Here is a 202,510-nt window from a genome sequence, read left to right on the forward strand (position 1 = left end):
GATCGAACCGACCGGGTCGGGGTATCAACATATCTGGCGTTGACTTTTGGCACGCTGTTGAGTTCTCAAGGAACGGACGCTTCCTTCGTACTCACCCTCTCGGGCTTTCCTCCGGGCGCTTCCCTTCGGTGCTTCCAACACTACCAGTGTTTTTCCGGCCCTTTGACCACCCTCCTGCAGGCATGCAAGGAGTGATCCAAAGATTAGGATCTGACACGTTGGATTGCTGTCGAGTGAGGGGCATCTGTTCACGCCGCTCATCCCCGAGCAGGGGTACGACTCTACACGGGGTCGCGGACCACGTGCAAATCGATTAGGGTGCATGGTCTAGACCTCTCGTCTAGACCACTGATCCGGACCTGCCCTCCGGAACCGGTACGTCATATGACATACGCTGCTGAACAGCGCGCCGGAGACAGGCAGCGACGGCGGCGTACGTACAGATCTCCACGCCTGGGAGGCTCCCCATGACCACCGTGACGTCCCCGCTCGCAGGACGGGCCATCGGACTGGCGTCCGTGCCCGACCCGGTCTTCTCCGGGGCCATGGTCGGCCCGGGCACGGCGATCGACCCCGCGCGGGAGCCCTCCGAGGCCGTCTCCCCGGTCGACGGTGTGCTCGTCTCCCTTCATCCGCACGCGTTCGTCGTGGTCGACGAGAGCGGACACGGCGTGCTCACCCACCTCGGCATCGACACCGTGCAGCTCAACGGCGAGGGTTTCGAGCTGCTCGTCAACAAGGGTGACACCGTGACGCGCGGCCAGAGCATCGTGCGCTGGAACCCGGCCGCCGTCGAAGCCGCCGGCAAGTCCCCGGTGTGCCCGGTCGTTGCCCTGGAGGCCACGGCGGACGCTCTCTCCGAGCTCCGTGACGACGGCGATGTGAAGGCCGGCGACACCCTTTTCTTCTGGAAGTGACGGGGTGCCGCCCCGTGGCGGCCACCAGGACAACCAACGCGGCGGCGGAGCCCGCCGCTCTACCGGAGACGGGTGAGATGGAGACAACGCTGCGAGGCGTCGGTGTCAGCCACGGTGTGGCGATCGGCGAGGTACGGCACATGGGTACGGCGGTGCTCGAGCCGCCGGCCAAGCAGATCCCGGCGGAAGAGGCGGAGCGCGAGCAAGGGCGTGCCCGCAAGGCCGTGGAGGCGGTCGCGGCCGATCTGACGGCACGCGGCAACCTCGCCGGGGGCGAGGCCCAGGCGGTTCTCGAGGCGCAGGCCATGATGGCTCAGGACCCCGAGCTGATGGCCGACGTGGAGCGGCGCATCGCCGTCGGCAGCACCGCTGAGCGCGCGGTGTACGACGCGTTCGCCGCGTACCGCGAGCTGCTCGCGAATGCCGGTGAGTATCTGGCGGGCCGCGTGGCCGACCTCGACGACGTGCGGAACCGTATCGTCGCGCGGCTGCTCGGGGTGCCGATGCCGGGTGTGCCGGACAGCGACGAACCGTACGTCCTCGTGGCCCGTGATCTCGCGCCGGCGGACACGGCGCTGCTCGACCCGACGTTGGTGCTCGGCTTCGTGACCGAGGAGGGTGGCCCCACCAGCCACAGCGCGATCCTGGCCCGCGCTCTCGGTGTCCCGGCCGTGGTCGCCCTGCCGGGGGCCGGTGAACTCGCCGAGGGCACGCTGATAGCGGTCGACGGCAGCACCGGGGAGATCTTCGTGAACCCGAGCGACGAGAAGAAGGCTCGGCTCGAGGCGGCGGCGGCCGAGCGCAAGGCGGCGCTGGCCGCCTCGACCGGGCCCGGGGCGACCGCCGACGGTCACAAGGTGCCGCTGCTGGCCAACATCGGTGGCCCGGCGGATGTGGCGGCCGCCGTGGAGGCGGGCGCGGAGGGCGTCGGTCTCTTCCGTACCGAGTTCCTGTTCCTGGACGACGACAAGAAGGCTCCTTCCGAGGAGAAGCAGGTCGCGGCCTACCGTCAGGTGCTCGAGGCGTTCCCCGAGGGCCGTGTCGTGGTGCGGGTGCTGGACGCGGGGGCGGACAAGCCGCTGGACTTCCTCACCCCGGCGGACGAGCCGAACCCGGCACTGGGCGTGCGCGGTCTGCGGACACTGCTCGACCACCCCGGGGTGCTGCGTACACAGCTGACGGCACTCGCCAAGGCCGCCGAGGGGCTGCCCGTCCACCTCGAGGTCATGGCCCCGATGGTGGCGGACCGGGCCGATGCCAAGGCTTTCGCGGACGCCTGCCGGGAGGCGGGGCTGCGGGCGAAGTTCGGCGCGATGGTCGAGATTCCGTCGGCCGCGCTGCGGGCGCGTTCGGTGTTGCAGGAGGTGGAGTTCCTGTCGCTGGGCACGAACGACCTCGCGCAGTACACGTTCGCCGCGGACCGCCAGGTGGGTGCGGTCTCCCGGCTGCAGGACCCGTGGCAGCCCGCGCTCCTCGACCTGGTGGCGTTGTCCGCCGAGGCTGCGAAGGCCGAGGGCAAGAGCTGCGGTGTCTGCGGTGAGGCCGCTTCCGACCCGCTGCTCGCGTGTGTGCTGACCGGTCTGGGTGTCACCTCTCTCTCCATGGGGGCGGCGTCCATTCCGTATGTACGGGCGTCGCTGGCGAAGTTCACGCTGGCGCAGTGTGAGCGGGCCGCGGCGGCGGCCCGGGCGGCGGACAGCGCCGCGGATGCCCGTGACGCCGCTCAGGCGGTGCTGTCGGGCGAGTAGCCGGACCGGGCCGGCCGGCGATCGGTGTCCCGAGGGGCGCTCCACTTGGAGGTGGGGCGCCCCTCGGGCGTTTCCGGCTCAGTGGTGGTGGGCCGGGTTCGGCCCCTCACCGAGGTCGGGCGGCTCGCAGTAGTCGACGTTGGGCTCCGGGGAGATGAGGTCTCCGGACTCGGCGTCGGTGCAGTAGGCGTCGAAGACCTCGCCGGCGGTGAGGGGTTCGAGGCCGTGGGCGCGCAGTCGCCAGCCGTGGACACGGTCGGGGCTGCCGGGTTCGCTGGTCCGCATGACCAGTCCGCCGGGGCTCCCGGTGGCGAGACCGACGGCCAGGACCGTGGTGAACTCGCGGGCTTCGGACTCGTCGAGTTCCATGCGACCGGCGATGTCGTCCGCGTGCAGGACGGCGATGAGCGCTTCGGGTGGTCCGGAGACGCTGCACACGAGGTGCAGATCGCCGGGTGGGGCCGTGTCGAGGATGCGGACGAGGAGGTGCGAGGCGCGGGTGAAGGCGGCGCGGCCCAGGTCCTCGCCGCACGTGGCGCAGGTGCCGAGACGGGCGAGGACCTGGGCCGCGTACTCCCAGGTGGCCTGGCGTACGGCCTCGTCGACGAGGCTGGGCAGGAGGTCGGCCAGGGGGCGGCCGTCGTAGGGGACTGTGGGGCCGGTGGAGGCGAGTGCGGCCGTGAACCGTGCGCGGCTGGTGTGGCTGTCGGGGTCGAGGCCCGTTTCCGCGCAGTACTCGGCGTAGTCCTCGGGGTCGAAGAGGGCCACCGTGGTGTGGCCGCCCTGCAGCGCGCGCGTCCTGAGGACGGCTTCCACGTGTTTGAGGTAGGTGGTGTGGTCGTCGAAGACGAAGCTGTCGTAGCGCCGCATGGCGCGGAAGTCGTGCTCGTCGGCCAGCAGGCCGATGGTGCCGGCGACTTCGCGGTGCAGGACGCGCCGCATGGTTCGGTGGTCGGTGTACGCCATGTCTCCCCCTGTACACAGTCGATCAATGCTCACTCACAGTAATCGGCGGCACTGACAACGGTGCCCGGCCGGGTGGACCGGCGGGGGAGCCGGCTCTTCCCCGCGGGGTGGATCAGGCGCGCTTGCGGGCGAGTTCCTCGTAGAAGGCGAGCAGGTCGAGGTTGTCGATGGATCCCGGGTTGACCGCTTTTTCCAGCGGGGCGCCCTGGAGGAGACGCTTGACCGGGACCTCGATGCGTTTGCCGGTGAGGGTGTGCGGGACGCCGGGCACCTCGATGATCTCGTCGGGGACGTGACGCGGTGACAGGTGTTCGCGGATGGTCTGCTTGATGCGGCCGCGCAGGTCCTCGTCGAGGGCGGATCCGGGTGCCAGGTGGACGAACAGGGGCATCCAGTAGCCGCCGTCGGGCTGTTCGACGCCGATGACGAGGGATTCCCTGATCTCGGGGAGGCGTTCCACGGCTTCGTAGATGTCGGCCGATCCCATGCGGACGCCCTGGCGGTTGAGCGTGGAGTCGGAGCGGCCGTGGATGACGACGGAGCCCCGGGAGGTGATGGTGATCCAGTCTCCGTGCCGCCAGACGCCGGGGTAGGTGTCGAAGTAGCTGTCGTGGTACCGGGTGCCGTCGGGGTCGTTCCAGAAGTGGATCGGCATGGAGGGCATCGGATTGGTGACCACGAGTTCGCCGACCTCGTCGGTCAGGGGCTTGCCGCTGGGGTCCCAGGACTGCAGGTCCGTGCCCAGGCCGGGGGCCTGGAGCTCGCCGATGTGGACGGGGAGGGTCGGTACGGCTCCGGCGAAGCAGGAGCACACGTCCGTGCCGCCGCTGACGGAGGCGATCCACAGGTCAGCCCCGTTCTCGGCGAACTCGTCGTGCAGCCAGCGGAAGCCGTCGGGGGGCAGGGGGGAGCCGGTGGTCGCGACGCACTTCACCGCGGAGAGGTCGAAGTCGCGCGAGGGGTGCACGCCGGCCTTGCGGCACGCCATGACGTAGGCGGCGGAGGTGCCGTAGAGGGTGGCGCCGGTGCGTTCGGCGATGCGCCACTGGGCGCCTGTGTCCGGGTGGCCGGGGCTGCCGTCGTACAGGACGATCGTCGTTCCGGTCAGGAGGCCGGAGACGAGGAAGTTCCACATCATCCAGCCGGTGGAGGTGTACCAGAAGAAGCGGTCCTCGGGGCCCAGGTCGCAGTGGAGCCCGAGCTGCTTGAGGTGCTCGACGAGGATGCCGCCCTGGGACTGGACGATCGCCTTGGGCAGTCCGGTGGTGCCGGAGGAGTAGAGCACCCACAGCGGGTGGTCGAAGGGCACCGGTTCGAAGACCGGCTCGGTGTCCGCTGCGGTGAGCGCGGACCAGTCCAGTGCGCCGTCGGGGGCCTCGGTGCCGAGCAGGGGGATGTGCACGACGGCGCGCAGGGTGGGCAGTTCGCGGCGCAGTTCGGCGACGACGTCGCGGCGGTCGTGTTCCTTTCCGCCGTAGCGGTAGCCGTCGACGGTGAACAGGACGACGGGTTCCACCTGTTGGAAGCGGTCGAGGACGCTGCGGGCGCCGAAGTCGGGTGCGCAGGAGGTCCACACGCCGCCCACGGCCGCCGTGGCGAGGAGGGCGACGACGGCCTGCGGGATGTTCGGCAGGTATCCGCTGACCCGGTCTCCGGGGCGTACGCCGAGGGAGCGCAGTTCGGCCGCCAGGGAGCCGACCTGGCGGCGCAGCTCGGCCCAGGTGACGGGGCGCGGGTCATGGGTTTCGTCGACGTACAGCAGGGCCGCTTCGTCCGCGCGGGAGGCGGCGGCGCGCAGCGCGTGTTCGGCGTAGTTCAGCGTGGCTCCGGGGAACCACTGGGCTCCGGGCATCGTACGGTCGCCCAGCACGCGCGCGTAGGGGGTCGAGAAGTGGACGTCGAACCACTCCGTGACCGCTTTCCAGAAGGTGTCCAGCTCGTCCACGGACCAGCGGTGGAGAGCCGCGTAGCCGCCCTCGGCGGGGGCGCCGTGGTGTTCGGCGGCCCACGTCTGGAACGTGGTGATCCGTGCCTGGGCGATCTGCTCCCGGCTCGGCTGCCAGAGCGGCTGGGGGTTCACGGTCGACATGGGGCGGCTCCCGGACTGTGCGCGTCGTGTGCGTCCTCCGCGCACGGGCTGGGGTGTGCGCGTGACGCGGCTGACAGGGACGATGCCATGTGATCGACTTCCGCACCAGGGCATCCCTCACACAGTCCGTGTCGTGAAGATGTGCTCCGATCACAGGTGAACGGCAGTTGAACGACCCGCACGGTGGGTGTGGGCGATGGCAGGGTGAGCAGCATGGACGGTCGTGACCTGGTGCGTTCGGTGAAATCGGTCGGTTCGGTGGGGGCGGCTCAGGGGTTGCGTACCGTACGGGCAGCGTGGCGCAGGCGGCGTGCCGACGCCATCGGGCTGCCCGTGCGGGGGCCGGTGCGGGCGCGGGTTCCCGGGACCGTGCGGGAGGTGGAGCCGGGGCTCGGTGGCGGGCTGGTCAGGTTCGGCCGCTCGGAGTTGCGGATCTTCGTGGCGGTGAACGGCGCGGTCTTCTGGGGCTGGGACGGGGCTGCTCCGGAGCCGTCGTACGCGCTGGCCGACCGCTGTCCCGATCCGGATCCGCGGGCCGCGCTGGAGCCGGACAAGGACGGTGGCTGGCGGGTGGTGGCCGAGCGGGTGACGGTGGTGGTCTCGCGGCACGGCGCGGTGGAGGTGCTCACCCCGGGGGGTGTGATGCTTCGGCGCGATCTGCCGCCGCGGTGGTGGGAGCCGGTGGGTGGTGGTGCCGCGTGCTGGAGGCAGCGGTCCGAGGTGCCGGCCGACGCGCGTTTCTTCGGGCTCGGGGGGCGTGTTCCGGGTCCTCGGCTGCGGGACGGCGCGTACCGGCTGTGGAACGCCGCGCCCGGCCGTGCCGTCGGCCTCGGTGACGGTCCGCTGTCCTTGACGATGCCGGTGCAGATGGTGGTGGCCGACGCGGGCACGCACCTGGTGTTCTACGACAACTCGTGGGACGGCACCGTGACGCTGCGGGAGGGTGAGGAGGGGGCCGGTTCCGGACACGACCGGGCCGGAACGAGCGAGCTGCGCATGGACGGTGGTCCGCTGCGCTGCTGGGTGATGGTGGGTGCTCCCGCGCGGGTGCTGCTCGCCTGGGCCTCGCTCACCGGCGCGCCGGCGCTGCCGCCCGGGTGGGCGCTCGGTCACCATCACGCGCGAGGGGTCCTCGGCGACGAGGAGGAGGTGCGGCGGATCGTCGAGGGGCACCGGGAGCACGGGCTGCCGCTCGACGCCGTGCACCTCGGCGTCGATCACTTCGATGCCCGTCAGGTGTTCACCGTGGACCGGGAGCGGTTCCCCAAGCTGCCGGTCCTCGCGGACGAGCTGCGGCGCGAGGGGATCAGGCTGGTGTCGGTCGTGGGTCCGGCGGTGGGCGTGGTGCCCGGCACCACCGTGTACGACGAGGGGGTGGAGCGGGACGCGTTCGTCCGGGACGCCTCCGGGGCGGTCGTGGAAGGGGTCGGGTGGTCCGGAGAGGCGGTCTTTCCGGACTTCACGCACGCGCGCGTGCGTGCGTGGTGGGGTGACTTGTACACGGAGCGGCTGGCGCAGGGGTTCGCGGGCTTCTGGCACAGCATGGACGAGCCGACGTCCTTCACGGCCTTCGGCGAGCCGACGCTGCCGCGGTCGGCGCGCCACGCGCTGGACGGGCGCGGAGGCGACCATCGCGAGGCGCACAACGTGTACGGGCTGTGCATGGCCCGGGCGGCGTACGAGGGACTGCGGGAGCGGGCCCCCGGGGAGCGGCCGTTCGTGTTCTCGCGTTCCGGGTGGGCCGGTATGCAGCGTCACGGCGGGGCGTGGTCGGGCGAGGCGATGACGGGGTGGTCCGGGTTGCGGGCGGCGCTGTCGCTGGTGCTGGGGCTGGGTCTGTGCGGTGTTCCCTATGCGGGCCCGGACGTCGGCGGCTTCGACGGGGAGGCGTCGCCCGAGCTGTATCTGCGCGGGCTCCAGTTGGGGTCCTATCTTCCGTTCTTCCGCACCCGTGCCGGTGTGTGTGCGGGCCGGGGCGAGCCGTGGGAGTCCGGCGCGGAGGTTCTCGGGCACGCGCGCGTGGCGTTCGTCGAACGCCGGCGACTGCTGCCGTACTTCATGACGCTGGCGCATCTGGCCCGACGTACCGGAGCGCCGTATGTGCGGCCGTTGTGGTGGTCGGCGCCCGAGGAGCGGGCGTTGCGCGACTGCGAGGACGCCTTCCTGCTCGGCGACTGTCTGCTGGTGGCACCGGTGCTCGCGCCGGGCGTGGACCGGCGGGCGGTCCGGCTGCCGCGCGGGCGGTGGTACGACACGGCGACGGAACGGGCGTACGACGGACCGGCCCGGGTGTGGGTCGACGCGCCGCTGGGGCGGATTCCGGTGTTCGCACGCGGGGGCGCCGTTCTTCCGGTGTCGGGGGAGGACGGCGCTCCGGAGCTTGAGGTGTGGGCACCGGCCCGGGGGCGGACCGGGGGCGGACCGGTCGTGCCGGATGCCGGCGAGGGGTGGGGGGAGCCGGACATCGAGCGTTACACGGTGCGGTGGTCGGGCCCGCGGGTCGTCGTCGAGCGGGAGGGCGAGGACGGTGGCGTGGAGCCGTCCTGCCCGGTGCGCGTCCGCGGGGTGGGCACGGGCGGGGGTCAGATGTAGCGGCCCTCGAACCAGGCCCGTGCGGCCAGGGTGTGCAGGGGGAAGGCGAGTTCCTCCGGGCGGCGCAGCAGGTGGCGGTCCTTGGTCTCGTCGGTGGCGGTGAAGGGCGGCAGGTCTTCCGCGGGGCGTTCCGGGAGGAGCCCGAACAGCAGCAGGTGTCCGTCGGGCGAGCTCATGGCGTCGGCGAGCCGTACGTCGTGGCTCGCCGCGTCGATGCCGGTCTCTTCACCGAGTTCACGGACGACGGCCTGACGCCAGTCCTCCCGGTCGTCGATGTAGCCGCCGGGCAGGGCCGTGCGCCCGCGCGCGGGCGCGATGGTGCGGGTGATGACGACGAGACCGGTGCCCTGCGTGTCGTACACGGGCTGGAGGGCGACCGCGACCGGCAGCGGGTTGCGGTAGGCGACGGTGCCGCAGGACGGACAGGTGCGGGGCCAGCCGGAGACGCCCTCTGCGAAGGCCGTACCGCAGCTCGAACAGTGGGAGCCCGGCGCGGAGTTGGGAGCCGTGGCATGAGTTTCGGACACGCGCGGACTGTATCCGATCACGGTGGGGGCGTCTTGGGGGCCGGTCAGTTGTGGCCGGTGAGTGACCTCCGGGACACCGGGAAGTCGAAGTAGGTGGCCGGGTGGGCCTCCGGCTTGAAGGTGTAGTGCCACCACTCCTCGGCGAGGTTCACGAAGCCGAGGTCCTCCAGGGTGTTCTTGAGGAGCAGCCGGTTGGCGCGCTGTTCGCCCTGGACGCGCGGGTCGAGGGTGTGGCTGAGGGTGTCGAAGCAGTCGTAGCCGGTGCCCATGTCGACGGAGGTGTCGGGGAACCGCTCGCCCTCGGGGGCGAAGCAGGGGGTGAGGGGCCGGCCGGGGTGGTAGGGCCTTGCCGACTTCGCGGGGAGTTCCACGAGGGTGAGGTCCACGGTCGAGCCACGGCTGTGGCCGGATTTCTCCGCGATGTAGCCGTCGGCGAACAACCGGGTCTTGTCGACGTTCGGGTAGAACTCGGTCTTCATCCTCTGATCGTCGAGGTCCTTGGCCCAGCGGACGAAGTGGTCCACCGCGCGCTGCGGCCGGTAGCAGTCGTACACCTTCAGGGAACGGCCCTGGCGCAGCAGCTTCCGCTGCGCCGCGCGGAGGGCCTCGGCGGCGGGGCGGGTGAGGAGGCACAGCGGCTGCCGGTAGCCGTCGATGGGCTCGCCGACGAAGTTGTGCGGGGTGAAGTAACGAATCTCCTGGATGATCGTCGGGTCCACGCTGTTCAGTGCGACGACGTCACGGGGCGCCTTGGGTTCGGGCTTCGCCTGGACGGAGGCGGAGGCGGCGGCGGTCGTGGCGAGCAGAGCGGCGACGGCGGTCAGGGCGCGTGCCGCGAGGGAGAGTCGTGTCATGTCCCCTGCATCTATCAGGAGTCGGCCCCTCCGGGGAAGGCCCCCTCCTCCGACCGCCGGGTGGCCTCGTCACCGCGGAGGTGACGCTTCCGGCCGGGCGGCCGCCAACCGTTGCGGTCGGTGACCTCCCACCCTGAGTGCCGGTGAACGCTTCCCGGCGTCAGACGGCATCGCCGTACCTCTCGGTGCATTCCGGCACGCCGCCGCCGGGGCATCCTGTGGCGCGGCCCACTCCCCCACGGACGGTTCGGCTGCGACGGCACGCTCGTCACGGACGCCGGGCAGGGCGCGGATCCTCCCTGCCTCCGGCTGAAGTCGCCATGGGAAACGCGCCCCGCACGCGAGGTCCGGGCTGGAACCTCACCGAGGTGACCAACCGCGGGACGGAGCATGCTGATGAGCCCGGAGACGTTGCGGTGGGACGTGTCCGTCCTCGCCGCGGTGCGCGTGCCCGAGGCGATGCTGCCGGAGATCGGGGCCTCCGCGGAGGTCCACGGCACCGCGGTGGGCCGACTCCCCGGCGCATCCGTCGCCTCCGCGCCGGGCGGCCGGCAGGCAGTGGTTCTCGGGCAGGCCTGTGGGACGTGGGCACGGCGAAGAACACCTACGGCAGGGGCGGCTCCCCGCTGCTCGGCACCGGCGGCCGACCCGTGCCGTCGAAGAGCGGACTGCTCACGACGGTGGGTTACGAGATCGGCGACGAGACTCCCGTCCACGGTCCGGAGGGGGCGATCGCCTCAACGGGCGCGCCGGCACAATGGTTCCGCGGCCAGCTCGGCGTCATCCGCACCGCCGACGAGGTCGAGCGGCCGGCGACAAGCGTGCAGGACAACGGCGGCGCCTGTGTCGTGCCCGCCTTCTGCGGCCTCTTCGCGCCGTACCGGCGCTCCGACGCACGAGGTCGTGGACGCCGTGTACCAGGATTCCGGGATACGCATGATGCAGCACCAGGCGGACGTGCTCGGGGTGCCGGTGCTCCGGCCTAGGGTCTCCGAGACGACCTGCCCGGGCGCCGCGTACGCGGCGGGGCTCGTCACGGGCGTGCGGAACGGTCTGGACGAGCTGACGTCGCACCGGCGCAAGGCGGTGGAGAAGAGCTTCGGCTGGACGGAGGAGGGTGACGACCGACCACGCGCGTGGTGCATCGTCTTCCGGACCCGCGGCCCGGACTCCGGTCGGTGGGGAGGTACGGGCCGCGGGCCTGCCGCCGTTCTCAGGTGCCGACCGTCTGGCGTCGCTGTGCGGCCTGGGCCATGGCGTGCTGGACGACGCCGACGAGGACCTCCTTGACCGACTCGCGGTCCCGCGCGTCGCACATCAGCAGCGGTACGTGGTCGTCGAGGTCGAGCGCGCGGCGGACGTCGTCGGCCGGGTAGCGCGCCGCTCCGTCGAAGCGGTTGACGCCGACGAGGAACGGGATGGCGCGCCGCTCGAAGTAGTCGATGGCCGCGAAGCAGTCCTCCAGGCGCCGGGTGTCGGCGAGGACGACGGCTCCGAGGGCGCCCTCGGAGAGCTCGTCCCACATGAACCAGAACCGCTCCTGCCCGGGCGTGCCGAAGAGGTACAGCACCAGGTCCTCGCGGAGCGTGATGCGGCCGAAGTCCATGGCCACGGTGGTGGTGTTCTTGGCCTCCACACCGGAGACGTCGTCGACCGGGCGCCCTGCCTCGGTGAGGAGTTCCTCGGTGCGCAGCGGTCTGATCTCGCTGACCGCGCCGACGAGCGTGGTCTTGCCCACGCCGAAGCCGCCGGCCACCAGGATCTTGAGCGTGACGGGCTCGACCGGGGGCTTGCCGCGCTCAGAACGCCCGAAGATCATCGATCTCTTCTCCTGCTTGATGGGGGTCGGGCGGCGGGCCGTATCCCCCGCCGCCGGGGGTTTCGACGACGAGTACGTCGCCGGGTCCGACGTCCGCCGAGTCGCTTCCGGCGAGCCGGGTGACCGTGCCGTCCGCCCGTTCGATCCGGTGGGCGCCCGGCGCGCCGGGTTCGCCTCCGGCCATGCCGTACGGGGGGACCCTGCGGTGCTGGGACAGCGTGGAGACCGTCATGGGCTCCAGGAAGCGGATGCGGCGCATGGCTCCGTCCCCGCCGCGCCACCGTCCGGCGCCCCCGCTGCCGCGGCGCACCGCGAACTCCTCAAGGCGGACGGGCAGCCGCCACTCCAGGATCTCGGGGTCGGTGAGCCGGGAGTTGGTCATGTGGGTCTGCACGACGGATGCTCCGGGGAAACCGTCTCCGGCGCCCGAGCCGGAGGCGACGGTTTCGTAGTACTGGTGGCGGGCGTTGCCGAAGGTGACGTTGTTCATGGTGCCGGAGCCCTCCGCCTGGACGCCGAGGGCCGCGTACAGGGCGCCGGTGATGGCCTGTGAGGTCTCCACGTTGCCCGCGACGACGGCGGCCGGCGGCTCGGGCGCCAGCATGGAGCCCGGCGGCACGGTGATGTCCAGCGGTCGCAGGCAGCCGTCGTTGAGCGGGATGTCGTCGGCGACCAGGGTACGGAAGACGTACAGGACCGCCGCGTTGACGACGGCGCAGGGGGCGTTGAAGTTGGTGGGCAGCTGGGCGGAGGTGCCGGTGAAGTCGATGGTCGCGCGGCGGTTCACGCGGTCCACGCGGACGTGGACGCGGATGACGGCGCCCGAGTCGGTCTCGTAGGCGTACGCACCGTCGTCGAGGGCGTCGATGACGCGGCGCACCGCCTCTTCGGCGTTGTCCTGGACGTGCTTCATGTAGGCCTGGACGACGTCGAGGCCGAAGTCCTCGATCATGCGGCCGACCTCGTCGACGCCCTTGCGGTTGGCGGCGATCTGGGCGCGCAGGTCGGCGAGGTTGGTCTTCGGGTTGCGGGAGGGGTGGGGGGCCTCGGTGAGGAGACGGAGGGTCTCCTCCTCGCGGAAACGGCCGTTCTCGGCGAGCAGCCAGTTGTCGAAGAGGACGCCCTCCTCGTCGATGGTGCGGCTGTCGGCCGGCATGGATCCCGGGGCGATGCCGCCGATCTCGGCGTGGTGGCCGCGTGAGGCGACGTAGAAGAGGACCTTCCGGTCACTCTCCGTGCCGTCGGTGGGCTCGGTGCCGAAGACCGGGGTGATGACGGTGACGTCGGGCAGGTGGGTGCCGCCGTGGTAGGGATCGTTGACGGCGTAGGTGTCCCCGGGACGCATGGCCGGACCGCGCCGCCGGATGACCTCTTTGACGCTCGTGCCCATCGAGCCCAGGTGGACGGGGATGTGCGGGGCGTTGGCCACCAGGTTTCCGTCGGGGTCGAAGAGGGCGCAGGAGAAGTCCAGGCGTTCCTTGATGTTGACGGACTGAGCGGTGGACTCGAGACGGGCGCCCATCTGTTCTGCGATGGACATGAAGAGGTTGTTGAAGACCTCGAGCAGCACGGGGTCGGCTTCCGTGTCGGCTCGGGAACTCTGCGTAACCGCGACGCGTTCCATGACCAGATGCCCGTCGTCGGTCGTCGCGGCCCGCCAGCCCTCGTCGACGACGGTCGTCGCTCCGGACTCGGTGATGATCGCGGGTCCGGTGACGGTTTCGCCGGGGGGAAGGTCCTCGCGGCGGTGGAGTGGTGCGTCGCGCCAGGTGCCGACGGTGTGGAGGCGGACGGTCCGCGGGGCCTCGCCTCGGTGTCGAACGGCGCCTTCGTGGGGAGCGAGGGCGGAGAGATCGGGGGGTTCGGTGATGCCGGTGGCTTCGACGGAGAGGGCTTCGACGACGATCGGACGGTCGAGGGTGAAGGAGTACGTGGCGCGATGACGTTCTTCGAAGGCATGCCGCATCGTGCCGGGCTCGGTCAGCTCGACGGTGAGGGTGGTGTCGGTGCCGTCGTAGCGGAGCTGGGCGCGGCGGGTGACCTCGATGCGCTCCTCGGGGACGTCCTCGGCGAGGAGTTCCGCGCGGGCCGCCGCTTCGAGGTCGTCGGCGGTCTTGTGGACGCCGGGCATGGAGGACGGTTCCAGGGGGGCCTCGACGGAGCGCTCCCGCATGGCCGTGGTGTCGGCGAGGCCGATGCCGAGCGCGGACAGGACGCCGGCCATGGGCGGGACGAGGACGGTGCGGATGCCGAGGGAGTCGGCGACCATGCACGCGTGCTGTCCACCCGCTCCGCCGAAGGTGGTGAGGGCGTACCGGGTGATGTCGTGGCCTTTTTGCACGGAGATCCGCTTCACCGCGCCGGCGATGTTGGCGACGGCGATCCTCAGGTAGCCCTCGGCTACCTGCTCGGGGGTGCGGTCGTCGCCGGTCTGCTCGTGGATCTCGTCGGCGAGGGCGGTGAAGCGGTCGCGGACGAGCGCGTCGTCGAGGGGCCGGCCGCCGTCCGGGCCGAACACCGCGGGGAAGTGGACGGACTGGATACGGCCGAGCATGACGTTGGCGTCGGTGACCGTGAGCGGGCCCCCGCGCCGGTAACAGGCGGGGCCCGGGTCGGCGCCCGCCGAGTCCGGCCCCACGCGGTAGCGGGAGCCGTCGAAGTGGAGGACCGAGCCGCCGCCGGCGGCGACGGTGTGGATGTCCAGCATGGGCGCACGCAGCCGGACTCCGGCGATCCGCGTGGTGAAGACGCGTTCGTACTCGCCCGCGTAGTGCGAGACGTCGGTGGAGGTGCCGCCCATGTCGAAGCCGATGACGCGGTCGAAGCCGGCGAGCTGCGACATGCGGGCCATGCCCACGATGCCGCCGGCCGGCCCGGACAGCACGGCGTCCTTGCCGCGGAACCGGCCGGCCTCGGTGAGGCCGCCGTTGGACTGCATGAACATCAGCCGTACGCCGTCGAGTTCGTCGGCGACATGGCGGACGTAGCGGCGCAGCACGGGCGAGAGGTAGGCGTCGACGACGGCGGTGTCACCGCGCGGGACGAGCTTCATCAAAGGACTGACCTCGCTGGACAGCGAGATCTGGGGGAAGCCGATGCGGGCGGCGAGTTCCCCGACCGCTTGCTCGTGGGCGGGGTGGAGGTGGCTGTGCACGCAGACCACGGCGACGGCCCGGATGCCGTCGTCGTACGCCTGTCGCAGCGGTCCGGTGAGGGCGTCCAGGTCGGGGGCGCGCAGGACGGTCCCGTCGGCGGCGATGCGTTCGTCCACCTCGACGACCCGTTCGTGCAGCAGTTCGGGCAGGTCGATGCGGCGGGCGAAGATGTGCGGTCGGTTCTGGTAGGCGATGCGCAGCGCGTCGCGGAAGCCGCGGGTGACGACCAGCAGGGTCCGTTCGCCCTTGCGCTCGAGGAGGGCGTTGGTGGCGACGGTGGTCCCCATGCGCACGGCGTCGACGGGGGCGTCGGATCCGGCCAGCAGCTCACGGACGCCCACGACCGCCGCGTCGGTGCCGTGTGTCCCCCGGCCCCCACGGTGCCGGGTGTGTTCCGGAGCCGGGTTGTCGGACAGCACCTTGTGCGTCAGCAGCCGGCCGTCGGGGCGCCTCGCGACGATGTCGGTGAAGGTGCCGCCTCGGTCGACCCAGAACTGCCAGCCTGTCACGTCAGTATTCCGCTTCCGCGCCGGTCACAGCGCCCGGAGGCCGTTGATCACGTCGCGCAGAATACTCTCGTCCGGCAGCTCGGCCGGGGGTACCGGCCGGTTCACATGGACGAATTCCGATTCCACGAGATCTCCGACGAGGACCCGGACCACTCCGATCGGCAGATCGAGTTCGGCGGAGAGTTCGGCGACCGTCTGCGAGGTGTCGCGGCACAGTTCGACGATGTCCACGTGTTCCGGGGAGAGCGTGGGGTCGGCCTCCGGATCGTCCGCGTGCGGCTCCGTGACGACCACCGCGATCAGGTCGAGGCGGTGCTGGGCCGCACTGGTGGTGCGGCCCCGCGTCATGGCGTACGGACGGACGACCGGTCCGGCCTCGTCGTCGAACCAGTGGCTTCTCCCCTGACCGTCAGCGCTCATGTCATCCCACTACCCGCCCGAGGGCAGATCGGTGCGCGGAGCGGCGTCCAGATGCACACCCACCCGCTTCACGAGGAGCGTCATCTCGTAGGCGACCTGCCCGACGTCCGAGTCGGCGTCCGCGAGGACGGCGAGGCAGCTCCCGTCGCCGGCGGCGGTGACGAAGAGGAACGCCTCGTCGAGTTCGACGACGGTCTGGCGGACGTCGCCGGCCTCGAAGTGGCGGCCCACGCCCTTGGCGAGACTGTGGAAGCCGGAGGCGACGGCGGCCAGATGCTCGCTGTCCTCCCGGGTGAGGTCCTTCGACGCCCCCGTGGGCAGGCCGTCGCCGGAGAGCACGATCGCCTTGCGGATGCTGGCGACGCGGTCCACCAGGTCGTCGAGGAGCCAGTTCAGCTCCCCCTTGTCGGTCGTGGTGTGGCCGGTGGCCCTCGGTGCGGTCATCGACCGTCCCCCTTTGTCGTTCGTCGTGATGCTGTGCCGCTGTCGGCTTCGTCGCCGGCGGCGTTCTCCTCGCGGCCGCGCTGCCAGCCGCGCTGGAGCGAGGCCATGCGGCTGCGGACTTCGTCGGCATCCCGTTCAACGGGCCGGGGCCTGTCCTCGTTCCGCCGTTCGGCGCTGTGCTTGAGCTGCGGGGCGAGGCTGGCCTGTCGTACGCGCCGGGGCAGTGGTCCGCCGCCGGGTCGTGCGGCGCCGGTGTCCGTGTCGCCCGCGGCCGGCGAGGAGTCGTCGGGGCCGCTCGCCGCGATGGCGGGGCGGCGGATGCGCCGGGGAAGGCCGGCAGGGGGATCCGGCCGGTCGTCGCGCACGGGGCCGGAGGGCGCCTGGGTGTCGTTCCGGTCCCCAGCTCCGGTCCTGGGTCGGGAGGGGCCGGGGCTCCGGCGGCGGGCGGGCAACGGAGGCAGCGAGTCCGCGTCCGGTCGTTCACGCTCGGCGTCGGAGGAGAGCCGTTCGGTGCGGCGGCGCGCGGGGAGCGGGGAGGCCGCCTCCAGCTCGGGCCGGGTCGACGCGGCGGGAGGGCCCTCCTCTCCCGTGCGCTCCGCACGGGCGCGCGCGTCACGGACCGGGCGTCCGTGGGAGCTGACCAGCTTGGGTGTTCCCCTGCGGGCCGACGGGACCGGGGCGCTCCGGTCCTCTCCGACCGGGTCCGTGTCCTCCTGCGTGTCGGGGGTCTGCTGACGGTGCTCGCGGCCGGACCGCTCCTCCTGGGTGCCGGTGCGGGAGCGGCGGGGGCGGAAGAGGCCGCCGCGCCGGCTGTCCTCGTCGTCCAGGGCGCCGGGAAAGTCGTCGAGCGCGTCCAGGCCGACGGGGGCTTCCAGTTCGACCGGTCCGTCCAGCAGCGAGGCGGGGAGCCGGGGCAGCTGTACGGGCACCTGGGAGAGCGCGGCGCGGCGGCTCTCCTCCGGCTCGCGGTCCTTGGCGCGCTGGGGGCGGTCGAGGCGGAAGCCGACGCCGTTGGTGTCCGGAACGTCGTCCGTCAGCAGTGCGTCGGGGATGAAGACGACCGCTGTGGTGCCTCCGTACGGGGAGGGCTGCAGGGAGACCCTGACGTTCTGGCGCCGGGCGAGACGGCTGACCACGAACAGTCCGAGCCGGTCGGTGTCGGAGAGCTCGAACTCGGAGGTCTCGGCGAGTCTGAGGTTGGCGTCCAGAAGGGCGTCGGCCGCCATGCCGAGCCCGCGGTCGTGGATCTCCAGGGTGAAACCGTTGGCCACACGCTCGCCGTGGACCTGAACGGCAGTGTGCGGCGGGGAGAACACCGTGGCGTTCTCCAGCAGTTCGGCCACGAGGTGGGTGAGGTCGGCGACGGCCGGACCGGTGACGGCGACCCGCGGCAGCCGCCGGACCTCGATGCGTTCGTAGTCCTCGACCTCGGCGACGGAGGCGCGCACGACGTCCATGAGCTGGACGGGCTTGCGCCACTGCCGGGAGGGCGCGGCACCGGAGAGAATCACCAGGCCCTCGGCGTGCCGGCGCATGCGGGTGGTGAGGTGGTCCAGCCGGAACAGGTCGGCGAGTTCCTCGGTGTCCTCGGTCCTGCGTTCCATGGTGTCCAGCAGGGTGAGCTGCTTGTGCAGCAGGACCTGGCTGCGACGGGCGAGGTTGACGAACACCTCGGAGACGCCGGCGCGCAGTTCGGCCTGTTTGACGGCGGCCTCCACGGCGGCGCGCTGGAGGGTGTTGAGGGCCTGACCGACCTCCCCCATCTCGTTCCTGTCGTACTCCAGGCGCGGAACCTCGGTCTCGACGTCGACCTGTTCGCCCGCCGAGAGGCGGCGCATCACACTGGGCAGCCGTACGCCGGACGCCTCGTGGGCCTCCAGGCGCAACTGCCGGAGGTCCCGGACGAGTCCGCGGCCCACGCGTACGGAGAGGACGAGGGACACCAGGAGGGCGGCCAGTCCAAGGACACCGGCGATGACGGCCTGGGTGATGACGCCCATGGCGACGGGGCGGACGCGGTCCTGGTAGCGGTCGGCGGCCTGGTCGTTGAGGGTGCCGAGTTCGGAGAGCACCTTGCCTGCGGCGACGTCCCAGCTCTTGGCCGTGATCCCGCGGGGTGTCCCGGTGCCGGAGGAGACGGCTGCTTCCTCGCCCACGCGCAGGGGGGCGGACGCGGCGTTCTTCCAGAAGGTCTCGTAGCGGTCGCGCTCGGACGCGGGCAGCTGCGGCAGACCGGCGTCGTACATCAGGGTGCGCTGGGCCACGAGGCCGGAGATCTCCCGCACTTCGGTACGAGACAGTTTGCCGACGATCAGGGCGGAGCCGAGCAGTGCGTCCTCGCGGGAGAGCAGTTCGCGGGCGCGGGCGAGACTGACGAGGGCGCGGTACTGCTTGTCAAGCGCGACGTCGTCGACCACATGCAGATTGGCCAGCAGGATGTAGCACGGGTCGACCAGCCTGTTGTAGAGGTCGAGAGCCTGGGAACGGTCGACGGTGCCGTCCTCGACACTGCGGCGCAGGGACTCGATGCCCTCGAAGGAGTCCAGCACGGCGCTCAGTTCGCCGGAGTCCCCGTGCATGGCCTCGCGCACATCGGCGTTCGCCGCGCTCCTGCGGACGTCGGCGACGGCGGCGTCGGTGGCGGAGCGGCTGCGCCTCAGCGCGGCGAGGCCGTCGGAGGCGCGGGGGTCGGCGAGATAGACGAGGGTCTGCCGACGCTCCTGCTGGAGGACGCGGACGGTGTCCTCGACGGGGTAGCCGATCTCCTCCATCACCGACGACACGTCGAACAGATGGCTTGCCTCACGGCCCGTGAGCACCGTGGTGAAGACCCAGATCGTCGTCAGGGACAACAGCGGCACGAGAAGCAGCGCCACGATCTTCCGGCGGACGGACTTCCCGCGAAAGCGCATGGCCTCCCCCAGGTCGGCCCCCGAACGGCCGGGGGTACACATGTGCGTCAACAAACGGCGCGAGCCTACTACCGCGCCGGGATGAACTCTAAGAGCCGTCCGGAAGCCGTAGTTCAGTCCCGCGGGCGGGAGGTGACGAGTTGTCCGGGCATTGTGGGAGATCGCCTGTCGAAATCAGGGGTGCGCCCCTCGGGCCGATCTCCCGGACACACGAGGATGTTTGGCCGATTCCTTTCCCGGTCGGGAATCTTCGTGACGCGCCGTTCGTCCTTCTCTGTGGGAAATGGGGGCGGAAGTCGGCCACAGGAGCCGTGTCCCGCACCTGGGCGGCGTAGAACAGCGCAAGCCGGGCAGCCACTGGAGAACCGGGTCTTCGGACACGAGCGAGCGGTCTGCTGGCGGTGGGGAGTGACACGTTGATGGGCACGGCGGAGCGGCGCGAGGCGCCCGAGGAGGGCGCGGCGGCGCAGGTGGCGACGCGGTCGGACGCCGGGGCGTCCGGACCCGGTCCAGTCGCGTCCGGGCACGGGGCGGCCGGAGGTCGCGACGCCGCGGCGATCACGCGCGAGGACCGCGACGGTGCTGCGGCGCGGAAGACCGGAGGGAAAACCGGCGAATCCGGCGGGCTCGCCGGAAAGGCCTCCTACCGGCCGCTGTGGGTCGAGGAGCCGGCCCGACGGCGCCGGTTGCCGGACCCGGTGCGGACGGCGGCCGTGCGGGCGGTGCTCATCACCGCGGTGACGCTGATCCAGGCCATGGTGGCCCTCCTGTGCACGCTGGCCGGTTCCTGGCTGGCGTTCCCCATGGTCATCAGCAGTGTCGTCAGTACGATCCTGGCGACCTGGGGAGTCCTGGACGTCTGGGTGACCCGCCAGGTCTGGAATCAGCGCAACGGCGTGGTGTCCGCGCCCAGCAGCACCGCTCGGGCCCTGCGGCGGGAGCGGCGCCGCGCCCGCCGTCAGCAGCGGTCCGCGCAGCGGGCGCAGGCTCGAATACGCCGGCGTGGCGGAGCCGGGCAGCTGTCGCACCCCTGACGGCGCTCCCAGCGGCACACAGGCTCTCGGTAGGCTGAGGTCGCGTATGTCGCGCCCGCGGGCGCTGTGCGCACCATTCCCCGGGCGGGTGGCCGGCGTGGCGAGGGCGGCCGGCATCGGCCCGCACCGGGCCGACAGATGGTGAGAGCCGAGCCATGACCGGCGAGCGGAAAGAGCCCGGGGGGAACGGGAGGAGCACGACGAGTGCCGTGCGGTCGGTGGACCGTGCGGTGAGCGTGCTGGAGATCCTGGCGCGGCACGGCGAGGCGGGTGTCACGGAGATCGCCGGCGAACTGGGCGTGCACAAGTCCACGGCCTTCCGGCTGCTCGGTGTCCTGGAGAACCGCGGGCTGGTGTCCCAGACGAAGGACCGCGGCAAGTACCACCTGGGCGCGGGTGTGCTGCGCCTCGCGGGGGCGGCTGCCGTGCGGCTGGACATCTCGCAGGAGGGCGTGCCGGTGTGCCGGGAGCTCGCCGACGAGCTCGGCGAGACGGTGAACATAGCGGTGCCGGACGACGACGCCGCCGTCAACATCATGCAGGCCCGGGGCACGGCGTCGGTCACCGCGCAGAACTGGCTCGGCAGGCGCACCCCGCTGCACGCCACCGCCGGCGGCAAGGTGTTCCTGGCCCACCTGCCACCCGCCGTTCGTGAGGGCCACCTCGCGCGCCCGCTGCGCCGGTTCACGGAGCGGACGATCACCACGGCACGGGAGCTGCGCGGTGAGCTGGAGACGGCGGTCGGGCACGGGTACGCCACCACGTTCGAGGAACTGGAGCTGGGGCTCGCGGCCGTCGCCGCGCCGGTCCGCTCGCACGACGGCACGGTGATCGCGGCGATCAGTGTCTCGGGACCGGTGTACCGGCTGCGTGCGGACCGGCTGCCCGAGTTGGGCAGCCGGACGGCGACGGCGGCGGCCGAGCTGTCCCGGCGCATGGGTTACGGCTTCTGAGCCGCACCCCGGGGCATCCGATCAGCCGCCCACCGTCGTCGCGGGCCGCTTGAACATACGGGTCGCCGTGATCTCGCTGTGCGCCTCCTCGGCCGGATCCTGCTGGGGAAGTCCCGGCCGGAGGTGTTCCTCCACGCTGATGTACTTCAGGCCGGCCCTCAGGTCGGCGTCGTTCCGCAACCGGATGACCAGCGGGAACTCCGCGAGAGCCGTCGTGTCGAACAGACCGGTGGTGTACAGGAGCTGGACTCCGAGCGCGTCGGCGACCGCGCGCTGGAGCTCCAGGAGGTAGGTGGCGTTGGCGCGGCCGATGGGGTTGTCCAGGAACAATGTGCCGGCGTGGCGGTGCTTGTCCCGGCCGCGGTCGTTGGAGCGCAGCGCGGCCATCGTGCAGTACAGGGCGATGGCCGCGGTGAGCAGCTGGCCGCCGGAGAACACGTCGCCCATCTGGCCGACCGGTACGCGTTCGGCGCGCAGTACCGCGTCGGGCTTGAGGATCTCGACGGCGACGCCCTTCGGCTGGAGGGCGGCGCCGACCCCGCGCAGCAGCAGGGACATGCCGTCGCGCCGCATGTCGGAGTTCTTCTTGACGGCCGCCCGGGTCGCCTCGTCGACGACCTCGCCGAGCCTCTCGGTGAGGGTGGCCTGGTCGGGTTCCTCGAAGCGGATGCGCAGGAACTCCTGTCCGGACCACTCGCCGAGGCCTTCCGGCAGCCGGGACAGCCGCTGGGCGGAGCGGAGGGTGGCGAGGGAGGACTCGACCAGGCCCCGCAGCCGGTCCACGATCGAGTCGCGGTTGCGCTCCAGCTGCTCCAGCTCGTCGGTGAGGACCCGCAGCCGGGGTGCGAAGGCGTCCGCCCACTTCTGGGCGTGCTCGGGCAGCGCGGAGGCGGGCAGTTCGCGGATCTGCTGGCGCGCGGGGGTGCGGACCTGTTCGTAGCGCGTGGAGTTGGCGTGCCGGACGAGGACGTCGCTCGCCTCGCGCACGGCGGACTCGGCGGCGGACAGGTCTGCGGCGCAACCCCGCAGCGAGCGGCGGGACTCGGAGGCGGACTGCCGGGCCTCGTCCAGACCGCCCGGGTAGGCCTCGGGCTGCTCCTGCTCCTCCTCGAGGGCGTGTTCGCGCAGCAGGTCCCGGAGCATGGCGGCGATCTCGTCGAATCCGCCGGCCGCGTCCTCGGCGGCGCGGTGCGCGTCGAGGAGTTCGGCGTGGGCCCCCCGGGCCTGGCTCAAGGCCTCGCTGCGGGAAGCGAGTTCGGTGGTGGCGGTGCGCAGGAGGACCTGTGCGTGCTCGGCGTCGCGCGGCACCAGCTCCTCGGGGAGCTCGGTGTGCGCCTCGCCGTCCTCGGGCGCGAGCCGCTCGGCCTCGCCGCGCAGCCGTCCGAGCTGCTCGCTCGCGCTGGACATGCGGGTCTCCAGGAGCTGTACCAGCTCCTCGGCCCGGGCGGCGGCGGCCTGCCGGCTGGGCCCGTCGGAGCCGTCGGGCGACTGGAGCAGCTGCTCGGCGCGGGTGCGGACCTTGTTGCTGAGTCGGTCCAGTTCGGCTCGGGCGGCGCTCTCGTCGCTCTCCGCGCGGGCCTGTTCGGCGCGCAGATCGGCGCCGACACCGACTTTCTCGTAGACCTGGGACGCGGCGCGGTAGGCCTCGCGCAGGGCGGGCAGGGACGACCGCGGTGCTCCGGTGCCGTCCTCGGGGACGTCGTCGGGGGCGCCCGCGATCTCGGAGCGCTCGGCGCGCAGCGCACGTGCGGTGCGCCGGGCGTCGTCGGCGGCCCGCTGGGCGCCGCGCCGGTCCTCGTCGGCGGCGCGCGCCCGTTCCAGGCAGGTCTGGGCGCGGGCTTCCGCCTCGGTCGCGTCGTCGGCGAGTTCACGCAGCTTGACCTGCCAGCCGGCCCGTTCACGCAGCCGGAAGGCGAGTCCGGCGAGGGCGTCGGCCGCGCGCCGGGCCTTCTGCGCGACTTCCTGCCGCTCGTCACGGACGCCGACGGCCTCGGCGGCGGCCTCCTCGGCCTCCGCCCTCACGGTGCGCGCCTCGGCCAGCTCCGCCTCGGACTCCTCGGCGAACGCCCGCGCCTCGTGAGCCGTACCGGCCAGCTCGGTGAGCCGCCCGGCGGGGCAGCCGGTGCGCCAGGAGACGAGCCGCGCGAGCAGTTCGCGGTCCTTGGCGAGCCGGGCGGCGAGGGCGCGGATCTCCTCGTCCCGCTCGGTCGCCCGGGCGCGCAGCGCCTGCCGTTCCTCGTCGGCGGCGTATTCGTCGTGCATGGCCGGGTTCGGCGGTACGAGGAAGACGTCCCCGGTGTCCGCGTCCGGTGCGGGGGTGGGGGCGAGCAGGGCGGCGGCGGTGCCGACGGCGACGGCGGACCGGGGCAGCAGGGCGGCGTCGCTCAGTGCCTCGCGGGCGCGGACGTGGGAGTCCGGGTCGGTGATGATGACGCCGTCGACCAGCTCGGGACGGGCGGCCAGCACGCGCGCGTGGTCGGCCGGGTCGACGGCCTGGGCGAGGTAGCGCCACCCCGGGAGTGCCGGGATGCCGTGCTCTCCGAGGAACTCGACCGTCGCCAGCACGTCCGGGCCGGGCGGCAGCAGCCCGCCGTCGCCGAGGGCGCCGAGGATGCGGGCGTCGTCCGCGGCGGCGGTCCGCAGGTCGAACAGCTGCCGTTCGGCGGAGGAGACGGCGTCGTCGAGCAGTTCCCGCAGCTCGTCGGCGAAGCGGTCGAGTTCCTCGGCGGTCAGGACGCCCCCGTCGAGGGAGGGGCCGACGTCGGAACGATCCGTGGCCCGGTCGGCGTCCGTGCGCCGGCCCGGCGCACCGGTCCGCCGCCCGCCGGGAGCTCCCGGCAGACTCAGCAGTTCCGCCAGCCGCTGTTCGGCGGCGAGGGCCTCGGCCGTGCGGCGCTCGCTCTCGTGGGCGCGCTCGGCCGCTATGGCCGCGTCCGCCGCGCGGGCCGCGGTGAGCTCCGCGCGGCTCTCGGCGGCGGCCGCCTCCCGCGCGTGCTCGGTGGCCCGGCGGGCCGCCTCGCGGGCGGTGTCCCAGGCGGCGACCGCCGTCTTCTCGGCGTCACTGGCCGCGAGGGCGGCCCTGGCGGGGTCGGCGTCCGGAGCGCTGTCGTCGAGCCAGCCGGCCCGCACGGCCTCGGCGGTCTCCTGCTCGACCTCGGTGAGCCGCTGCCGCAGGTGCCCGACCTCGCTGCGGGCCCGCTGCGCCTCGGTGGCCGCGGCGGTGGAGTCGCGGTAGGCGCCGTCGCTGACCTCCTGGAGGGCGGCGGACCGCTCCTCCTCCTCGTTGGCGAGGTCCTCGGCGTTCTGCGCCGCCGCGTGCAGGGCGCGCACCAGATCGACGGCGGCCTTGGCGCGTGCGGCCAGCGCGGGGGCCGCGTCCCGCTCGGCCTCCTGGATCGCGGCGGACACACGGGTGACGCGGTCGGCCGCGGCGCGGTGCCGCAGCACGGCCTCGGCGGCCTGCCAGGCCGAGTACAGGGTGCGCGCGTCGGCGAGTTCGCGTTTCTGGGCGGCGGCGGCCTTCTCGGCGGCGGCGAGCGCCAGGGAGGCGTGCCGGTAGGCGAGTTCGGCGGAGATCAGCGCGCTGTGCTCGCGTGCCGACTCGGCGTGGGTGACGGCGTACGCGGCGGTGGTGACCCGCCCGGCCAGGTCGGCCGCGCGGACGCGTTCCTGGGCGCCGCGCGCGGAGAGCCTGCGGGCCAGGGTGCGGGTGCGGCGCTCGGCGGCGGTGTGGATCTCCCGCGCTCGGGTGCGGGCCCCGGCGGCCTCGACGATCCGGCCCAGCAGGTCGACGGACCCGGCGGTGAAGTCCCGTTCGGCGATCAGCTCGGCGCGCCGGCCCAGCTTGTTGCCGAACCCGCTGACCAGATCGGCGAGTCCGTCGGTGTCCCGGGTGTCGGTGACGGCGCGCAGCAGCAGGTCGGTGAAGTCGGAGTCCTTCTTGACCGCGAAGAGGCCGGCGGCCTCACCCTCGTCGGCGTTCATCTCCCGCTGGTAGCGGAAGAGCTCGGGGTCGAGTCCCAGCTCGCCGAGGTGTTCGGTCCAGCGCTCGTGGATCTCCTCCCAGTGTGCTTCCAGGTGCGGGTAGTTCTTGCCGGCCTCCGTGAAGGCGTCCCGGAAGCCCTTCATGGTGCGGCGCCGTCCCCGCGCGCCCGACTGGCCCTCGACGGGCGGCCGTACGGCCGTGGACTCGGCGACGGGGAGGTTGTCCAGGCCGAGACCGGGGCCGGGCCGGAAGGAGTACCAGGCCTCGGCGAACTTCCTCGGGTCGTTGGAGACCTGACGGCCCCGCCACTCGCTGACCTTGCCGACGACCACGCACTCGCCGGTCTGCACGTGCTGCCACTCCAGCGCCACGTGGCCGCAGTCGTCGGCGAGCAGGAACTTGCGCAGCACACCGGAGCTGGCGCCGCCGAGGGTGTTGCGGTGGCCCGGGAGCATCACGGAGAAGATCAGCTTCAGCAGGACCGACTTGCCGCCGCCGTTCTCCAGGAAGAGCACCCCGGCGGGGGCGGGCCGGCGCGGCGGGCCGACGGGCTCCTCCTCGAAGAACTCCGCCTGCGTCGGCGCGGGGTCCGGCACGACCCCGCCCACACCGCGCAGGTCGAGCACGGTGTCGGCGTAGCGCGCACCGGCCGGCCCGATGGAGTAGAGGCGGACCCGGGACAGCTCGTACATGGCGGACTCTCGTGAGGCTTCGTGAGACGGGGGTCAGGCGGAGTGGAACGGCAGGCCGGCGTCGGCGACCAGTTCCAGGTCGTCGCCGTCCTCGGGCGGCAGCAGGGTGGGCGTGCCGTCGGTGACCGGGACGACGCCCAGTTCCAGCAGTTCGGCCATGGCGGCGGCGCCCGCCATGTCGCGGACCTGGAGCTGGTAGCGGGCGGTGGTGCGGTACGTGCCGCCGTTGTCGTCGCCGGTGCGCTGCAGGAAGCCGGATTCGGTGAGGAAACCGACGGCCTTGGCGACGATGCCGGTGGTCGATCCCGCGAGCCGGCGTGCGTCCTTGGTGGCGCCGGTCGAGCTGCGTCTGGCCCAGATCCGCCAGGCGGCCTCCAGACCGGGGGCGTCACTGGCCGGGTCGGTGTTCTCGCCCTGCTCCGCGGCCCGCTCCTCCAGCCGGTGGCAGGCCTGGCGGACGAAGGCGTCGACGCCGTTGACCGTGACGCGCCCGATGTAGCCGTCGTCGGCGAGGTCCTCGGGGCGGGGGAAGGCCATGGCGGCGACGGCGAGGTGGGCGAGTCCGTGCAGGAACCGGTCGCCGCCGTCCGCGGAGGTGCGGCGCGCGTAGTCGCCCATGCGGACGGCGAAGACGGAGTCCTCGGCGGCGGTGACGGCCATGCCGGCGCGCGGGGACACCTCCAGCACGATCAGTCCGAGGCCGGTGGCCACGGCGTCGGCGAGCCGTGCGAACGGGGGGTCCTCGCGGTAGCGGCGCAGCAGGTCGGCGTACTCCTGGTCACGGGCGGGCTGGAGCTTGGGCTGGAGGCCGAAGGCGACGAGCCGCGCGGCGTCGGCGGCGTCGGCGGGGGTGACGGCGGCGCTCGCCGGTGCGGCCGCGGCCTCCGGCTCGCTCCACTCGACGTGCTCGGTCACGGTCGGGACTCCTTGCTCTGGGACACCTCGGTACGGACTGCTTCCTCCGTCATGCCGCCTCCGACCGGTCCGCGGCCATCCCCGCCGCGTCCAGCAGGGCCGTGCCGACGATGAGGTCGGCGCCGCCGAACTCGGGATCGTCGAGGTCGGTTCCGTCGTCCACGGCGAACAGCAGCTTCCGCTCACCCTGGCGGTAGGCGGTGCCGACCGGAGGGCTCGCGGCGTGGATGGCCAGCAGGGCGACCAGGTAGGGCAGTTCGGGGTCCCGGCGGCGGGCGTCGGCGAGCAGTCCGGACAGCCGGCGCGGTGCGTCGGCCGGCAGGTCCAGCAGCTCCGTGGCAGCCGCCAGCTGCTCCTCGCTGAAGCGGCTGTCGTCGGGCGTGGCGATCAGGTCGGGCTCGGGCATCTCGGCGCCGAGGTGTTCCCGTTCCACGGGTGGTGTCAGCAGGATCTCGACGAGATCGGCGACCCGGACGGAGACCGGGGTGCGCAGGCCGGTGCCGTGGGCGAAGAAGGCGTCGGTGACCCGGGCCGCCCGCTCCACGGGCAGCGGCAGCAGGGGCGCGAGGAGGTGGCCGTAGAGGTCGGTGCCCGAGGCCGACGTGGGGGTGGCGAAGGCCTGCCGGTCCTGTTCGGCGCGGAACAGCGGGCCGGCCTCCAGCAGCCGGGACTGCAGCTGGGTGTGGCGCCGGATGCAGTCCTTGACGATGTCCACCAGCTCGGCCGCCCGGCGCTTGTGCTCGAGGTCCTCGGACTCGTCGCGGGCCTTGCGGATGTTGGTGAGGATCGCGTTCTCGTGGCGGTAGCGGTCCGCCACGTGGTCGAGGGCCTCGGCGATCATGTCGGGCACGGCGCTCAGCCAGTCCACCGCGCGGACGTTGCGGCGGGTGGCGTCCAGGGCCCGGCGCAGGGTCTCGGAGTACTGCACGGTCCGGTAGCGGGCCTGCTCGGCGGCGAGCTGGGCGTCGGCGAGCCGGCCGCGGCTGATCAGCACCTCCAGCTTGACCTCGGCGGCGATCTGCGCGCTGGTGACATCGGTGTCCAGGGCGCCGACCAGGACGTTGACCGCCTCGTCGGTGGTCCGCAGGTACACCGTGCCGCCGGGGCCGGGGACCTCCTCGATCAGCTTGAAGTCGTAGTCACGGCGCACATAGGTGCCGTCCGCCCCGAACACGCCGTACACCGCGCGGAAGCCGCGGTCGACGCTGCCGACGTTGATCAGGTTCTCCAGGACCCAGCGGGCCACCCGCTCGTGCTCGGCGGCGGGGCGGTGCGGGGCCTGGGCGGCGATGCGCGGGACGAGCCGGGTGATGATCTGGTCGTGGTCCGCGCCCGTGTCGAAGTCCATGTTCAGGGTGACGAGGTCGATGCCCGCGAGGGCGATCTCCGCCATGCCGTACACCGAGTACTCGCCGGCGAGGTTGGCCTTGCGCGCGTCGAGGTCGTGCAGCGGCGCGGTGCACGCGAGCGCGCGCAGCCGCCGCGCCAGCCCTTCGTCGGCGGCCGGGCCCGGCGCGGGCCGCGGCCCCGCGCTGAGCTGGGGCGGAACGCTGTCCGTCGATGCAGGCGAAGTCACGGTGCACAGACTAGGTCCTCGGTCTGACAACAGCCCAAACGACCGGGTTGCGTCCCGGCGCGACGGTCGTCACACCGTCGGCCGGCCGTCCTGTCCGTCCTCGCCGACGCGCCGCCGGTACACCTCGACGACCCGTTCCAGCGAGACCTCGAGGTAGTCCGCCAGCAGCACCTCGGCCTTGTCGCGGTCCCCCTCCCGCAAGGCCTGAAGGATTCCGGCATTCCGGGCGATGTACGGTTCGTGCAGCCGCTGCGGCTCGTCCACGATGTGGAAGGCGAGCCGCAGTTCGGCGAAGACGCCGCGCATCAGCTCGTCCGTGCGCTCGCTGGCGGCGAGCGCCACCAGTTCCCGGTGGAAGTGGATATTGGCCGTGCCCACGCCTTTCCAGTCACCTTCACGCGCCGCCGTACGCCCCTGTTCCACCACCCCGGCGAGCGCGTCGAGCGCGTAGGGCGGGTCACCGAGCCCGCGCACGACGGCGCACTCGACGAGCCGGCGGGTGCGGTAGATGTCCTCGACGTCCTCGACGGTCAGCACCCGGACGAACACACCCCGGTTCAGCTCGTGGACGAGCAGCCGTTCGTGCGTGAGCAGCCGGAACGCCTCGCGCAGCGTGTTGCGGGAGACGCCGAGCGCGCCGCCGATGCCGTCCTCCGACAGCCGCGTCCCGGGCGGGAAGTAGCCCTCGGCGATGCGGCTCCTGAGGATGTCCGCGACCCGCTCGGCGGTGCTGGTCCGGCCCAACAGGGCGCGGTCGTCGGCCAGTCCGCTCAGTTGCTCTCCCATGCCGGAATTCAATCGCACACGGAAGGACGGGACAACACGGGTATTGAAGGATCGTTCAACGATCCTCTACCTTGCTGGGCAGGCACGGCTCACCCCTTCCCGCACCCTCCGTCCTCTCCTGCGAGGTGCCCATGAGCACGCCCCCTCCACCGCGGTCCCTGACCTGCTCCCCACGCCCCGATCCGGCCGAACACGCCCCTGCCGAAGGGGCGTTCGGCTGGCTGCACGCACTGGGACCACGCGGCCGCCGCGCCTTCGGCGGCGCGTTCGGCGGCTATGCCCTGGACGCGTACGACTACTTCACGCTGCCGCTGACGATGGTCGCGCTGTCGGCGTACTTCGGTCTGAACAGCGGCCAGACCGGCCTGCTCACGACCGTCACCCTGGTGGTCTCCGCGGTCGGCGGCGCCCTCGCCGGCGTACTGGCGGACCGCGTCGGCCGGGTCAGGGCGCTGCTGCTGACCGTGATCACGTACGCGGTGTTCACCGTGGCCTGCGGCTTCGCGCCCACCTACGAGACGCTGCTGGTGTTCCGCGCGCTGCAGGGCCTCGGCTTCGGCGGTGAGTGGGCGGTCGGCGCGATCCTGGTCGCCGAGTACGCGAGCGCCCGGCACCGGGGCCGCACCCTCGGCGCGGTCCAGAGTTCCTGGGCCGTGGGCTGGGCGCTGGCCGTGATCGTGTACACGATGATCTTCTCGCTGGCCGACGACGACCTGGCCTGGCGCGTGATGTTCTGGACCGGTGCGCTGCCGGCGCTGCTCGTGGTGTGGGTGCGGCGCAGTGTGCGGGACGCGCCCGAGGCGGCGGCCGCGCGGGAGAAGAGCGCGCGGAGGGGATCCTTCACGGCGATCTTCCGGAGGGGCCGGCCGGGGTCGCCGGGCCTGCTGCGCACCACGCTCTTCGCCGTGCTGCTCTCCACCGGCGTCCAGGGCGGCTACTACACCCTCGCCACCTGGGTGCCGACCTATCTGAAGACGGAGCGCGACCTGTCGGTCGTCGGCACCGGCGGCTATCTGACGTTCCTGATCTCGGGTGCCTTCGCCGGCTATCTGACCGGCGGCCACCTCACCGACCGGCTGGGCCGCCGGCGCAACATCTGGTTGTTCGCGCTGCTGTCCGCGATCTGCGTCCTGGCGTACACGAACATCCCGAGCGGTGCCGACACCGCGGTCCTCGTGCTCGGTTTCCCGCTCGGATTCTGCATGTCGGCGATCTTCAGCGGCTTCGGCTCCTACCTGAGCGAGCTGTACCCGACGGCGGTGCGCGGTACGGGACAGGGTTTCACGTACAACGCCGGACGCGCCGTGGGCGCCGTCTTCCCCACGACGGTCGGCTTCCTCGCCGACGGCTGGGGCGTGGGCGGGGCGCTGGTCTTCGGCGCGATCGGCTACGGCATCGCGGCGCTGGCGCTGCTGGGGCTGCCGGAGACGCGCGGGAAGGAACTGGAGTGACCCACACCGACGACCGCCCCGTGGCGCTGGCCGACGAGCGCGCGCACGCGTGGAGCCCTCGTGCGGCGCGCGCCCGCTTCCGGGAGGGCCTGGCGGGTCCCACGGCCGGTGTGGCCGCGGGGCGCACGCAGGCCAATCTGATCTCGGTGCCCGCCGACTGGGCGTACGACATGCTGCTGTTCTGCCAGCGCAACCCCAAGCCCTGTCCGGTCCTGGACGTCACCGACGCCGGGTCCACGACCACCGTCCTCGCCGCGGACGCGGACCTGCGCACCGATCTGCCGCGCTACCGCGTGTGGGAGCACGGCGAGCTGGTGGACGAGCCGACGGACGTGCGGGCGCACTGGCGCGGTGATCTGGTGTCGTTCCTGATCGGCTGCAGCTTCACGTTCGAGTGGGCGCTGACGGCGGCGGGCGTTCCGGTCCGGCACGTCGAGCAGGGCCGCAACGTTCCGATGTACGTGACGAGTTGGCAGTGCCGTCCGGCGGGACGGCTGCGCGGGCCGATGGTGGTGTCCATGCGGCCGGTGCCGCCGGAGCACCTCTCCGCGGCGATCCGGGAGAGCAGTCTGCTGCCGGCGGTGCACGGCGGGCCCGTGCACTGCGGCGACCCCTCCGGACTGGGCGTCGACGACCTCGGCCGCCCGGACTTCGGCGACCCGGTGGACCTCGAGCCGGACGACATCCCGGTGTTCTGGGCCTGCGGGGTGACCCCGCAGGCCGCGGTCACGGCCTCCCGTCCGCCGTTCGCCATCACCCACGCACCGGGACAGATGTTCCTCAGCGACGCCCGCGACGAGCAGTTCCGCGTGGCCTGACCGACCTGTGCGGCACGAGGCAGGAGAAACGAAGGACCCATGACGTCGATCGATCTGAACGCCGACCTCGGCGAGGGGTTCGGCCGCTGGCGGCTCACCGACGACGAGCGGCTGCTGTCCGTGGTGACCAGCGCCAACGTGGCGTGCGGTTTCCACGCCGGGGACGCGTCCACCATGCGCCGGGTGTGCGAGCTCGCGGCCGGGCGCGGGGTGCGGATCGGCGCCCAGGTCTCCTACCGGGACCTGGCCGGGTTCGGGCGGCGTGCGATGGACGTGCCGCCCGCCGAACTGGCGGCCGAGGTCGCCTACCAGATCGGCGCCCTGGAGGTGTTCGCCCGCGCGGCGGGCTCCCGCGTGGCGTACGTCAAACCGCACGGGGCCCTGTACAACCGGGTGGTGCGCGACGAGGAGCAGGCCGGCGCGGTCGTCGACGGGGTGCTCCTGGCGGACGCCACGCTGCCCGTGCTCGGCCTGCCCGGCTCCCGGCTGCTGGAACTGGCCGGGAAGGCGGGTCTGCCGGTGGTCACGGAGGCGTTCGCCGACCGGGCGTACACCGACGGGGGCACGCTGGTGCCACGCCGTCAGGAGGGCGCCGTAATCACCGACCCGCAGTCGGTGGTGGCCCGCTCGGTGGACCTGGCCCGCCACGGGGAGGTCGACGCGCGCTCGGGACGGCGCATCGAGGTACGGGCGCGTTCCCTGTGCCTGCACGGTGACACGCCCGGCGCGGTGGACCTGGCGCGACGGGTGCGTGACGCACTGGAGGCGTCCGGGGTCCGGGTGGAGGCCTTCGTATGAGGGTGCTGCCCGTCGGCGAGGACGCCCTGCTCCTCGAGGTCTCCTCGGGCGAGGAGGCCCAGGCGCTCCACGCGGAGCTGCTGCGGCGCCGCGCGGAGGGCTCGTTGCCGGTCCGCGAGATCGTCCCGGCGGCGCGCACGGTGCTGCTCGACGGCCTGTCCGATCCGTCCCGGCCGGCCGCCGAGCTGGCCTCCCTCGCGCTGCCGCCCGCGCCCCCGCAGGCGCGGGAGACGGTCGAGATCCCGGTGCGCTACGACGGTCCGGACCTCGCGGACGTCGCCGCGCACTGGGGCATCTGCGTGCGGGAGGCCGCCCGGGTGCACGCGGACACCGAGTTCCGCGTCGCCTTCTGCGGGTTCGCGCCCGGCTTCGGCTACCTCACCGGTCTGCCCGCGCGCTACGACGTGCCCCGCCGGACCACTCCGCGCACCGCTGTCCCGGCCGGCTCGGTGGCGCTGGCGGGTCCCTACACCGGTGTGTACCCGCGGTCCTCGCCGGGCGGCTGGCAGCTGATCGGTACGACCGACCTCGTGCTGTGGGACCACGCGCGCGTGCCCGCGGCGCTGCTCTCCCCCGGCACGCGTGTGCGCTTCGTCCCGGTGGCCGCGACGGGGCCCGCCGGATGACGGACCGTGCGCTCGCCGTCGTACGCGCGGGAGCCCTCACCACCGTGCAGGACCGGGGGCGCCCGGGACACGCCCACCTCGGTGTGCCCCGCTCCGGGGCGCTGGACGGGCCCGCGGCGGCGCTCGCCAACCGGCTGGCCGGCAACCCGCCGGACGCGGCCGTCCTGGAGACGACCCTCGACGGCTGCTCCCTGCGGCCCCGTTCGACGGTCACCGTGGCGGTCACCGGGGCGCCCTGCCCGGTCACCGTGGACGGCCGGCCGGCCGCCTGGGGCGCGCCGGTACGCGTGCGCGCCGGATCCGTACTGGACGTCGGCGCGGCGGTCCGCGGCGTACGCGCCTATGTGGCCGTCTCCGGGGGGATCGCCGTCGAGCCGGTGCTCGGCAGTCGTTCCACGGACCTGCTCTCCGGTCTCGGCCCGGCCCCCCTCACGGACGGCGCCGTGCTCCCCCTCGGCCCTCCGCGGGAGGGCCGCGCGCGCGTGGACGTGGCCCCGCAGCCGGCGCCCCCGGAGGAGCTCGTGCTGCGGGTGACGCCGGGTCCGCGCGACGACTGGTTCACCCCGGACGCCGTACGGCTCCTCACGTCCCGCGCGTACCACGTGTCGCCGGCGAGCAACCGCATCGGACTGCGCACCACCGGGCCGGCCCTGGAGCGGGCCCGGCGGGACGAACTCCCCAGCGAGGGCATGGTGCTGGGCGCGGTCCAGGTGCCGCCCGACGGCACGCCGGTGGTGTTCCTGGCCGACCATCCGACCACCGGGGGCTACCCGGTGATCGCGGTCGTCCACCCCGTCGACCTCCCGGCCGCCGCGCAGGCACGCCCCGGAACGCCGGTCCGCTTCGTCGCCGTGCGCCGTCGGCGCCTGTCCGGCGGATGACGCCCGGGCCGTGGGGCCGAGGACGCGCCGGTGAGCGGCGTCGGCTCGCGGCGCCCGCCGAGCGGGTGAGCGGGGCCGGTACGCGGGCGGCGGCGTGGGGCGTCGACGCCCCGTGGCCCTCCCCCCGCGGGTGGGCGGACGCGGCCACGCCGGCGTGGACCTCTCCCTGCGGGGGAAGCGTCGTGAGCGCCGCCTCCCTCACCCGCGCGGGTCGGGCGGCGTCCACGCACACCTGCCCCGCGGGCCGTCCGCGGTTCGCACCGCCCGCGGGGAAGAGGGTCACACGGCGGGCTCCTCGGGGCCGATCCGGCTGCGCACGGCGGTCTGCACCTCGGCCTCCTCGGCCGGGTCGGCGGCGAGCCGGCGCAGACGCTCGACGACCCGGGTGTCCCCGGTCTCGGCGTGCCGGGCGGCGATCTCGCGGGTGGACTCCTCGCAGTCCCACAGGCACTCGACGGCGAACCCGGTGCCGTAGGAGGGGTCGGTCGCCGCGAGAGCGCGGGCGGCGCGGCCCCGCAGGTGGGACGAGGCGGTCTCGCGGTAGATGTGGCGGAGCACGGGGGCGGCGCAGGCGATGCCGAGGCGTCCGGCGCCGTCGACGAGGGTCCACAGGGTGGGTGCGTCGGGGCCTTCGCCCCGTACCGCCTCCCGCAGCGCCGCGAGGACCGGGTCACGGTCCTGGAGCCCGCCCCGGCAGGCGAGGACCCGGCCGGCGGCGGCGCCGAGCGGGTCGGGCCGGCGGGCCCAGCCGCGCGCCCGGTCGACGGCGGCCAGACTGCGCATGCGTTCGAATGCGTCGACGGCGGCCTCCACGACGGCCGTCGAGCCGGTGGCCACGGCGCCCTCGATCAGGCCGAGGGCGTCGGGATCGTCGCTGTCGGCGAGGTAGCGCAGGGCGGCGCACCGGGCTCCCTCGGCGCCGTCCTGGGCGGCCCGGACGATCTCGGGCCGGTCCTCGGGGCCCGCCACGGCGGCGAGACAGCGGGCGGCCGGGACATGGAGCGCGGCGCCGCGCTCGACGCCTTGCTGGGCCCACTCGAACACCGCCCGCACGCTCCAGCCGGGACGGGGCCCGGTGGGGCGCATCTGCCGCTGCCAGCGGTCGAAGGAGCCGGCCTCCTGGGCGGCGCGCACGCGCGTGGCGACGGACTCGCGGGGGTCGTCGGCCCACAAGCGCCAGGGCCGTGGTTCGAAGGCGTCACGGACGGTGGCGGCGAGCTCCGCCGCGCCCTCGGCGTCGGTGGCGAACCGCGCGAGGACCGGGGCGGCCAGGGCGCGCAGGCCCGCGTCGTCGTCCCGGAGGGCGAGCTCGTCCAGGGCCCAGGCCCAGTTGGCGCCGTGGGCGGCGTACCTGCGCAACAGGTCGAGGGCGTCCCGCCTGCCGTAGGAGGCGAGGTGTCCGAGGACCGCGAGGGCGAGTCCGGTACGGGACTCGTCGGTGTCGAGAACGTCCTCGGGGTCGAAGAGATGGGCCTCGACCGCGTCCAGTTCGCCGTGCAGATCGAGGTAGAGGCGGGCGTAGTAGAGGGAGCGGTTCTCCACCTGCCAGTCGTGGCGCGGGTCGTGCAGCACACAGTGGTTCAGCGCCGCGAGCGCTTCGGGCCGCGGGGCGGTGAGCGCGTGCAGCGTGCCGTCGCCGCGGCCCCGCTGGAGCAGGCCGAGCAGCGTACCGCTGGGCGCTATGACCGGATCGAACATGGGAAACAGCCTCACATCAAGCGTCGACGCAACCGGGGACGTGCGTTACCTGGCCGCGTGACAACACGTCGGGGCGCCCGCCGTTTCCTGCTTGCTGTAGACCATCTCTCTCTGCCTCTCGTCGGTGGCCCATGCGGACCGCATCACGGCCCGCGCGGTGCGGCAACACCTGCCCAGCCATCGCGTCCGTGAATCACGTCGTCATGATGACCCGGCGGTCACATCTACCGCGACCGAAATTTCGGCGGCCCTGTACCGCCTCCCCCGTTTTCCGTGTCGTCGCTGGTCAGAGCGTGTCGCTCAGCGCTCGCCGAACAGCTCGAGCAGTTCCGTGCGGGCGAACATCCGGGCCGTGTCGACGGCCGAGGGGGTGCCCGCGGTCGGGTCCGCGCCACCCTTCAGGAGGGCCCGGATCACCTCGGCCTCCCCCTTGAAGACCGCTCCCGCGAGTGGTGTCTGGCCCCGGTCGTTGACGCGGTCGGCGTCGGCGCCGCGCTCCAGCAGCGCGCGCACCGCCGCGGCGTGACCGTGGTACGCGGCGAGCATCACGAGGGAGTCGCCCCGGTCGTTGGTGAGGTCGGCCGGCACGCCCGCGTCGACGTAGGCCACGAGCTCCTCGGTCCGGCCCCGCCGGGCCAGGTCGAAGATCTTGGTCGCCAGCTCCACGACCTCGGGGTCGGGGGCTTCAGTCATCGCCGGACCGCCTCTCAACTGCACGCGCTTCACGCATCGGGGACAGGACGTACGTCTGCGAGCGGTGCAGAGCCGTACGGGTGAATCGCCAGGGTACTGGCTCGCCGGGCACATGAGCCGTCGCGCCCGAGGCAATGATCACGGCAGATCCATCCGGGTTAAACGCGGAGAATCGACCCAGTTGCACCTTTTATCGTATAGATACATTCTGTGAGTCTGGACGCACTCATGGTGACTGTCCCCGCGAACCAGGAGAACTCACATGATCATCTCTATCTCATGCGTGGTGCTGCTCGGCGTCGTCGTCTTCATCTTCTTCCGCAAGGACGGACTGAAGGCGTCGCACGCCCTGGTGGCGATGCTCTTCGGCTTCTATCTGGCCAGCACGGCCATCGCACCCAGCATCAAGGCGGGCGGCGAGAGCCTGGCCGGCCTCCTGGGCGGATTCAAATTCTGATCCGCCCGACACCACGCACCGCCCGTCCGTACGCACCCTCTGGAGACAGCAGTGGCCCGGCGCCCTCTCCCCCACATCCTGAGCAACGGCGGCGCACAGCTCGCCCGAAGCCGGGAGCTGGCCAGAACGGCGGCCGACAGCGCCACGGACATCCTCCACCCGCTGATCACCATCGCGCGCGGTCTGCGCCGGCTGGCTTCGGCCGGGCGGCGCAGGTGGGCGGAGACGCCCAAGGACCGGCGCGGCGCGCTGCTCTTCCTGGTGGCCTCGGTCCTGCTGGCCGTGGCGCTCGCGCCGTACGGCCCGCTGCTCGCCGTCGTCACCCTGATGGCGGCGGCGGCCTGGCAGGGCCGGGACCGCGCCCCGTCGGCACCCGCCGGGCCCGACACGTCACAGGTCCAGCGCCTCAAGTCGCTCTACGAGGCCCTGGTGCCGTACTTCTCCGCCGCCGAGGACCCCGAACCGCTCTACGCCCACGGCGGCGACTGGGGAAAGGTCTTCTCCGCGTACGAGTTCGACCCCACCGGCCGGATCACGCACCTGGAGATCGGCTACCCCGCCTACTTCACCGACGGCGAGCCGGAGTCGAGGGCGCGGATCGAGCACCTGCTCGGCGCGAAGTCGGGGCGCGGCCGCGAATACCACTTCGCGTGGGACGAGGAGGCCAACCAGCTCACGGTCCGCGTCCTCGCGCCCCTGCCCACCGACATCGCCGCCCAGCCCTTCGTCACGGCCCCCGGCGAGACGGTGCTCGGCTTCACCGACCCCACCGGGGTGCAGCGGACGCTGCCGCTCACCCGTGGCGGCCACGGCGAGGAGCGGCGCGACGTCCCGCCCGTCGTCTGGCGCACCGGCATCCGCTCCACCGAGCCCCATCTGCTCGCGGCCGGACAGCCGGGCAGCGGCACCTCGACGCTGCTGCGCTCCATCGCCCTGCAGGCCCTCCACCACGGCGACGTGGTGATCGTCGACGGGGGCGGCACCGGCGAATACGCCTGCCTGACCGGCCGGGACGGCGTGCTCGCCGTGGAGTGCGGGCTGACCGGGGCGCTGACGAGCCTGGAGTGGGCCGCGCACGAGACGGAGCGCCGGCTGATCGCGGCCAACCGCGCGCATCAGGCGGGCGGCCCGCCGCCCGAGGACACCAGGCGTCCCCTGTGGCTGCTGCTGGACCGGCCGAGCACGTTCACGCACCTGGCCGCCGCGGACGGCCGCGAGGATCCCCAGTCGCTGCTCCAGGTCCCGCTGCGGCACGGCCGCCCGGCGAACGTCACCGTGGTCGTCGCCGAGCAGCTCGACGGCCTGGAGGGCCTCAGCGATCCGGTACGGCAGCACACACGCGCGCGCGTCGTCCTCGGGCCCGCGACGGCGGAGCAGCTGAGGGCCGTACTGGGGGCGCCGCCGCACACCACACCGCTCGACCAGGTCCCGCCGGGGCGCGGCTACGCCCGGCTGGGCTCGGGACCGGTCCACCGTCTCCAGGTTCCGGCGACGCCGGACCCGTACGACGACGCGACCAGCGAGGCGGAACGGGAGGCGGTGCTCGATCTGCTGCCGCCCCGGACGACGCCTGCGGACGAGGAGCCGGAACGGCTGCGGGCCGGTGTGGCGGAGGCCGTGCGCCTCGACAAGGTGACGGCGGAGAAGGTGGCGGCCGGCGCCGAGGGGCCGGCAAAGGCGCCCTCCGAAGCCGTCAGCGCCGAGGCAGCGGTGGCGGAGCCCACCGCGTAGCCGACCGCCGGTGCCCACAGGCCCCGCCGCTGGAGCGGCGCGCTGTGGCGCGTGCCACCGCGCCCGCCCTCCCCCATCGCGCCCGGGAGGGCACCTCCCGGAGCCCTGATGCGCTGGGGAGGCACGACTGCCCGCGGTGGGAGCGGCACCGGTGCGGCCTGGACGCGCATCCGGCCGCGTCAGCCCTCCGCGGTCGCACTCCTCTCCCCGACTAGGCCACGAACGTGCGGGGGGTCTCCGTGCCGGACGTGCCGCCCGTTTCGACGATGCGGGCCGCCGCCGCGAGGCGTGCCGCCGCCTCCTCGGCGACGGCGCCGCCCACCGTGAAGGGCAGCCGCACGTAGCCCTCGAACGCCCCGTCGACTCCGAAACGGGGGCCGGACGGTACGCGTACGCCGACCCGTTCGCCCGCCTCGGCGAGCCGGGAGCCGGAGAGGCCGCCGGTGCGCACCCACAGCGTGAGGCCGCCACGCGGCACCTCGAACTCCCAGTCGGGCAGCTCCCGCCGCACCGCGGTCACCAGCTCGTCCCGGTTCTGCCGGGCCTGGGCACGCCGTACCTCCACCGCCCGTTCCCAGCCGCCGGCGCCGAACAGCCAGTTCACGGCCAGCTGTTCCAGCACGGGCGTGCCCAGGTCGGCGTACGCGCGTGCGGCGACGAGGCTGCGGATGACGTCGGGTGCCGCGCGCACCCAGCCGATGCGCATCCCGGCCCAGAAGGCCTTGCTCGCCGAGCCGACCGTGATCACCGTGGATCCGGCCGGGTCGAAGGCGCACACCGGGCGCGGCATCTCCACGTCCGCGTCGAGCCACAGCTCGCTCATCGTCTCGTCGGCCACCAGCACCGTGCCCGCGGAACGCGCCGCGTCCACCAGCCGGCGTCGCTGCTCCTCGTCGGCGAGCGCGCCGGTCGGGTTGTGGAAGTCGGCGACGACGTACGCGATACGGGGCGCCGCATCGCGCAGCACCTGGCGCCAGCGGTCCAGGTCCCAGCCGGTCAGCCCTTCGGCCATGGCGACGGGGACGAGCCGGGCGCCGGCCTCCCGCATCAGCTGGAGGATGTTGGCGTAGGACGGCGACTCGACGGCGATGCGCTCGCCGCGCCCCCCGAAGAGGTGGCAGATGGCGTCGATGGCGCCCATGGCGCCGGTCGTCACCATGATCTGCTCGGGCATGGTCGGGATGCCCCGCGCGGTGTAGCGGTCCGCGATCATCGAGCGCAGCGCGGGCAGCCCGGCGGGATAGTCGCCGTGGGTGTGCGCGTACGGCGGAAGTTCCTCCAGCGCGCCCTGGACGGCCCGGGTGAGCCAGGGCTCGGGCGCGGGCAGTGCGGCGCAGCCGAGGTCGATCATCGAGCCGAGGGCCTCGGGCGGCAGCGGTTCCAGTCCCCGCGCGGGCACCGGGTTGCCCGCCGGGACCGCGGTCCAGCTGCCCGCGCCGCGCCGTGACTCCAGGAACCCCTCGGTGCGCAGCGCCTCGTAGGCGGCGGCGACGGTGGTACGGCTGACGGAGAGGGCGAGGGCCAGCTCCCGCTCGGCGGGCAGTCGCGCGGCCACCGGCACGCGCCCCTCCAGCACCAGCAGGCGGACGCCGTCGGCGAGCGCGCGGTAGGCGGGCGGGCGGCGGGTCCCGGGACCGGCCGGACGGTCCTGCTGGGAGTTGAGCAGCCGGGCGAGCTGCGCCGCCCCCACCGCCGAGGTCCACTTCGCCATGACAATCAGTCCACCTTTCCCGGATTGGCCATGGATGACATCCTCCACCAAGCCACAGGGTGTCATGCGTCGGTCCACTTCCACCACAGGGGGCATGTTTTGGCCAGGTACTCGTCCCGGCACGGGCATCTCGCACGGCGACTGATCCAGCTGTACGCGGGTCTGGCGCTGTACGGCGCGAGCTCGGCGCTGCTGGTGCGGTCGGGGCTCGGTCTCGAACCGTGGAACGTGCTGCACCAGGGCCTGTCCGAGCGGACGGGGCTGTCGATGGGCGTGGTGCTGACCCTCGTGGGCGCGGCGGTGCTGCTGCTGTGGATCCCGCTGCGCCAGCGGCCGGGACTGGGCACCGTCTCCAACGTGCTGGTGATCGGCGCGGCGATGGACGCGACCCTGGCCGTGGTGCCCGACGCGCACGCCGTGGCCGTACGCGTACCGCTGATGGCGGCGGGCATCGTGCTCAACGGCGCGGCGACCGGGCTGTACATCGCGGCGCGCTTCGGCCCGGGCCCGCGCGACGGGCTGATGACGGGGCTGCACCGGAGGACCGGGGTGTCGGTCCGTCTGGTCCGCACGGCCATCGAGATCACGGTCGTCGTCACCGGCTTCGTCCTCGGCGGCACGGTGGGCGTCGGCACCTTGCTGTACGCGGTGACGATCGGTCCGCTCGCCCAGCTGTTCCTGCGCGTCTTCGCCGTCCCCCCGGCATCCGGCGGCAGCACGGTCGTCGCCGCCGGTCCACCACGGCGCGCGATACTGCGTCGGTGACCCCGCGGATACGCCACCCCTACCTCGACCATCCCGGTCCGATCGCCTTCGCCCACCGGGGCGGGGCGGCGGACGGCCTGGAGAACACCGTCCGGCAGTTCCGGCGCGCCGTCGAGGCGGGCTACCGGTACATCGAGACCGACGTCCACGCCACGCGCGACGGCCGGCTCGTCGCCTTCCACGACGCGACGCTCGACCGGGTGACGGACGGCGCGGGCCGGATCGCCGACCTGCCGTGGCGGGACGTGGCGCAGGCGCGCGTGGCGGGCGGGGAACCGATCCCCCTGCTCGAGGAACTCCTGGAGACCTTCCCCGAGGTGCGCTGGAACGTGGACGTGAAGGCCGAACCGGCCCTCCTGCCGTTCCTGGACCTGCTCGGGCGCACCGACTCCTGGGACCGGATCTGCCTCGGCTCGTTCTCCGAGGCCCGTGTGGTGCACGCCCAGCGGCTGGCCGGTCCGCGGCTGGCCACCTCCCACGGCACCCGGGGCGTGTTGAACCTGCGGCTGCGGTCCTGGGGACTGCCGGCCGCGGTGCGCCGGTCGGCCGTCGCCGCCCAGGTCCCCGAACAGCAGTCGGGCATCCAGGTCGTCGACCACCGGTTCGTACGGGCCGCCCACGCGCACGGCATGCAGGTGCACGTGTGGACGGTCAACGAGGCCGAGCGGATGCACCGGCTCCTGGACCTCGGAGTGGATGGCATCATGACCGATCACATCGGCACACTGCGCAAGGTCATGGAGGACCGGGGCATCTGGGTCTGAACCCCCGCGCCCGGCCGCCTCCGCGCGTTCACGGGGAAGCGAGGGCACGGGTGGGCACCGACACCGTGCGGCCACCGGCGCCGGACGAGGCCGCCGGCCGGCGGCGCGAGCAGCGCGGCTGGTACTTCTACGACTGGGCGTGCTCCGTGTACTCCACGAGCGTGCTCACCGTGTTCCTCGGCCCCTACCTGACGTCGGTCGCCGAGGCGGCGGCGGACGCGGACGGGTTCGTCCACCCGCTGGGCGTACCGGTGCGCGCGGGATCCTTCTTCGCCTACTCGGTCTCCCTGTCGGTGATCCTGGCCGTGCTGGTGATGCCGCTGGTGGGCGCCGCCGCCGACCGCACCGGACGCAAGAAGCCGCTGCTCGCGGCCGCCGCCTACACCGGCGCCGCGGCCACCGCGGGCATGTTCTTCCTGGGCGGCGAGCGCTATCTGCTCGGCGGCGTGCTGCTGGTGGTGGCGAACGCGGCGCAGTCGGTCGCGATGATGCTCTACAACTCCTACCTCCCGCAGATCGCCCCGCCCGAGGAACGCGACGCGGTCTCCTCGCGCGGGTGGGCCTTCGGATACGCGGCCGGCTCCCTGGTCCTCGTCGCGAACCTCGTCCTCTACACCGGCCACGACGACTTCGGCGTCTCCGAGGGCATGGCGGTGCGCATCTGCCTGGCGTCGGCCGGTCTGTGGTGGGGCGCCTTCGCGCTGGTGCCGCTGCGCCGGCTGCGCGACCGCCGCGCTCCCGCGCGGGAGGCGGCCCTGCCGGGCTTCCGGCAGTTGGCGGCCACCGTCCGCGACATGCGCCGGCACCCGCTGACGCTGGCGTTCCTGCTGGCGTACCTGGTCTACAACGACGGCATCCAGACGGTGATCACCCAGGCCTCGGTGTACGGCTCGCGGGAACTGGGGCTCGGACAGTCGACGCTCATCGTGGCCGTGCTGCTGGTCCAGGTGCTGGCGGTGGCGGGCGCACTGGCACTGGGCAGGCTGGCCCGGCGGTACGGCGCGAAGCGCGCGATCCTCGGCTCCCTGGTCGCCTGGACCCTGACGCTGGCCGCCGGGTACTTCCTGCCCGCCGGCGCCCCCGCGTGGTTCTTCGTCCTGGCGGCCGGTATCGGCCTGGTCCTCGGTGGCACCCAGGCGCTGTCCCGCTCGCTCTTCTCCCATCTCGTACCCCCCGGCAAGGAGGCCGAGTACTTCTCGGCGTACGAGGTGAGCGACCGCGGGACGAGTTGGCTCGGACCGCTGCTGTTCGGCCTCACCTACCAGCTGACGGGCAGCTACCGGGACGCGATCATCTCCCTGGTGGGCTTCTTCGTCCTGGGCTTCGTGCTGCTCGCGCGGGTTCCGGTGCGGCGGGCGATCACCGAAGCGGGCAACCCGGTTCCCGAACGGATTTAGCGTTGGGCGCGAAAGGGCTGTAGTGTACGCGTTTGGCCTGCCAGGCGTACCGTTACTGCGCGTCAAAGATGCCGAACGCTGAGTCATATCTCCTTATGGGTGTGACAAACCGGACGTCGGGGGGTACTGCACTGGTTGACAAGGCTGCGGCTACGACGGCGACGCATGACCCGGATCGGGGCTCCGGACGGGAATCTTTACCGCCGCCCGGACGTTGACCGGATGACGACGACAGCGACACCTGTCCTGTGGGCGACAAGCCCGGGAGGCACGATTCATGAGTGAGCGAGCTCTTCGCGGCACGCGCCTCGTGGTGACCAGCTACGAGACGGACCGCGGCATCGACCTGGCCCCGCGCCAGGCCGTGGAGTACGCATGCGAGAAGGGGCACCGCTTCGAGATGCCCTTCTCGGTCGAGGCGGAGATCCCGCCGGAGTGGGAGTGCAAGGTCTGCGGTGCCCAGGCACTCCTGGTGGACGGCGACGGCCCCGAGGAGAAGAAGGCCAAGCCCGCGCGTACGCATTGGGACATGCTGATGGAGCGGCGCACCCGAGAGGAGCTCGAAGAGGTCCTCGAGGAGCGTCTCGCCGTTCTGCGCTCCGGTGCGATGAACATCGCGGTCCACCCCAGGGACAGCCGAAAGTCGGCTTGATCCCTCCGGGGGCCTGGCGGAGCACCACACGCGCAGCGGTACAGGACCGCGGGCGCCGTACATCATGTACGGCGCCCGCGGTCCTGTCTGCTGGGGGCACTCCGGCCGCCCTCAGCGGGAGAGCGGCGGGCGCGGTCCCCGCGAGGTGCGCTCCGAAGGGCTCCCGGACTCGTCCCGGATGACCTCGCCCTGGACGACCTTGCCGTCGGGCCGGTGGATACGGGCCTGTTGGAAGGCGTCCCCGAGGGAGCCTCCCGCGGCTTCACGGAGCTTGCGGTCGAAGGCGCGCTCGGCGTAACGGCTCACGGCCTTCTGCACCGGCGGCACCAGCAGGAGCAGTCCCACCGCGTCCGAGATCACGCCGGGGATGATCAGCAGCAGGCCGCCCAGCATCGTCAGGCCGTTGCCCTCGCTGTTCGGCCGGGCTTCGGACAGCACCCCGCCCTGCTGCTGTTGCAGCGTCTCGGTCAGGTTCTTGAAGGCCCGCCGGCCGGCCCGCTTGATGACGACCGAACCGAGGACGAGGCCGGCCACCAGGACCAGGAAGACCACCAGCCCGTTCGACGCACCGGCGACCATGGTGAGCAGCCAGATCTCCAGCACGAGCCATGCGGCGACGCCCAGCGGCAGGAAGGTGCGCAGCCGGGAGCGCCGGGGCCGGGCGGGATACGGGGTCTGAGCGCCAGTCGTCATGCCTCCAGTGTGCCTGGGACCGGCTCAGCACGGGATAAGCGGGATCGCCGTGGGGACGGGCGAGCGTACGCCTACCGCTCGGACCGCTCGACGTCCGGCTCGAGCCGCTTGACGTCCCGCTCGGCCTGCTGCTTGTCGTCGCCGCGCCCGAGGACCTTGCCGACCCGCTCCCCCACGCCCCACGCCGTGACCCGCCACAGCGCCTCGACGAGGATGTCGCGGCTCATCTTGGAGTCGCCGAGTTCACGCTCGACGAAGGTGATGGGAACCTCGACGACGTGATAGCCGGCCTTCACCGCCCGGCGGGCCAGGTCGACCTGGAAGCAGTACCCCTGGGAGGCCACTTCCTCGAGGCCGAGGCCCTCCAGCGTCTCCCGGCGGAAGGCGCGGAAGCCGCCGGTGATGTCACGCAGCGGCAGGTCGAGCGCCATGCGCGAGTAGAGGCTGCCTCCGCGCGAGATGAACTCACGGGACTTCGGCCAGTTCACCACCCGGCCGCCGGGCACCCAGCGCGAACCGAGCACCAGGTCGGCGCCCTTGAGGGCGGTCAGCAGACGGGGCAGTTCCTCGGGCTGGTGGGAGCCGTCGGCGTCCATCTCGATCAGTACGCCGTAGCCGTGCTCCATCCCCCAGCGGAAGCCCGCGAGATAGGCCGCGCCCAGACCCTCCTTGCCCTTGCGGTGCAGCACCTGGACGTGGTCGTCCCCGGCGGCCAGTTCGTCGGCGAGCTCGCCCGTGCCGTCGGGACTGTTGTCGTCGGCCACGAGAACGTGCGCCTCGGGAACGGCCTCGCGCACCCGGCCGACGATCGCCCTGATGTTCTCCGCCTCGTTGTAGGTCGGGATGATCACCAAAGCCGTGCCGAGCGGGCCGAAGTTCCTCCCCTGGGATCCTGCCGCGAGGGTCCCGTCGCCGTCGTTCACTGCTGCCCCTTCATGTCCTGTGCGCAGGATCCCACCATAGTGGGCACGGCCTGCGTCGACGTGACGGAACGTTCATATGGTGGTGTCGTTTACCGAAGATCGGGTAGGAACACACTTTTTGGGCGTGCGGAAGAGGGGCAGCGGATGGGGCCCGGCGCCCTTCGGGCCGGCCCGGGACCCGCCGGCTGCGGATCGACCTGAAGCCGTTGTCTACTGAGCGCCCGGGCCCCACCCGGGGGTCGCACCCCCGGCCGGCTGGAACGTCCCTCGGTACCGCGCCGCCGCTGAGCCTGGCTCCCAGTGACGGTGCCCCGGTACGGCACACCGTCCCTGACCCAGCGGCGCCGACCCGAGTGGCCGGGCGTTCCCCGGTCGGGCGTCCGGTGGTGGACCCGGCCGAACCTACCGGCCCCCCGCCGCCGCCTGTCAACAGTCGTTTGACCTGCGTAATGTGGTTCACATGCCAGGTCGGCGGCGAGGACGCGCAGGTCGTGGGAGGAGGGCACGACGCATGATCGTCACCGTGCCGCCCTCGTAGATCACTCTCCCGGCCGTACGAACACCGTGCGCCCGCCGACCACGGTCCGCAGGCAGACCGGCAGGTCACGGCCGGGGGCGAGGTCGGGCAGGCCGGGGGTGCCGGAACGGGGATCGGTGGACCAGCGCGCCACCCGGTCGTCGGGCGCCTGGACGACGAGTTCACCGGTGCGCCAGAGGGCGTAGTCGGCGGGCGCGCCGGGCAGCAGGACGCCCGCGTCGTCGCGTCCGACCGCACGCCAGCCGCCGCGCGTGTGCGCGGTGAACGCGGCGCGCACGGAGACGCGGTGCTCCGGTGTGCGGTGGAAGGCGGCGGCCCGGACCGTTCCCCAGGGGTCGAGGGGGGTCACCGGGCTGTCGGAGCCGAAGGCGAGCGGAACGCCGGCCCGCAGCAGCGCCGCGAAGGGGTTCAGGGAGCGGGCCCGCTCCGGTCCCAGGCGCCGCGCGTACATGCCGTCCTCGCCGCCCCACAGGGCGTCGAAGGCGGGCTGGACGGAGGCGGTCAGAGCGAGTTCGGCGAAGGCGGCGACGGTCTCGGGGGTGAGCATCTCGGCGTGCTCGACGCGGTGCCGGGCGGCGCGGACGCGGGCGAGGCCGAGTGTGTCGGCGGCGGCCCGCACGCCGTCGACGACGGTGCGCACCGCGGCGTCGCCGATGGCGTGGAAGCCGGCCTGGAGACCGGCCTCGGTGCAGGCGACGACATGGGCCGCGACGGCGACCGCGTCCAGGTGCGCGGTGCCGGTGTGGCCCGCGTCGGCGTACGGCTCGTGCAGGCACGCGGTGTGCGAGCCGAGGGCGCCGTCGACGAACAGGTCGCCCGCGGCGCCGATCGCACCCAGCTCCTTCGCCTTGGCGACGTCCCGTTCGGCCCAGTAGCCGACGACGCGCGGTCCGCTCTCCTCGGCGGCGAGCCGCAGCAGTCCGGTGAAGTCGTCCTCGGAGGAGATCTCCGGGCCCCCGCACTCGTGGACCGTGCCGATGCCGAGGGAGGCGGCGTGGGCGAGGGCGGCGCGCTGGGCCTCGGTGCGCTGGGCCGGGGTGACGGCGGCCAGGGCTGCGGCGCGGACGGCGTGATGGGCGTCCCCGGTGAGCGGGCGGTCCTCACGGGCGACCGTGTCCGCAACGAGGTCGAGGAGCGCCGTGGTGACGACCGCGGAGTGGACGTCGATCCTGCTGAGGTAAAGGGGACGGCCGCCGGTGGCCTCGTCGAGCTCGGCGCGGGTCGGGGGGCGCCCGCCGGGCCAGCGGGCGGCGTCCCAGCCGTGGCCGAGGAGCACCCGGTCGTCCGGGCGGGCGGCGGCGAACTCCCGCACGCGGGCCAGCGCGGTCCCGAGCGAGGGGGCGGTGGACAGGTCGAGGCCGGTGAGGGCGAGGCCGGTGGCCGTGGTGTGGACGTGCGCGTCGGTGAACGCGGGGGTGACCAGCGCACCGTCGAGGTCGATCACCTCGTCGACCCCGTCCGCGAAGGCGTCGGCGGCGCCCTCGGAGCCGACCCAGGCGACCTGGCCGTGCTCGACGACCATCGCGGTCGCGAACGGGTCGGCGGGACTGTGGACCTCTCCACGGCGAAGCAGGACGGTGCGGGTCGGGGCGGTGCGTTCACTCATGCCCCACAGTCTCCCGCGTCACGCGGGCCGCTCCGCACGCAGGGCCGTCCCACCGCGGCCGGGCCGCCGGGACGGGCGCGGCGTTCAGACGCGCGGCGGGCGGGCTTCGTACGGGGTGGAGAGGACCACCGTCGTACGGGTGGAGACGCCCGCCAGCGAGCGCACGCGGGCGAGCAGTTCCTCCAGTTCGTGCGGTGTGGACACGCGCACCTTGAGGATGTAGTTCTCGTCGCCCGCGACGCTGTGGCAGGCCTCGATCTCGGGAACGCCGGCGAGACGGTCCGCGATGTCGTCGGGGGCGCTGGGGTCGAAGGGTTTGACCGAGATGAAGGCGGTCATGGGCAGGCCGACGGCCTCCGGGTCGACGACCGCGGCATAGCCGCGGATGACGCCACGCTGTTCCAGCCGGCGCACCCGCTGGTGCACGGCCGACGTGGACAGGCCCGTGGCCTTGCCCAGGTCTGTGTAGCTCATCCGCCCGTCCTCGACGAGCAGCTGCACGATCTGTCGGTCCAGCTCCTCCATGGCGCAAGAACCTACAGTGCGCTCGATCTCCCCGGATACCTGAGCCGTCCAGGGCATGCCCGGTTCGTGATGTGCCGGGAGCCGCGGCGCGCGGCCCGGGGGGACAAAGCCCTCGCACGGGGCATCCGCATGCGGTATGTGACGAACGCCACACCTTTCGAGCGGTCTCCGTGATGTCCCCGTGATTACCCCTGAGGAGGGACGGGAAGTGCTTGCTGTGGTCGAGGCCGCAGTGCCTTCACGGCCCAGCCCGAGGGGGAGAACCCAATGCAGAGTCTTAAGCGCCTTGGTCGTACCACGTCCAAGCGGCAGCAGCAGGTCGTCGAGCTCGACCCGGAGTACGTCGAATCCGACGCCCCGGACGAGGAACTCGACGCCTACGACACCTTCGAGATGTACCGGGTCGTCTGCCCGGACTGCGCGCAGCCCATCGCCCTGCTCGCGGACGAGGACGTCCTGCCGGAGCACGCGCTGTGCGCCTCGCCGTGGAACCCGTTCGGGCTCACGGTCTGCGCCGGCACCGGCCGCCCGGCCGCCGAGGCACGGCCGGCCGACGAGTCCGTCACTCCCCAGGAGCAGGACACAGCCCTGTTGTTGACGCTCCCGCAGGGACTCGACTGGCGCACCCAGCCCTTCTCGCACGTCGGCGGTCCCGGCTCGCGTCCGATCCGGGTCCCGGTGATGCGACGGCACGCCGCCTGAGCACACACCGGCACGGGGCGGCGTTCACCACCGCCCCGTCCGCGCGGGGCGGCGGTGAACGCACGTCCTGTTCCCGGGGCCGGTGACCGGCCCGGTCGCTCCCGCGTCACCCAGGCCTGACGACCCCCACGTACTCGACGACCGGGTGTCGACGCCGGGTCGTCGTGCCGCCGCCCGCCGAGGCGGTCGCACCCGCGCCGTCCCGGCTCCCGGATCCGCCGATCCACCGCGATCTCATGCGGGTCCGGGTCCTGTCGCCCGGGCGACAGGACCCGGAGTGGACCCGGCTCGCCGCACCCTGGCGAGGGCTCGACCGGCTCAGCGGGTCTCCGGGCCCACGAGATGGCGGGCGATGACCATGCGCTGGATCTGATTGGTGCCTTCGACGATCTGCAGGACCTTGGCCTCGCGCATGTAGCGCTCGGCGGGGAAGTCCGCGGTGTAGCCGTAGCCGCCGAGGATCTGCACGGCGTCGGTGGTGACCCGCATCGCCGTGTCGGTGCAGTGCAGCTTGGCCATGGCGGCCTGCTTGGCGAACGGCCGACCCGCGTCGCGCAGCCGGGCCGCCGCCAGGTACAGCGCGCGCCCCGCCTCGATCTGCGTGGCCATGTCGGCGAGCATGAAGCGCAGTCCCTGGAAGTCGGCGATCGGCTTGCCGAACTGGCGCCGCTCGGCCGCGTAGCCGAGTGCCTCGTCCAGCGCCGCCTGGGCCAGGCCGATCGCGCAGGCGGCGATGCCGAGCCGTCCGCCGTCCAGCGCCGACAGGGCGATCGCGAAGCCCTGCCCCTCCTCGCCGACCCGCCGCGCGTCGGGGACCCGGACGCCGTCGAGATGGACCTGGGCGGTCGGCGAGCCCTTCATCCCCATCTTCTTCTCCGGCACCGCGGCGCTCAGCCCCGCGGCGTCACCGGGCACCAGGAACGCGGTGACGCCGCGCGGTCCCTCCTCGCCGGTACGGGCCATGACGGTGTAGAAGTCGGCGATGCCGCCGTGGGTGATCCACGCCTTGGTGCCGTCGATCACCCAGTCGTCCCCGTCGCGCACCGCCTTGGTGCGCAGGGAGGCCGCGTCGGAGCCCGAGGCGGGCTCGGAGAGGCAGTAGGCGCCGAGCAGGCCGCCGCCGAGCATCGCGGGCAGGTGCTCGGCCTGCTGCTCCTTGGCGCCGTAGGCGGCGAGCGCGTAGGAGGCCAGGGTGTGCACGCTGACGCCGAGGCCGACGGTGAGGCGGGCCGCGGCGAGCTCTTCGAGGACCTGGAGGTAGACCTCGTACGGCTGGTCGCCGCCGCCGTACTCGGAGTCGTAGGGCAGGCCGAGCAGGCCGGACCCGGAGAGCAGGGTGAACAGTTCACGCGGGAAGCGTCCCGCGTCCTCCTCCTCGGCCGCCCGCGGGGCGACCTCGCGCTGCGCGATGTCGCGGACGAGCGAGATCAGGTCCCGGGCCTCGTCCGTGGGCAGTTGCCGGTCCACCGGCTGCGGGGCGCGGTCGGGCATGGCGACGCTCTCCTCCCTGTTCGGGCACATCGGCGCGCGCCTTGGGTTGGGGGCGGCTCCGCCGGGGTCGTACCGGTGCCTGGCCGATGCTCGCACTTCCGGGTCTCGGAAGCTGCTGACCAGCGGCTGTGCGCTGCGAGTATGCCCGATCGGCCGCAGCAAGTCACTAGTTAACGACCGCTCACTCCAAGAAGTTTCCGCGCACTCACCGCATACGGCGTCCAGCGGAGAGTGACGTGTGGCGCCCGTCCGGGCGGACGCGCTCCGGATACCGCGGCCGGTGGTGGGAAGGCGCGCGACGAGACGTGAACGTCAGGCGTCGCGGCGGGCGGGCGCCGGGGCCGGATAGGCGGGGTCCAGCTCCTCGACGGCCCGCATGGCCCCGCCGAGCGTCTTCACCAGCAGCTCGCCCATGGTCTCGCGGGACAGTTCACCGCGGTCGATCCAGGCGAGCACGGCGCCCTCCACGCTGCACACCCAGGCCAGCAGCCCCATCCGCGCCACCGGCGCGATGTCCGTACGGCCGTAGGCGCCCTCGGCGATGGTCGCGACGATGGCCTCGCGCACCCCGTCCCGGACCGCGTGCACCTCGGTGTCGAAGCCGACGCCGCCGCTGACGATCGCGCGGTAGGCGGCCTGGTTGTGCTCGGCGTACCGCAGATAGCTGTCGACGGTGCGGTGCACCCGCTCCACGGGCGGCAGTCCGGCCCCACCGGCGGCGAAGGAGACCAGGCCGGCCACCGAGTCCTCGATGATCGCCAGGTAGTAGCCGCGCTTGGAGTGGAAGTAGTAGTAGATCAGCCCCTTGGCGACCTGCGCCTGGCGTGCGATGTCGTCCATCGAGAGCGCGTCGTACGACGTGTCGGCGAACAACTTCCGCCCGATGGCGATGAGTTCGGCGCGGCGCGCGGACGAACGCTCGGTACCGCGCGCCGGGGGGCGCACGGCGGACTGCCGGCTGATGCTCAATTTCGACCCAGGTCTTCCTGCGGGCGGTGGGAGGTCCCGCCGCAGTATGTCAGGTCGTCCGGAAGGTCCGGAACCGCATTTCCGTGACCTCGGGTTACAGCAGTCCCAGTTGGGTCACGAACATCGCGAGGACCACGACGAGGGTCCATCCCATGGCGTGTTCGAAGATCTTCGGGCCGTCCTCCCGGGGTCCGCCGGTGCGGGCGCGGGTGACGGTGGCTGCGTTCGCGGTCATGGCTTCTCACTGGTCCCTGTGGTGCGGTGGACTCCCCCCGCGACTGACGTCCACCTTGCCACCGCGAACGGCTTTCGCGGCCGAGAGGTCGGTCACACACGACGGCGGGCCCCGGTCGCCCGGGGCTCGTCGGCCGGGCCGGCTCAGCGCACGCCCACCGCCGCGAGCGCCTTGCGCTGCAGCGGGGTCGGCCGGGCCGGGAAGTAGAGGTAGCAGACCCCTCCGGTGCCGGACGCCACCTTCCCGGAGGCGTTGTACCGCTTGGTCCGCAGCCAGATGTTCTCCCACTCGCGCCGCCGGTAGACACGGCGCACGGCGTCGTTGTCGTCCGAGGCGGGGTCGTTGGCGATCACGTCGCCGTCGGCGGTGAAGCCGATCACCGTCATCAAGTGCCCGGAGGTGCCGTACCCCGCCCCGGTCAGCTCCTCCTCCAGGAACGACTGCGACGTGATGGCCGGGATGCCCGCGGCGACCAGCGTCTCCAGGTCGGTGAGGGAGCCGAGGCGGGTGACCACGCCCTGGATGCCCTCGAAGGTGGCCGCGTAGGCGGCGTTGAAGGGCCAGTTGCCGCAGCCTTCGTACTGGTGGTCGAACGTGTGGCGGGCCGCGTGACAGACCTGCGGGTCGGCGTAGGACGGGTCGACCCAGGACAGCTGTTCCTCGGTGAGCCGCCCGCCCCAGTACTCGATGACCATCTGCGAGGAGGTGGGGCTGCACCAGGCCTCGCCACCGTTGTCGTACTCCGGGTACCGGCCCTTGTGGATCTCCTGCGAGTAGCGCGGGACGATCAGCTCCTCGGCGAGGCCGGGCTTCGAGGCGGGGACGGTGAACCGGTCGGGGACGTCGGATCCCATCGCACCGAGCCGCCACACGGTCGGGGTGAGCCGGGTGCCGGGGCGGCGGTAGAGGGTCAGTCGCAGCCGGTACGAGACGACGCGCAGGCCCGAGGCCGCGTCGTCCACGGAGAGGGTGTCCGTCCAGACGGTGCTCTTCCCGTCGCTCTGGTCGTCCACCGAGGTGCGCCGGATGTCCTGGTCGCCGGCGGCCCAGCACCCCATGACGTACCAGGGGGTGTCCGTACCGTCGGAGTACGTGCCCTTCAGCTCGATCCGGAGCCAGGTGCCCTCGGGGGTGTGCGCGTTCCAGGAGGCGATCGCCTCCGTCGCCGGAACCCTGGGACGGTGCACGGGCGAGGTCCAGGTCGCGTACTCCCAGGCGGCCGTACGGCCGGTGTGCGGATCGGTGTGGTCCGTGATGCCGACGGGCCTCGCGATCGCGAGGCCGGGGCGGGCGCCGGCGACGGCGCGGGTCCCGTCGGCGGTGCCGGCGAGCCAGTCGGTGTACGAGACCCAGGCCCGGTTGTCGACGGGGCGGGCGGCGGTCCGGCCGGGGCCGGCGATGTCGGTGGCACGTCCGGTCGGGACGCCGGCCGTCGGGGCGCCGGCGGACGCCGGGCCCGCGCTCCCGGCGACGGCGGCGACGACCGCCGCGGCCAGGAGGGATCTGCGGGAGGGCAGTTCGGCTCTGCTCATGGGTGGAGGACCCCCAGGTGTCGGAGTCGGGACAGGACCGCAGCACGGTCGGCCGGACGGTGCGCGTCCGCCGGACGGAGCGGGGCGTGCGCCAACTATGAACGCAGTCGGGCGGATCCTGCCAGCACCCCGGCCGCGCCACGCCCGACCGACATGGGACTCGCCCCATGGCGGGGCCTGCGGTGGGTCCGTCCGGCCCAAAGCCCGGGAGCTCGTTCACCGGGCGTCCGGGGGGCTCGTCCGTCGAGGGGTCTAGAGTGCTCCGGTAGGCCCCTCCCCCTCTCCCAGGAACCAGCCATTCACGATCTCGCCTCCCGCATCCGTCGGCTCGCCCCCTCGTGCGGCCCGGTCCGGCTCGTCGGTGTCGACGGGCACGCCGGCTCGGGGAAGTCGACGTTCGCCGTACGTCTGGCCGGGGCGTTGGACGGCGCCCCGGTGCTGCGGCTCGACGACATCGCCGACCACACCGAACTGTTCGACTGGACCGGACGGCTGCTGAGCCAGGTGATCGAACCGCTCGGCCGCGGCGAGACCGCGCACTACTCCCCCTACGACTGGCGGTCCCGCCGCTTCGGGCCGCCCCGCCCGCTGCCGCCCGCCCCCGTGATCGTCGTGGAGGGCGTCGGCGCGGGACGCCGCGCCCTGCGTCCGTATCTGGCGCTGTTGCTGTGGATGGACCTCCCCCGGGAGGAGTCCTGGTCGCGGGGCCGGGCCCGCGACGGGGCGGAGCAGCGGGAGTTCTGGGACGGCTGGGTGCGCGCGGAGCGCGAGCACTTCGCCGACGACCCCTCACGCCCCTTCGCCGGACTGCTGGTGCGGCAGCGCCCGAAGGGATACGAGCTGTTTCCCGGGCCTTCCACGACGGCTGATTCAACCTCTTCGCTCACACACGGTGACGATCCGCCCGCAGTGTGGTGAACCTGTGAAGAGCGGTCCCGGACAAGTCGCCGGAGTACCCCAACTCGGCTTGACCGGGGCCGCGTACAGGTCTTACGTTCTCAATGTGCGGCCCTTCGGAGCCGTCGGCAGACGCGAAGCCCCCGGTTGTTCCCCCGTGACCGGGGGCTTCGTTCTGCCCTCTTCACACTTTCGAACGCTCAGTGGCATATGACGATCACCCTGGGTCACCATGCGCGGTCCGCGCTCCCCTTCCCCCTCGCCCTTCGGCGCGTACGGCACCCTGCGGACGTGACGCCGCCGCAGGTACGATGCCCTCGGTGCGACCTAGGGACACTGCTTGGCGCACCTTGCAACTCCGGTCCGCGGCACAGCGGTTCGACCAACGGGAGCCGACGGGCGAGGGTCGGCCGGCACACCGACGGGGGCACGGCCTGTGGGGGACGTGATGGACTTCGGCGCACAGGGCCCGCAGGCCCCGGCCGACCTCGCCTGGCTGCGAGGCGTGGACGCCTACACGATGGGCGCCTATCCGCAGGCGGAGGAGGAGTTCCGGGCCGCGGTGCGGATCGACCCGGGGATGGCCGACGGCTGGCTGGGACTGCACGCGCTGCGCGTCGACACGACGACCGCGCTGCTCAGGATGTTCCGGCACCGGGAACGCTTCGGCGAGCAGCGCACCCGGCACCGCCGCACCCTCAACTCCTGGTACTGGCTGGGCTGGTGGGTGCAGCCGGTGCTGGAGAGCCCCCGCGACCTGCTGCTGGCGCACGCCTCCCACTGGCTGGACGGGCGCCACGTCCCCGAGCTGGACCGGGCGCTCGCCGGACTGCCCCCGGTGGACACCGATCCGCAGGTCCGTTTCCTGCACGCCTGCCGCGCCTACCTGGTCAAGGACTGGGAACAGTTGGTACGGCACACGGACTCCCTCGTGGAGGACCCGGTGCTGGGCATCGAGGCCGGCCTGTTCGGCGGCATGGCGCGGGTGCGCCTGGAGATGTACGGGCAGGCCGAACCGCTGCTGTCGGCGGCGCTGATGCGGTGCCGCAGCGAACAGCCGCAGCGCAAGGAGCTGCGCTACTGGCTGGCCCGCGCCCACGAGGGGACCGGCCGCAGCGCCGCGGCGCTCCCCCTGTACCGGGCCGTGCACCGGGTCGATCCGGCCTTCATGGATACCTCCGCCCGGCTCGCCGCGATCTCCGAGGGCGACGGGTACGACGGGTACGACGACTCCGCCGATCTCGCCGCGATCACGCTCGCCGGGGCCGGGCAGGACGTCGTGGACGGCCCCGACGTGTTCGATCCCCTGTTCGGCACCGAGGGGCGTGACCTGCGACTGTCCGCACCCGAGCCCGTGCCGGGTCCCCTGCCCCCGGTCACCGCTCCGGGCGTGCGGGAGCGGACGGGCGCCGGGACGTCATCGCCGCCCACCGGGCCCACGGACCCCGCGTTACTGGAGGAGGCGCTGGCCGAGCTGGAGCGCATGGTGGGCCTGGATCCGGTGAAACGACAGGTCAAGGCGTTGTCGGCGCAGCTGAACATGGCGCGGCTGCGGGCCGGGCAGGGGCTTCCGGTGCAGCCGCCGAAACGCCACTTCGTCTTCTCCGGTCCCTCCGGAACCGGCAAGACCACGGTGGCCCGCATCCTCGGCCGCGTCTTCTACGCCCTCGGGCTGCTCGGTGGTGACCATCTGGTGGAGGCCCAGCGGGCGGATCTGGTCGGCGAGTACCTGGGGCAGACCGCGGTGAAGGCCAACGAGCTGATCGACTCCGCGCTGGGCGGGGTGCTGTTCGTGGACGAGGCGTACGCGCTGTCCAACTCCGGGTACGGCAAGGGTGACGCGTACGGGGACGAGGCGCTTCAGGTGCTGTTGAAACGGGCGGAGGACAACCGGGATCATCTGGTGGTGATCCTCGCCGGGTACCCGGAGGGGATGGATCGGCTGCTGGCCGCGAATCCGGGGCTGTCGTCGCGGTTCACCACACGGGTGGACTTTCCCTCGTACCGGCCGCTGGAGCTGACCTCGATCGGTGAGGTGCTGGCCGGTGAGAACGGCGACGTGTGGGACGAGGAGGCGTTGGAGGAGCTGCGGTCGATCGCCGGGCACGTGGTGGAGCAGGGGTGGATCGACGAGCTGGGGAACGGGCGGTTCCTGCGGACGCTGTACGAGAAGAGCTGTGCGTATCGGGATCTGCGGCTGTCCGTGTATCCGGGGGCGTTGACCCGGGACGATCTGGCCACGTTGCGGTTGCCGGATTTGATGCAGGCGTACGGGGAGGTGCTGTCGGGGAGAGGGCCGGCGGGCCCACCGGGGCTGTGATGCCCCGGCGGGCGCGCTGACGGGGGGCTTCGCTCGCCCCGCCGCGGGGGTGCCCGCGGCTACGCCAGGGCTTCCTCCTGCTCCTCGCTCGGTCTCGGGTGGGTCAGGGTCACCTCTCGGTGGGCCGGGTCACGGACCTCGCCCACCAGGAGTTCCAGTACGTCCTCCAGGGCGACCAGGCCCAGTATCCTGCCGGAGGCGTCGGAGACCTGGGCCAGATGGGTCGCGGCGCGGCGCATCACCGTGAGGGCGTCGTCCAGGGGGAGTTCGGGCCGGAGGGTCGTCATCGGACGCCAGAGGTGCTGCGGGACGGCCCGGTCGGAGTCCTCCAGGTCCAGTACGTCCTTGACGTGCAGGTAGCCCATGAAGGCGCCGCTGTCCGCGGCCACCGGGAACCGGGAGTACCCGGTGCGGGCGGTGAGCTCCACGATCTGCCCCGGGGTGACCGCGGGCGTGACCGTCACCAGCAACTCGTGGTCCAGCAGGACGTCCGTCACCGGGCGGGAGCCCAGTTCGAGCGCGTCCTCCAGGCGCTCGGCCTCCTCGGGGTCGAGGAGACCCGCCTGGCCGGAGTCCTCCACCAGCCGGTTGAGCTGTTCGCTGGTGAAGACGGCCTCCACCTCGTCCTTCGGTTCGACGCGGAACAGCCGCAGGACGGCCTGGGCGCAGGCGCCGAGCGCGATCGTGACCGGCTTGCACAGGCGGGCGAACCAGACCAGGCCGGGACTCAGCCACAGCGCGGCCTTCTCGGGGGCCGCCATCGCCAGGTTCTTCGGGACCATCTCGCCGATGACGAGGTGGAAGAAGACCACCGCGGCGAGCGCGATGACGTAGCCGAGCGGGTGGATCACGCCGTGCGGCAGGCGCATCCACTCGAAGACCGGCTCCAGCAGACGGGCGACCGTCGGTTCGGCGACCGCGCCCAGGGTCAGCGAGCAGACGGTGATGCCGAACTGGGCCGCCGCCATCATCTGCGGCAGATGCTCCAGGCCGTACAGCACCCGGCGGGCGCGGGCCGTGCCGAGCGGTTCGATCTGGCTGCGGCGGACCGAGACCAGGGCGAACTCGGCGCCGACGAAGAAGCCGTTGGCGAGCACGAGCAGCGCGGCGAAGAGGAGTTGCAGCACGCTCATCCGGCCACCTCCACCAGGGGCAGCGGGGCCGTTCTGACCAGGCGGACACGCTCGGCGCGGTAGTGGTCGACCCGGCGCACCGACAGCCGCCAGCCGGGCAGTTCCGCGTGGTCGCCGACGGCCGGGATCCGGCCGAGCAGATCGGCGACCAGGCCGGCCACCGTCTCGTACGGCCCCTCGGGCGCCTCCAGGCCTATGCGCAGCAGGATGTCGATCCGGACGCCGCCGTCGACGTCCCAGGCGGGGTTGCCGTCCTCGGGCGGGGCGGGGGCGAGTTCGGGGACGTCCTGTCCGTCGTGCTCGTCGCGCACCTCGCCGACGAGCTCCTCGACGATGTCCTCCAGCGTGACGACGCCGGCCGTGCCGCCGTACTCGTCGACGACGACGGCGATGGGCTGCTCGCTGCGCAGCCGCGTGAGCAGCGGCCGTACGGGCAGGGTCTCGGGGACGAGCAGCGCCGGGCGGGCGATGCGGCCCACGGGGGTGCGCAGCCGGTCGCGCACGGACACCGCGAGGGCGTCCTTGAGGTGCACCATGCCGACGATCTCGTCGATCCGCTCCCGGTAGACGGGGAAGCGGGACAGACCGGTGGCCCGGGTGAGGTTGACCACGTCCTCGGCGGTCGCCGAGGACTGCAGGGCGTTGACCTTCACGCGCGGCGTCATGACGTGCTGTGCGGTCAGTTCGCCGAGGGACAGGGTGCGGACGAAGAGGTCCGCCGTGTCCTGTTCCAGCGTGCCGGCCCGGGCGGAGTGCCGGGCCAGGGAGACGAGTTCGCCGGGGGTGCGGGCGGAGGCCAGCTCCTCGGCGGGCTCGATGCCCAGGGCCCGCACCAGGTGGTTGGCCACGGCGTTCAGCCCGGCGATGACCGGGCGGAAGAGCCGGGCGAACGCGTGCTGCGGGCCGGCCACGAAGCGGGCGACCTGCAGGGGGCGGGACACCGCCCAGTTCTTCGGCACGAGTTCGCCGATCACCATCTGCACCGCGGAGGCCAGCAGCATGCCGATGACGACGGAGACACCGGGGACCGCGCCCTCGGGGACGCCGATGCCGGTGAAGGGGCCGTGCAGCAGTCCGGCGAGCGCCGGCTGCGCCAGCATGCCGACGACGAGGGAGGTGATGGTGATGCCGAGCTGGGTGCCGGACAGCTGGAAGGACAGCTCCCTGAGCGACTCGACGACCCGGCGGGCGCGCCGGTCGCCGCCCGCGGCGGCCCGTTCGGCGTCCGGTCGCTCGACGGTGACCAGGCCGAACTCGGCGGCCACGAAGAATCCATTGGCCAGGATCAGCAGGAAAGCGGCTGCGAGAAGCAGCAAGGGGGTGGTCATGATGCCGCCGCCTCCGCATGCGCGCGGACTCCGTGGATCGGGTCCGCGCTGTGTCGGCAGGGGGCGGCGCAGGTACTACAGGACGATCCGTCCATCGCCGGAGAGGGTCACTCCTCGGGTAGCTGGAGCCCCTGTGCACCGGGCGGGGCGGCAGGGGCGAAGGCGCGGTCGTCGCGCCTTCGCCCACCAGATTAATCAAGACATGGGCGACTGCGGCAGGTGGACGTCCCCGACGCTTCCCGGAGCCGGGCCCCGAGCCGCCCCGGAGGGACGGCCCCGAGTCAGCTCCGGGGCGCCTCGGGCCCGGCGGTGGAACGGGCCTCGGTGAGCGCCCGCAGGGCCCGTGCGTCGGCGATGGCCCGCTGTCTGGCGATGCCCGGCTGGATGCCGAGCGCGGGCAGGCTGGTGCCGTCGCTGAGGTCGAGGAAGACCCAGGGATCACCGGGACGGAGGTTCACCTGAAGGATCTCCGCCCATTCCAGGCGGCGCCGGCTCGCGATGTTGACGACGGTGACGCCCGTCTCGTCGGCGACGACCTTCGGCCGGGCCAGCAGGAACAGCACGCCGGCCAGCAGCGCGGCGGTGAACACGAAGCTGAGCCGCTCCCCCGGACCGAGCTGGTCCAGCAGCAGCGCGATCAGGGTGATGACCGCGAAGAGCGCGGCGCCGGCGGTGAGCAGCACCGCGCGGGTGCGGCCCGGCCGGAAGGTGACGGGCAGTTCGGGCAGCTGGCCCGCGGTTGCGTCCGACATGGTGGTGCTCCGGGCCCGGTCAGAGGCGGCAGGCGTGGATGGCCGTGGTGAGGATGGCGCGGGCGCCGATGTCGTACAGGTCGTCCATGATCTGCTGGGCCTCCTTGGACGGGACCATCGCGCGGACGGCGACCCAGCCCTCGTTGTGCAGCGGGGACACGGTGGGGGACTCCAGACCCGGGGTGAGGGCGACGGCCTTCTCGAGCTGTTCGACGCGGCAGTCGTAGTCCATCATCACGTACGTCCGGGCGACCAGGACGCCCTGGAGGCGGCGCAGGAACTGCCGCACCTTGGGCTCCTCGCCGTCCGCGCCGGTGGTGGGGGTCCCCCCGGGCGAGTGTGTTCGAGCCCGGGGGAGGATGACGACGGCCTCGGACTTCATGATCGGCTCGCCGACGACGTCCAGCCCGGCGTTGCGCAGTGAGGTGCCCGTCTCGACGACGTCCGCGATGACCTGGGCGACACCGAGCTGGATGGCGGTCTCGACGGCGCCGTCGAGGTGGACGACGGAGGCGTCGATGCCGTTGTCGGCGAGGTGCGCCGCGACGATGCCCTCGTACGAGGTGGCGATCGTCTTGCCCGCCAGGTCCGCCAGGTCTCCGACGGTGCCCGGCTTGGTGGCGTAGTGGAAGGTGGAGCGGGCGAAGCCGAGGGGGAGGATCTCCTCGGCGTCGGCGCCGGAGTCGATCAGCAGGTCGCGGCCGGTGATGCCGATGTCGAGCTGCCCGGAGGCGACGTAGATGGCGATGTCGCGGGGGCGGAGGTAGAAGAACTCGACCTCGTTCGCCGGGTCGACGATCCGCAGTTCCTTGGACTCGCGGCGCTGCCGGTAGCCGGCCTCATGCAGCATCTCCGCCGCAGGGCCGGACAGGGAACCCTTGTTGGGGACGGCGATGCGCAGCATGAGGTCGGCTTCCTTCGTGTGGAGGGGTGTGTCGCGGACGTGAGGGTTCACAGATGGGCGTAGACGTCGTCGAGGGAGATGCCGCGGGCGACCATCATCACCTGGACGTGGTACAGCAGCTGCGAGATCTCCTCGGCGGCCGCCTCCTTGCCCTCGTACTCGGCGGCCATCCAGACTTCGGCGGCCTCCTCGACGACCTTCTTGCCGATGGCATGGACGCCCTTGTCGACCAGCTCGGCGGTGCGGGAGGTGGCGGGATCCCCGTGGGCGGCCTTGTGCTGGAGCTCGGTGAAGAGCTCCTCGAACGTCTTCTTGGACATGGTGGTCCTTACCCTACGCGGTGACGGGGACTGCTCACCGCCAGGGTTCGGATACCGAACGCAAGCAGGCCGCGGTCGCCACCGCCGCGGTGACCGCCTCGTGCCCCTTGTCCTCGCTGGAGCCGGGCAGTCCGGCGCGGTCCAGGGCCTGTTCCTCGTCGTCACAGGTGAGCAGACCGAAGCCGACGGGGACCCCGGTGTCGACCGAGACCTGGGTGAGGCCCTGGGTGACTCCCTGGCACACGTAGTCGAAGTGGGGCGTGCCGCCCCGGATGACGACGCCGAGGGCGACGACCGCGTCGTAGCCGCGGCCGGCCAGGGCCTTGGCGACGACCGGGAGTTCCCAGCTGCCGGGGACCCGGAGCAGGGTCGGTTCGTCGATGCCGAGGTCGTGCAGGGCGCGCAGGGCGCCGTCCACCAGTCCGTCCATCACCTTCTCGTGCCACTGCGCGGCGATGACGGCGACCCGCAGGTCTCCCACGTCGCGTACGGACAACTCCGGTGCACCCTTGCCGCTCACGTCTCTCCTCGGTGTTCTCTTACTGGTTGCCGCAGGCGGGCACGGTCGGCGTGTCCAGCCAGGGCAGGTCGTGGCCCATCCGGTCCCGCTTGGTGCGCAGGTAGCGGAGGTTGTGCTCGCTCGCGGTGACGGGCATCGGCTCGCGCCCGGTGACCTCGATGCCGTGGCGGGCGAGCGCGTCGGACTTGTCGGGGTTGTTGGTCATCAGGCGGACGCCGCGCACGCCGAGGTCGGCGAGGATCTGTGCGCCGGCGCCGTAGTCGCGGGCGTCGGCGGGCAGGCCGAGTTCGAGGTTGGCGTCGAGGGTGTCCCGGCCGCGCTCCTGGAGTTCGTAGGCGCGCAGCTTGGACATCAGGCCGATGCCGCGCCCCTCGTGGCCGCGCAGGTAGACGACCACGCCCCGGCCCTCGGCCTGGATGCGGTCCAGGGAGGCGTCGAGCTGAGGGCCGCAGTCGCAGCGCCGGGAGCCGAAGACGTCGCCGGTGAGGCATTCGGAGTGGAGACGGACGAGGACGTCCTCGCCCTCGCCGATGTCGCCGTGGACGAGAGCGACGTGTTCGACGCCGTCGACGGTGGAGCGGTAGCCGTACGCGGTGAAGGTGCCGTGGGAGGTGGGCAGACCGACCTCGGCCTCGCGGCGGACGGTGGGTTCGGCGGAGCGGCGGTAGGCGATCAGGTCCTCGATGGAGATGATCGTCAGACCGTGCTTGCGGGCGAACGGGATCAGCTCGGGCAGCCGGAGCATGGTGCCGTCCTCACCGGCGATCTCGACGATGGCGCCGGCCGGGCGCAGGCCGGCGAGGCGGGCGAGGTCGACGGCGGCCTCGGTGTGGCCGTTGCGCACCAGGACGCCGCCGGGGCGGGCGCGCAGCGGGAAGACGTGGCCGGGGCGGACGAGGTCGGCCGGCTCGGCGGTGCCGCTCGCCAGCAGCCGGAGCGTGGCGGCGCGGTCGGCGGCGGAGATGCCGGTGCTCACTCCGTGGGCGGCGCCGGCGTCGACGGAGACGGTGAACGCGGTCTTCATCGACTCGGTGTTGTCGTCCACCATCTGCGGGAGGCGCAGCCGGTCCAGTTCGTCGCCCTCCATGGGGGCGCAGATCAGGCCGCGGCACTCGCTCATCATGAAGGCGACGATCTCGGGGGTGGCCTTCTCGGCGGCGATGACCAGGTCGCCCTCGTTCTCGCGGTCCTCGTCGTCGACGACCACGACCGGGCGGCCGGCCGCGATGTCGGCGACGGCCTGCTCGACCGGGTCGAGCGTGAGGTCCTCGAAACCGTCGGTGCGGTACAGAATGGGTGTCGCGCTCATGCCGGCGCTCCTTCCAGGGCGGGCCGCGCGTCGCGGGAGCGCAGCCACCAGTCGCGCAGGCCCCAGAGGACCAGTGCGCCGTAGATGACGTAGACGAAGCCGGAGAAGGCGAAGCCGTTGGCGAAGTTCAGGGGGACGCCGACGAGGTCGACGAGCAGCCAGGCGAACCAGAACTCGACCATGCCGCGGGCCTGCGCGTACATGGCGACGATCGTGCCGACGAAGATGTAGGCGTCCGGCCAGGGGTCCCAGGACAGGGACGGGTAGAGGGTGAACAGCCCGCCGACGGCGAGGGTGCCGACGGCCGCGGCGCCCACGAGGAGAAGCCGTTCGGTATGGGTCGCGAACCGTACGGCGACGGACCCGTCCTGCGCCTGCCGCCGGCCGCGGTTCCACTGCCAGAAGCCCCAGGAGGCGACCAGCATGACGACGATCTGCTTGCCGGCGCTGCCCGAGAGGTGGGCGGCGGCGAAGGCCGTGAAGAGGATCAGGCCGGAGACGAACTGGGCGGGCCAGGTCCACAGGGAGCGGCGCCAGCCGAGGGCGAGGGCGATCAGACCGACCACGTTGCCGATCATGTCCGACCATTTGATGTGCTGGTCGAAGAGAGTGAAGGCCTCGGAGTTGAGCCAGTTCACCGGGGCGCCCCCTCACCGGTGGCGCGGTCGCCGAGCATCCGCTCGACGTACTTGGCGATGACGTCCACCTCGAGGTTGACCGGGTCGCCGGGCTGCTTGATGCCGAGTGTGGTCAGGGCGAGCGTCGTGGGGATCAGGCTGACGGTGAAGAAGTCGGGCCCGGCGTCGACGACGGTGAGGCTGATGCCGTCGACGGTGACGGAGCCCTTCTCCACCACGTAGCGGGAGAGGTCGGCGGGGAGGGAGATCCTCACGATCTCCCAGTTCTCCGACGGTTCGCGTCCGAGGATCTCGCCGGTGCCGTCGACGTGCCCCTGCACGATGTGGCCGCCGAGGCGGGAGCCGACGGCCGTGGGACGTTCGAGGTTGACGCGGGAGCCGACGGCGAGGACGCCGAGGCTGGAGCGCTTCAGGGTCTCCGCCATGACGTCGGCGGTGAACTCGTCGCCCTCGTGTTCGACGACCGTGAGGCAGACACCGTTGACGGCGATGGAGTCGCCGTGTTTCGCGCCTTCGGTGACGACGGGGCCGCGCAGCCGGAAGCGACAGGCGTCGTCGAGGGTCTCGACGGCGGTGATCTCGCCCAGCTCTTCGACGATTCCGGTGAACACTTCCCGGGTCCTCCTGCCTCTTCGGGCACGGACTCCGGGGCTGTCGATGACGACAGAAGGTACGAGCGGGAACACCGGGAACGACGCCGGACAGGGATCGCCTCGACGGCGAACCGGTACGGCGGCGTGCATGGATGCCCGCCCGCCGCGCACTGCCTCCCATCCGGACTTTAACCGTCGGTCCAGGAATTTCACCTGGTCAACCGGCCGCTGGAGGCGACCGGGTCGCGGACTGTAACCGCCGGTTCGGACTTTCACCGACCCCGGAGTGCGCTGCTACTGGTACACGGCCAGTCTGCCACGCCCGGCCGTCCTCCATGCGGGTGGAGAGTGTGGGCTGGATCACAGGGCGCGACACGGAGGCCGCCGGGGAACGCTCGAAGGACAACTCTCCCTCCACACGGCCCCCTTGACGGCCCGTCGCATTGGTCCATACCTATTGACGCCATGGTCTGGTCCTCCTAGGGTCCGAGCCACCCTCCGTGACGGGGCGGGAGCCGGGCCGCCCCTCGCAGGACCGGCCCGGCGGCGGTGACGACGGCCCTTGCCCGCCGCCGGGCCTCACCACGCGCGGATGCGCCCGGCGCCGTGTCCGGTGAAGCTGGACGGCGTACGACGTCAGCCGGCACGACCGATGTCACGCCCGACGGTGGCTGATCCGTCCCGGTTGACGCGGGGCGCTCCGTCGGGGAGCGCCGGGTGCCCGAAGGGACGGAACAGCATGAGCACGATCCTGGTGACCGGCGGTACCGGCACGCTCGGCCGGCACGTCACCGAACGGCTGCGGGCGGACGGGCACGAGGTACGGGTGCTGAGCCGGCACGCGCGGCCGTACGCCGTCGACCTGCGCGAGGGCGGGAGCGGACTGGACGAGGCCGTAGCGGGCGTGGACACGATCGTGCACTGCGCGTCGTCACCGCGCGGTGGCGACGAGAAGGCCGCGCGGAACCTGATCCCGGCGGCCCGGCGGGCCGGGGTGGGACATTTCGTGTACATCTCGATCGTCGGCGTCGACCGGGTGCCGTTCGGCTACTACAGGTCCAAGCTGGCGGTGGAGCGGCTGGTCGAGGAGTCGGGACTGGGGTGGACGGTGCTGCGCGCCACCCAGTTCCACGACCTGGTGCTCTCGGTCCTCCAGGGCATGGCCAGGCTCCCGGTCCTGCTGCTGCCGGCCCGGGTGAAGGACCAGCCGGTCGATGTCACCGAGGTCGCGGACCGCCTGGCCGAGCTGGCCCAGGGCGCGCCGGCGGGCCGCGTGGACGACATGGGCGGCCCGGAGGTCCGGACGTTCGACTCCCTGGCCCGCGCGTATCTGAGGGCCACGGGCCGCCGCCGTGCGGTGGTGAAGGTCCCGCTGCGCGGCGCGGCCTACGACGCCTTCCGCGAAGGCGGTCACCTCGCCCCGGAGCGGGCGGTCGGCAAGGGCACGTTCGACGAGTACCTGGCGGAACGGTTCAAAACCGGCGTCCCACGCCGCTGACGGCCGTCGGCCCCGGCCAGAACCGGCGGCCCCGTACGGGAACGGCCGTCCGGGCACCGGTACCCGGCCCCGGGCACCGGGCCACCCGTGCCCGGGGCCCGGCACCGGGGCCCGGCACCGGGCGGGGCGGCGACCGAGGCGGCCCCGGGTGCGGTCCCCGCCCCGGAACCGGGCCCCGGGCACGGGGCGGACCGGTCGGAGCCGTCAGCGACCGGAACGCCCCTCTGCGAGGGCTCTCCCCCGCGCCCCACCGAGCCCGTCCGGACGGGGCCACTGCGCCGGCCGAGGCGGACAACGGCGCTCGACGAGCGGCCCGGCGCTTCCGGCCCCCTGGCCCGCGAGCAGCCGCGTGCGAGGGCCGGCTGGCGCCAGGGCCGGCGTGCGGCCCTCACGCCCGGCCGGGGGGCGCCGCCACCGACGAGCGGTCCACGAGGCGGGTGCGCAGGGTGTGCATCTCCCGGCGGGGTTCGGCTCCCCCGAGGACGTCGAGCAGTACCTCGGCGGCCGTGGACCCGAGCTGGTGCACCGGCTGTTCGATCATGGTCAGCGGCGGCACCATGACCGCGGCCCAGGCGCTGTCGTCGAACCCAATCAGGGACATGTCACCGGGGCACGACAAATCCCGTGCGCGGATGGCGCGCAGCGCACCGGTGACGCCGTCGGTCTCGGTGCAGAACAGCGCGGTGACGCGGTCGGGGAGGTCGAGCATCCGGGCGACCTCCCGGGCCGCCCGCTTCTCGACCTTCGGCCCGACCATGACCAGTTCGGGGTCGAAGGGGATGCCCGCGTCGTCGAGCGCGTCGAGGTATCCGCGCAGGCGCTCCCCGTCGGTCCACAGATTGCGGGACGCGGCGGCGATCAGTTCCCGGCGGGTCGCGGGAACCTTGTCCACCGGTGGGCCCCAGACGAATCCGATACGTCGGTGACCGGCCGCGATGAGCTTCTCCACCGCCTCGCGCGCCGCGTCCCGGTTGTCGATGACGACGGCGTCCAGATCGAGCGAGGGCACCGCGCGGTCGACGAGGACCACCGGGATTCCGCGGTCGAGGGCCGTGCGGATGTGGCCGACCGAGGAGTGGTCGACCGCCGCCGACGCGACGATCATGCCGTCGACGCGCTTGTCGATGAGGACGTTGGCCGCCGCCACCTCCTCGTCCAGCCTCTCGTACGTGCTGACGACCAGCGTGTCGAATCCGCGGGCGCGGGAGGTGTCGCAGATGCCGCGTACGACACCCGCGAAGAACGGGTTGCCGATGTCCGCGACGATGACCCCGAGGGTGTGGGTCACCCCCGTCGACATGCTGCGGGCCAGCGCGTTCGCCCGATAGCCGAGCTTCTCGGCCGCGGCGAGCACCCGCTCCTTCAGCTCCGGGCTGACGTATCCGTATCCGCCGAGCGTGCGGGCGGCGGTCGCCCGGCCGACCCCGGCCTCCGCGGCCACCTCGGAGATCGTCGGGGGCGCCGACGGGCGGGGCCGCTCTCCTGACATCGCTCGGTACCTCGCTTCTCGTGATCGACGGCTGTCCACATGCTAGACACAGCCGGTGGGCCGGCCACGGCCGAACGCCGCCTCGGTGAAGCACTGTTCGTGGGCGGCGTCCGCGCCGTCGTGCAGCGCGCGTTCCAGCCGGCGGCGGTCGGGCGGGGTGGACCTGCGCCATCCCGCGCGCAGCAGTGACGCCACGAACCCGGCGAGGAAGGCGTCACCGCAGCCCATCGTGTCGACCAGGGGTGCCCCGTCGTCCAGGGGGCGGGCCGGCGCCGCCACGGTCGTACGGCCGTCGTGGGCGACGGCGCCCTCGGCGCCTCGGGTGGCGAGGGCGAGTCCGGCGCCGCGTCGCACCGCCTCGGCCAGCAGGTCGTGGGTGGCCGTCTCGTCCAGGTGGGAGCAGGACAGCAGCACGAGGTCGGCGTACGGGCAGACCCGGTCCAGGTAGCCGGGCGTGCGGTACTCCTCCTCGCTGGACAAATCGAAGGTCGTGAGCGTGTCGAGCCCGGCGAGCTTGGGCAGTTCGCCCTCGCTGCCCGAGTACACGCTGGAGTGCACCAGGTCGAAGGAGGACACGTAGGCGAGCAGGCCGCTGTCGAGGACCAGCGGCTCGCGCACGGTGACGCCGCCTCCGTTCCAGCCGAGGAAGACGCGGTCGCCGGAGTCGACCCGGAGGGTGGACACGCCGCTCTCGCCGTCGCGCACGGCGCAGCGGTCGACGGCCACCCCGGCGTCCGCGATGGCCTCGCGCAGGAAGCGGCCGAGGGCGTCGTCGCCGAACACTCCGAGGTACGCCGCCTCCAGGCCGAGGCGTCTGGCGTAGACGGCCACGTTCACGCTGTTGCCGCCCGGGTAGTCGACGCCGCGGTCGACGAACCGGTCGACGATGTTGTCGCCGAAGCCGAGGACTCTCATGGGTTCTCCTGTGCGCTGGCCCGGCACGCCACGGGGCGGGGGCACGGACGGGCGCCCGGCACCGGACTCGGTGCCGGGCGGCGGGTGCGAGCTGTGGACCGCGGATCACGCGGAAGCGAGCCGGCGGTGGTGCGCCGCGGTCCCCGGGCGGGACGAGGGCGCCGCGCCGGGTCGCGCCGGCTGCCGCCGCCGGGGTCCTTCCCCCGTGCGGCAGCGGCCGGCCGCGTGTCTCAGTAGTCCATGACGCGGTAGTAGCGGCGCAGGTCGAGCGAGTGTCCGCGCACCCGCTCCAGGTGCTTGCTGACCCGGCCCATGACCGTGTCGAGCACCAGCGGTGCGAGCAGACCGCGGAACTCCGGGCTGATGCCGGGCATCGGGTAGTCGCGGGTGTCGAAGACGGTCACGTCGCGGGAGACACGCTTGGCGAAGGCCTCGACCCGGTCGGTGAGGGCGCGGGTCTCGTCCTCTCCCTGGAAGACGAGCACGCTCGTGTCCTCTTCGAGGAGTTCCAGGGAGCCGTGGAAGAACTCGGCGCTGTGCACGCGGGTGGTGCGCAGCCACTGCATCTCCTCGAGGATGCACATGGAGTACAGGTAGGTGAATCCCCACAGGTTTCCGCCGCCGACCAGGAAGTGGTAGTCGGTGTCCTTGTGGGCCTCGGCGAAGGCGGCGGCCCCCGGCTCGGCCTGCCGTGCCACGTCGAGGAGGACGCCGGGCAGTCCGGCGAGTTCGCCGGCGAGCCTGTCGTACCCCTCGAACTCGCCCCGGCGTGCGAGCAGCCGCCCCATGAGCAGCAGCATCTGCGGGTCGAAGGGCCAGGCCTTCGGCTCGGAGACGAGGGCCACGTCCACGCTTTCGGCCACGGGGGACTCGGCGTAGCCCGTGAACCCGACGGTGCGCACACCCCTCGCCTTGCAGTACTCGATGGCCCGGAGGCTGTCCTCGGTGGTGCCCGACACCGAGGTGAAGACGGCGACCGAGCGCTCACCGAGCGTCGCCTCGGCACCGGTGACCAGATCCGCCGCGATGACGGCGTGGACGGGCAGCGTCGAGACGCGGCGGGCGAGTTGTTCGTACGGCCACATCTGGGCGTAGGTGCCGCCGGCGCCGACGAGGAAGAGGTTGTCGAAGCCGTCGTCCGTGAGGCGGTCGGCGAGTTCCTCGATCCGGGGGCGCAGGGCCACCGTGCTCGCCAACTGGGAGAGGAATTCCGGCTCGTCGAATCCGAGCATCTTCGCGTCCTTTCGAGAACGGGTGCGGCCGGCGGCGCTGAGCGACCTGATACCGGTATCACGCGGGCCACACGCTGACACAGCGCATCGACGACGTCAACAGCAGCGGGGCGTCCGCAGCTATGCACCCCCTTCGAAAGTCGGCTCTGAAGTGCTACTTCATCAATCCGTACGGAGAGAAACAGTCGCGCTGCGGCGCACCCCCGCACTTTCCCGAAAAAGATCTTCGCTCTGACTCTGGTACCGGTATCAGATTCTCTGTACAGTCGCCGCACGCCAGCGGCCGTCCCCGGACACCCCGCAGCGGATCCGACGCGCCCGCGCCTTCGGCGGGCCCTCCCATGACGAAAGGACGCCCATGCGCACACGTGCACTGACGCGGTCCGCAGCACTCCTCGGGGCCTCGGCACTCGTCCTCACCGGCTGCTTCGCCGGACCGGCGAAGGGGCCCGCGGCCGACGTGACCGCGAAGCCGGAGTACTCCGGCACCCTGAGCATCCTCACCAAATTCGCGGGCGAGCCCCTGGAGCCCTACTTCGAGGACCTCGCCGCCGCGTACGAGCGCAAGCACCCGAAGGTGAACGTCGAACTGATCCAGGAGACCGACCAGAGCGTCAAGGACAAGACCAAGACACTCACCGCGTCGGACGCCCTGCCCGACGTCTACTTCACCTGGACGGGCACCTGGGCGGAGAACTTCATCCGCGGAGGCCGCGCGGCGGACCTCACCAAGGTGATCGGCCCCGACACCGCGTGGGGCAGGACCTTCGGTGAGTCGGCGCTGTCGGCGTTCGCCCACGACGGCCGCTACTACGGCGTCCCGCTGTACAACAACGGCAAGTTCATGGGCTACAACAAGTCGGCCTTCGACAAGGCCGGCGTCGACCTGCCGAAGACCTTCGAAGAACTGATCGCCGCCTGCCCGGACCTGCGCGAGGCCGGCTACGAGCCCGTCGCCTTCGGCAACAAGGACGGCTGGCCCGCCCTGCACTACCTCCAGCAGCTCTTCGCCCACAACGTGCCGGCCGAGGTCCGCGAGGCCGACTACGATCCGAAGACCGCCGCGTGGGACGACCCGGGCTACCTGGGCGCCCTCAAGCAGTTCAAGACCCTGGTGTCCGACTGCACCGACACCAAACGCGGCACCAACGGCGTCCTCTACACCTCGGCGCAGGAGGCCTTCGGGCAGGGCAAGGCCGCCATGTACTACCAGGAGATCCTGGAGTTCGACAACACCACCTCCGGCGGCGCGCTCAAGCCCGGGGACCTGGGCATCTTCCCGCTGCCCGCCGCCGCCGGGGCCAAGGGAGACCCGAAGGCCGTCGAGGGCGCACCCGAGGGTTACTTCGTCAACGCCCGGTCGCCGCGCGCGGCTCTCGCCGTCGACTTCATGAAGTTCGTGACGAGCACCGCCCACGCGAAGACCCTGTCCGCACCGCCCTACGGCCAGCCGAGCACCGTGGTCGGCGCGGTGACGCGACAGACGTCCAGCAAGGCCGTCCAGGAGGGGATCGACCTGGTCAACAAGGCCCCACGGCTCGCCGGCTGGCTGGACATGGTCACCGCGCCGGAGGTCGCCGACGCGTGGCTGGCCGGCGGCGAGGCCCTCATCAGCGGCAGCAAGTCGCCCGAGCAGGTCATGGACAGCGTGCGCCGGGCCTCCGACTCCGCCAAGTGACCGGCGCGGGCTGAAGGGAAATCAATCCGGTGCGCACTCTGTACCGAAGAGCAGCCGGGCTCGCGTGGACCGTGCCGGCCCTCGTCCTGCTCGCGGTCTTCGTCTACCTCCCGCTCGTCCAGAACTTCGGCTACTCCACGCTGTCCTGGGACATCTACAGCGGCAGTCAGCAGTTCGTCGGCCTGGACAACTACCGCGACCTGTTCGCCGACCCGGTCTTCTGGACCTCCTTCACCAACAACCTCTGGTACGCCCTGCTGTCGATCGTCTTCCAGGTCTTCGGCGGCCTCCTGCTGGCCGCGCTCATCGAGAGCATCCGCAGTACGCGATGGCAGCGCGCCCTCCGGACGATCTACTTCATCCCCTCCGCGATCTCACTGACCGTCGCGGGACTGCTCTTCTACTTCATCTACGAGCCCAACCTCGGCCTGCTCAACCACGCCCTGGAGGCGGTCGCGCCCGGCACGTTCGACCACGCCTGGCTGGGCCAGGAGAGCACCGCCATGACGGCGGTCATCGCGATGAGCCAGTGGCAGGGCTTCGGCTACTCGACGCTGCTGTTCGCCGTCGCCATCCAGCGGATCCCCGCGGAGCTCCACGAAGCGGCCGCCCTGGACGGCGCCGGACCCGTCCGCCGCTTCTTCCGGGTCACGCTCCCGCTCGTGCGGGAGATGACCGGGCTCATGGTCCTGGTCACCGTGTCAGGCGCCTTCCAGGTGTTCAACGAGGTCATGGTGATGACCAGCGGCGGACCCGACAACTCGACCCACGTGCTCGGCACGTGGCTGTACCGCAACGGCTTCGTACGCAACGACTTCGGCCACGCCGCGGCCATCGGCACCGTGATCTTCGTGATCACCCTCACGGTCGCGATGGCGCAGCTGTGGTTCACCCGGAGAAGAAGGGTGGAATGGTGAGCCGTCTCGGCTTCCTCGGCGTGATCGCGCGCCTGTTCATGTGGGCCTTCCTGCTGAGTCTCGCGGTCGTGGTGCTCTATCCGCTGCTGTGGATGGTCCTGAACGGGTTCAAGACCAACGCCGAACTCTTCGGCAACCCCTTCGCGCTCCCCACCGACCTGAGCTTCGGCAACTACCGCGACGCGTGGAACCGCGGCGTCAGCGACTACCTCGCGGCCAGCGTCCTGGTCACGGTGACGTCCACGGTGGCGACCGTCTTCATCAGCGCCTGGGCGGCGTACGGACTGACGCGGGTGGACATCCCGTTCAACAAGGTGCTCACCGCCGTCATCCTGGGCGGCCTGATGCTCACCCCGACCGTCGCCCTGGTCCCGCTGGTGCGCATGTTCCAGTCGATGGGCCTGTACAACAGCTTCTGGGCACTGCTCATCCTCTACACGGCCTTCCGTGTCCCCTTCACCACCTTCCTCATCCGCGCCTACATGATCGACCTGCCGCGCGAGGTGGACGAGGCGGCACAGATCGACGGGGCTGGCCGCTGGACCGCGTTCTGGCGGATCATCCTGCCGATGTGCAAGCCCATCATCACGTCCACCGTCCTGCTGCACGTGCTCTTCGCGTGGAACGAATACCTGTTCGCCATGGTGTTCACCAACGGCAGTGACGTGCAGACCCTGCCGGTAGGCCTGACGAGCCTGATGAGCAAGCACGGCACGGACTTTCCCGTCGTGTTCGCCGGCATGGTGATCGCCGCGGTCCCCGTCGTGCTCCTGTTCCTCTTCGGCCAGCGCTACATCGTCAAGGGCCTGGCCGACGGCGTCGGCAAGTGAACCACTCCCCCGGTACGAAGGGAGAACCCCATGCCGATCGCCCGTCGGGTGAGGTCCTCGCGGAGTGCTCCCTCCCGTACGCGGGTGTTCCGGTCGACGAGGGCTATATGCCGGCCCGGCGTTCCTGACGGCTCAGGGCCGTCACCGGGCGCCCGCCGAACCGGACGGCCCCGACGTCGGGGCCGCCAAGGCGGGCGATCAGCGAGAAGGGGGTGCGCCGGCACCCGAGTGGCGGCGAGGGCTACGCGTCCGCGGCACGGTGAGGGCCGCCCCTCAGGGGATCGGCCGGCCGGGGACGCGGGTGAAGCGGACGTCCATCGGCTCCGGCGCGGGCGGCGTGCCCGGGCACGCCGAACAGTTCGTCCTGGGCCTGGTCGCGGGCCGTCAGGAGGGCTCCGCGGAGCACCGCGCCGCCGCCCAGGGCGCTGGGCCGCACATCGGCGGGCAGGGGCGACATGGCGGCCAAGCGGTCCCGCACCCGCGCGGCGAGCGCCTCGCCGCCGGCCTGGCCGATCTCGCCGCCCAGGACCACGTGGCCGGGGTCGAGCAGCGCGACCACCGAGGCGACGCCCACGGCGATCCGGTCGGCCAGGTCGTCGAGGAAGCGTGCCTCCGGGGAGGCGGGGCCGGCCGTCGTGACGGCCGTCCGTACCGCGCCCGCCGCCGGCGGCTCGGTCCCCGGCTCCGCCGCGACGCCGTACTCCTCCGCCAGCCGGGCGATCGCCGTCGCGCCCACCAGGGAGTGGAAGCCGCCCGCGCAGTCGGTGGCCGACGGCAGGCCGCTCGTGCCCGGGACCGGGAGGAAGCCGATCTCGCCCGTGCCGCCGGAGGCGCCCCTGCGCAGAACGCCGTCGAGGATCACGGCGGCGCCGGTGCCGTGTCCCAGCCACAGCAGGACGAAGGTGTCCCGGTCGCGGGCCGCTCCGTCGCGCTGCTCGGCCAGCGCCGCGAGGTTGGTCTCGTTCTCCACGCTGACCCGGGCCTGCGGGAACCGTTCCTGGAGCGCGGCGACCAGGCGCCGGTGCCACTCGGGCAGGCCCGTGGAGTCGCGCAGTTCGCCGCTCGCGGGGTCGATCAGCCCGGGCGCGCCGATCCCGACGGTGTGCGGCCGGTCCGCGCCCGCCTCCTTCACCGTCCGCTCGACCAGCGCGACCGCCTGTTCGACCGCCGGGCCGGTCCCCGCGTCCCCGGTGATGGGCAGGGCGGCCTCGGCCAGTACGTCGCCGACGAGGTCCGACACGACCACGGTGACGCCCTCGGTGCGGACGTCCAGCGCGGCCAGGTGCGCCCGGTCCGCGACGATGCCGTACAGCTTGGCGTTGGGGCCGCGCCGCTGCTCCCCCGCCTCGCCGGCCACCGCGATGAGCCCGGCGGCGGTGAGCCGCTCGACGAGGTCGGCGACGGTCGGCCGGGACAGCCCGGTCAGTTGCTTCAACTGCCCTGCGGTCAGCGGGCCTTCCTGCTGGAGCAGGCGCAGGGCGAGCCGGTCGTTGATGGCTCTGGCGGTGCTCGGGGATGCGGCCATGCCGGGATCCTTCCAGATCGGCGGGGCCGGCCGGCGCAGGCGCCGCCCCCGGATGCCCCATATCTTTCAGGCAGGGTTCCTGATAGTTTACGGCGGCGCATGCGGAAACCGACGGCCGGGAGGGGCGGGACGATGAGCGCAGTGGTCCATCGACAGCGTGACGTGAGGCGGGCGCGGTACGCCGTGGCCACCGTGTTCGCCGTGCACGGCGCCGTCACCGGCTCGTTCGCCACCCGCGTCCCCTGGATCCAGGACCACGCGGGGGTGAGCGCCGGGCAGCTGGGCCTCGCGCTCGCCTTCCCCGCGCTCGGGGCCTCCGTCGCGATGCCGCTCGCGGGAAGGATCAGCCACCGCTTCGGCGCCCGCACGGCGCTGCGCGGTCTGATCGCGCTGTGGACGCTCGCGCTGCTCCTGCCGTCGGTCGCGCCGAACCTGCCGACCCTCTGTCTGGCCCTGTTCGCCTACGGCGCCACGGCCGGCATGTCCGACGTGGCGATGAACGCGCTGGGCGTGGAGGTGGAGAACCGCCTCGACAAGTCGATCATGTCCGGACTGCACGGCATGTGGAGCGCCGGCGCCCTGGTCGGCTCGGCGGCCGGCACGCTCGCCGCCCACCTGGGTACGGACGCCCGGCTGCACCACGCGCTCGCGTCCGCCGTCCTGACGGCGGTGGGCGTGACCGCCTGCGCCTGGGTGCTCGATCTGCAGCCCGCCGAGGACGAGGAGCCGCCGCCGCGGTTCGCGCTGCCGCCCCGCTCCGCGCTGCTCATCGGCGCGATCGGTTTCTGCGCGGTGTTCGCGGAGGGCGCGAGCCTGGACTGGTCGGCGGTCTACCTGCGCGACCGGCTGGAGGCCTCGGCCGGTCTCGCGGCGGCCTGCACCACCGGTTTCACGCTCACCATGGCGATCGCCCGGATCGCCGGGGACCGCGTGGTGGACCGCTACGGCGCCGTGCGCACGGTCCGCGCGAGCGGTGTCGTCGCCCTGCTGGGCGGGCTGCTGATCGTGTTCGCCGGGCATCCCGCGACGGCGATGGGCGGGTTCGCGCTGATGGGGCTCGGCATCGCGGTGGTCGTGCCGCTGTGCTTCGCCGCCGCCGGCCGCAGCGGCTCCAACCCGAGCCTGGCCATCGCGGGCGTCGCGACCATCACCTACACCTCGGGGCTGGTCGCCCCGAGCGCGATCGGCCTGCTGGCCCAGGCGACCAGCCTGATGGTGTCGTTCGTCCTGGTGACGGTGCTGTCGTGCGGCATCGCGGGCTTCGCGGGCGTGCTGCGCGCGGGAGACCGTACGAAGGTCACGCGTCCGGGCGCAGCAGTTCCCGAGCCCCGTCCCTGAACGCCTCGCTCCAGGGCGCCGGGCGCAGGGTCGTGGCGTCCAGCCGCACCAGCACCCGGCTGCCTCGCGCGTAGGTCACCGCCCCGTCCGCCGAGCAGAGGCGGAAGCCGTACGTGAGTCCGGTCCTGCCGAGCCGCTCCAGCCACAGGTGGACCGCGTACGCGCCGGCGCGGGTCACCGGGGCCTCGTAGCCGATGCGCAGTTCCCGGACCGCGTTGCAGGCGTCGCCGGCCGCCGACCAGTCGCCGTCGAAGCGGACGCCCTTCTCCTGCCACAGCTCGGTCCACGCCCGCTCGACGAGCAGCGGATAACGGGCGTTGTGCAGCAGCCCCAGCGCGTCGAGGTCGTCGAAGTGGACGGTCACGGGGATCAGCCGGCCGTACGACAGGGCGGGGGCGGGCGGGGCTTCGGCGGTCACGGGTGGGGCTCCTGGGACGTGCGGGATGAGTGCCGCCTCCACGGGACAGCGGCGCACCCTCATCCTAAGCAGACGCTCAGCCGAGCCGCCCCCGCCCGCCCGCTTGTACGAAGCACTGCCGCCCAGCCCGCACAATGGTCCGGACACGCTGCACGTACGACGAAAGCGACAACCCATGGATCTCGGCGTCCGGTGGAAACTGCACGGCGACGGACGCACCCCGGCCCCCGGCGCGGTGGTCCGCCCCGACGAACGGCTCTCCTGGCCGCGCACGGCGGGTCTGGGCGCCCAGCACGTCGTGGCGATGTTCGGCGCCTCCTTCGTCGCCCCGGTGCTCATGGGTCTCGACCCCAACCTGGCGATCATGATGTCGGGTGTCGCGACCGTCGTCTTCCTGCTCGCCACGCGCGGCCGGGTGCCGAGCTACCTCGGCTGCTCGCTCTCCTTCGTCGGCGTCGCCGCGGTCATCCGGGCCCAGGGCGGCTCCAGCGCCACCGTGACCGGCGCGGTGTTCGTGGTCGGGGCCGCGCTGTTCCTGGTGGGTCTCGCGGTGCGGCGCTTCGGGGCGCGGATCATCCACGCCGCGATGCCGCCGATCGTCACCGGCGCGGTGGTGATGCTGATCGGCTTCAACCTGGCGCCGGTGACCGCCTCCACCTACTGGCCGCAGGACCAGTGGACCGCCCTGTCCGTGATGCTGTTCACCGGTCTGGCCGTGGTCTGCCTGCGCGGTTTCTGGTCCCGGATCGCGATCTTCCTCGGGCTGATCTTCGGATACGTCCTGTCCTGGGCGCTCGACCGGGTCTTCGGAAGGATCCACTCGGCGGACGCGGGCGGCCAGGTCACCGACCACTGGCGCCTGGACCTGTCCGGAGTGGGCCAGGCCGACTGGATCGGCCTGCCGACCCTGCACGGCCCGTCCTTCGAGTGGTCGGCGATCCTGGTCGCCCTGCCGGTGGTCATCGCGCTCATCGCCGAGAACGCGGGGCACGTCAAGGCGGTCGGCGAGATGACCGGCGACAACCTCGACGACAAGCTCGGCACGGCCATCTCCGCCGATGGTGTCGGCTCCATGCTGTCCACCGCGGTCGGCGGCCCGCCCAACACCACCTACTCCGAGAACATCGGCGTGATGGCCGCGACCCGCGTCTACTCGACCGCCGCCTACTGGGCCGCCGCCGGCTTCGCCCTGCTGTTCGGCCTGTGCCCGAAGTTCGGCGCGGTCGTGGCCGCCGTCCCGGGTGGTGTGCTCGGCGGGATCACCGTCATCCTGTACGGCATGATCGGCCTGCTCGGCGCCCAGATCTGGATCAACGCCAAGGTGGACCTGCGCAATCCGCTGAACCTGGTGCCGGCCGCCGCGGGCATCATCGTCGGCGTCGGCAACGTCACGATGGAGTTCACCGACACCTTCTCCCTCAGCGGCATCGCGCTCGGCACGCTGGTCGTCATCACCGGCTACCACGCGCTGCGCGTCTTCGCGCCCGCCCACCTCAAGACGCAGGAGCCGCTGCTCGACGAGGGCACGTCCTCCTACGACACCGACGGCACCGACGGCACCGAGGGCGATCAGCGCGCCAAGTCGTAGGCGTACGACGGGGTGAAGGCGCCCGGCGCCCCCTCGCAGCCGTCGGACTCCCCCGGCGGCTTCACCCACAGGTAGGCGTCGATGCCGGCCTCCCCGGTGCTCGGCGTCGGAGGCCGGCCCAGCTTGCGGCCGGCCGGGTCGCACCATGCGCCGTCCGGCGGGGCGCCGTTGCCGTTGCGGCTGGTGTCGATCACCGCGCCGAGGCCCGGCGGGCCGTCGAGGGCGTCGAGCACGGCACGAGCACGGGCACCCGGCCCTGCGCCGCACCGCCCGACGCCACCGCACGCACCCGGGAGGTGATCGAGTCCGGGGAGTGGTCCGCGAACCACACGGCCGCCGGCCGGTCGGCTGTCCGGGACTCGATGACCGCGCGGCGCGGATCGTCGGGGTGGGCCCGCACCCAGTCCAGGACCTGTGACGCGGGGTGGCGGTAGAGACGGGTGGACACGGGGGCGGCCCGCCGCTCCGTCCCGGCCCCGGACGCGGACGCCTTCGCGCTCGCCTTCTCCCTCGGACCGGCCGTGGGAGAAGCCGGCTTCGTCGCCGACCGCGAGGAAGCCGGCGGGAAAGAGGGCGAAGGCACGACGGGCGGCGGTTCCAGGCGGGGCGAGGCGGTCACCGCGGGGCGTGCCTCGTCGGCGCCGCGTCCGTCGCCGACCGCCGACATCATCCCCGTGGCGGTGCCGACCGCGACCACCACGGAGGCCGCCGCGAGCATCGTGCCGCGCCGGACGGCACGCCGGCGCTCGGCCCTTCGCGCGGACAGGCGCTGGGCACGCGAGCCTGACACAGTACTGCTCCCCCTCCCCCGTGACGGGCGCGTTCCCCCGTTCCGGGGAAGCGTCGGGCCCGCCGCCACTGGCGCCACCCCAAAGGTGCGACTCTGCGCCCATGGTGCGATGCGAACAAGTCCTCACCGCCGTGGACGGGGTCGTCTCCCGTATGCGCGCCCTCGACGCGGCCCTGCCCGCGCGGGACGGGGTCGCGGTGTTCAACCGTGTCTACCTCGCCGTCACGGAGGCCGTGGACCGGCGGATCGACACCGGCCGGTTCCCGGACGCACGGGCGGCGATCACGCTGGACGTGCGGTTCGCGGAGCGCTATCTGGCGGCGGTGGACGCGGCGTCGCGGGAGCGGCGGCCGCCGGCCTGCTGGCGCCCGCTGTTCCAGTTCCGCCGGCACCCCGGCGTACGCCCGCTGCAGTTCGCGCTCGCGGGCATCAACGCGCACATCGGCCACGATCTCGCGCTCGCCGTCGTGGACACCTGCCGTACGCTCGCCTGCGAACCCCTCGAGCTGGAGGACGAGTTCGACCAAGTGGGCGATCTCCTCCTCTCGCTGGAGGACCGGATCCGCGAGGAGCTGATCCCGGGCCCCGAGGTGCTGCGGATCGCCGACCCGCTGACCCATCTGCTGGGCGCGTGGAGCCTGGAACGCGCCCGGGACGCGGCCTGGACCGCGGCCCGCGCCCTGTGGGCGCTGCGCGGACTGCCGGACGTCGCCGGGGAGTTCACCGAACGCCTGGACACGGCGGTGGGGTTCGCCGGCCGCATGCTGCTCACCCCGCTGCCGGACTGATCCGGCAGCGGGCGGCACGGCCCGTGACGGTCCGTGCCCGGCGGGCTCAGTCCTCGGGGAGTTCGACCGGGGCGATCTCGTCGTAGAGGTCGCCGGGGCCCGGGTTGGTCGGGTCGGTCTCGCCTCCGAAGTGGCGCATGACGCCCCAGACCGCGTTCAGCGCGGTCTGGACGGCGCCCTCCGCCCAGCCGGCCGTCCAGGAGATGTCGTCGCCGGCGAGGAAGATGCCCCGCTTGTCCTCGGGCAGCGCCTCCTGCATGAAATGGGTGAACAGGCGGCGCTGGTAGCGGTAGTGGCCGGGCAGGTTGGCCTTGAACGCGCCCATGAAGTAGGGCTCGTTCTCCCAGGAGACGGTCACCGGGTTGCCGATGACGTGCTTCCGGATGTCGACCTTGGGGTAGATCTCGCCGAGCGACTTCAGCATGACCTCCATCCGCTCGTTCGCGGACAGCGGCAGCCACTTCAGGCTGTCGTCGCACCAGGTGTAGGAGAGGCAGATGACGGCGGGCCTGTCGGGGCCGTCGTCCAGGAGGTACGTCCCGCGGGTCATCCGGTCGGTGAGCGTCATCGACATGACGTCCCGGCCCGTCGGGTTCCCCCTGTCGTCGACGGCCTTGTCGAGCCAGAACGGCCGGTCCACGGGCACGAAGAGCTTGGAGCTCTCCATGTAGTGGGTGCGCTCGATGGCGGTCCAGTGGTCGATCGGGAAGAGCGAGTCGTCGCAGGCGATCTTGGAGAGCAGCATCCAGGACTGGGCGGTGAAGACCGCCGCCCGGTACGTACGGATGTCGCCGTCGGCGTCCGTCACCGTGATGCGGTTGCCCGCGGTGCGGTTGAGCCGCGTGACCGCCGGGCGGGGCTCGCCGTCCGGGTGCAGGGACCGCAGCGAGGTGCCGTACGGCCAGTGGACGATCTTCTCCGGCTCGCGCTCCCACAGGCGCAGGGGCAGTTGCTGGGAGCCGCCGACGATGCCGCGGTGGTGGTCGTCGGCCTCGGTGTAGACGACGCGGAGGATCTCCAGGATGGAGTTGGGGAAGTCGGTGTCCCAGCCGCCGGTGCCGAAGCCGACCTGGCCGAAGATCTCGCGGTGCCGGAAGGACTTGAAGGCCTCGGAGTCGCAGAGGAAGCCGTAGAAGGTCTGGTTGTCGAGCTTCTCCACCAGCTTCGCCCAGATCTCCCGGATGCGCGGGACGTCGCGCTCGCGCAGGGCGCGGTTCATGTCGGAGAAGTCGGCGCCCTCTTCCAGGCACCTGGCCCAGGCGTCGGCCACGTCCCGGTAGACCTGGGGCAGGTCGTCGAGGGTCTCGGCGTAGTGCGACTCGCCCTTCAGGTCGACGACGGTGGACGGCGTCGCCTCGGCGAGGGGATTGGGGAAGGGGCGGGTCTCGAGGCCCACCAGGTCGATGTAGTGCTGGAGCGCCGTGGAGGACGGCGGGAAGCGCATCGCGCCCATCTCGGCGGTCAGCGAGGGGTCGCACCCCTCGAAGCCGACGGTCCGCAGCCGGCCGCCGATCCTGTCGGCCTCGTAGACGACGGGCTTGAGGCCCATCTTCATCAGCTCGTACGCGGCGACGATTCCGGACAGGCCGCCGCCGATCACCGCGACCTCGGCGCCGTGCTCGGTCGCCGGCACCTGTCCGAGGCCCGCCGGGTGGGCGAGGAAGTCGTCGTACGCGTACGGGAAGTCCGGGCCGAACATGGTGATCGGCGGCTGCTGCTCGTCGGCGTGCTCGATCGCGTTGGGCACGGTGGACGTCATGGGGTGCGGACTCCTTGCACGGGTGAAGCGGGGGCGGGGCGCGGGTGTTCAGGCGAGGGACCCGTAGAGACCGGGGCGGCGGTCGGTCAGATACGGGTTGTTCTCACGGGACGCGGCGAGGAGGGCGGGGTCGGCGTCGGCGACGACGAGTTCCTCGGTGCGGCCGGCCCGGGTGCGGGCGACTCCGTCGGGGGCGGCGAGCGTGGACAGGCCCACGAACTCGAACTCGCCCTCCTGGCCGACCCGGTTGACGTACGCGATGTACATCTGGTTCTCGAACGCCCGCACCGGTACGACGGACTCGGCGACGAACTGGAACGGGTGCAGCTGTGCCGTGGGCACCAGGAGGAGGTCGGTGCCGGCCAGCGCGTGGGCGCGCACGTTCTCCGGGAACTCGACGTCGTAGCAGATCATCAGGCCGATGGTGAGGCCGTCGAGCTCGGCCTGCACGACGGTCCGCTCTCCCGGGGCGAAGTGGTCCCGCTCGAAGCAGCCGTAGAGGTGGGTCTTGCGGTAGTTCGCGAGCCGGGTGCCGTCGGCGGAGACCAGCTGTACGGAGTTGAAGACGCGCTCGCCGTCCCGCTCGGGGTAGCCGTAGGCGATCGCGAGGCCGTGCCGGGTGGTGCTCTCCGCGATCGCGTCGGCCGCGTCGCCGTCGGCGGGCTCGGCGAGCCGGCCGATGTCGTCGCCGATCGCGTACCCCGTGAGGAACAGCTCCGAGGTGACGAGCAGCCCGGCGCCCGCGGCGGCGGCACGGCCGGCCGCCTCGTCGAGGACCTTGAGGTTCTCGACGACGGATCCGGGCCGTCCGGAGCTCTGGAGCAGGGCGGTGCGCATGCGTGTTCCTCGTCGGTACGCGGGGGGTTCAGGGGCCAGATAGAAGGTACGGTCGGCCGGCTCGGGCGGACAAGGCGGAGCCGTTGCGCACCGGTGAGCGGTTCGTTGCGTCCGGGGCGGGGATGGCGGCGATTCGTTGCACCGGCCTCGTCGCCGCGCGGTGAGTGGTGGGATCGGCGGGGCGTTCGCGCGGCCCGGCGCTTTGCCGAGTGCCCGGCGTCGATGAGGGCCGGGGGGTGTTCGCGCGGCCCGGCGCCTGGCGGGTAGCCCACGCCGGTGCGAACCGAGGACCGCCTTGCAACCCGCCGCCTCGCGAGGAGCCCCCGTTGGTGTGAGCCGGGGTGTTCGCGCGGCCCGGCGCGTGCAGGGTGCCTCCCCCACTCTCGGCTTCGCTCGAGCGGGGGGGGACCCCCATGAGCGGGGTACCCCCATCGCCCTGGGGGTACCTCCCAGGCCCTCAAGGCACTGGGGGAGGCACGACTGCCCGCGGAGGGCGGGGACCGACGGCGGGTGGCCGCGTACGGCGCGCAGGGGTCGGGGCGGGGGGGGCCGCCCGCAGCGGCCGGCGCGTCCGCACCCCGCACCCCCTCCGGCAGGCGTGATCCGCGCCGGTCCGAGGACGGACACCCCCGCCCCGACCCCGACCCACCCACCCACCGCAGGCGCTACGGCGAACCCTCACTCACGGCGTGCCCCGGCGGCCCCGGCGAGCAGCAGGGCCGCCGCCGTCGCCAGGTACGGCACCGCGAACACCGCGAAAGCGGTGCCGTGGGCGCCGCCCGAGGCGATCAGCGCGTAACCGCCGTAGACCGCGACCGTCGCCAGTTCCGTGCCCAGGCCCGCCACCGAGGTGAGGGTGGCCCGGCCGGTGTCCTCGATGCGCCGCTGGAGACGGGCGTCGGCCAGCACCGTCGCCGCCTGGAAGCCGCCGAAGGCGAGGGCGACGAGACCCAGCCCCCAGGGGGTGCCGTCGGCCGCGCCGACGGCCAGGGCGAGCCCGGCCCCGGCCAGCAGCGCGGCGAGCCCGGCCGTGCCGAGCCGCTCGCCCTCACCGGCCAGCAGGCTTCCGGCGGTGGCGCCGGCCCAGATCAGCAGGAGCAGGCAGGGAACGGTCCCGTCGGCGACCCCGGTCTCCCGCACCAGCAGGGGCGTGTACTCGTCGAGGGCGCCCCACACCGCACCGACGGCCGGGACGAGCAGCAGCGCCCCGCGTACGGACCGGTCGGCGCGGGCCCCGGCGAGTCCGGCGCGCAGGGTCGCCGTCCAGCTCTCGTGTCCCGTCTTCGGCGAGCGCCGCTCGGGGAACCGAAGTGCCGTGGCCGCCGCCAGCAGGCACACCAGCACACTGGCGGCCCCGACGGCGGTGTGGCCGCCCAGGGCGAGCACAGGGCCGGCCAGTCCCATCGCCGCCATCACGGCGACCAGTCCGGCCGCGCGGGCCCGGCCCATGACCCGGGCGTAGCGGCCGGCCGCGTCGAGCCGTTCCAGCTCGTCGTAGACCAGGGCCTCGAGCGCACCGGAGCCGAGCGCCCCGCCGGCGCCCCACAGCACGAAGCCGAGGGCGAAGGCGCCGTACGACGGGAGGAGCACCCACAGGGCGAAGCCGGCGGCGGTGAGCAGCGGGCCGAGCCACAGCAGCAGTCGGCGGGAGACGGCGTCGGCCCAGACGCCGGAGGGGACCTCCAGCAGCACACCGGTCACCGACCACAGGGCGAACAGGGAGGAGATCTGCCCGACGGACAGACCGGCGTCGCTGAACAGCAGCGCGTACACCGGGTAGAGCAGGACGAAGTCTTCGAGGAACGCGTAGCCGTACAGCGTGGTCGTCAGCCGTCGCACGCGGACGTCGGGGGCACGCGTGGGCGTGAGAGTCATGAGGCCTTCCCGTAAGGGCGGTTCGGACACCGGACGTCGAGGACGTACGGCGGCCGGGGCGGCCCTCGGGAGGCGCGGCCGGTGGATCAATGTCGCCAGGTCATGACCCTCATGCTAGACCGGTCGTAAGGGGTTCCGCCCGGTGTTTCCCCGGCCGGCGCTCATCGCTCCCGGGCGGGGAGCCGGGGCGGCAGCACGACGTCGCCGCTGCGCTTGAGGCGCTGCCAGGGCAGCCGGTACCCGTTGACCGCGGTGAGGCAGGCCTGGACGAGCACCAGGTACATGAGCTGGCGGTAGACGATCTGCTGCAGCGGGAGCGTCCACAGCGGCCGGAGGCTCTCGCCGTCGAGGCGGAAGGCGTAGGCCGCGCAGACGGTCTGCACGGCCAGCACACCGGTCCACGCCAGCATCGTGAGGAGCGGGTTCCCGAAGACCAGGCCGTAGACGGTCAGCAGGTCGATCAGCGGGGCGAGGAGCGGGGTGAGGATCTGGAAGACGGCCAGCAGGGGCAGTCCGAGGCGGCCGAAGTGTCCCGCGTGGCCGCGCTCGACCAGCGCGTGCCGGTGCTTCCACGCGGCCTGCATGGTGCCGTAGCTCCAGCGGTAGCGCTGGCGCCACAGTTGCCGCAGTGAGGCCGGCGCCTCGGTCCAGGCGAGCGCGTCCTCGGTGTAGCGGACCTCCCACCCGGCCCGGTGCAGGGCCATGGTGATGTCGGTGTCCTCGGCGAGGGTGTCGCCGCTCATCATCCCGGCGTCCCGCAGGGCCGTGACGCGGAAGGCCCCGACGGCGCCGGGGACGGTCGGCATGCAGCGCAGCAGGTCGTACGTGCGGCGGTCCAGGTTGAAGCCCATCACGTACTCGATGTGCTGCCAACGTCCCAGCAGACCTCGGCGGTTGCCCACCTTGGCGTTGCCGGCGGTGGCGCCGACGGCCGGGTCGGCGAACGGCTGGACGAGGCGGTGGACGGTCGAGGGGGCGAAGACCGTGTCGGCGTCGAGCATGACGACGAGGTCGTGGGAGGCCCGCCGGACGCCGGCGTCGAGGGCCGACGCCTTGCCGCCGTTCGGCCGGCGGAGCACCGTGATCTGCGGGAGGCCGAGTGACTCGGCGACGTCGGCGGTGCCGTCGCCGGAACCGTCGTCCACGACGATGATCTCCACGGGGTGATCGCTCACGGCGAGCGATCGGAGCGTCGTGGCGATGCACAGTCTCTCGTTGTACGCGGGGACGACGACGCTGACGGGCCGGGTGACGGGCCGGCCGGCGCCGGGGTGCGGGCGCCGGTGGGCGTGGTGGTGGGCGAGGACCAGCATCAGCGCGCACCGCGCGAGGACGAGCGTCCCGACGACCAGCAGCAGCACGCCCACGACCGACACCGCCGTGTCCGACACGGTCACGGCGGTCACGAACACCCGGCCCTTCCACAGGGTTCCCGTGTCGACGGGGCTGGTGAGACCGTCGGCGCCGACGAGGTCGGCGATCGTGGTGAAGCGGTAGCCCTGGGCCTGGAGCCGGGGGATCAGGATGTCCAGCGCCCGGACGGTCTGCGACCGGTCCCCGCCCGAGTCGTGCAGGAGGACGACCGTTCCGCGGCCCGGCACGTCCGGTGTGGCCGCGTCGGCGATCGCCCGGGCGCCCGGCCGCCGCCAGTCCCTGGTGTCCTGGTCGACGAAGGCCAGCACGTAGCCCTTCTCGCCCAGGTGCCGGGCGACGGACCAGGACGGCCCGTCCAGGGCGGCGGTGGTCGAGGAGTAGGGCATCCGCAGGAGCGAGCTGTTGACGCCCCCGGCTCCGGCGAGGGCGAGCTGGGTCAGCGCCAGCTCGCGGTCGGTCTCGCGCGCGGACAGCGTGGCCAGGTCCCGGTGGGAGAAGGTGTGCACCCCGATCTCGTGACCGGAGCGGATCAGGTCGCGCAGGACTCCGGGGTGGCGCACGGCCTGCTGGCCGGTGACGAAGAAGGTGCCGGGCGTGCCGTGGCGGTCGAGGACGGCCCGGATCCGGGGTGTCCAGACGGGGTCCGGGCCGTCGTCGAAGGTCAGGACCACCGTTTTGGCCGGTGCCCGGTAGGTGCGCGGGTGGTCATGGGTGGTGTCGACGACCGGGCCGCCGTCGGCGACCTCCCGGGGGGCGCCGGTGGCGGGTTTCCCGGCGCGTCCCTCCTGGTCTCCGGAGAAGCCCCGGGTCGTGTATCCCTCGACCAGGAGCACCGAGACGACGAAGGCCAGCAGGACCAGCGGGACGACGACGCGGAAGCGGTGCCGGGACGGCAGGGGCGCTCGGGTCCGCCGCGGCCCGGGTGCCGCCGGTGGGGGACGGACCGGCCGGCGGCGCATCAGGGGGTCCCGGCCACGGGCGCGTCACCGCCCGGGGCGTCGGACGGCGCCTGCGGCGGCTCGGACGGACCGGGGGGCGGGGTGGGCCGGGGCGTGTCCGGCGAGGGCTCCGGGGCCGGCGGCTCGTCCGTTCCCGCGGGCGGATCGTCCGGGGGCGGCTCGGGTGCGGGTTCGCTCCCGGTGCCGGGGCCGGGTGCGGACGGGTCGTCGGGGGCGGGGGCGTCGGGCTCCTGCGGTGCCGGCGGAACGCCGGTCGCGGGGGTCTCCGGTCCGGCCGGGGCCGGGGGCGCCGGTCCACCGGGGACGAGCGGGGCCCCGGGGGTGAGGAGCGGACCGCCGGGCGACGTGGACGGGGGAACCAGCAGGGAGCCCGGTCCCACCGCCGTGCCGGCGTCGCCGAAGTCGCTCCGCCCGGGGTCGAGCACGCCGCTGGGCGGTCGGGGTCCGTCGTCCGGTCCCCCTTCCCGGTCCGGCGTCGACGGGGCCGTGGTCTCCCCGGGCAGGGGCGGCAGCAGGGCGCCCGGTGCGAACGGGGTCGCCCCCATGAGGCTCAGTACCAGCACCACCAGGTACGCGGCCGCCAGTCCGGCCACGCCGTATCCGGTGCGCCGGAGCACCCGCGCGCGCCTGCCGGTGGAGTCGACGAACACGGGGAAGCACGGATCAGCCGGTGAGACGATCCCCTCATGTCCGGAATCATCCTGATTCCGCATGGAGCCAGCCTACGCCGGACCGGGGCTTCCTACGCGGGCGCTCCCGACGAGAACCGCCGCAGCAGCGGGGACAGCACCAGCACGGACTTGGTCCGCTCGACGAACGGCTCGCCCGCGATGCGTTCCAGGACCCGTTCGAAGTGGCGCATGTCGGAGGCGAAGACCTGGGCGACCGCGTCCGCGTCGCCGGTGACGGTGGAGGCGGCCACGACCTCCTGGTAGCGCTCCAGGCCCCGTTGGATGGTCTCCGGCGAGGTGTTGCCCCGGCAGTAGATCTCGACGAATCCCTCCGTCTCCCAGCCGAGGGCGGCCGGGTCCACCCGTACGGTGAATCCGGTGATGGCCCCGGTGGCGCGCATCCGGTCCACGCGCCGTTTCACGGCGGGCGCGGACAGACCGACGAGCCGGCCGATGTCCGCGTAGGAGCGGCGGGCGTCCTCGGCGAGGGCGTGCACGATGCGTTCGTCGAGATCGTTCAGCACTGCGGGCGGTTCACTTCGCTTCTGGTGTGGCGGGGGCGGCGAGCCGGGAGCGGCGGTGGCCGTACAGGAAGTAGAACACGAGCCCGACGGCCATCCAGACACCGAAGACCACCCAGGTGACGGCCGACAGGCTGCCCATCATCCACACGCAGAACGCGAAGCCGACGACGGGCAGGACCGGGGACAGCGGCACCCGGAAGGTGCGGGGCATGTCGGGACGGGTCCGGCGCAGCACCACGACGGCCACGTTGACCAGCGCGAAGGCGAACAGGGTGCCGATGCTGGTGGCGTCGGCGAGCCGGCCGAGCGGGACGGCGGCGGCCAGCACGCCGCAGAAGAGGGAGACGATCAGGGTGTTGGTGCGGGGCGTGCCGCTCTTCGGGCTGACCTTGGCGAACGCCTTGGGCACCAGCCCGTCCCGGGCCATGGCGAACAGGATGCGGGTCTGGCCGTAGAGCACGGTCAGGACGACGCTCGCGATGGCGATGACGGCGCAGAACGCCAGCAGGGTGCCCCAGAAGCTCTGGCCGGTGACCTCGCGCATGATCTGGGCGAGCGCGGCCTCGGAGTCGGTGAAGTGCCGCCAGGGCTTGGCGCCCACGGCGACGGCGGCGACCAGCACGTACAGCGCGGTGATGACGGCGAGCGACAGCAGGATCGCGCGGGGCAGGTCGCGCTGGGCGTTCTTCGCCTCCTCGCCCGCGGTGGAGGCGGCGTCGAAGCCGATGTACGAGAAGAACAGCGTCGCCCCGGCGGCGCTGACGCCGGCCATGCCGAGCGGCATGAAGTTCTCGTAGTTGCCGGAGCGGAAGCCCTGGACGCCGACGGCGCAGAACAGCACCAGGGCGCCGATCTTCACGACGACCATGATCGTGTTGGCGCGGGCCGACTCGCGGGCGCCGCCCATCAGGAACACCATGGCGAGCAGGACGACGATCAGCGCGGGCAGGTTGAAGACGCCGCCGTCGCCGGGCGGGGCGGAGAGCGCGGCCGGGACGGTGACGCCGAGGGTGCCGTCGAGCAGTTCGTTCAGGTACTCGCCCCAGCCGACGGCGACGGCGGCGACCGAGACGCCGTACTCCAGCATCAGGCACCAGCCGCAGACCCAGGCGACCAGCTCGCCCATCGTTGCGTACGCATACGAGTAGGAGGAGCCGGAGACCGGGATGGCGCCCGCCAGCTCGGCGTAGGAGAGGGCCGAGAAGAGGGCCGTCAGACCGGCTATGACGAAGGACAGCGTGACGGCCGGACCGGCCTTGGGGACGGCCTCGCCGAGGACGACGAAGATGCCGGTGCCGAGGGTGGCGCCGATGCTGATCATGGTCAGCTGCCACAGTCCGAGGGACCGCCGCAGGGAGCCGCCGTCACCCTGGCCACCCTCAGCGACCAGGCGTTCCACGGGCTTGCGGCGCATCAGGCGCGCGCCGAGGCCCGGGGACGGCGGGGCGGCGGGACTGTTGTCGTGCGGGGGTGCGCCCTGATCGAGCACGCGCTGACTCCTTCGTCGCTGCCGGTCTTCCGCGGCAGGGACCGACGACGTCCCACGACAGCCGGGACCCGTCGGGCGGGGTCCTCGCCGCACCACGTACAGCGCGTAACCCTACGAGGTTCTCCGTTGCTCCTGAAATGCAGCAACCTTGCGCGTCCCCGCAAGATCTTTGCGTTGCCGACGGGGAGGCGGGTGTTCGTTGCGCGAGGGCTTTCGACCGTTGCGCACCGGCCCCCGTCGGTCCCGGGGGCGGGGTCGACGGGGGCCGGGCGGGGGTGGGGGGACGTCAGTTCCAGCTGGCGTGCAGCGGCTTGCCCTCGGCGTAGCCGGCGGCGCTCTGGACGCCGACGACGGCCTTCTCGGCGAACTCCTCAAGCGATCCGGCCCCGGCGTAGGTGCAGGAGGAGCGGACGCCCGCGATGATCGAGTCGATCAGGTCCTCGACGCCGGGGCGGGCCTGGTCGAGGAACATGCGGGAGGTGGAGATGCCCTCCTCGAAGAGCGCCTTGCGGGCGCGGTCGTACGCCGACTCCTCCGAGGTGCGGTTGCGCACGGCACGCGCGGAGGCCATGCCGAAGGACTCCTTGTAGGGGCGGCCGTTCGCGTCGTGCTGGAGGTCGCCGGGGGACTCGTAGGTCCCGGCGAACCAGGAGCCGATCATCACGTTGGACGCGCCGGCGGCGAGCGCCATCGCCACGTCGCGCGGGTGCCGGACACCGCCGTCGGCCCACACGTGCTTGCCGTACTTCCGCGCCTCGGCGGCGCACTCCAGGACGGCGGAGAACTGCGGCCGGCCGACGCCGGTCATCATGCGGGTGGTGCACATGGCGCCGGGGCCCACGCCGACCTTGACGATGTCGGCGCCGGCCTCGATCAGGTCGCGGACGCCCTCGGCGGCGACGACGTTGCCGGCGACGACCGGCACCCGCGGGTCGAGGTCGCGGACCAGTTTCAGCGCGCCGATCATCGACTCCTGGTGCCCGTGCGCGGTGTCGATGACGAGCGTGTCGACGCCGGCGTCCAGCAGCTGCCGGGCCTTGCCCGCCACGTCTCCGTTGATGCCGACGGCGGCGGCTATGCGGAGCCTGCCCCGTGCGTCGGTGGCCGGGGTGTACAGGGTGGCGCGCAGGGCGCCCTTGCGGGTCAGGATGCCCGCCAGACGGCCGTCCCCGTCCACGGCGGGCGCGTAGCGGCGGTTGGCGGCGTCGAGGGTGTTGAAGGCCTCGCGCGGGTCCATGTCCGCGTCGATGAGGATCAGGTCCTTGGACATGACCTCCTCGAGCTGGGTGAAGCGGTCCACTCCGGACAGGTCGGTGTCGGTGACCACGCCGACCGGCCGGTGTCCGTCGTCGACGACGACGCCCGCGTTGTGCGCGCGCTTGGGCAGCAGGGCGAGCGCGTCGGCGACCGTCTGGTGCGGGGCCAGCACGATCGGGGTGTCCAGGACGTGGTGGCGGCCCTTCACCCAGGAGACGACCTCGGTGACGACCTCGATCGGGATGTCCTGCGGGATGACGACGAGTCCCCCGCGACGGGCCACGGTCTCGGCCATGCGGCGGCCGGCGATGGCGGTCATGTTGGCGACGACGAGCGGGATGGTGGTGCCCGTGCCGTCCGGGGAGCTGAGGTCCACGCCCTGACGCGAGCCGACCGCGGAGCGGCTCGGCACCATGAAGACGTCGTCGTACGTCAGGTCGTACGCGGGCTGGATGTCGTTGAGGAAACGCACGTGCTGCACATCCCAGTAGATCAGAGGTGGCCCCCGGACAGGTCAGCCAGGGGGAAGAGCACGTACTTCATTGTCCCATGTCGACCGGAACGTCGGCTCCGGGCGGATCATCCAGGCTGGTCGGAGCCCTGTCCGGAGGATCCTCCAAGAACCGGGGCCGCGGCGGACGACGGTGTCGGGCCGGACGGGGGACCGGCGGGGGCCTGCCGCGGACGCGGCGCTCCGGCGCGCCCACGAGCCGGACCGTCGGGTCGTACGGCGCCCCGGTGCCGTCGTGGACGACGCGCCGCGGTCCCGGGTGCGGCGGGCCCCGCCGTCCCGCCCGGTGACGACGCGCCGCGTCCCGCGGCCGGGCGGGCGACGGGACGCGGGGGCAGGGCCCGCCCCGGCCGCCGTGCGGCCGGCGCCGCCAGGCCCTCCCTCGCCCCGCTCGCCGTCGGGGGCCGTCAGGGGCCGTCCGGGTCCGTGCGGTTGAGGGCGGACCTGGGGGCGGTCCCCGCCGTCATCAGGTAGTCCGCGGCCGACGTGTCCGTCACCAGGCTGGTGACGAGGCCCGAGCGCAGCACGGCGTCGATCGCGGGCCCCTTGCGCTGGCCGCCCGCGATCGCCACGACCTCGGGGACCCGGCGCAGCTGGTCGGTCTTGACCGTGATGCACCGCTCCCCCAGGTCCCGGCCGACCCGGCGCCCCTCCGCGTCGAAGAGGTGCGCGGACATCTCCGCGGCGACGCCGAGGGAGGCGTAGTGCGCCCGTTCCTCGTCGCTGAGCATGTCGTGCACCGTGGAGATGCCCGGCTCCCAGGACCCGATGGAGACGCAGGCGACGGTGACCTTGTCGAAGTACTCGAAGGCCCGCGCGATGCCGGTCTGGTGGCGCAGCGCCTCGGCGGTGGCCTCGTCCGGCAGCAGCATCGGCGCGTAGATGGGGTGGGCGTCGCCGCCCGACACCTGCGCGGCGCGCCGCACGGCCTCCACCGAGCCGCGCTCGGCGGTCCCGGCGTCGTACACGCCCGTCAGCTGCACGACCGTGCAGGGCGGCAGCCGGTCCAGGGCCGCCGCCATGTGGATGGTGGAGCGGCCCCAGGCCAGGCCCAGCACATCCCCCTCGTTGACCAGCTCGCCGAGCAGGTCGGCGGCCACCTCTCCCAGGTTCTCGGGATCGGGTGTCTCCTCGGCCTCGGCCGGGGACTCGACCACGACGGCGTGCCTCAGGCCGTACCGGGCGCGGAGCGCGTCGGAGCGCTCGGCGTCCAGCTCGGCCGGCACGCGGATCTCGATCCGTACGAGATCCCGTTCGAGGGCGGTCTCCAGGACCCGGGCCACCTTGAAGCGGCTGACGCCGAACTCCTCGGCGATCTGGATCTTGGATTTGCCCTCGAGGTAGAAGCGGCGGGCCATGGCCGCCGCCTGCACCAGCTCAGCGGGTCCCATCCGCATGGCTGACCGGCCCGCCGACATACCCGACACGGCGCTCTCCTCACTGCTGTTCACACTCTGGATTCGCCGTTCATCCTCGCAGATCCGGCGCTGTCGATCAGCCCTGCCGGGCGCCGTTCACGTTTCTGACGCTCAGTGGTCGCATGCCCACGATGCCTTGGCCGTCGCGGCCTCCGCCTGGTTGCGCAGTGCACGTACCGCCTCGGCCGGGTCCGCCGCCCCGTACACGGCGGACCCCGCGACGAAGACATCGGCGCCGGCGTCGGCGCACCGCTCGATGGTGGACGCCGAGACCCCGCCGTCGACCTGGAGCCAGAGCTCGAGACCGTGCTTGTTGATCAACTCGCGGGTGCGGCGAATCTTCGGAAGCATGATGTCGAGGAAGGCCTGGCCCCCGAAACCCGGCTCGACCGTCATGATCAGCAGCATGTCGAGTTCGGGGAGCAGGTCTTCGTACGGCTCGACGGGGGTCGCCGGCCTCAGCGCCATGGAGGCACGGGCGCCCTTGGCACGGATCTCCCGGGCGAGCCGTACGGGCGCGGTGGCCGCTTCGACGTGGAAGGTGACCGACCCGGCCCCCGCCTCCACGTACTGGGGCGCCCACCGATCGGGGGACTCGATCATCAGATGGCAGTCCAGCGGGGTGTCCGTCGCGCGGGTGAGCGACTCCACGACCGGCACACCGAGCGTGAGGTTCGGGACGAAATGGTTGTCCATGACGTCGACGTGGAGCCAGTCGGCGCCGGCCACCGCCTTCGCCTCGTCGGCGAGGCGGGCGAAGTCGGCGGACAGGATGCTGGGGCTGATCTGCGGGGCCATGCCTCAAGACTGCCATGCCCTCCGGGGGTTGCCCGCATCGGTCCCGTGCGGCGGCGGTCGTGCGTAGGCCGCGGGCCGTCCGCGGTGGGCCGCGCCCGTGCGGCGGGGCCGTGGGCGCCCCCTTCCCGGTATGGCGGCGGAGGTGGCCATGAGCGGTAGCCGTGGGGCCGCGCGGCTGGTCTGCGGTCGGCGTTCCAAGTGGCTGGTGCTCGGTCTGTGGGTGGTGGTGCTGTTCGCGGTGGCGCCGTTCGCCCAGAAGCTCGGTGACGCGCAGGACAACGACGCGGCGTCCTGGCTGCCGGGGTCCGCCGAGTCCACGCAGGTGCTGGAGATCTCCGAGGGCTTCCGGCCCGAGCAGATCCCCGCGGTCGTGGTCTACGCGCGAGGCGGCGGGCTGACCGCCGCCGACCGGGAGCGGATCGCCGAGGACGTGGCGCGACTCGAGCGGCTGGGCGACCACGGCATCAGGGGCGGCGAGACCCTCGGCCCCGTCTTCGACCGGGAGACCGACCCGCGGGCCGCGCAGGTCCTCGTGCCGATCACGATGGACGCCCGGGGCTGGGAGCGGATCGGCCCCGCGGTCGACTCGATCCGGGGCGAGGTCGGCGAGAGCGGCGGGGGCCTCGCCGTGCACATCACGGGACCGGGCGGCACCTCGGCGGACCTCTCCGAGGCGTTCGCGGGCATCGACTCCACTCTGCTGCTGTCCGCGACGGCCGTCGTCGTCGTGATGCTGCTGATCACCTACCGCAGCCCCACCCTGCTGCTGGTGCCGCTGCTCGCGGTGATCTGCGCGCTGTTCACGGCACAGGCCCTGATCTACTTCCTGGCCGAGTACGCGGGCCTGACGGTCAACGGGCAGAGCGCCGGCATCCTCACCGTGCTCGTCTTCGGCGCGGGCACCGACTACGCCCTGCTGCTGGTCGCCCGCTACCGGGAGGAGCTGCGCCGGCACGAGGACCGGCACGAGGCGATGGCGCTGGCCCTGCACCGCGCGGGCCCGGCGGTGCTCGCCTCCGGCGCGACCGTCGTGCTGAGCATGCTGGTGCTGCTGACCGCCGAGATGAACTCCACCCGGGGCCTCGGCCCGGTCGCCGCGATCGGTGTCGCGGTCGCCCTGCTGGCCATGCTGACGCTGTTCCCGGCGCTGCTGGTCGTCTGTGGCCGGTGGATCTTCTGGCCGGTGGTCCCGCACCATGGCGCCCCCGACCCGACCGAGCGGGGCGTGTGGGCCCGCACGGGCCGCGGCATCGCCCGCCGCCCGCGCATGGTCTGGGGCGTGACGGCGGCGGTGCTGGTGGTCTGCTCGCTGGGCCTGGTCCAGCTCCGCGCGGAGGGCATCGACAACGCGGACGCCTTCACCGGGAAGCCCGACTCGATCACCGGGCAGGAGGTCTCCGCGCGGTACTTCCCGGCGGGCAGCGGCAATCCGCTGGTCGTCGTCAGCGACCGGGAGCAGGCCGAAGCGGTGGGCCGCGCGGTCGCCTCCACGGAGGGGGTCGTGCCGGAGTCCCTCGGTCTGCCCCCGGGCACGAAGCCCTCGTTCGAGGGCAAGGTCCTGTTCGAGGCCACCATGACCGCTCCGGCGGACAGCGAGGCGGCCAAGCAGACCGTGGAGCGGGTGCGCGACGCCGTGCACGCGGTGCCGGGCGCCGACGCGCGGGTGGGCGGCGGTACGGCGGCGCTGCTGGACATGGACGAGGCGACCACCCACGACAACATGCTGATCATCCCGCTGGTGCTGGTGGTCGTCCTGCTGATCCTGTGCGTGCTGCTGCGCGCCCTGATCGCCCCGCTGCTGCTGATCGCGACGGTGATCCTGTCGTTCGCGGCGGCGCTCGGCCTCAGCGCCCTGGCCTTCCGGCACGTCTTCGACTACGCGGGCGAGTCGACCGACTTCCCGCTGTTCGTGTTCGTCTTCCTGGTGGCGCTGGGCATCGACTACAACATCTTCCTGACCACCCGCATCCGCGAGGAGGCCGCCCACCGGGGCACCCGGCCGGGCGTGGTCACCGGCCTCGCGGCCACGGGCGCCGTCATCACCTCGGCGGGCCTGGTCCTCGCCGGCACCTTCGCGGCCCTCGGCACGCTGCCCATGGTCGCGTTCGCCGAGATCGGCTTCGCGGTCGCCCTGGGCGTGCTCATCGACACCTTCGTCGTGCGGTCGGTGCTGGTCACGTCCCTGTTCCTGGACGTGGGCCCGAAGGTGTGGTGGCCGCACCGGCTGGCCCGCGAGGACGGCGGCGAGGTGAGGGAGCCCGAGGCGGGCGTCAGCCGGTCCGGCGGATGAGGGCCAGGTACATCGCGTCGGTGCCGTGCAGATGCGGCCACAGCTGTACGTCGGGGCCCTCGCCCAGGTCCGGTACGCCGGGCAGCAGCGGCCGGGCGTCGAGCAGATCGGCGTCCGGGAACTGTTTGAGGAGGTCGGCGACCACGGCCCGGGTCTCCGCGAGGTGCGGGGAGCAGGTGGCGTAGCCGACGACACCGCCGACCCGTACGGACTCCAGGGCGGTGCGCAGCAGCCCGCGCTGGAGCGGGGCGAAGCCGTCCAGGTCCTCCGGGCGGCGCCGCCAGCGCGCCTCGGGGCGGCGGCGCAGGGCGCCCAGCCCGGTGCACGGCACGTCGACCAGCACCCGGTCGAAGCTTCCGGGGCGCCACGGCGGGCGCGTCCCGTCGGCGGCGACGACCTGGTACGGCCCCGGGTTCCCGGCGAGCGCCTTCGCCACCAGCCCGGCCCGGTGCGGCTGCTTCTCGGAGGCCAGCAGCACGGCGCCCCGTTCGGCGGCGAGCGCGCCGAGCAGCGCGGCCTTCCCGCCCGGTCCGGCGCACCCGTCCAGCCACATCCGGTCGGGGCCCTCGACGGGCGCGTTGGCGAGCGCGAGCGCGACCAGCTGGCTGCCCTCGTCCTGCACGCCGGCCCGGCCCTGGGCGACCGCCGCGATGGCGCCCGGCTCCCCGCCCTCGGTGAGCCGCACCGCGTACGGCGACCAGCGGCCGGCGACGGCGGCCTCCTCGTCGAGCAGTTCGGTGGTGGTCGCCCGCCCGGGACGGGCGACCAGGGTCACCTCGGGCCGTTCGTTGTCGGCCCGCAGCAGCTCCTCGAGGCCGACGCGTCCGCCGCCGAGGGAGTCCCACAGCGCGGAGACGACCCAGCGGGGGTGCGAGTGCACGACGGCGAGGTGGTCCTCGGGGTCCTCGTCGTAGGGCGGCGCGACCCGCTCCAGCCAGCCGTCGAGGTCGTCCTGCGCGATCTTCCGCAGTACGGCGTTGACGAACTTGGCCCGCCCGTCGCCGAGCACCACCCGGGCCAGCTCGACCGTGGCGGACACGGCGGCGTGCGTGGGGATGCGCGTGCCGAGCAGCTGGTGCGCGCCGAGGTTCAGCACGTCCAGCACCGGCGGGTCCACCTCGCGCAGCGGCCGGTCCACACAGGCGGCGACGATCGCGTCGTACGTCCCCTGACGGCGCAGCGTGCCGTACACCAGCTCGGTGGCCAGCGCCGCGTCGCGCGCCTCGAAGTCGCCGTTCTCGCGCGCCTTGCGCAGCAGCGGGGGCAGGACGAGGTTGGCGTACGCGTCCCGCTCGTCGACGGCCCGCAGGGCCTCGAAGGCGAGGATGCGGACGGGGTCCTTCTTGGGTCGGCGGTAGGGCTTGGCGGGCCTGTGGGGCCGACGGGGCTGGTCGCTCACGAAAAAGGTGCTCCGGATGTGGGGTGAGGTGCGCGGTCCAGCCTACGCCGCGGCGGTCCCGGCGGCGTCAGGCGCCGACGCTCTCCCCGGCGGCGATCCGCACCCCGCGCGCCCAGTCCGCCGCCCGCATCGGCTTCTTGCCCTGGGCCTGCACCCACAGCAGCTCCACGGCGTACGAACCGGTGCCCACGTACACGTTGTTCTTGCCGGCGGACAGCTGCCCGGGCGCCAGGTCGGTCAGGCCCGGCACGGGGGCGGCCTGCACGATCTTGAGGCGCTCGCCCCGGAAGGTGGTCCAGGCGCCGGGCGCGGGGGTGCAGCCGCGCACCACGCGGTCGACGCGCAGCGCTGGGGCGTTCCAGTCGACGCGCGCGTCCTCGACGGTGACCTTGGGGGCGAGGCTGATGCCGTCGGCGGGCTGCGGTACGGCCTTCAGGGCGCCGTCCTCGATGCCGTCCATGGTGGCGGCGAGCAGCCCGGCGCCGGCGAAGGCGAGCCGGGTGAGCAGGTCGCCGCTGGTGTCGGTGGGACGGATCTCCTCGGTGACGGTGCCGTAGACGGGCCCGGAGTCGAGGCCCTCCTCGATGAGGAAGGTGGCGGCGCCGGTGATCTCGTCGCCGGCCATGATGGCGTGCTGCACGGGCGCGGCGCCGCGCCAGGCGGGGAGCAGCGAGAAGTGCAGGTTGACCCAGCCCCGGGCGGGGATGTCGAGGGCGGCCCTGGGGAGGAGGGCGCCGTAGGCGACGACGGGGCAGCAGTCCGGCGCGATCTCCTCGAGCCGCTCCAGGAACCCGGGGTCCCTGGGCCTGGCCGGCTTCAGCACCTCGATGCCGGCCTCCTCCGCCCGCTCGGCGACGGGGGAGGCGACGAGCCTGCGCCCGCGCCCGGCGGGCGCGTCGGGCCGCGTGACGACGGCGGCCACCTCGTGCCGCCCGGAGGCGAGAAGAGCGTCCAGTGCGGGAACGGCGACCTCGGGGGTACCGGCGAAGACGAGCCTCATGGGGTGCTGGGGGCCTCTCGGGCGGGAACGGACACGGCAGCGCACCAGTCTATGGGGCGCGCGTCACAGGGACGCACGAAGGAAGAAGCCGCCGACGGCGATGCGGTCCCACGGGAAACGGACGGTGCGCGGGCGGGAGGGATCCGCCCGGCCGACGGCCGAGGCGCACACCCCCGCCGGGGGCGTACGCATATGCCGCCACGCCCCCACCCCGTGACCAGCGGAGCGCTCCCGCGTTGGTCAGCGAAGAGTTGACCACGGGCCCCGGACACGGGCTCGATCCCCTTCACGCCGGTTCGAGAGGCTTGTTCATGGCCGACCACGCAACCCACGACGCCCAGGCTCGGGCCAGCCTGCACTTGTTGGTGCGGGACATCGAGCGGGTCCGCCGGCAGGTGGACGCGCTGCGCACGCTCACCGCCCAGCTGGGCAACGTCTACCGCCCGCGCCGCTCCGGCCCCTCCACGGGCTTCGTCGTCTACGGACGCGCCCCCGCCCCCACGGTCCGTCTCGCCCAGGAGCTGCGGGACAGCGTCGAGACCCTGGTCACGGCGGCCGTGGACTTCGACCGTTCCCTGGGCTTCTCGTGGGACGCCGTGGGCTCGGCGCTCGGGGTCACCAAGCAGGCGGTCCACCGCCGCTACGGCGCCCGCCGTGCCGCCGCCCAGGCGCCGACGGCCGCCGAGGCCCCCGCGGAGGCGTCGAACGCGCGCACGGTGAACGCGGTCGCCGGCGTCACCACGGTGCCGACGGTCCCCGCGGCCCCTTCCCTGCCGACCCAGCCCACGGCCGGCAGTCCGGTCCTCCGCGACGACCCGCGCCCGACGGCCTTACCCTCCCCCCGCAACGGCTGAGCCCTCGCTCGCCGCACCGCACCACGCCCTCCCGGACGCACCGCCCCCGGGAGGGCGTGGCACGTCCGGCCGGTTCAGCCGATGTCCGGAGGGTCGATCCGGACCCACACGGGGATGCTCCCGCCCCGGGCCATGCGGGTCGCCTGGGCGGACTTCAGCGCGGCGGTCAGTGCGGCACCGTTGCCGGGAGGCACCCGGACCAGTGCCCGGTCCCACTGTTCGCCGGGGGGCGGCGCGCCCGGTCGGCGGGGGCGGCCCGCCGGGGTGAGCGGCAGGGGCACCGGGCCCAGGATCTCCGCCCGCGCGGGCAGCTCCACCGCCCGGAGGAACTCGGCCACCGCCTCGCCCGGCCCTGACACCGCCGCCATCCGGGACACCGGCGGGAACCCCAGTTCACTCCGCTCGGCCAGTTCCCGTACGGCGTGCCCGACCGGGTCCCACCGGACCAGCGCCTGCACGGGCCGCAGGGTCGGCTCGGCGACCACGACCACCGTGCCGCCCGCCGACTGCGGTCGGACCAGCGCCGCCGCGCCGATCCAGCGGCGCAACGCGTCCTCCCCGGCCCGCAGATCGGGCCGGCTCAGCATGGCCCAGCCGTCCAGCAGCAGCGCCGCCGCGTAGCCGCCCTCGGCCACCGGCTCCGCGCCGGGTGTGCTCACCACCAGCGCGGGCGTCCCCGGCACCGTGTCCAGCACGTGTTCGCGCCCCGAGGTCCGCACCGGGACCGCGGGGAAGGCGCGGCCCAGCTCCTCGGCGGTCCGCCGCGCCCCGACCACCTGGGCCCGCAACCGGAACCCGCCGCACTCGGGACAGTGCCAGCCGCCCTCCTCGCGCCCGCACCACGCGCACCGCAGATCGTCGGACCCCTGTGCCTGCAGCGGCCCCGAGCAGTGCCGGCACCGCGCGGGAGCCCGGCAGCCGGCGCACGCCATCCGCGGCACGTAGCCGCGGCGGGGCACCTGCACGAGCACCGGCCCGTGCCGCAGCCCCTCCCTGGCGGCCTGCCAGGCGAGGCTCGGCAGCCGCGCCGCGCGGGCGGCCTCGTCACGCGCGAGGTCCCCGTCCCCCACGGTCCGCACCAGCGGCGCGGCGGCCCGCACCCGCTCCCTCCCGGCGACCAGCGGTCGGGCCCAGCCGGTCTCCACCAGCTGGGCGGCCTCCACGGTGCAGTGCCGGCTGCCCAGCAGGAAGCCGCACCCGTCCTGCGCCGCGCGCAGCAGCAGCACCTCACGGGCGTGCGGCTGCGGGGCGTGCGGCTCGCTGTGGCTGTCGTCGCCGTCGTCCCAGACGGCGACCAGTCCGAGGTCCCGCACCGGCGCGAACATCGCCGCCCGCGTTCCGATGACGGCCCGTACGGAGCCCCGCCGCACGGCGAGCCACCGCGCGTACCGCTTCTCCGGGCCGGCGTCGGCGGTGAGGACCGCGTGCCGTCCCTCCCCCAGCAGTTCGGTGAGCGCCGCGTCGACGCGGGCCACGGTTCTCCCGTCCGGCAGGACGACCAGCGCGCCGCGCCCGGAGGCCAGGGCCGCGGCGACGGCCCGGGCCAGTTCCTCGCTCCACCGCGGCCCCGGCAGCGCGTTCCACACGGCCCGTGGGGCGCCTCCCGAGGCCAGTGACTCCAGGAAGGCGGGACCCTGCTCGTAGCGATCCCAGGAGCCGGGTGCGGGCGCCGGGGGCGGCGGCAGCGGGTCGGGCGAGGGCCGTCGCTCCGCGCGGGCGCTGCGCGGCGGCACGGCGAGCTGGAGGACGTCGGCGAGGCTGCCCGCGTACCGGTCGGCGACCGCGCGGGCGAGGCCCAGCAGTTCCTCGCCGAGCACCGGTTCGGGCGAGACGACCTGCGCCAGCGCCGCCAGGGGCCCCGAGTAGTCGGACTCGGCGAGGCGCTCGACGAGGAACCCGTCGATCAGTCCGCCGCCCTCGCGCCGCCCCTCCCGCACCCGGTGCCGTCCGGCCCCGAACCGCACCCGCACCCGCACGCCGGGCTGTGCGTCGGCGTCCAGCTCCTCGGGCACGGCGTAGTCGAAGTAGCGGTCGAGATGGAGCACGCCCTTGTCGACGAGGACCCGGGCGACGGGCAGTTCCCCGGCGAGCGCGGCGCCGCGCCAGGTACGCGGTTTGGCCCGGGGGGCCCTGGCCTTGCGCACGCTCTCCCGGATGAGCGCGAGCTGCTCGGGCGGCGCGCTCTCCGCGCCGCCGTCCTGCTGTCCGTTCTCGCTGCTCACGCCTGCATTCTTACCAAACGCCACTGACAGCGGCGCCGTGCCCGGGGCCGGCCCCGGGCACGGACGGACGCCCGAAGGCGCTCGCGCGGCGTGCGCCGGCGTTCACGGCCTCCGTACGCGCCGAGGCCCGGCGGCCCCTTCGAAGGGGCCGCCGGGCCTCGGGGAGACGTGGGACCGGGCCTACAGTCCCGCCGCCTTGCGCAGGGCGTCCACGCGGTCGGTGCGCTCCCAGGTGAAGTCGGGCAGCTCACGGCCGAAGTGACCGTAGGCGGCGGTCTGGGCGTAGATCGGGCGCAGCAGGTCGAGGTCGCGGATGATCGCGGCCGGGCGGAGGTCGAAGACCTCGTCGATCGCCTTCTCGATCTTCTCGGTGTCGACCTGGGCGGTGCCGAAGGTCTCCACGAACAGACCGACCGGCTCGGCCTTGCCGATGGCGTACGCGACCTGGACCTCGCAGCGGGCGGCGAGGCCGGCGGCGACGACGTTCTTGGCGACCCAGCGCATCGCGTACGCCGCCGAGCGGTCCACCTTGGACGGGTCCTTGCCGGAGAAGGCGCCGCCGCCGTGGCGGGCCATGCCGCCGTAGGTGTCGATGATGATCTTGCGGCCGGTGAGGCCGGCGTCGCCCATCGGGCCGCCGATCTCGAAGCGGCCGGTCGGGTTCACCAGCAGGCGGTAGTCCTCGGTGTCGAGCTTGATGCCCTCGTCCAGGAGCGCCTTCAGCTCCGGCTCCACGACGAACTCGCGGATGTCGGGGGCGAGCAGCGACTCCAGGTCGATGTCGGAGGCGTGCTGCGAGGAGACGACCACGGTGTCCAGGCGGACCGCCTTGTCGCCGTCGTACTCGATGGTGACCTGGGTCTTGCCGTCCGGGCGCAGGTAGGGGATCGTGCCGTTCTTGCGCACGTCGGACAGCCGCTTGGACAGGCGGTGGGCCAGGAAGACCGGCAGCGGCATCAGCGTCGGCGTCTCGTCCGTCGCGTAGCCGAACATCAGGCCCTGGTCGCCGGCGCCCTGCCGGTCGAGCTCGTCGTCGTCACCCTCGACACGGGCCTCGTAGGCGGCGTCGACGCCCTGCGCGATGTCCGGGGACTGCGCGCCGATCGACACCGAGACGCCGCAGGAGGCGCCGTCGAAGCCCTTCTTCGAGGAGTCGTAGCCGATCTCCAGGATCTTGTTGCGCACCAGCGTCGCGATGTCCGCGTACGTCTTGGTGGTCACCTCGCCGGCCACGTGCACCAGGCCGGTGGTGATCAGGGTCTCGACGGCGACCCGGGAGGTCGGGTCCTCGCGGAGGAGCGCGTCGAGAATGGTGTCGCTGATCTGGTCAGCGATCTTGTCGGGGTGACCCTCGGTCACGGACTCCGAGGTGAACAGACGACGGGACACAACGCTCCCTGGGGTTGCAGCGGCTGCTGGCTGATCATTGGCGGACGGCGGGGGCTGCACCCGACGCCGTCCGTGGAACAGTTTATCGGTCGTGCTCCGCCACGGGTCCCCCTGTCTCGTCTCGCGAGAGCGCTGTGACCTGCGGCACGGGCATTCTGCCCATGCCGGGCCGGGTTGGCCAGAGGCGCCACGCCCCGAACGGACGGGGTTTCGGGGAACCGGACGCGAATGAATCACTCATCCGAGGCGTTCGGCCACCAGGTCCCACACGGTTTCGGCCAGGACTTCCTTCGGACCGTGCGCCACGGGGGTCTCGCTGCCGTCGGCGCCCAGCACCACGGCCTCGCTCTCGTCCGCCCCGAAGGTCTTGCGCTCCCCCACCTCGTTCACCACCAGCAGGTCGCAGCCCTTGCGCTTCAGCTTGGCGCGGCCGTTGGCGAGCACGTCGTCGGTCTCGGCGGCGAAGCCGACGATCACCTGTCCGGCGCGCGGCCGGTCGCCGGAGAGCTCGGCGAGGATGTCCGGATTCCGCACCAGGGCGACGGGCTCGGGCTCCTGGCCGTCCTTCTTCTTGATCTTGCCGGTGGCGTAGACGGCCGGCCGGAAGTCGGCGACGGCCGCGGCCATCACCACGGCGTCCGCGTCGGCGGCGGCGCCGAGGACGGCCTCGCGCAGCTCCACGGCGGTCCCGACGCGGACGAGGTCCACGCCCGCCGGGTCGGGCAGGGCGGTGTCGGCCGCGATCAGCGTGACGCGGGCGCCGCGGGCGGCGGCGGTGCGGGCGAGGGCGTAGCCCTGCTTGCCGGAGGAGCGGTTGCCGAGGAAGCGGACGGGGTCGAGGGGCTCGCGGGTGCCCCCGGCACTGACGACGACGTGCCGGCCCGCGAGGTCGGGCCGGGTGACGCCGCGGGCCAGCACCCGGCGGCAGACCTCGAAGATCTCGCCCGGGTCGGGCAGCCGGCCCTTGCCGGTGTCGGCGCCGGTGAGACGGCCGACGGCCGGTTCGATCACGACGGCGCCGCGGCGGCGCAGGGTGGCCACGTTCTCCCGGGTGGCCGGGTGCTCCCACATCTCGGTGTGCATGGCGGGGGCGAAGACCACCGGGCAGCGGGCGGTGAGCAGGGTGTTGGTGAGCAGGTCGTCGGCCAGGCCGTGGGCCGCCCTGGCGAGCGTGTCGGCGGTGGCGGGGGCGACGACCACCAGGTCGGCGTGCTGCCCGATGCGGACGTGCGGCACCTCGTGGACGTCGTCCCAGACCTCGGTGGAGACCGGGTTGCCGGAGAGCGCGGACCAGGTGGCGGCGCCGACGAAGTGCAGCGCGGAGGCGGTGGGGACGACCCTGACGTCGTGTCCCGACTCCGTCAGCCGCCTGAGCAGCTCACAGGCCTTGTACGCGGCGATGCCGCCACTGACCCCCAGAACGACCTTCGGCTTGTCCACCGTCTCTCCCCGGACCTCGGAAATGTGCGACCACTCCCCATGAGACACCACAGGCCCGGCAGCCGTGCTGCCGGGCCTGTGGAGAAGTCAGCTGCGAACAGCTGGTACGACGTACCGACCGCTTACTGACCGGGGCCTTCGACGGCCTCGGAGGTCAGCAGTCCCGCGTTGATCTCGCGCAGGGCGATCGAGAGCGGCTTCTCGTGGACGTGGGTGTCGACGAGGGGACCGACGTACTCGAGCAGGCCCTCGCCGAGCTGCGAGTAGTACGCGTTGATCTGGCGGGCCCGCTTGGCCGCGTAGATCACGAGGCTGTACTTCGAGTCCGTGGCCTCGAGGAGCTCGTCGATCGGCGGGTTGATGATGCCCTCGGGCGCGGAGATGGAAGAGGACACGCTCTACCTTCCGATGGATGGGAAAGATTCAGTCGGCGCGACCGGTGAACGACTGCTCACGATCACACGACGTTCGTCAAGGCTAGCAGCTCGCGGGCCACGTCCTCGACGGAGGTGTTGACCAGGGTGGTGTCGAACTCCGGCTCGGCGGCCAGTTCGGTCCTCGCGGCCTCCAGCCGGCGCTCGATGACCTCGGGCGACTCGGTGCCCCGGCCCGTAAGCCTGCGCACGAGCTCCTCCCAGGAGGGAGGAGCCAGGAACACCAGCTGGGCCTCGGCCATGGACTCGCGGACCTGCCGCGCGCCCTGGAGGTCGATCTCCAGCAGCACGGGCACCCCCGCCTCCAGGTGCTCCAGCACCGCCGCGCGGGGGGTGCCGTAGCGGTTGCCGGCGAACTCGGCCCACTCCAGCAGCTCGCCGTTGGCGATCAGCTTGTCCATCTCCTCGTCGGTGACGAAGAAGTAGTGGACTCCGTGCTGCTCCCCGGGGCGCGGCCTGCGGGTCGTCGCCGACACCGAGAGCCAGACCCCGGGGTGTTCCTTGCGCATATGGGCGACGACCGTGCTCTTGCCGACCCCGGAGGGGCCGGAGAGCACGGTCAGCCGCGGACGTTCAGTCATGCAGCGATTATTCCAGCAATCACGGGTTGCCCGGGACGCCGGCCCCGGACCGCCCCGCGCTCAGGAGCCGGTGCTGCCGAACTCGCGCTCCAGGGAGGCGATCTGGTTGGAACCGAGACCACGCACGCGGCGGCTCTCGGAGATGCCCAGTCGCTCCATGATCTGCTTGGCGCGGACCTTGCCCACGCCCGGCAGGGACTCCAGCAGGGCGGAGACCTTCATCTTGCCGATGACGTCGTTCTCCTGGCCCTGCTTGATGACCTCGTGAAGAGAGGCGCCGGAGTGCTTGAGTCGATTCTTGACCTCGGCCCGCTCCCGGCGAGCCGCGGCGGCCTTTTCGAGCGCGGCTGCGCGCTGTTCAGGGGTAAGGGGCGGAAGAGCCACGCCTACGTCACCTCGGATGTCGAACTGTCGGATACGGACCGGTGAGGAACCTAGTCGCCCCACACCAGGGGAGCCACGAGCAACACACGCGCCCGTTCACTCTCCGTCGGAGACTAGCGGCCAACTCCGCCGGAGTCAGCGAGAACTGCGGAAAAGTCCTGGTCAGCCTTTGTCAGGACCGGCATTTAGGACATAATCCCCTGGATTTGAGGATGTATCCAGAGTCCGACGCCCACGGATCGCCTCGTCGGCCGGTTCAGACCGACGCCACGGCGGCCCTGATCTCCTCCGCGAACCGCTCCGCCGCGTCACGCAGAGCGACCGCGTCGGGACCGTGCCGCAACACTCCCCGGCTGACGTTCGGCACGACGTTGCGCACCGCGCCGCCGAAGACCGCCGGGAGATCGGCCGCCGTGGCGCCCTGCGCGCCGATACCGGGCGCGAGGATCGGCCCGCCCATGTCCAGGTCGTACGAGGAGAGGTCGCCGAGCGTCGCGCCGACCACCGCGCCGAAGGACCCGAGCGGCTCCTCGCCGGCGTTCTCGGCGGCCAGGTGCCCGAGCACGGTCGCCCCGACGGTGCGCCCGTCGGCGCGGATCGCGTGCTGCACCTCGCCGCCCTCCGGGTTGGACGTCAGCGCCAGCACGAACAGCCCGGTGCCGGTCTCCCGGGCCAGCGCGACGGCCGGGCCGAGCGAGCCGTAGCCGAGGTACGGCGAGACGGTGAGCGCGTCGGAGAACAGGGGCGCGTCCTCGCGCAGGAAGGACTCGGCGTAGGCGGCCATGGTGGAGCCGATGTCGCCGCGCTTGGCGTCCATGACGACCAGCGCGCCGGCCTCCCGCGCCTCGCGCACCGTCGTCTCCAGCACGGCGACCCCGCGCGAGCCGAAGCGCTCGAAGAAGGCGCTCTGCGGCTTGAGCACGGCGACCCGGTCGGCGACCGCCTCCACGACCGTGCGGCTGAACCGCTCCAGGCCCGTGACGTCGTCGCTCAGGCCCCACTCGGCGAGCAGGGAGGCGTGCGGGTCGATGCCCACGCACAGCGGGCCCCGTTCGTCCATCGCGCGGCGCAGCCGCGCGCCGAAGGGTTCCAGACCGGTCATGCCGTCGTCCTCACGTCGGCGCCCACCGCGTCGGCGAGCGTGGCGTACGGGCTGGTGCGCAGCCGCGCGGCGAGCCCCTTGTGCATGGCGCGGCCCCAGAAGGGGCCTTCGTAGACGAAGGCGCTGTAGCCCTGGACCAGGGTGGCGCCGGCCAGGATGCGCTGCCAGGCGTCCTCGGCGTTCTCGACGCCGCCGACGCCGACCAGGGTGATCCGGTCGCCCACGCGCGCGTAGAGGCGGCGCAGCACGTCCAGGGAGCGTGCCTTGAGGGGGGCGCCGGAGAGGCCGCCGGTCTCCTGGACGAGGGCGGGCGGGGACGTCAGGCCGAGTCCCTCGCGCGCGATGGTGGTGTTGGTGGCGATGATCCCGTCCAGGCCGAGTTCCACGGCGAGGTCGGCGACCGCGTCGACGTCCTCGTCGGCGAGGTCGGGGGCGATCTTCACCAGCAGCGGCACCCGGCGGGCCGGGGCGGACCGGTCGGCGGCCTCGCGGACGGCGGCGAGCAGCGGGCGCAGGTGGTCCACGGCCTGGAGGTCGCGCAGTCCGGGCGTGTTCGGGGAGGAGACGTTGACGACCAGGTAGTCGGCGTACGGCGCCAGCCGCTCGGCGGACTTCACGTAGTCGGCGACGGCCTCGTCCTCGGGGACGGCCTTGGTCTTGCCGATGTTGACGCCGACGACCGTCCTGAAGACGGGCGTGCGGGAGGCCAGGCGTGCCGCGACGGCGAGCGAGCCCTCGTTGTTGAAGCCCATGCGGTTGATCAGCGCCCGGTCCGCGACCAGGCGGAACAGCCGCTTCTTGGGGTTGCCGGGCTGCGGTTCCCCGGTCACCGTGCCGATCTCGACGTGGTCGAAGCCGAGCATCGCCAGGCCGTCGATCCCGACGGCGTTCTTGTCGAAGCCGGCGGCGAGGCCGAAGGGGCTGTGCAGACGCAGCCCGAGCGCCTCGGTGCGCAGCTCCTTGTGGCGGGGGGCGAGCGCGGCGGCGACGAAGGTGCGCAGGCCGGGGACGCGCGCGACACGACGGATCCAGCGGAAGGCCAGGTGGTGGGCCTGCTCCGGGTCCATCCGCTGGAAGAGCAGGGTGAAGAGAATCTTGTACATGATGTCCTCATGAAGAGGGGGACACCGTTTCCGGTGTCCCCCCGGGGGCTGCTGCTAGGCGCGGGCCGCGGTCAGATGCTCCGCGTGTTCCTGCAGTGAGCGGACGCCCACGTCGCCGCGGTTGAGCGCGTCGATGCCCTGGACGGCGGCGGCGAGCGCCTGGACCGTCGTCAGGCAGGGCACCGACCGGGCCACCGCCGCCGTACGGATGTCGTAGCCGTCGAGGCGGCCGCCGGTGCCGTACGGGGTGTTGACGATGAGGTCGACCTCGCCGTCGTGGATGAGCTGGACGATGGTCTTCTCGCCGTTCGGGCCGGTGCCCTCGGACTGCTTGCGCACCACGGTGGCGTTGATGCCGTTGCGCTTGAGGACCTCGGCGGTGCCGGAGGTGGCGAGCAGCTCGAAGCCGTGCGCCACCAGCTCCCGCGCGGGGAAGATCATCGAGCGCTTGTCGCGGTTGGCGACCGAGATGAACGCGCGCCCCTTGGTCGGCAGCGGGCCGTAGGCGCCCGCCTGCGACTTGGCGTACGCCGTGCCGAAGACGGAGTCGATGCCCATGACCTCGCCGGTGGAACGCATCTCCGGGCCGAGGACGGTGTCGACGCCGCGGCCGTGGATGTCCCGGAAGCGGGACCACGGCAGCACGGCCTCCTTGACGGAGATCGGCGCGTCCAGCGGCAGCTCGCCGCCGTCGCCGTTCGCCGGGAGCAGCCCTTCGGCGCGCAGCTCGGCGACGGTGGCGCCCAGCGAGATCCGCGCGGCGGCCTTCGCCAGCGGCACCGCGGTCGCCTTCGAGGTGAAGGGCACGGTGCGCGAGGCGCGCGGGTTGGCCTCCAGGACGTAGAGGATGTCCCCGGAGAGCGCGAACTGGATGTTGATCAGGCCGCGCACGCCGACACCCCGCGCGATGGCCTCCGTGGAGGCGCGCAGCCGCTTGATGTCGAAGCCGCCCAGGGTGATCGGGGGCAGGGCGCACGCCGAGTCGCCGGAGTGGATGCCGGCCTCCTCGATGTGCTCCATGACGCCGCCGAGGTAGAGCTCCTCGCCGTCGTACAGGGCGTCCACGTCGATCTCTATGGCGTCGTCCAGGAAGCGGTCGACGAGCACCGGCCGGGAGGGGCTGATCTCGGTCGACTCGGCGATGTAGGACTCCAGCCGGGTCTCGTCGTAGACGATCTCCATGCCGCGTCCGCCGAGCACGTAGGACGGGCGGACGAGGACCGGGTAGCCGATCTCGTCGGCGATGGCCTTGGCCTCGGCGAAGGTGGTGGCGGTGCCGTGCTTGGGGGCCGGCAGGCCGGCCTCCTTGAGGACCCGGCCGAAGGCGCCGCGGTCCTCGGCGGCGTGGATGGCCTCCGGGGAGGTGCCGACGATCGGCACGCCGTTGTCCTTCAGCGCCTGCGACAGACCGAGCGGGGTCTGGCCGCCGAGCTGGACGATCACGCCCGCGACCGGTCCGGCCTGCTGCTCGGCGTGGACGATCTCCAGGACGTCCTCCAGGGTGAGCGGCTCGAAGTAGAGCCGGTCGGAGGTGTCGTAGTCGGTGGAGACGGTCTCCGGGTTGCAGTTGACCATCACGGTCTCGTAGCCGGCGTCATGAAGCGCGAAGGAGGCGTGGACGCAGGAGTAGTCGAACTCGATGCCCTGGCCGATGCGGTTCGGACCGGAGCCCAGGATGATCACCGCGGGCTTCTCGCGGGGGGCGACCTCGGTCTCCTCGTCGTAGGAGGAGTAGAAGTACGGCGTCCTCGCGGCGAACTCGGCGGCGCAGGTGTCCACCGTCTTGTAGACCGGGCGGATGCCCAGCGCGTGCCGGACCTCGCGGACGACGTCCTCGCGCAGGCCCCGGATCTCGGCGATCTGCTGGTCGGAGAAGCCGTGCCGCTTGGCCTCGGCGAGCAGTTCGCGGGTCAGCTCGGCGGCGGCGGCCAGTTCGTCGGCGATCTCCTTGATCAGGAAGAGCTGGTCGACGAACCAGGGGTCGATCTTCGTGGCGTCGAAGACCTCCTCGGGGGTGGCGCCCGCGCGGATGGCCCCCATGACCGCGTTGATCCGGCCGTCGGTGGGGCGGACCGCCTCGCGCAGCAGCTCCTCCTTGTCCCCGGGCCCGCCGACGAAGGTGAACTGGCTGCCCTTCTTCTCCAGCGAGCGCAGCGCCTTCTGGAAGGCCTCGGTGAAGTTGCGGCCGATGGCCATGGCCTCGCCGACCGACTTCATGGTGGTCGTGAGGGTGGAGTCCGCGCTCGGGAACTTCTCGAAGGCGAACCGGGGAGCCTTCACGACCACGTAGTCGAGCGTCGGCTCGAAGGAGGCCGGGGTCTCCTGCGTGATGTCGTTCGGGATCTCGTCCAGGGTGTAGCCGACGGCCAGCTTGGCGGCGATCTTGGCGATCGGGAAGCCGGTCGCCTTGGAGGCGAGCGCCGAGGAGCGCGACACGCGCGGGTTCATCTCGATGACGATGACCCGGCCGTCCTCGGGGTCGACCGCGAACTGGATGTTGCAGCCGCCGGTGTCGACGCCGACCTCGCGGATGATCGCGATGCCGACGTCGCGCAGCACCTGGTACTCGCGGTCGGTCAGCGTCATCGCGGGCGCGACGGTGATCGAGTCGCCGGTGTGCACGCCCATGGGGTCGAAGTTCTCGATGGAGCAGACGACCACGACGTTGTCGTTCTTGTCGCGCATCAGCTCCAGCTCGTACTCCTTCCAGCCGAGGATGGACTCCTCCAGGAGGACCTCGGTGGTCGGCGAGAGGGTGAGGCCCTGCCCGGCGATGCGGCGCAGCTCCTCCTCGTCGTGCGCGAAGCCGGAGCCGGCGCCGCCCATGGTGAAGGAGGGACGGACGACGACCGGGTAGCCGCCGAGTTCCTCGACGCCCTTGAGGACGTCGTCCATGGTGTGGCAGATGTAGGACCGGGCGGACTCGCCGTGGCCGGTCTTCCTGCGGACCTCCTCCACGACCTCCTTGAACAGGTCGCGGTCCTCGCCCTTGTTGATGGCCTCGACGTTGGCGCCGATGAGCTCGACGCCGTACTTCTCCAGGACGCCGTTGCCGTGCAGGGAGATCGCGGTGTTGAGGGCCGTCTGGCCGCCCAGGGTGGGCAGGAGCGCGTCGGGCCGCTCCTTGGCGATGATCTTCTCGACGAACTCGGGGGTGATCGGCTCGACGTAGGTGGCGTCGGCGATCTCCGGGTCGGTCATGATCGTCGCCGGGTTGGAGTTCACGAGGACGACCCTGAGGCCCTCGGCCTTGAGGACGCGGCAGGCCTGGGTGCCGGAGTAGTCGAACTCGGCGGCCTGGCCGATGACGATCGGGCCGGAGCCGATGACCAGGACGGACTGGATATCGGTGCGCTTAGGCACGCTGGCCCTCCATCGGGACGGTGCTCATCAAAGACGTGAAGCGGTCGAACAGGTAGGCGGCGTCGTGCGGGCCCGCCGCCGCTTCGGGGTGGTACTGGACGCTGAAGGCCGGCTTGTCGAGCAGCTGGAGGCCCTCCACCACGTTGTCGTTCAGACAGACGTGGGACACCTCGGCGCGGCCGAACGGGGTGTCGGAGACCTTGTCGAGCGGGGCGTCGACGGCGAAGCCGTGGTTGTGCGCGGTGACCTCGACCTTGCCGGTCGTGCGGTCCTGCACCGGCTGGTTGATGCCGCGGTGGCCGTACTTCAGCTTGTAGGTGCCGAAGCCGAGGGCGCGGCCCAGGATCTGGTTGCCGAAGCAGATGCCGAACAGCGGGGTGCCGCGCTCCAGGACCGCCCGCATCAGGGCGACCGGGTGGTCGGCGGTGGCGGGGTCGCCGGGGCCGTTGGAGAAGAACACGCCGTCCGGGTTCACGGCGTAGACGTCGTCCACGGTCGCCGTGGCCGGCAGGACGTGCACCTCGATGCCGCGTTCGGCCATGCGCTGCGGGGTCATGCCCTTGATGCCGAGGTCGACGGCGGCGACGGTGAACTTCTTCTCGCCGATCGCGGGGACGACGTACGGCTCGGTGGTGGCGACCTCGGCGGAGAGGTCGGAGCCCTTCATCTCGGGCGCCTCCCGGACGCGGGCGAGCAGGGCCGCGTCGTCGCGCACGGCGTCGCCGCTGAAGATGCCGACGCGCATGGCGCCGCGCTCGCGCAGGTGCCGGGTGAGGGCGCGGGTGTCGACGCCGCTGACGCCGACGACGCCCTGCGCGGCGAGCTCCTCGTCCAGCGTGCGTGTCGAGCGCCAGCTGGAGGGCACGCGCGCGGGGTCGCGCACGACGTAGCCGGAGACCCAGATCCTCCTGGACTCCATGTCCTCGTCGTTGACGCCGGTGTTGCCGACGTGCGGGGCCGTCATCACCACGACCTGACGGTGGTACGACGGGTCGGTGAGGGTCTCCTGGTAGCCGGTCATGCCGGTGGAGAACACCGCTTCGCCGAAGGTCTCCCCCACCGCCCCGTAGGCACGGCCGCGGAAGATCCGGCCGTCCTCCAGAACGAGTACGGCGGGAACCCTGGTGGTCCCCCTGGTGGAGGTTGTCATCGTGCGCCTTCCGTCTTGTCGATCATCTGGTTCAGTGCCTCGGCCCATTCGTTGTGCTCGGCCGCGTGGTCGGAGCGGAAGCCGGAGTCGATCTGCCGCTCGCCGTGCGCCCAGGTCACGACGAGCAGACCGCCCTCGGTGAGGACCTTGCCGGCGATGCCCTTGTCGAGCCGGGCCCCGCGCAGCGCGTCCGCCGGGACGAAGAAGTCGTTCGCCCCGGGGCGCACGACGTCCAGTCCGGCGTCGGTGAGCGTGAGCTCGGCCCGGCTGCGGGTGCCCAGACCGTGCGCCACGATGCGGTCGAGCCACTGACCGGCGGTGGTGGAGCCGTGGTAACGGCCGCTCATCGTCAGTCTCGCCGGGCCGGGGTCGTCCGGCGCGCCAGGCAGCTCGGGCAGGTCTCCCTGGAGCGTGCCGCGCCACTTCCAGCCCTCGCGCATCAGCCAGTAGACGAGCGCCACGAAGAGGGCGAGTCCGACGACCCAGCCGATCCGGGCGGCCCAGTCGGTCACTTCCGCCGATTCCTTCTCGGCGGCCAGCAGGAGTACAGGTGTCACGTGAGCTTCCCGTCGACGAGCGTGGCCTTGCCCCGGAGCCACGTGTGCGTGACACGGCCCGGCAGCTCGCGGCCCTCGTACGGGGTGTTGCGGCTGCGCGAGGCGAAGCCCGCGGGGTCCACGGGACCACGGTATGCCGAGTCGACGAGGGTGAGGTTGGCGGGCTCACCTGCCGAGACGGGACGGCCGTGGCCCTCGGCCCGTCCGATGCGCGCGGGCGTGAAGGACATGCGGTCGGCGACGCCGGCCCAGTCCAGCAGACCCGTGTCGACCATGGTCTCCTGGACCACCGACAGCGCGGTCTCCAGGCCGACCATGCCCATGGCGGCTGCGGCCCACTCGCAGTCCTTGTCCTCGTGCGGGTGCGGGGCGTGGTCGGTGGCGACGATGTCGATCGTGCCGTCGGCGAGCGCCTCGCGCAGCGCCATGACGTCGCGCTCGGTGCGCAGCGGCGGGTTGACCTTGTAGACCGGGTCGTACGACCGGACCAGCTCGTCGGTGAGGAGCAGGTGGTGCGGGGTGACCTCGGCGGTGACGCGGATGCCGCGGGACTTGGCCCAGCGGACGATCTCGACGCTGCCCGCCGTCGACAGGTGGCAGATGTGGACGCGGGAGCCGACGTGCTCGGCGAGCAGCACGTCCCGCGCGATGATCGACTCCTCGGCGACGGCCGGCCAGCCGCCGAGCCCCAGCTCGGCGGAGACGACGCCCTCGTTCATCTGGGCGCCCTCGGTGAGGCGGGGCTCCTGCGCGTGCTGGGCGACGACGCCGTCGAATGCCTTCACGTACTCCAGGGCGCGGCGCATGATCACGGCGTCGTGGACGCACTTGCCGTCGTCGGAGAAGACGGTGACGCCGGCCGCGGACTCGTGCATGGCGCCCAGTTCGGCGAGCTTCTGCCCCTCCAGACCGACGGTGACGGCGCCGATGGGCTGCACGTCGCAGTAGCCGGACTCCTGGCCGAGCCGCCAGACCTGCTCGACGACGCCGGCGGTGTCGGCGACCGGGAAGGTGTTGGCCATGGCGAAGACGCTGGTGTAGCCGCCGCTCGCCGCCGCGCGGGTGCCGGTCAGGACGGTCTCGGAGTCCTCGCGGCCGGGCTCGCGCAGGTGGGTGTGCAGGTCGACCAGGCCGGGCAGGAGGATCTTGCCGTCGGCTTCGACGACCTCGGCGCCGTCGGCGGACAGGCCGGCGCCGACCTGGGTGATCGTTTCGCCGTCGATCAGGACGTCCTGCTGCTCGCCGCCGAGCACCTTCGCACCGCGGATCAGGATCTTGCTCATGGTTCTTACTTCTCCTCGGTGGTGCGGAGTTCGGCGGTGGGCGCGAAGCGCCTCGTCGTCAGGGCGGTGGTGGGCGACGGGTGGGCGAGGGCGGGTTCGTTGCCGCCGAGGAGCAGGTACAGGACGGCCATCCGGATGGAGACGCCGTTGGCGACCTGCTCGATCACGGTGCAGCGGTCGGAGTCCGCGACCTCGGCGGTGATCTCCATGCCGCGGACCATCGGGCCGGGGTGCATCACGATGGCGTGCTCGGGCATCCGCGCCATGCGGTCGCCGTCGAGGCCGTAGCGGCGCGAGTACTCCCGCTCGGTGGGGAAGAACGCGGCGTTCATCCGCTCGCGCTGGACGCGCAGCATCATCACCGCGTCGGACTTGGTCAGCGTCGAGTCGAGGGCGTACGACACCTCGCAGGGCCAGGTGTCGACGCCGACCGGCAGCAGGGTCGGCGGGGCGACGAGGGTGACCTCGGCGCCGAGGGTGTGCAGCAGGTCGACGTTGGACCGGGCGACCCTGCTGTGCAGGACGTCGCCGACGATCGTGATGCGCCGGCCGGAGAGGTCCTGTCCGAGCCCGGCGTCCCGGCCGACCAGCCGGCGCCGCATGGTGAAGGCGTCGAGGAGGGCCTGGGTGGGGTGCTGGTGGGTGCCGTCGCCCGCGTTGATGACGTGGGCGTCGATCCAGCCGGAGGTGGCCAGCCGGTACGGGGCCCCGGAGGCGCCGTGCCGGATGACCACGGCGTCGACGCCCATGGCCTCCAGGGTCTGGGCGGTGTCCTTCAGGGACTCGCCCTTGGAGACGCTGGAGCCCTTGGCGGTGAAGTTGATGACGTCCGCGGAGAGACGCTTCTCCGCGGCCTCGAAGGAGATCCGGGTGCGGGTGGAGTCCTCGAAGAAGAGGTTGACCACGGTCCGGCCGCGCAGGGTCGGGAGTTTCTTGATCGGCCGGTCGGCGACCCGGGCCATCTCCTCGGCGGTGTCGAGGATCAGGACGGCGTCGTCGCGGGTGAGGTCGGCGGCCGAGATGAGATGACGCTGCATCTGTCAGGCTCCGTAAGGCAGTTCAATGTGGCGAAATCGGGCAGACGGGTACGCGCGTGGGCGTGCCGGGCCGGCGCACGCCGTCGGCGTGCGCTCCGCGGTGCTACTGGGAGGTCCGCTTGGCGCCGAGCAGCACGGTGTCGCGACCGTCCTCCTCGGCGAGCAGGACCTTGACCGTCTCCCGCAGCGACGTGGGAAGGTTCTTGCCGACGTAGTCGGCGCGGATGGGCAGTTCGCGGTGGCCGCGGTCGACGAGGACGGCGAGCTGCACCGCGCGGGGGCGCCCGATGTCGTTCAGCGCGTCGAGGGCGGCGCGGATGGTGCGGCCGGAGAAGAGCACGTCGTCGACGAGGACGACCAGCCGGCCGTCGATGCCGTCACCGGGGATCTCGGTGCGGGCCAGCGCACGCGGCGGGTGCATGCGCAGGTCGTCGCGGTACATGGTGATGTCCAGCGAGCCGACCGGGACCTTGCGCTCGGTGATCTGCTCGAGCTTGGCGGCGAGCCGCTGGGCGAGGAAGACGCCTCGGGTCGGGATGCCGAGGAGCACCACGTCGTCGGCGCCCTTGGCGCGTTCGACGATCTCGTGGGCGATGCGGGTCAGCACCCGCGCGATGTCGGGGCCTTCGAGAACGGGCCGCGCATCGGACTGTGTGTTCTGCGTGTCCATGTGAAACGGACCTCCTTCTCCGCCTCACGGGACGGACCTTAAAGGACGTCGGATTGCGTCACTCAGGCTAGCAGGTCGGGATCCGCGCGGAGCGACACCCCCGATCACTCCAATGGCGTAGCCGATCCTCGCTACCACGGAAGAGTCGGTGTGGACCATTCGGCTTGACGCACGAGAGTAACGCTGCGTAACCTCACAGTGAGTTACCAGCCGCGCGGCATGGAAATCAGCCAGAGCCGCGTCGACACAGTGCCGGGGAGCTATATGTCCAGCGAATACGCCAAACAGCTCGGGGCCAAGCTCCGGGCGATCCGCACCCAGCAGGGCCTTTCCCTCCACGGTGTCGAGGAGAAGTCCCAGGGCCGCTGGAAGGCGGTCGTGGTCGGTTCGTACGAGCGCGGCGACCGCGCCGTGACCGTGCAGCGCCTCGCGGAGCTGGCGGACTTCTACGGTGTCCCGGTGCAGGAGCTGCTGCCCGGTACGACCCCGGGCGGCGCCGCCGAGCCGCCGCCGAAGCTGGTCCTGGACCTGGAGCGGCTGGCCACGGTGCCGGCCGAGAAGGCAGGCCCGCTGCAGCGGTACGCGGCGACGATCCAGTCGCAGCGCGGTGACTACAACGGCAAGGTGCTCTCGATCCGCCAGGACGACCTGCGCACCCTCGCCGTCATCTACGACCAGTCGCCCTCGGTCCTCACCGAGCAGCTGATCAACTGGGGCGTCCTGGACGCGGACGCCCGCCGCGCGGTGGCCGCGCACGAGGAGGCGTAACCGCTCCGCGGGTACGCAGAAACGTGCCGCCGGGGTGGCCGGAACCATGAGGGTTCCGGCCACCCCGGCGGTTTTTCTACGGAGTGAGCGGCTTTTCACGCGGTGCGGGGCGACGCCGTCAGGGGCGCGGAGCTGTGTCCGCATGCGGCTCCGCCGCGTGGGCGCGACCGGCCACGGACAGCCCGCGACCGCCTCCCCCGGTCGCGCCCCTACGGCGCACCGGTGCGAGAACGCCGGACCACTTACGCTTCGCGGCGAAGCGACGGCTTCAGCTCCTTGAGCCGACCCAGAAGCCCGTTCACGAAGGAAGGCGACTCGTCCGTCGAGAACTCCTTCGCCAACTGCACCATCTCGTCGAGGACGACCGCGTCCGGGGTCTCGTCGACCCAGATCAGCTCATAGGCGCCGAGACGAAGGATGCTGCGGTCGACGACCGGCATCCGGTCGAGCGTCCAGCCGACCGAGTACTGGGCGAGCAGCTCGTCGATGCGCTTCGCGTGCTCCGCGTAGCCCTCGACGAGCTGCATCGTGTACTCGCTCACCGGCGGCTGCCGGGTGTCGGACCGGGCGTGCCGGACCCAGTCGGCGAGGACGGTCAGGACCTCGGCGCCGCGCTGGTCGCCCTCGAAGATGATCTGGAAGGCGCGTTTGCGGGCCGTGTTGCGGGCAGCCACGGTTAGCTGTTCACCCGGCCGAGGTAGTCGCTGGTACGGGTGTCGACCTTGATCTTCTCACCGGTGGTGATGAAGAGCGGGACCTGGATCTGGTGGCCGGTCTCCAGCGTGGCCGGCTTGGTGCCGCCGGTGGAGCGGTCGCCCTGGACGCCCGGCTCGGTCTCCTGGATCGTCAGCTCGACGGCGGCCGGGAGCTCGACGAAGAGCACCTCGCCCTCGTGCTGGGCGACGGTGGCGGTGAAGCCCTCGACGAGGAAGTTGGCGGCGTCGCCGACGGCCTTGCGGTCGACCATGAGCTGGTCGTAGGTCTCCATGTCCATGAAGACGAAGTAGTCGCCGTCCATGTAGGAGAACTGCATGTCGCGCTTGTCGACGGTGGCCGTTTCGACCTTGACGCCGGCGTTGAAGGTCTTGTCGACGACCTTGCCGGAAAGCACGTTCTTGAGCTTGGTGCGCACGAAGGCCGGGCCCTTGCCGGGCTTGACGTGCTGGAACTCGACGACGGACCAGAGCTGGCCGCCTTCGAGCTTGAGCACCATGCCGTTCTTGAGGTCGTTCGTGGAAGCCACGGTTGCGGAATCTCCTGGACTGGACTGACGTGGACGACGGCCGGGGCGTGCGCCCGCGCCCAGCTCAGGGCTAGAGCGCGAGCAGCTCCTTGGTCGTGATGGTGAGTAGCTCGGGTCCGCCGTCCGCCTCGGGGCGTACGACGAGCGTGTCATCGATCCGGACTCCGCCCCGGCCCGGGAGGTGGACCCCCGGTTCGACGGTGACCGGCACACAAGCGTCCAGTTTACCCATGGCCGAGGGGGTCAATTGAGGGTCCTCGTCGATTTCGAGTCCCACACCGTGACCGGTGAGCTCGGGGAGCGCCTCGGCGTACCCGGCGGAATCCAGGACGTGGCGTGCCGCGCGGTCCACGTCACGGCAGGCGGCGCCGGGTACCAGGGACTCCCGGCCGGCCCGCTGGGCGGAGAAGACGAGCTCGTACAGCTCGATCTGCCAGTCCGCGGGGGCCGTGCCGATGACGAACGTACGGCCGATCTCGCAGCGGTAGCCGCGATAGGTGGCGCCGAGGCAGACGGAGAGGAAGTCGCCCTCCTCGACGCGGCGGTCGGTGGGACGGTGGCCTGGACGGCCGGCGTTCGGGCCGGTGGCCACGGAGGTGGGGAAGGCGGGACCGTCGGCGCCGTGGTCGACCAGGCGGCGCTCGAGTTCCAGGGCGAGGTGGCGTTCGGTGCGGCCGACGAGGATGGACTCCAGGAGTTCGCCGAGGGCCTGGTCGGTGATCTCCGCGCCGATGCGGAGGCAGGAGATCTCCTCCTCGTCCTTGACGATGCGGAGCTGCTCGACCGCGCAGCCGACGCCGGCGAGGCGGAGGCGGGGGGCGACGTCGCGGATCGCGCGGTGGCGGGTCACGGTGAGGTGGTGCTCCTCGACGGCGAGGGAGTCGACGCCCTGGCCGGCCGCGAGGTCGGCGGCCGCGACGGCGGCGTCGCCGCCGCCGCGGGGTACGACGTGCACGCGCAGCGAGTCGTCGGGGCGGCTCTGCGGTGAGCGGTCGTCGGGTGGGCCGGCGCACACCAGCAGGTCCTCGGTTCCGCCCAACAGCAGCACGGCGCCCTCGGGGGCGGCGCCGGCGAGGTAGCGCACGTTCGCGGGCCGGGACACCAGCGCCGCCGCGCTGCCGCCCGCGTTGCAGCATTCCCGTAGCCGCGTCCGGCGGACCGCGTAGACCTCTGACATTCTTCGAGCGTAGGAGCGGTGGCCGGATGTCGCCGGTCGAGCGGGGCCGAGTGGGGGTGCGGGAGGGGGCGCGTTCGGTCACGTCGTGGGGTCGGGGGTGCGGTGGTGCGGCGAGGCCGCAGCAGTCGGGCCCGTCCGGCGCTGTCCAGTACCGCACGCGGGGACCGGGTGGGCGGCGGCCTCCGCCGCACCACCACACCCCACTCCTGTGCATCGGCGCCTGCGGGAGCGTCCTACCCGGCTGCGAGCACGTCGTGCCGCGCCGCCCCAGCCGCGGACAGTCGTGCCTCCCCCGGTGCCTCAAGGGCCTGGGCGGTACCCCAGGGCGGCACGGGTGGGCGCTGGAGGTTACCCCCTCCGGGGGAGGCACCCCCGGCAACGCGGGCGAGTGACAGCCCGGCCGGGCACCACCGACGCCGGGCCGTTGCGACGACGGCGGCTACCGGGGTCCCGCGTTCACCACTGCGGGGGGCTCGCTATCGCGCGGGCCAGGACGTCGTCCAGGATGCGGGCCGTTTCCGGTACGTCCAGCTGGGAGTTGTCGATGATGGGGAGACCCGAGCCGTACCAGCCGGCCATACGGCCGTGGATGCGGGCCACCTCCTCATCGGTGAGACGGCGGTTGCCGGAGCGTTCGGCGTTGCGCTCCAGGACGATGTCCAGGCCCGGGAGGAGGACGACCGGCAACAGGCCGGGGCCCACGTGCCGCTTCCAGCCGCCGAGGCCGACGACGGGCCGGTCGGGGAAGACCGCGTCGTCGAGGATGCACGAGATCCCGTTGGCGAGGAAGTTGCGCGCCGCGAATCCGCAGGTGCGGCGGGCCAGGCGGTACTGCGCCTCCGAGTGGTCGTTCCACCCGGACTGCGGGTCGGCGAACCCGGAGCGGACCCACTCGCGTACGTCGTCGAGGCTGATGTGGGCGGTCGGCACGCGGCGGTGGTCCGCCCAGTACTTGGCCACGCTCGTCTTGCCGGCGCCCGCGGGGCCTATGAGCAGCACCGCGAGGATCGTGCCGGCCGGGTCGGGTGCGGCGGGGGCCTGCGGCGGGCTGGGCATGGCGACCGGGGCGCCGGGCGGCAGCGGTACGTGGCCGGTGGTGTCCGGCGGCGGGGGCATCGAGGCGTGCCGCGGCCCCGCGGGGGGCGGGGTGGGGCCGGGCGGGGGCGCGGGGTGGCCCGGTGCCGGAGGAGGCACGGGCGCTGGGGCGGGGCCCGGGTGCCGACCCGGGTGGTGTGCGGCCGGTGACCAGCCGACGGCCGGTCCGTGCCCCGGCTGATGGGGCGGCGGCAGCGGAGAACCCACTGCGTGCTGCATCCGGTGCCACTCCGTCTCGTACAGGCGATGGGGCGCTGACAGCGGGGGGACCCGCGTGCTACCGAACGGTACCGCCCCCTGCCGTCGTTGTGTGAACGGCCGGGGGCGGTGACGAGTGCCCGGGGTCCTACTCCCCGACCTCGCCGTACGCGGCGAGCAGCACGGCGGGGTCCGGGCCTTCGAACACCGTGGGCTTGGCGAGGCCGTCGAGGACGATGAAGCGCAGCAGGTCGCCGCGGGACTTCTTGTCGACCTTCATGGTCTCCAGCAACTTGGGCCACTGGTCGTAGCGGTAGTGCAGGGGGAGGCCGACCGATTCGAGGATCGTGCGGTGGCGGTCCGCGGTGGCGTCGTCCAGGCGGCCCGCGAGGCGGCCCAGTTCGGCGGCGAAGTGCATGCCGACGGAGACCGCCGCGCCGTGGCGCCACTTGTAGCGCTCGTTCTTCTCGATGGCGTGGGCGAGGGTGTGACCGTAGTTCAGGATCTCGCGGAGACCCGACTCCTTCAGGTCGGAGGAGACGACGTCCGCCTTGACCCGGATGGAGCGCTCGATCAGTTCCGCGGTGTGCGGGCCCGACGGGGTACGGGCGGCCTGGGGGTCGGACTCGATGAGGTCCAGGATCACCGGGTCGGCGATGAAACCGGCCTTGATGACCTCGGCGAGTCCGGAGACGTAGTCGTTGACCGGGAGGGAGTCCAGAGCGGCCAGGTCGCACAGCACGCCCGCGGGCGGGTGGAAGGCGCCCACCAGGTTCTTGCCCTCGGCCGTGTTGATGCCGGTCTTGCCGCCCACGGCCGCGTCCACCATGGCGAGCACCGTGGTCGGGAGGGCGATCCAGCGGACCCCGCGCAGCCAGGTCGCGGCCACGAAGCCGGCCAGGTCCGTCGTGGCGCCGCCGCCCACGCCGACGATGACGTCGGTGCGGGTGAAGCCGGACTGGCCCAGCGCCTTCCAGCAGTAGGCGGCGACCTCTGCGGTCTTGGCCTCCTCCGCGTTGGGCACCTGGATGGCGATCGCCTCGTAGCCCTGGTCGGCCAGGTCGGCGCGGAGGGCGTCGCCGGTCTCGGCGAGCGCCTCGGGGTGCACGACCGCGACCCGCTTGGCCTTCTCCCCGACCAGCCCGCCGAGTTCGCCCAGGAGCCGGCGGCCCACCAGGACCTCGTAGGGGTCGGTGCCCGCCGTGCCGCCGATGCGGATCCGCGTCACTGCCTCGCTGCTCATACGTCCTTCAACTCCAGTGCGTTCAGGGCTGCCTCGGTGACTTCCTCGGGTGTGCGGCCATCGGTCGGCACGACGGCCGTGGCGGCCTCCTCGTACAGGTGCCGACGGGCTTCCATCAGTTCGCGCCACTGCTTGCGCGGGTTGACCGCGAGGAGCGGGCGGGCGGCGCCCAGACCGGTGCGCCTGACCGCTTCCTCGACGTCCATCGACAGGTAGACGACCGGCAGGCCCGCGAGCAGCGCGCGCGTGTCGGCATCGAGGATCGCGCCGCCGCCGAGCGCCAGGACGCCCTCGTGCTCGGTGAGCGCGGTGCGCACCGCGCGCTTCTCGATGGCGCGGAAGGCGGGCTCGCCCTCGTCGACGAAGATGTCGGCGACGGTCCGGCCCTCGGCGGTGACGATGTCGTCGTCGGTGTCGCGGTAGGCGACGCCCAGGCGCTCGGCCAGCAGCCGCCCCACGGTGGACTTGCCCACGCCCATCGGGCCGACCAGCACGATGACCGGTGAGCTCATCGGATGGCCAGGTTCTCGAGGTACGACGTCACGTTGCGGCGGGTCTCGGTGACGCTGTCACCGCCGAACTTCTCCGCGACCGCGTCCGCGAGGACCAGGGCGACCATCGCCTCGGCGACGATGCCGGCGGCCGGCACGGCGCACACGTCGGAGCGCTGGTGGTGGGCGGCGGTTTCCTCGCCGGTGACGACGTCCACGGTCTTCAGCGCCCGCGGCACGGTCGCGATGGGCTTCATCGCCGCGCGTACCCGCAGCAGCTCACCGGTGGTCAGTCCGCCCTCGGTGCCGCCGGAGCGGCCGGAGGCGCGCTTGATGCCCTGGTCGGTGGCGAGGATCTCGTCGTGCGCCTTGGAGCCGGGCACGCGGGCGAGGTCGAAGCCGTCGCCGACCTCGACGCCCTTGATCGCCTGGATGCCCATGAGGGCGGCGGCCAGGCGCGCGTCCAGGCGGCGGTCCCAGTGCACGTGGGAGCCGAGGCCGACCGGGACGCCGTACGCCAGCACCTCGACCACGCCGCCGAGGGTGTCGCCGTCCTTGTGGGCCTGGTCGATCTCGGCGACCATCGCCTTCGAGGCGTCCGCGTCCAGGCAGCGCACCGGGTCCTCGTCCAGCCGCTCCACGTCGGCGGGGGTCGGGTACACGCCGTACGGCGCCTTGGCCGCGGCCAGCTCGACGACGTGGCTGACGATCTCGACGCCGGCCGTCTCCTTCAGGTACGACCGTGCCACCGCGCCCAGTGCCACACGGGCGGCGGTCTCGCGGGCGGAGGCGCGCTCCAGGATCGGCCGGGCCTCGTCGAAGCCGTACTTCTGCATGCCGGCCAGGTCGGCGTGGCCGGGGCGGGGGCGGGTCAGCGGGGCGTTGCGCGCCAGGCCGGCCAGCACCTCGGGGTCGACCGGGTCGGCCGCCATGACCTGCTCCCACTTCGGCCACTCGGTGTTGCCCACCATGACCGCGACCGGGGAGCCGAGGGTCAGACCGTGCCGGACGCCGCCGAGGAAGGTGACCTCGTCGCGCTCGAACTTCATCCGGGCGCCGCGACCGTAGCCCAGCCGCCGCCTCGCGAGGTGGTCCGCCACCATGTCCGTGGTGATCGGCACGCCGGCGGGAAGGCCCTCCAGCGTCGCGACGAGTGCGGGACCGTGCGACTCCCCAGCGGTCAGCCAGCGCAACCTGCTCAACGGTGCTCCTCCATGCTCGCGCCCCGGTACTGCCCTGCGTACACGTCTCCTCGTGTACGGCTGTGGCGTGACGGGGGTGCGCGGCCCCGGTCCGCCACTTCCGATCCTCCCACGTTCGCAGTCTCAACCCGGCCCGCGGTCCACTTGGCGGACGTACACAGACGCGCCTGCGGGGCAGGAAAGATCACAGTGAGCACCGCGGTCTGCAGCCGTGCCGGGCCGGAATCCCGCCACGGCCCCAAGGATCTGGCTCTTGCCCGGCAACGGAGACACGCCCATAGGTCCACACTGAACGCCACGCAATCAACCCGTGACCTGATCACTTCAAGTCAGTCGAGTGCCTCAAAAAGGGCTTCTACGCCGCACGCATGATCAGTAATCTCGACTCAACTTACACAGCCTATCGGACAGTTGATACATTATGCGCAAATTCGTCAAGTCCTTTGCCGTCATTCTTGCAGCGTTCGGACTCGCTTTTACCTTCTCCTCTTCGGCTCAGGCCGCGAGCAACCCGGTCTCCGTTTGCGGGTCTGGCTACTACATTCAGTCCTCCAAGGAAATGGGCTGGGTGTTCACTACCGATGGACCTCAGGCCATCGTCTATCTCCTGTACAACGCGTCCACGGGTTACAACTGCGTAGTGACTGTGGTAACCGGCGAACAGGTCCACAACCCGGTCGGCGCCGGGCTGCGCGTCGAGGGGGGATCCTGGGTCAAGGACACTGGAAACTACAATTACTATGCGGGGCCGGTGCGTCTGCGCGCTACTGGCAAGTGCGTGCAGTATTGGGGCATGACGCGCTGGTGGACCGGTAGCGGAGTTCCTCAGACATCCGAGTACACCAGCAGTCTGGGCTGGTGCGGCTGACCTCCGCCCGGCTGACCTCGACTGGGGCCCCACCGCTGACGGTGGGGCCCCAGTCGTTCACTCTAAGCATGCAAATATCACGACTGAACGCCCAAGGCATCCGATCCAGCTTTGCGCATGGCAACGAGCGGGGCCGGTGAACGCCCCGTCATCTGCTCCACCTGGAGCACCGCCTGGTGCACCAGCAGGTCCAGCCCGCTGACCACGGCGCCCCCGTACGCCGACCAGCGGGCGGCGAGAACCGTCGGCCACGGGTCGTAGAGCACGTCGAAGAGGGCGGCCGGGCGCTCCGGGACGGCCCCGGCGAGGGCGTCCGTGACGCCGGCCGGGGTGGTGCTGACGACCAGCGGGGCGTGCAGCGCCTGCTCGACGTCGTCCCAGGCGGCGATGCGCACCGCGACGTCGAGCCGCTCGGCCCACTGGCGCATCTCCGTCGCACGGGCCTCGCTGCGGACGTATACGGTGACCTCGCCCGAGCAGATCCGGGCCAGTGCGGCCAGCGCGGAGGAGGCGGTGGCGCCCGCGCCGATGATGGCGGCGGACTCCACCTTGTCGATGCCGTGCTCGCGCAGGGCGGCGACCATTCCGGGGATGTCGGTGTTGTCGCCGGTCCGGCGGCCGTCCGGTGTGAGGACGACCGTGTTGACCGCCTCGACCGAGGCCGCGGTCTCGCTGACCGAGTCGAGCAGCGGGATCACCGCCCGCTTCAGCGGCATGGTCAGCGACAGTCCCGCCCACTCGGTGCCGAGCGTGTCGAAGAAACCGGGCAGGGACGTCTCGTCGACCTCGAAGCGGTCGTACGTCCAGTCCCTCAGCCCCAGTTCCGCGTACGCGGCACGGTGCAGCACCGGGGAGAGGGAGTGGGCGATCGGGGAGCCGAGCACGGCCGCCCGGCGACCCGGGGCAGTCAGTTCTTCTTCGAAGCTTCCCACTGCTCAACCAACTTCTCGTGCTCGGTGTAGGTCTTGGTGAACTTGCTGGTCTTGCCGTCCATCGAGATGAAGTAGTACCAGCCGTCACCCGTCGGGTCGAGCGCGCCCTTGACGGCGTCCTCACCGGGGTTGCTGATCGGTCCGGGCGGCAGCCCTTTGTAGAAGTACGTGTTGTACGGGTTGTCGTAGTTCCTGAGCTCCGCGATAGTCAGGTCGATCTTGCTCTGGTTCTTGATGTAGTTGTACGTGGAGTCGAACTCCAGCATGCCGTTGGTCTCAGTATTGCCGGTTTTGAGGCGGTTGTAGATGACCTCCGCCATCTGGCGGAAGTCACTGTGACTGGTGCCCTCGGCCTGGACCAGGCTGGCGACGGTGACCAGTTGCCACGGATTCTCCAGGCCGAGACTCTCGGCCTTCTCCTCCACGCCGAGTTCCTCGTAGGTCTCGGTGGCCTGCGCGACCATGCGTTTGAGGACGTCCTCGGGCTTCTGTCCCTTGGACACGCCGTAGCTGGACGGGAAGAGGAAGCCCTCCAGCGGATCCTTGACGTCCTCGTGGTTCACGGCCCAGTCGGGCAGGCCGAGGGTCTTCCACTCGGTCTCGGCGACCTTGGCCGTGGTGCCCTTCTCCAGCTCAAGGCGGTCATCGATGAGCTCGTAGATGTCGGCATTGCGCTTGCCCTCGGCGATGATCAGGTTGTTGCGGCTCTTCGGGCTGAGCATCAGCTCGACCGCGCTCGCCGCCGACATCTCCTTCTGCAGCGTGTAGACGCCGTCCTGGATGGTCTTGCCCTGCGGGTTGGCCGACTGGGCCGCGACGAAGGCGTCGACGCTCTTGACCACGCCCATCTTCTTGAGCTCCTGGCCGATGGCGTACCCGAGGGAACCCTTGGGGATGACGACGGTCACCTGCTCGCCGTTGCCCGCCCCCGCGAAGTCCGGGGCGCTGCCGAAACGATCCTGGTAGAACTGGTAGCCGAAGTAGCTCACACCGGCGAGGCCGCCGCCGAAGACCACGACCACGACGAGGCAGGCCAGGCCGCTGCGCCGTTTCTTCTCCTTGCCGCCCCGGCCCCGGCGCTCGCTGCGCCCGCTCCGGTCGTCCGGCTCGTCGCCGGCCGCGTCATCGTCGTCGCCACCGCCCGCGAAGAAAGCGTGTTCGCCCTGGTCGGGGCCCGGGTCCCAGTCCGTCTGCGGCTCGGGTTCGGTGCGGCGGCCGGGGGGCTCGGGCGGCGGGTAGGCGTCGGGCGTGCCGTAGTGGTCGGGCTGCTCCCCGCCGTACGTCCCGGCCTGCTGCGCGTACGGGTCCGTCGGGTCGGCGGCGTAGGGGTCCTGCGGGTAGGAGCCCGTGGGCCAGCCGTTCTGGTCGTACTGCGGCTGTTGCTGCTGAGGGGCGTACTGCTGCTGGTCGTACTGGGGCTGTTGCTGCTGGTCGTACTGCGGGGGCTGCTGCTGGTCGTACTGCGGGTGCTGCTGCCCGCCGTATCCGTGCTGCTCCCCGGCGCCCCAGTCGCCGTACTGCTGGTGCGTCTGCGGCTCCTGCGGATAGTGCTGTGGCCGGTCGCCGTAGGGGGACTGCTGACCCTGCTGGGTCTGCTGTCCGCCCCATCCGCCGTCCCCGTACAACGGGTCGTCCGGACGCCACGGTTCGGAGCCCTGGCCCCGGCCATACTCAGTCATCGATCCCCTAGAGCCGCGAGGCGGTGGGCGCGCGGCCACCTGAAGACCACGGCTCCCGTACCGCCTCTCTCTGTGCGGCGGCTGTTCGAACACCGACCGCATCGCGCGGAACGTTACCGTACCGCGATCAGATGACCACTTCGACGCCCTCACCGGGTGGTCTGCCTGACACCCGTTCGGATTCCAGCGCCTGCTGGAGGATGATCACGGCGGCGGCCTGGTCGATGACCGAGCGGCCCTTCTTGGACCTGACGCCGGAGGCGCGCAGCCCCTGGCTCGCCGTGACCGTGGTCATCCGCTCGTCGACCAGGCGCACCGGAACGGGCGCGATGCCACGGGCCAGCTCCTGCGCGAAGCCCCTGACCTTGGCCGCGGCCGGGCCCTCTCCCCCCTTGAGGGAGCGAGGGAGACCGACGACGACCTCGACCGGCTCGTACTCCTCGACGAGCTGCCGCAGCCTGCGGTGGGCGGCGGGGACGTCCCGGCCGGGGACGGTCTCGACCGGGGTGGCGAGGATCCCGTCGGGGTCGCACGAGGCGACCCCGATGCGGGCGTCCCCGACGTCGATCGCGAGGCGGCGGCCGCGGCGCATCGCCGGGCCGTCCGCCTGCTCGTTCACCGGGTCGTTCACTTGGCGGTGTCCGCCACGAGCCGCTCGACGGCGTCGACGGCCTCGCCGATGGCGGCCGGGTTCTGGCCGCCGCCCTGGGCGACGTCCGGCTTGCCGCCACCGCCGCCGCCGAGGGTCTTGGCGGCCGTGCGAACCAGTTCACCGGCCTTGAGGCCGCGCTCGCGGGCGGCGTCGTTGGTGGCGATGACCGTCAGCGGCTTGCCGTTGTTCACGGTGAACAGGGCGACGACTACGGCCCGGCCGCCCTGGATGCGGCCCCGCACGTCGAGGACCAGCTTGCGCAGGTCGTCCGGCGTGGTGCCGTCGGGGACCTGGCCGGTGACGACGGCGATGCCGCGGACGTCCTTGGCTGACTCGGCGAGACCGGCGGCGGCCTGGAGCACCTTCTCGGCGCGGAACTTCTCGATCTCCTTCTCGGCGTCCTTGAGCTTGCCGAGCATGGCGGAGACCTTCTCCGGGAGCTCCTCCGGGCGGCCCTTGATCAGTTCCTGGAGCTGGGCGACGACCGTGTGCTCACGGGCGAGGAAGTTGTAGGCGTCCACGCCGACCAGGGCCTCGATACGGCGCACGCCGGAGCCGATGGACGACTCGCCGAGCAGCTTCACCAGGCCCAGCTGGGCGGTGTTGTGCACGTGGGTGCCGCCGCACAGTTCCTTGGAGAAGTCTCCGATGGTCACGACGCGCACGCGCTCGCCGTACTTCTCGCCGAACTCGGCGATGGCCCCCTGCTTCTTGGCCTCGTCGATGCCCATGACGTCGGCGCGCACGTCGAGGTCGCGGGCGAGCACCTCGTTGATCTTCTGCTCGACGTCGGTCATCACGGCCGTCGGTACGGCGGACGGGGAGCCGAAGTCGAAGCGGAAGCGGCCGGGCTGGTTCTCGGAACCGGCCTGGGCGGCCGTGGGGCCGAGGGCGTCGCGCAGCGCCTGGTGGGTGAGGTGGGTGGCCGAGTGGGCGCGGGCGATGGCGGTACGGCGGCGGCCGTCGATGGAGGCCTGGGCCTTGGCGCCGACGGTGACCTCGCCGACCTGGACGACGCCCTTGTGGACGTACACGCCCGGGACCGGCTTCTGGCAGTCGCGGATCTCGATGACGGCACCGGTGTCGACCTTGATGCGGCCGGTGTCGCCGATCTGGCCGCCGCCCTCGGCGTAGAACGGGGTGCGGTCGAGGACGATCTCGACCTCGTCGCCCTCGGTGGCGGCCGGGGAGGAGGCGCCGTCGACGAGGATGCCGACGATCGTGGACTCGCTCTCGGTGTCGGTGTAGCCGACGAAGTCGGTGGCGCCGGCCTGGTCGGCGATCTCCCGGTAGGCGCCGGCGCCGGCGTGGCCGGTCTTCTTGGCCTGGGCGTCGGCCTTGGCGCGCTCCCGCTGCTCCTTCATCAGGCGGCGGAAGCCGTCCTCGTCCACGGAGAGCCCCTGCTCGGCGGCCATCTCCAGGGTGAGGTCGATCGGGAAGCCCCAGGTGTCGTGGAGCAGGAAGGCCTTGTCGCCGGCGAGGACGGTGCCGCCGGAGGCCTTGGTGTCGCTGACGGCGGTGTCGAGGATGTTGGTGCCGGCCTTCAGCGTCTTGAGGAAGGCGTTCTCCTCGGCGAGGGCGACCTTCTCGATGCGCTCGCGGTCGGTGATCAGCTCGGGGTACTGCTGGCCCATCATGCCGATGACGACGTCGACCAGGTCCTTGACGACCGGACCGGTGGCGCCGAGCAGGCGCATGTTGCGGATGGCGCGGCGCATGATGCGGCGCAGCACGTAGCCGCGGCCCTCGTTGCCGGGGGTGACGCCGTCGCCGATGAGCATCACGGAGGTGCGCATGTGGTCGGTGACCACGCGGAGCGAGACGTCGGAGGCGTGGGCGTCGCCGTAGGCCACGCCGGTCAGCTCGGTGGCCTTGTCGATGACGGCCATGGAGGTGTCGATCTCGTACATGTTCTGCACGCCCTGCAGAATCATGGCGAGCCGCTCGAGGCCGAGGCCCGTGTCGATGTTCTGGCTCGGCAGGTCACCGAGGATCGGGTAGTCCTTGCCCGGACCCTCGCCCCGCTCGTACTGCATGAAGACGAGGTTCCAGATCTCCACGTACCGCTCGTCGTTGACGGCGGGGCCGCCCTCGGCGCCGAACTCGGGGCCGCGGTCGTAGTTGATCTCGGAGCAGGGACCGCAGGGGCCGGGGACGCCCATGTCCCAGAAGTTGTCCTTCTTGCCCAGGCGCTGGATGCGCTCCTTGGGCACGCCGACGACCTCGTGCCAGATCCGCTCGGCCTCGTCGTCGTCCTGGTAGACGGTGATCCACAGGCGCTCGGGGTCGAGGCCGTAACCGCCCTTGTCCTGAGGGCTGGTGAGCAGCTCCCAGGCGAGCTTGACGGCGCCTTCCTTGAAGTAGTCGCCGAAGGAGAAGTTGCCGCACATCTGGAAGAACGTGCCGTGGCGGGTGGTCTTGCCGACCTCTTCGATGTCGGGGGTGCGCACGCACTTCTGCACGCTGGTGGCGCGGTCGAAGGGCGGCTTGACCTCGCCCAGGAAGTAGGGCTTGAAGGGCACCATGCCGGCCGGGACGAGCAGCAGAGTCGGGTCGTCCGCGATGAGCGACGCCGACGGGACGACGGTGTGCCCGCGCTCCTCGAAGAAGCTCAGCCAGCGGCGGCGGATCTCGGCCGACTCCATCAGTGGTCCTCATTCCGGTTGTACGGGTACGTCGGGTACGTCTGGTGCGTCGGCTTCCGCGCCGGGCCCTCGACGTACTTGGGGCTGTTGCGGTTCTCGATGACGGCGTAGCCGCGGGGCGCGGGGAGCTCGCGGTCGACGGGGGCGTTGAGCCCGAGCGCGTCACCCAGTTCGGCCTCGCGCCGGGCCATGTGGTCGCGGACCTCGAGCGCGAAGTCGACCGCGCGGTCCTTGAGCCGACCGCCGGCCTCGATCGCCTTGTTCGCCGCGGTGACGGCGAGGTGCTCGGGCGTCAGCTGCTTGATCTTGCGGTTGACCTTGGTGGTGGCCCACACTCCGGCGGCGACGCCGCTGGTGAACCAGAACGTTCGGCGGAACATCGCTGGGTCAGTCCCTCTTTCCCCGGGTCCGCTTGTCACGCCGCGCGCCCGGGACGGTGCGGCCCACGATCACGTCGCGCCTCGGCCTCTCGGCCGGGGCGTCGTCCTTGCGGCCGCTGACGGCCCGGCGCACGCCGTAGCCGAAGGCGGCGACCTTCACCAGGGGGCCGCCGAAGGTGGAGGCCACGGTGGTCGACAGCGCGGAGGCGTTGGAGGTGACCTCCTGGACGTCGGAGGCGATCGCGTCGACCCGTTCGATCTGGGTCTGCGCGGAACGCACCGCCGCCGAGGCGTCCGCCAGCAGGGGGACGGCCTGGTCGGTCACGTCCGCCACGAGCCTGGTGGTCGCCCGGAGCGTCTGGGCCAGCCTCGCCAGCGCGACGGCGAGGAAGGAGACCAGGATCGCCCAGAACACGGCCACCAGGATTCCGGCCACCTCGCCACCGGACACTGTGTGCACCCGCTCCCTTGAAACGCGCCTGAACATCGAGAAAGTCGTGGGGTCGAGCCTATCGCGCCGGTGGCGGGACTCCGTACCGGATTACCGTCCGCCACCGGTGGAGCCGCGGGAAGCGACGACGAGCCCGCCGCCTCGCCCGCCCGGAGGGGCGGGGAGACGGCGGGCTCGGGATACCGCGTGCCTGCCGGGGTCAGCGGGCGTAGTACTCGACGACGAGCTGCTCGTCGCAGATCACCGGGATCTCCTTGCGGTTCGGCTCACGGTCCAGGCGGAACGCCAGGGACTTGAGGTTCACCTGGAGGTAGCGCGGGGTCTCACCGTCGGGGGCGAAGCCGCCTTCACGGGCGATCGTGAAGAGGGTCTTCTCCTTGCTGCGGTCGCGGACCTGCACGACGTCGTCCGGGCGGACACGGAAGGAGGGCTTGTCGACCTTCTTGCCGTTGACCTGGATGTGACCGTGGACGACCATCTGGCGGGCCTGGTAGATCGTGCGGGCGATGCCCGAACGCAGGACCAGCGCGTCGAGACGGCGCTCGAGCTCGATGATCAGGGCCTCACCGGTCTTGCCCTGCACCTTGGAGGCACGCTCGTAGGCGCGGACGAGCTGACGCTCGGAGAGGTCGTACTGCGCGCGCAGACGCTGCTTCTCCAGCAGACGGACCTTGTAGTCCGAGTTCTGCTTGCGGCCACGGCCGTGCTCGCCCGGCGGGTAGGGGCGGGCCTCGAAGTACTTGACGGCCTTCGGGGTCAGCGCGATGCCGAGGGCACGCGACTTCTTGACCTTGGGGCGGGACTGGTTCGCCACTTCTCTTCCTTTTCCTTTTCGGCTGCCTCAGGGTTACGGGAGGTCGCATCCGCAGCCGGGGAATTCCCCTCAGGCCCGCGAGAGACTTGATGGGCAGCCGCTCCCCTGGACTGGGCACATACGTGCAGCACACGAACGGCCCACCGACCGGTCCCGGGACTTACGGGGGGGGGTGGTGGGCTGCCCGCGACACCTACGACGGTGCGCGACGCTCCTGGATCGAAGGATCCGGCTGGGTGTCCCGCCTGAGGCGCCGACCGGAGCCGGACACGGGACTCAGCACTCCGGAAGAGTCTACAGGGTGGTCAGGACCGCTTCCGACCGAGGTGCTTCCTGGTCCACTCCACCGCGTCCGCGTACCGCGCCTCCGCGCCGTGCCGGGTGGGTTCGTAGTACGTGCGCTCCTTCAGGGCGTCCGGCGCGTACTGCTGCGCGGCGATGCCCTCGGGCAGGTCGTGCGGGTAGGTGTAGCCCTTCCCGTGCCCCAGCTTCGTCGCGCCCTTGTAGTGGCCGTCCCGCAGGTGGGACGGCACCGGCCCGGCCAGTCCCTTGCGCACGTCGTCCAGGGCGGCGCCGATCGCCGTGGTGGCGGCGTTGGACTTGGGCGCGAGGGCGAGGGCGATGGTGGCGTGGCTGAGGGTGAGGGCGGCCTCGGGGAAGCCGATCATGGCGACGGCCTGGGCGGCGGCGACGGCGATCGGCAGCGCGTTCGGGTCGGCGAGGCCGATGTCCTCGCTGGCGGAGATCATCAGGCGGCGGGCGATGAAGCGGGGGTCCTCGCCGGCCTCGATCATGCGGGCCAGGTAGTGCAGGGCGGCGTCCACGTCGGAGCCGCGGATGGACTTGATCAGGGCACTGGCGACGTCGTAGTGCTGGTCGCCGACGCGGTCGTACTTCACCGCGGCCCGGTCGACCGTCTCCTCCAGCGTGGCCAGGGTGATCGCCGCCTCGCCCTTGTCCAGCGCGGCCCCGGCGGCGGCCTCCAGGGCGGTCAGCGCGCGGCGGGCGTCGCCGCCGGCGATGCGCAGCAGGTGGTCCTCGGTGTCCTCGGGGAGCGTGACGGCGCTCCTCAGGCCCCGTTCGTCGGTGAGGGCGCGCTTCAGCAGGTCCCTGATGTCGTCGTCGGTGAGCGGTTCGAGGGTGAGCAGCAGGGACCGGGAGAGCAGCGGGGAGATGACCGAGAAGTAGGGGTTCTCGGTGGTCGCGGCGATCAGGGTGACCCAGCGGTTCTCCACGGCCGGGAGCAGGGAGTCCTGCTGGGCCTTGCTGAAGCGGTGGATCTCGTCGAGGAAGAGGACGGTCTCCTGGCCGTACCCGCCGGAGGCGCGGCGGGCGCCGTCGATGACCGCACGGACCTCCTTGACGCCCGCGGTGATCGCCGACAGCTCGACGAAGCGCTTGTTGGTGGCCTTGGAGACGACGTAGGCCAGGGTCGTCTTGCCGGTGCCGGGCGGGCCCCAGAGGATGACCGAGGAGGGTCCCGCGGGGCCCGAGGCGCTTTCGCCGACCAGTCTGCGCAGGGGGGAGCCCGGCTTCAGCAGGTGCTGCTGGCCCACCACCTCGTCGAGGGTGCGCGGGCGCATCCGGACCGCCAGAGGGCTGCCGGTCGGGTCCTTCTCCTGGCGTTCTTCTGCTGCGGCGGTGAACAGGTCGGGCTCCACGCTGAAACCCTAAAGCACCGCGCCGACAGCCCGGGGCGGGCGGTCAGCTGGTCCAGAACTCCCACCAGCGGGTCAGGATCAGCATGCCGATGATGCCGATGTGCAGGACCGGCATGACCCAGGTGAACTCGCCGAAGAAGCCCTTCAGCCAGCCCGGGGCGGGCAGGAAGCCCTGGCGGACGTTGAACGACGTCACGTACCAGAACATGATGATCGTGGCGACCCAGGCCAGGCAGCACCACAGGCACAGGGCGTTGATCCGGTACAGGGACTGGAACATCAGCCAGGCGCAGAAGACGGTGCCGAAGAGCGTGCCGGCGTTGAAGGTGAGCCAGTACCAGCGCGGGAAGCGGGCCCGGGCGAGCAGGCTCATGCCGACGCAGACGACGATGCCGTAGGTGACGAGGCCGAGCATCGGGTTGGGGAAGCCGAAGACGGAGGCCTGGTCGCTCTCCATGACGCTGCCGCAGGAGACGACGGGGTTGAGGCTGCACCCGGGGACGAACGTCTCGCCCTTGACCTTGGCCTCGAGCAGCTTGAACTTGTCGAGGGTGATCACCCACGCAGCGAGCACGCCGGCGGCTCCGGTGATCACCAGGAGCAGGGCGAAGGCCCGGCCGGCGCCCTCCGTGCGCGGCACGGAGGCGGGAGGCCGCGGTGCGGCCGAGGGCTCGGGCTCCATGTCGACGTCCCTGACTGTCGTCTTGCTCATCACGCCGATTCCGTCACTGGGGAGTGTGGACCTGCTTCGGGCAGGGCCATTGTGCCGTACGGGGCCGCGGGTTCGCCGTTGTGCGGACATAAGTGCGTACCGGCGTTCGCCCGTGAGCGTGCAGTTTCGGCCGATGTCTGTACCCCAGTGGCACAGGCGAGCGATACCGCATGGGGGCAGGCGCCGGAAACCGGTGACAAGGGCTCCCGACGCTCGTCGTACCGGACGCTCCGCCCCCGGTTCCCCGCCGGCGCGGGGGTGGTCCGGGCGCGGTGGACAACGCGAACCGCGGCGGAGCGTGCTCCCCGCCGAGGCGGGGTCTCGGCGGGCCGGACGGCTGGAGCCGTCCGGCCCGCCCCGTTACGCGAGTCGCGACTCCAGCTCGGCCACGATCTCGTTCACACCGACCGCCGACTGCTCGCCGGACTCCATGTCCTTGAGTTGCACCACGCCCTCGGCGAGGTCGCGTTCGCCCAGGACCAGGGCGTAGCGGGCGCCTGAGCGGTTGGCGGCCTTCATCGCGGCCTTGAGGCCCTTGCCGCCGTAGGAGAAGTCCGCGGCCACGCCGTTCTTGCGCAGCTCGGTGACCTTGGCGAACAGCACCCGACGGGCCTCCTCGCCGAGCGGGACGGCGAACACGCTGGCGGTGGGGGGGAGTTCGAGCTCGACGCCCTCCGCCTCCAGGGCCAGCACGGTGCGGTCGACGCCCAGGGCCCAGCCGACGGACGGCAGCGCGGGGCCGCCGATCATCTCGGACAGGCCGTCGTAGCGGCCGCCGCCACCCACCGCGGACTGGGAGCCGAGACCGTCGTGGACGAACTCGAAGGTGGTACGCGTGTAGTAGTCCAGGCCGCGCACCAGCTTGGGGTCGTCCTCGAAGGAAACGCCCGCCGCCGTGATCAGCTCGCGGACCTCCTCGTGGTAGGCCTTGCAGGCGTCGCAGAGGTAGTCGCGCAGCAGCGGCGCACCTGTCAGCTGCTTCTGCACCGCCTCCCGCTTGTCGTCCAGGACGCGCAGCGGGTTGATCTCCGCGCGGCGCAGCGTGTCCTCGTCCAGGTCGAGGCCGCGCAGGAAGTCCTGCAGCGCGGCCCGGTACACCGGGCGGCACTCCTGGTCGCCGAGGCTGTTGAGCAGGATGCGGAAGTCGCGCAGGCCCAGCGAGCGGTACGCCTGGTCGGCGAGGATGATCAGCTCGGCGTCGAGCGCCGGGTCCTCCGCGCCGATCGCCTCGGCTCCGACCTGGGAGAAGTGGCGGTAACGGCCCTTCTGGGGGCGCTCGTAGCGGTAGTAGGAGCCCGAGTACCAGAGCTTGACCGGGAGGTTGCCCGCCTTGTGCAGGTTGGCCTCCAGGGCGGCGCGCAGCACGGAGGCGGTGCCCTCGGGGCGCAGGGCGAGCCGGTCGCCGCCCTTGGTCTCGAAGGCGTACATCTCCTTGGTCACGATGTCGGTGGACTCACCGACACCGCGCGCGAACAGTTCGACGTTCTCGAAGCCGGGCGTCTCGATGTAGCCGTAGCCGGAGCCCCGCAGCGGGGCCGCGATGGCCTCGCGGACGGCGAGGTACTTGGCGCTGTCCGGCGGGATCAGGTCGTACGTGCCCTTGGGGGCCTTGAAGGTGCTCACGGAAGTCTCTCGTCACATTCCTCGTCGGGGAGCCTCGGCGGCGCCGCGTCCTTGGCGGTCCGCCGCCACCTGCCGCAGGTAGGGGTTGGTGGCGCGCTCCTGGCCGATGGTCGTCTGGGGGCCGTGGCCGGACAGCACCACGGTCGAGTCGTCGAGCGGCAGGCACACGCGGGCCAGCGAGTCGAGCATCTCGGCCATGTCACCGCCGGGCAGGTCGGTGCGTCCGATGGAGCCGGCGAACAGCAGGTCGCCCGAGAACATGACCGGCGGGACGTCCGCCGCCTCGGGCAGGCCGAAGGTCACCGACCCCTTGGTATGGCCCGGCGCGTGCGCGACGGAGAACTCCAGACCCGCCAGCGCCAGCCGGGAGCCGTCGGTGAGCTCCTTGACGTCGTCCGGCTCCCCCACCGTCAGCTCGCCCATCAGCGGCATGCCGATGGCGCGGCCGATCCCCTTCTCGGGGTCGCTCATCATGTAGCGGTCCTCGGGGTGGATCCAGGCCGGCACGTCGTGCGCCCCGCACACGGGGACGACCGAGGCGACGTGGTCGATGTGGCCGTGGGTGAGGACGACGGCGACGGGCTTGAGCCGGTGCTTGCGGACCGCCTCCGCGACGCCGTCGGCGGCCTGGTGGCCGGGGTCGATGATCACGCACTCCTCACCGGCGGCGGGGGCGACGAGATAACAGTTCGTCCCCCAGGCCCCGGCGGGGAACCCGGCAATGAGCACGATCGTCCTTCGTTGTGTCGGTACGGGAGGCTTGCGACGGGGCTGCGCCCGTGGTCAGAGCCTACCGGCGCTGCCGATTCCTCAGCGAACCCATATACGGTACGGGGCACACGCAGGCGGTCGGCTCACCGCACGCACGCACGCGTACCGGCCGGCACACGAGACGCATGAGGAGAGAATCCGGTGGTCAGCCAGGAACAGCGGCGGCGTCAGCTCGCCCGGGAGAAGTTCTTGCGGCAGCAGCAGCGGCGCACCGAGGCGCGGCGGAAGTCGCGGGTGCGCAACTCGGTGATCGCGTCCGTGCTCGGTGTGGTCCTCGTGGGCGGCGGCGCGCTGTACACGACCGGGGCGTTCGAGCGGGACGACGACAAGACCAACGCGAACGCGGAGGTGACGCCGAGCGCCGCACCGACCGGCAAGGCTCCGGACCCGTGCGACAAGCCCGCCGAGGGCAAGGTCAAGTCGAAGACCTGGGAGAAGGAGCCGGCGGTCGCCATCGACAAGTCGGCGAAGTACACCCTGAAGCTGGACACGACCTGCGGCGGGATCGACGTGGCGCTGAAGGCGTCGGCGGCCCCGCACACGGTCAACTCGTTCGACTTCCTGGCGAAGAAGGGCTACTTCGACCACAGCAAGTGCCACCGGCTCACCACGAACGGCATCTACGTGCTGCAGTGCGGCGACCCGACGGGCACCGGCACCGGCGGTCCCGGCTACACGATCCCGGACGAGAACCTGAAGGACGAAAGCCTGAAGGACAACATCTACCCGGCGGGCACGGTCGCGATGGCCAACACCGGGCAGAAGGACAGTGGCGGCAGCCAGTTCTTCCTGGTCTACCAGGACAGCCAGCTTCCGCCCAGCTACACCCCGTTCGGCACCGTCTCGGACGCCGGCATGAAGGTGCTGAAGAAGATCGCCGACGCCGGCGAGAGCACCGGAGCGGGTGACGGGGCGCCCAACGCGACGGTCGTGATCGACAAGGCGACCGTCACCACATCCTGACCCCCAACTGCGAAATTTCGGTCGCGCGGGATGCGGACAGGCATCCCGTCGGTCGCCTATGTTGGCCGTGACGAAACTGTGGACGATGCCCGGGGGAGCTTCGAGGCCCCCTCGACGGCATCATGTGGAGGAGGCGCTGTGAGCAGCGACCCGTGGGGCCGCGTCGACGAGACGGGGACCGTGTACGTGCGTACGGCCGACGGCGAGCAGGTCGTCGGCTCCTGGCAGGCCGGCTCCCCCGAGGAGGCGCTGGCCTACTTCGAGCGCAAGTACGAGGGCCTGGTTGTCGAGATCGGCCTCCTCGAGAAGCGAGTGAAGACCACCGACCTGTCGTCCAAGGACGCCCAGACCGCGATCGGGCACCTGCGCGAGCAGGTGGACGCCCACCACGCGGTCGGCGACCTGGACGCCCTCAGGGCCCGGCTGGACAAGCTCGTGGAGCTGGTGGAGGCGCGCCGCGAGGAGCGCAAGGCACAGCGGGCCAAGCAGTCCGACGAGGCGCGTCACGCCAAGGAGGCGCTGGTCGCCGAGGCGGAGGAGCTGGCGCAGTCCGACCAGTGGCGGGCCGCCGGTGAGCGGCTGCGGTCCCTGGTGGACACCTGGAAGGGCCTGCCGCGGCTGGACCGCAAGTCGGACGACGAACTGTGGCACCGGTTCTCGCACGCGCGGTCGGCGTTCTCCAAGCGGCGCAAGCAGCACTTCGCGCAGCTGGACGCGCAGCGCGAGGAGGCCCGTCAGGCCAAGGAGCGGCTGGTCGCGGAGGCCGAGTCGCTGTCGAACTCGACGGACTGGGGGTTGACGGCCGCCCGCTACCGCGAGCTGATGACGGAGTGGAAGGCCGCGGGCCGCGCCCAGCGCGAGCACGAGGACGATCTGTGGAACCGCTTCCGCGGCGCCCAGGACGTCTTCTTCGCCGCCCGCAGCTCGGTCTTCGCCGAGCGGGACGCGGAGCAGACCGAGAACCTCAAGCTCAAGGAGGAGCTGGCCGAGGAGGCCGAGAAGCTCCTGCCGATCACGGATCTGAAGGCCGCGCGGGCCGCGTTCCGCGGGATCAACGAGCGCTGGGAGGCCATCGGCCACGTGCCGCGGGACGCCCGCCCGAAGGTCGAGGGCCGGATGCACACCGTGGAGCGGGCCCTGCAGGAGGCCGAGGAGGCCGAGTGGCGCCGGACGAACCCGGAGGCACGCGCGCGTGCCGCGGGTCTGACCGGTCAGCTCCAGGCCGCCGTGGACAAGCTGAAGGGCCAGATCGAGCAGGCCCGCGCGCAGGGCAACACCGCCAGGGCGGAGAAGCTCGAGCGGGAGCTGGAGGGCCGCCAGGCCCTGCTGGACCAGGCGCTGAAGGGTCTGCAGGAGTTCGGCGGCTGACCTCTCGCACGGCGCACGAAGGAGGGGCTCCCGTACCCGAGGTACGGGAGCCCCTCCTTCGTGCGACCGTCGTCCGCTACGTGCGGTTGCGGGCCGAGGTGACCCGGTAGACGTCGTAGACGCCCTCCACGCCCCGTACGGCCTTCAGGACGTGGCCGAGGTGCTTCGGGTCGCCCATCTCGAAGGTGAAACGGGAGGTGGCCACACGGTCGCGGGAGGTCTGGACGGCCGCGGAGAGGATGTTGACGTGCTGGTCGGACAGCACGCGCGTGACGTCCGACAGCAGGCGGGACCGGTCGAGGGCCTCGACCTGGATGGCGACCAGGAAGACCGAGGACTGGGTGGGCGCCCACTCGACGTCGAGGATCCGCTCGGGCTCCCGGGACAGCGAGTCGACGTTGACGCAGTCGCTGCGGTGCACCGACACTCCGCTGCCCCGGGTCACGAATCCGATGATCGGGTCGCCGGGCACCGGCGTACAGCAGCGGGCCAGCTTCACCCAGACGTCCTCGACGCCCTTGACGACGACACCGGGGTCGGCGCTGGAACGGCGTTTGCGACTGCGGGCCGGCGGGACCGACTCGTCGATCTCCTCGGTGGCTGCCTCCTCGCCGCCGAGGGCCTGGACGAGCTTCTGCACGATGTTCTGCGCGGAGACATGGCCCTCGCCGATCGCCGCGTACAGCGCGGAGATGTCCGAGTAGCGCATCTCGTGCGCCAGCGTGACCAGCGAGTCGCCGGTGAGGATGCGCTGGATCGGCAGGTTCTGCTTGCGCATCGCGCGGACGATGGAGTCCTTGCCCTGCTCGATGGCCTCGTCGCGGCGCTCCTTGGAGAACCAGGCGCGGATCTTGTTGCGGGCGCGCGGCGACTTCACGAAGCCGAGCCAGTCGCGAGAAGGGCCGGCGCCGGCCGCCTTGGAGGTGAAGACCTCCACCAGGTCGCCGTTGTCGAGGGTCGACTCCAGCGGTACGAGGCGGCCGTTGACCCGTGCCCCTATGGTGCGGTGGCCGACCTCGGTGTGGACCGCGTACGCGAAGTCCACGGGGGTGGCGCCGGCGGGCAGCGCTATGACGTCGCCCTTGGGGGTGAAGACGAAGACCTCGTTGCGGGACAGGTCGAAGCGGAGCGACTCCAGGAACTCGCCGGGGTCCTCGGTCTCCTTCTGCCAGTCCAGGAGCTGCCGCAGCCACGCCATGTCGTTGATGGCGTCCTTGTCCTTGCCGGAGGACCTGGGGGCGTCGGTGCGGATCTTGGAGGCGCCGGCGACGGCCTCCTGCTTGTACTTCCAGTGCGCGGCGATGCCGTACTCGGCGCGGCGGTGCATGTCGAAGGTGCGGATCTGCAGTTCGACGGGCTTGCCGCCGGGGCCGATGACCGTCGTGTGCAGCGACTGGTACATGTTGAACTTGGGCATCGCGATGTAGTCCTTGAACCGGCCGGGGACCGGGTTCCATCGCGCGTGCACCGTGCCGAGGGCCGCGTAGCAGTCGCGGACGGTGTCCACGAGGACGCGGATGCCCACCAGGTCGTAGATCTCCGCGAAGTCGCGGCCGCGGACGATCATCTTCTGGTAGACGCTGTAGTAGTGCTTGGGGCGGCCGGTGACGGTGGCCTTGATGCGGGCGGCGCGCAGGTCCTGCTGCACCTCGTCGGTGACGATGGCCAGGTACTCGTCGCGCTTGGGCGCGCGCTCGGCGACCAGGCGGACGATCTCGTCGTACATCTTGGGGTAGAGGATCGCGAAGGCGAGGTCCTCCAGCTCCCACTTGATGGTGTTCATGCCCAGGCGGTGGGCGAGCGGCGCGTAGATCTCCAGGGTCTCGCGCGCCTTCTTCTCCTGCTTCTCGCGCTTGAGGTAGCGCATGGTGCGCATGTTGTGCAGGCGGTCGGCGAGCTTGATGACCAGGACGCGCGGGTCCTTGGCCATGGCGACGACCATCTTGCGCACGGTCTCGGCCTGCGCGGCCTCGCCGAACTTGACCTTGTCCAGCTTGGTGACGCCGTCGACGAGCAGGGTGACCACGTCGCCGAAGTCGCGGCGCAGGTCCTCCAGACCGTACTCGGTGTCCTCGACGGTGTCGTGCAGCAGGCCGGCCATCAGCGTGGCCGGGTCCATGCCCAGCTCGGCGAGGATGGTGGTGACGGCGAGCGGGTGCGTGATGTACGGGTCGCCGCTCTTGCGCTTCTGGCCGCGGTGCCAGCGTTCGGCGACCTGGTAGGCGCGCTCGATCTGGCGGAGCGTGGCGTTCTCGATCTTGGGGTCGTTGCTGCGGACGATCCGCAGCAGCGGCTCGAGGACCGGGTTGTACGGGTTCGCGCGCTGCACGCCGAGCCGGGCGAGGCGGGCGCGGACGCGGTTGGAGGAGCCGGAGCGCGGCTGGCCGGTGTTGGGGCGGGCCGGGGGCGCGGAGCGCTCGGGAGGGGACGGCTTGGGGCGCGGCTGCTCGGGCTTGTCGGCCGACGCGGACTGGGCGTGCTGGACCGGCCCACGCGTGTCGTTCTTCGCGTGGGGCGCGCTCGGCGCGGGCTTGGCCGTGGCCGCCGAGGCGGACTCGGGCTTGGCGGCGGTCAGGTGCTGGGCCTCGTCTGGCAAGAGGGCTCCTCGTGCGCGATCCGGGTCCCCGGTCAGGCTCCGGAAACCCCATGGTAGCCATCCCGTGCCCGCGGATCGCCTGCGGGCGGATGTGAGGACGGTCTACTCCTGGAACGCCCGAGGCGGGCGCCGGATTCCTCCGGGCCCGCCCGAGCGGTGTTCCCCGTGTGCGATTCGCGTGCGTCGCCGCTGGTCAGACCGTGAGCAGCGCCTCCAGCGGGGCGCCGGCCAGGGCCGGTTCCAGCCGGGCACGGCCGCCGAGGAAGCCGAGCTCCATCAGTACGGCCAGGCCCGCGACCTCGGCGCCCGCCCTGCGGATGAGCTGGACCGACGCCTCGGCGGTGCCGCCGGTGGCGAGGACGTCGTCGACCACCAGAACGCGGTCGGCGGTGGTCAGGTCCTCCGCGTGCACCTCGATCTCGGCGGAGCCGTACTCCAGGTCGTAGGCCTGGCTGAGGGTGGCTCCGGGGAGCTTGCCCGCCTTGCGCACGGGGATGAAGCCGAGACCCGCGCGGACGGCGACCGGGGCGCCGAGGATGAACCCGCGGGCCTCCAGGCCGACGACCTTGGTGGCGCCGGTGGCACGGGCGATGTCGGCCAGGACGTCGCTGAGTGCCGCGAACGCCGCGGGGTCCGCCAGGAGCGGGGTGATGTCCTTGAACATCACGCCCGGCTCCGGGTAGTCCGCCACGTCCCGGATGCGGCTGAGCAGCAGCTCTCTGATCCCGGTCATCGGCGCTTCCCGGAAGGACGGCCCCGGCCGCGGGCACGGGTCGCCGACTGGTCGCGCGGGCCGACGACCGCGGGTGCGGCGTCCTCGGACTCGTCGCCGTGGTCCTCGCCGGTGACCGGGGTCTCCCGCGTCTCCCCCGTGGCCGTACCCTGGGCGCGCTTGGCCAGGACCCGCTTCTTCAGCGACTTCATCGCCGGCTCGCGCTCCTTGAGGTCGGCGACGAGCGGGGTGGCGATGAAGATCGAGGAGTACGCGCCGGCGGCGAGGCCGACGAACAGCGACAGCGAGATGTCGTTCAGCATGCCGGCGCCGAGGACGCCGCCGCCGATGAACAGCAGGCCCGCCACCGGCAGCAGCGCGACCACCGTGGTGTTGACGGAACGGACCAGGGTGCTGTTGATGGAACGGTTGGCGATCTCGCTGTACGTCCAGCGGGTCTGCTTGGTGATGTCCTTGGTCTGTTCCTTGAGGCTGTCGAAGACGACGACCGTGTCGTACAGCGAGTAACCGAGGATGGTCAGCAGACCGATCACCGTGCCCGGCGTGACCTCGAAGCCGACGAGGGCGTAGATGCCGACGGTGATGGTGATGTCGTGGATCAGGGCGACGAACGCGGCGAGCGCCATGCGCCACTCGAAGGCGATCGCCAGGTAGATCACGACCAGGAACATGAAGATGCCGAGGCCCTGCCAGGCCTTGTTGGCGATCTGCTCACCCCAGCTGGGACCGACCAGTTCGGCGTTGATCTGCTCACTGTCGAGCTTGAGGTCCTCGGCGAGCGTGTCCTTGATCTTGTCCGACGCGCCGGTGTCGATGCCCGCGACCTGGATGCGCATGCTGCCGTCGCCGAGCTGCTGGACGATCGCGTCGTGACCGGAGGCGTCCTCCGCGTACCCCTCGGCCTGGGCGACCGAGACGCTCATGTTCTTCGGAGTGGTGAAGACCGCTCCGCCCTGGAACTCGATGCCCATGTGCAGGCCGCGCACCGCCAGGCCGAGGATGGCCGTGATGGTGATCAGGATGGAGATGCCGTACCAGATCTTGCGGTTCTTGACGAAGTCGTAGCCGACCTCGCCGTGGTGCAGTCGGGCGCCGAGGGTGCCGAGCTTCGACATCTCTCACGCCTCCTTCGTCTGGGCAGGGGCGGAGGGACGGCGGGTACGGCGCAGGGGCGGCTTCGCGCCCAGTGCCTTCGGGTCGAGACCGGACCACTTGTGGCCGCTCGCGAAGAACTTCCGGCGGGCCATCAGCGTGAGCAGCGGCTTGGTGAAGAGGAACACCACCACGACGTCGAGCACGGTGGTCAGGCCGAGCGTGAACGCGAAGCCCTGGACCTTGCCGACGGTGACGACGAAGAGCACCGCGGCGGCGAGGAACGACACGAAGTCGGAGACCAGGATGGTGCGCCGGGCGCGCGGCCAGGCCCGCTCCACGGAGGGACGCAGGGTGCGGCCCTCGCGGATCTCGTCCCGGACCCGTTCGAAGAACACGATGAACGAGTCCGCCGTGATGCCGATCGCGACGATGGCGCCGCACACGGCCGGCAGGTTCAGCGCGAAGCCGATGGTCGGGCCGAGCAGCGACATGATCACGTAGGTGAGGGCGGCGGACACCAGCAGCGACAGGATCGCGATGAAGGACAGGCCGCGGTAGTAGAACAGCAGGTAGAGGACGACCAGGGCGAGACCGATGGCACCGGCGATCAGACCGGCCTTCAGCTGTTCACCGCCGAGCGCGGCGGTGACGGTGGTGACGCTGTCCTCGCGGAAGGTCAGCGGCAGGGCGCCGTAGGACAGCATGTTGGCCAGTTCCTGCGCCGACTGCTGGTTGAAGTTGCCGGAGATCTCGGCGTTGCCGCCGGTCAGGGCCTGGCTGACGTACGGGTCGGAGACGACCTCGTTGTCCAGGACGATGGCGAACTGGTTCTGCGGGGACTGGTTCTGGGCGAGCCGGCCGGTGACGTCGGCGAACTTCTTGGCGCCCTTGTCCGTGAAGTCCATCGTGACGACCCAGCCGGCACCGGTCTGGGTGTTCAGGACGGCCTTGGCCTCGTCGACGTCCGTGCCGTCGACCGCGGCGGGGCCGAGGATGTACTTCTGCCACTGGCCCTGGGAGTTCTGGCCGCAGGCGACGGTCGAGTCGCTGGACTTGGAACCGTCACCGGCCTTGGCGCGGACGCTCTCCTTGGTGCAGTCGAGCGCGGCGTACTGCGCCTGGAGCTTGCCGTCGGCGTCGCCGGAGGTGCCGCCGGTCGCGGACGCGGAGGGGCTCGCCCCGTCCTCGGCCGTGCCGCTCGGGGCGGCGGACGGCGTCTCGTCGGCCTTCAGGGCGTCGGTGACGGCACGGCCCTGGGTGGTGGCGCTCGCCGACGGGGAGGAACCGTCGGTCGCCTTCTCCGTGGCCTTGTCGGTCGCCTTGTCCTTGCCGGAGTCCTGCTCCGAGCCGTCGCCGGTCGCGCTGGGCGTGGGAGCGGCGCCGCCACCGGCGAGTTCGGTGGCGATGACGGGGCGGAAGTAGAGCTTGGCGGTGGTGCCGACCTGTTCCCGGGCCTGCTTGGAGTTCGTGCCCTTGGGAATGTTCACGATGATGTTGCGGGTGCCCTGCGTCTGGACCTCGGCCTCGGAGACGCCCAGACCGTTGACACGCCGCTCCATGATGGAGACCGCGGTGTCCATGTTGGTCTTGTTGATCGCGGACTCCTGGCCGGCCTCGGGGACCGCCGCCAGCGTGATGCTCGTACCACCGGCCAGGTCGATGCCGAGACGCGGAGTGGTGTGCCCGGATGCGAACATGCCGCCGGTGAGCGCCACGATGGCGATCAGGATCAGAGCCAGCGAGCGCCACGGTTTGCTTGTGGCGCTCGCGTTCTGTCCCTTTTTGAGTGCTGCCACCTTCTCGTACTCCCTCTCGGGCCGCCCCGCTCCGGGTCGAGGAGCGGGCGGCCATGACATGGTGTCGGGACTCCGTGCGGGTCGGGCATGCCCCGGGGCGCGCGGGCAGCACCCGCGCGCCCCGGAACACGACTACTTCGCGTCGGAGTCGCCGTCGGACTTCTTCGACTGCGCGTCCGCCTTCGCCTCGCCGGCGGTGTCGGCGTCGGCCGGCTCGCCGGCCGCGTCCTTCTTGCCGAGGTCGACGGGCGTGTCGTCGGAGGCGGCGGCAGCGTCGGAGGAGTCGTCGGTCTCGGTGAGGGAGGAGGCGTCGTCGGGGACGACGTCGGCGTCGGACTTCAGGTCGTGCTCGATGCCGTGGACGATGCGGTTGTACTCCTCGTCGGTCAGCACGGCGCCGATCGAGTTCTTGGCGAACAGCAGCTCCACACCCGGGCCGGCGTCGAGGAGGACCGTGTCCTCACTGACCTCCTTGACCGTGGCGTACATGCCCCCGATGGTGCGGACGCCGGAACCGGGCTGCATCTGGTTCCGCATGTCGACGGCCTGCTGCTGCTTCTTCTTGGCCGACCGGGTCATCAGGAACATGGCCCCGATGAGCACAATGAACGGGAGGAGGGTCACGAGACTCACGGGTCGGAACTTCCTTCACACGACCGCGATGGTGAACGGCCTGATGGTTGGGGGTATGTACTGCCGCCGGCAAGGGTGGCATCGGCGGAGTCTAAGCGAGTCCGCGCGCAGGGAACAACGCTCAGCATCGCACCGGGGTTCCTGCCTGGGCCAACCTCCTCGCCGTCACGCCCCGAACAGGTCCCCTTGTCCGTTTGCGGAGGCCTGTGAGCGGGGCGGCGTGAGGCCGAGATGCGCCCATGCCGCCGGGGTGGCCACCCTCCCGCGCGGGGTGCGGGCGAGCAGCCCCTCCCGTACGAGGAAGGGTTCGGCCACCTCTTCCACGGTCTCACGTTCCTCCCCGACCGCGACGGACAGCGTGGAAAGGCCGACCGGTCCGCCGCCGAACAGCTTGAGCAGGGCCGTGAGGACGGCCCGGTCCAGCCGGTCGAGGCCCCGGGGATCGACCTCGTAGACGGCGAGGGCCGCCGCGGCGATGTCCTGGGTGATCAACCCGTCGGCCTTGACCTGCGCGTAGTCCCGGACGCGGCGCAGGAGGCGGTTGGCGATGCGGGGCGTGCCGCGGGACCGGCCGGCGATCTCCGCGGCGCCCTGCGGGTCGATCTCCACGTCGAGGAGGCTCGCCGAGCGGTGGACGACCCGCTCCAGCTCGGCCGGCTCGTAGAACTCCATGTGCGCGGTGAAGCCGAAGCGGTCGCGCAGCGGGGGCGGCAGCAGGCCGGCGCGGGTGGTGGCGCCGACCAGGGTGAAGGGCGGCAGTTCGAGGGGGATGGCGGTGGCGCCGGGGCCCTTGCCGACGATCACGTCGACGCGGAAGTCCTCCATCGCCATGTAGAGCATCTCCTCGGCGGGCCGGGACATGCGGTGGATCTCGTCGAGGAAGAGGACCTCGCCCTCCTGGAGGGAGGAGAGGATCGCCGCGAGGTCGCCGGCGTGCTGGATGGCGGGTCCCGAGGTGATGCGGATGGGGGCTTCCATCTCGGCGGCGATGATCATCGAGAGGGTGGTCTTGCCGAGGCCGGGGGCTCCGGAGAGCAGCACGTGGTCGGCGGTGGCCCCGCGCGCGCGTGCGGCGCGCAGCACGAGGTCGAGCTGCTCGCGGACCTTCTCCTGGCCGATGAACTCGCCCAGGTCCTTGGGGCGCAGGGCGGCCTCGACGGCTTGGTCCTCGCGGTCGGCGGACGCACCGACGAGCCGCTCCTCGGCGGGGGTGTCGGTGGTGTCGTCCCAGTTCATGTGCGTGTGCCTCAGCTCTTCGTACGGACCGGGGGCGGGGCTATCGGGCGCGGTTCAGCGTCTGCAGGGCCGCCTTCAGCAGCTGCCCCACCTGCGGGGCGCCCCCGGCGGCCTCCGCCTGGGGCGCCACGGCGGACACGGCCTCGTCGGCCTCGCGGGTCGCGTACCCGAGGCCGATCAGGGCGGCGTGCAGCTGGTCGCGCCAGCCGCTGGTGACCGGTGCGCCGACGGCGGGGGCGCCGAGCGGCTCGCCGAGGCGGTCCTTCAGCTCCAGGAGCAGCTTCTGGGCGCCCTTCTTGCCGATGCCGGGAACGGCGGTCAGCGCCTTCTCGTCCCCGGTGGAGACGGCTCTGCGCAGGGCGTCGGGGGTGTGCACGGCGAGCATCGCCTGGGCCAGCCGGGGGCCGACGCCGCTGGCGGTCTGGAGCAGCACGAAGACCTGGCGCTCGTCGTCGTCGGCGAAGCCGTACAGGGTCAGCGAGTCCTCGCGGACGACGAGGGAGGTGGCGAGTTTCGCGGGCTGTCCGACGCGGAGCGTGGAGAGCGTGTTCGGCGTGCACTGGACGGCCATGCCGACCCCGCCGACCTCGACCACCGCGGTGTCGGGAGCGAGGGCGGCGACCGTGCCGCTGACGAAGGCGATCATGCCGTACGGCCTTTCGACGGGTGTGGGGCGCGGGAGGCTTTCGAGGTGTGCCGGGCGACGGCCTGCTGGAGCCGGTTCTGCGCGGGGGCGCGCCAGATGTGGCAGATGGCGAGCGCGAGGGCGTCGGCGGCGTCCGCGGGCTTCGGCGGCGCGTCCAGCCGCAGCAGGCGGGTGACCATGGCGCCGACCTGGGCCTTGTCCGCGCGGCCCGAGCCGGTGACGGCGGCCTTGACCTCACTGGGCGTGTGCAGGGCGACGGGGATGCCACGGCGGGAGGCGCACAGGATGGCGACGGCACTGGCCTGGGCGGTACCCATCACCGTGCGCACGTTGTGCTGGCTGAAGACGCGCTCCACGGCGACGTACTCGGGCCGGTACTCGTCCAGCCACTGTTCGAGGCCCTGCTCGACGGCGACGAGGCGGTGGCCGAGGTCGGCGTCCGCCGGTGTGCGGACGACTCCCACGCCGCGCATGGTGAGCGGTCCGCCCGCGACGCCCTCGACGACGCCGACACCGCACCGGGTCAGCCCCGGGTCCACCCCCAGTACGCGCACGCGCCGCCCCTTTTCCCTCGATCACCTGTTTGTGCAGGCTATCGGGTGCCACTGACAAAGCGACGGGCCGACGGAAGTGTCCCGCCGGCCCGCTGGGCAGTGGACGCGTTACGCGTCGACCTTCTCCATGATCTCGTCGCTCACGTCGAAGTTGGCGAAGACGTTCTGCACGTCGTCGCTGTCCTCCAGCGCGTCGATGAGCTTGAAGATCTTCTTGGCGCCCTCCTCGTCCAGCTCGACCTGCATGGTCGGGACGAAGTTGGCCTCGGCGGAGTCGTAGTCGATCCCGGCGTCCTGCAGGGCGGTGCGCACGGCGACCATGTCGCTGGCCTCGCTGAGCACCTCGAAGTTCTCGCCGAGGTCGTTGACCTCCTCCGCGCCCGCGTCCAGGACGGCGGCGAGGACGTCGTCCTCGGTCAGCTCGCCCTTGGGGACGATCACCACGCCCTTGCGGTTGAACAGGTACGACACCGAGCCCGGGTCGGCCATGGAGCCGCCGTTGCGGGTCATGGCGACGCGCACGTCCGAGGCGGCGCGGTTGCGGTTGTCGGTGAGGCACTCGATGAGCACCGCGACACCGTTCGGACCGTAACCCTCGTACATGATCGTCTCGTAGTCGGCGCCACCGGCCTCGAGACCGCCACCGCGCTTGATGGCGGAGTCGATGTTCTTGTTCGGCACCGACTGCTTCTTGGCCTTCTGGACGGCGTCGTAGAGCGTGGGGTTGCCCTCCAGATCGACACCGCCCATACGCGCGGCGACCTCGATGTTCTTGATCAGCTTCGCGAAGAGCTTGCCGCGCTTGGCATCGATCACGGCCTTCTTGTGCTTCGTCGTGGCCCATTTAGAGTGGCCGGACATCTGCCTGTCTCCTTCGCGTAACCCATCTCTGCAACGAACGCAGGAATCCTACAAGGACTCGGCCGCCCGGCACGCGCGCACCATGTCGACGAAGAGGCCGTGCACACGGTGATCGCCGGTCAGTTCCGGGTGGAACGACGTGGCCAGCGCGTTGCCCTGACGGACGGCGACGAGGTGGCCGCCGTGCTCGGCGAGCACCTCGGCCCCGGCGCCGACGGACTCCACCCAGGGGGCGCGGATGAAGACGCCCTCCACGGGACCGCCCTCGACGCCCTTGACGTCGACCGCGGCCTCGAAGGACTCGTTCTGCCGTCCGAAGGCGTTGCGGCGCACGATCATGTCGATGCCGCCGACGGTCTCCTGGCCCGAGCGCGGGTCGAGGATCTTGTCGGCCAGCATGATCATGCCCGCGCAGGTGCCGTAGACGGGCATGCCGTCGCGGACGCGTGCGCGCAGCGGCTCCATCAGGCCGAAGAGCACGGCCAGTTTGGAGATCGTGGTGGACTCCCCGCCCGGGACGACCAGGCCGTCGACCTCGGCGAGTTCCTCGGGCCGCCTGACCGGCCCGGCCGCGGCGCCGGCCGCGGCCAGGGCGGTGAGGTGCTCCCGTACGTCGCCCTGGAGGGCCAGGACGCCTATGACAGGTGCGTCGCTCACGGGTGGGTCACCAGCCGCGGTTGGCGTAGCGCTCGGTCTCGGGGAGGGTGTCGCAGTTGATGCCGACCATGGCCTCGCCGAGGTTGCGGGACGCGTCCGCGATGATCTTCGGGTCGTCGTAGAAGGTGGTCGCCTTGACGATGGCGGCGGCGCGCTTGGCCGGGTCGCCGGACTTGAAGATGCCGGAGCCGACGAAGACGCCCTCGGCGCCGAGCTGGCGCATCAGCGCCGCGTCGGCCGGGGTGGCCACGCCGCCGGCGGAGAAGAGGACCACGGGGAGCTTGCCCAGCGCGGCGACCTCCTTGACCAGCTCGTACGGGGCGCGCAGCTCCTTGGCGGCGGCGTACAGCTCGTTGTTGTCGTAACCGCGCAGGCGGGCGATCTCGTTCTTGATCTGACGCAGGTGGCGTACGGCCTCGACGACGTTGCCGGTGCCGGCCTCGCCCTTGGAGCGGATCATGGCGGCGCCCTCGGCGATCCGGCGCAGGGCCTCGCCCAGGTTGGTGGCGCCGCAGACGAACGGGGTGGTGAAGGCCCACTTGTCGGAGTGGTTGACCTCGTCGGCCGGGGTGAGGACCTCGGACTCGTCGATGTAGTCGACGCCGAGGGACTGCAGCACCTGGGCCTCGACGAAGTGGCCGATGCGGGACTTGGCCATCACGGGGATGGAGACCGCGTCGATGATGCCCTCGATCATGTCCGGGTCGGACATCCGGGCCACGCCGCCGTCCTTGCGGATGTCGGCCGGGACCCGCTCCAGGGCCATGACGGCGACGGCGCCCGCGTCCTCGGCGATCTTGGCCTGCTCCGGCGTGACGACGTCCATGATCACGCCGCCCTTGAGCTGTTCGGCCATGCCGCGCTTCACGCGGGCGGTACCGGTCTCGGGACCCTGGTTTTCGGAGAGCGTGCTGGACACGAATGACCTCGCTGAAGGGGGAGGGGATCTCTGCAGCACCGAGGAAACGTGAACGGAGCAGTCCACAGCAAGGGCCAATGAGGAGCCGGTGGATCGTTTTCGGGCGAAGCGGTCTCCCGCGCGGAGCGTTCCGGGCCGTTACGCGGCCCGCTCGATCAGCGCGGCCGGCGGCTCGTCGTCCATCTCGAAGGCCATCGGGAAGGGCGCGTGTCCGGCCAGCCGGAACCAGCGCACCTTGCGGTGCCGTCGCAGCGCCCGTGCCGCCCGTACGGCGTCGTTGTGGAAGCGGCGGGCCATCGGCACCCTGCGCACCGCCTCGGCGAGCTCCAGGGCCGTCTCCTCTCCCCCGGGCGCCTCCCGGACCACGTCCACCTGCTGCGCGTCGCCGAGCACCGCGCGCAGTGCCTGGCTGAGCTCGCTCTCCGCGACCTCGCGCTGCTCCTCGACCGCCTGCCGCGCGGCGTGCGCGGCCTCGTAGAGCACGATCGACGCGGCGGGGTCGAGCACGCCCGAGGTGGCCAGTTCCTGGGCCACGGAGGCACGGCGCAGCAGCTGGGCGTCGAGCGCGGCCCGGGCGGCGTCGATCCGGGCGTGCAGCCGGTCCAGGCGTCCCGCCGTCCAGCTCAGGTAGAGGCCGATGGCGACGAGGGCGACGAGGGCGACGAGGGTCCAGGCGAGGGTTGCGGTCACGGGCGGCAAGGCTACCGGGGGCGTCCTCGGGGACCGCGCCGCCGGGCCCCCTTCGGGCCTCAGTCCCTGGCCAGGCCCAGCCGGGCCCTCAGCCCCGTCGCGCGGTCGTCCGTCGCCACCGCCGCCGCGCCCGCCGTCACCGTCTCGTAGACCGACAGGATGTCCGCGCCGACCGTCGACCAGTCGAAGCGGCGGACGTGGGCGCTGCCGCGTTCGCGGAGCTCCGCGCGGCGTTCCGGGTCCTCCAGGAGCCGTACCGCCGCCTGCGCGAGCGCGTCCGGGTCCTCGTTGGCGAACAGCTCGCCCGCCGCCCCTTGGTCGAGGACCTGGGCGAACGCGTCCAGGTCGGAGGCGAGCACCGGCGCGCCCGCCGACATCGCCTCGACCAGGATGATGCCGAAGCTCTCCCCGCCGGTGTTGGGCGCCACGTACAGGTCGACGCTGCGCAGGAAGCGGGCCTTGTCCTCGTCGCTGACCATGCCGAGGAACTCCACGCGCGGGCGCAGCTCCCGGGGCAGCGACTCGACCGCCTCCTCCTCGTCGCCGCGCCCGGCGACCAGCAGTCGCGTCCGCGGCCGGGCGGCGAGGATCTTCGGCAGGGCCTTCATCAGCACCGGCAGGCCCTTGCGGGGCTCGTCGATCCGGCCGATGAAGCCGATGGTGTCGCCCTGCCACTCGGGCCGGGGTTCGGCCTTGGCGAAGAAGTCGACGTCGACGCCGTTGGGGATGACCACCGCGTCGCCGCCCAGGTGTTCGACGAGGGTGCGGCGGGCGTACTCGCTGACCGCGATCCGCGCGCTGATCTTCTCCAGGGCGGCCTGGAGGATCGCGTACGCGGCGATCATCGCGCGGGAGCGCGGGTTGGAGGTGTGGAAGGTGGCGACGATCGGCCCCTCGGCCGCCCAGCAGGTCAGCAGGCCGAGCGAGGGCGAGGTCGGTTCGTGGATGTGGACGACGTCGAAGGCGCCCTCGTGCAGCCAGCGCCGTACCCGCGCGGCGGACAGGAAGCCGAAGTTGAGCCGGGCCACCGACCCGTTGTACGGCACCGGCACCGCGCGGCCGGCCGAGACGACGTACGGCGGCAGCGGGGTGTCGTCGTCGGCCGGGGCGAGGACGGACACCTCGTGGCCGAGCCGGATGAAGTACTCGGCCAGGTCACGGATGTGGAACTGGACGCCTCCCGGCACGTCCCAGGAGTACGGGCAGACGATGCCGATCCTCACGAGGTCCCCTTCCGGTCCTGCCCGGGGGCGGTCGCGGGCCCCCGCGCGGGGTCGAGGTCCCTCAGCCACAAGCGCTGCAGCATGTGCCAGTCCTCCGGATGGTCGGCGATCCCCGTGGCGAAGGCGTCGGCCAGCGCCTGTGTCATGACGGACGTCTTCTCGGGGCGCGTACCTGACGCGGGGACCTCGACCGGCGGATGCACCCGGCCGCGCATCACCGGCGAGTCGTCGTACCAGAGGGTCACCGGCAGCAGCCGGGCCCCGGTCTGCTGGGCGAGCAGGGCGGGTCCGGCCGGCATCGGGGCGGTCTCGCCGAAGAAGTCGACCTCGACGCCGGAGGAGGACAGGTCGCGGTCGGCGACCAGGCAGACCAGGCCGCCGTCGCGCAGCCGCCGGGCCAGGGTGCCGAAGGCGGAGCCGCCGCTGTGCGGGAGCACCTCCATGCCGAGGCCCTCGCGGTAGGCGACGAAACGGTCGTACAGCGTCTCCGGCTTCAGCCGCTCGGCGACGGTGGTGAACGGTATGCCCAGCTTCGTGGTGACCCAGGCGCCGGCGAGGTCCCAGTTGGCGAGGTGCGGCAGCGCGAGGACGACGCCCTTGCCGGCCGCCATGCCCTCGGTCAGGTGGTGGAGGTCCTTGACGTCGAGGCCGTCCGCGATGCGCTCGGGGCTCCAGGCGGGCAGCCGGAAGGACTCCATCCAGTAGCGCAGGTACGACCGCATGCCCGCGCGGGAGAGCTCGGCCAGCCGCTCCGGGCCCGCGTCCGGCACGACGCGCGCGTAGTTGCTCTCCAGCCGGAGCACGCCCTTGCCGCGCCGCTTCCACGCGAGGTCGGCGATGCTCCGGCCGAGACGGACGGCGACGGGCTCGGGGAGCTTCTTGACGGTGCTCCAGCCGGCGCCGTACAGGGCGTCGGCCAGCCGCTCCTGGGCGCTCACTTCGCGGCCTCGCTCCCCCGGGCCCCCTGCCGCTCCGCGGCCTCCGCCTCGGCGGACTCCCGGCGCACGGTGACCACCCGCTGGATCAGCGTGACCAGGCTGCCGACGGCGACGATCCACAGGGCGACCGGCAGCAGGTACTGGATGCCGGGCACACCGAACGCGTGCAGGCCCGCCAGACCGGCCGCGACCAGCGAGACCACCAGCCGTTCGGCCCGCTCGACCAGCCCGTTGACGGCGACCGGCAGGCCGATCGACTCGCCGCGCGCCTTGGTGTACGACACCACCTGGCCGCTGGCCAGACAGAAGATCGACACCGCGCACAGGGCGACGTCGTCGCCGCCCCCGGCGTACCAGAGGGCGAAGCCGCCGAAGATCGCTCCGTCGGCGACCCGGTCCAGGGTCGAGTCCAGGAAGGCGCCCCAGCGGCTGGAGCGGCCCAGCTGGCGGGCCATGTTGCCGTCGACGAGGTCGGAGAACACGAACAGCGTGATCACGACCGTGCCCCAGAAGAACTCACCCATGGGGTAGAAGACCAGCGCGCCCGCGACCACTCCCGCGGTGCCGATGAGCGTGACCGTGTCGGGGCTGACCCCCCGCCGGATGAGAAACGCGGCGAACGGTGTGAGGACACGCGTGAAGAATGCACGCGCGTACTTGTTCAGCATGGCCTTCCCGACGGTCGGTGAGGCCGCGCGGCCCCTGCTGGCCACCCGGCGGGCCCAATCGTAGCCACGCGCACGCGCGGGCGACGGCGGGGCACCCGTACGCCCGCGCGGGGGGCGGACCCCTGTCCGACGGATCGTGCCGCGGACGCGGTGCCCGGCGCGCGCTTCCCGCTGCCCGAAGGGCGTGGGCGGTGCCCCGGCCGCGTCGTCGTCGCCCGCCGGTCCCACGCCCTGCTCCGTCCGGGCGGCGGGACTCCCCCTGCCCGGGTCGCCCCCGCCGCCCGGCTCCCCGGGCCGCGGGACACGCCTTTGCGAGGGGGCCGGACGCCGGGATCACGTCCTTCGTATGGACGCACCGTGACGGGAGTGGAAAGCTCGAAGGACCGCGGGCGTCGCCGGAGCCGCACCGCACGCGGATTCCGCGGGTCCGCGCCCACAGTGACCTCACCGTGCACGGGAGGCAGGATCATGGGCGACAAGGCGCACACACACCCCGGAGCCGCCGGCAGGGCGCAGGCGGCCGGTCACCCCACGTCCGTACGGAACGTGGTGCTGGTCGGCCCCTCCGGATCGGGCAAGACGACTCTGGTGGAGGCTCTCGCGCTGACCGCGGGGGCGGTGAACCGGGCGGGCCGCGTGGAGGACGGCGGCACCGTCTCCGACTACGACGACATCGCGCACCGGCAGCAGCGCTCCGTACAGCTCTCCCTGGTGCCCCTCGAATGGGACGGCGTCAAGGTCAACCTGCTGGACACTCCCGGATACGCCGACTTCGTCGGGGAGCTCAGGGCCGGTCTGCGGGCGGCGGACGCGGCCCTCTTCGTCGTCTCGGCCTCGGACGGCGTGGACGGCTCGACCCGCATGGTGTGGGACGAGTGCGCGGCGGTCGGCATGCCGCGCGCCATCGTCGTCACGCACCTGGAGGCGGCCCGGGCGGACTTCGAGGAGATGACCCGCGTCTGCGCGGAGACGTTCGGCGGCGACGACCCCGACGCCGTGCTGCCGCTGTACCTGCCGCTGCACGGCCCGGAGGGACCCGACGGGCACGCACCCGTGACGGGTCTGACCGGACTGCTGTCACGGAAGCTGTTCGACTACTCCACCGGCGAGCGCGAGGAGTCCGAGCCCGACGGTGAGCGGCTGCCGCCGCTCGAGGAGGCCCGTGGCCGGCTCATCGAGGGGATCATCGCCGAAAGTGAGGACGAGACCCTCATGGACCGCTATCTCGGCGGCGAGCAGGTCGACGTCGAGACGCTGATCGGGGACCTGGAACGGGCGGTCGCGCGCGGGGCGTTCTTCCCCGTCCTGGCCGCCGCGCCCGCCGCCGACGGCGCGCGCCAGGGACTCGGCACGGTCGAACTGCTGGACTTGGTCACCGGCGGCTTCCCGACCCCGCTGGAGCACGGCGCCCCGAACGTGACCACCCTCGACGGCAGGCCGCGCGAGCTGGAACCGTGCGACCCGGACGCCCCGCTGGTCGCGGAGGTCGTGAAGACCTCCTCCGACCCGTACGTCGGCCGGCTCTCCCTGGTCCGGCTCTTCTCCGGCACCCTGCGCGCCGACCAGACCGTGCACGTCTCCGGGCACGGTCTCGCCGACCGCGGCCACGAGGACCACGACGTCGACGAACGGATCGGCGCCCTGTCCACGCCGTTCGGCAAACAGCAGCGGCCCGTCTCCCACGTCATCGCGGGCGACCTCGCGTGCGTGGCGAAGCTCAGCCGCGCGGAGACCGGGGACACCCTGTCCGCCAAGGACGACCCGCTCCTCGTGGAGCCGTGGGACATGCCCGACCCGTTGCTGCCGCTGGCCATCCAGGCGCACAGCAAACCCGACGAGGACAAGCTCTCGCAAGGGCTGTCCCGGCTGGTGGCCGAGGACCCGACGATGCGGCTGGAACAGAACCAGGACACCCACCAGGTGGTGCTGTGGTGCCTGGGCGAGGCACACGCGGACGTGGCCCTGGAGCGGCTGCGCGGCCGCTACGGCGTCCAGGTCGACGTCGTGCCCCACCGCGTGTCGCTCAGGGAGACCTTCGGCGGCAGGGCGGCCGGGCGCGGCCGGCACGTCAAGCAGTCCGGCGGACACGGACAGTTCGCCATCTGCGAGATCGAGGTGGAGCCGCTGCCGAACGGCTCGGGCATCGAGTTCGTCGACAAGGTGGTCGGCGGAGCGGTGCCGCGCCAGTTCATCCCCTCCGTCGAGAAGGGCGTACGGACCCAGGCCCTCAAGGGGGTCGCCGCGGGACATCCGCTCATCGACGTGCGGGTGACCCTGCTGGACGGCAAGGCGCACTCGGTGGACTCCTCCGACGCCGCGTTCCAGACGGCCGGCGCGCTGGCCCTGCGGGAGGCGGCCGTGGACGCGAGGATCCATCTGCTGGAGCCGGTGGCCGAGGTGAGCGTCCTGGTCGGCGACGACTACGTCGGCCCCGTGATGAGCGACCTGTCCGGCCGGCGCGGCCGGGTGCTCGGCACCGAGCAGTCGCCCGGCGGACGCACCCTCGTCAAGGCCGAGGTCCCGGAGATCGAGATCGACCGGTACGCCGTCGACCTGCGCTCCCTCGCGCACGGCACCGCCCGGTTCAGCCGTCGGTACGCGCGGCACGAACCCATGCCGCCGCACGTGGCGGAGCGGGTCAGGGAAGAGGCGCGTGCCGCCTCGTAGCGGGCTCCGGGCGCCCCCGGTGAGTCGGTGTGCGCCCGCGTGCGCCTCTTGTGCCGGGACGACTTCGGAATGCTTCACTCCGTGGTGGCGGACGGCTTCGGCCGTCCGCCGACGGACGACCGTGGGTACGGATACGCTGAAGACCTGATCAACAGGTGTGCGCAGCAGGGAAGTCGGGAAGGCCGCAAGACGACAGTCGCGGCGATCGGGGGCGGGAATGACCGTTGAGAGCGGTTACGCGGACTTCTTCGGTCCGCAGGTGCCGCGCACGGGCGACGAGGGGCAGACGCCGACGTTCGCGCTGGCCTCGGCGGCCTACCGGGACAACGAGGCCGAGGAGATACTCAAGGCCAACAACGAGTGGCACAAGTCGGCCGTCGGCAAGCCCAGGATGAAGCTGTTCCGGCCGAATCTGGGCGAGGCGTTCTCCAGGGCGATCATCGACCGGATGCTCGGCTCCGGCCGCGCGCCGCTCATCCAGTCCTTCGGCACCCAGCCCCAGGTGGTGGTCGAGCACGCGCTGGCGGCGCACCGCATCCGCCGCGAGCGGGACAACTGGCTGAGCGCCGTCATGGTGCTGTGCGGGCTGCTCTTCCTGCCCGGTCTGCTCGTGTGGCTGCTGGTCTTCCAGATCCGTACGACGATGGCCAGGCGGGAGGACAAGCGGGCCGGCGCGCTCGCCACCACCCTGCTGGTCGCGGTGGGCGCCCTCGCCGTGCTGTTCCTGGTCCGCATGCCGTTCGACGGGTTCTGGGGCTGGTACGCGCGCGCGTCGGTGGTCGCCCCGGTGGTGGGCTGGTTCTGGGCCAAGCAGATCTGCGAGCGCACCGCGAGGGACCTGCGGGAGCGGTGGAGCAGCCTGCTCTCCGGCAGCAGCGTCGGCGCCAAGGTGCCCGAGGCGGTCCCCTCCAGCCCCGGTGAGACGGCGGCCGAGCAGCTGCGCCAGTCCCTGGCCCGGCTCAGCGCCGAACAGCAGTCCAACTCCGTCTTCTACGCCGGGCCCAAGGGCATACTCGGCATGGGCACGCGCTGGGGCAGCTGGCAGCTCGCCGAGGAACTGGTGCCCGCCGACGCGGACCGGGAGATCAACCCGTTCCGCAGCTGGGACGTCGTCAAGGCCGTCTACGACCGGCTGCGGATGCTGGAGCGCGGGCCGCTGCACACCGGAGGCTTCCCCAAGCCGTCGGTACGGCACTGGATCGTCACGCCCATCGGGGAGAACGCCGACGCGGTCTCCCGGCCCGAGGGCACGGACGTCGAGGCGTACCAGGTCAAGTCGCACGCCATACAGGAGATCTGCAACAAGCAGCAGTTCGGCGCGGGCGACCGGCACTACCTGGGCGTGCAGTGGACGCTGTGGGACGGCCAGCTGGTGATCACCATGCTGATCACCGTGACCGTGCTGCACGAGACGCTGCGCATCGAGGTGACCGGGCACGCGCTGGGGCCGGTGCACTCGCTGTTCACCAGCGGGCCCTCGGCGAAGGAGAAGGAGGTCCAGAAGTCGATCAGGTTCTGGGAGACCCGGAAGGTGAAGCTCCCGCTGGTCGACGCGGACGAGGTGGTGCGCCTGGCCGCCCGGGCGCCGCTGACCTGGTATCCGCCGCTGCTGTACTGGCTGGGCGGCAAACTGAGCCTGCCGGAGCCGTTCGGTCTGCGGCACGCGTGGGCGGACAAGCCGTGGCGGCACCGGTTCATGGCGGACGACGCGTTGCGGGCGGCCACGCCGGTGCTGCGGGCGGTGCACTCCGCGGCGATCAAGGTACTGGCGGAGAACGGGGTGGACACGGAGAAGTTCGGGTCGCGGTCGTCGTTCCTCAGCACGGCGGTGCAGGACGCTTCGCCGCGGAAGGCCGACGTGTACGACGCGTAGGCCTCCGGCGGTCGGACGGCCGCGGGAGGTGTCACGGTGACGGGGGTCCAGGGCTGCGTCCTGGACCCCCGTCGGCCCTGAACGGGCCTCGTCCTCAAACGCCGGACGGGCTGTCCGATGCCGGCCACGCCTCCGCGAGCATCTTCCTCGTGTCCGCCAGGAGCTGCGGCAGCACCTTCGTGTGGCCGACCACCGGCATGAAGTTCGTGTCGCCGCCCCAGCGCGGGACGATGTGCTGGTGCAGGTGGGCGGCGATGCCCGCGCCCGCGACCGTGCCCTGGTTCATGCCGATGTTGAAGCCGTGCGCGCCCGACGCGGTGCGCAGTGCCGTCATCGCCTGCTTGGTGAGCTCGGCGAGCTCCGCCGTCTCCTCCGCGGTGAGGTCCGTGTAGTCGGCCACGTGCCGGTACGGCACGGTCATCAGGTGGCCGCCCGTGTACGGGTAGAGGTTGAGCACCGCGTAGACCCGCTCGCCGCGCCGCAGGATCAGCCCGTCCTCGTCGGACTTGGCCGGGAGGGAGCAGAAGGGACAGCCGTCGTCGGCGCCCGGGCCGCTCGGCTTGTTCTCGCCCTGGATGTACGCCATCCGGTGGGGCGTCCACAGACGCTGGAACGCGTCCTGCGTGCCCACTCCCCACTGCTGCTCCGGCTCACTCGTCATGCGTGCAGCATATGGCGTCACCGGAGGACCGTGGAAAAGGCCCCCGGGATCGCTCCCGGGGGCCTCGGAACCGCCCGTACGGTCAGACCTGCGTCCGCTCCTCGACGACCTTCGCGATCTTCGCGATGGCCTCGTCGAGGGGGATGCCGTTCTCCTGGGAGCCGTCGCGGTAGCGGAAGGAGACCGCGCCGTTCGTCATGTCCTCGTCGCCCGCGATGACCATGAAGGGCACCTTCTGCTTCTGGGCGTTGCGGATCTTCTTCTGCATGCGGTCCGAGGAGGAGTCGACCTCGACGCGCAGTCCCTGCCTGCGGGCCGTGTCCGCGAACTTCTCCAGGTAATCGACGTGCGCGTCGCCGATCGGGATGCCGACCGCCTGGACCGGGGCGAGCCACGCCGGGAACGCGCCCGCGTAGTGCTCGAGCAGGACACCGAAGAATCGCTCGATGGAGCCGAACAGCGCACGGTGGATCATGACGGGCTGCTGACGCGAGCCGTCCGCGGCGGTGTACTCGAGACCGAACCGCTTGGGCTGGTTGAAGTCGACCTGGATGGTCGACATCTGCCAGGAGCGACCGATGGCGTCGCGCGCCTGCACGGAGATCTTCGGTCCGTAGTAGGCCGCGCCGCCCGGGTCCGGGACCAGCGGAAGGTTCTGCTTCTCCGCCGCCTGGCGCAGCGCCTCGGTGGCCTCCGCCCAGTCCTCGTCCGAGCCGATGAACTTGTCGGAGTCGTCGCGGGTGGACAGCTCCAGCTCGAACTCGTTCAGGCCGTAGTCGCGCAGCAGGTCCAGGACGAAGGTCAGGAGCGTGTCCAGCTCCTCGGGCATCTGCTCCTTGGTGCAGTAGATGTGCGAGTCGTCCTGGGTGAAGCCGCGCGAGCGGGTCAGGCCGTGCACGACGCCCGACTTCTCGTACCGGTACACGGTCCCGAACTCGAAGAGGCGCAGAGGCAGTTCACGGTAGGAACGCCCGCGCGACTTGAAGACCAGATTGTGCATCGGGCAGTTCATCGCCTTGAGGCGGTAGTTCTGCTCGTCGAACTGGATGGGCGGGAACATGCCCTCCGCGTAGTGCGGCAGGTGCCCCGAGATCTCGAAGAGGTGCTCCTTCGAGATGTGCGGGGTGTTCACGAACTCGTACCCGGAGACCTCGTGCCGGCGGCGCGAGTAGTCCTCCATGACCTTGCGGACCACACCGCCCTTGGGGTGGAACACCGCGAGGCCGGGGCCCAGCTCGTCGGGGAAGGAGAAGAGGTCCAGCTCGGAGCCGAGCTTGCGGTGGTCGCGCTTCTCGGCTTCGGCCAGGAAGTCCAGGTACGCCTTCAGCTCGTCCTTGGTCGGCCAGGCGGTGCCGTAGATGCGCTGGAGCTGCGGGTTCTTCTCACTGCCGCGCCAGTAGGCGGCGGCCGAGCGCATCAGCTTGAAGGCCGGGATGGTGCGGGTGGTCGGCAGGTGCGGACCACGGCACAGGTCCTTCCAGCACAGCTCACCGGTCTTGGCGTCGAGGTTGTCGTAGATGGTCAGCTCACCTGCGCCGATCTCGGCGTCGGCGCCGTCGGCGGCCTGCGCGGCGTTGCCCTTGAGGCCGATGAGCTCCATCTTGTACGGCTCGTCCGCCAGCTCCTCGCGGGCCGCGTCGTCGGTGACGACGCGGCGGGAGAAGCGCTGGCCGCGCTTCTGGATCTCCTGCATCTTCTTCTCGATGGCCTTGAGGTCATCGGGGTGGAAGGGCTTGTCCACGTCGAAGTCGTAGTAGAAGCCGTCCCGGATCGGCGGGCCGATGCCCAGCTTGGCCTCGGGGAACAGCTCCTGCACGGCCTGGGCCATGACGTGCGCGGTGGAGTGGCGCAGGATGTTCAGACCGTCCTCGGAGGAGATCTCCACGCCCTCGACGGTCTCGCCGTCCCCGACCTCGTAGGAGAGGTCCTTGAGCTCACCGGCCACGCGCGCGGCGATGACCGAGCGCTCGCCGGCGAAGAGCTCGGCGGCCGTGGTGCCCGTCGTCACCACGCGTTCTTCCCGCTCGGAATCGCGTTGGATGATCACACGGACGTCTGACACCGGTCTCTCCTGACTGAAGGCTGTGGTCGCGGCGCCATACCGGAGCGCACGCATGGGTGCGATCGTACCGACCCGGGACCGCCGACCGCGAAATCATTCCCCGTCGTCCGGTCCGCAGGCCTCCCCGAAGAAGGCCGCGGTCTCGGCGTTCGCCTGGAACGCCTTCATCAGCCGGTCCCGTTCGGCCTCGTCGACCTGCACCGGTGCCAGCTCTCCGACGTCGGTGAGCCGGCGGAAACCGCCCCGGCTCTCCAGCCGCCCGCGCACCCGCACCGGAAGTCCGACGAGGTGCGCGTGCCCGGCGACGCGGTAGTCCTCCTCGCCGAGCGCGATCCGGACGTGGCCGACCTCGGCCCCGGCGAGCACGCGCAGCCGGACCACGCCCTCGCCGCGCTGACCCGGTCTGTGCATCCGTACCACCGCGCCGGTGATCAGCACCGTGACGGACGGCTCCGCGCGCCGGTAGCGCAGACCGGCCTCGAGCAGGACGGGCAGGTCGGCGGGCGAGAACTCGACGGGTTCCGCGGAGGCGGCGCAGCCCTCGGGCACACCGGCCGCCGGGGCCCAGGCCACGGTGATCCGGGCGCCCTCGGCGCCCCGGACCAGGGCGACGAGGGCCTCGGTGAGCTCATGGCTGACGCCCGCCGTGACGGCCGTGTCGAAGGCGTCCATGCCGCCGGTGGCGCGGCGGTGGTCGACGGCCTCGCGGGTGGCGTGCAGGGCGTGGTGGAGGCGTACGGCGAGGGAACGGCCGGTGGTGACGGGGGCGAACGCGGTCAGCCGGCGTCCGCCGGGCGCCGGTCCGACGAGGACGGCGTCCAGGGCCGCGGCGGCCTGGCGGCGGTGCCGGGCGCCGTGGAAGCCGGCTTGCGCGCGGGTGGCGAGCGCCGCGGCGAGGAGGGTCCGGCGGGCGGCGGAGCGCAGCCGTTCCTCCGCGGTCCAGGCGGTGGCGCCGCCGGGCCCGGCCGGTGTGTCGCGCCACCAGTGGATCTCGTCGCTGGGCACGGCGAGGGCGAGCAGGATCTCGCGGGCGGAGGGGGTGGCGCTGCGGGACAGGGCGAGCAGGGCCTCGGCGAGCAGGTCCTCGCCGTCGGGGAAGGCGCGGGAGGCCGGGACCAGCAGGCTGGTGCCGGTGCCCGGCCCGGGCGGGGTCCAGCGGTCGTAGCGTCCGGCGGCGCCGCCGCGCCGCTGCCAGCCGTGCCGGTGCAGGAGGGCGGTGAGCACGGCGGGGTCGATGTCGGCGGGATCGCGCGGCCGGCCGTCGTAGGCGTCGGCGGGATGCGGGCGTACGGGCCTCAGGGGCTCCCCGGTCGGGCGGTGCGTCACGGTTTCCCTCCCGTCCCGACCCGCGTCATGATCTCGCACAGCGCCCGGTCGTCGAAGACGCGTGCGGTGGGGATCCGTACGGTGGTGCGGCGCCGGCCGGTGACCGGGTGTCCGGCGAGGTTGGTCCAGTAGCAGCAGTGCCGCAGGTCGAGCCGGTCGTGGCCGGCGCGCAGCCAGTCGTCCCGGGCGCGCGGCACGATCATCACGACCAGGATCCTGTGCACCGAGACCGGGGTGCGGGCGAGCTTCTCCAGGTGCGCGTTGTCGAGCGTGAAGGAGAAGGAGCGGCCCGGCGGGTTCGGGGGGAGCTGGTAGGTCGCCTTGAGCTGCACCTTGATGGTGACCTCGTCGTCGACGGCGTGGCCGGGGGCGCTGTGGCTGACGTGCCAGTCGATGCCGTTGTCCGGGAACGGCTGGGAGAGCGAGCAGCCCGCGGCGGCCGCGACGGCGTGCAGATAGCCGACCTGCAGGGTCTCCATGCAGGCGGTGGTGGCGAGAGTGCCGCGAGCAGGTGGCGTGCGCTCGGGCAGCAGCCCGCCCCGCTCGGGCTGCGCGATGGCCATGGCCAACAGCCTTCCAGAACAAGTCTTTCCCCGTTGCGGGTCGCTGAACTGCAAAGACCCGTACTCCTGTTGTCTCCTTCCGGCGTACGGCGCAAACAGGCCGGGTATCACCGGTTCGGGCAGCGGACGGTGCGTCGACTGCCGATGGTGGACGAGGGGTTGTTGGGTATGGCGTGCTGGTACGAAGGGCCGTTGGCCGCTTTCGACACGGAGACGACGGGTGTGGACGTCGAGGCCGACCGGATCGTGTCGGCCGCCCTCGTCGTGCAGGACGCGCCGGGCGTCCGGCCGCGGGTGACCCGGTGGCTGGTGAATCCTGGGGTGCCGGTGCCGGCCGGGGCGACGGAGGTGCACGGACTGACGGACGATCACCTGCAGCGCAACGGCCGCTGGCCGGCGCCGGTGATGTACGAGATCGCTCAGGCGCTGGCGGAGCAGGCCAGGGTGGGCCGTCCGCTGGTGGTGATGAACGCGCCGTTCGACCTCACCCTGCTGGACCGGGAGTTGCGCAGGCACCGGGCGTCGTCGCTGGGCCGCTGGTTCGAGCGGACGCCGCTGCTGGTGCTGGACCCCCGGGTGCTGGACAAGCACCTGGACCGCTACCGCAAGGGCCGGCGCACGCTGACCGACCTGTGCGCGTACTACGGCGTCGAGCTGGAGGCGGCGCACGACGCGGCGGCGGACGCGGTGGCCGCGCTGGAGGTCACCCGGGCGGTCGGGCGGCGTTTCGCCTCGCGGCTGGAGCGGCTGTCCCCCGGCGAGCTGCACGCCCTGCAGGCGGTGTGGCACGCGGCGCAGGCGCGGGGACTGCAGGCGTGGTTCGCGCGCACGGGCACGGACGAGGTGGTGGACCCGGCCTGGCCGCTGCGGCCGGACCTGCCGGCGGCGGCGTGAGGACCGCCCTTCGCCGGGGATGCAAAAAGCCGGTCCGTCGAGACGGACCGGCTTTCCCGGTGGGCGATACTGGGTTCGAACCAGTGACCTCTTCGGTGTGAACGAAGCGCTCTCCCACTGAGCTAATCGCCCGGGAACGCACTGAACAATACAGGTCCGGGAAGGGTTCCTTCAAACCGCTTCCAGGTGGGCGGCCAGGCCGCGCCGGCCGGCCCGCATCATCAGGGCGTGGTTGGCGCGCAGGACGGGCCGTCCCGGCACGGCGAGCAGGCGCAGCAGCGGCTTGCGGACGTCGGCCTCCTGCTCGTAGTGGGCGAGGCAGCCGTGGGGTCCCAGGCGGGTGACGGTCCAGCGGGCCCAGCCGTCGATGTCGCCGGACAGGCCGACCTCCAGGATCCCGGTCTCCGGGTCGCGCCGTCCCTCCCGCACGGTCGAGGTCAGGTCGTACGGCAGGAGGGAGCGGATCGTGACGATCCCGTTGGTGTCGTCGAGCCGGGTGACGTCCCGTACCTGGGGCCACCACAGGGGGTAGTCCTCGATCCGCTCCAGGACGCGGTAGACCACCGGGGTGGGCGCGGACAGGGTCCACAGACTGCGGAAGCGGTAATGGTTCCAGTCCATGGACGTCGTGTTCCCGTCCGCGCCCGTGATGTGCCTACGGCATGCGGTCCCCCAGCAGCGCCAGGTTCTCGATGGCGGCGAGGCCGTAGAGCGCGGTGTCGTTGGTGGACACCCAGGCGGCCTCACTGCCGGCGACCAGGGCCATGGGGCCGCTGACCTTCTCGGTCTTCCAGGGCGCCGACTCCTTGTAGCCGTCGGAGTCGTAGAACTTCTGCCACGCCCGCTTCGCCAGCTTCTCGTCGCCGGTCCGCACGGCGGCGTAGGCGTCGAGGCGGGAGTGGCCCTGGAAGAGGATCAGGCTGCCGAAGTGGGAGCCGTAGCGCGCGGCCTGTTCCGTCTTGCTCGCGTTGAAGTAGCGGCAGTAGTCGTAGTACGCCTCGTTGAACTCCGGCATGTCGACGAGGTCGATGAGCTCGGCGCAGAGTTCGCCCAGGCCGAAGACGGCCGACAGGTGGGAGACCTCGACCTTCGGGGTGTCGGCGACGGCGAACTCGCCGGTGTCGAGGTCGTACAGGCCGCTGCCCTGGACGAAGCCGTTGGGCTGGGCGGCGATGGTCTTCATGGTGGAGAGCACGCGGGCCTTGGCCTTCTCCCACTTGGGACCCTTGCGTTCCCACTCGGTGAGCCAGGCGGAGACCAGTCCGCTCCAGTCGGTGCCGAAGCCGATCGACAGGGCGTTGCGGTCCGGGGTGTACGGCTCGGTGCGGATCTTGCGGATGGGGTCGAGGACGAGGAAGGTCTCGTCGGAGTCGACGTTGGCGTGCATCAGGTCGCCGACGCGTTCGTCGGCGGTGAGGAAGTAGTAGTAGCGGCGGTAGGTGGTGTTGGCGATGCGCTGCTGCTTGGCGCTGTCGGCGAAGTGCTGGACGCCGTGCCGGGTGCCGAGGCCGGCCCACTTGCCGATGTGGTAGACGTCGACCTCGCCGGTGTGGCGGGTCATCGCCTCGGCGAAGCGGAAGATGTCGGCGCGGCCGGAGCGCAGGTACGCGTACCAGAGCCACAGGTCGGGCGAGAGCTCGGAGTTGTCCCAGGCGTAGCCGCCGACGTCGTACCGCCACTGGTGCCGCACGGTGTCGTAGGTGTGCATGATGTCGCCGTAGTCCCAGAAGCCGTACCAGCGGCGCTGCTCCACCTGGTCCTTGTAGTAGGTGAAGAGGAAGTCGAGGTGGTCCTCGATCTTCGCCTTGGCCGGGGTGGAGCGGTCCGGTTCGGCGAACAGGCCCTTGCCGAAGACCCCGGCGCCGATCAGCTGCCCGGGCGGGGCGGCGAGCTGCGGGAGGACGCGGACGGCCTCGACCTGCTCGGCGAGCTTCTCGGCGCTCGGGGTGGACTCGTTGGCCCAGAAGAGGAGTTCGGAGGTGCGGGCGATGCCGTACGGGGTGCCGAACCCGGGCTCGTAGTCCTCGTAGGTGATGTTGAGGCCCTCGAGCTGTTCGGGGAAGGTGTCCTGGCCCATGCCGTCGTGGTAGAAGCGCAGGTCCATGGGCTGGGCCTCGGGTGACCAGAGCCAGAGGGTGACCTCGGCCTCGTCGGTGTGGGCGTCGCGGATGTCGAGCTGGGCGGGGTGCTTCTCCCAGAAGTCGCGCAGGCCGAAGGAGAGGCCGCCGGTGACGCCGCCGACGTAGCCGAAGCCGGAGGCGCGCCGGCCGCCGCCGGCGCCGATCCAGCCGTAGCCCTTCTTGGTGCGCTTGCGCAGGGTGAAGCCGTCGGCGGAGAGCTGGGAGAGGGTGTAGTCGCCCCATTCGGGGATGTACTGCAGGCGGGTGGTGACCCGCTGGTCCCAGGTGGCGGGGTCGGGGAGCTTCTCGCCGGCGAACTGGGCGGCCTGGACGGCGGCTCCCGGGTCGCGGCGCAGTCCGGTGATGCCCTTGACGGCCTCGCGGAGCAGACCGGTGCCCTCGCCGCCGAGGCGGATGTGCCGGTCGTAGGACTCGTCGCGCAGGGGGACGGTGAAGCGGACGCCGAGGCCCCGGATGAAGTCGCCGCTCGCCTTGCCGGGCTCCTGCTTCCCGTCGTAGGTGATGGTGTGCACCATGCGGAAGGAGTCGGCGCCGGCGTAGAAGTAGAGACGGATGGAGAAGGGCAGCAGGTCGCGGTGGCCCTTGCGGTGCGTGCCGTCGATACGGACGACCGCGCGGACGGGGCCCTCCTGTTCGACGGTGACGTCGGAGACGGCGCCGTCGAAGCGTTCGGTCCTGACGGTGGTCTGGTCGCCGTCCTCGTACTCGGGCTGGCGCAGGACGACGAGGCGGCCGTTCCTGGCGATCTCGGTGGAGCCGCGGGTGACCGACTTGACGATCGTGTGGCCGGACGTGCCGATCCGGGCGGTGATGACGCCGGTCGAGACGTCGACGGTGCCGCCGCGCCTGTCGACGGTGACCTTCTTCTCGGGGGCCGCTGCGGGCGCCCCGGGGGCCAGGGTGAGCTTGCCGGACCCGGAGCTCACGGCGTGCGCGGTCCACTTGAGGGAGCCGTCGGGCCAGTAGGCGATCGGCCAGGACTGGACGGGGACGGACTTCCCGTCGGCGTCGGTCAGCGCGAAGGTCTGGTCCTCCTGGTGGGCGCCCTTGGGCCAGGGCACGCCGACGGTGGAGCCGGGGGCCGCGCCGAGGCCGCCGTCCTCCAGCCAGTCGAGGGTGACCGGGTCGGCGTCGGCGGCTTCCGCGCGGGGCGCGGCGGCGGCGTTCCGCGTTCCCAGGGCCCAGCTGAACTGGGCGGCGGCTCCGGCGACGGCGGCCGCCTTGAGCAGGGATCTGCGGGGGATGGGGGACATGGCCTTTCCTTTCCTTTGCTGCATTGCAAGGTGATGTCAAGGGCATGACAGACAGAGGTGCGGCGCCGGAGCGCCGGCCTCCACAGAGGGGCACCGTCCGTCAGCGGTGCCGGTACCGCTCCTCCACGGCGACGGCCGCCGCCGCGACGGCCCCCAGGACGGGGACCGCCAGCGGCGGGGCGAACCACCCGGACAGGGCCACGACGGCCAGTCCGCAGACGAGCAGGAAGGATCCGGCGGGATCGAGCACGGTGCGCCGGCCGGCGTCCGCGAGCAGTGCCCGCCAGGTCGTGCCGGGCGCCCAGAGCGCGGCCGCCCGCAGCAGGGCCACGGCGGCCCCGATCAGCGCGAAGACTCCGACGGCCCCGACGAGCGGCCCACCGGGGAGTCCGGCCCGCGCGGCCAGGACGTCCACCCACACCGCGGCGGCCACGGCCCACCCGGCGAGCCCGACGGCCCACCCGCCGCGCACGGCGGTGCGGAAGTCCAGGACGAACTCCCGCAGACCGCCGTCCTGGTGGGTGGTACGACGCCACAGGTGCCGGGCGCCGGCGGCGAAGGCCGCGGGGTAGGTGACGCCCCCGAGGCAGGCCACGGCGATCCACACGCCGGTGAGCAGGCACTCGGCGAAGACCGCGAAGCGCTCGCCGAACACGGACTCCCTGCGCGAGGTGCGCGCCTTCACGCGTGCTTGCACCATGGTGACCGCCTCAGCCCTTCAGTCCGGAGGTCGCCATGCCGTCGATGAGGTAGCGCTGGAAGGCCATGAAGAAGGCGATGACCGGCACCAGCGCCACCAGCGACATCGCGATCATGCTGCCGTAGTTGGAGACGCCCTCCTGGTCGCGGAACATCATCAGGCCGAGCGAGACGGTGTACTTCTCGGGGGTGTTGAGGTAGATCAGCGGCCCCATGAAGTCGTTCCAGGCGTTGATGAAGGTGAAGATCGCGCTGGTGATGATCGCGGGCCGGCTCAGCGGCAGCACGATCGACCAGTAGGTGCGCAGGTGCCCGCAGCCGTCGAGCTTGGCGGCCTCGTCCAGCTCCCTGGGCAGTCCGCGCATGAACTGCACCATCAGGAAGACGAAGAAGGCTTCCGTGGCCAGGAACTTGCCCGCGACGAGCGGCACCAGGGTGTCGGTGAGCTCGAGGTTGCGGAAGAGCACGTACTGCGGGATGAGCAGCACGTGGTACGGCAGCAGCAGCGTGCCGATCATCAGGGTGAAGAGCAGGTTCCGCCCGGCGAACCGGATCTTGGCGAAGGCGTACGCGGTCAGCGAGCTGGACAGCACGACACCGACCACGGCGAGGACCGCGTACATCAGCGAGTTCCAGAAGAAACTGCCGATGGAGATGCCGGAGATGCCGTCGGCGAGCCCGGAGAAGTTCGCCCAGACCGGCGCGGTGGGCAGCAGGTCGAGGCTGGCGATGATGTCCTTGCTCGGCTTGAACGAGGCGCCGACCACCCAGATCACGGGATAGAGGACGACCGCGAGGACGAGGAGCGCGCCCACGTGCCAGGCGATCGATCCGACGCGCCGCCGCTCGCCGGCGGTGGGCAGGGCAGGGCTGGTGGCACTGGTCACTTGGCGGCCTCCTCGTAGTGCACCCACTTCTTCTGCGACCAGAACAGGACCGCCGTCACGAGCGCCACCGCGATCACCAGCGTCCAGGCCATCGCGGAGGCGAAGCCCATCTGGGCCTCCTTGAAGCCCTTCTGGTAGAGGTAACAGGTGTAGACGAGCGTGGCGTCGGCGGGCCCGCACCGGGTGTCGGAGACGACGTAGGCGGAGCCGAACACCTGGAACGCGTGGATGGACTCCAGCAGCACGTTGAAGAACAGCACCGGGGAGATCATCGGCAGCGTGACGTTCCAGAACCTGCGCAGCGGTCCGGCGCCGTCCATCTCGGCGGCCTCGTACAGCTCCTGCGGGACCTGCTTGAGGCCGGCCAGGAAGATGACCATGGGGGCGCCGAACTGCCAGATGCTCAGGGCCACCAGGGCGTAGATGACGTAGTCCGGGTTGCCGATCCAGCCGCCCACGTCGAGCCCGAAGATCTTCTGCGTACGGTCCACGACCGCGTCGTCCGAGAACAGCGCCCGCCACACGAAGCCGACGGAGACGCTGGCGCCGATGAGCGAGGGCATGTAGAACGCGGCCCGGTACAGGCCCTGCCCGCGCCGCTTCTGCGCGAGCAGCAGCGCGACGCCGAGCGCGAGCAGCAGCTTCAGGGGGGTCGCCACGACGACGTACTTGAGGGTGACCTCGACCGACTTCTGCCAGCGCGGGTCCTGGAACATCGTCGTGAAGTTGTCCAGCCCCACCCACTGGGGCGGCGTGAACAGGTTGTAGCTGGTGAACGCGTAGTACAGCGACGCGATCATCGGCCCCGCCGTGAGCAGCAGGAACCCCGCGATCCACGGCGACATGAAGAGATAGCCGGCGAGAGTCTCGCGGCGCCGCCCGCGCCGCCCGGCGGCGGGAGCGGCGGGCCGCTTCCCGGCCGGGCGCGCGGGCGCTTCCTTGACGAGCGTCATGGTGGTACGTCCCCTCAGCCGGCGAACGCGGCCTTGGCCTCGCTGAACAGTGCCTTGGCGGCGTCGGCCGGCTTGGCCTTGCCCTGGGCGACCTCGCCGCCGATGCGCAGGAACGCCGCCTCGATGACGTCGGCGCCCGACGGGTGCGGGGTGATCTTGCCGAGGACGCCGGCCGCGGCGACCTCTTCCTCGTAGGCCGCGACGCCCTTGTTGTTGTCGTCGGTGGGCTTGAACGCGTCGTACTGCTCGGTGGTGGCGAGGATGCCGCGGTCGTAACCCATGATCTCGCCGACCTCGGGGTCGTGGACCATGAAGTCGATGAACTGGGCCACCTCCTTGGGGTGCTTGGTCCCCGAGAAGCCGCTCAGCATCAGCGAACCGAGGTACTGACCGGTGGCCTTGCCGTCCGTGGTGGGGATCGGCGCGAGCCCGTAGTCCGACTCGCCCTCGCCCTCGTAGCGGATGGAGAAGTTGTCCCAGGTGAACTCGGACGCCGCGAGGCCCGCCGAGAGCGCCGACTTGGGCTTGACCTGCTCGACCTTCTTCGGGTCGGCGACGAGCCCGGACCGCACGCGCTTGTAGCCGTCCTCCCACCACTGCGTCAGATCGTCCTGGGTGAAGCCGAGATCGGTGTCCGTGAAGAAGGCCTTGCCGTTCTGGCGCAGGTAGAGGTCGTAGAGGTACATGATGCTGAAGTAGCCGGTGTCACCGGCGATCTTCAGCTTGTCCTGGATCGTCTGCAGCGCGTCGAAGTACTCGTCCCAGGTCCAGCCGAACTTCGCCTCCACCCCGGCCTTCTCGAAGGCCTTGAGGTCGATGACGAGCGACATGGTGTTGGCGCCGACGGGGACGGCGATCTGCTTGCCGTCGACCTGACCGTTCGCCAGGACACCGTTGCGGAAGTTGTCCAGGCTCAGGTTCCCGGCGTCCGCCTGCGACGTGAGATCCAGCAGAACACCGCGCTTGTCGTACTTACGCAGGAAGCCGACCGCGTTCTGGAAAACGTCCGGCGGATTCCCGCCGGAGGCCTGGGTCTGGAACTTCTCCCAGAACGCCTCGTAGTCGGTGAATTCAGGCTTGATCTTGATCTTCGGGAACTTCTTCTCGAAGAGCGCGATCGTCTTCTTGATGGCGATGGTGCGCGGCTCGCCACCCCACCACGCGTAACGGAGCGTCACCGTCCCGTCCCCCGAGCCGCTGCCGCCACCGCAGGCGGTGGCGGTCGCACCGAGCCCCGCGACGGCCAGCGAGGCCCCCGCCGCCTTGAGGATCGTCCGCCTCTCCACATTCCCACCCTGCTGCATATGAGCCTCCCCGCGACGTTCGCGTCCGCCTCATGAATCGTTTCAAGTAAGCGCTTGCTGGCACAAGTTACGGAGGGCCTACGGGCGCGTCAATGATTCGGACAGGAATTCATGGGAGCCGCGCCTCCGCACCGGCGGCGGCCGCCTCGTCCGTGGATCCACGCCTGGCCGCAAACATCCAGGTAGACGCCTCACGGCCGACCGGCCGAACGCGGCGGGGCCGACCGGAACGGGCGCGGCGGAAGGTCACGGTTGAATGAAGACGACCGGAAGCGGAACGCCCCGGACACCCGGGAGGACCCTCGCCCGGCCGGCCCTCGGCGCGAGCGCGCCACGCCGGCCGCACACGACGAGGCGGCCCGGCTCACGAGTCGTGAGCCGGGCCGCCTGATGATCCGGTGGGCGATACTGGGTTCGAACCAGTGACCTCTTCGGTGTGAACGAAGCGCTCTCCCACTGAGCTAATCGCCCGGACGCAGGAAGAACATTACCCCATGTCAGGGGGTGCCCGTGACCAGCGGGGAGCGGTGCGCCCGTCCCCCGCCGCGCCTCACTGCTCCTTGATCTTCCAGGGCATCACGAGACCGAACTTCCACAGGTAGACCCCGGCCAGCGCGACCACGATCACCAGGCCGATCGAGGTCAGGATGATGTTCCGGCGCCGCACCTTGGGGTCCAGGGCACGCTGCGCCGCCTCGGTGACCTTGCGCTTGGTCCAGCGCAGCACCAGCTGGGCCCAGACGAACTCGGTCGCCCAGATCGCCATGCCGCCGAAGATCACGACCCAGCCCGGCCCGGGCAGCACCAGCATCGCGGCACCGGCCGCCACGACCGCGAGGCCGACGACGAAGACGCCGACCTGCCAGCTGAAGTGCAGCGCGCGACGCGCCTTGACGAACTCCGGCGCGCGCGATCCGAGCCCCCGCTCCTCACGGTTCCCGCTCTCGTCCACCGTCACCCCGTGGGCCGCCACCGCGACCTCGCCAGACCTGTCACTCCCCGTGTTCATACAGCCAAACACTACCCGAGCGAAACACATCACCGGAATGGGTGCAGAGCGCGAACGATCTTTCGGCCGGAAGAGTTACGTAAAACGACGCAAAACTCTCAGAGGGGTTTACAACGGCACCGTAGGTGGCATGTCGATTTGGCCGACGTGCGAATCCCCGAGCGCACACTGAGCGAAAGGCCCTGGCGCTTATGAACACCACGGTCAGCTGCGAGCTGCACCTGCGCCTCGTTGTGTCGAGCGAGTCCTCCCTGCCTGTCCCCGCAGGCCTGCGGTACGACACGGCCGACCCCTACGCCGTGCACGCCACCTTCCACACCGGAGCCGAGGAAACCGTCGAGTGGGTGTTCGCCCGCGACCTCCTCGCCGAAGGACTTCACCGCCCCACGGGCACCGGCGACGTCCGTGTCTGGCCGTCGCGCAGCCACGGTCAGGGCGTCGTCTGCATCGCCCTGAGCTCACCGGAGGGGGAGGCCCTGCTCGAGGCCCCCGCAAGGGCTCTGGAGTCCTTCCTGAAGCGCACCGACGCCGCCGTGCCGCCCGGCACGGAACACCGGCACTTCGATCTCGACCAGGAGCTCTCGCACATCCTGGCGGAAAGCTAGGCGAGGCTCACGAAGCCGCCCGGCGCCGTCGACTCGGGGAGACGGCTCGGGCCCGGACAGCCGTACACGGCTCACACACGACGGCGCCGACACCGCGGAGTCCGCGGGCGGCGCCGTCGTGCTGTGCGCACACCGAACCGGTGCCGGCCGAAAGGGCGACCGGGGACGACGGCCGGTGTCCGCGCGCCGCACGCGGAGCCATGTGCGGAGCGGGGAGGTGCGGGGCGCGCCGGAGCCACTACCATCGGCCAGCATCGGCGGGCGTCCGCCCGACCCCCAGGCCAGGGAGCGAACTGTGCTGATCACCCACGACACCCGGTGCGCACTCGACACCGTGGTGGATCTGGTGAACTCCGCGCCGGAGGACGACACGACACCGGAGGGACTGCCGGACGTCGCGGCCCTCGAGGAGTTCGTGCGGCAGCACAAGGTCAGCGAGGTCGGGGTGCTCACGGAGTTCGACCTGGCCGCGGTGCGCAAGATCCGCGGCCGGTTCGCGGCGGTCTTCGCCGCTCCGGACGCCCGCGCGGCCGCCACACTGATCAACGAGCTGATCGCGGCCGCGGGCACCACGCCCCGGCTCACCGACCACGACGGCTACGACTGGCACGTGCACTACTTCGCGCCCGGCGCCTCCGTGGCCGACCACCTGGCCGCCGACTGCGGGATGGCGCTGGCGTTCTTCGTGGTCGCCGGGGAGCAGGAGCGGCTGCGGCGCTGCGAGGCCCCGGACTGCCGGCACGCCTTCGTCGATCTCTCCCGCAACCGCTCGCGCCGCTACTGCGACAGCCGCACCTGCGGCAACCGTCTGCATGTGGCCGCCTACCGGGCGCGGCGCAAGGAGGCGGCGGGCTGACCGCCCGGGACCGTCCCACGACCGGTGGGACGGCTGGTCGATGCCGTGCCGACGCGGCCCCGACGGGTGACGCCGGGTACCGCGGGTACGGCTCACAGCCACAGCAGGTCGTGCAGGGCAGCCGTGAGCAGCAGACACCCGATCACCGCCAGGAAGATCATCAGCGGTGGCTGGGAAAGGGCGAAGAGGCATCCACGCGGTTCGTCCTGCTGCGGCGCGGCATCGCTCTGTTTCGTGTCCAGCATCTCGCGGCGATCATGACGCATCGGAAGCGCCCGACGCGATCAACACTCACGGAGTGAGTGCGAGTTCGCCGATTCCGCGATCTACGGTTCGGGTTGTGATCGCTTCCGGACATTCCGTGGCGCTCTGTGACGTTTCCGCCGGTCGCGCACGCGTTCAGCCGTGGTGCGCCGCCGTCATATGCCGTGTTTCTTGAGGATGGCCTCGATGTCGCTGAAGTCGTCCTCGCCCCGGGAGGCGGGAGCGGGACGGGCCGCCGGGCGGGACCCCTGCCCCAGGGAGGGCGCGGAGGCCCCGGGCGCCACCGCCTCCGGTCGTGCCCCGGCCCGCGCGGCCTTGCGCTCCTTGCGGGTGCCTCCGCGCCGCCGCTCCACGGTGCGGGTGGTCGCGAACAGCACCCAGGCCAGACCGAGCAGTCCGAAGCCGGCCCAGGCCGTCGGGCTGAAGGCGGTGTCGGCCAGCCAGTCGACGACGCCGGTCATCACCAGTCCGAGGGGCACGAGCGCATAGGCGGCGATGCGGGTGGCCGCGAGGAAGCGTTTGCGGTAGGCCGTGACCGCGGCGATGCCCAGGCCTGCCGCGGAGACGGCGGAACAGACGGTCTCGGCAATCATCCGGTCCTCCAGGCAGGTGGGGCGCTGTGGCGCTTCGTCCCTTCCATCCTGCACCCGCGGGGCCCCGCCGGGCCATGTTCCGGCCGGACATCAGGGACATCTCCGGGTCGTCACTCCTCCGCAGGTGCCGGTGGACGCCCTCCTTCGGCCCTCACTCCGGGCGGACCGGGAGGCGGGCCCGGACCCCGGACCCGGGTCCGCCCCGCGACGTCCTGCGTCCGATTGGGTGGCGGGCGGCCCGGCTGGGAGACTGTGACCATGAGTGACTCCTCCCCCGCCCGTCCCGCCGCCCCCGTCCTCGACGTCTGGTGCGAGCTGCAGTGCCCGGACTGCCGGCACGCCCTCGACGACCTCCGTGCCCTGCGGGCCCGCTACGGCGACCGCCTGGAGCTGCGGCTGCGGCACTTCCCGCTGGAGAAGCACAAGCACTCCTTCGCCGCCGCCCAGGCCGCCGAGGAGGCGCTGGAGCAGGGGCGGGGATGGCCGTACGTCGAGGCCGTGCTGGGACGGGTCGAGGAGCTGGACCGCCGGGGAGAGGCCTTCCTCGTCGAGACCGCCCGGGAACTCGGTCTCGACGCCGAGGAGTTCGACACCGCGCTGATCGACGGACGGCACATCCTGATCGTGGACGCGGACCAGGCCGAGGGCAAGGCGATCGGGGTGACGGGCACCCCGACGTACGTCATCGGCGGTGAGCGCCTCGACGGCGGCAAGAGCCAGGAAGGACTGCGCGAGCGCGTCGAGGAGATCGCGGACCGGCTGCTGGCCGAGCGGGAGGGCTGACCCCGGGCCCCGCGGGTCCCGCCCGCCCTCACAGGAGCGGCTTGTACAGCGAGTACTGCGTCGTGCCGTAGCCGAGGGAGTCGTAGAGCCGCTCGGCCGGGGTGTTCCCGGCGAACACGTTGAGCCCGATGGCCCGGTTGCCCGCGGCGACCGACTGGGCCTCGGCGAGCAGCATGAGCGCCCGTCCGTGCCCCCGGCCGCGGTGGGCGGCGTCGGCCTCGACGCCGAAGACGTAGGCCCGCTCCCCGCGCACCGACAGCCACAGGGTGCCCACGGGCGTGCCCTCGTGCTCGAGGACGCTGAGGAGCATGCCCTCGGTGGCCCGGCCGTCGGGCAGCAGCGCGGCGTGGTCGTTCGCCGCCTTGGCCCGGGCCTCGGCCTTCGGCACCCCGCGCCGGATCCAGTCCTCCGCGTAGTCCTCCTGGTCCTTGGCCGACCAGGGCCCGAACTCGTCCTCCGTCATGGGCCGGGCCACGCTGCCCCCCGGAAGCGCCGGCGGGGTGTCCGGGAGGGTCTTCTCCATGTTCCGGTTGCGCACGACGTAGCCGAGCGCCGTGGCGAGCCCGAGGGCAGCACCGGCGTCGGCGGGGACCGTCGCCTCGATGCGGCGGCATCCCCAGCCGCGCGCCACCTCCTCCGCGGCGAGCGCGGCCACCGTGCCCCGGCCGCGCCGGCGGTCCGGCTCCTCGATGCGCAGGCTCGTGATCCGGGCCACGGCGTCACCGAAGACGGGATGCGTGCCGAGGTGGACCGCCCCGACGGGACGGCTGTTCACGCACACCTGGTAGCGGCGCGAACGCGTGCCGTCGGGGTTCTGCTGAAGCGGCTCGACCGGCCGCAGGGTGGTGGTCATCAAGGGTGTTCTACCCTCTGCCACGCCCAGGATCAGCCGAATTTCGGGTCCGTCACGGGTCGAGGTCGGTCCCGGAGCGCTCGTCGAAGATCCGCATGGCCTTGGCGGTCACCGGGCCGGGGGCGCCGGGCAGTTCGCGGTCGTCGACGCGGTGCACGGCCTGGACGTCGCGCAGGGTGGAGGTGAGGAAGACCTCCTCGGCCCGCTCCAGGACGTCCAGCGGCAGGTCGGTCTCCTTGGCGCCGGTCCACTCGACGGCGAGGGCGCGAGTGATCCCGGCGAGGCAGCCGGAGGCGAGCGGCGGGGTGTGGAGCTCGCCGTCCAGGACGACGAAGACGTTCGACCCGGTGCCCTCGCAGAGCCGTCCGACGGTATTGCCGAACAGCGCCTCGGAGGCGCCCCGCTCACGGGCGCGGGCGAGGGCGACGACGTTCTCGGCGTACGACGTGGTCTTCAGGCCGGTGAGCGCGCCGCGTTCGTTGCGCGTCCAGGGGACGGTGACGACGGCGGTGGAGTCGGGGCGGCGGGTGGTCTCGCCGAGGGCGACCACGAGGGTCGGACCGTGGTCGCCGCGGTCGGAGCCGAGCGGGCCGTGACCACCGGTGTAGGTGAGGCGCAGCCGGCCGAGCGGCATCGGGTTGGCCTCGAGGACGGCGACGCAGGCGCGGCGGATCTCGTCGAGGTCGGGATCGGGCAGCCCGAGCCCACGGGCCGACCGGGTCAGCCGGTCGAGGTGCCGGGTGAGCGCGAACGGACGTCCGTCCACGGCCTTCACCGTCTCGAAGATGCCGTCGCCCACGGTCAGTCCGTGGTCGAAGACGGAGACGCGGGCGGACTCGATGTCCTGCAGCCCGCCGTCGAGCCAGATCTTCACCCCTGGGTCCCTTCGCTCGTCTCGTACGTTCCCGACGCTACCGCGAGCAGCCGGGAGGCCTTCAGCTCGGTCTCCCGCCACTCCCCCTCGGGGTCGGAGCCCCAGGTGATCCCGGCGCCGGTGCCGAACCGCAGGACGGCGTCGCCGCCCGTGGTCCGGTCGATCCAGAAGGTGCGGATGCCCACCGCGAGCACGCCGGCGCCGCGGTCGGCGTCGACCCAGCCGATGCCGCCGCAGTACGGGCCGCGGGGCGCCGTCTCCAGCGCGTCGATGATCCGCAGCGCGCTGGACTTGGGCGCGCCGGTGACGGAGCCGGGCGGGAAGGCGGCGTCGAGCAGCTCGGGCCATCCCGCGCCGCCCCGCAGCTCGCCCCGCACGCTCGACACGAGGTGGACCAGCCCCGGGTGCTTCTCGACGGCGCACAGGTCGGGCACGGTCACCGTGCCGGGGCCGCAGACCTGTCCGATGTCGTTGCGGACCAGGTCGACGATCATCACGTTCTCGGCGTAGTCCTTCTCCAGCAGGTCGGCCTCGGTGCGCCCGGTGCCCTTGATCGGTCCGGACTCGACGGCCCGGCCCTCCCGCCGCAGGAACAGTTCGGGCGAGGCCGTGGCGATCTCCACCCCGTGGCCGGGCAGACGAATCGTTCCGGCATACGGCGCCGGGTTGCCCCGGGCGAGCAGCGCGGTGAGGGCGTCCACATCGGCGTCGGAGGGCACGGGCGCGGACAGGACGCGGCAGAGGTTCGCCTGGTAGACCTCGCCGGCGGCTATGCGGTCGCGGATACGGCGTACGGCCGCCGTGTACGCGCCGCGGTCGAGCGAGGACGTCCAGTCGCCGGCCCCGGGCCCCCGCCAGGCCCCCGGCACGGGGGCGGGAACCGGCTGCTCCCGGACCTCCCGGAAGCGGGCACAGGTCAGGCGGCCCTCGAAGTCCGCGGCGACGGCCCAGAACCCCGTGGAGTCCAGGGCGGCGGGGTCGTCGGTGACGTCGAGGAGTCCGGTGGCGACGCGGTCGCCGAAACGGACGAGAGGGGGCAGGTCCAGCACGCGACGAGTCTATGGCGGGCGTGGTTCCGGTGGCCCGGGCACGTCCGTGAGCGGACGCAGCGCAGCACGCTGCACAAACGGGTTTTTGTACTGGCCCCGGAATCCGCTAGAGTTCAGTTCGTCGCCGGGAAGCGCAAGCCGACCGAAACGACAGGCGGACGTAGCTCAGTTGGTAGAGCGCAACCTTGCCAAGGTTGAGGTCGCGAGTTCGAGCCTCGTCGTCCGCTCGAAGGAAGAGGGGGCTTCCCGGCCCCCGCACTCCTGGTGGAGTGGCCGAGAGGCGAGGCAACGGCCTGCAAAGCCGTCTACACGGGTTCAAATCCCGTCTCCACCTCCAAGGACGATTAGCTCAGCGGGAGAGCGCTTCCCTGACACGGAAGAGGTCACTGGTTCAATCCCAGTATCGTCCACTGGATCCCCGGATCCCGGATCTCCGGATCCCCCGCGCGATTAGCTCAGCGGGAGAGCGCTTCCCTGACACGGAAGAGGTCACTGGTTCAATCCCAGTATCGCGCACGCAGTGCCCATGATCCGCTCCATGGAGTGATCGTGGTCCCGAGGACGATTAGCTCAGCGGGAGAGCGCTTCCCTGACACGGAAGAGGTCACTGGTTCAATCCCAGTATCGTCCACAGCCCCGAAGCCCCCGGTCCTGCGACCGGGGGCTTCGTCGTGCGTCCGTCAGCTGGAGAAGAGCATGCGCCCGAAGCTCTTGTGACCGTGGTGACCGTGGTGGCCGTGCGGGGCGCCCCAGGCGGGGGCCGGCGCGGCCGGGTACGCCTGCGGGGCGGGCGGGGCCGGCGGCGCAGGCTGCGACCACTGGGCCTCCAGCCGGGTCAGCGACTCCAGCTCGCCGTAGTCGAGGAAGATGCCCCGGCACCCGCTGCACTGCTCGATCTGGACGCCGTTGCGGTTGTAGGTGTGCATCGGGGCACGGCACTTCGGACACTGCATGATCGGTTCAACTCCTGGCCGGTCGTTCCTGCTTCGCGTATCGCCAGAACAGACTCCGTCCGGCTGCGGATCGGTTGCACCCTACTGCGCGAAACTTCCGCTCAACCGGACGGAGTGGCGGGGCGGACGGAACCCATGCGCGCGCAGGCGTCGACCAGCGACTGCTCCACCTCGTCCAGGGACCGGCCGGCCGCGACGGCCTTGGTGACGGCACGGGCGGCGGTCTGGACCGTGAGGGCGCGGGCCGGGACGTCCAGCGCGGTCCAGGGGTCGCCGTCGGACGGTACGGCCGGGCCGCCGGACACGCGGTAGGCGGTCAGGAAGCGGTGCCACTCGTCGGGGGCGAGCAGTCCGCAGGCGTACCAGGCCGCCGGACGGGCCAGGTCCCACGCCGGTGCGCCCGTGCCGAGGTCGTCGACGTCGATGAGCAGCCAGGGGCCGGTGTGCTCGGGGTGGCGTATCAGCTGGCCGAGGTGGAAGTCGCCGTGGCAGAGGGCGGTGGCGGTGTCCGGCAGGGGGACCTCGCCACGGGCCCAGGGCGGGAGGACGGCCCAGGCGTGCAGTACGGGGGCGGTGGCGGGGTGGTGGGGGGCGGCGGTGCGGAGGAGGGCGACGGCGTGGGCGGCCTTGGCGGGACCGCGCATGGGGGGTACGGCGGTGGGGACGGGGGTCCGGTGCAGGCGGGCGAGGAGGGTGGCCGCGGCTTCCCAGGGGGCGGTGTCCGGGTCGCCGGGGTCCACGGGAGTGCCGTACGGCCAGTGGGTGACGAGGCGTCCGCGCAGTTCGGCGGGGGCCGGGGCGAGCGGGGGGAGGAGGACGCCGGGGAGCCGGGTGGCCACGGCGAGGCGCAGGGTCAGCTCGGCGGGGTCGGCGCCGGGGGCGTGAGCCTTGGCGACGGTGCCGGCGTGCCGTACGACGGTGGCGTCCTCGCGGACGGCGAGGGTGGCGGTGGTGCAGCGGCAGGTTCGGGGGCTCGTGTGGGCCGTCGCCGTGACATGGGCGGTCAGGGCGGGGAGGAGGTCCGTGGTCACGGGGGCGAGGGTAGCCGGGGGCGGGTCACGCGGACCGTGGGAGCCACGCGCGCTCCCGGGACCTCGCGGGCAGAGCAATGCCGGCGCAGCTCCCCAGCTGCGCCGGCATTTTGCCGTCCGCCGCACCCCCGTCCCCACGGGGTTTCATGGGTGGATGTCCCCGCCCGGACCGCTCTTCCGGGCCTGGGGTCGCCGCTCAGCGCCCCAGCATCTCGCCCACGGACGACGCCTGTGTGGCCACCGTCTCCCACCCGTCGAAGACGAGGAGGAGCAGGACCGCCAGGGGCAGGGCCATCAGCGTCGCCACCAGCGGATGGCGGCGCCCCTCGCCGCGCTCCCGCGTGCGGATCACTGTCCGCGGTGCCGTGTACGCCATGGCCCCTCTCCTGACCGTTTCCGTTGTCGTCGGCAGCGGCGGGCGTCTTGACCTCGGGGGACGAGTGCTGCACCCGCCGCTTGACCTCAAATCTAGGCGCCGGGACCTCCCCCGGCGTCATGCCCTCGTACCGATTGCCGGGCCTCCCGGAGGATGAGCCCCTCCTCCCGGTGTACTCCCCTGGGTGGAGACGGGCTCCTACACCTCAGGGACATCCCCGAGGGGCCGCCCGCTCCGTCCCGCTTTCTCCGAGCCGTCCTCCCGCGGCACCGGCTGCTCCACCAGTGCGAGCACCCGATTCGCCATGAACCGGGCCGTTCGCACCACGGCCCCGGTTCGGGTGACTTCGCTCACTTCCACCACCCCTCGTCGCACCGCCGTCTCGACCCGGCGCCCCGCCCTGCTCGCCACCACCTCGTACGTACGCGTCGTGTCCCCCGCATCCACGACGATCTCCACGCGGTCACCCTTCATGTGATCAATCCCCCTTCACCGTCGGGTGGTTGGGATCACCGTCCGCGCGAACCAGGTGTGCCCGCGCGTTCCCTGACCACCCTTCGAGTCTCCCACCCCCCACTGACAATCCACCGCTCCGAGAGGGCGCGGCCTCTGCGCACGGGCGGCCGTGGAAACGTAAGCTGTGGCACGTCACAGGACCGGGCAGCGGGGATGAACATGGCGATGATGCGCCTGAGGCGCGAGGACCCGCGCGTCGTCGGCTCTTTCAGGCTCCACCGACGACTCGGCGCGGGCGGGATGGGCGTGGTCTACCTGGGCTCCGACAAGAAGGGGCAGCGGGTCGCGCTGAAGGTCATCCGGCCCGACCTGGCCGAGGACCAGGAGTTCCGCTCGCGGTTCGCGCGCGAGGTCTCGGCGGCCCGCCGCATCCGCGGCGGCTGCACGGCCCGGCTGGTGGCCGCGGACCTCGACGCGGACCGTCCCTGGTTCGCCACGCAGTACGTGCCGGGGCCCTCGCTGCACGACAAGGTCGCCGACGAGGGACCGCTCGGCGCGGCCGACGTCGCCGCCGTCGGCGCGGCCCTCTCCGAAGGGCTGGTCGCCGTGCACGAGGCCGGTGTGGTGCACCGGGACCTCAAGCCGTCCAACATCCTGCTGTCCCCGAAGGGGCCGCGGATCATCGACTTCGGCATCGCGTGGGCGACCGGCGCGTCGACGCTCACGCACGTCGGCACGGCGGTCGGCTCGCCCGGCTTCCTCGCCCCGGAGCAGGTGCGCGGCGCGGCCGTCACCCCGGCCACGGACGTGTTCTCGCTGGGCGCCACGCTCGCGTACGCGTCGATGGGCGACTCGCCCTTCGGGCACGGCAGTTCCGAGGTGATGCTGTACCGCGTGGTGCATGAGGAGGCGCAGCTGCACGGTGTCCCGGACGCCCTGGCCCCCCTCGTCCGCGCGTGTCTGGCGAAGGACCCGGAGGAGCGGCCCAGCACGCTCCAACTGTCGCTGCGGCTCAAGGAGATCGCCGCGCGGGAGGCCCAGGGCCTCGCCGACGTGCGCCCGCCGGCCCCGCGCGGCGCCGAGACGGAGCGGCCCACCGGACGCCTCGCGGACACCTACCCGGAGCGGGCGCGGCGCCGGCAGGACGGTCAGGGGACCCCGCCCCCGCGCGGGCGCGGTCCCGCGCCCAGGAACAGCGGTTCGTCCCCCCGGCGGAACAACCGGAGCGTGCCCCCTTCGCGCGGCGGCGGCTCCTCGCCCGCGGGCACGCCGTCCCGGTCCGGGCCGCGCCCCACGCCGGCGTCCCGGAACACCACCCGGTCCGGCACCGGTCCCCGTCGTCCGGGGCCCCGGACGACGGGGACCGGCCTGCGGCCGGCCAATCCGCGCCTGCTCAGGCAGCGGCTGTTCGTGTTCGTCGTCGTGACGCTGGCCGTCGCGCTCGGCATCGCGCTGGTGCAGGGGTGCCAGGGTCCCGGATGAGGCCCCGACGGCGGCGGTAACGTCCCGAACCGCCGCGTCCGAGCCGCTACTCCCGGGGACGCCCCGTGGCCACCGCGTAGAAGGCGACCGCCGCCGCGGCCCCCACGTTGAGGGAGTCGACGCCGTGCGACATCGGGATGCGGACCAGTTCGTCGGCGGCGGCCAGGGCCCGGCCGGACAGGCCCGCGCCCTCCGCGCCCAGCATCAGGGCCACCCGGTCCATACGGTGCGGCGCCACCTCGTCCAGGGGCCGGGCCCGCTCGCCGGGAGTGAGGGCGAGCAGCTCGAACCCGGCCTCGCGCACCGTCTCCAGTCCCCCGGGCCAGGTGTCGACACGGGCGTACGGCACGGAGAAGACCGCGCCCATGGAGACCTTGACGCTGCGGCGGTACAGGGGGTCGGCGCAGTCCGGGGAGAGCAGGACGGCGTCCATGCCGAGGGCCGCCGCGGAGCGGAAGATCGCGCCGATGTTGGTGTGGTCGTTGACCGACTCCATGACGACGACGCGGTGGGCGGCCCGGAGCACGTCGGCCGCCGCGGGCAGCGGTGTGCGCTGCATGGAGGCGAGCGCGCCGCGGTGCACGTGGTACCCGGTGACCTGTTCGGCGAGCGCGGGGTCGACGACGTACACCGGGGCGGTGGCCCGGTCGATGACGTCGCGCATGACGTCGATCCACTTCGCGGACAGCAGCATCGACCGCATCGCGTAGCCCGATTCCCCGGCGCGTCTGATGACCTTCTCGCCCTCGGCGATGAACAGGCCCTCGGCGGGTTCGCGGCGGCGGCGCAGTTCCACGTCGGTCAGGCCGGTGTAGTCGTGCAGCCGCGGGTCGGCGGGGTCGTCGACGGTGATGAGTTCGGCCATGTCACGCCGTCCCGCGCGGGCCCACGGCGACGACCTCGCCGATGACGATGACGGCCGGCGGTCTGACCTCCTGGGCGGCGACCGTTTCGGCGACCGTGGCGAGGGTGGCGTCGACCCGGCGCTGGGCGGCCGTGGTGCCCTCCTGGACGAGGGCGACGGGGGTGTCCGGGGACTTGCCGTGGGCGACCAGGGTCTCGGCGATCCGGCCGATCTTGTCGACGCCCATGAGGACCACGAGGGTGCCGGTCAGCTTCGCCAGCGCCGGCCAGTCGACCAGGGAGCGCTCGTCGTCGGGGGCGACGTGGCCGCTGACCACGGTGAACTCGTGTGCCACACCGCGGTGGGTGACGGGGATGCCGGCCGCGCCCGGGACCGAGATGGAGCTGGAGATGCCGGGGACGACGGTGCAGGGGATGCCCGCCTCGGCGAGCGCGTGGAGCTCCTCCATGCCGCGGCCGAAGACGTACGGGTCGCCGCCCTTGAGCCGGACCACCGACTTGCCCTGCTTGGCGTGCTCGATCAGCGCGTTGTTGATGGCCTCCTGGGCCATGAAACGACCGTAGGGGATCTTCGCCGCGTCGATCACCTCGACGTGCGGCGGGAGTTCGGCGAGCAGGTCGCGCGGGCCGAGCCGGTCGGCGATGACGACGTCGGCCTCGGCGAGCAGGCGGCGGCCGCGCACGGTGATCAGGTCGGGGTCGCCGGGGCCGCCGCCGACGAGGGCGACGCCGGGGACGCGGGTGCGGTGGTGCGGGGCGACGAGGGTGCCGTCGCGCAGGCCCTCGACCACGGCGTCGCGGATGGCGGCGGTGCGGCGGGGGTCGCGGCCGCGCGCCTCCGTCGTGAGGACGGCCACCGTGACGCCCTCGCTGGTGCCCGTGGCCGGGGTCCACGCGGTCGCCGCGTCGGCGTCGTCGGAGCGGACGCACCACACGCGGTGCGCCTCCGCCTCGGCGGAGGCGCGGGTGTTCGCCTCGGTGTCGCTGGTGGCGATGAGGGCGTACCAGGCGGTCGCGAGGTCGCCCTCGGCGTAGGGGCGCCGGTGCCAGGTGATCTCGCCGGCGTCGGCCATGGCCTCCACGGAGGGGGTGGCCTCGGGGGAGACGAGGTGGATGTCGGCGCCGGCGGCGATCAGGGCGGGGAGGCGGCGCTGGGCGACCTGGCCGCCGCCGAGGACGACGGTCCGGCGGCCGGTGAGGCGGAGGCCTACGGGGTAGGCGGGGTGTTCGGCCATGAGGGACGGCTCCTCTTACGGCGTGCGGTGGCCCTGACGTGCGGATTTTAAGGGGGCCTGGGCGCTGGCGGGTCTGGTGTCCGGTGGGTGGGCAGGGTGCGCCGGGTACCGGCCCGCCGGTGGTGGCGGCCACCCGTTCCGCCCGGGGGTGCCTCCCAGGCCCTTGAGGCACCGGGGAAGGAACGACTGCCCACCACCGGCCGGCCGGGACGGCGCCCGGTGCCGCGGTCCCGAGAAGCTCTCGCCCTACTTCTCGGTCACCCCGGCCGAATCGAAGGTCGCCACCTCGTGCATGGCCCGGGCCGTGCTCTGGACCAGGGGGAGCGCCAGGAGCGCGCCCGTGCCCTCGCCGAGGCGGAGGTCGAGGTCGACCAGGGGGCGCAGGCCCAGTTTGTTGAGGGCGGCGACGTGACCGGGTTCGGCGCTGCGGTGGCCCGCGATGCAGGCGGCCAGGACCTCGGGGGCGACGGCCCGGGCCACCAGGGCGGCGGCGCCGGCGCTGACGCCGTCCAGGATCACCGGCGTACGCAGCGACGCGCCGCCGAGGAGCAGGCCGACCATGGCGGCGTGCTCGAAGCCGCCGACGGCGGCCAGGACGCCGACGGGGTCGGCCGGGTCCGGCTGGTGGAGTTCGAGGGCGCGGCGCACGACCTCGGTCTTGCGGGCGAGGGTCTCGTCGTTGATGCCGGTGCCGCGGCCGGTGACCTCGGCCGGGTCGGCGCCGGTGAAGACGGAGATGAGGGCGGCGGACGCGGTGGTGTTCGCGATGCCCATCTCGCCGGTGAGGAGGGCCTTGTTGCCGGCCGCGACCAGGTCGCGGGCGGTCTCGATGCCGACCTCGATGGCCTTCTTGGCCTCCTCGCGGGTCATCGCGGGCCCGGTGGTCATGTCGGACGTGCCGGCGCGGATCTTGCGCGGCAGCAGTCCGGGGGTGGCCGGGAGGTCGGAGGAGACGCCCACGTCGACGACGCAGACCTCGGCGCCGACCTGGGCGGCGAAGGCGTTGCAGACCGCTCCCCCGCCGAGGAAGTTGGCCACCATCTGGGCGGTGACCTCCTGCGGCCAGGGGGTGACGCCCTGGGCGTGCACCCCGTGGTCGCCGGCGAAGATCGCGACGGCCGCGGGCTCCGGGACGGGCGGCGGGCACTGGCGGGACAGGCCGGAGAGCTGGGCGGAGATGATCTCCAGCATGCCGAGCGCCCCGGCCGGTTTGGTCATGCGCTTCTGACGCTCCCACGCCTCGCCGAGCGCCTTGGCGTCCAGCGGGCGGATCTGTGCGACGGTCTCGGCGAGCAGGTCGTGGGGGTCCTCTCCGGGCAGGGCGCGACGGCCGTACGTCTCCTCGTGCACGACCCAGGACAGCGGGCGGCGCTTGGACCAGCCGGCCTGCATCAGCTCGGGCTCGTCCGGGAACTCGTCGACGTAGCCCACGCACAGGTAGGCGACGATCTCCAGGTGTTCGGGGAGCCCCAGCGCGCGGACCATCTCGCGCTCGTCGAAGAAGCTGACCCAGCCGACGCCGAGGCCCTCGGCGCGGGCGGCGAGCCAGAGGTTCTCCACCGCGAGCGCGGAGGAGTACGGCGCCATCTGGGGCTGGGTGTGGCGGCCGAGGGTGTGCCGGCCGCCGCGGGTCGGGTCGGCGGTGACGACGATGTTCACGGGTGTGTCGAGGATGGCCTCGATCTTCAGTTCCTTGAACTGCTTCGCCCGGCCCTTGGGCAGGGACTTGGCGTAGGCGTCGCGCTGGCGCACGGCCAGTTCGTGCATGCTGCGCCGGGTCTCGGCGGAGCGGATGACGACGAAGTCCCAGGGCTGCGAGTGGCCGACGGAGGGTGCGGTGTGGGCGGCCTCCAGGACCCGGAGCAGCACCTCGTGCGGGATGGGGTCGCTGCGGAAGCCGTTGCGGATGTCCCGGCGCTCGCGCATGACCTTCAGCACGGCCTCGCGCTCGGCGTCGTCGTAGCCGGGGGCGGCCGGGCCGGTGGGCCGCGCGGCTTCCGTGTCCACGCCGGCGCCCCGGGTGTCGAGGTCGTCCGGGTTCTGCGCGGGTTCGGCGTCCGCGTCGCGGGGTTCCCCGGCGGGGACGGCCACGCCCTGGGGCGGGGTCGGCGCGGGGTGCGGGGCGGCGGCCACGGCGCCGTCCACGGGGACGGACTCCCCCGCGGGCCGGTCCGGCTCGGGCTCCGGGGGGACGGCGCCGGTCAGGGGGGCCGCGGGGGTCTGCCGGGGGCCCTGGACCGGAGCCTCGTCGGGCTCGGACGCGGCCGTGTCGGTCGCGGGAACGGCGTCGGCCGTCTCGTCGGCGGCACGGGGCGCCTCCGGGCCGACGGCGGCCGGGGCCTCGGGCATGGGGGTCTCCGCGAGGACTTCGTCGCCCGTGGCCCCGGGAACCGGTGCGGCGGCTTCGCCCTCGGTGTCGTCCGCTTCAGCGGCGGGAGCACCGGGGAGTACGGCGGTGCCGGCGGCCGGCGCGGGAACGTCCGGGGAGGCTTCGGGCATCCGGATGTGCTCCGGAGCGAGAGTCTCCGCGTCTGGCGCCGGAACGGCCTGGACGGCCTCGGGCTCTTCGGCGGCCTCCGTGCCGACCGTCTGGGCGGCCTGCGGCACGGCGGCTTCGGCGTCCGGCGCCTGACCGGGCTGAGACGCCTCGGCGACCTGCGGCACGACGACCTCCCCACCCGACACCGGATCGGCCTGAGGAACACCGGACTGCTGCGCGAACTCCGGTGCCGCGGCCTGCGGCCCGGACGGCTGGACGGTCTGCGGAGCCTCGGCCTCCTGGACGTGGTCCGGAGCGGCGGCCGGCGCCTGGGCGTCCTGCGCCGGCACGGCCGGCTCCGCGTCCGCCGCCTGGGCGTCCTGCGGCGCCGCGGGGGCGAGGCCCGGGACCTGGGCGCCGTGGGAAGCGTCCGCCCCCGGGGCGTACTCGGGAACGGCGGCCTGGGCGGAGTCCGGCACGGCGACCGGGGGCCGGCCGGCCTGCGGCACTTCGGCCGCCTGGACGTACTCCGGCTCCGCGGGCTCGACGGACGGCGCTTCGGCGGCCGGGGGCGCCTCCGCTTCCCGGACGTGCTCCGGAGCGGCGGGCTCGGCGGGCGGCGTGAGCTCGGGTGCGGGTGCGGATGCCTGGGTCGCCTCGGCCCCTTGCACGGGCTCGGCGGCGGGCGTGCCGGGCAGGCCGTGATCCGCGGCCGGGACCGGGACAGGCCCTTGTTCCCCGCCCTCGGCCGAAACGTTCGGCACTGCCTCGCTGCCGCCGGCGACGGCGGCGCCCCCCGTGTCCTGTGGTACCGCTCCCGCCTCCGTGGCGACGCGGGTCACGACCGCCTGGGCCGCGTCCACCGGCTCCGGAGCCGGAACAACCGTTTCCGCGGCCACCGCGGGCTGCGCGCCCCAGGGCGCCGCGGCCTGCGGTACCGCCGCCTCCCGCGCGTGCGGGACGTCGAGGTACTCGGGGCCGAGGGACGGCGGACCGGCCTGGCGGACCGGCACGTCGGCGGGACCACGGTCGGCGAGGGAGCGCACCGGGCCGGCGTTGACACGGGGGATGGGCGGGCCGAGGTGCAGCGGGCGGCGCGGCGCGGGCGGCTCGGGGAGCCGGACGCCTCCGAGGTCGACCGAGCCGCTGTCACGGCCGGCCGTCTCGTGCGGGCCCGGCTCGTGCACGGTCTCGACGACCGGCTCGGGCGCGGGCGGGGCGATCTCGTTGCCCCAGGCGCTCTGGGCGCCGGGCAGCAGCAAATCCTCTTCCTCGGCAGGACTGTCGGAGAGGTAGGTGTACGCGTCGGGCGCGGGGACGCCCGGCTGCTCCACCATGCCTGCGTTCTCCGGCAGCCCCTCGCCCGGGACCTGGCCGGTGTCGGTCATGCGTACCCCTCGCCCATCGGTTAGTGCTCCTACGACCAGCTCACCCGGAACGGCGCACCGACCGCCCCACTCTGAAGAACGAGCGTGCGTCCCCAGCGGCACGAACGGCCCGTCCGAAAAGGCGACAAAGCCCTTCACCGTCATTCTCGCGGCCGTAGGACCGTCGCGTCAGCTTGATCGGCGACGGTTCCGCTGTGGACTGCGCCACGTTGCGCGTCCTCCGGTTCCTGCCGTACCACGACCCACCCCAAAACGGGCGCGCTTTCCGGACATTGGCCGACGAAGCGCCGGGTGTCCGGGTGCGGTACAACGATCGGCCAGCCTACCTCGCGTGGTCGGACAATCCGATCACGGGGACGGCAATCGAATCAGTCGCCGCGTACGGGCAGCACCCCGCTGAGCAGGAACGCGACGCTCCGTTCCTTCTCCGTCCAGGCCCTCGTGTCGAGTTCGACGGACTGCAGCAGGGCGCACTCGACCCGGTAGCCGTGCTCGGCCAGGTTCCGGCCGACGAGTTCGGCCTCGTCGCGGGTGGCGGCGTGCGTGACGATGCGCTGCGGACGGCGGTCGGCGACCGCGGAGACGACACCCGCTCCCCCGCCGCCGACCCGGACGACGTCCGGCTCGGGGAGGTCCTCCAGGACGTGCGGGGCGGCGCCGTGCACGATCTGGAGCTGGACCCCGTGGCGGCGGGCGGTGGCCTCGGTGCGGGTGCAGGCGCGCGGGTCGCTGTCGACGGCGATGACGGCGGCGCCCGCGCGGGCCGCCTCGGTGGCGAAGGCGCCGCTTCCGCAGCCGATGTCCCAGACGAGGTCGCCGATCCGCGGTCCGAGCCGGGCGAGTTGGGAGACGCGCAGCGGTTCCCGCTCGCCCTCGCCGAGGTCGCCGCCGTACTCCTCGGCCGGCAGCGACCAGCCACGGGGGCCGGCGGAGGGGTCGCGTCCGGCGAGCCAGCCGCCGGACTCACCGGCGGCGGCCCGGCCGCCGACGACGATGACGACATTGGGGTCGCGCCAGGTGTGATCGGCGGCCTTGTCGGAGGTGACGACGCTGACCCGCTCGCGCTCGGTGCCGAGCTCCTCGCAGATGACGAAGGTGCGGTGGACGCCCTCCATCAGCAGGCCCAGCTCGGCGGGGCCGGCGCCGGGCGAGGTGAGAACCGCCACCTTGGTGTGGGCCCGGCACACGTTCACCGCGCGTCGCAGGGTGCGCGGGTGCGCGACGACCACGTGGGCGTCGTCCCAGGGCATCCCGGCACGGGCGAAGGCGGAGGCGACGGAGGAGACGCCGGGGACGACCTCGACCTCGAGGCCGAACTCGGGTGCGCGCAGGGTCCGTACGACGCCGAAGAAGCCGGGGTCGCCGTCGGCGAGGACGACCGCGGTGCCGCGGTGGGCGGCGATGCGGCGCGCGGCGAGGGCGACGGAGCCGAGCCGGACGCGCTCGGCTCCGGGAGGCACCTCGGGGAGTGCCAGGTGGTGGGCGGCGCCGGCCACCAGTGTGGCGGCGCCCAGCGCGGCGCGGGCCGCGGCCGTCAGCGGCGAACCGTCCCAGCCGATCACCGTGACCCGGTCGGCCATCGTCGTCAGTCTCCTGGGGTTTGCGCAGGTCGTCGTCGGCTGTCCCGCCACGGGGCGGGTTCCGTGAGACTACCTGGTGCGGTCACCGATCGTGCCGCCGGTGCCCGGTCCGGAGGTCAGTTCCAGTCCGTGTACGGGGTGAATCCGCCGGCGTCGGCGAGTCGTCCGTCCGTGCCCTCGATGTCCTCGGGCAGCAGGCTCCACACGATGAAGTCGGTGCGCACGTCGCTCCAGCCGCCGCCATCGACGCGGACGTGGGCTATGCAGGCGTTGCGCAGTACGCCCTCGCTGATGCAGCCGATCTTCTGCGCGACCTGCTGCGAGGCGGTGTTGGCGGCGGCGGTGCGCAGTTCGACGCGTTCGAACTTCTGGTCGCCGAAGAGCCACTGCGCGGTGGCGAGCGCGGCCTCGGAGGCGTAGCCCTCGCCGCGCGCCCAGGGGGCGACGATGTAGGACATCTCGGTGGACCGCACGTGCCAGTTGGTCCTGGTCAGCTGGATGAGGCCGACCAGGCGCTGGGTGAGGAACTCGGTGACGGCGAGGTCGAGTCCGTTGCCGGCCGAGCGTTCGGCGGGGGCGTACTCGGTGATCCAGGTGCGGGCGGCCTCTTCGGTGAAGGGCCGGGGGACGTCGGTCCAGGCGGCGACCTGCTCGTCGTTCATCATCTCGGCGAGGGCGGGGACGTCGTCCGTGTCGAGGGGACGCAGCACCAACCGCTCCGTGCTGATGGAGATGTTGGGGAAGGTGCTCGTCATGCGCCGCTCCGTAACCTGAGAGACCGTCGGGTGCTGCTGAACTGCCCAGCATGCAGCATGAAAGCACTGAGCCGCACCACGGGGTCCTCCCCCACCGCCCGCACGGCGTGGGGGTGCCCCCGCCGTGCGGCGGAGTGGACCCCGTGGGTGGCGCGGGACCGGATCAGAAGGAGGCGAGGACGGAACCGGCGTACTTGTCCTCGATGAACTTCTTCACCTCGGGGGAGGTGAGGAGCTCCGCGAGCTTCTTCACGCGCGGGTCGTCCTCCTGGCCCTCCTTGACGGCGAGGAGGTTGTTGTTCGGGTTGCCCTCGGCGGCCTCCAGGACGAGGGCGTCCTTCGCGGGCTTGAGGTCGGCCTCGATGGCGTAGTTGCCGTTGACCACCGCGGCGTCGACGTCGTCCAGGGAGCGCGGGGTCTGGGCCGCCTCCAGCTCCTTGAACGTGAGCTTCTTCGGGTTCTCGGTGATGTCGGCGGGGGTCGCCGCGGTGCCGACGCCGTCCTTGAGGGTGAGGAGCCCGTTGGCGGCGAGCAGCTGCAGGGCGCGGCCCTCGTTGACGGTGTCATTCGGGATGGCGACCGTCGCGCCGCTCTTCAGCTCGTCGGCCTTCTTCACCTTGTGCGAGTAGAGGCCGAGCGGCTCCAGGTGCACGTCGACGACGGACACGATGTGGGTGCCGTTCTTCTTGTTGAAGTCGTCGAGGTACGGCTGGGTCTGGAAGAAGTTGGCGCCGACGGAGCCGTCCTCGGTCGCCGTGTTCGGCGTGACGTAGTCGGTGAACTCCTTGACCTCGAGGTCGAGGCCGGCCTTCTCGGCGAGGTTGTCCTTGACGTAGGTGAGGATCTCGGCGTGCGGCACGGGGCTCGCGGCGACGACCAGCGGGCCGGAGGCGTCGGAGGCGTCGTCCTTGTCCGAGCCGCAGGCGGTGAGCCCGAGGGTGAGGGCTCCGGTGGCGAGGACGGCGGTGGTGATCTTGGCGGTGTTACGCACGAAAAGTGCCTTTCCTTGGGTGGTGCGGCCCCGTGTCGGGTAGTACGGGGAGTCTGCGGGGGGGTTACGCGACCTTGCTGATGTCGGCCGCGGCGGGCTCCTCGGCCTTGAGGAACCGGAGCCTGGGCGAGGGGCCGGAGCGGCCGCCGCGGCTGTGCAGGGCGCGGGCCGCGTAGTCGCCGGCGAACTGGATGAGCGAGATGGCCACGGCGAGGATCGCGACGGTGATCCACATCAGGCCGGTCTCGAAGCGCTGGTAGCCGTAGCGGACGGCGAGGTCGCCGAGTCCGCCGCCGCCGACGGTGCCGGCCATGGCCGAGTAGCCGATGAGGGCGATGACCGTGGTGGTGGTGCTGGCGATCAGCGAGGGCAGCGCCTCGGGCACGAGGACCTTGCGGACGATCGTCCAGGTGTTGCCGCCCATGGCCTGCACGGCCTCGACGAGCCCGTGGTCCACTTCGCGCACGGCCGTCTCGACGAGGCGGGCGAAGAAGGGGATGCCGCCGATGGCGAGCGGCACGATCGCGGCCTCGCTGCCGATGGTGGTGCCGGTGATCCAGCGGGTGAAGTCCATCAGGGCGACCATGAGGATGATGAACGGCAGCGAGCGGCCGATGTTCACGATCTGCCCGATGACCTTGTTCACCAAGGTGTTCCGGAGCAGTCCGCCCCTGTCGGTGAGGACGAGCAGGATGCCCAGCGGGAGGCCGCCGACGACGGCGATCAGGGTGGACCAGCCGACCATGATCAGCGTTTCGGTACAGGCCTGTTCGAGCAGCGGCTGCATCTCGGACCAGGTCACTTGGCCCCCTCCTTCACCAGCGCGGGCTGTTCCCGGTCCACGACGTCGATCTGGAGGCCCTGTTCGCGCAGGAAGCCGACGGGTACGACGTTGTCCTCGTAGCGGCCGGGCAGTTCGATGCGCATCCGGCCGACCTGAAGGCCGCCGACGGTGTCGATGGCGGCGCCGAGGATCGATATGTCGATGTTGTAGGTGCGCGAGAGCTGGGAGATGACCGGCTGGGTCGCGCTGTCGCCGTGGAAGGTGACGTCGAGGACGGTGCGGTCGTCGCCGGAGGCCTCGCCGCCGACCGGGAACAGCGCGGAGGCCAGTTCGGAGCCGGGGGTGGCGAGGAGTTCGGTGACCGTGCCGGACTCGACGATGCGGCCGTTCTCCATGAGGGCGGCCGAGTCGCAGATCGACTTGACGACGTCCATCTCGTGGGTGATCAGCAGGACGGTGAGGCCGAGCCGGCGGTTCAGGTCGCGCAGGAGGTGCAGGATCGAGCGGGTGGTCTCCGGGTCGAGGGCGCTGGTGGCCTCGTCGGAGAGCAGCACCTTGGGGTCGCCGGTGAGGGCGCGGGCGATGCCGACGCGCTGCTTCTGGCCGCCGGAGAGCTGGGCGGGGTAGGCCTTGGCCTTGTCGGCGAGGCCGACCAGGTCGAGCAGTTCCAGCGCCTTGCGGGATCGTTCCTTCCCCGACTTCCCGAGGATCTCCAGCGGAAGTTCGACGTTGTCCTGCACGGTGCGCGAGGACAGCAGGTTGAAGTGCTGGAAGACCATGCCGATGCGGCTGCGCGCCTGCCGCAGTTCCCTGCCGGCCCGGGGGCCGCGGCCGGCGAGCGCGGTGAGGTCCCGGCCGTCCACGGTCACGGTGCCCGAGGTGGGGCGTTCGAGCAGGTTGACACAGCGGATGAGGGAGGACTTGCCGGCGCCGGACTGGCCGATGACGCCGTAGACCTCGCCTTCGCGGACGTGCAGGTCGACGCCGTCCAGGGCGGTGACCTCGCCGCCGCGGGAGCGGTGCGTCCGGTAGACCTTCGTGAGGCCCGTGGTGGTGATCACGTGGGTATCCGTCACTGTCGAGTGCGCGGCGCGTCGTGGGCGCCGGGCACGAGGCATTCTGGGTCGAAAGCAGCAGGGCGGCACGGATCTCGCGGCGCGGCGAAGGAGTCCGTGGAGAAACGTGCGCGCGGGGGCGTGGCTCGGTCACGCGTGCGGGGCGTCCGGGCGGACACGAGCCGGCTCTCGCTTCGGGGCGCGAGGCTCAGATGGTGCGGGGGCCCTCTAGAAGGCGCGCATTCGGCGCTGACACATACAACGAGCACCGGGCGTCAGGGTCGCCTCGGTCGCAGGGATGCGGTCGCTCGTCGTGGTCATGAGATCAGTAAAGCAGACGCCCGGTCCTGACCGGACACGACTGTCCGCATTCTGGACAGCCGTGGACAGCGGCGGGACGGCGTCGGGCGCACGTCAGGGACGTGCGGAGATCTCCACTCCCCCGTCCGTGACCAGTGCGGAGAGGGCCGAGAGGTCCTCGACGACGAGGTCGGCGGTCAGCTCGTGGGCCCGGTGGGTTGTGGCCAAGGCCACGGTGGTCATACCGGCGGCGCGGCCGGCCTGGAGTCCGGCCGGGGCGTCCTCGAAGACGACGCAGTGCGCCGGGTCGACGCCGAGGGTGCGGGCGGCGAGGAGGTAGGGCTCGGGATCGGGCTTGCCGCGGGTGATGTCGTCGGCGGCGATCAAGGTCTTGGGCAGGATGCCGACGGCTTCGAGGCGGGCCTCGGCCAGGCGCCGGGTGGCGGAGGTGACGACGGCCCAGCGCTCGGCGGGCAGTGCGGCGAGGAAGTCCTCGGTCCCGGGCAGCAGCCGCACACCGCCGCCCGGCACGTCCTCCACCTCCAGGTCCTCGATCCGTGCGACGGCCTCCGGCACGACGTGGGCGGGCAGCAGATCGGCGGCTATCTCCGCGGCCGGCCGGCCGTGCAGCTCGATCCGCCCGAACCGCTCGGCCGTGATCCCGTACTCGACGGCCCACCGTGTCCAGCAGCGGTTCACGGAGTCGAGGGAGGAGACGAGGGTTCCGTCGTTGTCGAACAGCAGGGCCTGCGCATGGATGGTCATGCCATCGACCCTACGGGGCCGCCGCCGCGGACCCGCCCGGACCACGGCGGCGGCCGGTCGAGTCCGCCCCGGGCCCGGCGTCCGGCACGGGAGCGCGCGCACGGCCCCCGGGCGGACGGTCGCCGGGCCGGACGCGGGGACGCCGGCCCGGACGCTTCCGGGGGCGGGGACACCGGGTGTTCTCCGGCGTAATAAGGTCGCTGACATGCTTGATGTCCTGACGGTGGTGACCGGTGTCGCCGCGTTGCTGCTCGGCGCCTGGTGCGGGTGGGCCGCCTACCGTGACCAGCCGACGAAGGACTGGCACTTCATCGGGATGGCCGTGGTCACGCTGCTGGCGCTGGCACAGCTGATCGTCGGGGTCGTGCAGCTGGCCCGGGGCGAGAAGCCGGAGCAGGGCACGACGATCTTCGTGGCGTATCTGCTCGGCGCGTTCGCGTGCGTCCCGGCGGCCGGCTTCATGTCGCTGGGCGAGCGCTCCCGCTGGGGATCGCTGACGGTCGCCGCGAGCGGCGTCGTGCTGGCCGTGCTCGAGGTGCGGCTCTACGACATCTGGAGAGGCTGAGATGGCCGCGACGCGGGAGAAGACGCAGCACGAACCGCACCGGACGCGGCTGATCGGCGGGCCGGGGCTGCTGCTGGTGTGGCTGTACGGGGTGATGGTCGTCGGCGCGGTGTCGCGCTCCGCGTACCAGATCGCCACCGAGTTCGACCGGGCGCCGCTCGCCTACTCGCTGTCGGCGGTGGCCGGCCTGGTCTACGGCTTCATCACCTACACCCTGGTGCGCGGCGGGGAGACGGCCCGCAGGGCGGCGCTGGCGTGCTGCGCCGCCGAGCTCGTGGGCGTGCTGACCGTGGGGACCTGGACGCTGGTGGAGCCGTCCGCGTTCCCCGACGCCACCGTGTGGTCGGACTACGGGATGGGGTACCTCTTCATCCCGGTGCTGCTGCCCCTGACGGCCGTGTACTGGCTGCGCAGGGCGCGGCCAGGGCAGCGGCCCACGGCCTGATCAGGCGGTCGTCGCGTAGGCCTGCGCCTGCTTCTCCAGGACGATCATCGGTACGCCGTCGGCGCCCTGGGAGGTGCCCACCCGCTGGTAGCCGACCTTGCTGTACAGCCGCAGGTTGCTCTCGCTGCGGTGCCCGGCGTGCAGGCGGAAGGTCCGGGCGCCGCGCTCGCCGGCCAGGGCGGACTCCGCGGCCCGCAGGAGACGCGCGCCGATGCCGTGTCCCTGGAGGCGGGGGTGGACGCAGAGCTTGCCGATCGCGGCGGCGCCCTCCTCGGTGATCCTGCCGTGCACCGAGCCGACGATCTCGTCGCCGAGGCGGGCGACGAAGACGCAGTCGGCGGCGACCTCCTCGCGGACCGAGTCGAGGGTCTGGACGAGCGGGTCGATGCGGTAGTTGCCGTAGAGCGCCGCCTCGCTCTGGAAGCACAGGTACTGCAACCTGAAGATCTGCTCCGCGTCCTGCCCGGCCGCCGCAGAGATGGTCACGCTCATGCCCATGTGCGCATGCCTCCCGCTCACCTGATCATCTGTCGTCCCTCACTCCTATCCCCGTCCTCAGCGTGCCGCAACCTCCTGTGTGAGCAAACGCCGCAGACATCCCAGGCATCTGGAGCGTTCCGGGCCAAGAGCTCCCTGTGAGATACCCAACTCCCCCGCGATCTCCCGGTATGTCGGGTCGCGCGGGGACAGCAGAGCCTCCATCAGTTCCGGGCAGCGGCCGGGCAGCCGCCGTACGGCGTCCCGCAGGGCACGGCGGCGGGCGGCGGCGAGCGCGAGACGTTCGGGGCCGCGGCCGCCGGTGTCGGCGGGGTCGCCGGTCAACGCGGCCTCCCGGCGGGCCGTGCGGCGGGTGCGGCGGGCCTCCGCGCGGACGGCCCGGCGGAGCCAGTCCGGGGGGTCGGACGGCGGACCGCAGGTGTCGAGGCGCTCCAGGAGGCGGAGCCACACCGCCTGTTCCAGGTCTGCCGGTTCGGTCCCGGAGCCGAGCGCCTCGGCTGCGGTCTCCGCGCCGAGCAGCGGACGCAGGGAGACGACCAGCTCGTACGCCGTGACCGGCTCGTGTGTCATACGCGCAACGACTCGGCCACCCCGGGCGGGGTTGCCCGGAGCGGCCCGAAATCACCCTTACCGGGGCGGATCGGATCAGCCGTTGACGAAGTCCTCGCGGGCCAGCAGTCCGGTGTCCGGCTGGTCGGTGAAGACACCGTCGATGCCGGTGGCGAAGTACGCCCGGTAGGCGCCGAAGACGTCGCCGTAGGCATCGGGGGCGGCGCCCTTGCGGAAGTCGGCGGGCAGGAAGGGGTTCTCGTTGCGCAGGGTGTAGGGGTGCAGGATCAGGCCCGCCCGGTGCGCGTCGCGCACCAGGGTCGTCGGTTCGGTGAGCCGGCCGGCCGCGTCGCGCGGGATGACCAGGTCGAGGGTGGGGCCGATGCCCTGGGCGTAGCCGGCGATCTCGCGCAGTCCGCTGCGGGTGACGAGGTCGGCGACGGTGCGCGGGTCACCCGTCTCGACGAAGTCCCAGGGGCGGGTGGTGGCGCCGGAGAGGAGGACGACGAGGGGGTTGTCGACCAGCTTGTTCAGGCGCTCGACGCTGGTCGGCTCGAAGGACTGGAGGACGACCGGCGCGTTCCTGCCGTCCTTGCCGTGCCGCCGCAGCAGCTTGGCGACCCGCTCCTCCAGGCCCAGTCCCAGCGTGCGGAAGTAGGTGGGGTGCTTGAGCTCGGGGTAGATCCAGACCTGCTTGCCGCGCTTGCGGGTCTGCTCGTCCTGCCAGCGCAGCACCTCCTCGAAGGTGGGGATCTCCCAGCGGCCGTCGTAGAGGGTGTTGTGCGGGCGGTTGGCGGGGATGCGCTCGACGGCGCGCAGCCGCTTCAGCTCGGCGAGGGTGAAGTCCTCGGTGAACCAGCCGGTGACGGAGGCGCCGTCCAGTGTCTTGGTGGTCCGCCGGCCGGCGAACTCCGGGTGGTCGGCGACGTCCGTGGTGCCGCCGATCTCCGGCTCGTGCCGGCAGACGAGGTGACCGTCCCGGGTGGGCACGAGGTCGCCGGCCTCGACGATGTCCGCGCCCATGTCGAGGGCGAGCTGGTAGGCGCCGAGGGTGTGCTCGGGCCGGTGACCGCTGGCCCCGCGGTGGCCGATGATCGTCGGGACGGGCAGGCCCTTCAGCCCCCGGCCGCCGCCGCGCCGGGCGTCGGCGGCTCTCGCGGTGCCGCCCAGCGCCAGGACCGACCCGGAGGCGCCGAGCACCGCGGCGCCGAGGAGGGTTCGCCGTCCGGTTCCGCCCGCCTGTTCGTTCGACTCCCGCGTTCCCATGAGGACCCTCCTGCTGTCGGCTCGTCCGGTGCGGAGCGATCGTAGGTGCGCGCGGATGACGCACGGGAGACCCCGGGCCGAACACACGGGTGATGTCGCGTGACGCGCGTCCCTCATACGGATGACGTACGTCTGTCGTATTCCGGTGGGGATGTGACGGCTCGTCCGATTGGACCGGACGGAGAGGGGCACGCGTGCGGTGTGCGGGTCCGGGCGACTTCCGTCACAGCGTGACCGTCGTGTCGCGTGCCGGCCGCGGACGGGCCGCCGCAGGTGAACCCGGGTCAAGAGTGAGTAAGACCTGGGTGAACTCCGCCCGGCCCGGTGTGCGCGACCCCCCGGGCCGCGAGTAATGTCCTCACCTGCACAGACTCATACGGCATGAACAGACGTCCGTCTCCCACCGGAGGGCCCGTTGTCCCGCTTCGCGCTCATCAAGGCAGTGCTCGGTCCGATCATGCGCCTGATGTTCCGCCCACAGGTGGAGGGCGCGGAGAACATCCCGGGCGACGGTCCCGTCATCCTGGCCGGCAATCACCTGACGTTCATCGACTCGATGATCCTGCCGCTCGTCTGCGACCGTCAGGTCGTCTTCATCGGCAAGGACGAGTACGTCACCGGCAAGGGGCTCAAGGGCCGGCTGATGGCGTGGTTCTTCACCGGCGTCGGCATGATCCCGGTCGACCGCGACGGCGGCCGGGGCGGGGTGGCGGCGCTGATGACCGGACGCCGGGTGCTGGAGGAGGGCAGGATCTTCGGCATCTACCCGGAGGGCACCCGCTCCCCCGACGGCCGGCTGTACCGGGGCCGCACCGGCATCGCCCGGCTCACCCTGATGACCGGCGCGCCCGTCGTGCCGTTCGCCATGATCGGCACGGACAAGCTCCAGCCGGGCGGCGCGGGCCTGCCCCGGCCGGGCAAGGTGACGGTCCGTTTCGGCGAGGCGATGGAGTTCTCCCGGTACGACGGCATGGGCCGTGACCGGTACGTGCTGCGCGCGGTCACCGACTCGGTGATGACCGAGGTGATGCGGCTGTCCGGGCAGGAGTACGTCGACATGTACGCCAGCAAGGCGAAGGCAGCGTAACGCAGGGCGTCGGCCCGGGCGGGGCCGCGGTCGCGCCGCGGGCGCGAGTGCAGCGCGGCCGGGCCGTGTCCACGCGGCGGAGCCGCACAGGGGAACAGCCCCGCGCCCCTCGAACCGGCCGGCCTCTCACTCTCCCGGGACGCCGTCGTCCAGGCGTTGGTCCCGGAGCACGAACCATGATGCCGCCGCCGCTGCCAGGAGGACCACGGCTCCTGTGCCCGCCGCCAGGGTGAGGCCGTCGACGAAGGCCTGGCGGGCCGCGTCCAGCAGGGGCTCGGCCGTGTGGGCGGGCAGTGCGGACGCCGCTTCCACCGCGCCGCCCAGCGACTCGTGCGCCTCGGCCGGGGTGCCCGCCGGGCCCGTGAAACCGCGGTAGACGCCGGTCACGATGGAGCCGAGTACGGCGATGCCGAGGGCCGCGCCGAGTTCGTACGCCGTCTCGAAGACGGCGGAGGCCGCGCCCGCCTGCTCCTTGGGCACGCCGGAGAGGATCACGTAGGCGGTCACCGTGCAGGAGAGACCGGCGCCCAGGCCGACCACCAGCAGCGCCGCCCCGAGCAGGGGGGCGTGCGGTTCGATTCCGGCGACCAGGCGGCGCACGGCGTCGGCGGCCGGTCCCTCGTCGGTCCGGGCCGCGGCCAGGGCGGCCTCGCACCCGGCGATCCCGAGCGCCTCCAGCGCCCGGACCAGCGCGTCCCGCCCGGCGAACTGCCGGTGCAGCGTGGCGCGGCTGATCCCGGCGGCCTCGGCGACCTCGTCCATGGTCGCGGTGGATCTGCGGGTCAGCAGGGCGGCGGCGCTGCGCAGCACATGGTCACGATCGACAGCCATGAGACGACAGCACCCCACATGAGACATGGATGTCTCAAGCGAGGCGTACGGGTCTCATGGTTGCCGTGTGAGGAAAGCCGATCGCTCAGTGCCAGGGCAGCTGTCCGCGCCGCTCCCAGTAGGTTCCCGGCTCCTCGACCAGGCCGGCGAGGCGGGACACCTGGTCGTCGGTGAGGTCGACGGCGGCGGCGTGCAGGTTGGAGGCGAGCTGGGCGGTGGTGGCCGCGCCGGAGAGGACCACGCCGGCCCACGGCTGCCGCAGGACCACCGCGAGGGCGACGGCGTCACAGCCGAGGCCGGTCTCCTCGGCGACGGACCGCAGCGCCTCCGGGGCGTGCGCGGCGGCGAGCCGGCCGTTGGCCATGCCCTCCTTGACGATCACGGTGAGCCCGGCGTCATGGGCCTCGGCGAGCGCGGGGCCGGCGGAGGTCTCCAGGGCGTTGTACGTCGACTGGACGGTACGGAAGAGGGGCTCGCCGTCGACCGTGACGGCGAGGGCGGCGCGGATGGCGTCGGCCTGGGCGGGGCCGCTGGTGGAGAAGCCGACGGTGAGGCCCCCGCCCGCCGCCTCCGCGAGCCGGGCGTGCAGCTCCTTGTCGGTGAGGGCGGGGCTCTCGGGGGTCACCGAGTGGATCTGGTAGAGGTCGAGCCGGTCCCCGAGCAGCGCCTCGGTCTCGACGCGCTGCCGCTCGTACGCCGCGAGGGAGTGGTCCTTGACCTCGTGCCGCTCGGCGTCGGTGGACCAGTCGGCGGTGTAGGTGTAGCCCCATTTGCTGCCGATGACGACGTCGTCGACGTCGGGGCGGGCCTTCAGCCAGTCGGCGAGGAACTCCTCGGAGCGGCCGTAGGAGCGGGCGGCGTCGAAGTAGCGGACGCCCTGGGCGTAGGCGGCGTCGAGGAGTTCGTGCGTGCGGGTGCGCAGCGCCTCGACGCCGCGGTTCTCTCCGAGGTCGTCGCTGCGGCCGAGGTTGATGTAGCCGGGACGGCCGATGGCGGCGAGGCCGAGGCCGAGGTGGCAGGTGGGGGTTGTCGCTGTTGCCAGCCGGGCGAAGGGCATCGCGGGCTCCGTTCGGTCGGTCCGGTACGGTTTCCGACCAACGTAACCCGCGACGACCTCGGCTTTGCTCAGGAGCCCGGTTCCCTCGGTCGTTTCGCGGGGGCGGGTGCGTGGTGGCCTGTCGCGCCCGCGTGGCGGAGCCGCACAGCGGTACGGGGCCCCGCGCCCCTGAAGGACGTCGCCCTACCGCTTCTTCGCCGTCGCCCACGCGTGCTGGGCCGCCACGTCCGCCTTCACTTCCGCCAGCTGGACCGCGACCGCGCTCGGCGCCGTGCCGCCCCGGCCGTCGCGGGAGGCGAGGGCGCCCGGGACGTTCAGGACCGACCGCACCTCCGGGGTGAGGTGGGCGGAGATCCCGGCGAACTGTTCGTCGGTCAGTTCGTCCAGTTCCTTGCCCTCGGACTCGGCGACCTTGACGCACTCGCCGGCCACCTCGTGGGCGACGCGGAACGGGACGCCCTGCTTGACCAGCCACTCGGCGATGTCGGTGGCGAGGGAGAAGCCGGCCGGGGCCAGTTCCTCCATGCGCTCGCGGTGCACGGTGAGGGTGGCCATCATGCCGGTGAAGGCCGGGAGCAGGACCTCCAGCTGGTCGATGGAGTCGAAGACCGGCTCCTTGTCCTCCTGGAGGTCGCGGTTGTACGCGAGGGGCAGCGCCTTGAGGGTGGCCATCAGACCGGTCAGGTTGCCGATCAGGCGGCCGGACTTGCCGCGCGCCAGCTCGGCGATGTCCGGGTTCTTCTTCTGCGGCATGATCGAGGAGCCGGTGGAGAAGGCGTCGTGCAGGGTCACGAAGGAGAACTCCTTCGTGTTCCAGATGATGATCTCCTCGGCGATCCGGGAGACGTTCACGCCGATCATCGCGGTGATGAAGGCGAACTCGGCGACGAAGTCGCGGGAGGCGGTGCCGTCGATGGAGTTGGCGGCGCTGCCGTGCTCGAAGCCGAGGTCCTCGGCGACGGCCTCCGGGTCCAGGCCGAGGGAGGAACCGGCGAGCGCGCCCGAGCCGTACGGGGACACGGCCGTGCGCTCGTCCCACTGGCGCAGCCGCTCGGCGTCCCGGGACAGCGCCTGGACGTGGGCGAGGACGTGGTGGGCGAAGAGCACCGGCTGGGCGTGCTGGAGGTGGGTGCGGCCGGGCATGGCCACGTCCGGGTGGGCCTCGGCGAGGCCGGTCAGCGCGTCCTGGAGGTCGGCGATCAGACCGCCGATGATCCGGGCGTGGTCCCGCAGGTACATGCGGAAGAGGGTCGCCACCTGGTCGTTGCGGGACCGGCCGGCGCGCAGCTTGCCGCCGAGGTCGGGGCCGAGGCGCTCCAGCAGGCCGCGCTCCAGGGCGGTGTGCACGTCCTCGTCGGCGATGGTGCCCGTGAAGGAGCCGTCGGCGACGTCCGCCTCCAACCGGTCGAGGCCCGCGATCATCCGGGTCAGCTCGTCCTCGGTGAGCAGCCCCGCCGCGTGCAGCACGCGGGCGTGGGCACGCGAGCCGGCGATGTCGTAGGGCGCGAGCCGCCAGTCGAAGTGGACGGACGCGGACAGCTTCGCCAGGGCCTCGGCGGGACCGTCGGCGAAACGGCCGCCCCAGAGCCGGACGTCACCGTTGTTGCTGCTCACTTGCGTGCTCCTCGAGGGTTCCGGATGTGCCGCCGCCTCCCCACGGTCGAGTGAGGAGGCGGCTGTCAGGCCAGTGCGTGGGAGGACCGTCGACCGGTCACGCCAGGTCGCGCTTGGCGGCGATCTTCGACGACAGACTGTAGATGTCGATGAAGCCCTTGGCCGCCGCCTGGTCGAAGGTGTCGCCCGTGTCGTAGGTGGCGAGGTTGAAGTCGTACAGCGACGACTCCGAGCGCCGGCCGGTGACGACGGCGCGGCCGCCGTGCAGGGTCATCCGGATGTCGCCGTTGACGTGCTGGTTGGCCTCGGTGATGAAGCCGTCCAGGGCGCGCTTCAGCGGGGAGAACCACTGGCCGTCGTAGACCAGCTCGCCCCAGCGCTGCTCGACCTGCCGCTTGTAGCGGGCGAGTTCGCGCTCGACGGTGACGTTCTCCAGCTCCTGGTGGGCGGTGATCAGGGCGATGGCGCCGGGGGCCTCGTACACCTCGCGGGACTTGATGCCGACGAGGCGGTCCTCGACCATGTCGATCCGGCCGATGCCCTGGGCGCCGGCGCGCTCGTTGAGCTGCTGGATGGCCTGGAGCACGGTGACGGGCTTGCCGTCGACGGCGACCGGCACACCCTCCTTGAAGGTGATGACGACCTCGTCGGGCTCGCGCGCCACGGCCGGGTTCTGCGTGTACTCGTAGACGTCCTCGATCGGCGCGTTCCAGATGTCCTCGAGGAAGCCGGTCTCGACGGCGCGGCCGAAGACGTTCTGGTCGATGGAGTACGGGGACTTCTTGGTGGTCGCGATCGGCAGGCCCTTGGCCTCGCAGAAGGCGATGGCCTTGTCGCGGGTCATGGCGTAGTCGCGGACCGGGGCGATGCACTTCAGGTCGGGGGCGAGGGCGACGATGCCGGCCTCGAAGCGGACCTGGTCGTTGCCCTTGCCGGTGCAGCCGTGGGCGACGGTGGTGGCGCCGTGCTTCTGCGCGGCGGCGACGAGGTGCTTGACGATCGTCGGCCGGGAGAGCGCGGAGACCAGCGGGTAGCGGTCCATGTAGAGGGCGTTGGCCTTGATCGCCGGGAGGCAGTACTCCTCGGCGAACTCGTCCTTGGCGTCCGCGACCTCGGCCTCGACGGCACCGCAGGCGAGGGCGCGCTTGCGGATGACGTCCAGGTCCTCGCCGCCCTGGCCGACGTCGACCGCGACGGCGATGACCTCGGCGCCCGTCTCCTCGGCGATCCAGCCGATGGCGACGGAGGTGTCCAGACCGCCTGAGTAGGCGAGTACGACGCGCTCGGTCACGGGTTTCTCCTCACAGTGCATTCGCTGACATGCATGAGTATGCAGTACTCCGCATGAATCGTCAATCCGCCGGTGAATCCGCGGCCGGGTTGAACATCCGAAACCGCTTTCGCGTACTTGTCGCCGGACGCAGGCGCCGCGTCGGACCGACCGAGACATCACGACAGACGACACCCGTGACACCCCGACCCAAGTGAGGCATCCGCATGTCCAGGGCCCTTCCGAAGTACAACAAGCGCCGCGTCGGCTTCATCGGCGGCGCCGCCGCGGTGGCGCTGACCGGCGCGGTGATCGCCGGCACCGCCCTCGCCGGCGAATCGTCCGGGGACGGCGGCGACGCGAACGCCCGCACACTGGCGGGACCGGGCACGGTCTCCTGCCCCCAGGTGGCCCCCGAGCTCCCCGCGGTCCCCGCCTCCGCCCGGGCCGAGGTCGAACGCAACCTCGGCGACCTCGACCAGCAG

175 protein-coding genes, 7 tRNA genes, 3 pseudogenes and 1 riboswitch are annotated in these 202,510 nt (G+C 72.2%); of the genes and pseudogenes, 49 read left to right on the forward strand and 136 right to left on the reverse strand.

Annotated features, from left to right (window positions below):
• The first annotated feature begins 467 nt into the window (after nucleotides 1–467).
• Together ADK41_RS37225 and ptsP are read left to right on the forward strand one after the other, a co-directional pair.
• Complete coding sequence (locus ADK41_RS37225) at nucleotides 468–917, forward strand: PTS sugar transporter subunit IIA (protein WP_030832557.1); 450 nt, start codon at nucleotides 468–470, stop codon at nucleotides 915–917.
• Nucleotides 918–994: 77 nt separating this feature from the next.
• Nucleotides 995–2,665: a phosphoenolpyruvate--protein phosphotransferase gene (ptsP, locus tag ADK41_RS37230; RefSeq protein ID WP_030832561.1), complete on the forward strand. Its 1,671-nt coding sequence runs from the start codon at nucleotides 995–997 to the stop codon at nucleotides 2,663–2,665.
• A 78-nt stretch (nucleotides 2,666–2,743) separates the two neighbouring features.
• On the opposite strand, the gene ADK41_RS37235 is transcribed toward ptsP, so the two are convergent.
• Both ADK41_RS37235 and ADK41_RS37240 read right to left on the reverse strand, forming a co-directional pair.
• Nucleotides 2,744–3,631 (reverse strand): hypothetical protein, encoded by an 888-nt coding sequence (locus ADK41_RS37235; protein WP_030832565.1) that lies wholly within the window; start codon nucleotides 3,629–3,631, stop codon nucleotides 2,744–2,746.
• Between the two features lie 112 nt (nucleotides 3,632–3,743).
• Nucleotides 3,744–5,720, reverse strand: a complete 1,977-nt coding sequence (locus tag ADK41_RS37240; protein ID WP_030832578.1) for an acetoacetate--CoA ligase — start codon at nucleotides 5,718–5,720, stop codon at nucleotides 3,744–3,746.
• A 213-nt stretch (nucleotides 5,721–5,933) separates the two neighbouring features.
• Here ADK41_RS37240 and ADK41_RS37245 point away from each other — a divergent pair, with 213 nt between their 5' ends.
• Complete coding sequence (locus tag ADK41_RS37245) at nucleotides 5,934–8,312, forward strand: glycoside hydrolase family 31 protein (RefSeq protein WP_030832581.1); 2,379 nt, start codon at nucleotides 5,934–5,936, stop codon at nucleotides 8,310–8,312.
• Here ADK41_RS37245 and ADK41_RS37250 read toward each other — a convergent pair.
• Together ADK41_RS37250 and ADK41_RS37255 are read right to left on the reverse strand one after the other, a co-directional pair.
• Entirely contained in the window at nucleotides 8,303–8,839 is a 537-nt protein-coding gene (locus ADK41_RS37250; RefSeq protein WP_030832584.1) for an NUDIX domain-containing protein, read from the reverse strand. The genes ADK41_RS37245 and ADK41_RS37250 overlap by 10 nt on opposite strands.
• A gap of 44 nt (nucleotides 8,840–8,883) precedes the next feature.
• Nucleotides 8,884–9,693 carry a M15 family metallopeptidase gene (locus ADK41_RS37255; RefSeq protein WP_030832587.1) on the reverse strand — a complete coding sequence of 270 codons (810 nt, stop codon included), beginning with the start codon at nucleotides 9,691–9,693 and terminating at the stop codon, nucleotides 8,884–8,886.
• A 350-nt stretch (nucleotides 9,694–10,043) separates the two neighbouring features.
• Between ADK41_RS37255 and ADK41_RS40440 the strand changes: the two are divergent.
• Nucleotides 10,044–10,818, forward strand: a pseudogene (locus ADK41_RS40440) (glycerol kinase); the annotation flags it as partial.
• Nucleotides 10,819–10,906: 88 nt separating this feature from the next.
• Here ADK41_RS40440 and ADK41_RS37265 read toward each other — a convergent pair.
• From ADK41_RS37265 to ADK41_RS37285, 5 genes are read right to left on the reverse strand one after another with little or no spacing between them, the layout of a single operon-like run.
• The gene (locus ADK41_RS37265) at nucleotides 10,907–11,512 is read right to left on the reverse strand and encodes a GTP-binding protein (protein WP_030832592.1); all 606 of its coding nucleotides are present in this window, start codon (nucleotides 11,510–11,512) and stop codon (nucleotides 10,907–10,909) included.
• Nucleotides 11,493–15,176 carry a hydantoinase B/oxoprolinase family protein gene (locus ADK41_RS37270; protein ID WP_030832594.1) on the reverse strand — a complete coding sequence of 1,228 codons (3,684 nt, stop codon included), beginning with the start codon at nucleotides 15,174–15,176 and terminating at the stop codon, nucleotides 11,493–11,495. Before ADK41_RS37270 ends, ADK41_RS37265 begins: the two co-directional genes overlap by 20 nt.
• Nucleotides 15,177–15,200: 24 nt before the next feature.
• Complete coding sequence (locus tag ADK41_RS37275; protein ID WP_030832597.1) at nucleotides 15,201–15,596, reverse strand: DUF742 domain-containing protein; 396 nt, start codon at nucleotides 15,594–15,596, stop codon at nucleotides 15,201–15,203.
• 9 nt (nucleotides 15,597–15,605) lie between these two features.
• Nucleotides 15,606–16,040 carry a roadblock/LC7 domain-containing protein gene (locus ADK41_RS37280; protein WP_030832600.1) on the reverse strand — a complete coding sequence of 145 codons (435 nt, stop codon included), beginning with the start codon at nucleotides 16,038–16,040 and terminating at the stop codon, nucleotides 15,606–15,608.
• Entirely contained in the window at nucleotides 16,037–18,952 is a 2,916-nt protein-coding gene (locus ADK41_RS37285; RefSeq protein ID WP_030832603.1) for a sensor histidine kinase, read from the reverse strand. The genes ADK41_RS37280 and ADK41_RS37285 overlap by 4 nt, the downstream gene beginning before the upstream one ends.
• A gap of 419 nt (nucleotides 18,953–19,371) precedes the next feature.
• Between ADK41_RS37285 and ADK41_RS37290 the strand changes: the two genes are divergently transcribed.
• Both ADK41_RS37290 and ADK41_RS37295 read left to right on the forward strand, forming a co-directional pair.
• On the forward strand, nucleotides 19,372–19,986 hold the full coding sequence (locus ADK41_RS37290; RefSeq protein ID WP_030832605.1) for a hypothetical protein: 615 nt from the start codon (nucleotides 19,372–19,374) through the stop codon (nucleotides 19,984–19,986).
• 209 nt (nucleotides 19,987–20,195) lie between these two features.
• Complete coding sequence (locus ADK41_RS37295; protein WP_030832608.1) at nucleotides 20,196–20,939, forward strand: IclR family transcriptional regulator; 744 nt, start codon at nucleotides 20,196–20,198, stop codon at nucleotides 20,937–20,939.
• 21 nt (nucleotides 20,940–20,960) lie between these two features.
• Here the strand turns inward: ADK41_RS37295 and ADK41_RS37300 are convergent, their stop codons facing one another.
• The 4 genes from ADK41_RS37300 to ADK41_RS37315 form a co-directional block, all read right to left on the reverse strand.
• On the reverse strand, nucleotides 20,961–25,616 hold the full coding sequence (locus ADK41_RS37300) for a hypothetical protein (RefSeq protein ID WP_030832613.1): 4,656 nt from the start codon (nucleotides 25,614–25,616) through the stop codon (nucleotides 20,961–20,963).
• Between the two features lie 33 nt (nucleotides 25,617–25,649).
• Nucleotides 25,650–26,531: a hypothetical protein gene (locus ADK41_RS37305; protein ID WP_030832616.1), complete on the reverse strand. Its 882-nt coding sequence runs from the start codon at nucleotides 26,529–26,531 to the stop codon at nucleotides 25,650–25,652.
• A gap of 49 nt (nucleotides 26,532–26,580) precedes the next feature.
• Complete coding sequence (locus tag ADK41_RS37310) at nucleotides 26,581–28,107, reverse strand: hypothetical protein (protein ID WP_030832618.1); 1,527 nt, start codon at nucleotides 28,105–28,107, stop codon at nucleotides 26,581–26,583.
• Nucleotides 28,108–28,176: 69 nt separating this feature from the next.
• Nucleotides 28,177–28,893, reverse strand: a complete 717-nt coding sequence (locus tag ADK41_RS37315; RefSeq protein WP_030832622.1) for a GntR family transcriptional regulator — start codon at nucleotides 28,891–28,893, stop codon at nucleotides 28,177–28,179.
• Nucleotides 28,894–29,024: 131 nt separating this feature from the next.
• Between ADK41_RS37315 and ADK41_RS37320 the strand changes: the two genes are divergently transcribed.
• From ADK41_RS37320 to ADK41_RS37340, 5 genes are read left to right on the forward strand one after another with little or no spacing between them, the layout of a single operon-like run.
• Complete coding sequence (locus tag ADK41_RS37320; protein WP_030832625.1) at nucleotides 29,025–30,344, forward strand: MFS transporter; 1,320 nt, start codon at nucleotides 29,025–29,027, stop codon at nucleotides 30,342–30,344.
• A complete protein-coding gene (locus tag ADK41_RS37325) occupies nucleotides 30,341–31,162 on the forward strand; it encodes a putative hydro-lyase (RefSeq protein WP_030832629.1) in 822 nt (273 codons plus the stop codon). Before ADK41_RS37320 ends, ADK41_RS37325 begins: the two co-directional genes overlap by 4 nt.
• 39 nt (nucleotides 31,163–31,201) lie before the next feature.
• On the forward strand, nucleotides 31,202–31,960 hold the full coding sequence (locus ADK41_RS37330; RefSeq protein ID WP_030832632.1) for a LamB/YcsF family protein: 759 nt from the start codon (nucleotides 31,202–31,204) through the stop codon (nucleotides 31,958–31,960).
• The gene (locus ADK41_RS37335) at nucleotides 31,957–32,586 is read left to right on the forward strand and encodes a 5-oxoprolinase subunit B family protein (protein WP_030832637.1); all 630 of its coding nucleotides are present in this window, start codon (nucleotides 31,957–31,959) and stop codon (nucleotides 32,584–32,586) included. Before ADK41_RS37330 ends, ADK41_RS37335 begins: the two co-directional genes overlap by 4 nt.
• Entirely contained in the window at nucleotides 32,583–33,467 is an 885-nt protein-coding gene (locus tag ADK41_RS37340) for a biotin-dependent carboxyltransferase family protein (RefSeq protein WP_030832639.1), read from the forward strand. Before ADK41_RS37335 ends, ADK41_RS37340 begins: the two co-directional genes overlap by 4 nt.
• Nucleotides 33,468–33,746: 279 nt before the next feature.
• Here the strand turns inward: ADK41_RS37340 and ADK41_RS37345 are convergent, their stop codons facing one another.
• Together ADK41_RS37345 and ADK41_RS37350 are read right to left on the reverse strand one after the other, a co-directional pair.
• The gene (locus ADK41_RS37345; protein ID WP_030832641.1) at nucleotides 33,747–35,165 is read right to left on the reverse strand and encodes a hypothetical protein; all 1,419 of its coding nucleotides are present in this window, start codon (nucleotides 35,163–35,165) and stop codon (nucleotides 33,747–33,749) included.
• A 300-nt stretch (nucleotides 35,166–35,465) separates the two neighbouring features.
• On the reverse strand, nucleotides 35,466–35,858 hold the full coding sequence (locus ADK41_RS37350) for an ankyrin repeat domain-containing protein (protein ID WP_030832643.1): 393 nt from the start codon (nucleotides 35,856–35,858) through the stop codon (nucleotides 35,466–35,468).
• 262 nt (nucleotides 35,859–36,120) lie between these two features.
• Between ADK41_RS37350 and ADK41_RS37355 the strand changes: the two genes are divergently transcribed.
• Together ADK41_RS37355 and ADK41_RS37360 are read left to right on the forward strand one after the other, a co-directional pair.
• On the forward strand, nucleotides 36,121–36,315 hold the full coding sequence (locus tag ADK41_RS37355; RefSeq protein ID WP_030832645.1) for a hypothetical protein: 195 nt from the start codon (nucleotides 36,121–36,123) through the stop codon (nucleotides 36,313–36,315).
• A 51-nt stretch (nucleotides 36,316–36,366) separates the two neighbouring features.
• Nucleotides 36,367–38,046: a membrane protein gene (locus ADK41_RS37360; protein WP_030832648.1), complete on the forward strand. Its 1,680-nt coding sequence runs from the start codon at nucleotides 36,367–36,369 to the stop codon at nucleotides 38,044–38,046.
• 211 nt (nucleotides 38,047–38,257) lie between these two features.
• On the opposite strand, the gene ADK41_RS37365 is transcribed toward ADK41_RS37360, so the two are convergent.
• Nucleotides 38,258–39,757 carry a PLP-dependent aminotransferase family protein gene (locus ADK41_RS37365; RefSeq protein ID WP_030832651.1) on the reverse strand — a complete coding sequence of 500 codons (1,500 nt, stop codon included), beginning with the start codon at nucleotides 39,755–39,757 and terminating at the stop codon, nucleotides 38,258–38,260.
• 30 nt (nucleotides 39,758–39,787) lie between these two features.
• Between ADK41_RS37365 and ADK41_RS37370 the strand changes: the two genes are divergently transcribed.
• The 4 genes from ADK41_RS37370 to ADK41_RS37385 all read left to right on the forward strand — a co-directional run bounded on the left by ADK41_RS37370 (nucleotide 39,788) and on the right by ADK41_RS37385 (nucleotide 43,335).
• Nucleotides 39,788–40,522 carry a YczE/YyaS/YitT family protein gene (locus ADK41_RS37370; protein ID WP_380954704.1) on the forward strand — a complete coding sequence of 245 codons (735 nt, stop codon included), beginning with the start codon at nucleotides 39,788–39,790 and terminating at the stop codon, nucleotides 40,520–40,522.
• Nucleotides 40,519–41,286 carry a glycerophosphodiester phosphodiesterase gene (locus tag ADK41_RS37375; RefSeq protein ID WP_030832657.1) on the forward strand — a complete coding sequence of 256 codons (768 nt, stop codon included), beginning with the start codon at nucleotides 40,519–40,521 and terminating at the stop codon, nucleotides 41,284–41,286. The genes ADK41_RS37370 and ADK41_RS37375 overlap by 4 nt, the downstream gene beginning before the upstream one ends.
• 50 nt (nucleotides 41,287–41,336) lie before the next feature.
• Complete coding sequence (locus ADK41_RS37380; protein WP_030832660.1) at nucleotides 41,337–42,683, forward strand: MFS transporter; 1,347 nt, start codon at nucleotides 41,337–41,339, stop codon at nucleotides 42,681–42,683.
• 277 nt (nucleotides 42,684–42,960) lie between these two features.
• The gene (locus ADK41_RS37385) at nucleotides 42,961–43,335 is read left to right on the forward strand and encodes an RNA polymerase-binding protein RbpA (protein WP_003977404.1); all 375 of its coding nucleotides are present in this window, start codon (nucleotides 42,961–42,963) and stop codon (nucleotides 43,333–43,335) included.
• A 111-nt stretch (nucleotides 43,336–43,446) separates the two neighbouring features.
• On the opposite strand, the gene fxsA is transcribed toward ADK41_RS37385, so the two are convergent.
• The 4 genes from fxsA to ADK41_RS37405 all read right to left on the reverse strand — a co-directional run bounded on the left by fxsA (nucleotide 43,447) and on the right by ADK41_RS37405 (nucleotide 47,620).
• On the reverse strand, nucleotides 43,447–44,028 hold the full coding sequence (gene fxsA, locus ADK41_RS37390) for an FxsA family membrane protein (RefSeq protein WP_030832664.1): 582 nt from the start codon (nucleotides 44,026–44,028) through the stop codon (nucleotides 43,447–43,449).
• A 71-nt stretch (nucleotides 44,029–44,099) separates the two neighbouring features.
• A complete protein-coding gene (locus tag ADK41_RS37395; RefSeq protein ID WP_051843446.1) occupies nucleotides 44,100–44,951 on the reverse strand; it encodes a polyprenol monophosphomannose synthase in 852 nt (283 codons plus the stop codon).
• A gap of 539 nt (nucleotides 44,952–45,490) precedes the next feature.
• Nucleotides 45,491–47,095 carry an amidohydrolase gene (locus ADK41_RS37400; RefSeq protein ID WP_030832670.1) on the reverse strand — a complete coding sequence of 535 codons (1,605 nt, stop codon included), beginning with the start codon at nucleotides 47,093–47,095 and terminating at the stop codon, nucleotides 45,491–45,493.
• An 84-nt stretch (nucleotides 47,096–47,179) separates the two neighbouring features.
• Nucleotides 47,180–47,620, reverse strand: a complete 441-nt coding sequence (locus ADK41_RS37405; protein WP_030832673.1) for an Lrp/AsnC family transcriptional regulator — start codon at nucleotides 47,618–47,620, stop codon at nucleotides 47,180–47,182.
• Nucleotides 47,621–47,887: 267 nt separating this feature from the next.
• Between ADK41_RS37405 and ADK41_RS37410 the strand changes: the two genes are divergently transcribed.
• Nucleotides 47,888–48,322: a hypothetical protein gene (locus tag ADK41_RS37410; RefSeq protein WP_030832676.1), complete on the forward strand. Its 435-nt coding sequence runs from the start codon at nucleotides 47,888–47,890 to the stop codon at nucleotides 48,320–48,322.
• Between the two features lie 318 nt (nucleotides 48,323–48,640).
• Here ADK41_RS37410 and ADK41_RS37415 read toward each other — a convergent pair whose 3' ends face one another.
• The 4 genes from ADK41_RS37415 to ADK41_RS37425 form a co-directional block, all read right to left on the reverse strand.
• Nucleotides 48,641–49,813 carry an acyl-CoA dehydrogenase family protein gene (locus ADK41_RS37415; RefSeq protein ID WP_030832679.1) on the reverse strand — a complete coding sequence of 391 codons (1,173 nt, stop codon included), beginning with the start codon at nucleotides 49,811–49,813 and terminating at the stop codon, nucleotides 48,641–48,643.
• A 312-nt stretch (nucleotides 49,814–50,125) separates the two neighbouring features.
• A complete protein-coding gene (locus tag ADK41_RS37420; protein ID WP_030832683.1) occupies nucleotides 50,126–50,782 on the reverse strand; it encodes a TetR/AcrR family transcriptional regulator in 657 nt (218 codons plus the stop codon).
• Nucleotides 50,783–50,876: 94 nt separating this feature from the next.
• Entirely contained in the window at nucleotides 50,877–51,017 is a 141-nt protein-coding gene (locus ADK41_RS41475; protein WP_106979546.1) for an SCO1431 family membrane protein, read from the reverse strand.
• Between the two features lie 143 nt (nucleotides 51,018–51,160).
• A complete protein-coding gene (locus tag ADK41_RS37425; protein ID WP_030832686.1) occupies nucleotides 51,161–52,549 on the reverse strand; it encodes a peptidase C39 family protein in 1,389 nt (462 codons plus the stop codon).
• Nucleotides 52,550–52,846: 297 nt separating this feature from the next.
• Here ADK41_RS37425 and ADK41_RS37430 point away from each other — a divergent pair, with 297 nt between their 5' ends.
• Together ADK41_RS37430 and ADK41_RS37435 are read left to right on the forward strand one after the other, a co-directional pair.
• Nucleotides 52,847–53,467, forward strand: coding sequence for a uridine kinase family protein (locus ADK41_RS37430; protein ID WP_078662097.1), 621 nt, complete (start codon nucleotides 52,847–52,849; stop codon nucleotides 53,465–53,467).
• Nucleotides 53,468–53,894: 427 nt separating this feature from the next.
• Complete coding sequence (locus ADK41_RS37435; RefSeq protein ID WP_030832692.1) at nucleotides 53,895–55,766, forward strand: AAA family ATPase; 1,872 nt, start codon at nucleotides 53,895–53,897, stop codon at nucleotides 55,764–55,766.
• A gap of 59 nt (nucleotides 55,767–55,825) precedes the next feature.
• Here the strand turns inward: ADK41_RS37435 and ADK41_RS37440 are convergent, their stop codons facing one another.
• The 9 genes from ADK41_RS37440 to ADK41_RS37480 form a co-directional block, all read right to left on the reverse strand.
• On the reverse strand, nucleotides 55,826–56,899 hold the full coding sequence (locus tag ADK41_RS37440; RefSeq protein WP_030832694.1) for a hemolysin family protein: 1,074 nt from the start codon (nucleotides 56,897–56,899) through the stop codon (nucleotides 55,826–55,828).
• Entirely contained in the window at nucleotides 56,896–58,227 is a 1,332-nt protein-coding gene (locus ADK41_RS37445) for a hemolysin family protein (protein ID WP_030832698.1), read from the reverse strand. The genes ADK41_RS37440 and ADK41_RS37445 overlap by 4 nt, the downstream gene beginning before the upstream one ends.
• A 281-nt stretch (nucleotides 58,228–58,508) precedes the next feature.
• The gene (locus ADK41_RS37450; RefSeq protein ID WP_030832700.1) at nucleotides 58,509–58,979 is read right to left on the reverse strand and encodes a PH domain-containing protein; all 471 of its coding nucleotides are present in this window, start codon (nucleotides 58,977–58,979) and stop codon (nucleotides 58,509–58,511) included.
• Between the two features lie 19 nt (nucleotides 58,980–58,998).
• Nucleotides 58,999–59,883, reverse strand: a complete 885-nt coding sequence (gene hisG, locus ADK41_RS37455) for an ATP phosphoribosyltransferase (RefSeq protein ID WP_030832703.1) — start codon at nucleotides 59,881–59,883, stop codon at nucleotides 58,999–59,001.
• Nucleotides 59,884–59,930: 47 nt separating this feature from the next.
• Nucleotides 59,931–60,203 carry a phosphoribosyl-ATP diphosphatase gene (locus ADK41_RS37460; RefSeq protein ID WP_004990764.1) on the reverse strand — a complete coding sequence of 91 codons (273 nt, stop codon included), beginning with the start codon at nucleotides 60,201–60,203 and terminating at the stop codon, nucleotides 59,931–59,933.
• Nucleotides 60,204–60,237: 34 nt separating this feature from the next.
• Complete coding sequence (gene ribH / locus ADK41_RS37465; protein ID WP_030832709.1) at nucleotides 60,238–60,723, reverse strand: 6,7-dimethyl-8-ribityllumazine synthase; 486 nt, start codon at nucleotides 60,721–60,723, stop codon at nucleotides 60,238–60,240.
• Nucleotides 60,724–60,742: 19 nt separating this feature from the next.
• On the reverse strand, nucleotides 60,743–62,032 hold the full coding sequence (locus tag ADK41_RS37470; protein ID WP_030832712.1) for a bifunctional 3,4-dihydroxy-2-butanone-4-phosphate synthase/GTP cyclohydrolase II: 1,290 nt from the start codon (nucleotides 62,030–62,032) through the stop codon (nucleotides 60,743–60,745).
• Nucleotides 62,029–62,670 carry a nicotinamide mononucleotide transporter family protein gene (locus tag ADK41_RS37475; RefSeq protein WP_030832714.1) on the reverse strand — a complete coding sequence of 214 codons (642 nt, stop codon included), beginning with the start codon at nucleotides 62,668–62,670 and terminating at the stop codon, nucleotides 62,029–62,031. Before ADK41_RS37475 ends, ADK41_RS37470 begins: the two co-directional genes overlap by 4 nt.
• Nucleotides 62,667–63,281: a riboflavin synthase gene (locus tag ADK41_RS37480; protein ID WP_030832716.1), complete on the reverse strand. Its 615-nt coding sequence runs from the start codon at nucleotides 63,279–63,281 to the stop codon at nucleotides 62,667–62,669. The genes ADK41_RS37475 and ADK41_RS37480 overlap by 4 nt, the downstream gene beginning before the upstream one ends.
• Nucleotides 63,282–63,426: 145 nt before the next feature.
• Nucleotides 63,427–63,557, reverse strand: a riboswitch (FMN riboswitch).
• A 445-nt stretch (nucleotides 63,558–64,002) separates the two neighbouring features.
• Here ADK41_RS37480 and ADK41_RS37485 point away from each other — a divergent pair.
• The gene (locus ADK41_RS37485) at nucleotides 64,003–64,761 is read left to right on the forward strand and encodes an SDR family oxidoreductase (protein WP_030832718.1); all 759 of its coding nucleotides are present in this window, start codon (nucleotides 64,003–64,005) and stop codon (nucleotides 64,759–64,761) included.
• A gap of 388 nt (nucleotides 64,762–65,149) precedes the next feature.
• Here the strand turns inward: ADK41_RS37485 and ADK41_RS37490 are convergent, their stop codons facing one another.
• From ADK41_RS37490 to ADK41_RS37500, 3 genes are all read right to left on the reverse strand, one after another.
• Nucleotides 65,150–66,250, reverse strand: coding sequence for a LacI family DNA-binding transcriptional regulator (locus tag ADK41_RS37490; RefSeq protein ID WP_030832720.1), 1,101 nt, complete (start codon nucleotides 66,248–66,250; stop codon nucleotides 65,150–65,152).
• A gap of 42 nt (nucleotides 66,251–66,292) precedes the next feature.
• The gene (locus tag ADK41_RS37495) at nucleotides 66,293–67,165 is read right to left on the reverse strand and encodes a PfkB family carbohydrate kinase (protein WP_030832722.1); all 873 of its coding nucleotides are present in this window, start codon (nucleotides 67,163–67,165) and stop codon (nucleotides 66,293–66,295) included.
• Nucleotides 67,166–67,395: 230 nt separating this feature from the next.
• A complete protein-coding gene (locus ADK41_RS37500) occupies nucleotides 67,396–68,397 on the reverse strand; it encodes an SIS domain-containing protein (RefSeq protein ID WP_030832725.1) in 1,002 nt (333 codons plus the stop codon).
• A 358-nt stretch (nucleotides 68,398–68,755) separates the two neighbouring features.
• Between ADK41_RS37500 and ADK41_RS37505 the strand changes: the two genes are divergently transcribed.
• The 3 genes from ADK41_RS37505 to ADK41_RS37515 are packed head-to-tail and all read left to right on the forward strand — an operon-like array spanning nucleotide 68,756 to nucleotide 71,822.
• Nucleotides 68,756–70,075, forward strand: coding sequence for an ABC transporter substrate-binding protein (locus ADK41_RS37505; protein WP_030832728.1), 1,320 nt, complete (start codon nucleotides 68,756–68,758; stop codon nucleotides 70,073–70,075).
• A 29-nt stretch (nucleotides 70,076–70,104) separates the two neighbouring features.
• Nucleotides 70,105–70,992: a carbohydrate ABC transporter permease gene (locus ADK41_RS37510; protein WP_030832731.1), complete on the forward strand. Its 888-nt coding sequence runs from the start codon at nucleotides 70,105–70,107 to the stop codon at nucleotides 70,990–70,992.
• Nucleotides 70,986–71,822: a carbohydrate ABC transporter permease gene (locus tag ADK41_RS37515; RefSeq protein ID WP_030832734.1), complete on the forward strand. Its 837-nt coding sequence runs from the start codon at nucleotides 70,986–70,988 to the stop codon at nucleotides 71,820–71,822. Before ADK41_RS37510 ends, ADK41_RS37515 begins: the two co-directional genes overlap by 7 nt.
• Before the next feature lie 241 nt (nucleotides 71,823–72,063).
• On the opposite strand, the gene ADK41_RS37520 is transcribed toward ADK41_RS37515, so the two are convergent.
• The gene (locus ADK41_RS37520) at nucleotides 72,064–73,347 is read right to left on the reverse strand and encodes an ROK family transcriptional regulator (protein WP_234318982.1); all 1,284 of its coding nucleotides are present in this window, start codon (nucleotides 73,345–73,347) and stop codon (nucleotides 72,064–72,066) included.
• A gap of 132 nt (nucleotides 73,348–73,479) precedes the next feature.
• On the opposite strand from ADK41_RS37520, the gene ADK41_RS37525 reads away from it, so the two are divergent.
• A complete protein-coding gene (locus ADK41_RS37525; RefSeq protein WP_030832739.1) occupies nucleotides 73,480–74,685 on the forward strand; it encodes an MFS transporter in 1,206 nt (401 codons plus the stop codon).
• On the opposite strand, the gene ADK41_RS37530 is transcribed toward ADK41_RS37525, so the two are convergent.
• On the reverse strand, nucleotides 74,645–75,103 hold the full coding sequence (locus ADK41_RS37530; protein ID WP_030832742.1) for an acyl-CoA thioesterase: 459 nt from the start codon (nucleotides 75,101–75,103) through the stop codon (nucleotides 74,645–74,647). The two genes, ADK41_RS37525 and ADK41_RS37530, sit on opposite strands and share 41 nt — an antisense overlap.
• 175 nt (nucleotides 75,104–75,278) lie before the next feature.
• Between ADK41_RS37530 and ADK41_RS37535 the strand changes: the two genes are divergently transcribed.
• Nucleotides 75,279–76,691 carry a uracil-xanthine permease family protein gene (locus ADK41_RS37535; protein WP_030832744.1) on the forward strand — a complete coding sequence of 471 codons (1,413 nt, stop codon included), beginning with the start codon at nucleotides 75,279–75,281 and terminating at the stop codon, nucleotides 76,689–76,691.
• On the opposite strand, the pseudogene ADK41_RS37545 reads toward ADK41_RS37535, so the two are convergent.
• Nucleotides 76,673–77,409: pseudogene (locus ADK41_RS37545) on the reverse strand (glycoside hydrolase family 6 protein). The gene ADK41_RS37535 and the pseudogene ADK41_RS37545 sit on opposite strands and share 19 nt — an antisense overlap.
• A 173-nt stretch (nucleotides 77,410–77,582) precedes the next feature.
• On the opposite strand from ADK41_RS37545, the gene ADK41_RS37550 reads away from it, so the two are divergent.
• Entirely contained in the window at nucleotides 77,583–78,269 is a 687-nt protein-coding gene (locus ADK41_RS37550; RefSeq protein WP_030832746.1) for a DUF5995 family protein, read from the forward strand.
• A 46-nt stretch (nucleotides 78,270–78,315) separates the two neighbouring features.
• On the opposite strand, the gene ADK41_RS37555 is transcribed toward ADK41_RS37550, so the two are convergent.
• The 10 genes from ADK41_RS37555 to rpe form a co-directional block, all read right to left on the reverse strand.
• Nucleotides 78,316–80,028: a flavin monoamine oxidase family protein gene (locus ADK41_RS37555; RefSeq protein WP_030832747.1), complete on the reverse strand. Its 1,713-nt coding sequence runs from the start codon at nucleotides 80,026–80,028 to the stop codon at nucleotides 78,316–78,318.
• Nucleotides 80,029–80,076: 48 nt separating this feature from the next.
• Nucleotides 80,077–80,865, reverse strand: coding sequence for a carbon-nitrogen hydrolase family protein (locus tag ADK41_RS37560; RefSeq protein ID WP_053670369.1), 789 nt, complete (start codon nucleotides 80,863–80,865; stop codon nucleotides 80,077–80,079).
• 678 nt (nucleotides 80,866–81,543) lie between these two features.
• Nucleotides 81,544–82,740, reverse strand: coding sequence for an MFS transporter (locus tag ADK41_RS37565; RefSeq protein ID WP_053636898.1), 1,197 nt, complete (start codon nucleotides 82,738–82,740; stop codon nucleotides 81,544–81,546).
• Nucleotides 82,741–82,901: 161 nt separating this feature from the next.
• The gene (locus ADK41_RS37570) at nucleotides 82,902–85,073 is read right to left on the reverse strand and encodes a bifunctional polysaccharide deacetylase/glycosyltransferase family 2 protein (RefSeq protein ID WP_030832753.1); all 2,172 of its coding nucleotides are present in this window, start codon (nucleotides 85,071–85,073) and stop codon (nucleotides 82,902–82,904) included.
• Nucleotides 85,073–85,786: a hypothetical protein gene (locus tag ADK41_RS37575; protein ID WP_030832755.1), complete on the reverse strand. Its 714-nt coding sequence runs from the start codon at nucleotides 85,784–85,786 to the stop codon at nucleotides 85,073–85,075. Before ADK41_RS37575 ends, ADK41_RS37570 begins: the two co-directional genes overlap by 1 nt.
• A gap of 29 nt (nucleotides 85,787–85,815) precedes the next feature.
• Nucleotides 85,816–86,268, reverse strand: coding sequence for an Lrp/AsnC family transcriptional regulator (locus ADK41_RS37580; RefSeq protein WP_030832758.1), 453 nt, complete (start codon nucleotides 86,266–86,268; stop codon nucleotides 85,816–85,818).
• Between the two features lie 10 nt (nucleotides 86,269–86,278).
• Nucleotides 86,279–87,757 (reverse strand): amino acid permease, encoded by a 1,479-nt coding sequence (locus ADK41_RS37585; RefSeq protein ID WP_030832761.1) that lies wholly within the window; start codon nucleotides 87,755–87,757, stop codon nucleotides 86,279–86,281.
• Nucleotides 87,758–88,043: 286 nt separating this feature from the next.
• A complete protein-coding gene (locus tag ADK41_RS37590) occupies nucleotides 88,044–89,486 on the reverse strand; it encodes a GuaB1 family IMP dehydrogenase-related protein (RefSeq protein WP_030832764.1) in 1,443 nt (480 codons plus the stop codon).
• A gap of 446 nt (nucleotides 89,487–89,932) precedes the next feature.
• Nucleotides 89,933–90,976, reverse strand: coding sequence for a sugar-binding transcriptional regulator (locus ADK41_RS37595; RefSeq protein WP_106979548.1), 1,044 nt, complete (start codon nucleotides 90,974–90,976; stop codon nucleotides 89,933–89,935).
• Between the two features lie 78 nt (nucleotides 90,977–91,054).
• Nucleotides 91,055–91,741 carry a ribulose-phosphate 3-epimerase gene (rpe, locus tag ADK41_RS37600; protein WP_030832770.1) on the reverse strand — a complete coding sequence of 229 codons (687 nt, stop codon included), beginning with the start codon at nucleotides 91,739–91,741 and terminating at the stop codon, nucleotides 91,055–91,057.
• 148 nt (nucleotides 91,742–91,889) lie between these two features.
• On the opposite strand from rpe, the gene ADK41_RS37605 reads away from it, so the two are divergent.
• Nucleotides 91,890–94,031, forward strand: a complete 2,142-nt coding sequence (locus tag ADK41_RS37605) for an MMPL family transporter (RefSeq protein ID WP_030832773.1) — start codon at nucleotides 91,890–91,892, stop codon at nucleotides 94,029–94,031.
• On the opposite strand, the gene ADK41_RS37610 is transcribed toward ADK41_RS37605, so the two are convergent.
• Nucleotides 94,012–95,430 (reverse strand): RsmB/NOP family class I SAM-dependent RNA methyltransferase, encoded by a 1,419-nt coding sequence (locus ADK41_RS37610; RefSeq protein WP_030832776.1) that lies wholly within the window; start codon nucleotides 95,428–95,430, stop codon nucleotides 94,012–94,014. The two genes, ADK41_RS37605 and ADK41_RS37610, sit on opposite strands and share 20 nt — an antisense overlap.
• Before the next feature lie 67 nt (nucleotides 95,431–95,497).
• Nucleotides 95,498–96,430: a methionyl-tRNA formyltransferase gene (fmt, locus tag ADK41_RS37615; RefSeq protein WP_030832779.1), complete on the reverse strand. Its 933-nt coding sequence runs from the start codon at nucleotides 96,428–96,430 to the stop codon at nucleotides 95,498–95,500.
• Nucleotides 96,431–96,741: 311 nt separating this feature from the next.
• On the opposite strand from fmt, the gene ADK41_RS37620 reads away from it, so the two are divergent.
• A complete protein-coding gene (locus ADK41_RS37620; protein WP_030832781.1) occupies nucleotides 96,742–97,284 on the forward strand; it encodes a hypothetical protein in 543 nt (180 codons plus the stop codon).
• Nucleotides 97,285–97,358: 74 nt separating this feature from the next.
• On the opposite strand, the gene ADK41_RS37625 is transcribed toward ADK41_RS37620, so the two are convergent.
• From ADK41_RS37625 to pyrR, 14 genes are all read right to left on the reverse strand, one after another.
• Nucleotides 97,359–99,506, reverse strand: a complete 2,148-nt coding sequence (locus ADK41_RS37625; protein WP_030832782.1) for a primosomal protein N' — start codon at nucleotides 99,504–99,506, stop codon at nucleotides 97,359–97,361.
• Between the two features lie 180 nt (nucleotides 99,507–99,686).
• Entirely contained in the window at nucleotides 99,687–100,895 is a 1,209-nt protein-coding gene (gene metK, locus ADK41_RS37630) for a methionine adenosyltransferase (protein ID WP_030832784.1), read from the reverse strand.
• 237 nt (nucleotides 100,896–101,132) lie between these two features.
• Nucleotides 101,133–102,335, reverse strand: coding sequence for a bifunctional phosphopantothenoylcysteine decarboxylase/phosphopantothenate--cysteine ligase CoaBC (gene coaBC, locus ADK41_RS37635; protein ID WP_030832786.1), 1,203 nt, complete (start codon nucleotides 102,333–102,335; stop codon nucleotides 101,133–101,135).
• Between the two features lie 122 nt (nucleotides 102,336–102,457).
• On the reverse strand, nucleotides 102,458–102,730 hold the full coding sequence (gene rpoZ, locus ADK41_RS37640; protein ID WP_004933985.1) for a DNA-directed RNA polymerase subunit omega: 273 nt from the start codon (nucleotides 102,728–102,730) through the stop codon (nucleotides 102,458–102,460).
• Nucleotides 102,731–102,792: 62 nt separating this feature from the next.
• On the reverse strand, nucleotides 102,793–103,350 hold the full coding sequence (gene gmk, locus ADK41_RS37645; protein WP_030832790.1) for a guanylate kinase: 558 nt from the start codon (nucleotides 103,348–103,350) through the stop codon (nucleotides 102,793–102,795).
• A gap of 60 nt (nucleotides 103,351–103,410) precedes the next feature.
• Nucleotides 103,411–103,734: an integration host factor gene (locus ADK41_RS37650; protein ID WP_003977346.1), complete on the reverse strand. Its 324-nt coding sequence runs from the start codon at nucleotides 103,732–103,734 to the stop codon at nucleotides 103,411–103,413.
• Between the two features lie 256 nt (nucleotides 103,735–103,990).
• Entirely contained in the window at nucleotides 103,991–104,836 is an 846-nt protein-coding gene (pyrF, locus tag ADK41_RS37655; protein WP_030832793.1) for an orotidine-5'-phosphate decarboxylase, read from the reverse strand.
• Entirely contained in the window at nucleotides 104,833–105,939 is a 1,107-nt protein-coding gene (locus ADK41_RS37660) for a quinone-dependent dihydroorotate dehydrogenase (protein WP_030832796.1), read from the reverse strand. Before ADK41_RS37660 ends, pyrF begins: the two co-directional genes overlap by 4 nt.
• 54 nt (nucleotides 105,940–105,993) lie before the next feature.
• Nucleotides 105,994–109,302 carry a carbamoyl-phosphate synthase large subunit gene (gene carB, locus ADK41_RS37665; protein WP_030832799.1) on the reverse strand — a complete coding sequence of 1,103 codons (3,309 nt, stop codon included), beginning with the start codon at nucleotides 109,300–109,302 and terminating at the stop codon, nucleotides 105,994–105,996.
• Nucleotides 109,295–110,452: a glutamine-hydrolyzing carbamoyl-phosphate synthase small subunit gene (gene carA, locus ADK41_RS37670; protein ID WP_030832801.1), complete on the reverse strand. Its 1,158-nt coding sequence runs from the start codon at nucleotides 110,450–110,452 to the stop codon at nucleotides 109,295–109,297. The genes carB and carA overlap by 8 nt, the downstream gene beginning before the upstream one ends.
• A complete protein-coding gene (locus tag ADK41_RS37675) occupies nucleotides 110,449–111,009 on the reverse strand; it encodes a hypothetical protein (protein ID WP_030832803.1) in 561 nt (186 codons plus the stop codon). The genes carA and ADK41_RS37675 overlap by 4 nt, the downstream gene beginning before the upstream one ends.
• Nucleotides 111,006–112,292 (reverse strand): dihydroorotase, encoded by a 1,287-nt coding sequence (locus tag ADK41_RS37680; RefSeq protein ID WP_030832805.1) that lies wholly within the window; start codon nucleotides 112,290–112,292, stop codon nucleotides 111,006–111,008. Before ADK41_RS37680 ends, ADK41_RS37675 begins: the two co-directional genes overlap by 4 nt.
• 5 nt (nucleotides 112,293–112,297) lie before the next feature.
• Nucleotides 112,298–113,329, reverse strand: a complete 1,032-nt coding sequence (locus ADK41_RS37685; RefSeq protein WP_051843451.1) for an aspartate carbamoyltransferase catalytic subunit — start codon at nucleotides 113,327–113,329, stop codon at nucleotides 112,298–112,300.
• 103 nt (nucleotides 113,330–113,432) lie between these two features.
• A complete protein-coding gene (pyrR, locus tag ADK41_RS37690; RefSeq protein ID WP_030832810.1) occupies nucleotides 113,433–113,999 on the reverse strand; it encodes a bifunctional pyr operon transcriptional regulator/uracil phosphoribosyltransferase PyrR in 567 nt (188 codons plus the stop codon).
• Nucleotides 114,000–114,263: 264 nt separating this feature from the next.
• Between pyrR and bldD the strand changes: the two genes are divergently transcribed.
• The gene (gene bldD, locus ADK41_RS37695; protein WP_030832813.1) at nucleotides 114,264–114,767 is read left to right on the forward strand and encodes a transcriptional regulator BldD; all 504 of its coding nucleotides are present in this window, start codon (nucleotides 114,264–114,266) and stop codon (nucleotides 114,765–114,767) included.
• Nucleotides 114,768–115,009: 242 nt separating this feature from the next.
• Here bldD and nusB read toward each other — a convergent pair whose 3' ends face one another.
• The 7 genes from nusB to aroC form a co-directional block, all read right to left on the reverse strand.
• On the reverse strand, nucleotides 115,010–115,441 hold the full coding sequence (gene nusB / locus ADK41_RS37700; RefSeq protein WP_030832816.1) for a transcription antitermination factor NusB: 432 nt from the start codon (nucleotides 115,439–115,441) through the stop codon (nucleotides 115,010–115,012).
• 2 nt (nucleotides 115,442–115,443) lie between these two features.
• Nucleotides 115,444–116,010: an elongation factor P gene (efp, locus tag ADK41_RS37705; protein ID WP_006131211.1), complete on the reverse strand. Its 567-nt coding sequence runs from the start codon at nucleotides 116,008–116,010 to the stop codon at nucleotides 115,444–115,446.
• Nucleotides 116,011–116,080: 70 nt separating this feature from the next.
• Entirely contained in the window at nucleotides 116,081–117,187 is a 1,107-nt protein-coding gene (locus ADK41_RS37710) for an aminopeptidase P family protein (RefSeq protein WP_030832820.1), read from the reverse strand.
• Nucleotides 117,188–117,643: 456 nt separating this feature from the next.
• Complete coding sequence (locus ADK41_RS37715; RefSeq protein WP_078945760.1) at nucleotides 117,644–118,501, reverse strand: Pro-rich N-terminal domain-containing protein; 858 nt, start codon at nucleotides 118,499–118,501, stop codon at nucleotides 117,644–117,646.
• Between the two features lie 127 nt (nucleotides 118,502–118,628).
• Nucleotides 118,629–119,723, reverse strand: coding sequence for a 3-dehydroquinate synthase (aroB, locus tag ADK41_RS37720; protein ID WP_030832542.1), 1,095 nt, complete (start codon nucleotides 119,721–119,723; stop codon nucleotides 118,629–118,631).
• Nucleotides 119,720–120,235, reverse strand: coding sequence for a shikimate kinase (locus ADK41_RS37725; RefSeq protein ID WP_030832540.1), 516 nt, complete (start codon nucleotides 120,233–120,235; stop codon nucleotides 119,720–119,722). The genes aroB and ADK41_RS37725 overlap by 4 nt, the downstream gene beginning before the upstream one ends.
• Nucleotides 120,232–121,416, reverse strand: coding sequence for a chorismate synthase (gene aroC, locus ADK41_RS37730; RefSeq protein WP_030832538.1), 1,185 nt, complete (start codon nucleotides 121,414–121,416; stop codon nucleotides 120,232–120,234). Before aroC ends, ADK41_RS37725 begins: the two co-directional genes overlap by 4 nt.
• A gap of 421 nt (nucleotides 121,417–121,837) precedes the next feature.
• On the opposite strand from aroC, the gene ADK41_RS41930 reads away from it, so the two are divergent.
• A complete protein-coding gene (locus ADK41_RS41930; RefSeq protein WP_158717703.1) occupies nucleotides 121,838–122,284 on the forward strand; it encodes a hypothetical protein in 447 nt (148 codons plus the stop codon).
• 77 nt (nucleotides 122,285–122,361) lie between these two features.
• Here ADK41_RS41930 and ADK41_RS37735 read toward each other — a convergent pair whose 3' ends face one another.
• The 11 genes from ADK41_RS37735 to ADK41_RS37785 all read right to left on the reverse strand — a co-directional run bounded on the left by ADK41_RS37735 (nucleotide 122,362) and on the right by ADK41_RS37785 (nucleotide 134,562).
• The gene (locus tag ADK41_RS37735; RefSeq protein WP_234318976.1) at nucleotides 122,362–123,216 is read right to left on the reverse strand and encodes a shikimate dehydrogenase; all 855 of its coding nucleotides are present in this window, start codon (nucleotides 123,214–123,216) and stop codon (nucleotides 122,362–122,364) included.
• Nucleotides 123,192–124,895, reverse strand: a complete 1,704-nt coding sequence (mltG, locus tag ADK41_RS37740) for an endolytic transglycosylase MltG (RefSeq protein WP_051843441.1) — start codon at nucleotides 124,893–124,895, stop codon at nucleotides 123,192–123,194. The genes ADK41_RS37735 and mltG overlap by 25 nt, the downstream gene beginning before the upstream one ends.
• A gap of 127 nt (nucleotides 124,896–125,022) precedes the next feature.
• Entirely contained in the window at nucleotides 125,023–125,487 is a 465-nt protein-coding gene (gene ruvX, locus ADK41_RS37745; protein ID WP_051843445.1) for a Holliday junction resolvase RuvX, read from the reverse strand.
• Between the two features lie 35 nt (nucleotides 125,488–125,522).
• On the reverse strand, nucleotides 125,523–128,192 hold the full coding sequence (alaS, locus tag ADK41_RS37750) for an alanine--tRNA ligase (protein WP_030832516.1): 2,670 nt from the start codon (nucleotides 128,190–128,192) through the stop codon (nucleotides 125,523–125,525).
• Nucleotides 128,192–128,572 (reverse strand): hypothetical protein, encoded by a 381-nt coding sequence (locus tag ADK41_RS37755; protein WP_030832514.1) that lies wholly within the window; start codon nucleotides 128,570–128,572, stop codon nucleotides 128,192–128,194. Before ADK41_RS37755 ends, alaS begins: the two co-directional genes overlap by 1 nt.
• A gap of 7 nt (nucleotides 128,573–128,579) precedes the next feature.
• Entirely contained in the window at nucleotides 128,580–129,032 is a 453-nt protein-coding gene (locus tag ADK41_RS37760; RefSeq protein ID WP_106979542.1) for a DUF948 domain-containing protein, read from the reverse strand.
• A gap of 190 nt (nucleotides 129,033–129,222) precedes the next feature.
• The gene (rpsD, locus tag ADK41_RS37765; protein WP_030832510.1) at nucleotides 129,223–129,837 is read right to left on the reverse strand and encodes a 30S ribosomal protein S4; all 615 of its coding nucleotides are present in this window, start codon (nucleotides 129,835–129,837) and stop codon (nucleotides 129,223–129,225) included.
• A 305-nt stretch (nucleotides 129,838–130,142) separates the two neighbouring features.
• On the reverse strand, nucleotides 130,143–131,498 hold the full coding sequence (locus ADK41_RS37770; protein WP_030832509.1) for a replication-associated recombination protein A: 1,356 nt from the start codon (nucleotides 131,496–131,498) through the stop codon (nucleotides 130,143–130,145).
• 43 nt (nucleotides 131,499–131,541) lie between these two features.
• Nucleotides 131,542–132,210, reverse strand: a complete 669-nt coding sequence (locus tag ADK41_RS37775) for a vitamin K epoxide reductase family protein (protein ID WP_030832508.1) — start codon at nucleotides 132,208–132,210, stop codon at nucleotides 131,542–131,544.
• Nucleotides 132,211–132,570: 360 nt separating this feature from the next.
• On the reverse strand, nucleotides 132,571–133,833 hold the full coding sequence (hisS, locus tag ADK41_RS37780; RefSeq protein WP_030832507.1) for a histidine--tRNA ligase: 1,263 nt from the start codon (nucleotides 133,831–133,833) through the stop codon (nucleotides 132,571–132,573).
• 12 nt (nucleotides 133,834–133,845) lie between these two features.
• Nucleotides 133,846–134,562 carry an MBL fold metallo-hydrolase gene (locus ADK41_RS37785; RefSeq protein ID WP_030832506.1) on the reverse strand — a complete coding sequence of 239 codons (717 nt, stop codon included), beginning with the start codon at nucleotides 134,560–134,562 and terminating at the stop codon, nucleotides 133,846–133,848.
• A gap of 183 nt (nucleotides 134,563–134,745) precedes the next feature.
• Between ADK41_RS37785 and ADK41_RS37790 the strand changes: the two genes are divergently transcribed.
• Nucleotides 134,746–135,567 (forward strand): peptidylprolyl isomerase, encoded by an 822-nt coding sequence (locus ADK41_RS37790; protein ID WP_030832505.1) that lies wholly within the window; start codon nucleotides 134,746–134,748, stop codon nucleotides 135,565–135,567.
• A gap of 138 nt (nucleotides 135,568–135,705) precedes the next feature.
• Nucleotides 135,706–136,935, forward strand: a complete 1,230-nt coding sequence (locus ADK41_RS37795) for a DUF349 domain-containing protein (RefSeq protein ID WP_030832504.1) — start codon at nucleotides 135,706–135,708, stop codon at nucleotides 136,933–136,935.
• A gap of 76 nt (nucleotides 136,936–137,011) precedes the next feature.
• Here the strand turns inward: ADK41_RS37795 and relA are convergent, their stop codons facing one another.
• The 15 genes from relA to pgsA all read right to left on the reverse strand — a co-directional run bounded on the left by relA (nucleotide 137,012) and on the right by pgsA (nucleotide 152,180).
• The gene (gene relA, locus ADK41_RS37800; protein WP_030832502.1) at nucleotides 137,012–139,531 is read right to left on the reverse strand and encodes a GTP pyrophosphokinase; all 2,520 of its coding nucleotides are present in this window, start codon (nucleotides 139,529–139,531) and stop codon (nucleotides 137,012–137,014) included.
• A gap of 193 nt (nucleotides 139,532–139,724) precedes the next feature.
• The gene (locus ADK41_RS37805) at nucleotides 139,725–140,264 is read right to left on the reverse strand and encodes an adenine phosphoribosyltransferase (protein WP_030832500.1); all 540 of its coding nucleotides are present in this window, start codon (nucleotides 140,262–140,264) and stop codon (nucleotides 139,725–139,727) included.
• On the reverse strand, nucleotides 140,261–141,379 hold the full coding sequence (secF, locus tag ADK41_RS37810) for a protein translocase subunit SecF (protein WP_030832497.1): 1,119 nt from the start codon (nucleotides 141,377–141,379) through the stop codon (nucleotides 140,261–140,263). The genes ADK41_RS37805 and secF overlap by 4 nt, the downstream gene beginning before the upstream one ends.
• A gap of 3 nt (nucleotides 141,380–141,382) precedes the next feature.
• Entirely contained in the window at nucleotides 141,383–143,155 is a 1,773-nt protein-coding gene (secD, locus tag ADK41_RS37815; RefSeq protein ID WP_030832494.1) for a protein translocase subunit SecD, read from the reverse strand.
• Between the two features lie 132 nt (nucleotides 143,156–143,287).
• Nucleotides 143,288–143,788, reverse strand: coding sequence for a preprotein translocase subunit YajC (gene yajC / locus ADK41_RS37820; protein WP_030832491.1), 501 nt, complete (start codon nucleotides 143,786–143,788; stop codon nucleotides 143,288–143,290).
• A 165-nt stretch (nucleotides 143,789–143,953) separates the two neighbouring features.
• Nucleotides 143,954–145,024 (reverse strand): Holliday junction branch migration DNA helicase RuvB, encoded by a 1,071-nt coding sequence (gene ruvB, locus ADK41_RS37825; RefSeq protein WP_030832488.1) that lies wholly within the window; start codon nucleotides 145,022–145,024, stop codon nucleotides 143,954–143,956.
• 40 nt (nucleotides 145,025–145,064) lie between these two features.
• Nucleotides 145,065–145,670: a Holliday junction branch migration protein RuvA gene (gene ruvA / locus ADK41_RS37830; protein WP_030832486.1), complete on the reverse strand. Its 606-nt coding sequence runs from the start codon at nucleotides 145,668–145,670 to the stop codon at nucleotides 145,065–145,067.
• Nucleotides 145,667–146,224, reverse strand: a complete 558-nt coding sequence (ruvC, locus tag ADK41_RS37835; RefSeq protein WP_030832483.1) for a crossover junction endodeoxyribonuclease RuvC — start codon at nucleotides 146,222–146,224, stop codon at nucleotides 145,667–145,669. Before ruvC ends, ruvA begins: the two co-directional genes overlap by 4 nt.
• 108 nt (nucleotides 146,225–146,332) lie before the next feature.
• Nucleotides 146,333–147,085, reverse strand: a complete 753-nt coding sequence (locus ADK41_RS37840) for a YebC/PmpR family DNA-binding transcriptional regulator (protein ID WP_030832480.1) — start codon at nucleotides 147,083–147,085, stop codon at nucleotides 146,333–146,335.
• Between the two features lie 48 nt (nucleotides 147,086–147,133).
• Nucleotides 147,134–147,742 (reverse strand): pyridoxal 5'-phosphate synthase glutaminase subunit PdxT, encoded by a 609-nt coding sequence (gene pdxT / locus ADK41_RS37845; protein WP_030832478.1) that lies wholly within the window; start codon nucleotides 147,740–147,742, stop codon nucleotides 147,134–147,136.
• Nucleotides 147,743–147,749: 7 nt separating this feature from the next.
• Nucleotides 147,750–148,661, reverse strand: a complete 912-nt coding sequence (pdxS, locus tag ADK41_RS37850; RefSeq protein ID WP_030832476.1) for a pyridoxal 5'-phosphate synthase lyase subunit PdxS — start codon at nucleotides 148,659–148,661, stop codon at nucleotides 147,750–147,752.
• Between the two features lie 138 nt (nucleotides 148,662–148,799).
• On the reverse strand, nucleotides 148,800–149,351 hold the full coding sequence (locus tag ADK41_RS37855; RefSeq protein WP_030832474.1) for a hypothetical protein: 552 nt from the start codon (nucleotides 149,349–149,351) through the stop codon (nucleotides 148,800–148,802).
• A 59-nt stretch (nucleotides 149,352–149,410) separates the two neighbouring features.
• On the reverse strand, nucleotides 149,411–150,574 hold the full coding sequence (locus ADK41_RS37860) for a glycosyltransferase family 4 protein (protein WP_030832472.1): 1,164 nt from the start codon (nucleotides 150,572–150,574) through the stop codon (nucleotides 149,411–149,413).
• Nucleotides 150,571–151,512 (reverse strand): phosphatidylinositol mannoside acyltransferase, encoded by a 942-nt coding sequence (locus ADK41_RS37865; protein WP_030832470.1) that lies wholly within the window; start codon nucleotides 151,510–151,512, stop codon nucleotides 150,571–150,573. Before ADK41_RS37865 ends, ADK41_RS37860 begins: the two co-directional genes overlap by 4 nt.
• Complete coding sequence (gene pgsA, locus ADK41_RS37870) at nucleotides 151,509–152,180, reverse strand: phosphatidylinositol phosphate synthase (RefSeq protein ID WP_030832467.1); 672 nt, start codon at nucleotides 152,178–152,180, stop codon at nucleotides 151,509–151,511. The genes ADK41_RS37865 and pgsA overlap by 4 nt, the downstream gene beginning before the upstream one ends.
• 468 nt (nucleotides 152,181–152,648) lie before the next feature.
• On the opposite strand from pgsA, the gene ADK41_RS37875 reads away from it, so the two are divergent.
• Both ADK41_RS37875 and ADK41_RS37880 read left to right on the forward strand, forming a co-directional pair.
• The gene (locus ADK41_RS37875; protein WP_030832464.1) at nucleotides 152,649–154,847 is read left to right on the forward strand and encodes an elongation factor G-like protein EF-G2; all 2,199 of its coding nucleotides are present in this window, start codon (nucleotides 152,649–152,651) and stop codon (nucleotides 154,845–154,847) included.
• Between the two features lie 217 nt (nucleotides 154,848–155,064).
• A complete protein-coding gene (locus tag ADK41_RS37880; protein ID WP_030832462.1) occupies nucleotides 155,065–156,720 on the forward strand; it encodes a hypothetical protein in 1,656 nt (551 codons plus the stop codon).
• A gap of 94 nt (nucleotides 156,721–156,814) precedes the next feature.
• Here the strand turns inward: ADK41_RS37880 and ADK41_RS37885 are convergent, their stop codons facing one another.
• The 4 genes from ADK41_RS37885 to ADK41_RS37900 all read right to left on the reverse strand — a co-directional run bounded on the left by ADK41_RS37885 (nucleotide 156,815) and on the right by ADK41_RS37900 (nucleotide 161,332).
• On the reverse strand, nucleotides 156,815–157,381 hold the full coding sequence (locus tag ADK41_RS37885) for an HIT family protein (protein WP_030832460.1): 567 nt from the start codon (nucleotides 157,379–157,381) through the stop codon (nucleotides 156,815–156,817).
• Between the two features lie 82 nt (nucleotides 157,382–157,463).
• Nucleotides 157,464–159,443, reverse strand: coding sequence for a threonine--tRNA ligase (thrS, locus tag ADK41_RS37890; protein WP_030832457.1), 1,980 nt, complete (start codon nucleotides 159,441–159,443; stop codon nucleotides 157,464–157,466).
• A gap of 93 nt (nucleotides 159,444–159,536) precedes the next feature.
• A complete protein-coding gene (locus ADK41_RS43795; RefSeq protein WP_030832453.1) occupies nucleotides 159,537–160,769 on the reverse strand; it encodes a hypothetical protein in 1,233 nt (410 codons plus the stop codon).
• On the reverse strand, nucleotides 160,766–161,332 hold the full coding sequence (locus ADK41_RS37900; RefSeq protein ID WP_030832450.1) for a DUF4365 domain-containing protein: 567 nt from the start codon (nucleotides 161,330–161,332) through the stop codon (nucleotides 160,766–160,768). Before ADK41_RS37900 ends, ADK41_RS43795 begins: the two co-directional genes overlap by 4 nt.
• Before the next feature lie 168 nt (nucleotides 161,333–161,500).
• Between ADK41_RS37900 and ADK41_RS37905 the strand changes: the two genes are divergently transcribed.
• On the forward strand, nucleotides 161,501–162,226 hold the full coding sequence (locus ADK41_RS37905; RefSeq protein WP_030832440.1) for a 3'-5' exonuclease: 726 nt from the start codon (nucleotides 161,501–161,503) through the stop codon (nucleotides 162,224–162,226).
• 60 nt (nucleotides 162,227–162,286) lie between these two features.
• Here the strand turns inward: ADK41_RS37905 and ADK41_RS37910 are convergent.
• The 9 genes from ADK41_RS37910 to ADK41_RS37950 form a co-directional block, all read right to left on the reverse strand.
• A tRNA-Val gene (locus tag ADK41_RS37910) sits at nucleotides 162,287–162,358 on the reverse strand.
• Between the two features lie 39 nt (nucleotides 162,359–162,397).
• Nucleotides 162,398–162,847: an SRPBCC family protein gene (locus ADK41_RS37915; RefSeq protein WP_030832437.1), complete on the reverse strand. Its 450-nt coding sequence runs from the start codon at nucleotides 162,845–162,847 to the stop codon at nucleotides 162,398–162,400.
• Nucleotides 162,848–162,881: 34 nt separating this feature from the next.
• Entirely contained in the window at nucleotides 162,882–165,620 is a 2,739-nt protein-coding gene (locus ADK41_RS37920) for a hypothetical protein (protein ID WP_030832434.1), read from the reverse strand.
• A 100-nt stretch (nucleotides 165,621–165,720) separates the two neighbouring features.
• Nucleotides 165,721–166,320 carry a hypothetical protein gene (locus ADK41_RS37925; protein WP_030832431.1) on the reverse strand — a complete coding sequence of 200 codons (600 nt, stop codon included), beginning with the start codon at nucleotides 166,318–166,320 and terminating at the stop codon, nucleotides 165,721–165,723.
• A gap of 10 nt (nucleotides 166,321–166,330) precedes the next feature.
• On the reverse strand, nucleotides 166,331–167,206 hold the full coding sequence (locus ADK41_RS37930) for a carbohydrate ABC transporter permease (RefSeq protein WP_030832428.1): 876 nt from the start codon (nucleotides 167,204–167,206) through the stop codon (nucleotides 166,331–166,333).
• Nucleotides 167,203–168,159, reverse strand: coding sequence for a carbohydrate ABC transporter permease (locus ADK41_RS37935; RefSeq protein WP_030832427.1), 957 nt, complete (start codon nucleotides 168,157–168,159; stop codon nucleotides 167,203–167,205). The genes ADK41_RS37930 and ADK41_RS37935 overlap by 4 nt, the downstream gene beginning before the upstream one ends.
• A gap of 14 nt (nucleotides 168,160–168,173) precedes the next feature.
• On the reverse strand, nucleotides 168,174–169,463 hold the full coding sequence (locus ADK41_RS37940; RefSeq protein WP_030832426.1) for an ABC transporter substrate-binding protein: 1,290 nt from the start codon (nucleotides 169,461–169,463) through the stop codon (nucleotides 168,174–168,176).
• A 399-nt stretch (nucleotides 169,464–169,862) separates the two neighbouring features.
• Nucleotides 169,863–169,934 (reverse strand) — tRNA-Val (locus tag ADK41_RS37945).
• A 79-nt stretch (nucleotides 169,935–170,013) separates the two neighbouring features.
• Nucleotides 170,014–170,472 carry a TIGR02611 family protein gene (locus ADK41_RS37950; RefSeq protein ID WP_030832421.1) on the reverse strand — a complete coding sequence of 153 codons (459 nt, stop codon included), beginning with the start codon at nucleotides 170,470–170,472 and terminating at the stop codon, nucleotides 170,014–170,016.
• Between the two features lie 191 nt (nucleotides 170,473–170,663).
• Between ADK41_RS37950 and ADK41_RS37955 the strand changes: the two genes are divergently transcribed.
• Together ADK41_RS37955 and ADK41_RS37960 are read left to right on the forward strand one after the other, a co-directional pair.
• Complete coding sequence (locus ADK41_RS37955; RefSeq protein ID WP_004002642.1) at nucleotides 170,664–171,077, forward strand: SsgA family sporulation/cell division regulator; 414 nt, start codon at nucleotides 170,664–170,666, stop codon at nucleotides 171,075–171,077.
• 295 nt (nucleotides 171,078–171,372) lie between these two features.
• Complete coding sequence (locus tag ADK41_RS37960; protein WP_030832417.1) at nucleotides 171,373–171,933, forward strand: CGNR zinc finger domain-containing protein; 561 nt, start codon at nucleotides 171,373–171,375, stop codon at nucleotides 171,931–171,933.
• A 92-nt stretch (nucleotides 171,934–172,025) separates the two neighbouring features.
• Here the strand turns inward: ADK41_RS37960 and ADK41_RS42385 are convergent, their stop codons facing one another.
• Nucleotides 172,026–172,178 carry a hypothetical protein gene (locus ADK41_RS42385; protein ID WP_167353513.1) on the reverse strand — a complete coding sequence of 51 codons (153 nt, stop codon included), beginning with the start codon at nucleotides 172,176–172,178 and terminating at the stop codon, nucleotides 172,026–172,028.
• A gap of 174 nt (nucleotides 172,179–172,352) precedes the next feature.
• Nucleotides 172,353–172,790 carry a hypothetical protein gene (locus ADK41_RS37965; RefSeq protein WP_030832414.1) on the reverse strand — a complete coding sequence of 146 codons (438 nt, stop codon included), beginning with the start codon at nucleotides 172,788–172,790 and terminating at the stop codon, nucleotides 172,353–172,355.
• Nucleotides 172,791–173,048: 258 nt separating this feature from the next.
• Here ADK41_RS37965 and ADK41_RS37970 point away from each other — a divergent pair, with 258 nt between their 5' ends.
• A complete protein-coding gene (locus ADK41_RS37970; RefSeq protein ID WP_030832411.1) occupies nucleotides 173,049–173,573 on the forward strand; it encodes a DsbA family protein in 525 nt (174 codons plus the stop codon).
• Nucleotides 173,574–173,601: 28 nt separating this feature from the next.
• Here ADK41_RS37970 and ADK41_RS37975 read toward each other — a convergent pair whose 3' ends face one another.
• From ADK41_RS37975 to ADK41_RS37985, 3 genes are read right to left on the reverse strand one after another with little or no spacing between them, the layout of a single operon-like run.
• Entirely contained in the window at nucleotides 173,602–174,426 is an 825-nt protein-coding gene (locus ADK41_RS37975) for a GNAT family N-acetyltransferase (protein WP_030832409.1), read from the reverse strand.
• A gap of 52 nt (nucleotides 174,427–174,478) precedes the next feature.
• Nucleotides 174,479–175,300, reverse strand: coding sequence for an aminotransferase class IV (locus ADK41_RS37980; RefSeq protein WP_030832404.1), 822 nt, complete (start codon nucleotides 175,298–175,300; stop codon nucleotides 174,479–174,481).
• Complete coding sequence (locus ADK41_RS37985; protein WP_030832401.1) at nucleotides 175,297–176,349, reverse strand: chorismate-binding protein; 1,053 nt, start codon at nucleotides 176,347–176,349, stop codon at nucleotides 175,297–175,299. Before ADK41_RS37985 ends, ADK41_RS37980 begins: the two co-directional genes overlap by 4 nt.
• 154 nt (nucleotides 176,350–176,503) lie before the next feature.
• Between ADK41_RS37985 and ADK41_RS37990 the strand changes: the two genes are divergently transcribed.
• The 5 genes from ADK41_RS37990 (at nucleotide 176,504) to ADK41_RS38010 (ending at nucleotide 176,980) form a co-directional block, all read left to right on the forward strand.
• Nucleotides 176,504–176,576 (forward strand) — tRNA-Gly (locus ADK41_RS37990).
• A gap of 36 nt (nucleotides 176,577–176,612) precedes the next feature.
• Nucleotides 176,613–176,686: transfer RNA gene (locus tag ADK41_RS37995), tRNA-Cys, on the forward strand.
• A gap of 1 nt (nucleotide 176,687) precedes the next feature.
• A tRNA-Val gene (locus tag ADK41_RS38000) sits at nucleotides 176,688–176,759 on the forward strand.
• A gap of 34 nt (nucleotides 176,760–176,793) precedes the next feature.
• Nucleotides 176,794–176,865: transfer RNA gene (locus ADK41_RS38005), tRNA-Val, on the forward strand.
• 43 nt (nucleotides 176,866–176,908) lie between these two features.
• Nucleotides 176,909–176,980 (forward strand) — tRNA-Val (locus tag ADK41_RS38010).
• Between the two features lie 49 nt (nucleotides 176,981–177,029).
• On the opposite strand, the gene ADK41_RS38015 is transcribed toward ADK41_RS38010, so the two are convergent.
• The 4 genes from ADK41_RS38015 to ADK41_RS43800 form a co-directional block, all read right to left on the reverse strand.
• Nucleotides 177,030–177,302 (reverse strand): zf-TFIIB domain-containing protein, encoded by a 273-nt coding sequence (locus ADK41_RS38015; protein WP_053636469.1) that lies wholly within the window; start codon nucleotides 177,300–177,302, stop codon nucleotides 177,030–177,032.
• Between the two features lie 101 nt (nucleotides 177,303–177,403).
• Complete coding sequence (locus ADK41_RS38020; RefSeq protein ID WP_030832395.1) at nucleotides 177,404–178,333, reverse strand: phosphotransferase family protein; 930 nt, start codon at nucleotides 178,331–178,333, stop codon at nucleotides 177,404–177,406.
• 196 nt (nucleotides 178,334–178,529) lie between these two features.
• Nucleotides 178,530–178,709: a hypothetical protein gene (locus ADK41_RS38025; RefSeq protein ID WP_030832392.1), complete on the reverse strand. Its 180-nt coding sequence runs from the start codon at nucleotides 178,707–178,709 to the stop codon at nucleotides 178,530–178,532.
• A gap of 198 nt (nucleotides 178,710–178,907) precedes the next feature.
• On the reverse strand, nucleotides 178,908–179,183 hold the full coding sequence (locus ADK41_RS43800) for a hypothetical protein (RefSeq protein WP_030832389.1): 276 nt from the start codon (nucleotides 179,181–179,183) through the stop codon (nucleotides 178,908–178,910).
• Between the two features lie 195 nt (nucleotides 179,184–179,378).
• Between ADK41_RS43800 and ADK41_RS38035 the strand changes: the two genes are divergently transcribed.
• Nucleotides 179,379–180,647, forward strand: a complete 1,269-nt coding sequence (locus ADK41_RS38035; RefSeq protein ID WP_030832386.1) for a serine/threonine-protein kinase — start codon at nucleotides 179,379–179,381, stop codon at nucleotides 180,645–180,647.
• A gap of 46 nt (nucleotides 180,648–180,693) precedes the next feature.
• Here ADK41_RS38035 and ADK41_RS38040 read toward each other — a convergent pair whose 3' ends face one another.
• The 9 genes from ADK41_RS38040 to ADK41_RS38080 all read right to left on the reverse strand — a co-directional run bounded on the left by ADK41_RS38040 (nucleotide 180,694) and on the right by ADK41_RS38080 (nucleotide 192,843).
• Nucleotides 180,694–181,512 (reverse strand): TrmH family RNA methyltransferase, encoded by an 819-nt coding sequence (locus tag ADK41_RS38040; protein WP_030832383.1) that lies wholly within the window; start codon nucleotides 181,510–181,512, stop codon nucleotides 180,694–180,696.
• Between the two features lies 1 nt (nucleotide 181,513).
• Nucleotides 181,514–182,746 (reverse strand): uroporphyrinogen-III C-methyltransferase, encoded by a 1,233-nt coding sequence (gene cobA, locus ADK41_RS38045; RefSeq protein WP_030832374.1) that lies wholly within the window; start codon nucleotides 182,744–182,746, stop codon nucleotides 181,514–181,516.
• Nucleotides 182,747–182,992: 246 nt separating this feature from the next.
• The gene (cobT, locus tag ADK41_RS38050; RefSeq protein ID WP_030832371.1) at nucleotides 182,993–186,613 is read right to left on the reverse strand and encodes a nicotinate-nucleotide--dimethylbenzimidazole phosphoribosyltransferase; all 3,621 of its coding nucleotides are present in this window, start codon (nucleotides 186,611–186,613) and stop codon (nucleotides 182,993–182,995) included.
• Nucleotides 186,614–186,981: 368 nt separating this feature from the next.
• On the reverse strand, nucleotides 186,982–188,193 hold the full coding sequence (cbiE, locus tag ADK41_RS38055) for a precorrin-6y C5,15-methyltransferase (decarboxylating) subunit CbiE (protein ID WP_030832368.1): 1,212 nt from the start codon (nucleotides 188,191–188,193) through the stop codon (nucleotides 186,982–186,984).
• 116 nt (nucleotides 188,194–188,309) lie between these two features.
• On the reverse strand, nucleotides 188,310–188,948 hold the full coding sequence (locus ADK41_RS38060) for a GNAT family N-acetyltransferase (protein ID WP_030832362.1): 639 nt from the start codon (nucleotides 188,946–188,948) through the stop codon (nucleotides 188,310–188,312).
• Nucleotides 188,949–189,111: 163 nt separating this feature from the next.
• Complete coding sequence (locus ADK41_RS38065; protein ID WP_030832358.1) at nucleotides 189,112–189,939, reverse strand: MetQ/NlpA family ABC transporter substrate-binding protein; 828 nt, start codon at nucleotides 189,937–189,939, stop codon at nucleotides 189,112–189,114.
• A gap of 64 nt (nucleotides 189,940–190,003) precedes the next feature.
• Entirely contained in the window at nucleotides 190,004–190,741 is a 738-nt protein-coding gene (locus ADK41_RS38070; RefSeq protein WP_030832356.1) for a methionine ABC transporter permease, read from the reverse strand.
• Nucleotides 190,738–191,784, reverse strand: coding sequence for a methionine ABC transporter ATP-binding protein (locus tag ADK41_RS38075; protein ID WP_030832353.1), 1,047 nt, complete (start codon nucleotides 191,782–191,784; stop codon nucleotides 190,738–190,740). The genes ADK41_RS38070 and ADK41_RS38075 overlap by 4 nt, the downstream gene beginning before the upstream one ends.
• 408 nt (nucleotides 191,785–192,192) lie before the next feature.
• Nucleotides 192,193–192,843, reverse strand: coding sequence for an HAD family hydrolase (locus ADK41_RS38080; RefSeq protein ID WP_030832350.1), 651 nt, complete (start codon nucleotides 192,841–192,843; stop codon nucleotides 192,193–192,195).
• Nucleotides 192,844–193,048: 205 nt separating this feature from the next.
• Here ADK41_RS38080 and ADK41_RS38085 point away from each other — a divergent pair, with 205 nt between their 5' ends.
• Together ADK41_RS38085 and ADK41_RS38090 are read left to right on the forward strand one after the other, a co-directional pair.
• Complete coding sequence (locus ADK41_RS38085) at nucleotides 193,049–193,408, forward strand: hypothetical protein (protein WP_030832347.1); 360 nt, start codon at nucleotides 193,049–193,051, stop codon at nucleotides 193,406–193,408.
• A 1-nt stretch (nucleotide 193,409) separates the two neighbouring features.
• Nucleotides 193,410–193,853 carry a hypothetical protein gene (locus ADK41_RS38090; RefSeq protein WP_030832344.1) on the forward strand — a complete coding sequence of 148 codons (444 nt, stop codon included), beginning with the start codon at nucleotides 193,410–193,412 and terminating at the stop codon, nucleotides 193,851–193,853.
• Here the strand turns inward: ADK41_RS38090 and ADK41_RS38095 are convergent, their stop codons facing one another.
• The 3 genes from ADK41_RS38095 to ADK41_RS38105 form a co-directional block, all read right to left on the reverse strand.
• A complete protein-coding gene (locus ADK41_RS38095; protein ID WP_030832341.1) occupies nucleotides 193,854–194,351 on the reverse strand; it encodes a GNAT family N-acetyltransferase in 498 nt (165 codons plus the stop codon).
• A 57-nt stretch (nucleotides 194,352–194,408) separates the two neighbouring features.
• Nucleotides 194,409–194,921, reverse strand: a complete 513-nt coding sequence (locus tag ADK41_RS38100; protein WP_030832338.1) for a sigma-70 family RNA polymerase sigma factor — start codon at nucleotides 194,919–194,921, stop codon at nucleotides 194,409–194,411.
• 75 nt (nucleotides 194,922–194,996) lie between these two features.
• Entirely contained in the window at nucleotides 194,997–196,166 is a 1,170-nt protein-coding gene (locus tag ADK41_RS38105) for a glycerophosphodiester phosphodiesterase (RefSeq protein WP_030832335.1), read from the reverse strand.
• Nucleotides 196,167–196,581: 415 nt separating this feature from the next.
• Between ADK41_RS38105 and ADK41_RS38110 the strand changes: the two genes are divergently transcribed.
• Nucleotides 196,582–197,253, forward strand: coding sequence for a lysophospholipid acyltransferase family protein (locus ADK41_RS38110; protein ID WP_030832332.1), 672 nt, complete (start codon nucleotides 196,582–196,584; stop codon nucleotides 197,251–197,253).
• A gap of 126 nt (nucleotides 197,254–197,379) precedes the next feature.
• On the opposite strand, the gene ADK41_RS44445 is transcribed toward ADK41_RS38110, so the two are convergent.
• From ADK41_RS44445 to ADK41_RS38130, 4 genes are all read right to left on the reverse strand, one after another.
• Complete coding sequence (locus ADK41_RS44445; protein ID WP_167353514.1) at nucleotides 197,380–198,111, reverse strand: TetR family transcriptional regulator; 732 nt, start codon at nucleotides 198,109–198,111, stop codon at nucleotides 197,380–197,382.
• A 58-nt stretch (nucleotides 198,112–198,169) separates the two neighbouring features.
• Nucleotides 198,170–199,141 carry an aldo/keto reductase gene (locus ADK41_RS38120; RefSeq protein WP_030832325.1) on the reverse strand — a complete coding sequence of 324 codons (972 nt, stop codon included), beginning with the start codon at nucleotides 199,139–199,141 and terminating at the stop codon, nucleotides 198,170–198,172.
• A gap of 183 nt (nucleotides 199,142–199,324) precedes the next feature.
• Nucleotides 199,325–200,755, reverse strand: a complete 1,431-nt coding sequence (argH, locus tag ADK41_RS38125; protein WP_030832321.1) for an argininosuccinate lyase — start codon at nucleotides 200,753–200,755, stop codon at nucleotides 199,325–199,327.
• 97 nt (nucleotides 200,756–200,852) lie between these two features.
• Nucleotides 200,853–202,046 carry an argininosuccinate synthase gene (locus ADK41_RS38130; RefSeq protein WP_030832318.1) on the reverse strand — a complete coding sequence of 398 codons (1,194 nt, stop codon included), beginning with the start codon at nucleotides 202,044–202,046 and terminating at the stop codon, nucleotides 200,853–200,855.
• A gap of 206 nt (nucleotides 202,047–202,252) precedes the next feature.
• Between ADK41_RS38130 and ADK41_RS38135 the strand changes: the two are divergent.
• Nucleotides 202,253–202,510: pseudogene (locus ADK41_RS38135) on the forward strand (hypothetical protein); the annotation flags it as partial.

It is taken from the genome of Streptomyces caelestis (assembly GCF_001279005.1).
GTDB lineage: Bacteria > Actinomycetota > Actinomycetes > Streptomycetales > Streptomycetaceae > Streptomyces > Streptomyces heliomycini.

Excerpts from the sequence above, each read along its gene's own strand:
- ADK41_RS37225 (WP_030832557.1), top strand. The coding sequence starts at position 468 with ATGACCACCGTGACGTCCCCGCTCGCAGGACGGGCCATCGGACTGGCG.
- ptsP (WP_030832561.1), top strand. The coding sequence starts at position 995 with ATGGAGACAACGCTGCGAGGCGTCGGTGTCAGCCACGGTGTGGCGATC.
- ADK41_RS37235 (WP_030832565.1), bottom strand. The coding sequence starts at position 3,631 with ATGGCGTACACCGACCACCGAACCATGCGGCGCGTCCTGCACCGCGAA.
- ADK41_RS37240 (WP_030832578.1), bottom strand. The coding sequence starts at position 5,720 with ATGTCGACCGTGAACCCCCAGCCGCTCTGGCAGCCGAGCCGGGAGCAG.
- ADK41_RS37245 (WP_030832581.1), top strand. The coding sequence starts at position 5,934 with ATGGACGGTCGTGACCTGGTGCGTTCGGTGAAATCGGTCGGTTCGGTG.
- ADK41_RS37255 (WP_030832587.1), bottom strand. The coding sequence starts at position 9,693 with ATGACACGACTCTCCCTCGCGGCACGCGCCCTGACCGCCGTCGCCGCT.
- ADK41_RS37265 (WP_030832592.1), bottom strand. The coding sequence starts at position 11,512 with ATGATCTTCGGGCGTTCTGAGCGCGGCAAGCCCCCGGTCGAGCCCGTC.
- ADK41_RS37275 (WP_030832597.1), bottom strand. The coding sequence starts at position 15,596 with ATGAGCGCTGACGGTCAGGGGAGAAGCCACTGGTTCGACGACGAGGCC.
- ADK41_RS37280 (WP_030832600.1), bottom strand. The coding sequence starts at position 16,040 with ATGACCGCACCGAGGGCCACCGGCCACACCACGACCGACAAGGGGGAG.
- ADK41_RS37285 (WP_030832603.1), bottom strand. The coding sequence starts at position 18,952 with ATGCGCTTTCGCGGGAAGTCCGTCCGCCGGAAGATCGTGGCGCTGCTT.
- ADK41_RS37290 (WP_030832605.1), top strand. The coding sequence starts at position 19,372 with ATGGGCACGGCGGAGCGGCGCGAGGCGCCCGAGGAGGGCGCGGCGGCG.
- ADK41_RS37300 (WP_030832613.1), bottom strand. The coding sequence starts at position 25,616 with ATGTACGAGCTGTCCCGGGTCCGCCTCTACTCCATCGGGCCGGCCGGT.
- ADK41_RS37315 (WP_030832622.1), bottom strand. The coding sequence starts at position 28,893 with ATGGGAGAGCAACTGAGCGGACTGGCCGACGACCGCGCCCTGTTGGGC.
- ADK41_RS37320 (WP_030832625.1), top strand. The coding sequence starts at position 29,025 with ATGAGCACGCCCCCTCCACCGCGGTCCCTGACCTGCTCCCCACGCCCC.
- ADK41_RS37330 (WP_030832632.1), top strand. The coding sequence starts at position 31,202 with ATGACGTCGATCGATCTGAACGCCGACCTCGGCGAGGGGTTCGGCCGC.
- ADK41_RS37335 (WP_030832637.1), top strand. The coding sequence starts at position 31,957 with ATGAGGGTGCTGCCCGTCGGCGAGGACGCCCTGCTCCTCGAGGTCTCC.
- ADK41_RS37340 (WP_030832639.1), top strand. The coding sequence starts at position 32,583 with ATGACGGACCGTGCGCTCGCCGTCGTACGCGCGGGAGCCCTCACCACC.
- ADK41_RS37345 (WP_030832641.1), bottom strand. The coding sequence starts at position 35,165 with ATGTTCGATCCGGTCATAGCGCCCAGCGGTACGCTGCTCGGCCTGCTC.
- ADK41_RS37350 (WP_030832643.1), bottom strand. The coding sequence starts at position 35,858 with ATGACTGAAGCCCCCGACCCCGAGGTCGTGGAGCTGGCGACCAAGATC.
- ADK41_RS37355 (WP_030832645.1), top strand. The coding sequence starts at position 36,121 with ATGATCATCTCTATCTCATGCGTGGTGCTGCTCGGCGTCGTCGTCTTC.
- ADK41_RS37365 (WP_030832651.1), bottom strand. The coding sequence starts at position 39,757 with ATGGCGAAGTGGACCTCGGCGGTGGGGGCGGCGCAGCTCGCCCGGCTG.
- ADK41_RS37370 (WP_380954704.1), top strand. The coding sequence starts at position 39,788 with ATGGATGACATCCTCCACCAAGCCACAGGGTGTCATGCGTCGGTCCAC.
- ADK41_RS37385 (WP_003977404.1), top strand. The coding sequence starts at position 42,961 with ATGAGTGAGCGAGCTCTTCGCGGCACGCGCCTCGTGGTGACCAGCTAC.
- fxsA (WP_030832664.1), bottom strand. The coding sequence starts at position 44,028 with ATGACGACTGGCGCTCAGACCCCGTATCCCGCCCGGCCCCGGCGCTCC.
- ADK41_RS37400 (WP_030832670.1), bottom strand. The coding sequence starts at position 47,095 with ATGAGTGAACGCACCGCCCCGACCCGCACCGTCCTGCTTCGCCGTGGA.
- ADK41_RS37405 (WP_030832673.1), bottom strand. The coding sequence starts at position 47,620 with ATGGAGGAGCTGGACCGACAGATCGTGCAGCTGCTCGTCGAGGACGGG.
- ADK41_RS37410 (WP_030832676.1), top strand. The coding sequence starts at position 47,888 with ATGCAGAGTCTTAAGCGCCTTGGTCGTACCACGTCCAAGCGGCAGCAG.
- ADK41_RS37415 (WP_030832679.1), bottom strand. The coding sequence starts at position 49,813 with ATGCCCGACCGCGCCCCGCAGCCGGTGGACCGGCAACTGCCCACGGAC.
- ADK41_RS41475 (WP_106979546.1), bottom strand. The coding sequence starts at position 51,017 with ATGACCGCGAACGCAGCCACCGTCACCCGCGCCCGCACCGGCGGACCC.
- ADK41_RS37425 (WP_030832686.1), bottom strand. The coding sequence starts at position 52,549 with ATGAGCAGAGCCGAACTGCCCTCCCGCAGATCCCTCCTGGCCGCGGCG.
- ADK41_RS37435 (WP_030832692.1), top strand. The coding sequence starts at position 53,895 with ATGGACTTCGGCGCACAGGGCCCGCAGGCCCCGGCCGACCTCGCCTGG.
- ADK41_RS37440 (WP_030832694.1), bottom strand. The coding sequence starts at position 56,899 with ATGAGCGTGCTGCAACTCCTCTTCGCCGCGCTGCTCGTGCTCGCCAAC.
- ADK41_RS37445 (WP_030832698.1), bottom strand. The coding sequence starts at position 58,227 with ATGACCACCCCCTTGCTGCTTCTCGCAGCCGCTTTCCTGCTGATCCTG.
- ADK41_RS37450 (WP_030832700.1), bottom strand. The coding sequence starts at position 58,979 with ATGTCGGACGCAACCGCGGGCCAGCTGCCCGAACTGCCCGTCACCTTC.
- hisG (WP_030832703.1), bottom strand. The coding sequence starts at position 59,883 with ATGCTGCGCATCGCCGTCCCCAACAAGGGTTCCCTGTCCGGCCCTGCG.
- ADK41_RS37460 (WP_004990764.1), bottom strand. The coding sequence starts at position 60,203 with ATGTCCAAGAAGACGTTCGAGGAGCTCTTCACCGAGCTCCAGCACAAG.
- ADK41_RS37470 (WP_030832712.1), bottom strand. The coding sequence starts at position 62,032 with ATGAGCGCGACACCCATTCTGTACCGCACCGACGGTTTCGAGGACCTC.
- ADK41_RS37485 (WP_030832718.1), top strand. The coding sequence starts at position 64,003 with ATGAGCACGATCCTGGTGACCGGCGGTACCGGCACGCTCGGCCGGCAC.
- ADK41_RS37490 (WP_030832720.1), bottom strand. The coding sequence starts at position 66,250 with ATGTCAGGAGAGCGGCCCCGCCCGTCGGCGCCCCCGACGATCTCCGAG.
- ADK41_RS37495 (WP_030832722.1), bottom strand. The coding sequence starts at position 67,165 with ATGAGAGTCCTCGGCTTCGGCGACAACATCGTCGACCGGTTCGTCGAC.
- ADK41_RS37500 (WP_030832725.1), bottom strand. The coding sequence starts at position 68,397 with ATGCTCGGATTCGACGAGCCGGAATTCCTCTCCCAGTTGGCGAGCACG.
- ADK41_RS37505 (WP_030832728.1), top strand. The coding sequence starts at position 68,756 with ATGCGCACACGTGCACTGACGCGGTCCGCAGCACTCCTCGGGGCCTCG.
- ADK41_RS37515 (WP_030832734.1), top strand. The coding sequence starts at position 70,986 with ATGGTGAGCCGTCTCGGCTTCCTCGGCGTGATCGCGCGCCTGTTCATG.
- ADK41_RS37520 (WP_234318982.1), bottom strand. The coding sequence starts at position 73,347 with ATGGCCGCATCCCCGAGCACCGCCAGAGCCATCAACGACCGGCTCGCC.
- ADK41_RS37525 (WP_030832739.1), top strand. The coding sequence starts at position 73,480 with ATGAGCGCAGTGGTCCATCGACAGCGTGACGTGAGGCGGGCGCGGTAC.
- ADK41_RS37535 (WP_030832744.1), top strand. The coding sequence starts at position 75,279 with ATGGATCTCGGCGTCCGGTGGAAACTGCACGGCGACGGACGCACCCCG.
- ADK41_RS37550 (WP_030832746.1), top strand. The coding sequence starts at position 77,583 with ATGGTGCGATGCGAACAAGTCCTCACCGCCGTGGACGGGGTCGTCTCC.
- ADK41_RS37555 (WP_030832747.1), bottom strand. The coding sequence starts at position 80,028 with ATGACGTCCACCGTGCCCAACGCGATCGAGCACGCCGACGAGCAGCAG.
- ADK41_RS37560 (WP_053670369.1), bottom strand. The coding sequence starts at position 80,865 with ATGCGCACCGCCCTGCTCCAGAGCTCCGGACGGCCCGGATCCGTCGTC.
- ADK41_RS37565 (WP_053636898.1), bottom strand. The coding sequence starts at position 82,740 with ATGACTCTCACGCCCACGCGTGCCCCCGACGTCCGCGTGCGACGGCTG.
- ADK41_RS37570 (WP_030832753.1), bottom strand. The coding sequence starts at position 85,073 with ATGCGCCGCCGGCCGGTCCGTCCCCCACCGGCGGCACCCGGGCCGCGG.
- ADK41_RS37575 (WP_030832755.1), bottom strand. The coding sequence starts at position 85,786 with ATGCGGAATCAGGATGATTCCGGACATGAGGGGATCGTCTCACCGGCT.
- rpe (WP_030832770.1), bottom strand. The coding sequence starts at position 91,741 with ATGGCCCCGCAGATCAGCCCCAGCATCCTGTCCGCCGACTTCGCCCGC.
- ADK41_RS37605 (WP_030832773.1), top strand. The coding sequence starts at position 91,890 with ATGAGCGGTAGCCGTGGGGCCGCGCGGCTGGTCTGCGGTCGGCGTTCC.
- fmt (WP_030832779.1), bottom strand. The coding sequence starts at position 96,430 with ATGAGGCTCGTCTTCGCCGGTACCCCCGAGGTCGCCGTTCCCGCACTG.
- ADK41_RS37620 (WP_030832781.1), top strand. The coding sequence starts at position 96,742 with ATGGCCGACCACGCAACCCACGACGCCCAGGCTCGGGCCAGCCTGCAC.
- gmk (WP_030832790.1), bottom strand. The coding sequence starts at position 103,350 with ATGACTGAACGTCCGCGGCTGACCGTGCTCTCCGGCCCCTCCGGGGTC.
- pyrF (WP_030832793.1), bottom strand. The coding sequence starts at position 104,836 with ATGACCGGTCTGGAACCCTTCGGCGCGCGGCTGCGCCGCGCGATGGAC.
- ADK41_RS37660 (WP_030832796.1), bottom strand. The coding sequence starts at position 105,939 with ATGTACAAGATTCTCTTCACCCTGCTCTTCCAGCGGATGGACCCGGAG.
- carA (WP_030832801.1), bottom strand. The coding sequence starts at position 110,452 with ATGACAACCTCCACCAGGGGGACCACCAGGGTTCCCGCCGTACTCGTT.
- ADK41_RS37680 (WP_030832805.1), bottom strand. The coding sequence starts at position 112,292 with ATGAGCAAGATCCTGATCCGCGGTGCGAAGGTGCTCGGCGGCGAGCAG.
- ADK41_RS37685 (WP_051843451.1), bottom strand. The coding sequence starts at position 113,329 with ATGCAGCGTCATCTCATCTCGGCCGCCGACCTCACCCGCGACGACGCC.
- pyrR (WP_030832810.1), bottom strand. The coding sequence starts at position 113,999 with ATGGACACGCAGAACACACAGTCCGATGCGCGGCCCGTTCTCGAAGGC.
- bldD (WP_030832813.1), top strand. The coding sequence starts at position 114,264 with ATGTCCAGCGAATACGCCAAACAGCTCGGGGCCAAGCTCCGGGCGATC.
- ADK41_RS37710 (WP_030832820.1), bottom strand. The coding sequence starts at position 117,187 with ATGTCAGAGGTCTACGCGGTCCGCCGGACGCGGCTACGGGAATGCTGC.
- ADK41_RS37715 (WP_078945760.1), bottom strand. The coding sequence starts at position 118,501 with ATGCAGCACGCAGTGGGTTCTCCGCTGCCGCCGCCCCATCAGCCGGGG.
- aroB (WP_030832542.1), bottom strand. The coding sequence starts at position 119,723 with ATGAGCAGCGAGGCAGTGACGCGGATCCGCATCGGCGGCACGGCGGGC.
- ADK41_RS37725 (WP_030832540.1), bottom strand. The coding sequence starts at position 120,235 with ATGAGCTCACCGGTCATCGTGCTGGTCGGCCCGATGGGCGTGGGCAAG.
- ADK41_RS41930 (WP_158717703.1), top strand. The coding sequence starts at position 121,838 with ATGCGCAAATTCGTCAAGTCCTTTGCCGTCATTCTTGCAGCGTTCGGA.
- mltG (WP_051843441.1), bottom strand. The coding sequence starts at position 124,895 with ATGACTGAGTATGGCCGGGGCCAGGGCTCCGAACCGTGGCGTCCGGAC.
- ruvX (WP_051843445.1), bottom strand. The coding sequence starts at position 125,487 with ATGCGCCGCGGCCGCCGCCTCGCGATCGACGTCGGGGACGCCCGCATC.
- alaS (WP_030832516.1), bottom strand. The coding sequence starts at position 128,192 with ATGGAGTCGGCCGAGATCCGCCGCCGCTGGCTGAGCTTCTTCGAGGAG.
- ADK41_RS37755 (WP_030832514.1), bottom strand. The coding sequence starts at position 128,572 with ATGTTCCGCCGAACGTTCTGGTTCACCAGCGGCGTCGCCGCCGGAGTG.
- ADK41_RS37775 (WP_030832508.1), bottom strand. The coding sequence starts at position 132,210 with ATGAGCAAGACGACAGTCAGGGACGTCGACATGGAGCCCGAGCCCTCG.
- ADK41_RS37805 (WP_030832500.1), bottom strand. The coding sequence starts at position 140,264 with ATGACCGGGATCAGAGAGCTGCTGCTCAGCCGCATCCGGGACGTGGCG.
- secF (WP_030832497.1), bottom strand. The coding sequence starts at position 141,379 with ATGTCGAAGCTCGGCACCCTCGGCGCCCGACTGCACCACGGCGAGGTC.
- ruvB (WP_030832488.1), bottom strand. The coding sequence starts at position 145,024 with ATGAACTGGGACGACACCACCGACACCCCCGCCGAGGAGCGGCTCGTC.
- ruvA (WP_030832486.1), bottom strand. The coding sequence starts at position 145,670 with ATGATCGCCTTCGTCAGCGGCACGGTCGCCGCCCTCGCTCCCGACACC.
- ADK41_RS37840 (WP_030832480.1), bottom strand. The coding sequence starts at position 147,085 with ATGTCCGGCCACTCTAAATGGGCCACGACGAAGCACAAGAAGGCCGTG.
- pgsA (WP_030832467.1), bottom strand. The coding sequence starts at position 152,180 with ATGCTGAACAAGTACGCGCGTGCATTCTTCACGCGTGTCCTCACACCG.
- ADK41_RS37875 (WP_030832464.1), top strand. The coding sequence starts at position 152,649 with ATGGGCGACAAGGCGCACACACACCCCGGAGCCGCCGGCAGGGCGCAG.
- ADK41_RS37880 (WP_030832462.1), top strand. The coding sequence starts at position 155,065 with ATGACCGTTGAGAGCGGTTACGCGGACTTCTTCGGTCCGCAGGTGCCG.
- ADK41_RS37885 (WP_030832460.1), bottom strand. The coding sequence starts at position 157,381 with ATGACGAGTGAGCCGGAGCAGCAGTGGGGAGTGGGCACGCAGGACGCG.
- ADK41_RS37900 (WP_030832450.1), bottom strand. The coding sequence starts at position 161,332 with ATGGCCATCGCGCAGCCCGAGCGGGGCGGGCTGCTGCCCGAGCGCACG.
- ADK41_RS37905 (WP_030832440.1), top strand. The coding sequence starts at position 161,501 with ATGGCGTGCTGGTACGAAGGGCCGTTGGCCGCTTTCGACACGGAGACG.
- ADK41_RS37915 (WP_030832437.1), bottom strand. The coding sequence starts at position 162,847 with ATGGACTGGAACCATTACCGCTTCCGCAGTCTGTGGACCCTGTCCGCG.
- ADK41_RS37920 (WP_030832434.1), bottom strand. The coding sequence starts at position 165,620 with ATGTCCCCCATCCCCCGCAGATCCCTGCTCAAGGCGGCCGCCGTCGCC.
- ADK41_RS37925 (WP_030832431.1), bottom strand. The coding sequence starts at position 166,320 with ATGGTGCAAGCACGCGTGAAGGCGCGCACCTCGCGCAGGGAGTCCGTG.
- ADK41_RS37935 (WP_030832427.1), bottom strand. The coding sequence starts at position 168,159 with ATGACGCTCGTCAAGGAAGCGCCCGCGCGCCCGGCCGGGAAGCGGCCC.
- ADK41_RS37940 (WP_030832426.1), bottom strand. The coding sequence starts at position 169,463 with ATGCAGCAGGGTGGGAATGTGGAGAGGCGGACGATCCTCAAGGCGGCG.
- ADK41_RS37950 (WP_030832421.1), bottom strand. The coding sequence starts at position 170,472 with ATGAACACGGGGAGTGACAGGTCTGGCGAGGTCGCGGTGGCGGCCCAC.
- ADK41_RS37955 (WP_004002642.1), top strand. The coding sequence starts at position 170,664 with ATGAACACCACGGTCAGCTGCGAGCTGCACCTGCGCCTCGTTGTGTCG.
- ADK41_RS42385 (WP_167353513.1), bottom strand. The coding sequence starts at position 172,178 with ATGCTGGACACGAAACAGAGCGATGCCGCGCCGCAGCAGGACGAACCG.
- ADK41_RS37965 (WP_030832414.1), bottom strand. The coding sequence starts at position 172,790 with ATGATTGCCGAGACCGTCTGTTCCGCCGTCTCCGCGGCAGGCCTGGGC.
- ADK41_RS37970 (WP_030832411.1), top strand. The coding sequence starts at position 173,049 with ATGAGTGACTCCTCCCCCGCCCGTCCCGCCGCCCCCGTCCTCGACGTC.
- ADK41_RS37975 (WP_030832409.1), bottom strand. The coding sequence starts at position 174,426 with ATGACCACCACCCTGCGGCCGGTCGAGCCGCTTCAGCAGAACCCCGAC.
- ADK41_RS38015 (WP_053636469.1), bottom strand. The coding sequence starts at position 177,302 with ATGCAGTGTCCGAAGTGCCGTGCCCCGATGCACACCTACAACCGCAAC.
- ADK41_RS38025 (WP_030832392.1), bottom strand. The coding sequence starts at position 178,709 with ATGGCGTACACGGCACCGCGGACAGTGATCCGCACGCGGGAGCGCGGC.
- ADK41_RS43800 (WP_030832389.1), bottom strand. The coding sequence starts at position 179,183 with ATGAAGGGTGACCGCGTGGAGATCGTCGTGGATGCGGGGGACACGACG.
- ADK41_RS38035 (WP_030832386.1), top strand. The coding sequence starts at position 179,379 with ATGAACATGGCGATGATGCGCCTGAGGCGCGAGGACCCGCGCGTCGTC.
- ADK41_RS38040 (WP_030832383.1), bottom strand. The coding sequence starts at position 181,512 with ATGGCCGAACTCATCACCGTCGACGACCCCGCCGACCCGCGGCTGCAC.
- cobA (WP_030832374.1), bottom strand. The coding sequence starts at position 182,746 with ATGGCCGAACACCCCGCCTACCCCGTAGGCCTCCGCCTCACCGGCCGC.
- cobT (WP_030832371.1), bottom strand. The coding sequence starts at position 186,613 with ATGACCGACACCGGCCAGGTCCCGGGCGAGGGGCTGCCGGAGAACGCA.
- cbiE (WP_030832368.1), bottom strand. The coding sequence starts at position 188,193 with ATGGCCGACCGGGTCACGGTGATCGGCTGGGACGGTTCGCCGCTGACG.
- ADK41_RS38060 (WP_030832362.1), bottom strand. The coding sequence starts at position 188,948 with ATGACGAGCACCTTCCCCAACATCTCCATCAGCACGGAGCGGTTGGTG.
- ADK41_RS38080 (WP_030832350.1), bottom strand. The coding sequence starts at position 192,843 with ATGACCATCCATGCGCAGGCCCTGCTGTTCGACAACGACGGAACCCTC.
- ADK41_RS38085 (WP_030832347.1), top strand. The coding sequence starts at position 193,049 with ATGCTTGATGTCCTGACGGTGGTGACCGGTGTCGCCGCGTTGCTGCTC.
- ADK41_RS38090 (WP_030832344.1), top strand. The coding sequence starts at position 193,410 with ATGGCCGCGACGCGGGAGAAGACGCAGCACGAACCGCACCGGACGCGG.
- ADK41_RS38095 (WP_030832341.1), bottom strand. The coding sequence starts at position 194,351 with ATGGGCATGAGCGTGACCATCTCTGCGGCGGCCGGGCAGGACGCGGAG.
- ADK41_RS38100 (WP_030832338.1), bottom strand. The coding sequence starts at position 194,921 with ATGACACACGAGCCGGTCACGGCGTACGAGCTGGTCGTCTCCCTGCGT.
- ADK41_RS38105 (WP_030832335.1), bottom strand. The coding sequence starts at position 196,166 with ATGGGAACGCGGGAGTCGAACGAACAGGCGGGCGGAACCGGACGGCGA.
- ADK41_RS44445 (WP_167353514.1), bottom strand. The coding sequence starts at position 198,111 with ATGTCTCATGTGGGGTGCTGTCGTCTCATGGCTGTCGATCGTGACCAT.
- ADK41_RS38120 (WP_030832325.1), bottom strand. The coding sequence starts at position 199,141 with ATGCCCTTCGCCCGGCTGGCAACAGCGACAACCCCCACCTGCCACCTC.